Origin of the sequence: Streptomyces sp. NPDC001406, from assembly GCF_042895285.1 — a bacterium.
Classification (GTDB): Bacteria; Actinomycetota; Actinomycetes; order Streptomycetales; family Streptomycetaceae; genus Streptomyces.
In genome coordinates this window covers 101,163-326,843 of record NZ_JBIAWG010000005.1, presented here as the reverse complement: position 1 = coordinate 326,843, position 225,681 = coordinate 101,163, and the positions used below count along the sequence as shown (strand labels likewise).

The following is a 225,681-nucleotide window of genomic DNA, read 5'->3' as shown; positions in this document are numbered from 1 at the left end:
CGACCTGTTCGCCGGGACCGGCGTCGAGGAGGCGTCATGAGTTCGGCAGGACGCGGCTCGGCAGAACGCGGCTCGGCAGGACGCGGATCTATGCTCGCCCAGCCGCTGCAGCGCCCCTCCGCCGGGCGGATCGCCGCCCATGTGGGCCTGCTCGTGCTCGGAGCCCTGGTCGGGCTCGCCGGGGCGCTGGTGCAGGGCGGCTGGTTCCCCGGCGGGCTGCTGCTCGCCCTGGCGGGCGCGGCCGGGGTGTTCCTCGGCGGGGCGCGTGCCACCGGCGGCCGCGCCGGGGCGGTCGCGCCCGCGGCCGGCTGGATCATCACCGTCATCCTGCTCACCGCAGGCCGTCCCGAAGGGGACTTCCTGTTCGGCGCGGGGGGCGGTTCCTATCTGTTCCTGCTGGGCGGCATGGCCCTGGCTGTGATCTGCGCCACCCTTGGACCGGGGCGGCAACCGGACGGCGATGCCGCCCGACTTGCCAAGTGACGTACCAATTCGCCACGGGGCGCGGGTGCGAGTCCGGTGTGGGTTTCCCCAGCGGTCATGGGATACGCGCCAGAAGTGGCCAGTATGGTGGTGCGCGCCGCCGAGCCGCCCGAGCAAGGTCGTGACGGGCGGCGGAGCCAACCGGGAGAACCTGCCTTGAGTCGTGAAACTGACACTCCGTCCTCCGGGCCCAACGGGCGCGGCGGAGCCGCATACCCCTCGGGCACGCCGCCGTACGGGACCCCCATGGTTTCCGGCGACGGTACGGGCGCGGACCGTTCGGCCGCGCAGCCGGAGGAGCGAAAGACCGAGACCACGCTGACGACGCGCATCCGGATCAACATCCCCGGATCGCGGCCCATTCCGCCGGTCGTCGTGCGCACGCCCGTCGCGGACACCGAGGCTTCCGACGACGACACGGGCGCTGCCGCCGAGGCGCAGCCGGCGCCCGCCCCGAAGCCCACCGGGCCCACCGGCGGCGTCGAGCCGTCCGGCGAGCCCGCGGCGGCGGCCGGGGAGAAGACGAGCGACTGGTTCGCACCCCGCAAGTCCGGCGCGGGCAAGGGCGGTCCGGCCGGCGGCGGCACGAACGGCGCCGGAATCCCCGGCGGTTCCGCGGCCGGTGCGACCGCTTCCGGCACGGGCACGGCTGCCCCCGGCGGCGCGGGTGCGCCCAAGGGCGCGCGTCCGGGCGCCGGTCGCCCCGGCGGTGTGGTCGGCTCCATGAGCGCGCCGGGCGGCTCCCGTCCCGGCGGTACGAACGGCGCGGGGCTCCCCGGCGCCACCGGCGGACCCGTGGCTCCCGGGCACGGCGGTGGCACCGGCTCCTTCGACGTGACCGAGGCGCTGTCCGCGGGCCCGCTGGGCAACGGCTCCCGTCCCGGCGCGGGCGGCGACGAGCCGCGCCGCGACGATCTGCCGTACTTCGCGGAGAGCGGCCCCGGCGGCCAGAACGGCTTCGGCGGTGCGAACGGCCAGGGCGCCGGCCCGGCCGGCCCCGACGGTTCCAGCGGCTTCAACGGTCCGAACGGTCTCGGCGGCCCCGGCGTTCCGCAGGGCCCCGCGGGCCCGACCGGCGGTCCGGTCACCGGCGACGGCCCGATGGTGCCGCCGGTCACCGGCGGACCCGGCGGCCTCGGCACGGTGCCCGGCGAGTCCTTCACCGGCCCCGGCACCGTCGGCGGGCACCGCCGGACCCCCGGCGCCGGTCCCGCCGCCGGCCGCGGTCCCGGCGGCGGTCTGAGCGACGACACCGCGATCCTCACCCCGCAGAAGCCGGCCCCCGAACCGGGCATGCCCGGCTACGGCTCCCCGGCGGACAACATCTCCGGGCACACCGTGACCAGCGGCATCCCGGTCGTCCCGCCCACGGCGGCCTCGCCGTTCGGGCCGGGCGCCCCCACCGACGGGGCCGTGTCGCACACGCCCCCGAAGCTGCCCGAGCCGGTCTCGCCGAACGTCCCGCAGAGCAAGTCCAAGAAGAAAAAGAAGGGCCGCAGCAAGCCGGCCCTGCTCGGCGGGGTCGTGGTCGTCGCCGGCATCGGTGTGTACGGCGCCGGACTGCTGATGAACCACTCCGACGTGCCCAAGGGCACCACCGTGCTCGGTGTGGACATCGGCGGCGGCACCCGCGACGACGCCGTCAAGAAGCTCGACGAGGCGTTCGGCGACCGGGTGAACAAGCCACTGAAGCTGTCGGTGGGCGGCAAGACGGTCTCGCTCACGCCGGACAAGGCGGGACTCCAGTTCGACACCACCGCCACCGTCAGCACGGCCGCGAAGAGCGACTACAACCCCGTCTCCGTGATCGGCTCCCTCTTCGGACAGAAGCGGGTCGTGGAGCCGGTCATGCCGGTCGACGAGGAGAAGCTCCAGGTCGCCCTGAAGGACGCGGGCGGTGGCTCCGGCTCGGTCGCCGAGGGCACGATCAAGTTCCAGTCCGGCAAGGCCGTCGCCGTCTACGGCAAGGCGGGCAAGGGCATCGACGCGGCCGGTTCGACACAGGCGGTCGCGGAGGCCTACCGGTCGATGGTGGAAACCGGCACGGCCATCCCGGTCACGGTGCCGACGACCACCCAGCAGCCGACGGTCTCCAACGCCGAGGTCGACCGCGAGATGAAGGCGTTCGCGCAGCCGGCGATGTCCGCCAAGGTCACCGTGCAGACGGATGCCGCGCACTCGGTCCCGATGAGCCCGCAGAACTCGCTGTGGAAGTTCCTCCGGGTGACGGCCGTCGACGGCAAGCTCGTCGACAAGCCCGACCTGGTGGCCCTGAAGAACCTCTACGGCCAGGCGTTCGACGGCGTGCTGATCACCCGCTCCAACGGCAAGAAGACGCCCGTCACCCCGCAGGACGTGTACGGCGCCCTCCGCCAGGCACTGACGAGCAGGACCAACCGGATCGCGGTCATCGACACCACCCCGAACTAGCCCAGGACCAGCCCGGCCCGCAGAGGGGCGTCCGGTGTTCACCGGGCGCCCCTCCGGCGTGTCACGGCGTCGGCATGACATCTGTCATCCGGCTCTCAGGACCCCCGACACTGCCCCGCACCCGGCCCCCCTGGCCACCATGGACGCCATGACAACGACAGCGGTGACCACCGGCGCCCCGGTGGTCGGGTTCGATCAGGTGAGCAAGACCTATGGGAGCGTGCGGGCGGTGGACGGGCTGTCGCTCACGCTGCACCCGGGGGAGACCGTCGCCCTGCTCGGGCCGAACGGCGCCGGCAAGTCCACCACCCTCGATCTGCTGCTCGGCCTCAAGCAGGCCGACGGCGGCACGGTCAGCGTCTTCGGCACCGGCCCGCGCGAGGCGATCGTCGCCGGGCGGGTGGGCGCCATGCTGCAGAGCGGCGGGCTGATGGACGAGGTCACCGTCACCGAACTGGTCCGGCTCGCCTGCGATCTGCACCCGAAGCCGTACAAGGTCACCGACGTACTGGCCCGCGCCGGCATCTCCCAGATCGCCGACCGCAAGGTCAACAAGCTCTCCGGCGGCCAGGCCCAGCGCGTCCGCTTCGCCCTCGCCACCGCCGGCGACAGCGACCTGATCGTCCTGGACGAGCCGACCACCGGCATGGACGTCTCCGCCCGCCAGGCCTTCTGGGCCACCATGCGCGAACAGGCCGACCAGGGCCGTACGGTCCTCTTCGCCACCCACTACCTCGAAGAGGCCGACGCCATCGCGGACCGCGTCCTCGTCCTGCACCGCGGCCGGCTCCTCGCCGACGGCACCGCCGCCGAGATCAAGGCGAAGGCGGGGGCCCGCAGGGTCTCCTTCGACCTGGAGGGCGACATCGACGAGCCGGCCCTGCGCGCGCTGCCCTTCCTGGCCTCGGTCAGCGTCTCCGGCCAGACCGTCCGCATCCAGTCCACCGACGCCGACGCCACCGTCCACGCCCTGTACGGCCTCGGTGTCTACCCCCGCAATCTCGAAGTCGCCGGGCTCGGCCTGGAGCAGGCGTTCGTCGCCATCACGGAGGCCGAGGAGGCCAAGCAGTCGTGAACTCGCTCATCAAGCTGGAACTCGCCCGCGCCCTGCGCAACCGCAAGTTCCTGTTCTTCTCGGTGATCTACCCCTCCGCCCTGTTCCTGCTCATCGCGGGCAACGCCGACAGCAGGACCAGGATCGACGGCACCGGGCTCACCCTGCCGACGTACATGATGGTCTCCATGGCCTCCTTCGGCGCCCTGACCGCCGTCCTGATGGGCAACAGCGAGCGCATCGCCAAGGAGCGCGAGAGCGGCTGGGTACGGCAGCTGCGGCTGACCACCCTGCCGGGGCGCGGATACGTACTCGCCAAGACCGCGAGCGCGGCCGTCGTCAGCCTGCCTTCCATCGTCATCGTCTTCGTCGTCGCCGCGGCCGTGAAGGACGTCCGGCTGGACGCCTGGCAGTGGCTCGCCCTCACCGGCGCCATCTGGGCCGGCAGCCTGGTCTTCGCCGCGCTCGGCGTCGCCATCGGCTACCTCGCCAGCGGGGACGCCGTCCGCCCGATCACGATGATCACCTACTTCGGCCTGTCCATGCTCGGCGGTCTGTGGATGCCCACCACGACCTTCCCGCAGTGGCTCCAGGACATCGCGAAGTGGCTGCCCACGCACGCGTACGCTGCCCTCGGGCGGTCGATCGAGCAGAGCCAGTCCCCGCACGTCCAGGACATCGCCATCCTCGCCGTCTTCTTCGTCCTCTTCGCGGGCGGCGCGGCCTGGCTGTACCGGAAGGACACGCTGAAGGCGTGAGCGCCATGACGGAAGACCCGCTGACCGAGGAAGCCCGCCGGGAGCAGCTGATCCCCCTGGGACAGTCCCCCCGCAGCCGGCGCGACCTGTTCCTGCGCAAGATGCTGTGGATCGGCGTCTGGCTGGTCTTCCTCAGCGCCCCGGTCAACGACCTCGTCTCCGGGAGCCACACCACCGGGGCGACCGTGACCGGCTGGCTGGGCCTGGCGGTCTTCGTCGGGGTCTATCTGACCCTGGTCTTCCGGGACATGGGCAGCCCGGCCACCCCGAGGCGGGTCGGCGCCCTGATCGCCGTCCTCGGGCTCCTGGCGACCCTGCTGTCCTTCACGCTCGGCGCGCCCTGGCTCGCCCTGTACTGCTACGTCTCCGTCGCCTGCGGGGCCACCCTCCCGCTGCGGGCCGCCTGCTGGGCGATCCCGGGGACGGCGGGCGTGCTGCTGCTGGTCGGCCTGCACGTCGGCGAGCAGCACGCCCTGGACCTGCTGATCCTGGTGTTCCTCATCGGATTCGCCATGACCGGGGTCGTCCAACTGGTCCGTACGACCATCGAGTTGCGCAAGGCCCGCGCCACCGTCGCCCAACTCGCCGCCAACGAGGAGCGGCTGCGCCTGGCCCGGGACCTGCACGACCTGCTCGGCCACTCGCTCTCCCTCATCACGCTGAAGAGCGAACTGGCCGGCCGGATGCTCCCCGACCACCCCGACAAGGCGGCGCAGCAGGTCGCCGACATCGAACAGGTCAGCCGGCAGGCCCTGGTCGACGTGCGCGAGGCGGTCACCGGCTACCGGCGTCCCCGGCTGGCCGCCGAACTCGCCGGTGCCCAGGTCGCCCTGACCGCCGCCGGGGTCACCGCCCAGGTGCCCGCCGAACCGGACCTCGACGGCGTCCCCGAGGAGGGCGAGTCCGCCCTCGCCTGGGCGCTGCGCGAGGCGGTCACCAACGTCGTACGGCACAGCGGTGCCGGACGCTGCACGGTGGAGCTCCTCGGACGCCAGACGCTGGACGGCCCGGTCCTCGAACTCTCCGTCGAGGACGACGGATCGGGCGGCTCCGGCAAGGGTCCCGGCAATGGCCTGACCGGTCTGACCGAGCGCCTTGAGAAGGTCGGCGGCACGCTGGAGGCGGGCCGGGTCAGGCACGGGTTCCGGCTGGTCGCCCGTGTGCCCACGGCCAGTGGGGTGGACGTAGTATCCGGGGCATGAGCAGCACGATCAAGGTTCTCCTCGCCGAGGACCAGTCGATGGTCCGCGAGGCGCTGGCCGCCCTGCTCGGCCTCGAGGACGACATCGAGGTCGTCGCCCAGGTCTCGCGCGGCGACGAGGTGTCGGCGGCCGCCCGGGAGCACGGTGTGGACGTCGCCCTGCTCGACATCGAGATGCCGGGTTGCACGGGAATCGAGGCCGCGGCCCGGCTCCACAAGGAACTTCCCGCGGTCAAGCTGGTCGTCCTCACCACCTTCGGCCGCCCCGGCTATCTGCGCAGCGCCATGGAGGCGGGCGCGGACGCCTTCCTGGTCAAGGACGCCCCGGCCGCCCAACTCGCCGAGGCCGTACGCAAGGTGCTGGCCGGCGAGCGGGTCATCGACCCCACGCTCGCCGCGGCCGCCCTGGCCGAGGGCGCCAACCCCCTCACCGACCGCGAACGCGAGGTGCTGCGCGCCGCGGCCGACGGCTCCACCAACGCCGAACTGGCAGCCGCCCTGCACCTGTCCCAGGGCACGGTCCGCAACTACCTCTCGACGGCGATCCAGAAGCTGGCCGTGCGGAACAGGGCGGAGGCGGTACGGATCGCGCGGGAGAAGGGCTGGCTGTAACCCGCTGGAACACCCCCTGGCTGCTACTAGTTGAGCATGGAGCGCGCCGTGTGCGCCTGACGTCGTACCCGCTGTGCGGTCGGTTCGTCCACCGCGGCCACCACCTCCGCGTACGCCTCCAGCTCCGCGGCCCCGGCGAGGAACTCACCGCGCTGCACGAGCAGTTGCGCCCGCTCGTAGCGCAGCCGCGCCGGATGCGAGGGCATCAGCAACGACAGCTCCACCGCCCACAGCGCCACGTCCGACCGCTCCGGCCGGGCCGCGGCCCACGCCCGGATGTTGTTCAGGATCCGCACGACGACATCCAGCGGATCCGCGGGCACCAGCATGCCCGGATCCAGCGGAGCCCCCGTCGCCCCGACGACGAGCAACTCGGCGTCCGTCCCCGTGAGCACCCGGCCCCCGTCGAAGGGATCGGCGAGCACCTGCTCCCCGGCCGCCCCGAACCCGACCACGAAGTGCCCCGGCAGCGCGACCCCGTACACCGGCGCGCCCGCCCGGCGCGCCACCTCCATCCACACCACTGACAGCAGGATCGGCAGCCCGCGCCGCCGCCGCAGCACCTCGTGCAGCAGGGAGGACTCCAGACGGCGGTAGTCCGCGGCGGAGCCGTGGAACTCGCAGCGGACACCGAGCAGGTGGTGCAGCGCCGTCGCCCAGGCCAGGGGCCCGCCGGGCCGGTACGGCAGCTGTCCCGCCAGCCGGTCCAGCTCCATCTGCGCGGCGTCCATGCCCGTCTCGTCGAGCGAGCCGTCGGCCTCCGCGCCGAGCAGCAGACACAACGCCGAGAGGTCGGGCCGCTCGGACCGTGCCTCCTCGGCGAACCGGTGCCGCACCTCGGCCGACCGCTCCGGCGATGGGGGATAAGGGGGACGCATAGCTGGCTCGTGCCCTTTCACGGTGATCCGTACCACCGACCGACGATGATCCGTCCTACCGACCGGCGATGATCCGTATCACCGGCCGGCACCGGAGGCACCCGGCTCCCGGTAGTGGTGATACGCGTGATGCGCGGCGAAGCCCATGGCGGCGTACAGCGCACGGGCCGCCTCGTTGTCCTCCTCGACCTGCAGCCAGGCGGCCGAGGCGCCCTCGGCCAGGGCCTGGCGGGCAAGAGCGGCCATCACGGCACTGCCCAGGCCGCGTCTGCGCTGCTCCGGGGCCACTTCGACGGCCGCGAAGCCCGCCCACCGGCCGTCCACGACACACCGCCCGATCGCGGCCGGCGCGCCCCCGGCCTCACCCGGGACGGTCGCGAACCACACCGACGGCCCGCTGCCCAGCACCTTCAGGGCCACCTCGCTCACCCCCTTGCGCTGATACCGGTCCAGCCATGCCTCGTCCGCCGCCCGGTCCAGCACCACCCGGGCACCCTCGTCCCGGTCGGCCACCGGCGCCAGGGCGCCGATCCACAGCTCGGCGGTCACCTCGCGCACCCAGCCGCGCCGCTCCAGCTCCGCGCACAGCAGCTCCTGCGTGCCCTCGGCGCCGGTCGCGGTCTGGATGTACGCGGGCAGGCCGCGCTCGCCGTACCAGCGTCGTACGGCCTCCAGCGCCGCGTCGAGCGGAAGGCCGGGGTCGCCGAGCGGAAGCACACTGTTGGCCCGCCGCGTGAACCCCTCGGCGGCCCGCAGCTCCCACTCGCCCAGCCGCTCGCTCTCCACCGGCCGCCAGGCCCGGGAGGCGACGCGCGCGAGCTCCTCGTAGGAGGCGGCGGGACCCCGCCGACGCGCCGGGGCGGCCGGCACGACCTTGCCCGCGACCAGCGAGGATTCCGGAATCCGGACGGTCTCCCCGTTCTTGCGTGTGATCAGCAGCACACCCTTGTCCCATGATGTGAGAACACCCACCGTGTCGGTGAACTTCTCACCCCGTGTTCCAGGTTCGCTCAAGCGCCGTACGGAGACTCGTTTACCCACGTCAGCAGCGGTGATACGGACCTCGAGTCGCCCGGCGGCAGAGATTTCCACAGGTCGGTTCACCCCTCCTGTTCGGATCATGCCCAAGAACGGAGATACTAGGGGCGGGCATCGACGACGCCGCGCTCCCGCGCGCCAGGCGGCGGAGCCTACGGAGGCCCGCCAGCGCCCAATCGAGGAGGAACGACAGCGTGACCTACGTCATCGCGCAGCCTTGTGTCGACGTGAAGGACAAGGCGTGCATCGAGGAGTGCCCGGTCGACTGCATCTACGAGGGCCAGCGGTCCTTGTACATCCACCCGGACGAATGCGTCGACTGTGGTGCCTGTGAGCCGGTCTGCCCGGTCGAGGCGATCTTCTACGAGGACGACACTCCGGAGGAGTGGAAGGACTACTACAAGGCCAACGTCGAGTTCTTCGACGAGCTCGGCTCTCCCGGTGGCGCCAGCAAGCTGGGCCTGATCGAGCGCGACCACCCCCTCATCGCCGCGCTGCCGCCGCAGGCCGAGTAATCCGCAGGCGGCCGAGCAGCCCGCAGCGCGCCGCCTCGGTCCCGTACGGCCCGATCGCCTTGATCAACGCCGTACGGGACCGAGGCGTTTGCCGTACCGACGAAAGTGAGCCAGAACATCGTGTCCGCAGTCTCCGACCGTCTGCCCACCTTTCCCTGGGACAAGCTGGAGCCGTACAAGAAGACGGCCGCGGCGCACCCGGACGGCATCGTCGACCTGTCCGTCGGCACCCCGGTCGACCCGGTCCCCGAGCTGATCCAGAAGGCCCTGATCGCCGCCGCCGACTCGCCGGGCTATCCGACCGTCTGGGGCACGCCGGCGCTGCGCGACGCGATCACGGGCTGGCTGGAGCGCCGGGTGGGCGCCCGTGAGGTCACCCACCGCCATGTCCTGCCGATCGTCGGCTCCAAGGAGCTGGTGGCCTGGCTCCCCACCCAGCTGGGCCTCGGCCCCGGCGACCGGGTCGCGTACCCCCGTCTGGCCTACCCGACCTACGAGGTCGGCGCCCGCCTGGCCCGCGCCGAGTACGAGGTCTACGACGACCCGACCGAGCTCGACCCCACGAACCTCAAGCTTCTCTGGCTGAACTCGCCGTCCAACCCCACGGGCAGGGTGCTGGGCCAGGAGGAACTCACCCGGATCGTCGCCTGGGCCCGTGAGCACGGCGTCCTGCTCTTCTCCGACGAGTGCTACCTGGAGCTGGGCTGGGAGGCCGACCCGGTCTCGGTCCTGCACCCGGACGTCAACGGCGGCTCGTACGAGGGCATCGTCTCGGTCCACTCCCTCTCCAAGCGGTCCAACCTGGCGGGCTACCGCGCGGCCTTCCTGGCAGGCGACCCGGCCGTCCTGGGCCCCCTCCTGGAGATCCGCAAGCACGGCGGCATGATGACCTCGGCGCCCACGCAGGCGGCGGTCGTCGCGGCCCTGTCCGACGACATCCACGTCCGCGAGCAGCGCGAACGCTACGCCGCCCGGCGCACGGCCCTGCGCGACGCCCTGCTGGCCCACGGCTTCCGCATCGAGCACAGCGAGGCCGGCCTGTACCTCTGGGTCACCCGGGACGAGTCCTGCTGGGACACGGTGGCCCGTCTTGCCGAGCGGGGCATCCTGGTCGCCCCCGGCGACTTCTACGGCACGGCGGGCGAGAAGTTCGTCCGCGTGGCCCTGACGGCGACGGACGAGCGCGTGGCGGCCGCGGTGGCGCGACTGGCGGGCTAGTTCGGCCCGGACAGCACAGCACTGCACAGCAGGGCACTGCACTGCACAGCACGAAGGGGTCCAGGGAGAGTTCCCTGGACCCCTTCGCGCTGTCGAGACCTGGCTGCCTAGCCGAGCGGCAGGCTGCTCATCGGCAGCGTGGACGTCGGCAGCCCGCCCTTGGTGAGGGAGTCCGTGGGCAGCCCACCCTTGGTCGCCGTCCCGGCCGTGGCGCCGAGGACCTGTCCGGCGGATCCGGCCGCGTCCCCCGCGGCCTTCTGTGCGGCGGGCGCCGCCTTCTGCACGGCCTTGCCGCCGGCCTTGCCCGCGGCCGGCACCGCCTTCTTGACCGCCTGGCCGCCCGCGTCGCCCGCGAGCCCGGTGACGTGCTGCGTGGCACCGTCGGCCGTGTTGCCGACCTGCGCCCCGTCCAGGGCGGTCAGGCCGCCGAGGTTCGGGGTGGCCGGCAGATCGGGGGCAGCGCTCGCGGAGCCGGCCGCACCGACCCCGGCGGCCGCTCCCGCTGCGACGAGCAGCGCGGCACGGGCGATCCTGCGGGTCAGGGGGAGGGACATGATGCTCCATTCGACGGGAGAGAACGTTGAAGTGTCCGACCGTGTCCGGCAGTTGATCTCCGGGCTCGGACGCAGTGACTACCGCTCGAAGCCCACGAAGGTTGCGGAGCCCAAAGGTAAAGAGTTGGCAACGCATCGCATTATCTGCTGTGGATAAAAACGGGCAAAAGTCACCCGCCGTACGACTTCGCAGAATCCTTACGGCCCTTTGTTTCCAAGGGCGTTTACGACCAGGAGAGTGACCGCACGAAAACCTGCGCACACCGCCGCGTCACCACCCGCAGGGTGACCCCCGCGAGTGAACCCCCGTACTACTGCCCGGTCACGATCCGAACGGACCCCGCCGACTTCTCCGCACCCGCGGCACCCGTCGTGCCGGCCGCGCGCCACTGGCTGTCGGTGCTCCCGGCTGCCCACACCCGCCCCGCGTACGAGACCCGTGCGATGTGCAGCGCTGAGGAGTTGGCCACCGCCCAGTGGGCCAACTGCCAGCCCCGCTCCCGCTCGGTCCGCCCGGTCCCGCCGGGCTTCCGGTCGTCCGGCACCGGCACGGTCACGGTCCTGGCGCCCGAGTCGGCGGTCATGCTCGGGGACGGACTCGCCTCGGCCGTACCGCTCACCTCGGCGCCGGCCTCCTGGAGCGCGTCGCGCCCGAAGTCCCGTACCAGCGCGGCCCGTACGGCGTCCGGACCCGTCGCCGCCGCCTCGGCCGAGGTGCCCGTCGCGGGGCGCCCCTGGCAGGTCAGCGTGGCCGCCGCCTGCCCGGTCAGGGCCGCGGCGAGCAGCTTGGCGTCCGGCTCGTGCTTGGCGTACGCCTCCGGGAAGCCGCTGCGCTGCACGCGCTGCGCGGCCACCGTGAGCGGGAGTTCCTTGTAGTCGGGCACCTTGGCCAGGTGCTCGTAGAAGATGCCCGCCGAGTAGGTCGGGTCCATGATCTGCTTCTCGGTGCCCCAGCCCTGCGAGGGCCGCTGTTGGAACAGGCCCAGCGAGTCACGGTCGCCGTGCTCGATGTTGCGCAGGCCCGACTCCTGCAGCGCGGTCGCCAGCGCGATGGTCACGGCGCGCTCGGGCATGCCGCGTCCGGTGCCGACGGCGGCGATCGTCGCCGCGTTCACCGCCTGCTCGGGCGTGAACTCGTACGGGGTCTCGCCGCCTTCGGCCGAGACGACCTTGCAGCCCGGGGCTCTGGTGCCACCCGTGACGTACTGCACCACGAGATAGCCCGCGACGGCCAGCAGGACGAAGAAGGCCGCGCTGAAACGGAAGAGGCGGCCGCGACGCTTGGGAGAAGTGGGGGACGGCTCTGGCACCCGTACAAGGTACTGGAGGCCTCCGGGGCCCGGGAGGCGGGTGGCGCCTGCTGGTGCGGCCCGGCCGGGCCGGGGGAGCGTTAGGGTCGTCACCATGGCCGACACCACGCTTGACCTGACGCTGGACGCCGCCGCGCTCACGGCGCGGCTGGTCGACTTCCCCTCGGAGAGCGGCACCGAGATGCCCCTCGCCGACGCGATCGAAGCCGCCCTGCGCTCCTTGCCGCATCTGACGGTCGACCGGTACGGCAACAACGTCGTCGCCCGTACGCGGCTGGGCCGGGCGGAGCGGGTGATCCTGGCCGGCCACATCGACACGGTCCCGATCGCCGACAACGTCCCCTCGCGCCTCGACGAGGACGGCGTCCTGTGGGGCTGCGGCACCTGCGACATGAAGTCCGGCGTGGCCGTCCAGCTGCGCATCGCGGCCACCGTCCCCGCCCCCAACCGCGACCTGACCTTCGTCTTCTACGACAACGAGGAGGTCGCCGCCGACCTGAACGGCCTCAAGCACGTGGCCGAGGCGCACCCCGACTGGCTGACGGGCGACTTCGCGGTGCTGCTGGAGCCCTCCGACGGCCAGGTCGAGGGCGGCTGCCAGGGCACCCTGCGGGTGCTGCTGCGGACGAAGGGCGAGCGGGCCCACTCGGCGCGCGGCTGGATGGGCTCCAACGCGATCCACGCGGCGGCCCCGATCCTGGCCCGCCTGGCGGCGTACGAACCGCGCTACCCGGTGATCGACGGCCTGGAGTACCGCGAGGGCCTGAACGCGGTGCGTATCTCCGGCGGGGTGGCGGGCAACGTCATCCCCGACGAGTGCGTGGTGGCGGTCAACTTCCGCTATGCCCCGGACCGGTCCGAGGAGGAGGCGCTCGCTCACGTCCACGAGGTCTTCGCGGACTGCGGTGTGGCGGAGTTCGTGGTGGACGACCACAGCGGCGGTGCGCTGCCGGGGCTGTCCCACCCGGCCGCGGCGGCCTTCATCGAGGCGGTCGGGGGCACCCCGCAGCCGAAGTACGGCTGGACGGATGTCTCCCGTTTCTCCGCCCTGGGCATCCCGGCGGTCAACTACGGCCCCGGAAACCCCCACTTGGCGCACAAAAGGGATGAAAGGGTAGAAATCGCCAAGATCCTGGCGGGCGAGGAGCGTCTGCGGGCCTGGCTGACGAGCTGAGACGCGCGACGGGTGTGGGCCTGACGCTTCATTGCGGACATGCTCACGTCCCCCGTGCGTAACCAGGGTGGATCTACTCTTGCGTGGATACACCTGCACGCGGAGGGAGCGCACATGGCTACTGGCAACCCCGAGGGCAAGAAGCGCCCACCGGAGGAGCAGCGCCTGGGGCCGGTCCTCCGGCGCCGGGGTCAGGTCACCGCGAGCACGACGGACCAGCGCCTGCTGGACGCGGGCGGCCCGTCCGACTGGGTCCACACGGATCCCTGGCGGGTCCTGCGGATCCAGTCGGAGTTCATCGAGGGCTTCGGCACCCTGGCCGAACTCCCGCCCGCGATCAGTGTGTTCGGCTCGGCGCGCACTCCGGTGGACTCCTGGGAGTACGACGCCGGTGTGCGGCTCGGCCGCGGGCTGGTGGAGGCCGGCTGGGCGGTGATCACCGGCGGCGGTCCCGGCGCGATGGAGGCGGCCAACAAGGGCGCCTGCGAGGCGGGCGGCACCTCGGTCGGCCTCGGCATCGAGCTGCCCTTCGAGCAGGGCCTCAACCCCTACGTCGACATCGGCCTCAACTTCCGGTACTTCTTCGTCCGGAAGATGATGTTCGTGAAGTACGCGCAGGGCTTCGTGGTGCTCCCCGGCGGCCTCGGCACCCTGGACGAGCTCTTCGAGGCCCTCACCCTCGTGCAGACCCAGAAGGTCACGCGCTTCCCCATCGTCCTCTTCGGCACCGAGTACTGGGGCGGACTGGTCACCTGGCTGAGGAGCACCGTGATCGCCCAGGGCAAGGCCTCCGAAAAGGACCTGCTCCTCTTCCACGTCACGGACGACGTGGAGGAGGCGGTGGCGCTGGTGTCGAAGGAAGCTGCGCGTTAGGCGCCGGGGCGAAGTGTAATCTGAGTGTACAGTAGATACATGTCTGCTAGCTATCCCATCGCCGAGGCGAGGGGCAAGCTCGGCGAGCTTGCCCGCCGGGCTGCCCAGCACGAGCACATCACCTTGACCGACCGTGGCATCCCGACTGCCGTCCTCGTCTCTCCGGCGGAACTGGAAGACCTTGAGGATGCTCTGGCGCTGGCCCGCCTTGAGCGGGACCGTGCTCTGGGGCGCACCGAAGTCCCCGTCCCCCATGCGGAGGCCCGGCGGATACTCCTCGAAGCCGCAGGGAGGAGTACGGAGTGACCTGGGAGGTCCAGTGGGAGCCGATGGCGCTCGACGAAGCCACCGGTTTCCTCAAGGACGACCCCCACGGAGTGGACACCCTCCTCCAGGCGACCGATCAACTCGCCGAGGACCCCAGGCCTGAAGGTTCCAGGGCCTGGGGTACCCACCACCGTCGACTTCACCGTGGCCCCTGGCGCATCCTGTACCGCCTCGACCCGGAGGCACGGACCCTTCACATCGAACACATCGGGCGCACGCTCGAGTGAGCGGCAGCGGGGGGTTGGCGTCGGCGGGGAGCGTCTACGCCAACCCCCTGCGCGCGACCGTCGGCGGGCGGTGGCCCGCGATCGACGTCACCATGTCCAGGACCTGCTTCGTCTCTGCCACCTCGTGGACCCGGTACACCTGGGCGCCGAGCCACGCGGACACCGCGGTCGTCGCCAGCGTCCCCAACACCCGCTCCTTCACGGGCCGGTCCAGCGTCTCCCCGACGAAGTCCTTGTTGGACAGCGACACCAGCACCGGCCACCCCGTGGCCACCATCTCGTCCAGCCGCCGGGTCGCCTCAAGACTGTGCCGCGTGTTCTTCCCGAAGTCGTGACCGGGATCGATCATCACCGACTCACGGGGCACGCCCAACGCCACCGCACGCTCGGCCAGTCCCACGGTCACCCGGAGGATGTCGGCCATGACGTCGTCGTACGCCACCCGGTGCGGCCGGGTCCGCGGCTCGGCGCCCCCCGCGTGCGTGCACACCAGCCCCACCCCGTACCGTGCCGCGACCGCGGCCAGCCCCGGATCCACCCCGCCCCAGGCGTCGTTCAGCAGGTCCGCCCCGGCCTCGCACACGGCCTCCCCGACCGTGGCCCGCCAGGTGTCCACGCTGATGATCACGTCGGGGAACCGCCGCCGTACCTCGGCCACGAAGCCGACCGTCCGCCGCGCCTCCTCCTCCGCGGTCACCTCGTCCCCGGGCCCGGCCTTCACCCCGCCGATGTCGATGATCGCGGCACCTTCGGTCACCGCCTGCTCCACGCGCGCGAGCGCCGGCTCGTCACGGAAGGTCGCCCCCTGGTCGTAGAAGGAGTCCGGGGTCCGGTTCACGATCGCCATGATCACCGGCTCGTGCGGCTCGAATTCCCGCCTGCCCAGCCTGAGCATCCCCTGTGACCTCTTCCAGTGAGTCCTGCTTGTTGTCCCGCCCCGCGCCCGCCTGTGACCCTAACTGTCAGACTCGCATGGCACGATCGGAGCGAGAGACTTTCGAGACCGAGCACTACAGAGCGTGGGGACCCAGCGATGGTTATGTTCTTGTTCCTGGTCGTCGCGCTCGCCGTCGTGGTCGCCGCGGTGACACTCGCCGTGGTGGGCGGCGGCGAGGGCGCCACCGGCCCCCTGCCCGAGGTCGCGCCCGAGCGCCTCGACGACTCGCTGCCCCCGGACCGCCCCGTCGGCCGCGCGGACGTGGAGAGCCTCCGCTTCCCGCTCGCCCCCCGCGGCTACCGCATGGCGGACGTGGACGACGCCCTCGGCCGCCTCGGTGCCGAACTCGCCGAGCGGGACGCCCGTATCGCCCACCTGGAGTCCGCGCTCGCCGGTGCCCAGGCCGCCGCGCACGTCCGGCTGGACAAGCCCGCGCAGGAGGACCAGCGGTGAGCGACGGCACCGCCCTGGCCGGTCCCGACGGCACGCCGCGCTGCCCCTGGGCGCTGTCCACCGACGACTACGTGACGTACCACGACGAGGAGTGGGGCCGCCCCGTCCACGGCGACGACGCCCTCTACGAGCGCCTCAGCCTGGAGGCCTTCCAGTCGGGCCTGTCGTGGATCACGATCCTGCGCCGCCGCCCGGGCTTCCGCGCCGCCTTCGCCGACTTCAGGATCGAGAAGGTCGCCACCTTCACGGACGACGACCGCGAACGCCTTCTCGTGGACCCCGGCATCATCAGAAATCGCGCCAAGATCGACGCCACCCTCGCCAACGCGCGCGTGCTCGCGCAGTGGTCCTCGGGCGAGCTGGACACCCTGATCTGGTCCCACGCCCCCGACCCGGCCGCCCGCCCGGCCCCGAAGACCCTCTCCGACGTCCCCGCGGTCACCCCGGAGTCCACGGCCCTGTCCAAGGCCCTCAAGAAGCGGGGCCTGCGCTTCATAGGCCCGACGACGGCCTATGCGCTGATGCAGGCGTGCGGACTGGTCAACGACCACCTGGAAGGCTGCGCAAGCCGGAACACGTAGACCGTCGGGTGCGGAAGAAGCCGTCGGCCGAGAGCCGACGGCTGTCCGTCACCGGCCCAGATACTTCGGCTTCTCCTTGTTCACGAACGCCTGCACCGCGATCGCGTGGTCCTCGGACCTGCCCGCACGGGTCTGCAGCTCGTCCTCCTTGTCCAGCGTCTCGTCCAGGGAGTGCGTGAGCCCGAAGGCGACCGACTCCTTGAGCGCCGCGTAGGCCACCGTCGGCCCGTCGGCCAATTTCCGGGCGAACTTCTCGGCCTCGGCCCGCAGCTCGGCGGCCGGCACGAGCCGGTTGGCGATGCCGAGCTCGTACGCGTCCTGCGCGCTGATGTTGCGCGGGAAGAGCAGCAGGTCCGCGGCGCGCGAGGGGCCCACGACCCGCGGCAGCGTCCAGGAGATGCCGGAGTCGGCGGTCAGCGCCACCCCGGCGAACGACGTGTTGAAGGCCGCGGTGTCCGCCACCACCCGGTAGTCCGCCGCCAGCGCGAAACCGAAGCCCGCCCCGGCCGCGACCCCGTTCACCGCGGCGACCACCGGCTTCGCGGCCCCCGCGAGGGCCCGCACGATCGGGTTGTAGTGCTCCTTCACCGTGGTCATCGTCTGCCCGGCCCCCGTCTCGCGGTCGGCCGCGAGCAGCCCGATGTGTTCCTTGAGGTCCTGGCCCACGCAGAACGCCCGGTCCCCGGCGGCGGTGAGCAGGATCGCCCGCACGGACCCGTCGCCCGCCGCCTCCTGTGCCGCGTCCCGCAGGGCGACCTTGGCCGCGATGTTCAGCGCGTTCATCGCCTCGGGGCGGTTCAGCGTGATCGTCGCGAGCCCGTCGGTCACCTCGTAGAGCACGGTGTCGGCCATGGCGCATCCCCTCTGCTGTGGCGGCTGTGACGTACCGCTCGGTACGCCGTTGTCTGAGGACAGCATGGCGGAGAACCCCGTCCACGGGCCGGACCCGACGTGTGACCTGCGTCAAAGAAATCCGCCACGGTTTTCGTCGGCCGATGTCCGTGCGGTGGCGCAGTATCGCAGTCACATCGCCGAATTGAGTGGTTTTGCTCGCGCGCGTTGCCCAAGCGATGCCGACTGATGTTGGTCATCGGGTCCTGAGATGCGGGATAATGGCTTGGAAGCAATGTGTTCGATGCCGGTGTCGCGTGTCCCACACGGATCGCGCGTGCCCTCCAGGGCCGTCGGCAGACGATGAGCTGGTTTCAGGAAGGGGAACGAGCATGGCGGCCATGAAGCCGCGGACGGGCGATGGCCCGCTCGAGGTGACCAAGGAGGGGCGGGGCATCGTCATGCGCGTTCCGCTCGAAGGCGGCGGTCGGCTCGTCGTCGAGCTGACCCCTGACGAGGCCGAGGCGCTCGGCGACGCCCTCAAGAAGGTCGTCGTCTGACGCGCCAGCGACCATACCTTTCAGCTGCCCCGGCACCGTACGCGGTGCCGGGGCAGCTGCGTTCCCGGGCGCAGGTCCGTCGACCGCACTGCCGTCCGCGCGCGCGGTCAGCGCTTGACGGCACACAGCAGGCCGTCGCCCACCGGCAGCAGTGAGGGCACCAGCTCCTGGCTCTCGCGCACCGTGCGCAGCAGCTCGCGCAGCCGCAGCACCTCCGTGGGCTGCGGTCCCGAGTCGACCGTCCGGCCGTTGCCGAAGACGCCCTCGAAGACCACCACGCCACCCGGCCGGAGCAGACGCAACGATTCAGCGAGATAGTCCAGGTACTCCAGGCGGTCGCCGTCGCAGAAGACCAAGTCGTAGCCCGCGTCCGCGAGCCGGGGCAGCACGTCCAGGGCGCGGCCGGGGATGAAGCGGGCCCGGTTGCTGGCGAAGCCGCAGGCGCGGAAGGCCTGCCGGGCGAACTGCTGGTGCTCCGGCTCGGGATCCACGGTGGTCAGCACGCCGTCCGGCCGCATGCCGTGCAGCAGATGGATCCCCGACACCCCGCAGCCGGTGCCGATCTCCGCGACCGCCTTGGCGTCCACGGTGGCGGCGAGCAACCGCAGCGCGGCGCCCGCGCCGGGCGACACCGAGCGCAGGCCCGCCTCCCGGGCCCGGTCACGGGCCCAGCGAAGCGCGTCGTCCTCGGCGACAAAGGCGTCGGCGAACGCCCAGCTCGTCTGCCGGTTGCCGGTAATGACCCTCTCCTGTCCCCGTGGTTGCCTCGGCGTGACTGTATCCGTTGGCCCCGGGAACCCGCAGATGGGACCGGGCGTTTAAAGGGATGAGCGAGTGGTGGGGGGACCCGACGGGGGGTAAGAGATGGACCAGGACGCCGAGCAAGTGCTGACGCAGCCGTATGAGCCGTATCAGCCCAGATCAAATTCTCGTAAAACCGCTTATCCGGAGCTAACGGGCGAGGTGGCTATGGTAGGGGCTCCACTGGACACCACCAGAGCCGACAGGGGAGGTGCGGCTGAGCCTGTGGATCGGGGAGGAGTGCTTCGGCGCTTTCTCGGATCGGCGGGCAGGCCGAAATCCGTGAACGACACCGCTGCTGACGCCAGCCACGCCGCCGGCCTTGCCCAGACCGCGACGTTCTCCACCGACGCGGACGCTCAGGCATGGACTCCGCCCACATGGGAGGAGATCGTCAGCACGCACAGCGGCCGGGTCTACCGCCTGGCCTACCGCCTCACGGGCAACCAGCACGACGCCGAGGACCTCACCCAGGAGGTCTTCGTCCGTGTCTTCCGCTCCCTGTCGACCTACACGCCGGGCACCTTCGAGGGCTGGCTGCACCGCATCACCACGAACCTGTTCCTGGACATGGTCCGTCGCAAGCAGCGCATCCGCTTCGACGCCCTGGGCGAGGACGCGGCAGAGCGTCTGCCCAGCAAGGAGCCGACCCCGCAGCAGGTCTTCAACGACGCCCACTTCGACGCGGACGTCCAGCAGGCCCTCGACACCCTCGCGCCCGAGTTCCGCGCCGCGGTCGTCCTGTGCGACATCGAAGGACTGTCGTACGAGGAGATCGCCGCGACCCTCGGTGTGAAGCTGGGCACGGTCCGCTCCCGGATCCACCGCGGCCGCTCGCAGCTGCGCAAGGCCCTCGCCCACCGTTCCCCTCAGGCCCGGGCCGCCGAGCGGCGCTCGTTCGTGGCACGCGTGCCCGCGCTGGGAGGAGGGGGCGCGCCCGCGTGAGTGGAACACGACCCAAACCTGCCGAGGCACGCCTCGCAGAGCAGCACCTGGGAGACCGGCTCTCCGCCCTCGTGGACGGGGAACTCGGTCATGAGTCGCGCGACCGCGTCCTGGCCCACCTGGCCACCTGCGCCAAGTGCAAGGCGGAGGCGGACGCCCAGCGCCGGCTGAAGAACGTCTTCGCGGAGGCGGCCCCGCCTCCGCCGTCCGAGAGCTTCCTGGCCCGTCTCCAGGGACTCCCCGGTGGCGGCGACGATGACGACACGGGCTCGCCGCTGGGCGGCACCGGCCTGTCCGGGCGCGCCTCCGACACCGGGGTCTTCGGGGTCCGACGCCCCGACCGGTTCGAGTTCGGCTATGTCCCCGCCACCCACGCCTCACCCTCCGCCGCCGACCGTGGCTTCCGCATCCACCCCTTCGGCCGCCCCGACGCCGACCGGTCCGCCTCGCGCGGGCTGCGGTTCGCGTTCGTCGCGGCCGGGGCGGTGTCCCTGGCCGCGGTCGCGCTGGGCGGCGTGACCACGGGCATCCCGGGCGACACGGCGGCGGACGCCCGCGGCGGCTCCGGCAGCGGCAGCAATGTCACACCGGCCCGCACCCAGGGCGGAGGGCCCGCTTCGGCGCCCGAAACCCAGCGCCGTCGCGCCGTCGGACCGCTGCTCGCCCAGGGCACGCTGCTCGGGGAGACTCCCGTGGTGCCGACCTCGATGTCCGCGCCTCTGGTGCCCGGGGTGCCGTCCCCCGCCGACGGGCAGGGCCAGGACGCCGTGCACAGGCTGACCGCGCCCGTCGTGGCCGGCGCGGCCGCCATGTCCCCGTTGATACGACCGCTCGACACGACCCCGCCGGTCGCCCTGACCTCGTGGTCCTCGGCGCCCGAGGTCACCGGCCCCGGCCTGCTCGCCGCGCCCGTCCCCGACACCACCTCCGCTCCCACCCCCTCCTCCTCGTCCCGTACGGCCCCCTGACCGGTCTCTGCGCGCTGTCCCCCGAACCTGGTTGAATCCGGTGAGGGCCGTGCCCGCGGCGGAGTTTCCGGGCGCGGAGTCGACGTTCCGCGGCCAGCTGTGGGGAGAGCATGAACGAGGGGAAACCGACGAAGCCCGCCAAGGCGAAGTGGTGGAGTCGGCCTCGGCCACAGACTCCGGAGGCCGGGGATGCCGCGGCCGCGGTTCCGGTGCCGGACGACAGCGAGGGTGACTTCGAGCTGGCCCGCCCGGCGCCACCCGCCGACGGCGACTTCGAGCTGGAGGCGCCCTCGCGTCCGGACGCGGAGCGCGAGGGGCAGGGCGCCGAGCCGGCCGTACGGGACGCGGGCTTCCCCGTGCAGGGCGGCGTCGAGGAGCGAGTCGACACGTCGACCCTGCCCGACGCCCGGCCCCCGTCGGCGCCCGGCACCGCCGCGCCCGAGCCCGGCACTCCCGCCGTACCGTCCGCCACCGACCGCCCCAAGCCCCTGCACGACCCCGACCCGTACAGCACGCCGCCGTACGGCGAACCGGGCCCCTGGGCCCCCGCTCCGCCGGTCCAGCACCCGGCGACCACACCCGCGCACGGCACGACGCTGCCCACACCCGCCCCCGCGCCGGCGCCGCCGCAGCCCTCGCCTGCTCCTGCCCCTGGGCTGGCGCAGGGCTCGCCGGTCCCTGCTCCTGGGTTGGCGCAGGGCTCGTCGGTCCCTGCTCCTGGGTTGGCGCAGGGCTCGTCGGTCCCTGCTCCTGGGTTGGCGCAGGGCTCGCCGGTCCCTGCTCCTGGGTTGGCGCAGGGCTCGCCGGTCCCTGCTCCTGGGTTGGCGCAGGTCTCGTCGGCTCCTGCTCCTGGGTTGGCGCAGGGCTCGTCGGCTCCTGCTCCTGGGTTGGCGCAGGGCTCGTCGGCTCCTGCTCCTGGGTTGGCGCAGGGCTCGTCGGTCCCTGCCCCCGTGTCGCCGCACGCCCCGCCGGTCCCCGCCCCTGGGCTGCCGCACGCCTTGCCGGCCCCCGTCCCGGCGACCCCCGTGCCCCATGACGCCCCGCTCCCGCCCCCCGAGGCCCAGGCCCTCACCCCGCATGCCGATCCCTGGCGGCGCTACGACCCCTGGTCCGCCGGCCGGGCCTCCGCCCACGCCCCCCTCCAGCAGAACGGCGCCGCGGTCCCCACCCAGCAGCAGCGGCGCAAGCGGGCCACGCGGGCCCTCGTCGGCGGGGCCCTGGTGCTCGCCCTCGTCTCCGGGGGCGTCGGCGGGGCCGTCGGGGCCTATCTGGAGCGCAACGGCGGTGTGGGGGACATCCAGCTGCCGCAGTCGGGCAAGGTGGCGGCCGGGCGGGCCCCGGACAGCGTGGCCGGGATCGCCGCCCGTGCGCTGCCGAGCGTGGTCACCCTGCATGTGACCGGAAGCAACGAGCAGGGCACCGGCACGGGCTTCGTGCTCGACACGCGCGGCCACATCCTCACCAACAACCATGTCGTCGAGTTCGCCGCGTCGGGCGGCGAGATATCGGTGACCTTCAGCAGCGGGGACACCGCCAAGGCCAGGATCGTCGGCCGGGACACCGGCTACGACCTCGCCGTCGTGCAGGTGACCGGGGTGCACGGGCTCAAGCCCCTGCCGCTCGGCAACTCCGACAACGTCCAGGTCGGCGACCCCGTCGTCGCCATCGGCGCCCCCTTCGACCTCGCCAACACCGTCACCTCCGGCATCATCAGCGCCAAGGAGCGGCCCATCACGGCCGGCGGGGAGAGCGAGGACGGGAGCGACGTGTCGTACGTCGACGCCCTGCAGACCGACGCGCCCATCAACCCCGGCAACTCGGGTGGACCCCTCCTCGACTCGCAGGCCCACGTCATCGGCATCAACTCCGCCATACGGTCCGCCGACAGCGCCTCGGGCTCGGGAGACGGCCAGGCCGGCTCCATCGGACTCGGCTTCGCCATCCCGGTCAACCAGGCCAGGCGGGTCGCCGAGGAACTGATCAACAAGGGCAAGGCGGCCCACCCGGTCATCGGGATCACCCTCGACATGGGCTACACGGGCGACGGCGCCCGTATCGGCACCAAGGGCGCCAAGGGCTCACCCGCGGTCACCACGGGCGGGCCCGGCGACAAGGCCGGACTCCGGTCGGGCGATGTCATCACCGAGGTGGATGGCCGGCCCGTCCACTCCGGGGAGGAACTGATCGTGAAGACCCGGGCCCACCGTCCCGGCGACCGACTGCGGCTGACCGTCGAGCGCGACGGCGGGCCCAGGTCGGTCTCGCTGGTGCTCGGATCGTCCGACCGCAACTGACAGAAACCTCACAGGTGAAGCCCGGCACATGCCCCCACAAGGCAAACAACCCCAAAAACCGGTGCTCTACACGCACTCGGACACCTCGGGACGGTACCGATCGGACAGGTCCGCCGGGTACCGTGGACCCGGCCCGGACCACGGAACACCAGTGACACAGACCGCCGAGGGCCGAGGACCGAGGACATCGCAAGGAGCTTCAGGTGTTCAATGACATAGGACCGCTCGAGCTGCTCACGATCATCGTGCTGGCCGTGCTCGTCTTCGGTCCGGACAAGCTCCCGAAGGTCATCCAGGACGTCATGCGTACGGTCCGGAAGATCCGCGAGTTCTCGGAGAGCGCCAAGCAGGACATCCGCGCCGAGCTGGGCCCGGAGTTCAAGGACTTCGAGTTCGAGGACCTCAACCCCAAGGCGTTCATCCGCAAGCAACTGGACAACGACGAACTGGGCCTGAAGGAGATCCGCAACGGCTTCGACCTGAAGAAGGAGATGGCCGAGGTCACGGACGCGGTCCACAGCCGCGACACGGACTCCTCGTCCTCCTCCTCGTCCTCCTCGTCCTCGTCCGGTGGCCGCATCGACATGACGAAGAAGCCCGAAGACCCCGCCAAGGACGAGCGTCCGCCCTTCGACGCGGACGCCACCTGACCGTCGTACGCCCGTGAACTGCGCGTCCCGGTGCGCCCCTGCGCCGGGACGTGACGCGTTTCATACCGCGCATGCGCCCCGTGCGGCGTGAACAGGCCGCGCGTACGACCCACGCGGCGGGCGGTTTCCCTGCTGCTCGCAGCGAGGTGGATATGCTGCCGAGTTGTTGTGCGGACCGGACGAGTACGCCCGAAGGGGGGCGGGCCACCCCGGTCCGACGAGAGCGAGGAGGCGTCCGGGCACATGGAGACGACAAGTGGGGCGGTCGCGCAGGCGCCGGATGCGGAGGGTGGCCGGCAGGTCCCCTACGCCCGGCGTACGGTCGACGGCTACCTGCTGGCGCCCTTCCCGTGGTACGGCCTCGACGAGGCCTTCACGGGGCCGCGCTGGCTGATGCAGGTCGGTACGGCGGCCGACGGCGCCGTCGAGCACGGTTCGATCGGGCACGGGGACGAACCCTCCGTGAAGAACGAGTACGCGGTCGGCTCCGCGACGGAGCCCCGGGAGAAGTTCGCCGTCGTGGTGACCGTCGCGGCGAACCCCTCCCGGCGCAGCGCGGACGGCACGGGCTTCCTGGAGGCCACCACGGTCTCCTCGGCGGCCTGGCTGGCCGGTGTGGGGCTGCTGTCCTTCACCTGGCCCGGCCAGATGGACCACAGCCTCCGTGACGACTGGCTGGAGCAGCAGACCGAGACGGCGTGGGTCCTCGCGGACGACCTCACCGGCCCGGACTGGTCGACCCTGTCCCTGCCCGTCGACGGCGTGCCGACTCCCTTCCACTACCGGGAGTCCGAATTCGGCTGGGTGCTCGCCGGGTCGACGCAGGAGGGGGTGCACGTGGGGGCGTACGGAAGGGGCATGAGCGCATACGGGCTCGGCTTCGCCATGATCAAGGACATCGCGGCGTACGCCTAGGGGTGTCGTTTGGATCAGGCCGGCCGTGACGAACGGTGCGGCCTGGCCGACCCCGAGCGGGGTCATGGGGGTGCCCACTGGTCGAGCGAAGCCGAGAGCTTGGGGGAGTGCGTGCCAGGGTCCGCGACGCCGGGATGATCCAAACGACACCCCCTAGCCGACGGGGACATGCGCAAAGGGGCGCCGCGGCAACAGCGGCGCCCCTCGGCACAGGGTCGTGGAAGACCCCAGGACCCTAGAACTTGTTCTTCGGGGTGATCCCCAGCGACAGCCCGGAAAGGCCACGCTGGCGTCCGCCGAGCTTCCCCGCGATCGACCGCAGTGCCGCGCCCGCCGAGGAGTCGGGGTCGGTCAGGACGACCGGCTTGCCCTCGTCGCCGCCCTCGCGCAGGCGGACGTCGATCGGGATGTTGCCGAGGACGGGGACGGTCGTGCCCGTGGTGCGGGACAGGCCGTCGGCCACCAGCTGGCCGCCGCCCGTGCCGAAGACGTCGACCATCTCGCCGCAGTGCGGGCAGGGCAGGCCGGACATGTTCTCGACCACACCGACGATCTTCTGGTGGGTCTGGACGGCGATGGATCCGGCGCGCTCGGCGACCTCCGCGGCCGCCTGCTGCGGGGTCGTCACGACCAGGATCTCCGCGTTCGGGATCAGCTGGGCGACCGAGATGGCGATGTCACCCGTGCCGGGCGGCAGGTCGAGCAGCAGCACGTCCAGGTCGCCCCAGTACACGTCGGCCAGGAACTGCTGGAGCGCGCGGTGGAGCATCGGACCGCGCCAGACGACCGGCGCGTTGCCCGGGGTGAACATGCCGATCGAGATGACCTTCACGCCGTGCGCGGACGGCGGCATGATCATGTTCTCGACCTGGGTCGGACGGCCGTCCGCGCCCAGCATGCGCGGCACGCTGTGGCCGTAGATGTCGGCGTCGACCACGCCCACCTTCAGACCGTCCGCGGCCATCGCCGCCGCCAGGTTCACCGTCACCGAGGACTTGCCGACGCCACCCTTGCCGGAGGCGACCGCGTACACCCGGGTCAGGTTGCCGGGCTTGGCGAAGGGGACCTCGCGCTCGGCCTGGCCGCCGCGCAGGGCGTTCGCCAGCTCCTTGCGCTGCTCGTCGCTCATGACGTCGAGCGTGACGTCGACGCGGGTGACGCCCTCGACCCGGGAGACCGCGTCGGTCACGCGCTGCGTGATCGTCTCGCGCATCGGGCAGCCGGAGACCGTCAGGTACACGGTGACCGCGACCGCGCCGTCCGCTCCGATCTCCACGGATTTGACCATCCCCAGTTCGGTGATGGGGCGGTTGATCTCGGGGTCGTTCACCGTCGCCAGTGCTTCGCGCACCGCGTCTTCCGTAGCCATAAGGACGATGGTACGGCGATCCGTGCGGCGTCCGGGTAGCCCCTCAGTGGTCTTCTGCGTCACGTCCGGCCGAGCGATCCGTCCGCTCTGCCGGGAATGCGGGGTGTCCGTCCTGGCGCCGCAGCTGCTCCAGGTCCTTGACGGCGTCCTGCAGCTCGGAGCGGATCCAGTCCCGGGTCGCCACCTCGCCCAGACCCATGCGCAGGGCGGCGATCTCCCGGGTGAGGTATTCGGTGTCCGCGATGGACCGCTCGTTCTGCTTGCGGTCCTGTTCGAGGTTGACGCGGTCGCGGTCGTCCTGCCGGTTCTGCGCGAGCAGGATCAGCGGCGCCGCGTAGGAGGCCTGGAGGGACAGCATCAGGGTCAGGAAGATGAAGGGGTAGTTGTCGAAGCGCAGGGCGGCCGGCGCGGTGATGTTCCACAGCACCCACAGGATGATGACGACCGTCATCCAGACGATGAAGCGTCCCGTGCCCAGGAAGCGCGCGATCTTCTCCGACAGCCGTCCGAAGGCCTCCGGGTCCCACTCGGGCATGATCCGGCGCCGCCGCGGCCGCGGCTGGTCGAGCCGGGGCGTGCGCGGCCGGGTGGCGGCGGTGGCGCCGGCCAGGGTGCGCTCGCGGGCGGCGGTCTCCCGCTCAGGAACCATGCGCACCCGCCCCCTTGTCCGGGCCCGCTCCTCCGCCCGCACCCGCTCCCGTTGCCCGGTCGGTCTCCTCGTCCAGGTGGAACTCCGTCTCCCGCCAGTCGTCGGGGAGCATGTGGTCCAGTACGTCGTCCACGGTGACCGCGCCGAGCAGCGAGCCCGCCTCGTCGACCACGGGCGCCGCCACCATGTCGTACGTGGCGAAGAACCCGGCGATGATCGGCAGGGTGGCCTCCGGGTCGAGTGTCTGCAGGTCGTCGTCGACCAGCGAGCTGACCAGGGTGTACGGCGGATCGCGCAGCAGGCGCTGGAAGTGGACCGTGCCCAGGTACTTGCCGGTCGGTGTCTCGTCCGGCGGCCGGCAGACGTAGACCTGGGCGGCAAGGGCGGGGGACAGGTCCGGGTTGCGGACGCGGGCGAGGGCGTCGGCGACGGTCGCGTCCGGGCGCAGCACGATGGGCTCGGTGGTCATGAGGCCGCCGGCGGTGTGTTCCTCGTACGACATCAGGCGCCGCATGTCGGCCGCGTCGGCGGGCTGCATCAGGCTCAGCAGCCGTTCCTTGTCGGCCTCCGGGAGCTCGGCGAGCAGGTCGGCCGCGTCGTCCGGGTCCATGGCCTCCAGGACGTCCGCGGCGCGCTCCTCCTTCAGCTTGCCGAGGATCTCGATCTGGTCGTCCTCGGGCAGCTCCTCCAGGACGTCGGCGAGACGGTCGTCGTCGAGGGCGGCGGCGACCTCGGCGCGCCGCTTGGGGGAGAGGTGGTGCAGGACGTTGGCGAGGTCGGCGGGGCGCAGCTGCTCGAAGGTGGCGAGCAGGCTCTCGGCGCCCTGACCGTGCTCCGCCAGGGAGAACCCGGTGACGGCGGACCACTCGACGGTGAGCGTCTCCCCCTTGGCACGCCGGAAGGCGCTGCCCTTCTTCCCCTTGCGGACGAAGACCCGGTCGACCTCCCAGTCCCGGCGGGCCGGCAGCTGCTGCACGGACACGTCCAGGACGGTGACCTCCTCGTCGGTCTCGACGAGTTTGACGCGCAGGTCGAGCAGTTCTCCGAAGACGAGGCGTTCGGTGGGCCGGCGCTCGAAGCGGCGGACGTTGAGCACGCCGGTGGCGATGACCTGGCCGGACTCGATACTGGTCACCCGGGTCATGGGCAGGAAGATACGGCGCCGGGTGGACAGTTCCACGACCAGTCCGAGCAGCCGCGGGGGACGTCGTCCGACCCGGAGGATGACCACCAGGTCGCGCACGCGGCCCACCAGGTCGCCGTTCGGATCGAAGACGGGGACACCGGCGAGATGCGAGACGAAGATCCGGGGGGCGCCGGCTGCCATGACTGTGCTCCCTTTATGTACAGGAGTGCTGTGGATCGCGTTCCTTTCCCGAATTGCCCGCTCGGTGGGCTTCAGGCTAGCCCGTCCTGATCGGGCACGCCCTGGTGAGCGGTCCGGACGGACCGGCTCCGCCTGGCGGGTGCGCCCCCGGTACGCTGCGGTACGCCGCTCAGGACCCGTCAGAAAGGCAGCCCCACCTGTGACTGCGATTTCCCAGGGCCGTATCCGCCGCGCCGTGCTCGTGAGCGCGACGTGCGCACTGGTGATGACGGGAACGGCGGCGCTCGCGGCGTGCAACGAGGATCCGGACGCGGGCACCAACGGCGTGGGCAAGCTGTCCGCGGAGAAGATCCAGAGCAGGACCAGGGCGGCCGCCGGCTCCGTGGACGCGGTGCGGCTGTCCGGGACGGTCGTCACCCGCGGGCACACGTACCGGCTCGACATGCGCCTGAAGCCGGAGGGCGGCATCGGGGCGGTCACCTCGGAGGGGACGACCTTCCATGTGCTGCGGATCGGCGAGCACCTGTATCTGAAGGCCGACGCTGCCTTCTGGAGCCACGCGGACGGCGCCGACGGCAAGGGCGGGGACACGGCGGCGGCGGACAAGCTCGACGGCAAGTACGTGAAGGTGCCGCAGGACGATCCCGTGTACAAGAAGTTCAGCGGCTTCACGGACAAGGCCGTGCTCCTCGACGGCCTGCTGACCCTGCACGGCACGCTGGCCACGGACGGGCACCACGAGCAGTCGGGCACCCGCACCATCCGCATCACCGGCGACAAGGGCTCCGGCGGCACGCTGGACGTCTCCCTGCAGGGCAAGCCGTACCCACTCCGCCTGGTCCGCGGCGGCAGCGCGGGAACGCTCAGCTTCTCCGACTGGGGCAAGAACTTCACCGTGACCCAACCCCCGAAGAACGAAACCGTCGACTACGGGAAGCAACTCCCGACGTCATAGGACGAAAGCACCGACACCGCCCAAGCCGCACGGCGACGGCGCGATTTGAGCTTGCGTCGCTTTGCGGGGAGTTGCGGGAGTGCGGCGGGTGATGGCCCGGTAGGGCAGGGGGCCCGGGCCGGGTTGGCGCGCGGCGCTGTGGAGCGTGCGGGGCCGGGCGGTGCGTGCGGTGCCCAGGGCCCGGGGACCTGTCGGCGTCTGGGGTTGCTTGGGCTTGCGCCTCTGTGTCAGGAGCTGCGGCAGGGGGTCTGGGCCGGATGCCGTGGGGGAGCGCCGTCGAGACCGTGGGCGCCGGGCGGTGCCTGCGGTGGTTGGTCGGCGCGTCGCCGGGGCGGTGCTCCTTCCGGTTGCCTCACGTTCCCGAGTCGTCGGACCTCGGCAGGGAGCAGCGGTATTCGCGGGCCGGCCGCGGAGTTACCTGCGCTTGCGGCGACCCGCGAGGAGCCGGGGGAGGGCCGCCGGGATCGGGTGGCGGGTCGTGGCCGGGGTCGGTTGGGGGGCCTCGGCCAGGTTGGTGGAGGGGAGCGGGGTCGTGGAGCCCGTCGGGGTCAGGCGGAGCACCCGGCACTCGCGGGCCCAGCGGGCGGTCATCGCCTCGCCGTCCGGGGCGTTGAGGCGCTTGCCCTTGAGCTCGGCCACCGCCGCCTCCCACTCGGCGGAGCCGGAAGGCAGCTCGGACACGGACGCCGTCCAGGAGACGAGCCGGCCGCCCTTGTCCTTGCTGCGCACGGTCACCTCGGCGAAGCCCCCGTCGGCCAGCCCGGGCAGCGGCTGCTCCCCGGGCCCGTCACCGACCAGGCACACCGCACCTTCGTGCCACACGTGCCACAGCGCACGGGCGGCCGGGGCGCCGGTGCCCTTGACCCAGATGAGGCCGGACTTCTTCGTGGCCTCCTCGACGAGGGCCTGGTCGAGCAGCTCGCTTGTCATGCGTTCAGCCTATCCGCGCGCCCCGCCGCCGCGGCTGCCCTCACAGCCAGCCGTTGCGCTTCAGTGTGCGGTGGATGCCCAGACACAGGGCCACCGTGATGCCCATGATCACCGGGTAGCCGTACTTCCAGTGCAGCTCGGGCATGTACTTGAAGTTCATGCCGTACACACCGCACACCATCGTCGGCACGGCGATGATCGCCGCCCAGGCCGTGATCTTGCGCATGTCCTCGTTCTGCGCGACCGAGGCCTGCGCGAGGTTGGCCTGGAGGATGGAGTTGAGAAGCTCGTCGAAGCCGAGCACCTGCTCCTGGACGCGGGCCAGGTGGTCGGCGACGTCCCGGAAGTACTTCTGGATGTCCGGGTCGACCAACCGCATCGGACGCTCGCTCAGCAGCTGCATCGGCCGCAGGAGCGGCGAGACCGCGCGCTTGAACTCCAGCACCTCACGTTTGAGCTGGTAGATCCGCGCCGAGTCCACACCACGCGACACCCCACCCTTGCGGGCGGGCGAGAAGACCTCGGTCTCCACCTCGTCGATGTCGTCCTGCACCGCGTCCGCGACCGCGATGTAGCCGTCGACGACGTGGTCGGAGATGGCGTGCAGCACGGCCGAGGGACCCTTGGCGAGCAACTCGGGGTCGTCCTGGAGCCGGTGGCGCAGCGCCCGCAGCGAGCCCTGCCCGCCGTGCCGGACGGTGATGAAGAAGTCCCGGCCGGTGAAGCACATCACCTCACCGGTCTCCACGACCTCGCTGTTGGCGGTGAGCCGGTCGTGCTCGACGTAGTGGATGGTCTTGAAGACGGTGAAGAGTGAGTCGTCGTAACGCTCCAGCTTCGGCCGCTGGTGCGCCTGGACCGCGTCCTCGACGGCCAGCGGGTGCAGTCCGAACTCGCTCGCGATACCGGCGAATTCGGCCTCGGTCGGCTCGTGCAGACCGATCCACACGAACCCGCCGTCACGGCGCACCAGCCGCATCGCCTCCTGCGGGGTCATCGGCTTGGCGCTCTCGACCCGGGCGCCGTCGCGGTAGACCGCGCAGTCGACGACGGCCGAGGGCGTCGAGGGGTCGCGAGTGGTGTCGTACGCGCCCGTGTCCATCCGCAGGCTGCTCTTGCGCAGCGAGGGACGGGAGGGACGGACCACGGCACGCAGGTCGCGGATCATCGACATGGCAGGCTCCTTCGCAACGAGCAGCGAGGCACGCAAGGGCCGCTGCGACGGGTGGAACTGCCCGGAATGAGGACGTCCGTGCTACGGGATGTTTGGCACGTCCACAAAGCGGGGAGCACCGCTCCGTCGCGGTGGTGGGCTTCGCTGCTGATTCGGCTACTGATGCAGATCAGACAGATCAGGCAAAACGAAACGAAGTGCTCTTCCGTACGACGACTGGAGCGTGCACGCATGCGGGAGGCGGCAGCCAGGCAGACGAGCCGAAGCAGCTAGTTCAACGGCAGGAAGAGCGGGTGGTACTGCACGGTCGACTTCGGTCCATCGCAGCCCCACCTCCTCCGGCCGGTCCCTCGTAAGGGAGTCTCATCGGCGTCGGGACCCGATCGCGACGCTTCTGCGTGCTGTCCCGAACCACCGGCTCAGAGTACCAGTCGCCCATAGTGTCAAGGCGCGGCTTTGCCCGGTACTGACGAGTTCTATGCTCACCGCATGGTTGATGTTCTTCCTCTTGTCGAGGCGCGGTTGAGCACCATGCTCGGAGAACCGGACGCGCGCGCCGCGGTCACCTTCCTCGGTACGGACCGCATCGAGGTGCTCCGTTTCCAGGAGGGCGACATCGTCCGCTACGCCACGCTCGGCATGTCCGCGCACCCCATGACGGACCCCAACGCGATGCTCGCCGATCCGGTGAAGGGACCGCGGGCGGAGCTGGTCCTGTCCGTCCGCGCCGGCCGCGCCGACACCGACAAGGTGCTCCGCCCGCTCGCCGTCCTCGGTGCGTCCCCGCAGGTGGAGGGTGTCGTCGTGGCTCCGGGCGCCTCCCTCGACGTGGCCGAACCCCTGTGGCCCGGCGCCCCGTTCACGTCGGTCCTGGTCGGTGAGCCGGGCGGGCTGGTCGAGGATCTGGAGCTCGACGAGCCGATGGATCCCGTGCGGTTCCTGCCGCTGCTCCCGATGACCCCGAACGAGGCCGCCTGGAAGCGCGTGCACGGCGCCCAGGCCCTCCAGGAGCGCTGGCTCGCGAGCGGGACGGATCTGCGGGATCCCGCCCGCGGATCCGTCCCGCTCGACTGACGCCGGCCCTCACGAGAGTGACCGATCTCACCAACGCAAGTCGGGATTCGGTCAGTTGGCAAAGACCGTGACGCCGTCCTCGGTGGCGTGCGCGGTCTCCAGCTCCTCGGCCTCGTTCGTGAGGGCCTCGCGCCGTACGAGCACCACGAGCGCGCCCAGCACCGCGGTGACCGCCGCGACCACGAACGGGATGCGCGCGTCGGTCCACTCCTCGATCTTCGGCGCGAAGTAGGGTGCCGCGGCGGCCGCGAACCACCGCACGAAGTTGTAGCCAGCGCTCGCCACGGGGCGCGGCGCGTCCGACACGCCCAGGGCCAGTTCGGTGTAGACCGTGTTGTTCACGCCGATGAAGGCGCCGGACAGGATCGTGCAGACGACGGCCGCGCTGTGGTTGCCGTAGCCGAGGACGAGCACATCGGCGGCGAGCAGCACCAGCGAGCCGCCGAGCACCTTCAGCGAGCCGAACCGCTCCTGCATCCGCGGCGCCACGATCACCGAGAAGACGGCGAGCAGCAGGCCCCAGGCGAAGAACACGGCCCCCGAGCGGTAGGGGGTCATGTTCAGCACGAACGGGGTGAAGGCCAGCACGGTGAAGAACGTGTAGTTGTAGAAGAAGGCCGAGACGGCCGCGGAGGCGAGTCCGCCGTGGCCCAGTGCCCTGATCGGGTCCAGGACGGAGGTCTTGCGCGCGGGCCTCGGCTGTTCCTTCAGGAACGCCGCGATGCACAGGAAGCCGATCGCCATCAGCGTGGCCGTGCCGAAGAACGGATAGCGCCAGCTGATGTTGCCGAGCAGCGCGCCCAGCAGCGGGCCGCACGCCATGCCCAGGCCGAGGGCGGACTCGTAGAGCAGGATCGCGGCCGCGCTCCCGCCGGCCGCCGCGCCGACGATGACCGCGAGCGCGGTGGAGACGAACAGGGCGTTGCCCAGGCCCCAGCCGGCCCGGAAGCCGACCAGTTGGCCGACCGAGTCCGACGTGCCCGCGAGACCGGCGAAGACCACGACGAACGCGAGGCCGAGCAGCAGGGTCTTGCGGCCGCCGATCCGGCTGGAGACGAAACCGGTCAGCAGCATCGCCACGGCGGTGATCAGGAAGTAGGAGGTGAAAAGGAGGGAGACCTGTCCGGGTGTGGCGTTCAGGCCCTGGGCGATGGACGGCAGGATCGGGTCGACCAGACCGATGCCCATGAAGGCGACGACGGAGGCTCCGGCCGTCGCCCAGACCGCCTTGGGCTGCCGCAGGATGCCGCCCGCACCCGCGTCGAAGGCGTCCATGTCCGCTCCAATCCCGAGGTTCCCGACGAGGAGATGGTTGCTGTTTACATATACTAAGTTAGCTCGACTAATTAATGCAATATGCATGTTGTTTTGCGCGGTGACCGGTTCCGTCCGGACGGGTGATCGTCCTTGACGTGGGGGAGCGAGGGTAGGACCGTGGGGCCCTATGAGGGGCGAACCCAGTTGCCCGAAGTGTGGTGGCCGGGTCAGGGCTCCCGGACTCTTCGCCGATTCGTGGCAGTGCGATGTGCACGGGACCGTGCATCCGGTGCAGCCCGTGATCCCGCCCAGCGTCGAGGCCCTCGGCGTGGTGGTGCATCGCACCCAGGTGCCGGTCTGGATGCCATGGCCGCTGCCGGTGGGTTGGCTGTTCACGGGAGTGGCCTGCGCGGGCGACGACCGCAGTGGCGGCCGGGCGACCGCGGTGGCCTGCTCGGGGCCCGGTCCGCTCGGCGGCATGGGCGAGATGATCCTGGTCGCCGAGGAGCTGGGTGTCGGTCTGGGTGCGCGTTACGCGGGCATCGACGGCCCGGACCCGGGGCCGTACATGAACGTCGAGAAGCCGCCCCAGGCCAAGGTTCTGGCCGCCGGACGCCCGACCCCGCTCTGGCACGTCACCGGCTCCCCGGACGACCGCGCCGTGTTCGCCGGTGAGGCGCGCGGGCTGTGGCTGTGGGCGGTGGTCTGGCCCGAACAGACCGGGCTACTGATGTACGACGAACTGGTGCTGACCGACCTGCGGGACGCGGGCGCCGAACTGGACCTGGTGCCGTGCGGTGCGCTGTCGCCGAGACTGTTGCAACCCTGAGCGTCGCCTGTAGGGGGTGGATAGGGGGTGCGGGTGTGACAGGGCACCCCTGGGACCCGGCTATCCTTAGGTGTCCCCTTCCGTCCCGTCACCGCTTGGAGTGTCCGCGTCGTGCGCATCGATCTGCACTGCCACTCCACGGCCTCCGACGGCACGGACACCCCGGCCGAGCTGGTGTGCAACGCCGCCGCGGCCGGTCTGGACGTCGTCGCGCTGACCGACCACGACACCACCCGCGGATACGCCGAGGCCCTCGCCGCGCTGCCGGCGGGGCTCACCCTCGTCACCGGCGCCGAACTCTCCTGCCGTCTCGACGGCGTCTCCATGCACATGCTGGCCTACCTCTTCGACCCCGAGGAGCCCGCCCTGCTCGCCGAGCGCGAGCTGGTCCGGGACGACCGGGTGCCGCGGGCCAAGGCCATGATCGCCAAGCTGAACGAGCTGGGTGTGCCGGTCACCTGGGAACAGGTCTCGCGGATCGCCGGCAACGGCTCCGTCGGGCGTCCGCACGTCGCCTCCGCGCTCGTCGAGCTCGGTGTCGTACCGACGGTGAGTGACGCGTTCACACCCGAGTGGCTGGCCGACGGCGGCCGGGCCTTCGTGGAGAAGCACGAGACCGACCCCTTCGAGGCGATCCGGCTCATCAAGGGCGCGGGCGGCGTCGCCGTCTTCGCGCACCCGGCCGCCGCCAAGCGCGGTCGCACGGTGCCCGAGCCCAGGATCGCGGACATGGCCGCGGCCGGTCTGGACGGCATCGAGGTCGACCACATGGACCACGACGCAGATGCCCGGACGCGTCTGCGCGGGCTCGCCGCCGAGCTGGGGCTGCTGGTCACGGGGTCCTCGGACTACCACGGCAGCCGCAAGACCGTGGCGCTGGGCGAGTACACGACGGACCCCGAGGTGTACGGGGAGATCACGCGGCGGGCCACCGGGGCGTTCCCGGTGCCGGGGACCGGCGGAGCCTGAGGCCCACCCCCCCCTCACGCCCACCTTCACCCTCTTCGCCCCCTCTTCACCCGCAAGGCTTGCTCACTCATGTTCGACGTCGCCGTCTTCGGCTCCCTCTTCCTCACCCTTTTCGTCATCATGGATCCCCCCGGGATCACCCCGATCTTCCTCGCGCTGACCGCCGGACGCCCCGGCAAGGTGCAGAAGCGCATGGCCTTCCAGGCCGTCTGTGTCGCCGGCGGTGTGATCACCGTCTTCGGACTGCTCGGCCACCAGATCCTGAACTACCTGCATGTCTCCGTCCCGGCGCTGATGATCGCGGGCGGGCTGCTGCTTCTGCTCATCGCGCTCGACCTGCTCACCGGCAAGACGGACGAGCCCAAGCAGACCAAGGACGTCAACGTCGCCCTCGTACCGCTGGGCATGCCGCTGCTGGCCGGGCCGGGCGCGATCGTCTCCGTCATCCTGGCCGTGCAGAAGGCCGACAGTGTGGCCATGCAGGTGTCGGTGTGGTCGGCGATCCTCGCGATACATGTCGTGCTGTGGCTGGTCATGCGCTACTCGCTGCTGATCATCCGGCTCATCAAGGACGGCGGCGTGGTCCTGGTGACGCGGCTCGCGGGCATGATGCTCTCCGCCATCGCCGTGCAGCAGATCATCAACGGGGTCACGCAGGTGATCAAGGGCACGTGAGCCCCGGGTCTGGCACGTGAGCCCCGGGTCTGGCGCGCGAGCCCCGGGGCTGGCGCGCGAGCCCCGGGTTTCCGGAGCCCATGCATGCGCAGAGCCCCCGTACGGCGTCGGTGCCGTACGGGGGCTCTGAAGCTTCAGCGGTGATCCGCGTCAGTTACGAGGCCGTGGTTTCGGCCGGTCGGATCCACAGGCGCTGGCCGATCGCGGCGGCCTGCTGGACGATCCGGTTGACGGAGGCGGCATCCACGACGGTGCTGTCCACGGTCGTCCCGTCGACCTCGTCGAGTCGCATGATTTCGAAGCGCATGGCCTCTCCCTTCGTCTTGCTGTTCCGTCATAGTCAACGGGCTGCGTGTTACAAACATTCCCTACGCTAAAGAAATTTTTCGAACGCCTAATTACCGACTGGTAAGAGGTTGCCGGGAGACTGACCGGGACCGGTTGTGTTCGCAGCGTGACCGCCAGGACAATGGAGGCGATGAACGACGACCTCGCGGCCCTGCAGGCCCGCATCGAGCGCACGAACGAGCTGCTGCAGCGCATGCTCGCCGAAGTGGCGAAGACGCCCTCGACCCATGCGATCTTCGTCGACGCGGGGTATCTGTACGCGGCCACGGGCCGGCTGGTGGCCGGGACCGAGGACCGACGCGCCTTCGACCTCGACGCCGAGGGCCTGATCGAGGCGCTCATCGACCGCGCCCGCACGATCTTCGCGGACAGCAGGCTGCTGCGGGTCTACTGGTACGACGGCGCCCGGCGCCGCATCCACACGGCCGAGCAGCAGTGCATCGCCGAACTCCCGGACGTCAAGGTCCGCCTCGGCAACCTCAACGCCAACAACCAGCAGAAGGGCGTCGACTCGCTGATCCGCACCGACCTGGAGTCACTCGCCCGCCACCGCGCCATCAGCGACGCGGCGCTCATCGGCGGCGACGAGGACCTGGTGTCGGCGGTGGAGGCCGCGCAGGGGTACGGCGCCCGTGTCCACCTGTGGGGCATCGAGGCCCCCGAGGGCCGCAACCAGGCGGAGCCCCTGCTCTGGGAGGTCGACAGCCAGCGCACCTTCGACCTCGAATTCTTCAAGCCGTACGTCTCCCGGCGCACCGCACCCGCGTACGAGGCCACGGCCAACCGGCCGACCCGCGAGGACGTCCGCTTCGTCGGCGCCCAGATCGCCGCCAAGTGGCTGTCCGCCCGCGGCCGCGAGGCCCTCGTCGAGCTGCTCCCGGGCCACCCCTATCTGCCCGGCTCCGTCGACCAGGACCTCCTCGTCGAGGCCGAGGGCCTGCTCCAGTACTCCCTGCGCGGCCAGGCGGACCTGCGCCGCGCCCTGCGGGACGGCTTCTGGGAGCATCTGCAGACGCAGTACTAGCTCCCTAGCCCTGCTGCGTGACCCGGTCCCAGAAACCGGCGATCGCACGGGCGGTGGTGAGCGGCTGGTCGGTGTTGGGCGAGTGCTCCGCGCCCTCGACGACCGTCCGCCGGGCTCTGAGCCGTACGGCCATCTCGTCGAGGAGCGTCACCGGCCAGGTGTCGTCCAGCGCCCCCGACAGAACGTGGAACGGCAGGGGTACGGCGGCGAGTTCGGCGACGCGGTCCGGCTCGGTGCACAACTGGCGCCCCGTGGCGAGGAGTTGGGCGGGCTTGTTGCCCAGCCAGCGGCGCCGCAGGTCCTCCTGGTCGTCGAGGCCCTCGTCGAGCTCGCCGGTCTCGGTCTCCTCCGGCGCCTCCATCGCCCGTATCGCGTCCCACACTTCGTCCATCGACATCACGGCGAGGGCGTCGCGCAGCAGCTTCACGCGCTGCTGCTGGGAGACGGAGATCTGGGCCGGGCCGGAGGCCATCAGGGTGAGCGACAGAAAGGGGGTGTGGTCGATGAGCACGGCGGCACGCGAGATCTGCCCGCCGAGCGAGTGCCCCAGCAGATGCACGGGCGTCCCGAGCGCTTCCGCCTGGGCCAGCACGTCGCGCGCCAACTCCTCCTGCGCGTAGGCCGATTCGTCGTGCTCCGGGCCGTCGGACTCGTACTGTCCGCGCCCGTCGACGGCGACGGTACGGTACCCGCGCTCGGCCAGCGGCACATGCAACGGGTTGAAGTCCTCCTTGCTTCCGGTGAAGCCGGGCAGCAGCAGCGCGACGCCCCTGGGCTCCGCACCGGCGGCCACGGGAGCGTCGACGACGGCGAACTCGCCTCGCGCGGTACGCAGGGAGTACGCGCGGGCGCCGGGGGGCGGGACGAACGTGGGAGGCCTGCTCATGAGCAGAGGCTATCGGGCGCCCGCCCGCCGCGGTGGGGCAGGGACGCCGACGGCCCGGTCCCACACGAGGTGGGCCGGGCCGACGGGCTGTTTCTCGGGTCGCTGCCTGCTCGCCGGATCAGGCTTCCGGGGCCTCCACGGCCACGGCGGCCTTGCGGGTCCGGCGGGCCCTGGGCTTCGCCTCGGCCGGGTCGCCGGTGGCTTCGACGGAGGTGGCGGCCTTGCGGGTGCGGCGCGGCTTGGCCGTCGGCTCCTCGGTGGCCTGCGCCGGAATTCCGGCGCTCACCGCGGCGGCGGCCTTGCGGGTCCGGCGTACGGCGGGCTTGGCCTCCACACCGTCGACCACGTCGACGGCAGCCGTTGCCTTCCGGGTGCGGCGCGGCTTGGCCTCGGCGGCCTCCGGGGCTTCCACGACGGCCGCGGCGGCCTTGCGGGTGCGGCGCGGCTTGGGCTCCGTCGCTTCGGCGGTCTCCGCGGTCGCCTCGGGGGCGGCGGCGGCCTTCCGCGTGCGACGGGGCTTGGCCTCCGTGCCCTCGGCCGTGTCCACGGCGGCTTCGGCGGTGGCGGCGGCCTTGCGGGTGCGGCGCGGCTTGGGCTCCGTCGCTTCGGCGGTCTCCGCGGTCGCCTCGGGGGCGGCGGCGGCCTTCCGCGTGCGGCGGGGCTTCGCCTCGGTGGCCTCGGCCGTGTCGACCACGGCTTCGGCCGCCTTGCGCGTACGACGGCGCGGCGCGGCCTCGACGGCCTCGGCGGCGGTCTCCGGCGCCTCCACGGCGGCCACGGCGGCCGTGGAGGCCTTGCGGGTGCGGCGCGGCTTGGCCTCGACGGCCTCGGCCGTGTCGACCACGGTCTCGGCGGCAGCCGCCGGCTCCGCGGCCTTGCGGGTGCGACGGCGCGGCTTCGCCTCCGGCGCCTCGGCGGGGGCCGTGGCCACCGGCGCCTCGGGCTCGGCGGCGACCTCGGCCGTGCTCTCGGCCGGCGTCACCGGCTGCTCCGCCGACTTGCGCGTACGGCGGCGGCGCGGCTTCTCCGGGGTCTCGATCGCGGCAGGACCCTCCGCCGTGGTCACCGCGGCCTCGGCGGCCTCGGTCGCCGTCGGCTGAGCGGCCGCGGCCACCGGCTGCTCCGCGGACGCCCCACCGCGGATGCGGCGACGGTGGCGCGGGGTCCGGGTGGACGTCGGCTCCTGTGCCGCGACGGCCTCGGCGGCCGGCGACGCGGAGTCGACCGGAGTCGTACCGGCCGTGGAGTCCATGTCCGCTCCGCCGCGCGTACGGCGGCGACGACGCGGCGTACGTGCCGGACGCTCACGCTCGGCGGAACGGTCCTCGCCATGACCACCCTGGCCACCTCGGCCACCGCGACCGCGCGCACCGCGGCCACCGGTCTCGCCCAGGTCCTCCAGCTCCTCCGCGTCCAGACCGGCGCGCGTGCGCTCCGATCGCGGCAGAACACCCTTGGTGCCCGCGGGGATGCCGAGGTCCTCGAAGAAGTGCGGGGAGGTGGAGTACGTCTCCACCGGGTCGTTGAAGCCCAGCTCCAGCGCCTTGTTGATGAGCTGCCAGCGCGGGATGTCGTCCCAGTCGACGAACGTGATCGCCGTACCCTTCGCGCCCGCGCGGCCCGTACGGCCGATGCGGTGCAGGTAGGTCTTCTCGTCCTCGGGGGACTGGTAGTTGATGACGTGCGTCACGCCCTCGACGTCGATGCCGCGCGCGGCGACGTCGGTGCAGACGAGGACGTCCACCTTGCCGTTGCGGAAGGCGCGCAGCGCCTGCTCGCGGGCGCCCTGGCCGAGGTCGCCGTGGACCGCGCCGGAGGCGAAGCCGCGGCGCTGGAGCTGCTCGGCGATGTCGGCGGCCGTGCGCTTGGTGCGGCAGAAGATCATCGCCAGTCCGCGGCCGTCGGCCTGCAGTATGCGGGCGATCATCTCCGGCTTGTCCATGGAGTGCGCGCGGTAGACGAACTGCTTGATGTTGGCGACGGTCGCGCCCTCGTCGTCCGGCGCGGTGGCGCGGATGTGGGTGGGCTGCGACATGTACCGGCGCGCGAGGCCGATGACCGCGCCCGGCATGGTCGCCGAGAACAGCATGGTCTGGCGCTTGGCCGGAAGCATGTTGATGATCTTCTCGACGTCGGGCAGGAAGCCCAGGTCGAGCATCTCGTCGGCCTCGTCGAGGACCAGGCACTTGACGTGGCTCAGGTTGAGCTTCTTCTGGCCCGCGAGGTCCAGGAGCCGGCCCGGGGTGCCGACGACCACGTCGACGCCCTTCTTCAGGGCCTCGACCTGGGGCTCGTAGGCCCGGCCGCCGTAGATGGCGGTGACGCGCACATTGCGCACCTTGCCCGCGGTCAGCAGGTCGTTGGTGACCTGCGTGCACAGCTCGCGCGTGGGGACGACGACGAGCGCCTGCGGGGTGTCGGTGAGGGATTCGGGGGCGGCGCGTCCGGCCTCCACGTCGGCGGGGACGGTCACGCGCTCGAGGAGCGGGAGGCCGAAGCCCAGCGTCTTGCCGGTGCCGGTCTTGGCCTGGCCGATGACGTCCGTGCCCGAGAGGGCGACGGGGAGCGTCATCTCCTGGATGGGGAAGGGAGTGATGATGCCGACGGCTTCCAGGGCCTCGGCGGTCTCGGGAAGGATCCCGAGTTCTCGGAACGTCGTAGTCAGGGTGCTGCCTCTTCTGTGAGTCGCGGCGCGAGGCGAGCGCGGGGGGTCTTTGACGGACCGTGCCGGGGACGTCGGCTGCCTTACGGGCAAACCACTCGGGCAAGCCGTATGGCACGGGACCACTGCCGACGCTCTAGCGCTCGTACCGCTGAGGGTGTCCCTCCGGTTGTCGTACGCACAGTGCCGTACGGCCAGGAGGGCTGTCGGGTCGGAGCCGATCGGGCCACCGACCGGGCATCCTCATACGTGCGGCCTGTCGAGGTACGACGACGTACCAGCAGGCGCATTACCACCATACCCCGGAATCGCGCACACGCGATGGCCGATTTGGTCACGTAGTCGTCGTCACAGTGGTTGACCAGGGGCTTCCGACGGGCGACGGGCGGGCTATTGTGCGCTTCATGACGAGCTCTGACAAGCCTGACAACGCCCCCGTGGAAGCCTCGCCCGAAGCCACCGGAGTCGCCGCCCAGGACTGGGCGAAGGCCTCCGGCGACCCGCAGTACCGCGCCGCGGTCGTGGACCTGCTCGGCGCACTCGCCTACGGAGAGCTCGCGGCGTTCGAGCGGCTCGCGGAGGACGCCAAGCTGGCGCCCACGCTGGCGGACAAGGCGGAGCTGGCCAAGATGGCCTCGGCCGAGTTCCACCACTTCGAGCAGTTGCGGGACCGGCTCACCGAGATCGGCGAGGAGTCCACCCAGGCCATGGAGCCCTTCGTCGCCGCCCTCGACGGCTTCCACAAGCAGACGGCGCCCTCGGACTGGCTGGAGGGCCTGGTCAAGGCGTATGTGGGCGACTCGATCGCCAGCGACTTCTACCGGGAGGTCGCGGCCCGCCTCGACTCGGACACGCGCGAGCTCGTCCTGGCCGTCCTGGACGACACGGGACACGCCGGCTTCGCCGTCGAGAAGGTGCGCGCCGCGATCGACGCCGACCCGCGCGTGGGTGGCCGTCTTGCTCTGTGGGCGCGGCGTCTCATGGGTGAGGCGCTCTCGCAGTCCCAGCGGGTCGTCGCCGACCGGGACGCGCTGTCCACGATGCTCGTCGGCGGCGTCGCGGACGGCTTCGACCTCGCCGAGGTCGGCAGGATGTTCTCCCGGATCACCGAGGCGCACACCAAGCGGATGGCGGCGCTGGGGCTGGCGGCGTAGTTCCTTCTCCCCGGCGCGGGGTGCTTTTCCGGACGGCGTCGGTCAGGTCCTACGCCGGGGCTGATCGTCGCCGGAGTCTCCCGGCCGGGCGCAGCAGCAGCGACAGTGAGGCCGCGGAGACGATCGCCGCGCCGAGGAGGCTCAGCAGGACCGTGCCGGGGCCCAGCGCGCTGTGGGTGACGAAGTCACCGAAGAGGGCTCCGGCCACGCCCGTGCAGAACACCAGGGGACGGGCGGGCAGCCGGTGGGACAGACGGCGGACCGCCGCCCACGCGAGGACCGCGCCGAGCAGGGCGGAGCCGACAGCTTCCAGGATCATTACGGGTCCCTCCCACACGGCCGGCCTGCGCTTCACGGTCGTAGCCCGTCATACCCGTGACCTGCGGAATGCAATCCTCCCCTGTGGGTGACTTGTGCTCCGCATGTGGGGGCTCTTCCGCGCAGGAGTTGACATACGTCCCAGCGGGAGTTCACAGGCTTCCACGCGGGAGTTCACACGGAAAGGGGCCCGACGGCTGTACACCGTCGGGCCCCTTTCCGTCAGCTGTGACTACAGCGCGCTGAAGCCCACCTTGCGGACCGTCGGCTCGCCGAGCTCGACGTACGCCAGGCGGTCCGCCGGCACCAGCACCTTGCGGCCGCGCTCGTCCTCGAGGCTGAGCAGCTGCGTCTTTCCGGCCAGGGCCTCGGACACCAGCCGCTCGATTTCCTCCGCGTTCTGACCGCTCTCCAGAACGATCTCGCGGGGCGCGTGCTGCACGCCGATCTTGACCTCCACGGCTATGTCCCTCCGACGGTCAGTGAAGTGCGCGACCTTCCGCGCCGTACCCAGCACACATTAGCCCGGTGAGGGGACCTGCACGCAGCGCGCAAGAACGCCAGGAGCGAACAGCGGCCGGGAACAAACCCGGCCGACGTGCCCATGACCCTCGACGACTCTGTTCGGTCAGTGGTTCTGTTCGATCCCGTGCAGCGGGAAGCCGGCGATGCCCCGCCAGGCCAGCGAGGTCAGCAGCTGCACCGCCTGGTCACGCGGGACCGTGCGGTCGCTGTGCAGCCAGGAGCGCGCGACCACCTGGGCGAGCCCGCCGAGGCCGGAGGCCAGCAGCATCGACTCGGCGCGCGACAGGCCTGTGTCCTCCGCGATGACGTCGCAGATCGCCTCGGCGCAGTCGTTCGTCACCTTGTCGACGCGCTCGCGCACCGCGGGCTCGTTCGTCAGGTCGGACTCGAAGACCAGGCGGAACGCGCCGCCGTCGTCCTCGACGTACGCGAAGTAGGCGTCCATGGTCGCCCGGACGCGCTGCTTGTTGTCGGAAGTCGACTCCAGCGCGCCCCGCACGGCCTGGATCAGGGACTCGCAATGCTGGTCCAGCAGGGCCAGGTAGAGGTCGAGCTTGCCCGGGAAGTGCTGGTAGAGCACCGGCTTGCTGACCCCGGCGCGCTCGGCGATGTCATCCATCGCGGCAGCGTGGTAGCCCTGCGCCACGAAAACTTCCTGGGCGGCGCCCAGCAGCTGGTTCCGTCGGGCACGGCGCGGAAGGCGAGTGCCCCGCGGGCGTGCCGCCTCTGTCTGCTCGATGGCTGTCACGCCGCCTCCCAAAGTCGTCCACATGCGGTGTGCGCCGCGCGGCCATCGTACTTTTCGGTAACCGTGGTGTGCGCGGTGCGAGCGCAGAATTTCACGTACCGGACGGCGGCGAAAGCCCGTCGAAGGGCAACAAACGGGGCAGGTCACTCCCCGTGTCCTCGTCGGCGTCAGCGGTAATCGTCCTCGTCGAGGGACACGACCCGCCTCTGTTCGAGGAGATCCGCCTCGTTCGCGACGGCCGGGTCGACGTTCTCCAGGGGGGCGTCACGGTCCGGTGCGACGTCCGCGTGCTGTTCCGCGGCGTCGTTCTCGGGCGCCTCGACGTCGACCTCCGCGGCCTCGTCGTCGGCGAGTTCCTCGAAGACATCCGGATCGGTGGGGTCAAGGGCCATGGTGGGCTCCCTTCCGTGGAATGTTGTCCCTGCGAGAAACAGGGGCGACAAGCGGGTGCCCTCTGTAAGAGCGTAGGAGACACCCGATTCGGACGCTATGCGATTCAGGCCTGTTCTGTGACCGCGAACACACGATCCACTGCGTGATCGTCTCGTAACATTGGCGCATGTCTTCGACCGAGCTGCCGTTCGTGCCTGCCACCAGCGTGCTCCCGAAGGTGGCGCGCGTCAGGGTCGCGGAGGGCGAGCGACTCGGTTCGGTGACGCTTCCCGGTGTCACGCTGTCCATCCGGTCGAGACCACCCGCGCGCGAGGGACTGCCGCCCGCGCTGTACGTCCATGGGCTCGGCGGTTCCTCGCAGAACTGGTCGGCGCTCATGGAGGGGCTGGACGGTGTCGTCTCCGGCGAGGCGGTCGACCTGCCGGGCTTCGGCGACTCCCCGCCGCCCGACGACGGCGACTACTCCATCACGGGACACGCGCGCGCGGTGATCCGCTATCTCGACGCGACCGGACGCGGCCCGGTCCACCTCTTCGGGAACTCGCTCGGCGGCGCCGTCGCCACGCGCGTCTCCGCCGTGCGTCCCGATCTCGTACGGACGCTCACGCTCGTCTCGCCCGCGTTGCCCGAACTGCGCGTGCAGCGGACCGCGATGCCGACGGGGCTGCTGGGGGTGCCCGGCGTGGCAGCGCTGTTCACCCGGCTCACCAAGGAGTGGACGGCCGAGCAGCGGGTCCGCGGAGTCCTGGGGCTGTGCTACGGCGACCCGGGGCGGGTGACGCCCGAGGCATTCGGACACGCCGTGGACGAACTGGAGCGGCGGCTGCAACTGCCGTACTTCTGGGACGCGATGGCGCGCTCCGCGCGCGGGCTGGTCAACGCGTACACGCTGGGCGGGCAGCACGGGCTGTGGCGCCAGGCCGAGCGCGTCCTGGCCCCGACCCTCCTGATCTACGGCGGCCGCGACCAGCTCGTCGGCTACCGCATGGCCCAGCGGGCGGCCCGCGCCTTCCGCGACTCCCGCCTGCTCTCCCTGCCCGACGCCGGGCACGTCGCGATGATGGAGTACCCGGAGACGGTGGCCGCGGCCTTCCGTGAACTCCTCGCGCACCTGGGGGAGTCGGTGCCGGCGGCCCCCGACGGCGGTTCCGGCGCGGTCGACGCGGGTGCGGGGAGCTGAGGGCCGACGTGGGACGCCACAGCCGCCGCGGATCCTCCGCCAAGAGCGATGCCGCGGACATGGGGGGAAGGCGGGGGCCACGAGACTCCGCCGGGATCGGGGGGCCGCCGGATGTGCCCGGTCCGGGGGCGGGTCACGTACCGCTCCCCGGACAACGGCAGGCACCGACGGGCGGGGGGACGGGATTCGCCGACGGGACTCCCGCGCGCGGGGTGCCGCGTCTTCCTGACGGCACGCCGGCTCACGGGGTGCCGCGTCTGCCCGACGGCACGCCCGCCCATGGGGTGCTGCGTCTGCCCGACGGGACTCCCGCGCGCGGCGTGCCGCGTTTCCCCGGCGGCACGCCCGCCCATGGCACCCCCCGTTGTCCCGACGGCACTGCCCAATCCCGCGGTGGGCATCCCGAACAGCGTGAAGCCGGGGGTGGCTGGGGCGAGTTGAGAGGGCGCGGTGGTGCGCCCGGAGCCGGTGCGGCAGGGCTCGGCGTGGCGGGGCCCGGTGTGGCCATACCGCGGCAGCGGCAGGCGATGCCGGGCGTACCGCGGCAGGACTACCTCGACGCCTTCGACGAGGACGACGACGTCTTCACACCCCGGTCCGGAGCCGGCATCGGCGCCCAGCGCACCGAGTCGCCCACCCCCGACACCGTCCCGACGGTCCCCGAGCCCGACGCGGACGACGGCACGCCCCCGACGGCCCCGTCCGGGGAGACGAAGAGCACCAAGGGCCGGGCGTTCGCCGGCATCGCGGCCGCCGCCGTCACCACCGTGCTCGCGGTGATCGTGGCCGGCCAGGTCGCCGACGGCCACGACGACGCCGATGTGCGGTCGCAGTCGGCCACCGACCAGGCCCGCGCCGACCAGGAATCCACCTCGCGCGGCCAGGGCCGGACCACCCCGTCCGCCGCGCCGAGCGTGGCGACGCTGACGTACGAGCAGAAGATGGACACGAGGTACCCGCTCGGTGTCACGCTCAAGGGCTCGGGGAAGTTCGAGGCCGTACCCGGCGTCGACAGGGCGCCCGGCAAGGGCCGGAAGTACACCTACCGCGTGGACGTGGAGAAGGGGCTCGGCCTGGACGCCGAACTCTTCGCCCAGGCCGTGCAGAAGACGCTCAACGACAACCGCAGCTGGGCCCACGGCGGCGCCCGGACCTTCGAGCGCATCTACTCCGGCAAGGCCGACTTCGTGATCACACTGGCCAGCCCCGGCACCACCGCGCAGTGGTGCGCCAAGTCCGGTCTCGACACGACGGAGGACAACGTGTCGTGCGACTCCGCCTCCACCGAGCGCGTGATGATCAACGCATACCGGTGGGCGCAGGGCAGCAAGACATACGGGAACGAAATCCATGCCTACCGGCAGATGCTCATCAATCACGAGGTCGGCCACCGGCTGGGCTACGGCCATGTGAGCTGCGACAGGAACGGCGAGTTGGCCCCGGTCATGCAGCAGCAGACCAAGTTCCTCGACCACGACGGAATCCACTGCCTGCCCAACCCCTGGCCCTACCCCAAGAGTTGACAGGCGCCTCGCGCGTCGTGCACCGGTCGGTGGCGCGCGAGGGTGTGACGTTCCGTGTTCTCGCCATCTCTTAGCGCCAGCGAACGTAAGTCGCACGGGAAAGTTACTCCCGTTCACCCCTTTTGGTGGCGCGATGGACAACCGTCCGTCGCGCCACCGTCATGTCCGCATACGTTCGTCCCGCTGCGAGCCGCCACCGTGACGGCGGCTCCTCACACGGGAGATCGGGGGTGCGCTCGTGCGCATCGGACTGCTTACGGAAGGTGGCTATCCGTATCTGAACGGTGATGCCAGGCTCTGGTGCGACCGGCTCGTGCGCGGGCTCGGGCAGCACGAGTTCGACATCTACGCGCTCAGCCGTGGCCGGCAACAGGAGGACGAGGGCTGGATCCCGCTTCCACCACAGGTCAGTCGGGTCCGCACGGCCCCGCTGTGGACCGCCGAGGACGACGGCGTGGTGCACGGGCGGCGCGCGCGCCGGCGCTTTGCCGACTGCTACGGAGAACTCGTCGCAGCGGTCTGCACCGGGTCGGATGACCAGGCGGACCGTTTCGCCAGTGCGTTGTACGGGCTCGCGGAAGTCGCGCGCGACGAGGGCGGACTGGTCGGCGCGCTCCGCTCCGAAACCGCCCTGCGCGCGCTGGAACACGCCTGCCGCGCACCCGGCGCACCGCGCACGGCGCGCGAGGCCCGTGTGCCGGAACTGCTCGCCGTCGCCGCGCACCTCGAACGCAGCCTGCGCCCCCTGTCCCTCGACTGGTACGAGGACGACGGCCTCGGCTCGGTCGACGTGTGCCATGCGACCGCCGGCGGCGCTGCGGCGCTGCCCGGACTGCTCGCCCGCCACTTCTCCGGCGTGCCGCTGCTGGTGACCGAGTACGGCGTGCGCCTGCGCTCGCACTACCTCGCCTCCGCCGAGGCCGCTCCTGCCGTGCGCGCGCTGCTCGCCTCCTTCCACGGCAGGCTGGCCGCCGAGGTCTACACCCGGGCCGCGATCCTCACACCGGGCAACGCGCACGCCCGCCGCTGGCAGGAGCACTGCGGCGCGGACCGCTCAAGGATCCGCACGGTCTACCCGGGCATGGAGGCGTCCCGCTTCGCGGAGGTGGGCGAGTTCGCCGACCACGCCGAACCGGGCACGCTGGTGTGGGTCGGCCGGGTCGAACCCGCCAAGGACCTGGTGTCCCTGCTGCACGCCTTCGCCGAGGTCCGCAAGGAGGAGCCCAAGGCACGGCTGCGGATCGTCGGCGCGGCAACGGGCACCGAGGGCGAGGCGTATCTGGGCCACTGCCGGGCGCTCGCCGCGCAGCTCTTCCCGGACGAGGCCGAGGGCGTGCACGCGGTCGGCGACAACCCGGTCTCCTTCGAGGAGATCGGAGAGCCCGACGCCCCGTCCCTCGCCGACGTGTACGCCTCCGGCGCCGTGACCGTCCTCTCCAGCGTTGTCGAGGGCTTCCCGATCAGCCTGGTCGAGGCCATGTTCTGCGGCCGCGCGACGGTGTCCACGGACGTCGGCGCCGTGGTCGAGGTCATCGGTGGCACGGGACTCGTCGTACCGCCGCGCAATCCGCGGGCGCTCGCGGAGGCGTGCGTGGCGCTGCTGCGCGATCCCGAGCGCCGTGAGCGCCTCGGCGCCGCCGCCCGCGCCCGGGCGCTCGAACTGTTCACCGTCGAGCAGAACATCGCGGCATTTCACGGCATTTACCTGGAGATCCTCTCGCACTGCCCGGTCCGCCGGGTCGTCCTCGGCGAGACCGGCGAACCCCTCCCGTTCGCCGTCCCGGCCGAGGCCCATCTCCCCGGGCGCTGGACCGGTTCCGCGTCCCGCGTCCTGGCACGCGGCGGTCCCGCCTGGGCCTCCGGCCCGCCGGTGCGAGCCACCCCCTTGACGGTCACGGAGGGAGTCCGATGAGCGACCTGGGCGAACTGGACCGCCCCGGAACCCCGAGCAGCCCCGGCGCGTGGGACATGCGCTCGGAGGGGTGGCTCGCGGGGGAGGAGCCGGAGCCTGCTCCCGGAGACGGGCGGGCACAGGACTCCTCGCGCGGGGCCGAACCGCCGGCGACCGCGGGCGGCAGAGCCCGCGCGGGCACGGTACGGAGCCGCGGACCCGCCGTCCGCCGGGGCGCCGCGGACCCCGTGAAGGCGCTGATGCACCGTCACCGCGAGCTGTGCGAACGCGCCGTGGACCCGCTGGAGATCGCGGCGGGTCTGGAGGCACACGGCGTCACCGACCGGACCGCCGCCCGCTTCCGGCACCGCGACGTCTTCTCGCTCGCCGAGGAGATGTACGCGCGCGTACCCCGTGACGACGACCCGCTCCCGCCCCCCGACCCCGCGGCCGCGCCCCGCGCACGCGCCGACTGGGCCCTGCTCACCCTCCTCCCCGGAGCGCTGAGCGCGGCGGTCGTGACCGCACTGCACCTCACCCACGGCCGAACGCGCCTTGTGGTAGCCGCCGTGGGCGTCCTCGCCGTGACCCTCGGCGTGCGCGCGGCACTGCGCCGCGGCCCGCTCGCCACCCCACCCGACGGCCACTTGTGGCGCACGCCGCTCGGCACGCGCGCGTCCGCCCACTGGCTCCTCGCCTACGCCCTCCTCGGCGACGGCCTGCTCCACGCCGTCCTGCACGGCGGCCCCGACGGCCCGCCCACCAGCGCTGCGGGCGGCCACTGGCCTCTGGCCACCGCACCCGTCCTGGCCCTCACCCTGGCCTGCGCCCCGGCGGCCTGGACCGCCCATCTCTTCGCCGCACGCGTCCACCGCAGGCTCACGGGCAGCCGTGGCCTGGAGGAGTTCACCGCCGCCGCACGGCCGCTGCTGCTCGGCGCGGTCGCCCTGTTCCTGAGCGCCCTCGCGGGCCTGGCCGCCCTGTCCGGCACGGCCGTGCACGAGCCCGCCGCTCTGCCGCAGGTCCTCACCCTGGGCGCCCTCCTCCTGCTCGCCCGCCTCCTCACCGTGCACCACCATGCGCACGCCCCGGCCCGCGCCCTCACCGCCGCGGCCGCGGTCGAGGCGACGGCGCTGGCCCTGGTCCTCGGCGGGCGGCTTTCCGGGTGCGCCTTCCTGGCGGCCCCCATCGAGACCCTCGTGGACACCTGGGGTGAGGGCAGCGTCCCCGCGCTCGCCTGCGGAACGGCCGCCCTGGCCCTGTTGCTCCACGCGGCCCGCACCCTCACCCGCGCCTCGGCGCACACGCCGACGGGAGAGCAGCGATGACCGGCACGCCACCGCTCCCTTCGCGCCGGAGCCGCCCACCGGAACCCAGACCTTTTCCAGCCGCAGGCGCCCTGCCCAGCCGCCGGAGGCAAGCGCATCATCCCTTCGAAGGAGAACACCAGATGACCACCTCCCGACCCGGAGCGCCCGGAGCCACCGGAGCAGCCGGAACGCACACCCCGGGAGCCGCACGATGAGGGTCCTGCTGATCGGAGCCAACGGCTACCTCGGCCGCTTCGTCGCCGACCGCCTGCTCGCCGACCCGGCCGTCCAGCTCACCGCGCTCGGCCGCGGCGACGACGCCGACGTCCGCTTCGACCTCGCGTCCGGCAGCCCCGGCGCACTCACCCGCTTCCTCGACGCGGTGCACCCCGGCGTCGTCGTCAACTGCGCCGGAGCCACCCGCGGCGGCGCCCGCGAACTCACCCGGCACAACACCGTCGCCGTCGCCACCGTCTGCGAGGCCCTGCGCCGCAGCGGCTGCGGCGCCCGCCTCGTGCAGATCGGCTGCAGCGCCGAGTACGGCCCCAGCCAGCCCGGCTCCTCCACGGCCGAGGACGCCGTCCCCCGCCCCGGCGGCCCGTACGGCGTCAGCAAACTCGCCGCCACCGAACTCGTCCTGGGCTCGGGTCTGGACGCCGTGGTCCTCCGCGTGTTCTCGCCCGCCGGACCCGGCACACCGGCCGGCTCCCCGCTAGGCCGCCTCGCCGAGGCGATGCGCCGCGCCATGCAGTCCGGCGACGGCGAGCTCAAGCTCGGCGGCCTGGGCGTCCAGCGCGACTTCATCGACGTCCGCGACGTGGCCCGCGCCGTGCACGCCGCCTCGCTCTCCGCCGCGCAGGGCGTCATCAACATCGGCTCGGGCCGCGCCGTCCGCCTGCGCGACGCCGCCGCCGTTCTCGCCCGCGTCGCCGGATACGGCGGCGCCCTGCACGAACTCGACGGACCGCCCGGACCCCTGAGGGCATCCATCGGCCACCCGCGCCCCGACTCCGACCACGCCCCGGTCGCGTTTCCGTACCCCGACGGCTGCGGCAGCTGGCAGCAGGCCGACGTGCGCACCGCACGCGACCGGCTCGGCTGGCGGCCCCGCATCAACCTCGAAGAGTCCCTCGCCGACATCTGGATGGAGGCGGCATGCCGCATCTGACCAGCACCAAACGTGGCACAGCAGGCACCGTCGCCCGCACCGGCTTCGGCATCCCCGGCTTTGCGCATCCCCTGGTCGCCCCGATGGAGTGGGGCGAACTCACCCGCCCGGGCACGCCCCTGCACTGGGTCGTCCTCAACGTGTCGGGCGGCGGCCCCGGCACGCGCCCCGACCCGCACTGCCTGGAGGCGGCCGGCCGGCTGCGCAACGCGGGTGTCCGTGTCCTCGGTCACCTCGACAACATCTACGGTGCCCGCGCCTACGCGGACCTGCTCTCGGACGCCCACCGCTACCTCGACTGGTACCGGGTCGACGGCTTCCTCCTCGACCGCTGCCCCGGCGAGCGCACCGCGCTCCCCGAGGTCCGCCGCACCGTCGACGCGCTGCGCGCGATCCGCGCCGACGCCCATGTCGTCCTCGGCCACGGCACCCACCCGCACCCGGGCTACGCCGCGAACGCCGACCAGTTGGTGACCTTCTCCGGCTCCTGGTCCGACTACCGGTGGTCGCAGGTGGCCGAGTGGACCGCCGACTACCCGCCCGACCGCTTCTGCCACTTCGTGCACGGCGTGCCCCGCGGCCATCTCGACGAGGCGCTGCGCATCGCCCGCTGGCAGGGCGCGGCGACGATCTACTTCACCGACCGCACCGATCGCGGCGGCCGGGCCGACCCCTGGGAGACCATGCCCGGCTACTGGGACGAAATCGTCTCGCGGATCGGAACGGGTGTCTCGGAATGAAGAAGGCCATGGCAGTGTTACAGGGAGAACAACTGTAGTGATTGACCGACCAACGGAGTCCCCGTGTCGTTGCCACCCCTGGTCGAGCCAGCCTCTGAGCTCACCGTAGACGAGGTCCGCAGGTACTCCCGCCACCTGATCATCCCCGATGTCGGGATGGACGGGCAGAAGCGGCTGAAGAACGCCAAGGTGCTCTGTGTGGGTGCCGGCGGCCTGGGTTCGCCGGCGCTGATGTACATGGCCGCGGCCGGCGTGGGCACGCTCGGCATCGTGGAGTTCGACGAGGTCGACGAGTCGAACCTGCAGCGTCAGATCATCCACAGCCAGTCCGACATCGGCCGCTCCAAGGCCGAGTCCGCCCGGGACACCGTCAAGGGCATCAACCCGTACGTGAACGTGATCCTTCACGAGGAGCGGCTCGAGGCCGACAACGTGATGGACATCTTCAGCCAGTACGACCTGATCGTCGACGGCACGGACAACTTCGCGACCCGCTACCTGGTCAACGACGCCTGCGTGCTGCTGAACAAGCCGTACGTGTGGGGCTCGATCTACCGCTTCGACGGCCAGGCGTCCGTCTTCTGGTCGGAGCACGGCCCCTGCTACCGCTGCCTGTACCCGGAGCCCCCGCCCCCCGGCATGGTTCCCTCCTGCGCCGAGGGCGGCGTCCTCGGCGTGCTGTGCGCGTCCATCGGCTCCATCCAGGTCAACGAGGCCATCAAGCTGCTCGCCGGCATCGGTGAGCCGCTGGTCGGCCGGCTGATGATCTACGACGCCCTGGAGATGCAGTACCGCCAGGTGAAGGTCCGCAAGGACCCGAACTGCGCGGTCTGCGGCGAGAACCCGACCGTCACCGAGCTCATCGACTACGAGGCCTTCTGCGGCGTCGTGTCCGAGGAGGCCCAGGAGGCGGCCGCCGGTTCGACGATCACTCCCAAGCAGCTCAAGGAGTGGATCGACGACGGCGAGAACATCGACATCATCGATGTCCGCGAGCCGAACGAGTACGAGATCGTCTCCATCCCGGGCGCCCGGCTGATCCCGAAGAACGAGTTCCTGATGGGCGCCGCCCTGGAGACCCTCCCGCAGGACAAGAAGATCGTCCTGCACTGCAAGACGGGTGTCCGCAGTGCGGAAGTCCTCGCCGTGCTGAAGTCCGCGGGCTTCGCGGACGCCGTGCACGTCGGCGGCGGTGTGATCGGATGGGTCCACCAGATCGAGCCGCACAAGCCGGTCTACTAGGCCCACGCCTTCCCCGGTCCCGGAGGGGCTCGGCACCACGAGTGCCGGGCCCCTTTCCGCTGCCCGGGGCCCTTGGCCCGACGGCGGAGCTACGAGCAGACCTTGCCGTCCTTGGGCACCGTCCCGCCGAGCAGATACGCGTTCACCGTCGAGTCGACGCAGTCGCTCCCGTTGCCGTACGCCCCGTGTCCCTCGCCCTTCCAGGTGAGCTCCACACCGACACCCTTGCCCAGCTCGTCCGCCATCCTGCGGGCGCCCTCGTACGGCGTCGCCGGGTCCCCGGTGTTGCCGACCAGCAGGATCGGCGCCGCACCCGGCGCACTGACCTCCGGGGTGTCGTACTGCCCGGGCACCGGCCAGTCGTGGCACCAGCCGGCCGTGTCCCAGCCCAGGAAGTCCCCGAACACCGGCGAGATCTTCTCGAACTCCGGCAGCAGCTTCTTCGTCTCGGTCAGCGTGGGCCGCTGCTTGTCGTCCAGGCACGATATGACCCGTTGTGCATGCGTGGTCGTGCCGTAGTGCCCCGCGGAGTCGCGCTCGTTGTAGTTGTCGGCGAGCGACAGCAGCTTCGAACCGTCACCCTGCTCGGCGGCCTTCAGAGCGCTGGTGAGCGTCGGCCAGCTGGCCTCGCTGTACAGCGGCAGGACGATTCCGGTGACCGCGAGCGTCTGTGTCAGCTTGCGCCCGGACGACGTCGGGAGCGGCTTGGCGTCGATCCCGTCCAGCAGGCTCACGATCTTCTGCGAGCCCTGCTTCGGGTCCTGCCCCGTGGACTTGAGGTAGTCGTCCAGGGCCCGCTGGAAGCCCCGGGCCTGGTTCTCGGCGTGGCCCACCGCGTCGGCGCTCGGGTCGACCACCGCGTCCAGGATCAGCCGCCCCACGTTCCTGGGGAACAAGTGGGCGTACACACCGCCCAGTTCGGTGCCGTAGGAGATGCCGAAGTAGTGCATCTTCGTGTCGCCGAGGACCTGGCGCATCAGATCCATGTCGCGTGCCGTGTCGGTCGTCGACACATGTGCCATCAGCTTCCCGGCGGCCTTCGTGCAGCCCTTGCCGAAGTCGGTGGCGTCCTGGAAGTAGGCCTGTTCCTCGGCCGGGGTGTCCGGGGTGGCGTCCACCGTCTCGGCGGACTGGATCTCCCGGTCGCCGCGGCAGCGGATGCCCTCGCTCGCCCCGACCCCGCGCGGGTCCCAGCTCACCAGGTCGTACCGCTGGCGCAGCTTGGAGACCGTGGCCGCGTAGTACGGCATCATGGACACGCCCGAGCCGCCCGGACCGCCGAAGTTGAACAGCAGCGAGCCGATGTGGTCGCCTCCTGTGGCCTTGGCACGGATCAGTGCCAGGCCGATCGTCTCGCCGTCCGGCTTCGCCCAGTCCAGCGGCACCTTGAGCGTGGCGCACTGCCAGTCGGCGCTCGGCGCCGGGGCGTCTTTTGTGGCCTTGCAGCCGCCCCAGGCGAGCTTCTGCGCCGCGAGCGAGGCGGGCAGGGCGGCGGACGTGGCGGTCGGCGGTCCCGACGGCGTATCGGACCGGCCCTTGCCCTCGTCCCCGCTTCCGCCGGACGATCCGCCGCTGCATCCGGCCACCAGCACAGCTGCTGCGACCGTGGCCGTCCATCGTGCGAAACGCGACATGTGCACCCCCCTCACGAGCTCTCCGCCCTGAGCCGCGGGGAGCAGTCAGGCCATAGTAGGCGGATCAAGCCGAGCCTGTGCCGACCTGTGGATAACTCTCTGACCTGCGACTTCTCTCGGCAATCGGAGTGAGTTCAGGAGCAGACGGTCCCGGCCGGCGGCACCTTCACGTCCAGCAGATAGCCGTTCACCGTGTCCTGCACGCACTTGTTCTTGCTGTCGTACGCGCCGTGCCCCTGCCCCTTGTACGTCAGCTGGACGCCGACGCCCTTGCCGAGCGCGTCCACCATCTTCCGCGCGCCCTCGTAAGGGGTCGCGGGGTCGCCGGTGTTGCCCACGACGAGGATCGGCGCCGCCCCGGGTGCACTCACATCGGGATGATCGGCGGCACCCGGTACCGCCCAGTTGGTGCAGCTGAGCATGCCCCAGGCCAGGAAGTCCCCGAACAGCGGGGAGGCGGCGCGGAACTGCGGCAGCCTCTGCTCGACGAAGTCGTCCGTGTACCGCGGCTTGTCGTCGGCGCAGTTGATGGCGGTGTTCGCCGCGGTGATGTTGCTGTACTCGCCGTTCTCGCTGCGGCCGTTCATCGAGTCGGACAGCAGCATGAGGATCTTGCCGTCGCCGTCGTAGGCCTGCTCGAGCCCCTCCGTGAGGTACTCCCAGAAGTCCTTGGAGTACAGGGACTGCGCGATGCCGTTGGTCGCGGCGGTCTGGGTCAGTTGGCGCGGGAAGATGCCCGGGATCGGTTTCTTGTCGAGGTCACGGAGCAGCTTGGCGATGCGGTCCTTGACGTCCTGCGGGGTGTCGCCGATCGGGCACTCGGTGGTCTTCGACGTGCAGTCCTCGGCGAAGTTGTCGAGCGCGAGCTGGAAGCCCCGGGCCTGCCCGAGCGAGCTCTGTTCCGGGTTCTGCGTGGGGTCGACGACCCCGTCGAAGACGGCCCGGCCCACGTTCTTGGGGAACAAGTGGGCGTAGACGCCGCCGAGTTCGGTGCCGTACGAGATGCCGAAGTAGTGCAGCTTTTCGTCGCCGAGGACCTGGCGCATGAGGTCCATGTCGCGGGCGGCGTCCGTGGTGCGCACACGCGGGAGGACCCGCTTGGAGTTCTTCTCGCAGGCCCGGTTGAACTGCTTGGTGCGATTCAGGAGCTGGGCGCGCTCGGCCGCGTCGTCGGGCGTCGCGTCCTGCTGGAAGAACTCGTCTAGTTGCGCGTCGCTCTCGCACTCGACCGGGTCACTGCGACCGACCCCGCGCGGGTCGAAGCTCACCAGGTCGTAGCGGGTGCGCAGCTTGGCGTAGTCCTCGCCGAAGGCGGGCAGCGTGGTGACGCCGGAGCCGCCGGGGCCGCCGAAGTTGAAGATCAGCGAGCCGATCCGCTTGCTCGGGTCGCCGCTCGCCTTCGCCCGGATCAGCGCGATGCCGATGGTGGCGCCCTTGGGGTTGTTCCAGTCGAGGGGCGCCTGCATGGTGGCGCACTGCCAGGTGCCGCCGTTCGGCAGCGGGGACGGGGGCCCGCCGCCGCCCTCCGCCGGGGACGGCGCCGGGCAGTCCTTCCAGTCCAGTTTCTGCGCGGTCAGGTCCCCGTCGCCGGAGCCGCTGCTACAGCCCGCCACCAGGGAGGACAGCAGTACGGCGACGGTCACGGCGGCGCGGATCCGGATGGGCTTCGGCATGCTCCCATCCTGGGGCGGCGCACGGTGGGGCGCTCGGGGCGCGGGCCGTACGAGGTACTTCCGCCGGCGTACGGCTACAGGGCGCCCTTGCGCGTCAGGTGGTTGAAGGCCAGCCAGCCCGGCAGCACCGGCAGCCACAGGGTCAGGAGCCGGAACAGCAGGACGGCCGGTGCGGCGACCTCCTTGGGGAGGCCGACGGCGATGAGGCCGACCGTCAGGGTCGCCTCCACCGCGCCCACACCGCCCGGGGTCGGTGCCGCGGACCCGAGCGCGTTTCCGGCGAGGAAGACGACGGCGACGCTGGCGATGCTGAGCGAGGTGGAGTTGTCGCCGAACGCCCGGATCGACGCGTCCAGGCACATCACGAAGCAGGCGGTGAGCAGGAGCATGCCGCCGATGCCGGTGACCAGCTTCTGCGGCCGCTGCAGCACGTCCAGCATGCGCGGCACCACACCCGCGAACAGCGACCTCACGCGCGTGACGACGAATTTCCGCAGGAACGGCACCGAGGTCACCACGAGCACGAGCACCGCCACCGTGAGCAGGCCGGCGATGACCGTCCGGGACGGCGACAGCGACGGGGTCTTCTCGGTGCCGGTCAGATAGCCGAAGGACAGCAGCATCAGGATGTGGCAGCCGAGCCCGAACAGCTGCGAGGCGCCGACGCTCGCCACCGCGAGCCCGGGCCGTACGCCCGCGCGCTGCAGGAAGCGCGTGTTGAGTGCGACACCGCCGACCGCGGCCGGTGCCACGATCTTCACGAAGGACCCGGCGACCTGCGCCGCCACGGTCCGCAGGAACGGCACCCGCTCGGGCACGAACCCCAGCAGTGCCATGGCGGCGGCGACATAGCTGAGCGCCGAGAACAGCACCGCCGCGATCACCCAGCCCCACTGGGCCTGGGCGAAGAGCGTGCCGAACTCGATGTGCGTGAGCTGGGTCAGCAGGTAGTACGCGCCGATGGCACCCGCGATGAAACTGATCAGCGTGCGCGGCCGCACCCGCTCCAGGCGGGCCGGCTCCACGGGAGCCTGCGGCCTGATCCGCAGCACCTCGTGCCGGATCTGTGTCAGCAGATCCTCTTCGCGGGCCTCCTCCAGAGCCTCGTCGATGGCCCGCTTCTCGGCCCGCTGTTCCGCGCGCACCGTCTTCTTGTCGGGTTTCTCGAGTACGGGTCCGCTGTCCTCCGAGCCCTCCTCCAGGCGGGCCTGCCTGGCCTGCCGTGATGCCTCGAGGACCGCCTCGCGCTCCCGCTGCGCCCGCTCGCGGGCCAGTTTTCGCAGCGTCGCGCGCGTGGAGCGGGTCAGCGCGATCGGCTGGAGCATGGGCAGGCAGTCGGCGACGACGTCCGGACCGAGCACGCGGACGGCGGAGGCCACGGCCCGCTCGGCGCCCACCCGCAGGCCGAGCGTGGTGACCAGCTGGGCGACGTCCATGCGCAGCAGCAGATCGCCGGCCGCGATCTCGCCGCCGCGCAGATCGGTGAGGATCACCGTGCCGGAACGATCCACCACAATCGCGTCACCCGCCAGCCTGCGGTGCGCGATGCGCCGCGACTGCAGCGCCTGCACCTGGTGCCAGGTGTTGCGCAGCAGTTCGTCGGTGATCTCGTCGTCCGCCAGCGTGTCCAGCGTGTGCCCGCCGGTGTGCTCGTAGATGAGCATGACGGCGTCGGGGCCCAGCTCGGAGGTCGCGATCAGCTTGGGCGCGTTGGCGCCAGCCGCGATGGCCGCGTAGGCGAGCAGGGCCTCCTGCTCCAGCGCCTGGCGCAGCGACTGCAGGCTGCTGCGGGTCGCGAAGCCGCGCAGGGTCAGATTGCGCCACGCGCGGTAGAAGAAGCCCTGTGCCTGCTGCTCCCGGTCGACCACCGTGACATCGAGCGGCGGGCCGTCCTCCAGGGTGACGAAGTAGCGTCGGCCGCGGTCGCCGTTCTCCGTGTCCGCGGCCTCCTCGCGGGCCGCCGAGACGGGGTGGAACCCGACGTGCCGCAGGCCGGCCATCAGCGTCTGTCCCGTGGGGCGGACGTTGGGGGAGCCGACCGCGTACAGCGTCCCGTAGGCCACGGTCCAGCCGATCAGCACCGTCAGGATGATCGAGAACGGCGTCGTGTAGCCGGTGACCAGCATCGAGAACGCGTCGAGCATCAGCACGATCCACAGCACGGCACGCCAGCGGGGCCGCCGGGACATGCCGACGGCCGTCATGTACGCGATGACGGGTGCCAGATAGCCGTGCACCGGGTCGGTCAGGGCGTGGATGTCACCGGGGGAGGGCTGGGTGAGCGCCTCCTGGATCGAGTCGGGGGCGGCTCTGGCGACCCACAGGTCGGTGGCGAGGGTCACTCCGTGTGCGAGGACCGCCGCGAGCACGCCGTCGGCGATGCGCAGCCCGTCCCGCTTGATCAGCCGCTCGATCGCGAACGCGACCGGCACCAGGAGGATCGCGATGCTCGACGCCAGTCCGGCGATCTTGATCAGCAGATCGGGTGCCTGGCCGGTGCCCTTGTTGATGTCCTGTTCGAGCCCTGAGGTCGTTCCGTGTGCGAACGCGGCGATCGCGAGCAGGACGACGATGGCGAGCACGCCCACCAGGAGCCGCATCAGGTCGGACGGGCGGTGCACGCGCGCGGGGAGCAGCGGTTCGTCGCCCTCGACCTCGTCGACGTGAGCGTCGTCCGGGCCGTCGGCCCGGTTCGGCGGATCCGTCGTGTGTGCGGTCTCTTCAGGGCTCTTCTCGTGCACGTCGGCGGTGTCCGGACGCGAGGGGACGGCAGAGCCGCCCTCCGCGCCTTCGGCGTGCACGCCCTGCTGCTTCATCGTCTCTTCTTGGTCTCGTATCACCAGTCACCGCCCGCACGATGGTGGCATGCCCCATCGGCACACGGGGGCATCAGGGTGCAAATGCGGGGGCGCACAGTCTGCCGGAAGCGCCGCTCCAGGGCGAGGGATGCATCCGGTGACGAGTGCGTCACGTTGTCGGTGGGGTGGGGCAGGATGGGGCGAATGAGCGAGGAGAACCTTCCTGAGGGCGCCCGGGCGGGAGGCACGGAGGCGCTGCCGGAGTACGCCGAGCGGGTTCTCGACGTGGCCGAGCGGATTCCGCCCGGTCGTGTCATGACGTACGGGGACGTCGCCGAGTGGCTGGAGGAGGGCGGTCCGCGCCAGGTCGGCCGCGTGATGGCCCTCTACGGGGGAGCCGTGCCGTGGTGGCGCGTCGTGCGCGCCGACGGGGTGCTGCTTCCGGGCCACGAACTGCGGGCCCTTGACCACTATCGCGCGGAGGGCACCCCTTTGAAGGAGGCGAGCAGGGCCGCCGAGGGCCACCTGCCGCGGCTCGACCTGAGACGTGCGCGGTGGGACGGCGACGAGGGCGCGGAGGGTCACACCTGACAGCTTCCGCCATCGGACCCCTCCGAGGGGAACCTGTGGCCCGTACGGGGGACACGAGGGACGTCCGTGGCATGCCGTACGTTCGTGAGGCGTGGGACGCGCGTGTCGCAAGAGCCGGGAGGGAAGAAGCGGAAGCCTCACTTCCGTCCCACTCGGCGGCGTAGCGTCGACGGAACGCGTCCCCCTCACCCCTCGGCCACCGCTCTGCACGCACGGCGGCCCGACAACCAGTACGACCACCAGGACCGGCGAACCACGTGAGCTCCTCTTCCTCCACCAGGCGTCTGCCGCACCCCCAGGTGCGGCAGGGGAACCGTGGCGCTTACCGACTGGTGCGTACCCCGCCGGCCGAACAGGATCCCCCTCGTCTTGACGCCGCCCAGCGCGCGGTGGTTGACCACCGGTCCGGTCCGCTGCTCGTTCTCGCAGGTCCCGGCACCGGCAAGACCACCACGCTGGTGGAGTCCGTGGCCGCGCGGATCGCCCGCGGCGGGGACCCCGCGCGGATCCTCGTGCTGACGTTCAGCCGCAAGGCGGCCGTTGAACTCCGCGACCGCATGGCCCTGCGCATGGGGGCGGCCCGGGCGCCCCGGGCGACCACGTTCCACTCGTACTGCTATGCCCTGGTCCGTGCCCACCAGGACAGCGACCTGTTCGTGGAGCCGATGCGACTGCTCTCCGGCCCCGAGCAGGACGTCACCGTCCGCGAACTGCTCGCGGGCGAGCCCGATCTGGAACGCCTCGGCCTCACCCACGTGCGCTGGCCGGACGAACTGCGCGCCTGCCTGACCACCCGCGGCTTCGCCGACGAGGTCCGCGCGGTGCTCGCCCGCAGCCGGGAACTGGGTCTGGGCCCCGACGCTTTGGACGCCTTCGCCCGCCGGATCGGCCGCCCCGACTGGCGCGCCGCCGCCGCGTTCCTCGCCGAGTACCTCGACGTGCTCGACATGCAGGGCGTGCTCGACTACGCGGAACTCGTCCACCGCGCGGTGCTGCTGGCCCGCCGCCCCGAGGCCGCGGCCCGGCTCGCCGCGCAGTACGACGCCGTGTACGTCGACGAGTACCAGGACACCGACCCGGCCCAGGTGCGCCTGTTGCACGCCCTGGCCGGCGGCGGCCGCACCCTGGTCGCCTTCGGCGACCCCGACCAGTCGATCTACGCGTTCCGGGGCGCGGACGTGAACGGCATCCTGGACTTCCCGGCGGCCTTCCCGCGCGCGGACGGCCGTCCGGCTCCCGTCGAGGTTCTGCGGACCTCCCGCCGTTCCGGCGCCGCCCTGCTGGCCGCCACCCGTCTGGTGACCCAGCGCATGCCGCTGACCCGCCTGCCCGCCGACAAGGTACGAGCCCATCGTGAGCTCGTTCCGGCCCGGGACGGGGGCCGAGTCGAGGCGTACACGTACCCCACGGCCGGTACGGAGCTGGACAACATCGCCGACATCCTCCGCAGGGCGCACCTGGAGGACGGCGTTCCCTGGGGCGAGATGGCCGTCCTGGTGCGCGCCGGATCGCGCACCATCCCGACGGTCCGCCGCGCCCTCACGGCCGCCGGCGTCCCCCTGGACATCGACGGCGACGACCTGCCCCTGCGCCACGAGCCGGCGGTGGCACCGCTGCTGACGGCGCTCAGGGCGGTGGCGACGGCGGAGGCGGCAGGGGGCGTACGGGGCGACGGCGAGGCGTCCGCGCCACGGGGCAACGCCGGGGAGCAGCTTGCGGAGACCGCTGAGCAGTCCGCCGATCGATCCGCCGAGGACCCGGCTCCCGACACCTCCTGGCTGACCACCGAGACCGCTCTGACCCTGCTCACCTCCCCCCTCGCCGGCATGGACGCGGCCGACCTGCGCCGTCTCGGCCGGGCCCTGCGCGAGGAGGAGCGCGTGGCGGGCAACCCGCTGCCGCCGCCCTCGGACGAACTGCTCGCTCAGGCCCTCGCCGAACCCGAACGCCTGGTCGCACACGACCCCGTGTACGCCCGCGGGGCCCAGCGGCTCGGCGCGCTGCTCAGGAAGGCACGGGAGTGCCTCGCGGGCGGCGGCACGGCCGAGGAGGCGCTGTGGGAGCTGTGGCAGGGCACCCCATGGCCCACCCGTCTGGAACGGGCCGCCCGGCGTGGCGGCGCGGCCGGCCGCAACGCCGACCGTGACCTGGACGCCGTGTGCGCCCTGTTTGCGACCGCCGCGCGCGCGGAGGAACGCACCGGCGGCCGGGGCGCCCTGAACTTCCTGGAGGAGATCGAGGCCGAGGACATCGCCGCCGACACGCTCACCCGGCGTGCCGTACGGCCGGACGCCGTCCGTCTGATGACCGCGCACCGCTCCAAGGGCCTGGAGTGGCGCCTGGTCGTGGTCGCCGGCGTCCAGGAGGGCCTCTGGCCGGACCTGCGCCGCCGCGGCTCCCTTCTGGAGGCCGACCGCATCGGCCGCGACGGGCTCGCCGAACCGCTCACCCCCGGTGCGCTGCTCGCCGAGGAGCGGCGCCTCTTCTACGTCGCCGCCACGCGCGCGCGTGAACGCCTCGTCGTCACCGCGGTGCAGGCGCCCGCGGACGACGGTGACCAGCCCTCCCGTTTCCTCACGGAACTCGGCGTCGAGCCGCGGGACGTCACCGGCCGCCCCCGCCGCCCGCTGTCCGTGGCCGCGCTCGTCGCCGAGCTGCGCGCCACGACCGTCGACCCGCGCGCTTCTGCCACCCTCCGCGAGGCCGCCGCCCGTCGGCTCGCCCGGCTCGCAGCGCTCGCCGACGAGGACGGCCGCCCACTGGTCCCGTCGGCCCACCCCTACCGCTGGTGGGGCATGTTCGAGCCGACCGAGAGCAAGGTGCCGCTGCGCGACCGCAACCAGCCCGTGGTCCTGTCCGGCAGCGCCCTCGACCAGCTCGCCAACACGTGCGCCCTCCAGTGGTTCCTGGGCCGCGAGGTGAAGGCCGACGCACCCGCCACCGCCGCCCAGGGCTTCGGTAACGTGGTGCACGTCCTCGCCGACGAGGTCGCCTCCGGACGCACCCCCGCCGACCTTGCCGTCCTCATGGAGCGCCTGGAGTCGGTGTGGAACGCGCTCGCCTTCGACGCGCCCTGGAAGTCGGCGCAGGAGATGGAGCACGCGCGTGTGGCGCTCGAACGCTTCCTGAAGTGGCATGTGCTGGACCGCACCGGGCGCACACCCGTGACGAGCGAGCACGACTTCGACGTCACCCTCGAAGCGGGCGACTACGAGGTGCGCATCCGCGGCCAGATGGACCGCGTCGAGACGGACGGCGAGGGACGCGCGTACGTCGTGGACTTCAAGACCGGCAAGCAGCCGGTCAGCGCGGCCGAGGTGGCCCGCCATCCGCAGCTCGCCGTCTACCAGTTGGCCGTCGGCGCGGGAGCCGTGGACGACGCCTTCGACGGCGTACGCCCCGAACCGGGCGGTGCCGAACTCGTGCAGCTGCGCCAGGGTGCGGCCAAGCGCGACGGCGGCGAGACCCTGCCCAAGGTGCAGGCCCAGGAGCCGCTGGAGGGGGAGTGGGTCGGTGACCTGCTGGCCACCGCCGCCGGAAAGGTCCTCGACGAGCGGTTCACGCCGAGCACCGGCCAGCACTGCACGCACTGTGCGTTCCGGGCGTCGTGCAGCGCGCGGCCGGAGGGACGGCACGTGGTCGAGTAGCGGGCGGCACGCGGACGGACAGCGGGCGTGACACGGTCCGACAGTGGGCGTGACGGGGGCGGGCAACAGGCGTGACGCATCGCACCACCCGCGCCGACCTGCGGCTCTCCTCGTCGCGGCGGCCGATCGGGCATCCGCTGTCAGTGCCCGCCGCTAGCCTCTCCGACATGGCCGCCCGTATCACCGACCCCGAGCAGCTCAAGGAGCTCCTCGGCATCCCGTTCACCCCGGAGCAGATGGCCTGCATCACCGCGCCGCCCGCCCCGCAGGTGATCGTGGCCGGAGCGGGATCGGGCAAGACCACGGTGATGGCGGCACGGGTGGTGTGGCTGGTCGGCACCGGACAGGTCGCACCCGAGCAGGTACTCGGCCTCACCTTCACCAACAAGGCCGCCGGTGAACTCGCCGAACGCGTCCGCAAGGCACTGGTCAAGGCCGGTGTCACCGACCCCGACGTCATCGACCCGGACAACCCGCCCGGTGAGCCGGTGATCTCCACGTACCACGCCTTCGCCGGCCGCCTCCTGACCGACCACGGCCTGCGCATCGGACTGGAGCCGACATCGCGGCTGCTCGCCGACGCCACCCGCTACCAGCTCGCCGCGCGCGTACTGCGCGAGGCCCCCGGCCCCTACCCGGCGCTGACCCGCTCCTTCGCCGACCTGGTCAGTGACCTGCTCACCCTCGACTCCGAACTCGCCGAACACCTCGTACGCCCCGAGGACCTGCGCGCGTGGGACGCCGACCTGTTGGTGAGCCTGGAAGGCGCCAGGCTCACCAACGCCGACCTGCGCAAGGTCCCCGAGACGGCCGCCGCCCGCCGCGAACTCGCCGAACTCGTCGTGCGCTACCGGGCCGCCAAGCGCGAGCGCGACCTGCTCGACTTCGGTGACCAGATCGCCCTCTCGGCAGCCCTCGCCCGGATCCCCGAGGTGGGCCGCGTGCTGCGCGACGAGTTCCGCGTGGTGCTCCTCGACGAGTACCAGGACACCTCGGTGGCCCAGCGCGTCCTGCTGGCGGGCCTCTTCGGCGAGGGCACGGGCCATCCGGTGACCGCCGTCGGCGACCCCTGCCAGGCGATCTACGGCTGGCGCGGCGCCTCCGTGGCCAACCTCGACGACTTTCCCGAGCACTTCGCCGACGCCGAGGGCCGACCCGCCACCCGCCAGGCACTCAGCGAGAACCGCCGCAGCGGCGGCCGCCTCCTCGACCTCGCCAACGGCCTCGCCGAGCCGCTGCGCGCCATGCACGCGGGCGTGGAGGCCCTCCGCCCGGCCCCCGGCGCCGAGCGCGACGGCACGGTCCGCTGCGCCCTGCTGCCCACCCACGCCGAGGAGATGGGCTGGATCGCCGACTCCATCGCCCACCTCGTGCAGACCGGCAAGGCGCCCGGCGAAATCGCCGTCCTGTGCCGTACGGCGACCGACTTCGCCGAGATCCAGGGCGCGCTCGTCGCCCGCGACATCCCCGTCGAGGTCGTCGGCCTCTCCGGGCTGCTGCACCTGCCCGAGGTCGCCGACCTGGTCGCCGTCTGCGAGGTCCTCCAGGACCCCGGCGCCAATGCCTCCCTGGTGCGTCTGCTGACCGGCCCGCGCTGGCGCATCGGCCCCCGCGACCTCGCCCTCCTCGGACGGCGCGCCCGACTTCTCGTGGCCCACGCGCGCGTGGGCGCCGACGACGACCCGGACCGCCGGCTCGCCGAGGCCGTCGAGGGGGTCGATCCGTCCGAGGTGATATCGCTCGCGGACGCCCTCGACACATTCCTGGAGACACCCCTGAACGGCGCCGACGCCGAGGGGGACGACGACGGGCTGCCGTTCTCCCCGGACGCACGCGTGCGCTTCGCCCGCCTGGCCAGCGAACTGCGCGAACTGCGCCGCTCGCTGGCCGACCCGCTGATGGACGTCCTGCACCGTGTCCTCGCCGTCACCGGCCTGGAGGTGGAGCTGTCGGCGTCACCGCACGCGCTCGCCGCCCGCCGCCGCGAGACCCTGTCGAACTTCCTGGACATCGCCGCGTCCTTCGCCGCGAACGACGGCGAGGCCACCCTCCTGGCCTTCCTCGGCTTCCTGCGCACCGCCGCCCAGTACGAGAAGGGCCTCGACAACGCCCTCCCCGGCGGGGAGAACACCGTCAAGGTGCTCACCGCGCACAAGTCCAAGGGCCTGGAGTGGGACGTCGTCGTCGTGCCCGGCCTCGTCACCGGCACGTTCCCCAGCACACAGGGCCGCGAGAAGTGGACCTCCCAGGCCAAGGTGCTGCCGCACGAGCTGCGCGGAGACGCCGACACGCTGCCCGACGTCGAGGCCTGGAACTCCCGGGGGATGAAGGCCTTTTACGAGGCGATGAAGGAACACCAGCACACCGAGGAACTCCGCCTCGGATACGTCACCTTCACTCGCCCCCGTTCCCTGCTCCTCGGCTCCGGCCACTGGTGGGGCCCCGCCCAGAAGAAGCCCCGCGGACCCTCCGACTTCCTGCTCGCCCTGCACGACCACTGCGCCGCCGGGTACGGCGAGATCGAGGCCTGGGCGGACGAGCCCGCGCAGGACGAGGAGAACCCGGCCCTGCACCGCGCGATGGCCGACCAGGCCTGGCCGCTGCCCCTGGACGCCGCCGCACTGGCCCGCCGCCGCGCGGCCGCCGAGACCGTACTCGCCCACTTGGAAGACCTCGCCACCCACCAGGACACCCACCCGGCGGCCACCCACGACCCCGACACCTACGACGACCCGGACTGGCCCCCGCCACCGGACGAAGAGGTGCCCGACGAGGACCCGTTCTTCGAGGAGGACGCCGACGACTGGGAGTCCTGGAACATGGACCGCCCCGCCGTCCCGCACCAGGCCGGACCGAGCGAGCGGACGGCCGCCCGCCTCCCGGAGCCGGAGCGAGAGCCGGAGTCGCGGTGGGAGCGTGACCAGCGTGACTCGGAGCGCACACCCTTCACTCCCGAGGAGGCCCGCGCCATCGCCTCCTGGGACCGCGACCTCGACGCGCTCACCGGAGAGCTCCTGCGCGCCCGCCGCAGCGTCACGGACGTCGTCCTGCCGACCACACTGACCGCGACCCAGCTGCTGCGCCTGGCCGAGGACCCGGACGGTCTCGCGCAGGAACTCGCGCGCCCCATGCCGCGCCCCCCGCAACCCGCCGCGCGTCGAGGCACCCGATTCCACGCCTGGGTGGAGGCCCGGTTCGAAGAATTGACGCTGCCCATGCTGGACCCCGAGGACCTGCCGGGCAGCGAGGCCGAGATCGCCGACGAACGGGACCTCGAAGCGCTCAAGGACGCCTTCGAACGCAGCGAGTACGCCCACCGCACGCCCCATCGCGTCGAGGCCCCCTTCCAGCTCGCCCTCGCGGGCCGCGTCGTACGGGGGCGTATCGACGCCGTCTACAAGAACGGCGACGAGGGCGGTGTGACGTACGAGATCGTCGACTGGAAGACCAGCCGCGGCCGCGCCGCAGACCCGCTGCAGCTAGCCGTCTACCGGCTCGCGTGGGCCGAGCAGCAGGGCGTACCACTGGAATCGGTCACGGCCACCTTTGTGTACGTCCGCAGCGGAGAGGCCGTACGGCCGGCCGACCTGCCGGACCGGGCCGCCCTGGAGCGGCTGCTCCTGGGGGAGCCGGAGTGGCACGCGGGCGAACCCCGAGTGTGACGAACAGCCCGATCAGTATGTCCGCACGGGCCGATAGGCTCGTGGACATGAGCCAGACCCCGGACAGCGCCGTCCGTACGTACATCGAGCAGCACCGCGCCGCCTTCCTCGACGACCTCGCCGCATGGCTGCGCATCCCCTCCGTGTCGGCCCAGCCCGACCACGCTCCCGATGTCCGGCGCAGCGCCGACTGGCTCGCCGCCAAGCTCAAGGAGACCGGCTTCCCGGTCGCCGAGGTCTGGGAGACGCCGGGCGCCCCGGCCGTCTTCGCCGAGTGGCCCGCAGGCGACCCGGGGGCCCCGACGGTCCTCGTCTACGGCCACCACGACGTGCAGCCCGCCGCCCGCGAGGACGGCTGGGACAGCGAGCCCTTCGAGCCCCTGGTCCGCGGGAACCGTCTCTACGCGCGCGGGGCGGCCGACGACAAGGGCCAGGTGTTCTTTCACACACTCGGCGTCCGCGCCCACCTCGCCGCCACCGGCCGTACCGCCCCGGCCGTCAACCTGAAGCTCCTGATCGAGGGCGAGGAGGAATCCGGCTCCCCGCACTTCCGGGCCCTCGTTGAGGAGCACGCCGCCCGGCTCGCCGCCGACGCCGTGATCGTCTCCGACACCGGCATGTGGTCCGAGGACACCCCGACGGTGTGCACCGGCATGCGCGGCCTCGCCGAGTGCGAGATCCGGCTGTACGGCCCCGAGCAGGACATCCACTCGGGCTCCTTCGGCGGTGCCGTGCCCAACCCCGCGACCGCGGCCGCCCGCCTCGTCGCGGCCCTGCACGACGAGCACGCGCGCGTGGCGGTCCCCGGTTTCTACGACGGCATCGTCGAGCTCACGGACCGCGAGCGCGCGCTCTTCGCCGAGTTGCCCTTCGACGAGCGGCAGTGGCTGTGCACCGCCAAGTCCCACGCCACCCACGGCGAGGCCGGACACACCACCCTGGAACGCATCTGGGCCCGCCCCACCGCCGAGGTCAACGGCATCGGCGGCGGCTACCAGGGCCCCGGCAGCAAGACGATCATCCCGTCCTCGGCCATGGTGAAGCTGTCCTTTCGGCTGGTCGCGGGCCAGGACCCCGACCACATCGAGAAGGCCGTCCGCGCCTGGGCCGCCGATCAGGTGCCCGCCGGGATCCGCCTCGAAATCAACTTCGGCTCGGCCACGCGCCCGTGCCTGACCCCGCTCGACCACCCCGCCCTGCGGTCGGTGGCCCGCGCCATGGGCCGCGCCTTCGAGGGGCCGGTCCGCTTCACCCGCGAGGGCGGCTCCGGGCCCGCCGCCGACCTGCAGGAGGTCCTCGGCACGCCCGTCCTGTTCCTGGGCATCTCCGTCCCCTCCGACGGCTGGCACGCCCCGAACGAGAAGGTCGAGATCGACCTCCTCCTCAAGGGCGTCGAGACCTCCGCGTATCTGTGGGGCGACCTCGCCGAGAACTGGCGTCATGCGCCCTGACCGGCCCGCGCCGCACGGAGCGGTACCGCGCGCGGGGCACACTGGAGGGACCGCCCCGCCCGTCCCGCCCACACCCGGCCAGGTCCCCACATGCCCTTCGTCCCGCTGAACCGCCCGCCGAAACAAACCGTTCCACTGGGGGAGTTGGAAGCACCCGTGACCACCTGGACCGACCACACCGCCGACCGACCCATCTCGCTCACCGCCCCGAGCGGCATCGACCGCGCCGCCCACCACCGGCTCGACGAGGCCTGGCTTGCGGCGGCGTGGAGCCACCCCACGACCCGCTGCTTCGTGGTCTCCGGCGGCCAGGTCCTCATCGACGAGACGGTGGACGGCCGGACCGAACTCATGATGACCCCGTCCTTCGAGGCCCCGCTCACCGAGGCGCACCGCTACTTCCTGGGCACCGACGAGGACGGCATTAGCTACTTCGCGCTCCAGAAGGACGCCCTGCCCGGCCGCATCGACCAGTCCGCCCGCCCGGCGGGTCTGCGCGAGGCCGGTCTGCTCCTGTCACCTCGGGACGCGGGCCTCATGGTGCATGCGGTCGGCCTGGAGAACTGGCAGCGCACCCACCGCTTCTGCTCCCGCTGTGGCGAGCGCACCGTCATCGCCGCGGCCGGCCACATCCGCCGCTGCCCGGCCTGCGGCGCCGAGCACTACCCGCGCACCGACCCCGCCGTGATCATGGCCGTCACCGACGAGGACGACCGCATTCTGCTCGGCCGGCAGGTCCACTGGCCCGAGGGCCGCTTCTCGACGCTCGCCGGCTTCGTCGAACCCGGCGAGTCCATCGAGCAGGCGGTGCGCCGGGAGGTCTTCGAGGAGGCCGGCATCACCGTCGGCGAGGTCGAGTACGTCGCCAGCCAGCCCTGGCCGTTCCCGTCCAGCCTCATGCTCGGCTTCCTGGCCCGCGCCACCTCGACCGACGTCAACGTCGACGGCGACGAGATCCACGAGGCCCGCTGGTTCTCCCGCGAGGAACTGCACGCCGCGTTCGAGTCGGGCGAGGTGCTGCCCCCGTACGGCATCTCGATCGCGGCCCGCCTGATCGAGCTCTGGTACGGCAAGCCGCTGCCGACGCGGAGCTCCTTCTGACGAGATCCACGAAGAAGGCGGCTCCCGAGACAACTCAGGAGCCGCCTTCTTGCAACAGCCTCGGCCGTGCAGCCGTCACACGCCGATCTTCTGCTTCACCTGCGCGAGCGAGGGGTTCGTCAGCGTCGAGCCGTCGGCGAAGCGCACTGTCGGGACCGTCTGGTTTCCGCCATTCGCCTTCTCCACGAACGCCGCGGACTCCGGGTCCTGCTCGATGTTGATCTCGGTGTACGCGATGCCCTCGCGGTCCATCTGGCTCTTCAGCCGGCGGCAGTAGCCGCACCACGTGGTGCTGTACATCGTCACAGTGCCCTGCATCTCGCTCGCGCTCCTCTGGCAGCTCGGGGAAGGTCGTCCAGCACAGGAACGTACGCGACCCGGCCGCCATTCCCGCCGGGGGTATGCGCCGCACGTGACGCCTGCCGCATTAGTACGACTGCAGGGGTCTCCCTGTGGACAACCGGCACAGCCGTCTCCGGCGACCTGGCAGCATGGCCATGTGACAGCAGCAACGCACTCCACCCTCTTCCCGCCGGTACCGGACACGGCCGACGCGGTGCTCGAAGGGCTCGACCTCGAGCAGCGCGAGGTGGCCACCGCCCTGCACGGTCCGGTGTGCGTGCTGGCGGGCGCCGGCACGGGCAAGACGCGGGCGATCACCCACCGCATCGCCTATGGCGTGCGCGCGGGTGTTCTCCAGCCCTCCAGCGTGCTCGCCGTCACCTTCACCAACCGCGCCGCGGGCGAGATGCGCGGCCGCCTGCGCCAGCTCGGCGCCCAGGGTGTCCAGGCCCGCACGTTCCACTCCGCCGCGCTGCGCCAGCTGCAGTACTTCTGGCCGAAAGCGATCGGTGGCTCCCTGCCCCGGCTCGTCGACCGCAAGATCCAGCTCGTCGCGGACGCGGCCGCCGCCTGCCGGATCCGCCTCGACCGCGGCGAGCTGCGCGACGTCACCGCCGAGATCGAATGGTCCAAGGTCACCCAGACCGTCCCCGCCGACTACCCGCTCGCCGCCGTGAAGGCCGGCCGCGACGCCCCGCGCGACCCGGCCGAGATCGCCCAGCTCTATGCGGTCTACGAGGACCTCAAGCGTGACCGCGCCGTCATCGACTTCGAGGACGTCCTGCTGCTGACCGTCGCCGTCCTGCAGGACCGGCACGACATCGCCGACCAGGTCCGCTCCCAGTACCAGCACTTCGTGGTCGACGAGTACCAGGACGTCAGCCCCCTCCAGCAGCGCCTGCTGGAGCTGTGGCTCGGCGACCGGGACAGCCTGTGCGTCGTCGGCGACGCCAGCCAGACGATCTACTCGTTCACGGGAGCAACCCCCGACCACCTGATCGACTTCCGCGCCCGCCACCCCGGCGCCACCGTCGTCAAGCTCGTCCGCGACTACCGCTCCACGCCCCAGGTCGTCCGCCTCGCCAACGGTCTGCTCGCCCAGGCCCGCGGCCGGGCCGCCGACCACCGTCTCGAACTGGTCTCCCAGCGCGCCCCGGGCCCCGACCCCGTCTTCAGCGAATACCCGGACGAGCCCGCCGAGGCCGAAGGCGCCGCCGGCCGGATCCGCGAGCTCGTCGACGCCGGCGTGCCGGCTGCCGAGATCGCCATCCTGTTCCGCACGAACTCCCAGTCCGAGACCTACGAGCAGGCCCTCGCCGACGCCGGAGTCCCCTACCAGCTGCGCGGCGCCGAGCGGTTCTTCGACCGCCCCGAGGTACGCAAGGCCGGCGTCGCACTGCGAGGAGCCGCCCGCTTCGGCGGCAACGACTCGCTGCTGGACGACGTGGTGACCCTGCCTTCCCAGGTGCGCGCCGTCCTGTCGGGCGAGGGCTGGACCACCGAGCCGCCGGCCGGCTCCGGGGCCGTCCGGGAACGCTGGGAGTCGCTGGCCGCCCTGGCCAACCTCGCCCACGACTTCGCGGCCGCCCGGCCCGACGCCACCCTGAGCGACTTCGTCGCCGAACTCGACGAGCGCGCGGGCGCCCAGCACGCACCCACCGTCCAGGGCGTCACCCTGGCCTCACTGCACTCCGCCAAGGGCCTGGAGTGGGACGTCGTCTTCCTGGTCGGCATCGCCGAGGGCATGATGCCGATCACCTACGCAAAGACCGACGAGCAGATCGAGGAGGAACGCCGGCTCCTCTATGTCGGCGTGACCCGCGCCAGAGAACGGCTCCATGTCTCCTGGGCTCTGGCTCGAGCACCCGGCGGCCGTCCGAGCCGCCGCCCCAGCCGCTTCCTCGACGGACTGCGTCCCGGCTCCGCAACCATGGGCCGCTCGGCCGCCGGCACGTCCGGAGGCGTCGAACGCGGCTCCACGAGCGGCACCGTGGTGGCTCCCCGGCGCACCCAACGCACCCCCGCCCGTTGCCGAGTCTGCGGCCGGACGCTCACGGACGCGGGCGAGATGAAACTGATGCGCTGCGAGGACTGCCCCTCCGACATGGACGAGGGGATCTACGAGCGGCTGCGCGAGTGGCGCGCGGACCAGGCCCGGCGCAGCGGGCAGCCCGCCTTCTGCGTCTTCACCGACAAGACGCTGATGGCCATCGCCGAGGCCGTCCCCGACGACGACGGCGAACTGGCCCGCATCCCCGGCGTCGGCGTGCGCAAACTCAACCGCTACGGAGCCGAAGTTCTGGCCATCTGCGCAGGCCGGGAAGTCGTGGGCGACGACGAGCGCGACTGATACGAACTCGTCGAAAAAATAGTTTGCGCATGCCCCAGCAATCCCCATAGGTTCTAGGCACGGAAACCGCGGCCTTCTCGGAGGCCCTGATTCCGTGTTGTACTTGCATATCCGAACGGACTGGCACACCCCAGTCCCAGAGACGCCGAGAGGAGGCGAGTCCAGTGATCAGCATCAACACCAGCTCTGTCAGCACGGTCAAAATGACCGATCGCTCGGCCGTCTCCTTGTGCATGCTCGGCGCCTCGAACCCGGGCACCGGTCTGTCCGGCATTCGTGCCGTGCGTCCGGCGTCCGCCTCCGTTTCTCTCGCGGAACTTCCCGTCCGTGAGCGCAGCGAGCGACCGACCAAGGCACTGGAAGCAGTAGTGGCACAGGCCCATGCCTATGCCTTCACGGCGGCCGGTGCCGGATTCCGGAAGCAGACGAAGCAGCACCACCTGATGTGGGCCTTCCGTGGGCCAGAACCCTGGAGTGATCCAGCCTGATCGAATCAGGCCGGCGCCTTCAGGGCCGCGGAACCCCATCCGGGATCCGCGGCCCTTCTGTTTGCCCCGAACGGGGACGACGGAGCGAAGGAGCCTCGGGACAAGAAAAGAACCCGGTACCAGCCGCCACCCGGTCCAACCGGACCGGAACGACCAGACGAGGAAGACGAACCGTGCAACTCGAAGCGCACGCCCCGTCCGTACCGCCTTCCGAAACGATCCCCCCGCCCGGCCTCACGGAGGACTCCACCTTGACCCCGCTCACTGCGCTCACCGCGCTCGACGACGCCATCGAGAACCTCGGCGTACCCGTCCCCTGCCGGTCCTACGACCCGGAGGTCTTCTTCGCCGAGTCGCCGGCCGACGTCGAGTACGCCAAGTCCCTCTGCCGCACCTGCCCGCTGGTCGAGGCCTGCCTCGCCGGCGCCAAGGAGCGGCGTGAGCCTTGGGGCGTCTGGGGTGGCGAGCTGTTCGTCCAGGGTGTCGTCGTCGCCCGGAAGCGGCCGCGTGGTCGCCCGCGCAAGAACCCGGTCACGGCATGAACACCGCAGGAACGATCGACCGCCCCCTCACGCACGACCCCAAGAAGCAGGCCCCGATGAAGCCGTCCACCAGCGAGCCCGCAGGCTCCGCAACCCCAGACTTCACCACCAGTGGCGCGACCGACTCGCGTCAGAACAGGACCCGAGAGATGCAACTCATCCCAGAAGCCCTGGCTCGTGCGCATATGCACGACCGGCTGCACGAGGCCGAGCGGGAACGCCGGGCGCTGCGCCTGGCGACTGCCCGCCGGATGCAGCGCCGGGCCGAGCGCGCCTCGATGCGCGCCCGCCGTGCGCTCGCCATGGCCGTCATGCAGTAACCCACCACACCTGAAGCGGTGGCCTCCCGGCAACGGGAGGCGATAGCTCCCCGCGGGGGCCGGTCCGTCCGAACGGACCGGCCCCCGCGGTGCGTTTACGCGCACAATGTCCGGTCACGGCGTTATCGTCACCGGGTGACGAGTCGTCCCGGAGACAGTGACCACGGCGGCTCCCCCGCGGAGCCCCGCTTTCTGGTGTGTGCCCGCTGCGGCACCCGGGCGGAGGATCCGCAGCCCACCTGGACCTTCTCCGTGGAGAACGGCGTGCGTCGCTACTTCTGCGACGCCTGCGCCCGCGACAACCTCAGGGCGATCGAGGGCCGGCTGGACTCGGCCTGGTGGTGACGGCTTTCAGGCCCCCGCCGCCGAGTCGTCCACCTCCCCCGGTACGAACCCCGGCAGCCACTCCTCCAGTTCCTGGCGCAGCCGGACCGTCGCACCCAGCTGGCACAGCACGCCGATGGTGCTCAGGGTCACCCGGTGTATCAGGAGGTACGAGGGGGGCAGGTTGAGCTGTTTGCCCAGTTGGTAGGCGGGGGAGCGGGGGTCGGCGATACGGGCCGCCTGGCTGCGCATCCAGGTGCGGGTGAAGGTGAACTCGTCCACCAGGGCCGGCTCGATGATCGGCAGGAGGTAGTCGAGGACGGCGTCCGGGTCCAGCTTTATGGACGACTTGACGAACCCCTCGCCGCACAGCAGCTCGTAGACCGCCTCGGCCTCGCCGTCCAGGGTCATGCGCAGGGAGTCGCCGATCGGTGTCGGCAGGCCTCCGGGGAGGCGGTCGACGGTGCCGAAGTCGAGGACGCCCAGGCGCCAGTCGTGCTCGCCGTCCGGGCCGCCGGGGAGCAGACGGAAGTTGCCCGGGTGCGGATCGGCGTGCAGCAGACCGGTGCGGGCCGGGCCCGAGAAGAGGAAGCGGGCCAGGAGCTGGCCGGCGCGGTCGCGCTGTTCCGTCGTGCCGTCCGCGATCACCTCCGAGAGAGGGATCCCGTCGATCCACTCGGTGACCAGGATCTGGTCGCACTGGTGGACCACCGTGGGGACCAGCACGTCGGGGTCGTCCTGGAACTCCTCCGCGTGCACCTGCTGGGCCTGGGCCTCCAGGCCGTAGTCGAGCTCCTCCGAGACGCGGTCGCGGAGCTCGGCGATCAGCGGCTTGATGTCCATGCCGGGGATGAGCGGGCCCAACAGGCGGGCGAACCGGCTCAGTTGGGTCAGGTCGGAGAGAAGGGCCTCGCCCGCTCCGGGGTACTGCACCTTGACCGCCACCTCGCGGCCGTCGTGCCACACACCCCGGTGCACCTGTCCGATCGAGGCCGCCGCGGACGGTTTGTCCTCGAACTCCAGGAACAGATCCCGCCAGTCCGCCCCCAGCCGTTCCGCGAGCACGGAGTGCACGGTGCGGGTGGGCATCGGCGGCGCCGCGTCCTGGAGCTTCGTCAGCGCGGCGCGGTAGGGGCCGGCGATCTCTTCCGGCAGCGCCGACTCGAAGACGGACATGGCCTGCCCGAACTTCATCGCACCGCCCTTCAGCTCCCCGAGGACCTTGAACAACTGCTCCGCCGTGCGTTGTTGCAACTCGCGGCCGACGATCTCCGCGGACTCGCCCACGATCCGCTTGCCCAGGCCCCAGGTCGCCCGGCCGGCGAAGCCGAGCGGGAGCGCGGCGAGCTTGGCGGTCCGGGTGACCGCCTTCCGGGGAAGATCAGACATGCGCCCTCCAAGTCCCAGCCGGCCGCACGGCGTCTGCCTTGCGCGGTCGCTCCGCCGACGGCCGTTGTCCCGCCATTGTCTCGTGCCCTTCCCCATTCGTTGAGGTGTGTTCCCCCATACCTCTCTCCGCGGCTCCGCACGGGCATGCCGGGTGCGGCCAGACCGGTCGCGCATGCCAGTGGAGAGCCGGCAGGGAGACCTCCCATCGGGCGCCCGTGCTCGACGGTGACTCCCCGTCCAGGAAGGCGAGCGCGTGGGCGGCGGCGAGTCCGGCGACGGTCGTCGCCAGCGTCAGATCGCACGCGCCCACCCGGCGTGCCCTGCCGGAGCGCCACTGCGCGACCAGCCGGGGCCAGGCCGGGTCCCGGTCCGTGCGGTCCTGTTGCAGACAGCCGGCGCAGCCGGTCCCGCCCGGCAGGACGAACGGCCCGACGATGCCGGTGCCCTCCACGACACCCGCGTAGAGATGAGGGGTTCCGGTGGTCATGAGCGCCTCGGCGGAGGACGGGTCGGGTGTGTGGACGGACACGTCGTCCCTGGGGGCGAGGATCACCAACGAGAAGCCGGGGTCGTCGGCGGCGGGCGGTGCGGGACGGCTTCGGCGGGGTGGGCGGTCGGGCGCCGCCCCGCGGACCGCCTGGCGCGCCGCCTCGTTCCTGCGCTCGCCGACCGATTCCGGGGGCAGCCCGCCCGGCGCGACGTCCCACGGCTCGACCCGGCCGACGTCGCACACGTCCACCTCGCCGACGCCCGCGCCGGACAGCAGCGCGGCCAGCACGCAGCCGACCCGGCCCGCACCCCTCACCTGTACGCGCAGGGAGCGGCGGGCCGCCATGCGGCCGATCGCGCCGCCCGGTTCGGACGTGATCAGGGACAGCGACGCCAGATCGGGGCGCAGCCGGTCCAGAACGCCTTTCTTCTCCCGCAGGGCATCGGCCGCGGGCCCGCCGCCCCGGGCGTCGTCGAGCAGGCCCGAGCGCGACAGCCGCTCCACCAGCGCGTCGACATGGCCGTCCGGCAGGTCCATGCGGTGTCCCTCTTCGCGCAGGAGCGGAAGCCCGCGCGTGCCGTTGAGCAGGTCCAGGAAGCTGCCCGTCGCCGTGTCCATCGGACCGAGCGTCATCGCGTGCGCCGGAGTCATCCCGAACTGCACGGTATTGAGGTCGCGCCAGCCGCGCCTGAGCGCGGGTTTCACCATCGGATGCATCACAGATCCCCCGTTGCATCAGAAAAATCCCAGAACATCCCTGTTCGCCGGGGAACCGGTCGCGTTCCGCCGACAAGTGCCAGCATGCCCGGTGACGCGGGCGGGCGCCGAAAGTTGTCCACAGGCGGTGGGTTTTCGTCGTACAAATCAAACGCATGTGGGGGATCGGCATTGAACCGTCCCGGACCCGGGACTTCACGCCAGTGCAGCGGGTAACGTCGGGGCGTGCCCGCCGACCCCCTGCACCGCGCCGGAAAGCCACAGCGCAGCACGACGAGCCTGCCGCCGAGCGGCTCGGGGGCGAGCGCGATCGAGGTTCGCAGGAGCGCCCGGCGACGCCGGACGGTCTCCGCATACCGCGAGGGCGATCGCACCGTCGTGCTGATCCCCGCCCGGATGTCCGAGGCGGAGGAGCAACGCTGGGTGACCGTCATGCTCGACAAACTCGCCGCCCAGGAGAGCAGGCGGGTGCTGGGCGACGCCGAACTGGCCGAGCGTGCCCAGCGGCTGTCGGACCAGTACTTCGACGGCCGGGCCCGGCCCGCCTCTGTGCGCTGGGTCACAAATCAGAACACCCGCTGGGGGTCGTGCACCCCGGCCGAGGGCAGTATCCGCCTCTCGCACCGGTTGCAGGGCATGCCGGAGTACGTGGTCGACTATGTGCTGTGCCATGAGCTCGCGCATCTGCTGGTGCCCGGGCACGGGCCTCGTTTCTGGCGGCTGTTGGAGGCGTACCCGCGCACCGAGCGGGCCCGCGGCTATCTCGAAGGTGTGGTCGCGGCGGGGCGTTTGCCTCATTTGCCCGATGTGCGCGGTGAGTGAACTGCCCGGCGGGCAAAGCGTCCCGCGCCGCTGAGCGCGGTTGTGTACCGGGTCTGTACCGACGTCGTCCGGTGTCCGGTTTTGCCGTTAGCCTGGCGCGACGCACTCGCATTCGGGATGGGGGACGGTCGTTACGCATGGCCAGGGAATTCCAACGCGGCCACAAGGCCAGGATCAGTGACCTCACCGCGGGCATGGATCTGTACGTAGGCGTGCAGATTTCCGCCCCCGGACTGACCTTCGACATCAGCTGCTTCGGCCTCGACGCCGACGAACGTCTCTCGGACGACCGGTACTTCGTCTTCTTCAACCAGCCGAAGTCCCCCGAGGAGTCCATCCAGCTGCTGGGCGCCCAGGCGGGCGACACGGAGTCCTTCCGGATCACCCTGGACAGGATCCCGCCGCAGATCCAGAAGCTGTCGTTCACGGCGACGATCGACGGCGCCGGGCAGATGTCGCAGATCAACCCCGGATACGTCCGCATCGTCGCCGGCGGTGAGGAGGTGGCCCGGTACTCCTTCAACGGCTCGGAGTTCTCCACCGAGCGGGCCGTGATGCTGGGCGACTTCTACCTGAAGGACGTGTGGCGGTTCGCCGCCGTCGGCCAGGGCTTCGACGGCGGCCTGGAGGCGCTGCTGAAGAACTTCGGCGGCGAGGTCGTCGAAGAGGAGGCGCCCGCGGCCCCGCAGCAGCCGCAGACCGGTGCCGCTCCGGGCTTCGCCCCGCCCGCCCAGGCCGCGGCCCCACCTGCGTTCGGTGCCCCGGCCGCCCCGGCCCCCGCGCCCGCTCCGGCCCCGGCCCCCGCGCCCGTTCCGCAGGGGTTCACACCCCCGCCGGGAACCACGCCGCCCATGCCCAACGTGCACGCCGCGCCGACCGTCATCGCGCCCCTGGCCCCGCCCACCGGCGGCACGGTGCCCCCGCCGGCCCCGGCGCCCGCCCCCTACGGCCAGCCACAGCAGCCGTACGGACAGCCGCCCGCCCCGAACGCACCCATGCCCCCCGGCTACGGCCAGCCCCCGGCGCCGCAGGCCCCGGCCCCGCCCCCCGGCTACGGCCAGCCGACCCCGCCCCCGGGCTACGGTCAGCAGCCGCCGTTCGGGCAGGTCCCCGGCCAGCAGCCCGCCTCCTACGGAGTGCCGCAGGGCGCTCCTCAGGGCGGCGCCGGTGTGGCCGCCGCGCTCCAGCAGTTCAAGGAGACGCCCACCGGGCAGCGCTGGACGCAGCAGAACAAGAAGCTGATCCGGGTCGACCTCGGCATCGGCGGCCAGCCCGTCCTCGCCCGCCAGGGCAGCATGGTGCTCTACCAGGGCAAGGTCGACTTCAGCTACAAGGGCGCCGGTTTCGCCGGCCGGATCGTGGGCAACGCGACCGGCCAGGAGATGCAGCTGATGCGCTGTACGGGCCACGGCCAGGTGTTCCTCGCCGAGAACTCCACCCACCTGCACCCCGTCGAGCTCCAGGGCGACGCGATCTGTGTCTCCGCGGAGAACGTCCTTGCCTTCGACGAGAGCCTCCAGTACGAGGTCCGCCGCGTCGAGGGGCACGGCATTCCCGGGGGCGCGCTGTTCACGATGCAGTTCCAGGGGACCGGCACGATCGTCGTCAAGACGCACGGCACACCCGTCGTCCTGCCGGTGACGCCCACGACGTTCGCCGACTGCAACGCGGTCGTCGCGTGGTCCGCCGCCGCCCAGGTGATCGTCTCCAGCCAGGTCCGGATGCGCCGCAACGCCTATCCGGGCGACACCGGCGAGAGCGTCAACCTCCAGTTCCGGGGAGCGCCCGGCAACTTCATCGTCGTCCAGCCGTACGAGGTCTGAGGGAGCCCGTCATGAACCAGCCACTTGCGGGCTACGCCCCCGCACCCGTCACCGCCCGCATGGAGAACCACGGCAACCACATGCTGAAGGTCGCCATGCAGACCGGGAACGACCTCCTCGCGCGCGTGGGGTCGATGGTCGCCTACGAGGGCTTCGTCCAGTACGAGCCCAACCCGCCGGCCGTGCGCCAGATCGCCCGCGACTGGATCACCGGCGAGGGCGCCCCCCTGATGAAGTGCTCCGGCGACGGCCTGCTCTACCTCGCCGACTACGGGGCGAACGTCGTCGTGATCAACCTCAACGGCGACGGCATCTCCGTCAACGCCACCAACCTGCTCGCCTTCGACGCGCACCTCACCTGGGGCGTGGAGCGGGTCAAGGGGCTGGCGAAGTTCGCCGGACAGGGGCTGTGGAACACGAAGATCTCCGGTCAGGGCTGGGTGGCCCTGACCTCGCGCGGCAAGCCGATCGTCGTCGACTGCGGCGGCGGTGAGGACGAGACGTACGTCGACCCCGACGCGCTCGTCGCCTGGTCCCCGAACCTCAAGGTCAAGGGCAAGCGCAGCTTCAAGGCGCAGTCGCTGATCGGCCGGGGCAGCGGCGAAGCCTTCCAGATGGCCTTCTCCGGCCAGGGGATCGTCGTCGTCCAGCCCAGCGAGGACAGCACCGACCGCCTCCGGATCCGGGGCTGAGGGGGACCAGAGACACCATGCAGAGCCCGCTTTTCGCCTTCAACGACTCACAGGCCCAGGAGCGCTACAGCCTGCAGAGCAAGCAGATGCTGCGCGTCGTCCTGGAGGGCCACGACGACATCCTCGCCCGCAAGGGCACCATGGTCGCCTACCAGGGCCTCGTCGAGTTCGACGCCGAGTACCAGAGCAACAACCAGGCACGCGCGCGTGCCTACACCGGCGAGGGTCTCAACCTGATGCGCTGCCACGGGCAGGGCACGGTCTACCTCGCCAACCTCGCCCAGCACATCCACGTGGTGGACGTGGAACAGGACGGGCTGACCGTCGACAGCAGCTATGTCCTGGCCATGGACTCCTCGCTGCACCACGAGGTCATCGCCGTCGACAGCCTGTACGGCATCTCCGGCTCCGGGAAGTACCAGCTCAACATCACCGGTCGCGGCAAGGTCGCCCTGATGACCTCCGGTGCGCCGCTGATGATGCAGGTCACGCCCGACAAGTACGTCAACTGCGACGCCGACGCGATCGTCGCCTGGTCCACCGGGCTGCGTGTGCAGATGCAGGCCCAGACGCACTCCTCCGGTGTGTGGCGGCGGCGCGGCAACACCGGCGAGGGCTGGGAGCTGAGCTTCATGGGCAGCGGCTTCGCGCTGGTGCAGCCCAGTGAGCTGCTGCCGCCGCAGAACGCGGTGATCGGCCAGGGCGTCGCCGCGCAGTTCGGCATGGGGCAGCACGGGGCGCGAGCGCAGAACCAGGGGAACGTCTGGAGCTGAGCGTCCGGTAAGGCGACGTAAGGGGCGACCGCCTGGGCGGTCGCCCCTTACTCGTGGCTCAGGCTCCGAGCCTGGCGCGCGTCGCCTCCAGCAGCCGTACGACCGAGTCGTCGGCGACCTCCGCCACCTCGTCGTAGGCGAACCAGCGCACGTCCAGCGACTCGTCGCTGACGGCGTGCTCGGCGTCGCGCGGGGCGAGGACCGCGTACTGGACGTCGAAGTGCCAGTGGCACGGCGGGGGGATCGGATGCCGGTCCAGGCGGACCGGGCCGCCCGCAAGCAGCGTCAGACCCCGGATGCCGGACTCCTCGGTCGCCTCACGCAGCGCCGCCGCCTCCAGCGTCACGTCGCCCGGCTCGCAGTGGCCGCCCATCTGCAGCCACATCCGCAGCTTCCTGTGCAGCGTGAGCAGCACACGGCCGCGCTCCGGGTCGATCACCAGGGCGCTCGCCGTGATGTGGCCCGCGTGGCAGGCCTTCCACATGCCGTCCGGGTGTTCCGCCAAATGGTCCAGGTAGGACCGGCACAGCCCTTCCTGGCCCTCGAAGCCCTTCAGCGCGAGGACCGCGTCGTCGTGCAGGCTCACTCGGTGTCGTCGCCCTTGTCGTCCTCGGTGTCCTTCTTCAGGTTCGGCTTCTCGCCGGAGCCGCCCGCCGCCTCGCCGAGGAGCTTGTCCAGCTCGGAGAAGTCGAGCTGCTCGCGGTGCACGAAGCCGTCCGGGTCGTCCAGGTCGGTGGCCGTCGGCAGCATGTCCGGGTGGGCCCACAGGGCGTCCCGGCCGTCGACCCCGCGGGCGTCGGTGAGCGAGGCCCACAGGCGGGAGGCGTCGCGCAGCCGACGCGGGCGCAGCTCCAGGCCGATCAGCGTGGCGAACGTCTGCTCCGCCGGGCCGCCCGTGGCGCGGCGGCGGCGCAGCGTCTCGCGCAGGGCGTCGGCGGACGACAGACGCGGCTTCGCGGCCGCGTGGACCACCGCGTCCACCCAGCCCTCGACGAGCGCCAGAGCCGTCTCCAGACGGGCCAGAGCGGCCTTCTGCTCGGGCGTGTCCTCCGGCTGGAACATGCCCTGCTGAAGCGCGTCCTGCAACTGCTCCGGGTTCTGCGGGTCGAACTGGCCGACGACGTCCTCCAGCTTGGCCGTGTCGACCTTGATCCCGCGCGCGTACCCGTCGACCGCGCCGAACAGGTGCGAGCGCAGCCACGGCACATGGGAGAACAGGCGCTGGTGGGCGGCCTCGCGCAGGGCGAGGTAGAGCCGCACCTCGTCCTTCGGCACGCCCAGGTCCTTGCCGAACGCCTCGATGTTCACCGGCAGCAGGGCGGCCCTGCCCGCCGGGCCGAGCGGCAGCCCGATGTCGGTCGAGCCGACGACCTCGCCCGCGAGCACGCCCACGGCCTGCCCGATCTGCGTGCCGAACATGGCACCGCCCATCGAGCGCATCATGCCGATCAGCGGGCCGGCCATGGCCTGCATCTCCTCCGGCAGGACATCGCCCATCGCCGCGCCGACGCGCTCCGCGACCGGGTCGACGAGCTCCTTCCACGCGGGCAGGGTCGCCTCGACCCATTCCGCGCGCGACCACGCCACCGCGGAGCCGGCACCGGACGGCAGGGACGTCGCGTCGTCCAGCCACAGGTCGGCCAGGCGGACGGCCTCCTCGACCGCCGTGCGCTCGGCCGGGCCGATGCTCGTGTCCTTGACGCCGTCCTGCGTGCCCTGGGAGACCGTCTGGCGGGCGATCTGCTTGGCCATGTCCCAGTTCACCGGGCCGCCCTCGTAGGAGAGCATCTGGCCCAGCTGCTGGAACGCGGCGCCCAGGTCGGTGGGGTTCAGTGAACCGAACATGGCAGCGAGCGGATTGTCCGCACCAGGGCCGCCCAAGCCCCCGGCTCCGGGCCCGAAACCGAACGGGTTGGCCGGTCCCTGCCCACCACCGCTCTGCTGGTCCTTCTTCTTGCCCTCGTCGCCGTCTTCCGGCTCCTCCGGCGGAAGGCCGAATCCGAATGGGGTGTCACTCACGGGGTTCCTCGGCTGGTAAGGCCGCCGGTTCTCTCCGGCGGCGCGGCTGCCCGACAACACCACCCAGCGTAGACACCCGGGCCGGTTCGGGCCTCGGTGCTTCGCCGACTCTCGGCCTGCGGCAGGATGGATGCCACCTGGTACGTACGCGTCACTCGCGCCCGTACTGAAGACAACCGCTGGAGACGCCCGGTGAGTTCCCCAGATCCGCAGATTCGCGGAGCGCGAAACCATTCCACCCCTCCCGCGGTGCGCGGGCCCGTTGTCGCGGTCACCGGTGCCGCGACCGGGGTCGGCGCGCTGCTCACCGAGCGGCTCGCCGCGTCCGACGCGATCAAGCAGGTCGTCGCCATCGACGAGCGGCGCGGCGAGTGCGCGGCGGCGCAGTGGCACATTCTCGATGTGCGGGATCCGGCCATCGCGGACAAGCTGCGGGGCGCGGACGTGGTGGTGCACCTGGCGCTCGACCTCGACCTGGGGAGTGACGCTGCCGCCCGGACGGCCTACAACGTACGGGGGACGCAGACCGTGCTGACCGCCGCGGCGGCGGCCGGAGTGCACCGTGTGGTGCTGTGCACGTCGTCGATGGTCTACGGGGCGCTGCCGGACAACGAGCTGCCGCTGTCGGAGGACGCGGAGCTGCGGGCGACGGCCGAGGCCACCGGTGTGGGGGACCTGCTGGAGATCGAGCGGCTCGCGCGGCGCGCTCCCCGGGCGCATCCGGGGCTCAACGTCACCGTGGTGCGGCCCGCCGTGCTGGTCGGGGGCACCGACACCGCGCTGACCAGGTACTTCGAGTCGCCTCGGCTGCTTGTCGTGGCCGGGTCGCGGCCCGCCTGGCAGTTCTGCCACGTCGAAGACCTGTGCAGTGCTCTGGAGTACGCGGTCGTGGAGAAGGTCGACGGCGAGCTGGCCGTCGGCTGTGACGGGTGGCTGGAGCAGGAGGAGGTCGAGGAGCTCAGCGGGATCCGGCGGATGGAGCTGCCGTCGGCCGTCGCGCTGGGTGCGGCGGCACGGCTGCACCGGATCGGGCTCACTCCGTCCCCGGCCGGGGACCTGGCGTACACGATGTACCCCTGGGTGGTGAGCGGGAGCCGGCTGCACGACGCCGGGTGGCGGCCGCGGTGGACCAATGAGGAGGTGCTCGCGGAGCTGCTGGAGGAGGTGTCCGGGCGGCACACGGTCGCGGGGCGGCGGCTCGGCCGCAAGGACGCCACGGCCGCGGGTGCGGCGGGGGCGACGGTGGCCCTGCTGGGCGCTGCCGCCGTGGTCCGGCGGGCTCGGAAGGCTCGGCGGCGCCTGTGAGCCAAGGGGCTCCGCCTCCTTCAGCCGCCCCAGGGGCTCCGCCTCCTTCAGCCGCCCCAGGGGCTCCCGTTCCCGGCTTCCGGACCGGCGGGAGGCCGGTTGCGAAGTGGCCCTGTAGGACACTCCGAATCGCCCCGCGCGCGTGACTGATGAAAGCCGCATTCCGTGTCGTCCGAAGCATGGGGCACGATGGAGGCATGGCACTCACGAACGATCACCCCGGCGAGCAGACGGCTCAGGAGCCCATCAAGCTGATCGCCATCCGCGAGACCGCGCTCTCCGTGGACGAGGTTTTCCGGGCCGTCGGGGACGAGGCGGCGGGCGGCATCGCGCTCTTCGTGGGGACCGTGCGGAATCACGACGGCGGGGCCGACGTCGACGAGCTCGGGTACTCCTGCCACCCCAGTGCCGAGGCCGAGATGCGCAGGATCGCCGAGAAGGTGGTCGCGGAGTTCCCGGTGCGGGCGCTGGCCGCCGTCCACCGTGTGGGGGACCTGGGGGTCGGGGACCTCGCCGTCGTCGTCGCGGTCGCGTGTCCGCACCGGGGCGAGGCCTTCGAGGCCTGCCGGAAGCTGATCGACGACCTCAAGCACGAAGTGCCCATCTGGAAGCACCAGAAGTTCTCCGACGGGACCGAGGAATGGGTCGGGGCCTGCTGATTTCACCCCGCCGTCCTCCGGTTGCGTAACCACACCCCCGGCGTGAGCGTTGTCAGTGCGGATGGTTAATCTGCTGATCAGTCAGTCGCGGACGCTCATGGGGTCGGGAGGTCGGCATGGCGGCGCTCGCCTGGTTGCTTATTCCGTTTGTCGCTGCGATAGGCGCCGGTCTGTGGGGAAGTTGGGCCAATCGGACCCGGAAGGCCCGCAGCGACGGCCCGGAGCTCGACGGGTACGCCCGCTTCCGCGAGGCCATGGAGAGGTCCCACTCCAGTACCTGAGGCATGTGGCGGGGGTGCCCTGACGGTGTGCTGACAGACGCGTCCCGTACTGTCGAGACATGCCACGCCGCACCGCGACGATGCTCGCCTCCACCCTGATGCTGATCGCGCTCCTGTGCGCGGGAGTGCTCATCCCCGTGCCGTACTCGGAGATGTCCCCGGGGCCGACCGTGAACACCCTCGGGGACCATGACGGCGAGCCGGTGCTGCAGGTCTCCGGGCACAAGACCTACGCCACGTCCGGACACCTCAACATGACCACCGTGCGGGTCACCAGCGCCGACTACAAGATGAACCTCGTCGAGGCCGTCTACGGCTGGCTGGCGCACGACACCAAGGTGGTGCCGCACGACACGCTCTACCCGGACGGCAAGACGGAGGAACAGTCCACCCAGGAGAACGCCGAGGAGTTCAGCCAGTCCCAGGAGAGCGCCAAGGTCGCGGCCCTGAAGGAGCTCGGCGTCCCCGTGAAGTCCTGGGTGATCGTCTCCACGGTGGTCAAGAACTCCCCGGCCGAGGGCAGGCTGCACGCCGGTGACGTGATCAAGGCCGTCGACGGCACGGCGGTCAAGCAGCCTTCCGACGTCGCGAAGCTGGTGACCAGGCACAAGCCCGGTCAGGACGTTGTCTTCACCGTGGTCCCGGCCAAGGAGCAGGCCGCCGCCGAGAAGGCGAACAGGACGGCGACCAGGACCCAGGACGTCACGATCACCACCGCGACGTCCAGCGACAGCGGTGCCAAGCGCGCCATCGTCGGGATCTCCGCGGGGACGGACCACACCTTCCCGTTCACCATCGACATCAAGCTCGCCGACGTCGGCGGGCCCAGCGCCGGACTGATGTTCGCGCTCGGCATCTACGACAAGCTCACCCCGGGCAGCCTCACCGGCGGCAAGTTCGTCGCCGGCACCGGCACCATCGACGACGAGGGCACCGTCGGGCCGATCGGCGGCATCGAGATGAAGACCGTCGGCGCACACAACAAGGGCGCCCAGTACTTCCTCACGCCCGCCGACAACTGCGCGGCCGCCGCGAAGGACACCCCGAGCGGTCTCACCCTCGTCAAGGTGAAGACCATCGACGACGCCCTCGGCGCCCTCAAGGACATCGGCAGCGGCGACACCGCCGCCCTGCCGAAGTGCACCACCAAGGGCTGACCGCCGGCACCCGCACACGGCTGGGGGCGCTCCTCGTCACGAGGGGCGCCCCCAGTGCCGTACCGCAGGACCTCAGTCCTCGAACGTCGCGTTCAGCGCCTCCGCCAGACCGGGCACCAGGTCGGGGCCGGTGAGAACCTCCGTCGGGGTGTCCTTCTCGCGCAGCCGCACCGCGGACTCGCGGGTGCCGTCGCGCAGGACGGCGACCGTCATCCGGACCTCTTGACGCTCGGGGTGGTCCGCCACCCACTTCGCCAGCTTCGCCCCGCTCATGCCCTGCGGGACCTGGGCCTCGGCGGACGGCGGCAGCATCAGACGCTCGACCGTGAGCGCGCAGCCGGCCACCGCGTCGGGCCAGGCGATGGTGCCGAGGAACTCGTCGAGCGCCTTGTCCGTTGGAACCTCGTCCTGCTCGATCGGGGTGAGACCGGTGGCACCGGACTCTTCCTGCAGGCCCAGTTGGGCCGCGAGGGCAGGTTCCTGGGCCCGCAGCCGTGCGGTGTCTACGAGGGCGAAGAGGCGAGCGGGCTGGTCCCAGCCGAGGCCGGAGGCGTACTCGTCGATCTCGAGTACGGCCCGGGTGAGCGGGCTCGCTGCCATGGGAGTGTTGGACATGGTCACAATCCTGCCTCGTTCCCGGCCGGAATCGGGAACCGAGTAAACGGTGAGTAAGTTGCATAGGTGTGGGCCCACGATCACGGGGGGCCACGGACGGTCCACGAACACGGGGGCCTGACGGATCAACAGCGAACTTCGAGGTGCGCACCTTGGCTTTCCAGATGCCGGACCGCGGCGGGGGCCCGACGGGGCCGCGGATCAGAGTGGGCCGCCCGTCCCGGCGCGCCCGCAGCCTGCTCATGACACTGGGTGTCCTTGCCGTCCTCGGCATGGCGTTCACCATGTTCGCGGGCTTCTGGACGGACTGGCTGTGGTACCGCTCGGTGCACTACTCGTCCGTGTTCACCACCACGCTGTGGACCAAGATCGGGCTCTTCTTCGTCTTCGGCCTGCTGATGGCGGCCGCGGTCGGCTTCAACATCTGGCTCGCGCACCGGCTGCGGCCCCCGCTGAGCGCCATGTCCATGGAGCAGCAGAGCCTCGACCGCTACCGGATGGGCATCGCGCCGTACAAGACATGGCTGCTGCTCGGCATCACCGCGCTGGTGGGCCTGATCGCGGGCGCGTCCGCGGCGGGTCAGTGGCGGACCTGGCTGATGTGGGTCAACGGCGTGCCCTTCCACCAGAAGGACCCGCAGTTCCACCTCGACGTCTCCTTCTACGCCTTCGATCTTCCCTGGTACCGCTTCCTGCTGGGCTTCGGCTTCGCCACCGCGATCCTGTCCCTGATCGCCGCCGCGCTGACCCACTACCTGTACGGCGGGCTGCGCGTCACCAGCCCGGGCGCGCGCGCCACGGCAGCGGCCACCGGGCACCTGTCGGTGCTGCTCGGCATCTTCGTCGCCCTGAAGGCGGTCGCCTACTGGCTCGACCGGTACGGACTCGCCGTCAAGTCCAGCGACTTCAAGGCGACCGGGAACTGGACGGGCCTGCGGTACGTCGACGCGAACGCCTATCTCCCGGCCAAGACGATCCTGTTCTGCATCGCCGTCATCTGCGCGCTGCTGTTCTTCGCCACCCTGTGGCGGCGCACCTGGCAACTGCCCGTGATCGGCTTCGGGCTGATGGTGCTCTCGGCGATCCTCATCGGCGGCCTGTACCCGGCCATCGTCCAGAAGTTCCAGGTCCAGCCCAACGAGCAGGCCAAGGAAGCCCCGTACGTCCAGAAGAACCTCAAGGCGACCCGCGAGGCGTACGGCATCGACGACGCCCAGGTCAGCGAGTACGAGGGCAAGAGCAACACCGCGGACAAGACGAAGCTGCGTGACGACGTCGACGGCGCGGCGAGCATCCGGATCATGGACCCGAACGTCGTCTCGCCGACGTTCCAGCAGCTCCAGCAGATGCGGAACTACTACGGTTTCCCGACCAACCTCGACGTCGACCGGTACCGCACCAAGGACGGCAACAAGGACCAGGACACCGTCATCGGTCTGCGTGAGCTGAACCTCGACGGCATTCCGAAGAACAACTGGATCAACGACCACTTCCGCTACACCCATGGCTACGGCGTGGTCGCCGCCAAGGGCACCGAGGCTGACTCCGAGGGCCGCCCGGTCTTCACCGAGTACGACCTGCCGTCCCAGGGCGACCTGCCGACGTACCAGCAGCGGATCTACTACGGCGAGAAGACCAACACGTACTCGATCGTCGGCGGTCCCCAGAAGGAGATCGACTACTCCGACGACAACGGCGAGAAGACCACCAGCTACAAGGCGAAGAGCGGGGTCAACCTCTCCAACCCGATCAACCGGGCCGCGTACGCGGTGGCGTTCAACGAGCCGCAGATCCTCTACTCCGGCGCGATCGGCGAGGGCTCGCGGATCCTGTACAACCGCACGCCCAAGGAGCGCGTCGAGGCGGTCGCCCCCTGGCTGACCATCGACGGCGACGCGTACCCGGCGGTCGTGGACGGTCACATCCAGTGGATCGTGGACGCGTACACGACGACGAACGGCTACCCGTACGCCTCCCGTACGACCCTGGGCGATACGACGGCCGACTCGCTGACCGCCACCAACAACTCCCGTGCGGTGGTTGCCCAGCAGAACCAGGTCAACTACATCCGCAACTCGGTGAAGGCGACCGTCGACGCGTACACCGGCGAGGTCAAGCTCTACCAGTGGGACACCAAGGACCCGGTGCTGAAGACCTGGATGAAGGCCTTCCCCGGCACGGTGAAGCCGAAGACGGCCATCTCCGACTCGCTGATGGCTCATCTGCGCTACCCCCAGGACCTGTTCAAGGTCCAGCGCGAGCTGCTCACCCGCTACCACGTGACAGACGCGCAGACCTTCCTGACCGGCAGCGAGGTGTGGCAGGTGCCGGACGACCCGACCAACAAGTCGGGCAACGCGGTGCCGCCGTACTACCTGAGCATGCAGATGCCCGGCCAGACGTCGCAGGCGTTCTCGCTGTCCACGACGTTCACCCCGAACGGGCGTGACAACCTCAGCGCCTTCATGTCGATCGACGCCGAGGCCGGCACGCCCGACTACGGCAAGATCAGAATCCTGAAGCTGCCGACGAGCACAACGGTCAACGGGCCCAAACAGGTTCAGAGCCAGTTCAACTCCGAACAGGACATCGCCTCGGCCATCAGCCTGCTGAGCCGCGGGCATTCGAGCGTGGAGTACGGCAACCTGCTGGCGGTGCCGCTCGACGGCGGACTGCTCTACGTGGAACCCGTCTATGTGCGCGGCGGCGGTCTCAAGTACCCGCTGCTGCGGAAGGTATTGGTGAGCTACGGCACCAGCTATGCCTTCGAGGACACGCTCGACCAGGCTCTCGACAGGGTCTTCGGAGTGAAGGGTTCGACCAGTACGCCACCGGACACCGACACCGGCAATCCGCCGAAGTCCGGCAACCCGACGGTCCAACAGGCGCTGAGTGACGCCCAGAAGGCCTTCGACGCGGGGCAGGAAGCCCTGAAGAAGGGCGACTGGGAGGCGTACGGCAAGGCGCAGAAGGATCTGCAGGACGCGCTGAAGCGGGCCGAGGACGCCCAGTCGAAGGCCGGCAAGGCCGGCGGCGGCAACAACGACGGGAAGACGGGCGGCAGTCCGAGTCCGAGTAGCAGTCCCAGTCCGAGTAGCAGTCCGAGTCCGAGCGGCAGTCCGAGCAGCGGCTGATCAATTCTTCATCCCGTGCCGTGATACGGTTGCCGCACAACGGCGCGGGGTGGAGCAGCTCGGTAGCTCGCTGGGCTCATAACCCAGAGGTCGCAGGTTCAAATCCTGTCCCCGCTACTGAAGTCGAAGGCCCGGATCCTTTCAGGATCCGGGCCTTCGTGGTGTGCGAACGCATGTGCCGGTCGGCGGGGTCGCCGTGCCGCCGCGGGGACTTGGCCCGCGTGTGTTTGACTTGTCTCTCTGTGGGCATGTCGACAAAACGCTGAAGTGACCTCCCGGGCTGCGGTATACCGGGTGTACCGAGGTTGCAGGTGGTGCGACGATGGACGTTATGGGGGACAAGGCAACTCTGTTGGAGACCGGGCGTTTTGCGCAGAATTATGACCATGCGCAGCCTTCTGACGTGGTGGAGCCTTCCGACTTGGCGCAGCCTTCCGGCCGGGACGAGGCCGGCGAGGCTGCCGAGGAGGTGCGTCAGCGGCTTGCCGTGGAGGCCGGTGACGTCGAGGCGATGAGCGTCCTCGGTGCCATGCTGCTGCGCCGTGGCGATCTCGACGGAGCCGAGCCTCATCTGCGTGCCGCCACCGCCGCCGGCGACCGTGCCGCCGCCAACAACCTCGGTGTCCTGCTGCATCAGCGCGGCTATGCCGAGGAGGCCGCCGGATGGTGGCGGATCGCGGCCGTCGCCGGTTCCGCGGCCGCGGCGCATGCGCTGGGCCGTCACCACCGTGAGCGCGGGGACGAGCCCGCCGCCGAGTACTGGCTGCGGCAGTCCGCCGAGCAGGGGCACGCGCTCGGTGCGTACGCGCTCGCCGACCTGCTGGAGCACCGGGGGGTGGCCGGCGCCGAGCAGTGGATGCGGGCCGCGGCCGAGCGGGGGCATCGCGAGGCGGCGTACCGGCTGGCTCGCGCGCTCGATCGCAAGGCCGGGGTGGAGGGGGACGGCGGGGCTGACAACGGTGTCGCGTCCGTCTTTCTGGAGGAGGCCGAGCAGTGGTACCGGCAGGCCGCCGCGCGTGGACACCGGCGGGCCGCGCTGCAGCTCGGGGCGATCCTGGAGAAGCGGGGCGAGCTCAAGGAGGCCGGGCGCTGGTATCTGACCTCCGCCAAGGACGGGGAGGCGCGGGCCGCCTGTGCGCTCGGGTTCCTGCTGCGTGACGCGGGGGACACCGAGAGTGCCGCTGTGTGGTGGCTGCGGGCCGCGCAGGACGGTGACGGCAACGCGGCGAACGCGCTGGGCGCGCTGCACGCCGAGCGCGGGGAGACGCAGACCGCCGAGCGGTGGTACCGGGCGGCCATGGACGCCGGGGACGACAACGGGGCGTACAACCTGGGGCTGCTCTGCGCCGAGCAGGGGCGGACCGCGCAGGCCGAGCAGTGGTACCGGCGGGCCGCGTACGCCGGGCACCGGGAGGCGGCGAACGCGCTGGCGATCCTGCTGCTGCAGGTGGGCGACACGACCGGGGCCGAGCCGTGGTTCTCCAAGGCGGCCGAGGCGGGGAGCGTGGACGCCGCGTTCAACCTGGGGATTCTGTATGCCGGGCGGGGCACCGAGGACGACGCCGTGGTCGCGCTGCGGTGGTACGAGCGGGCGGCTGCCGCCGGGCACACGGAGGCGGCACTGCAGGTCGGGATGGCGCGGCTGCGGGACGGGAACGAGCAGGAGGCCGAGCGGCATCTGCGGTGCGCGGCGGGCGGCGGGAGCGCGGAGGCGGCGTACCGGCTGGCCACCGTGCTGGACGCGCGGCGGCCGGCGGCGTCCGCGCATGAGCTCGGGGAGTCGGTGCACGAGAAGACCGAGTGCGAGGAGTGGTACGAGCGGGCGGCTTCTCAGGGGCATCGGCGGGCGCAGGTGCGGGTCGGGATGCTGGCCGCGGCGCGCGGTGACGTCGTGGAGGCGGCGCGGTGGTACCAGGAGGCTGCCGAGGCCGGCTCGCGGAACGGGGCGTTCAATCTGGGGTTGCTGCTGGCTCGGGAGGGGAGTGAGCCGGAGGCGGCGGTGTGGTGGACGCGGGCCGCTGACGCGGGGCATGGGCGGGCGGCACTTCGGCTTGCCCTCGTCTACGCGCGTCGGGGGGAGCTGGCGGAGGGGCAGCGGTGGGCCGACCGGGCGGTGACGCTGGGGCCGGAGGAGGTCACCGAGCGGGCGGCGCGGTTGCGGGATGCATTGCGGGAGGAGCTGTCGGCGTGACGCTGCGCTGAGCTTGGGCGGCTTCTCTGCCCACCCGCCCACCCGACTCGGTCGGCCAAGAGGTTGTCGTCCCACGGGGCTCCGCCCCGTACCCCGGCGGGGGCTGCGCCCCCTGCGCCCCCTGCCTGGCTCGGTTGGCTGTGAGGTCACTGTTTTCCCTGGGCTGTGCCCGGTCCTGGTGGGGGCTGGGGCGCTGGCCGCCTGGCTCAGTCGGCCGAGAGGTTGTCGTTCCCTGGGGCTTCGCCCCGACCCGGGCGGGGGTTGGGCCCCCTGCACCCCTGTGTGTCTGGCTCGGTTGGCTGGGAGGGCACACCGTTGCCCTGGCTGTGCCGTGGGCCCTGGTGGGGGCTGCACCGCTGGCCGCCCGACTCGGTCGGCCAAGAGAGGCCACCGTCTCCTGGGGCTTCGCCCCGGACCCGGGCGGGGGCTGCGCCCCCTGCACCCCTGCGTGCCTGGCTCGGTTGGCTGACAGGTTGCTGTTCACCTGGGGGCTTCGCCCCAGGCTCCGGCCTGCGGGGCAGGAGCTCCGCAGGCTCAGACAAGCAATTTGCCTCCCTCCGCGTCCTTGACGTAATGTTGCGTTCACCGACGCGGGGTGGAGCAGCTCGGTAGCTCGCTGGGCTCATAACCCAGAGGTCGCAGGTTCAAATCCTGTCCCCGCTACTGAAGGCCGAAGGGCCCGGATCCTAGGATCCGGGCCCTTCGGCGTTTGTCGTGGCGTCCGACGGAGAAGGAGCGTGGGCTTCAGGACGATGCGCAGTTCGGGCAGGTGCCGCGGTAGGTCACCTCTACGTCCGAGACCGTGAAGCCGAAGCGTTCCGAGTCGGGGAGGTCGGCCAGCGGGTTGCCCGTCGGGTGGACGTCGCGGATCGCGCCGCACCGGGCGCAGACCAGGTGGTGGTGCGGCTGGTGTGCGTTCGGGTCGTACCGCTTGGCGCGCTTGTCCGTGGAGACCTCGAGCACCTCGCCGAGGGTCACCAGCTCACCCAGCGTGTTGTAGACGGTCGCCCGGGAGATCTCCGGCAGCTTCGCGACGGCACGCGCGTGCACCTCGTCGGCCGTCAGGTGGACGTGTTCGCCGTCGAGAACCTCGGCCACGACGCGCCGCTGCGCGGTCATCCGCCATCCGCGTCCGCGCAGCCGTTCCAGAAGGTCGCTCATGAGGACCAGCCTAACAGCAAGGGGACCCAAGTCCCGAACAGGTGTGAGTTTGGAGGCTTGCTCGATTTAGATATTGTCTATTGTAGGATCTAGGCTGGCTTTAGCCAAGAGATAGAAAAGTTAGTCATGCGCAGGAGGCTCACGTGACGCAGGGACCGCTTACGACGGAGGCCGGTGCTCCGGTCGCCGACAACCAGAACAGCGAGACCGCGGGCGTCGGCGGCCCCGTCCTCGTCCAGGACCAGCTGCTCCTGGAGAAGCTGGCCCATTTCAACCGTGAGCGCATCCCGGAGCGGGTGGTGCACGCCCGGGGCGCGGGTGCGTACGGCACCTTCACGGTGACCGCCGATGTCACGCCCTACACGCGCGCCGCGTTCCTCTCCGAGGTCGGCAAGCAGACCGAGGTCTTCCTGCGCTTCTCGACCGTGGCCGGCAATCTCGGTGCCGCGGACGCGGTGCGCGATCCGCGTGGCTGGGCGCTGAAGTTCTACACCGAAGAGGGCAACTACGACCTCGTCGGCAACAACACCCCGGTGTTCTTCATCAAGGACGCCATCAAGTTCCCGGACTTCATCCACACCCAGAAGCGCGACCCGTACACGGGATCGCAGGAGGCCGACAACGTGTGGGACTTCTGGGGGCTGTCCCCCGAGTCCACGCACCAGGTGACCTGGCTGTTCGGCGACCGCGGCATCCCGGCGTCGTACCGCCACATGAACGGCTACGGCTCGCACACCTTCCAGTGGAACAACGAGGCCGGCGAGGCCTTCTGGGTCAAGTACCACTTCAAGACCGACCAGGGGATCAAGAACCTCACCCAGGCCGAGGCCAACCGGATCGCCGGTGAGGACCCGGACTCGCACCAGCGCGATCTGCGCGAGGCCATCGAGCGCGGCGACTTCCCGACCTGGACCGTGCAGGTGCAGATCATGCCGGCGGCGGACGCGGCGACGCATCGCTTCAACCCGTTCGACCTCACCAAGGTGTGGCCGCACGCGGACTACCCGCCGATCGAGATCGGCAAGCTGGAGCTCAACCGCAACCCGGAGAACATCTTCGCCGAGGTCGAGCAGAGCATCTTCTCGCCCGCGCACTTCGTGCCCGGCATCGGTCCCTCGCCCGACAAGATGCTCCAGGGCCGTCTGTTCGCCTACGGCGACGCCCACCGCTACCGCGTCGGCATCAACGCCGACCACCTGCCGGTGAACCGCCCGCACGCCACCGAGGCGCGCACCAACTCCCGTGACGGCTTCCTGTACGACGGCCGCCACGGCGGTGCGAAGAACTACGAGCCCAACAGCTTCGGCGGGCCGTTCCAGACGGACCGTCCGCTGTGGCAGTCCACCGCGGTGACCGGCGGGACCGGCAACCACGCGGCCCCCGTGCACGCCGAGGACGACGACTTCGTCCAGGCGGGCAACCTCTACCGTCTGATGTCCGAGGACGAGAAGGACCGGCTCATCGAGAACCTGGCGGGCTTCATCGCCAAGGTCTCGCGCGACGACATCGCCGAGCGCGCGGTCGGCAACTTCCGTCAGGCGGACGGTGACTTCGGCAAGCGGCTGGAAGCCGCGGTCCAGGCCCTGCGCGGCTGACACACAGCAGTACCGCGTCGCTTGCCGTGGCGGGCGGGCCGGATCCCCGGAAGGCCGGGGTCCGGCCCGTTTCGCGTGTTCAGAGTGCTGGTGCGGGCTCCCGGGCGGGTGCCCAGCAGCGGATGATGTCGCGGACCGAGACTATTCCGGCGGGCTCGCCGTGGTCGAGGACGATGAGGTGCCGGAAGCCGCCGTGCGCCATGGCCCGGGCCGCCTCCTCCAGCGTCCAGTTGGGCGTCGCGAACACGACGTTGTTGGTGGTGTGGGCGTGAGTGCGTTCCGTGTCCGGGTTCTGGCCCAGGCCGACGGAGTTGAGGATGTCGCGTTCGGTGAGGATGCCGATGCCGCCCTCGTCGGGGTCGAGCACGATGGCGGCGCCCACACGGCGGGCGGACATCAGGGCGGCGGCTTGTCGGAGGGTGTGTGCCGGGCCGATGGTCAGGACCACCGTGCTCATGGCGTCGCGAACGAGCATGGTCTGGAGCCACCTCCTACGAATCACTGACATAGTTCAGGGATTCACAAGTTCACAAGTGAGGGTGTCTTCAGGGTGGCAGGTAAAGCGGAGGTCAACAAGAGGGCGCGCGCAGCCAGTTGAGGGCGTGCGTGATCACCTCGTGCTGCTCAGTAGCGCTGGTTGAGATACCCCAGCAACTCGTCGTGGAGCAGACCGTTCGACGCGGCCGCGTTGCCGCTGTGCGGGCCGGGGCGGGCATCGAGGCCGGTGAAGGTGCCGCCGGCCTCCGTGACGACGATCGCGTTGGCGGCCATGTCCCACAGGGACAGCTCGGGTTCGGCGCAGATGTCCACCGAACCCTCGGCGACCATCATGTAGGGCCAGAAGTCGCCGTACGCGCGCGTGCGCCAGACCTCGCGGGTCAGGTCGAGGAAGCCGTTCAGCCGGCCCCGCTCCTCCCAGCCGCTGAGCGAGGAGTACGCGAACGAGGCGTCCGAGAGCTTGGAGACGCGCGAGACATGGATGCGGGTCGCCGAGGACAGGCTGCGGCCGGTGAAGGCGCCGTGGCCCTTCGCGGCCCACCAGCGGCGGCCGAGGGCGGGGGCGGAGACGACGCCGACGACGGGCTGGAAGCCGCCCTCGCCCGCCTCCGTCAGGGAGATCAGGGTGGCCCAGACGGGGACGCCGCGGACATAGTTCTTGGTGCCGTCGATCGGGTCGATCACCCAGCGGCGGGGGCCCGTGCCCTCGATGCCGTACTCCTCGCCCAGGACCGCGTCCCGGGGGCGGGCGCGCTGGAGCTGCCCGCGGATGAGTTCCTCCGCGGCCTTGTCCGCCTCGCTCACCGGGGTCATGTCCGGCTTGGTCTCGACCTTGAGGTCGAGCGCCTTGAAGCGGTCCATGGTGGCGGCGTCGGCCGCGTCCGCGAGGACATGGGCGAGGCGGAGGTCGTCGAGGTAGTCCGGCATGGGACGAACGGTATCCGCCGTGGTCGCCGCACGGCTACACGGGGCCGTTCGGCAGGACGCCCCGATCGCCCGCGTGCAGTGGCCGAAGGGCGCCCCCCGGTGCCCTCGCGAACCCTTGACAGTGCATCCATGCGCGTCAAATCTGGGCGCAGAGCCGCTCGCCCCAGGGAGGCGATGATGCCTGCAGCGCGGGAATCCCTACTGGACGCCGCGTACACGGCGCTTGCGCGTCGGCCGTGGTCCGCCGTGCGGATGGTGGACGTGGCCGCGGCGGCCGGGGTCTCCCGGCAGACGCTGTACAACGAGTTCGGGAGCAAGGAGGGGCTGGCCAGGGCGCTGGTGCGCCGGGAGGCCGACGGATATCTCGCGGGGGTGGAGCGCGCCCTCGCCAGTTACTCCGAACCCCGGGACCGGCTGACCGCCACCGCCGAGTGGACCGCCTCCGCCGCCCGTGAGAATGCCCTCGTACGCGCCATGCTCACCGGTTGCTGGAGCGAGCGCCTGCCCGCGCCGACCCTCTCCGCCGTGCCCTCCTCCTCGGCCGTACCGGCACAGCGCCGGGCGGACGGCCCGCTGCCGTCGCCGGGGGACTTCGTGCAGATCGTGCGGGACCGGGCGGTGGCGGTGCTCGCCGGGCCCGGTGGTGCGCGGGGCGACGGCGGCGAGCTCGTCCGGTCCTGTGAACTCGTCGTACGCCTTGCCCTGTCCTTCGTGGCCGCGCCGCCGGGGGAGGGCGGGATCGCCGAGCTGGTGCGGGGCGCCCTCCACCGGCAGTTGGCGTGACCCTTCTCCGCCGTCCTCCGAACCCGCCCTGTGGGCAAGGGGGTTCCGGCTTGAGTGGCGCGCCGTCTAGCGGGCCGAGCCCGACAGCTGCAGGCCGATCACGCCGATGATGACGAGGCTGATCGAGACGATCTTCAGTGTCGAGACCAGGTCGCCGAGGAAGACCATGCCGTAGATCGCGGTGCCCGCCGCGCCGATGCCCGTCCACACCGCGTAGGCGGGGCCCACGTCCAGCTTCCTCAGGGAGAGGGTCAGCAGGCCGAAGCTGCCGAGGGCGAAGATGCAGAACGCGATCGTGGGCCACAGGCGGGTGAAGCCGTGGGAGAGCTTGAGGGAGACGGCGAAACCGGTCTCCAGCATTCCGGCCACGATGACCAGCAGCCACGCCATGTGCTGTCCTCCCGTACGTCCGGCTCGGTGCGATTATGCACTTGCCGGACTCGCGTAAAGGCAAACAACCCGGTGGTCAGTCGCCGTCCTTGCGCTCCCGCGTCGCCAGCAGCCGGCGCAGCGAATACAGCCGCGCCGGGTCCGCGTGACCCTCGGCCACCCACTGGTCCAGCGCGCAGTCCGGCTCGTCGTGACTGCACGCGCGCGGGCAGCCCTCGGTGCCCGGCTCCAGCTCCGGGAAGGCGTGGATGACCCGGGACGGGTCGATGTGCGCGAGGCCGAAGGACCGTACGCCCGGGGTGTCGACGACCCAGCCGTCCGCGCCGGTGAGCGGCAGCGCGAGCGCCGAGGTGGTGGTGTGGCGGCCGCGGCCCGTCACCGCGTTCACCTGGCCCGTCGTACGCCGGCGGTCCTTTGGGACGAGGGCGTTGACCAGGGTCGTCTTGCCCACGCCCGAGTGGCCCACGAACGCCGTGATCTTGCCGTCGAGGTGCTCGCGGACGCGGTCGGCCGCGTCGCCGTTCTCCAACTCCTCGCGGCTGGTGACGACGTAGGGGATGTCCAGGTCGCCGTAGAGCTCCAGCAGTTTGTCGGGCGGGGCCAGGTCCGATTTGGTCAGCACCAGCAGGGGGTCGAGGCCGCCGTCGTAGGCCGCGACCAGACAGCGGTCGATCAGACGGGGGCGCGGCTCCGGGTCGGCCAGGGCCGTGACGATGGCCAGCTGGTCGGCGTTGGCGACGACCACGCGCTCGTACGGGTCGTCGTCGTCGGCGGTCCGGCGCAGCAGCGAGGTGCGCTTCTCGATGCGGACGATACGGGCGAGGGTGTCCTTCTTCCCGGACAGATCGCCGACGAGGGCCACCCGGTCGCCGACCACCGCCGCCTTGCGGCCCAGTTCACGGGCCTTCATCGCCATGATTGCCGTGTCGTCGACGAGGCAGGTCAGACGGCCCCGGTCCACGGTGAGGACCATGCCCTCGGCCGCGTCCTCGTGTTTCGGGCGGATGTTCGTGCGAGGCCGGTTGCCCTTGCGGTTCGGGCGGCTGCGGATGTCGTCCTCGTCGGTGTGCTTGCCGTAGCGGCGCATGGCGGTGAGTCCCCTACGCCCTGTCGCTCCCGAGCATCCCTGCCCACATCTCGGGGAAGTCCGGCAGCGTCTTCGCCGTGGTCGCCACGTTCTCGATCTGTACGTCCTCGACGGCCAGGCCGATGATCGCGCCGGCGGTCGCCATGCGGTGGTCCTCGTAGGTGTGGAAGACACCGCCGTGCAGCCGGCGCGGGCGGATGTGCAGGCCGTCGGCCGTCTCGGTGACGTCTCCGCCGAGCTCGTTGATCTCCTTGGTGAGCGCGGCCAGCCGGTCCGTCTCGTGCAGGCGCAGATGGGCCACGCCCCGCAGGGTGGAGGGGGAGTCCGCGAGGGCGGCGACCGCCGCGATGCCCGGGGTCAGCTCGCCCACGTCGCTCAGGTCGACATCGATGCCGTGGATGGCACCCGAACCGGTGAACTCCAGCCCGTACTCGGTGAGTTCGCAGGAACCGCCCATCTCGGTGAAGATCTCGCGCAGCCGGTCACCCGGCTGGGTCGTCCGGGACGGCCAGTCCGGGACGAGGACCTTGCCGCCGGTGACCAGGGCCGCCGCCAGGAACGGCTGGGCGTTGGACAGGTCCGGCTCGATGGTCAGGTCGCGGCCGAGCAGGGCACCCGGGGTGACCCGCCACACGTTCGGCTCGCCGCCCGACTCCGGGGTGTCCACCTGGGCACCGACCGCGCGCAGCATGTCCACCGTCATCCGGATGTGCGGCATGGAGGGCAGCGAGGCACCGATGTGACGGACCTCGACGCCCTGGTTGAAGCGCGGGCCGGACAGCAGCAGCGCGGACACGAACTGCGACGAGGACGAGGCGTCGATCGACACCGGGCCGCCGTCCAGCGCACCCCCGCCGTGCACGGTCAGCGGCAGCGCGCCCCGGCCGTCGTCGTCGATCCGGGCACCGAGCGCGCGCAGCGCGTCGATCACACCGTTCAGGGGGCGCTCGTACGACCGCGGGTCGCCGTCGAAGCGGACGGGGCCGTCGGCCAGCGCGGCGACCGGCGGCAGGAAGCGCATGACCGTGCCGGCGTTGCCGACGTCGACGGTGGCCGGGCCGTGCAGTCCCGTGGGGAGCACGCGCCAGGCCTCGCCCGAGCCGTCGGGGCCCACGCCTTCCTCGATGCCGACGCCCATGGCACGCAGGGCACCGGCCATCAGCAGCGTGTCGCGGGACCGCAGGGGGCGGCGCAGCCAGCCCGGCTCGGAGGCGAGGGCGGCGAGCACCAGGGCGCGGTTGGTGACGGACTTGGACCCGGGCACGTGGACCGTCGCGTCGACGGCTCCGCTCGCGTGCGGGGCGGGCCAGAGGGCGGTGTGCGCGGGGTTCGGGGCCATAGGGCCACTTTATAAGGAGGCCGTGGTTCGGGTGCGGCGCCGTTGCGGCTGGTGGCGCCCGCGCGGCGGGCCGTGAACCGGCCCGGCCCCGCGCCCCGGTGCGGTTCGGGGCGCCTTCTCACCCCTCCGGCGGTCGGCCGTCGTCCCTCCGGCGGTCGGCTGTCATCCCTCCAGCAGCCAGCTGCCCCCGCCGATCAGCGAGCACAGTGACACCGCGTGGAACAGGAACAGCCACAGGCCCGCGGGGACGTGCGTCAGGCGGGACAACTGGTCCGCGTCCGAGTCGCCCGCCCCACCGCGTGAACGCTTGGCCTGGAGTTCGAAGGCCGGGCGCACGCCGCCGAACAGCAGGAACCACACCACCGCATACGCGAACGCCGCCTGCACCTGGGGGCCGGCCAGCCAGGACACCAGCAGGAACGCGGCGCCCGTGACGATCACCGTCAGCGCCCCGTAGGCGTTCCGGATCATGACCAGCATGGCCACGAGCAGGGCCGTCGCCGCCCACAGCAGCAGCGTGATGTGCCCGGCGGCCAGCAGCGCGGCGCCGCCGAGGCCCAGCAGCGGGGGAGCGGTGTAGCCGGCCGCCGCGGTGAGGATCATGCCCGGCCCGGTCGGCTTGCCCCGGCTCACGGTCAGGCCGCTGGTGTCGGAGTGCAGGCGTATGCCCGTCAGCTGCCGGCCGGTGAGCAGCGCCACCAGACCGTGGCCGCCCTCGTGCGCGATCGTGATCGCGTTGCGCGAGACGCGCCACGCGGTGTGCGGGACGACCGCGGCGAGCGCGGCGACCAGGGTGGCGATCACCACCCACAGATCGGGGTCGGGCTGGGTGCCGACGAGACGGTCCCAGAGGTCGGGCAGCGCGGTGGCGGCGGTGCTGTCCATGTGTGCTGTTGCTCCCTCTGGTCGTTCGGAGTGTCGCAGTGTGGCACGTCTGCGCGGACGGTATCTGAGACGCCGGCCTGGCGGCGATCGTTCCCGGCGGTGAACGCGCAGGTCACAGCGTTAGAGCCCCGGAGTGGTCCGGGGCTCTTGCGTTACCCGTGCTTGCCGGTCGGACGGCTCGCCCGTGGTGGTCAGCGGTGCGTGAGCAGCAGACGCCACGCGTCCGGGCCGCGCTGGAGGTACTCCACCGCGAACGCGCCCGGGTGACGGTCCTCGATCTGGCCCAGCAGGGGCAGCGGGTCGTGCGGCGCGACCAGGATCATCGCCTGCCCGGAGGGCACCGCGGCGATCGCGCCGAACACCGTGGCATGCCGCAGCGAGTGCGGGACGTCGCGCACGTCCAGCTCGGGCACGTCCGTCTCGTCCGAGCCACCGCAGCCACAGGTGCCACCGCAGCCACCGCCGGACGTGGCCGCCTCGCCGGCCTCACCGTGCTCGTGACCGTGGCCGTGCTCGTGGCCGTGCTCATGACCGTGGCCGAGGATGTCGTGCATGCCCGCCAGGAGTCCGGCGAGGGAGATGTCCGGGGAACCGGCCAGCAGCGGCAGGATCAGGGTGTTCTCCTTCTCCAGGTGCTCCTCGAACAGCACCTGGAGCGCCCGGCCGTCGGTCGCCGCCCGCACGGCCGAACCGGCGGTGCGCAGCGCCTCGACGAGCGCGGTGAGCCTGCGGTGCTCGGCGAGCATGCCGTCGATCAGGAGGCGCGCGGCGGGCAGGTCGTGGGCCACGGGGTAGAGGGTCTCCTCCTCGGCGGCCGCGTGCGGGATCAGGTCGCGGTCGCAGAAGGCGACCAGTTCCGCACGGACCCGGTCGGCCGCCGCCGGGTCGCGCTCCGCGGCCGCGATCAGCATCGCGACCCGTCCGGCCAGGTCACCCGCCAGCTGCGTGTGATGCGCCTCGACGGCTTCGGCGGCCGCCGCGTCCTGGGGGTCCGATGCGATGGTCAGGGTGCTCATGAGGGTCGTCCTTCCAACGGCCGGCAGCCCGTCCCCGTTCGGTCCGGGCCGATACTGCAATATAGTACGGACATGACCGTGGAAAATAACGGACCGCTTCCCGGCAGCGGAACGAACCGCGTACCGCTGTCCCGGCAGCGCCGCGGTGTCCTGCAGTACCTGCGCGGCCAGGCCGCCCCCGTCACCGCGAGCGCGCTCGCCAAGGTGTGCGCGCTGCACGTCAACACCGTCCGCGAGCACCTGGACGCCCTGGTGGACGCCGGCCTCGCCACCCGCGAGGCGTCCAGCCCCTCCGGACGCGGCCGCCCCGCCTTCCGCTACCGGGCCCGCCCGCCGCAGGAGTCGCCCGCACGCGAATACGCCGGGCTCGCCGCCGTCCTCGCCGCGCAGATCGCCCGCTCCAGCGCCGACCCGCGCAGGGACGCCCTCGCCGCCGGCGAGCAGTGGGGGCTCCTCCTCACCGCCCGGCAGACGCCGACGGCGGATCCCAAGGAGGCGCGGACCCGGCTGCTGGACCTCCTGGAGGAGATCGGCTTCGCCCCGGAAGCGGACGCGGACGCACGCCGAGTCCGGCTGCGGCGCTGTCCGTTCGTGGAGACGGCGCGTGAACACCCCGGTGTCATCTGCGGTGTTCACGAGGGACTGGTCCGGGCCGGGCTCGCCGCGCTGGGCGGGGCGCCGCAGGAGGTCGAACTGCTGCCGTTCGCCGAACCGGACGCGTGCCGACTGCACTTGGGCCTGACCGAGCGAGCCGACGACGAGGACGGTGCCGGGCACCCGACCGCGGCCGGCACACCCGGGGTGAACCGGTGACCCCGCCGTCCGGCTCCGCCTCCGGCAGCAGCGCCGCCCGGCGCGCGGGCGCCCGCCGCGCACCCCTGCTGCTCGCCGCCGGTCTCTGCCTCCTCGCCGGTCTCGACGCCGCCCTCGGCCTGCTCGGCCTGCCGGCCCCGGTCACCACCGACCGGCTCCCGCAGGTGCACGGCGTGCTGATGGTGCTCGGCTTCGCCGGCACGCTGGTCGCTCTGGAGCGCGCCGTCGCCCTGGGTCGCCCGTGGGCCTATCTGGCCCCCGGCTGCCTCGGCGCCGGGGGCCTGCTGCTGCTCAGTCCGGTCGACCTGGTCGTACCCCGGCTGCTGCTCGTCGCCGGATGCGCGACCCTGGTCGCCCTGTACGTGCGCTTCTGGCGCCGGCAGCCGAGCGCCGCCCTGCTCGCCCAGGCCGCGGGCGCCGTGCCGGCACTGGGTGCGGCGCTGCTGTGGCTGGGCGGGATCGACGTACCGGGCATGCTGCCCTGGCTGGTGGCCTTCCTCGTGCTGACCATCGCGGGGGAGCGGCTGGAACTCGCCCGGGTGGCCGTCCTGGCGCCCTCGGCGGAACAGACGTTCCTGTGCGGCGTCGGCGCGGTCACCGCGGGCGTGGTCGCCACCCTGCTGTGGCCCGCGATAGGCACCGTACTGCTCGGCGCCGCGCTGCTCTCCCTGGTCGCCTGGCTCGTCGTGCACGACGTCGCCCGCCGGCTGCTGCGCTCCACCGGCCTGCCCCGCTTCACTGCGGCGTGCCTGCTCGCCGGGTATGCCTGGCTGGGCCTGGCCGGCATCCTGTGGCTGCTGGGCGGGCCGATCACCGAGGGGACGCGGTACGACGCGGTGGTGCACTGCGTGTTCCTGGGCTTCGTGATGTCGATGATCATGGCGCACGCCCCGGTGATCCTGCCCGCCGTCCTGCGCCGTCCCCTGCCCTACCACCCGGCGCTGGCGGTGGCGGCCTGGCTGCTGCATCTGTCGCTGGCGCTGCGCGTGCTGGTCGGTGACCTGCGGGACGTCCGAGGCGCGTGGCAGCTCGGCGGGGTGCTCAACATCGTCGCCGTCCTGCTGTTCGTCGTATCGGCGGCCACGGCCTCCGTCATCGCCACGCGGCGCGCGTCGGCGACGGCGACGGCAACGGCAAAGGCCTCCGCCGCCTCGGCAGCCGCCTCCACCTCCGCGTCCGCACCCTCCGATCCGAGGACAGCCCGGTGACCACGAACCTGTCTCCCTCCACGGCGAGCGGATCCGCCCCGAAGCCCCCGGGCCGCTCCCCGCGCACCCGCTGGCACCTCGGCGTGAACGCGATCGTGGTCGTCTGGCTCGCCCTCTTCGCCGCGGTCGGGTCCGGCCACCACTTCCTGCCGCACGCCTTCTGGCTGCTCGTCCATGTGCTGCTGCTCGGGGCGGTCACCAACGCGATCGTCATCTGGTCGGGCCACTTCGCCGCCTCCGTCCTGCGGCTGCCCGAGGCGAACCGGGGCGCCCCCGCCGCACTGCGCCTGGTCTGCCTGAACGCCGGTGCGGTCGGCGTGATCGGCGGCATGCTCTTCGACCGGTGGTACGTCGTCCTGGCCGGTGGATGCCTGGTCGCGGCCGCGGTCACGGCGCACGCCGTTTGGCTGGTACGACTGCTGCGGCGGGCGTTGCCCGGCCGGTTCTCCATGACCGTGCGCTACTACGTGGCCGCCTCCGCCCTGCTGCCCGTGGGCGCCGCGCTCGGCGTCGTCATGGCGCGCGGTGATCTCGCCGGTGATCTGCCCGAACGGCTGCGTGTCGCCCACGAGACGATCAACCTGCTCGGCTGGGTCGGCCTCACCGTCGCCGGAACGCTCATCACCCTGTGGCCGACGATGCTGCGCACGCGGGTGGCGGACGGCGCGGAACGAGCGGGCCGCGCCGCCCTTCCCGTCCTGCTCGCCGGACTCGGCGCCGCCGTCGCCGGCACCCTGCTCGGCCCGCCGCCGCTGGCCGCCCCCGGCGTGGTCGGCCATGCCGCCGGGCTGGTCGTCGCGGGCCGGCCCTGGCTGCGTGAGGCCCGGGCGAAGGCACCGCGTTCCTTCGCCGCGTGGTCGGTGGCCGCGGGCTGCGGATGGCTCGCCGGCTCGCTGATCGTCCTGTCCGGCATCCTCGTCTCCACGACCTCCTGGATCACGGTGGGGGAGCGCGTGTCACTGCTGACCGCGCCGCTCGCCGCCGGCTGGATCGCCCAAGTCCTGCTCGGCGCGCTGAGTTTCCTCGTCCCCGTGGTCCTGGGCGGCGGCCCCGCTGCCGTACGCGCCGCCACCGTGAGCCTCGAACGGGCCTGGCCGGCCCGGCTGGCCGTCACCAATGCCGCCCTGTTGCTGTGCGTGCTGCCGGTGCCGTCGATGGTGCGGGTGGCGTGCTCGGTGCTGCTGCTGGTGATGCTGCTGTTCTTCCTGGTGCTGCTCGTGCTGACGGTCGTACAGGGGATGCGCAACCGCCGCGGGGCGGCGCAGGGAGATCCGCCTCCGGCTCCGGCCGAGGTCCCGGCGCGACCGCACCGGGTGCTCGGTGGCGTTGCCCTCGGGCTCGCGGTCGTGATGCTGGCCGTCGCGGGCGGCGGGGCGGCCGACGTGCGGTCGCTGCCGATCCTGGAGCGGTCCGCCGCCACGAGCGCCGACGGGGGCGCGGTGACGCCGACCGGCCGTACCACCACGGTGGCGGTGACGATCCGCAACATGCGCTTCTCGCCGGCCTCCGTCGACGTGCCCGCCGGAAACCGCCTGGTGATCAACCTGCACAACACCGGTACCGACACCCACGACCTGGTGCTGGAGACCGGCGCCCGCACCGACCGGCTCAGTCCGGGACAGAAGGGCACGCTGGACGCGGGAGTCGTCGGCCGCGACCTCGAGGGCTGGTGCTCCATGGTCGGCCACCGGCAGATGGGGATGGTCTTCGCCGTGAACGTCACCGGGGCCGGTGCGGACTCCGCCGCGGACAGCGGCGGGACCACCCACGACCACAGCGGCGCAGGCACGTCCGAGGCCACGAAGGACACCGCCGCGGAGGCGTTCGACCCGATGGCCGAACCGGCCGCCGGCTTCACCGCCCGCGACGCCCAGCTCCCGCCCGCCACCGGCGGCCCCGGCCACCAGGTGCACAGGAGGACGATCACCGTGAAGGAGGTGACGAGGGAAGTCGCCCCCGGCGTACGGCAGAAGCTGTGGACCTTCGACGGCACGGCCCCCGGGCCCGTGCTGCGCGGACGCATCGGCGACACCTTCGAGATCACCCTCGTCAACGACGGATCGATCGGCCACTCGGTCGACTTCCACGCCGGATCGCTCGCGCCGAACGGGCCGATGCGCACCATCAAGCCCGGCGAATCCCTGACGTACCGGTTCACGGCCACCCGCAGCGGCATCTGGATGTACCACTGCTCGACCATGCCGATGTCCCTGCACATCGCCAACGGCATGTTCGGCGCGGTGATCATCGACCCGCCCGGCCTGCCCACGGTGGACCGTGAATACGTACTGGTCCAGTCGGAGTTCTACCTCGGCAGGCAGGGTGGTACGGCCGACGCCGCCAAGGTGAACGCCAAGGACTACGACATGGTCGCCTTCAACGGCTATGCCAACCAGTACGATCACGACCCACTGACCGCCGGGGCCGGTGAGCGCGTACGGATCTGGGTGCTGGCGGCCGGGCCGAACGAGTCCAGCGCGTTCCATGTCGTGGGCGGCCAGTTCGACACGGTGTTCCGTGAGGGTGCGTACGACTTGAGACGGGGAGGGTCGCAGAGCGGGGGCGCGCAGGTCCTCGACCTTGCCCCCGCCTCGGGTGGATTCGTCGAGCTGTCCTTCCCGGAGGCCGGTGACTATCCGTTCGTCACGCACGTCATGAGCGACGCGGAACGGGGTGCGCACGGCGTCTTCCGGGTCCGGTGAGCGGCGACAATGGCAACAAGCGGTCTGTCGGAGGGGTGTTTGACATGTGCGGACGGTATGCATCCAGTCGTCGGCCCGAAGATCTTGCGGGAATCTTCGAGGTCGAGAAGTGGGAGCCCGAGGAGACCCTGGAGCCGGATTACAACGTGGCTCCGACCAAGGAGGTCTACGCCGTCCTCGACCGCCCCGTGAAGGACGCCGAAGACCCGCGGCCGGTGCGCCAGCTGCGCAGACTCAGGTGGGGACTGGTGCCCTCCTGGGCCAAGACCCCCGAGGGCGGCGCCCGGATGATCAACGCGCGTGCGGAGACCGTGCACGAGAAGCCCGCGTACCGCCGCGCCTTTGCGGCCCGGCGCTGCATCGTCCCCGCCGACGGCTACTACGAGTGGGTCACCGGCAAGCAGGAGCGGGACCTGGAGGCCGAGGGGAAGAAGAAGCGCCCGCGCAAGCAGCCGTACTTCGTGCTGCCCGCCGACGGCTCGGTCTTCGCGATGGCCGGGCTGTACGAGTTCTGGCGCGACAAGACCCTCCCCGACGACCACCCGCAGGCCTGGTGGGTCACCTGTTCCGTGATCACCACGGAGGCGGAGACGACCCCCCTGGCCGTCGCCCCGGCCGAGGGACCGTTCTCGCTCGCCGAGATCCACCCCCGGATGCCGCTGATGCTCACGGAGGACCGCTGGGACGCGTGGCTGGACCCCTCCCGCACGGACCCGGAGAACCTGCGCTCCCTGTTGGAGCCGCCCCCGGCCGGCCTGATGCGCGCGTACCCCGTCTCCACGGCCGTGAGCAACGTCCGCAACAACGGCCCGGAGCTGCTGAAGGAGCTGGAGGGGCCGGAAGAGGGCACACTCTTCTAGCGTGATCGAGATTGTCGAGACCGACGCCGGGACCGCCCGCATCACCTGGCACCGGGCGAAGAAGGCGCGGCTGGTGCTGGCCGCGAGTCATGGGGCGGGCGGCGGCATCGAGGCGCGTGACCTGCAGGCGCTCGCCCGGGTGCTGCCGGAGCACGGTGTGACCGTGGCTCTGGTCGAGCAGCCCTGGCGGGTCGCGGGCAAGAAGCTCGCGCCCGCGCCGAAGACCCTGGACACCGGCTGGCTCGGCATCTGGCCCGCGCTGGCCGGGATGGAGCTGCCGGTGATCTCCGGCGGCCGCAGCGCCGGCGCGCGGGTCGCCTGCCGCACCGCCACGGAGCTGGGCGCGCACGCCGTGCTCGCGCTGAGCTTCCCGCTGCACCCGCCGGGCAAGCCCGAGAAGTCCCGCGCCGACGAACTGCTCGGCGCCGGGGTGCCCACGCTCGTCGTACAGGGCGGAAACGACCCCTTCGGCAAGCCGGACGAGTTCCCCGCGGGGGCGTACGAGCTGGTCGAGGTGCCGTACGGCGATCACGGCTTCGCGGTCCCCAAGCGCGCGGAGATCACCCAGGAGCGGGCACTGGAGATCATCACGGACGGTGTCGTCCGGTGGGCGGCATCACTCGGGTAACGCACGGGAATGCCGGGGCCGGGACAACTGTTGTGGCGGACAGAAGTGCTGGACCGCCGGCACCGTCGTCGTAGGAGAGGAAGCCGCCGCATGGGTTCGACCATCTGCCCGAGCCGCCCTGAGCTGGACTGGACGGTGCTGCACGCGGCCAAGACGCCTCCTATTCGAGCGGCGGCAGGCACGGATCGTGTTCTATCCTCCGAAACGAGTGGGACCGGTTTCGGTCCCGCCCGGGATCTTGAGGAGGTGGGTCCGGTCACTGGGACCGACGCAGGGACCGACAACGGCCAGGCGGAGCTGCCCGAGGGCCAGGGCATGGGCGCGGAGTCGACCGCGGAGCGCAGCGCGCGCTTCGAGCGGGACGCGCTCGAATTCCTCGACCAGATGTACTCGGCCGCGCTGCGCATGACGCGCAACCCCGCCGACGCCGAGGACCTGGTGCAAGAGACGTACGCCAAGGCGTACGCGTCCTTCCACCAGTTCCGCGAGGGCACCAACCTCAAGGCGTGGCTGTACCGGATCCTCACCAACACCTTCATCAACTCGTACCGCAAGAAGCAGCGCGAGCCCCAGCGCAGCGCGGCCGAGGAGATCGAGGACTGGCAGCTCGCCCGTGCCGAGTCGCACATGTCGACCGGTCTGCGCTCGGCCGAGTCGCAGGCGCTCGACCACCTGCCCGACTCGGACGTCAAGGAAGCACTGCAGGCGATCCCCGAGGAATTCCGCATCGCCGTCTATCTCGCGGACGTTGAGGGCTTTGCGTACAAGGAGATCGCGGACATCATGGGGACACCCATCGGTACGGTGATGTCCCGGCTGCACCGGGGCCGCCGTCAACTGCGCGGCATGCTGGAGGACTACGCGCGTGAGCGCGGCCTGGTCCCGGCGGGCGCCGGAGAGTCGAACGAAGCGAAAGGCTCGGGCTCATGAGCTGCGGAGAGCCGCACGAGACGGACTGCAGTGAGGTCCTCGACCATCTCTACGAGTTCCTCGACAGTGAGATGCCGGACGTCGATCGCGACAAGTTCAAGCAGCACTTCCAGGAGTGCTCCCCGTGCCTGGAGAAGTACGGCCTGGAAGAGGCCGTGAAGAAGCTGGTCAAGCGGTGCTGCGGGCATGACGACGTACCGACCGACCTGCGCGCCAAGGTCCTGGGGCGGCTCGACCTGATCCGTTCCGGCCAGACCGTGCCGGAGCACGACGTGACCGCCTCGCCGGTCACCCCCCAGGAGTCCTGACCCCGCGCCCGGACACCGTGTCCTGATCTTGGGGACATCACCCGAATGTGCTAATCCGCGGGTCATCGGCCCGCGGACCCCTGGCCCCCGTCCTAGGCTCCGAAGCCTGGGCACGCACGGTCGGGGGAGGGGTGTCATGGAGGTGGTTCCGGCACGGGCACGCGTGTACGTGGCCTGTGTCGCCCTTCTCGCGCTGTTCTGTCTGCTGTCGCTGCCCGGAATCCGCTCACCCTGGTGGGTGATCGCGCTGCTCGCCGCGCTGTACGCGGCCTGCGAGCACGTCGCGCGGCGCCGGTTCGCGGGCACCTTCTACCCCGTCCTGCTCGCCGGGGCCTTTCTGCTGCCCCCGCCCGCCGCCGCCCTCGTACCGCTGCCGGCCGCCCTGCTCTCCCACGGCGGACAGCCGTCCACCCCGCTCCGGCGCGTATGGCGGGGCGCCCAGCCGGCGCTGGCGGTGTGGGGCGCATCGCGGGTGCACTGGGCGCTGGGCGGGCGCGACGCGGTCGTGGCGTCCCACTTTCCTTATGTGCTCGTGCCCGCCGGGGCGGCCGTGCTGGTCTTCTGCCTGGTGCTGGCCGTGCTCGACGGCGGGATCCTCGCCCTCGTCGAGCGGGTGCCGGCCCGGCGGGCCTGGCGGGGGCTGCTGTCGCGCTCGCTCGCGCCGATCGCGGCGCACGGGCTGGCCGGGCTGATGATGGCGGTGCTGTGGCGCAGCCCGTACGGCCCCGTCGCCGCGCTGCTCGTGCTGCTGCCGATGTGCGTGTCCTGGTGGGTGTTCGCGCAGTACCACCGGGAGCGGGCCGCCCACCAGGCCACCATCCGCGCGCTGGTGCAGGCCGTCGACATCAAGGACGGGTACACCCGCGGTCACAGCGAGCGGGTCGGACACGCCTCCGTGATGATCGCCCGTGAGCTGGGCATGGACGGCGAGCGTGTCGAGGTGCTGCGCTTCGCCGGGATCCTGCACGACGTGGGCAAGCTGGGCGTCCCGACCCGGCTGCTCCGCAAGGACGGGCCGCTCACCCCCGAGGAGCGCCGGGTCATCGAACTGCATCCCGAATACGGGCACGAGGTGGTGCGGGGCATCTCCTTCCTCGGCGAGGCGCGCGCGGCGATCCTGCACCACCACGAGCGGCTGGACGGGAGCGGCTATCCGTACGGGCTGGCCGGCGGGCAGATCCCGGAGTGCGCCCGGGTGGTCGCCGTCGCCGACGCCTTCGACGCCATGACGTCCACGCGGTCCTACCGCAGGGCCCGGCCCGTCGCGACGGCACTGGAGGAGCTGGAGCGGTGCGCGGGGGCCCAGTTCGACCCCAGGATGGTCGCCGCGCTGGCACGCGCGCTGGCCCGGCACGGCTGGCATCCCGCCGTCACCGCCGACGAGACGCGGCACGCGGCGTCCCCGCCCGAACCCGTCCCGAGCCGGCCCGGAGCCGGGCGATGACGCCGCTCCGCCTGATATCCGGCTCCGCCGCCGTCCTCGCCCTCGTCTCCCTGGCCGTCACCCTGTGGACCGGCATCGGCGACCGGGGAGTCGCCCTCTGCTTCGGCCTTCTCATAGCCGTCGGCGAGCTCTCCCTCCCCCAGGCTCTCGGCTCCGGCCGAGCGGAGGGGGCCGAAGTGACCGGCGCGCGCGTGCGGGAGGCCGCGCCCGTCGGTGCCGCCGGAGCGCTGTCCTACGCCCTGCTCGGCGAGGTCGCCGGCCGCCCCGCCCAGCATGGTGCCGCGCAGGTCGTCACCGTCGTCCTGGCAGCCTCCCTGCTCGGCAGCGTGCCGCACATCTGGCAGGGCCGCAGCCCCACCCTCGACCAGCTGGCCCGCCGCGTCCTGACCGTCGGCTTCGCCGCCGTCTGCTTCCAACCCCTCTACAACCAGGGCGTGTTCAGCTCCTGGGGTGGACCGGCCTACGCCCTGCTGGTGCTCGCCCTCCTCGTGCTCACCGCCCTGTGCGACGCGGTCCTGGCGGCCGCGCAGGCGCACGCCCGCACCCGGTGGCCGTTCGGCCTGCTGCTGAGGGACGAGCTGCGGGGGCTGCTCGGCATCGGGTCCGCCGTGTGCGCCACGGGCGCGGTGATGGCGCTGGGGGTCGCCGTCGCGGGACTGTGGGCGCTGCCCGTGTTCTGTCTGCCGCTGCTGCTCACCCAGCTCTCCCTGCGCCGGTACGCGGCCGTACGGGCCACCTACCGGCAGACCATCGCCTCACTCGCCCGGGCCACCGAGGTCGCCGGGTACACCCCCGCCGGGCACGCCCGTCGCGTCGCCGCGCTCAGCGGGGCCGTGGGCCGGGACCTGGGGCTGTCCGGGACCGAGCTGACCGTGCTGGAGTACGCGGCCCTGATGCACGACATCGGCCAGCTCAGCCTGGTCGATCCGGTGCCGGCCGGGGCCACCGCCGGGCTGCCCCCGGAGGAGCAGCGGCGCATAGCGCTCCTCGGCGGGGCCGTCGTACGGCAGACCGGGGTGGACGCGGCGGTCGCCGTGGTCGTGGAGCGGCAGGCCGACCCCTACCGGGAGCAGCCGGTGGCCGCGCGGATCGTACGGGCCGTGAACGCATACGAGGAGATGGCCAGGGAAGCAGCACCCGGTGGGCCGCTCAAGGCCCTGGAGGAGCTGCGGCTGGGCACTGCGGGGGACTATGCGCCCGAGGTCGTGGAGTCGCTCGCCCGGGTGCTCTGGAATCAAAGGTGTGGCGCGATGGGGGTCCCCCCGGGCGTTGAGCTCTGGGGGAGCCTCGGGCAGGGTGGTGGCGGGTGACGGGCGGCACTGTCTGGCCCTGCCTCTTCCTGGGTAACCCATGGGTAATGAGCGCCCCTCCTGCCGTACGTGGTTGGATGCGAGGGAGAGGGTGTCCGGGGGCACAAGCCAGCCCACTGTGCGGAACTGGAACTGGCAGGCGGGAAACGTGAGGATCTTCGGCAAGGGACGGCACCGGCCCTCCGCCTCCTGGCGGCAGGCCACAGATCGCGCGTTCACGCTGATCGGCGACGGCCGGTACGAGGACGCGGGCGAGCTGCTGACGCGCGCCGCCGACCTGGAGCCCTGGCTGTCGGAGTCCTGGTTCAACCTCGCCCTGCTGCACAAGTTCCGGCACGACTGGGAGCAGGCCCGGGCCGCCGGCCTCAGGGCCGTGGCGCTGCTCGACCGGGAGACCGGGGCACCCGACTGGTGGAACGTCGGCATCGCCGCCACCGCCCTGCAGGACTGGCCGCTGGCCCGGCGGGCCTGGCAGGCCTACGGGCTGCGGGTGCCGGGCGGAGCCGCCGTCTCCGGGGAGCCGCTCGGCATGGAGCTGGGCAGCGCGGCCGTACGGCTGTCGCCCGAGGGCGAGGCCGAGGTCGTGTGGGGACGCAGGCTCGATCCGGCGCGGGTCGAGGTACTGTCCATTCCGCTTCCCTCGTCCGGGCGACGCTGGGGCGAGGTCGTACTGCACGACGGGGTGCCCCACGGGGAGCGGACCACGGCCACCGGGCATGCGTTCCCGGTCTTCGACGAGATCGAGCTGTGGGCCCCGTCGCCCGTCCCCACCTGGGTGGTCCTGCTGGAGGCCGCGACCGAGGCCGACCGGGACGCGCTGGAGCAACTGGCCGCCGACGCGGGCTTCGCCGCGGAGGACTGGTCGTCGTCCGTGCGGCTGCTGTGCCGTATGTGCTCGGAGTCGCGCATGCCGTCCGACGAGGGCGACGGCACCCATCTCGACCCGCACGACCACAGCGAACCCGGCCACCCGGGGCCGCTCGGCCACCGCACCGACGGGCAGCTGTGGGTGCCTGAGCGCGAGTGCGGGGTGGCTGCGCCGGCTGCGCTGGTGAGGGGATTGCTGGACGGATGGGTTGCGGACAGTCCGGACTCCAGGGACTGGCGGGATCTCGAAGAGGTTTGCTAGGGGCATTGTCGGCTGCGGATTCGTTGTGGCTGGTCGCGCAGTTCCCCGCGCCCCTTCGGGGGGCGCGTGGCCCGTACCCTGTATCAGCAAGTTCACCCCCTGTTTTTGAGGAAGGCATCGTCGGTCATGGCGCAGCAGGACACCGATCAGCAGCACGCGGGCGTGCTCCCCGTGGACGACGAGGGCTTCGTCATCGACACCGAGGACGCGGAGGAGCGCGAGAACGCCTGGCGTGAGCGTGGCACCTCGCGGCCGATCACGGTCGTCGGGAACCCGGTTCTGCACAAGGAGTGCAAGGACGTCACCGAGTTCGGCGAGGAGCTCGACCAGCTGGTCGCGGACATGTTCACCAGCCAGCGCACCGCCGAGGGCGTGGGCCTGGCCGCCAACCAGATCGGCGTCGACCTGAAGGTCTTCGTGTACGACTGCCAGGACGACGAGGGCGTCCGGCACGTCGGCGTGGTGTGCAACCCGAAGCTGGTCGACCTGCCCGCCGACAAGCGCCGCCTGGACGACAGCAACGAGGGCTGCCTGTCCGTGCCGACCGCCTACGCGCCGCTCGCCCGCCCGGACTACGCCGAGGTGACCGGGCAGGACGAGAAGGGCAACCCGGTCAAGGTCCGCGGCACCGGCTACTTCGCACGGTGTTTGCAGCACGAGACCGACCACCTTTACGGCTACCTGTACATCGACCGTCTGTCGAAGCGCGAGCGCAAGGACGCGCTGCGGCAGATGGCCGAGAACGAGCCGCGCTATCCCGTGGTCGCCAACGGCTGAGGCCCGCGCACACCTCTGTGACGCCTGATCAGGAACGTTCCTGATCAGGCGTCGTTCGTTTATGTCCGGCTTCACACACGTCTGCGCGTCGGACATTCGATCCTTTGTGCGCTTCTAGCAATCCACAATCGGTCACACAAGGGGGGATTCTCGGCACGGTGGGGTAGTGAGTGAAGCAAATCCGTTCCCAGAGCGGTCAGTTGTAGGGCTGAATGGGAAGGGCGGGGATACGCAACGGCGCACGCCCGGCACGGTGAGAGGGGTGTGTGCTTCTGGCGGCTGAGAGGGGTTTGTTCGTGCATGCTTTCCCACACAGCACCACATGGATGCCGACGGCGGTCCCGGTCCCGCCGACGCTGGCTCTGCCGTTGATCGAGTCGGCGTTTCCCCGGCAACTGCATCCGTATTGGCCGCGACTACAGGAGAAGACCCGCCTCTGGCTCCTGGAAAAGCGGCTCATGCCGGCGGACAAGGTGCAGGAATATGCCGATGGCCTGTGCTACACCGATCTCATGGCGGGCTACTACATAGGCGCCCCCGACGACGTGCTGCAGGCCATCGCCGACTACAGCGCGTGGTTCTTCGTCTGGGACGACCGCCATGACCGCGACATCGTCCACGGCCGCACCGACGACTGGCGGCGGCTCAGGTTCTGCTTACACGCGGCCCTCGACTCACCCGGGCCCCACGAGTCCCATCCGGACCCTGTGGTGGCGGGATTCGCGGACAGCGTGCGGCGGTTGTACTCCTTCCTGCCCCGGACCTGGAACGCCCGGTTCGCCCGGCACTTCCACGCGGTGATCGAGGCGTACGACCGGGAGTTCCGCAATCGCGTCAGGGGATACGTCCCCGGGGTGGAGGAGTATCTCGCCCTGCGGCGCCTGACCTTCGCGCACTGGATATGGACGGACCTGCTGGAGCCGAGCGCCGGATGCGAACTCCCGGACGCCGTGCGGAAACACCCGGCATACCGTCGTCCGGCGCTGCTGAGCCAGGAATTCGCCGCCTGGTACAACGACCTCTGCTCGCTTCCGAAGGAAATAGCGGGCGAGGAGGTCCACAATCTCGGAATCAGTCTCATCACCCATGAGGACCTGACTCTGGAAGAGGCAGTCCTCAAACTGCGACGGCGCATCGAGAAATGCGTGGAGGAGTTTCTCGAAGCGGAAATGGTCGGTCTGCGGTTCGCCGACCGGCTCGACGACGGCACCGTGCCCGGAAAGGAACTCGGTGCCGCCGTACGGTCCTGCCTCTGCAATATGCGGAACTGGTTCAGTTCCGTCTACTGGTTCCACCACGAGTCCGGCCGGTACATGGTCGACAGCTGGGACGACAGGTCCACGCCCCCGTACGTCAACAACGAAGCGGCAGGTGAGAAATGACCGTCGAGTCGGTGAAGCCCGCGGCACCCGAGGTGCCCGAGTTGAGTGAGCCGTCCCTCGCGGGGGGTGGCGTCCCGGTCCTCGGCCACGGCTGGCGGCTGGTCCGCGACCCGCTGGCCTTCATGGCCGGGCTGCGCGAGCACGGTGACGTCGTACGACTGAGGCTCGGCCCGAAGACGGTGTACGCCGTCACCACCCCCGCGCTCACCGGCGCCATGGCGCTGAGCCCCGACTACAAGATCGACGGGCCGCTGTGGGAGTCCCTCGAAGGCCTGCTCGGCAAGGAGGGCGTGGCCACCGCGAACGGCACCCGGCACCGGCGCCAACGACGCACGATCCAGCCCGCGTTCAGGCTCGACGCCATACCCGCGTACGGGCCGATCATGGAGGAGGAGGCGCACGGGCTGACCGAGCGCTGGCGGCCCGGCAAGACCGTCGACTGCACCTCCGAGTCCTTCCGGGTCGCCGTGCGGATCGCGGCCCGCTGTCTGCTGCGCGGCGAGTACATGGACGAGCGCGCCGAGCGGCTGTGCGTCGCGCTCGCGACCGTGTTCCGCGGTATGTACCGCCGGATGGTCGTCCCGCTCGGACCGCTCTACCGGCTGCCGCTGCCGCCCAACCGGAAATTCAACCGGGCCCTGGCCGATTTGCATCTGCTCGTCGACGAGATCGTCGCCGAGCGCCGGGCGTCCGGTCAAAAGCCGGACGATTTGCTGACGGCATTGCTGGCGGCGAAGGACGAGAATGACGAGCCCATCGGGGAACAGGAGATCCACGACCAGGTCGTCGCGATACTCACCCCCGGAAGCGAAACCGTCGCCTCCACGATCATGTGGCTGCTCCAGGTGCTCGCCGCACATCCGGAACACGCCGAGAAGGTACGTACCGAGGTCGAATCCGTGACCGGCGGCCGGCCCGTCGGATTCGAGGACGTACGGAAGCTCACGCACACCAACAATGTCGTCGTCGAGGCGATGCGTTTGCGTCCCGCCGTATGGATATTGACGCGGCGCGCGGTGACCGACACCGCGCTCGGCGGCTATCGCATTCCGGCCGGGGCGGACATCGTCTACAGCCCGTACGCCATCCAGCGCGACGGCCGGTCCTACGCGCACAACCTCGACTTCGACCCCGACCGCTGGTTGCCGGAACGCGCCAAGGACGTACCGAAATACGCCATGAGCCCGTTCAGCGTGGGCAATCGCAAATGCCCCAGCGACCACTTCTCCATGGCCCAGCTCACCCTGATCACGGCGGCACTGTCGGCGAAGTACCGCTTCGAACAGGTCGACGGGTCGAACGACGCGACCCGCGTGGGCATCACGCTCCGTCCGCACCGGCTGCTGCTGAAGCCCGTGCCATGGTGAGACGCCCGTTGCCGGTGCGCGCTCACGCGGCCTGCGGGCCCCGGAACGCGCGCCGGTAGGCGTTGGGGGTGGTCCCCAGGGCCCGTACGAACTGATGGCGCAGCGCGGCCGCGGTGCCGAACCCGGTACGCGCGGCGACGGCGTCCACCGTCTCGTCCGTGCCCTCCAGCAACTCCTGTGCCAGCAGCACGCGTTGGCGCAGGATCCAGCGGTAGGGCGTGGTGCCCGTCTCCTGCTGGAAGCGGCGCGCGAAGGTGCGCGGTGCCATGAGGGCGCGGGTGGCCAGCTGCTCGACGGTCACCTCCTCGTCGAGGTGCTGCTCCATCCACACCAGTACCTCGCCGACCGTGTCGCACGAGTCCCGGGGCAGCGGACGTTCGATGTACTGCGCCTGTCCGCCGTCCCGGTGCGGCGGCACCACCATCCGCCGGGCGATCTTGTTGGCAACCTCCGGGCCCTGTTCCTTGCGCACGATGTGCAGACAGGCGTCGATCCCGGCCGCGGTGCCGGCGGAGGTGATCACCGGGTCCTCGTCGACGTACAGGACGTCCGGTTCGACGCGGGTGCGCGGGAAGCGCCGGGCGAGCGCGTCCGCGTGCCGCCAGTGCGCGGCGCAGCGCCGCCCGTCGAGCAGTCCGGCGGCGCCCAGCACGAAGACGCCGGAGCAGACGCTGAGCACGCGGGCGCCCCGGTCCACGGCCCGGCGCAGGGCGTCGAGCAGCTCGGGCGGATAGTCACGCCCGACGTTCGCGTCGGAGGCCGGTACGGCGATCAGATCGGCCTCCTCCAGCCGGTCGAGGCCGTACGGCGTGGAGACGGTGAGCCCGCCGACGTGGGTGCTCAGTGCCGGACCCTCCGCCGACACCACCGCGAAGTCGTACACCGGCAGCCCCTCGTCGCTGCGGTCGAGGCCGAACACCTCGCAGACGACTCCGAGTTCAAAGGGATGCACACCGTCGAGCAGGACGGTGGCCACGTTCCTCAGCATGCGTCCAGTGTGCCTCGGAAGTGGCAGTAATTCGAGGGTGTGCGGCAGTCCTGCCACTGTTTGTAAGGAGTATTCGGCGCGACAGTGGTGACATGACCACAGCGCAGACAGAAGCCCTGATCGGAATGACCGTCGCCCTCGGGATCCTGGTTCTCCTGGTCCTCCCCTCACTGATCGGCATCGTGCGCGACCGGCGCATCGACCGACAGCTCAGGGAGGCCCAGGAGGCCGGGAAGGCAGGACGGGATCAGAAGTCCTCGTCCAGGTCGACGGTGCCCTCCACCGCCACCTGGTACGCCGACGGACGCCGCTCGAAGAAGTTGGTCAGCTCCTGAACCCCCTGGAGCTCCATGAAGGAGAAGGGGTTCTCGGAGCCGTACACCGGAGCGAAGCCGAGGCGGCTCAGCCGCTGGTCGGCGACGCACTCCAGGTACTGCCGCATCGACTCGGTGTTCATGCCCGGGAGGCCGTCACCGCACAGGTCGCGCGCGAACTGCAGCTCGGCCGCGACGGCCTCCCTCAGCATGTCGGTGACCTGCTGCTGAAGCTCGTCGTCGAAGAGGTCCGGCTCCTCCTTGCGGACGGTGTCCACCACCTCGAAGGCGAAGGACATGTGCATCGTCTCGTCGCGGAACACCCAGTTGGTTCCGGTGGCCAGACCGTGCAGCAGACCCCGGCTGCGGAACCAGTAGACGTAGGCGAAGGCGCCGTAGAAGAACAGGCCCTCGATGCACGCGGCGAAGCAGATGAGGTTGAGCAGGAAGCGCCGGCGATCGGCCTTCGTCTCCAGGCGCTCCAGCTTCTCCACCGAGTCCATCCACTTGAAGCAGAACGTGGCCTTCTCGCGGATTGAGGGGATCTTCTCCACGGCCGCGAAGGCCGCGGCGCGGTCCTCCGGGTCGGGGAGATAGGTGTCCAGGAGCGTCAGATAGAACTGGACGTGCACCGCCTCCTCGAAGAGCTGCCGGCTCAGATAGAGCCGCGCCTCGGGGGAGTTGATGTGCTTGTACAGGGTCAGCACCAGGTTGTTGGCCACGATCGAGTCGCCCGTCGCGAAGAACGCGACCAGACGCCCGATCAGATGCTGCTCACCCGGCGTCAGCTTCGCGAGGTCGGCGACGTCCGAGTGGAGGTCGACCTCCTCCACGGTCCAGGTGTTCTTGATCGCGTCCCGGTAGCGCTCGTAGAAGTCGGGGTAGCGCATCGGGCGGAGAGTCAGTTCGAAGCCCGGGGCGAGCAGGTTGGTGTTACGGCTGGACATCACTGGCAGGCCTCGCAGGACTCGGGGTTCTCAAGGGAGCAGGCGACGGCGTCGGGGTCGGCGACCTGCTGGACGGGGATGGACGCCTGCGTCTGCGCCTGGGCGGCGCGGGCGATACGGGTCGCCGGGCGCGAGCGCAGGTAGTACGTCGTCTTCAGACCCTGCTTCCAGGCGTACGCGTACATCGAGGAGAGCTTGCCGATGGTCGGCGTCTCCATGAAGAGGTTCAGGGACTGCGACTGGTCGAGGAACGGGGTCCGGTCCGCGGCCATGTCGATCAGCCCGCGCTGCGGGATCTCCCACGCCGTGCGGTACAGCGCCCGTACGTCGGCCGGGATCCACGCGAAGTCCTGCACCGAGCCGCCCGAGTCGCGCAGCGCCTCACGGGTGCGGGCGTCCCAGACGCCCAGCTCCTTGAGGTCCTTCACCAGGTACGAGTTGACCTGGAGGAACTCGCCCGACAGGGTCTCGCGCTTGAAGAGGTTGGAGACCTGCGGCTCGATGCACTCGTACACGCCCGCGATCGAGGCGATGGTGGCGGTCGGCGCGACGGCCAGGAGCAGCGAGTTGCGCATCCCGACGGCGGCGATCCGCTCGCGCAGCGCCGCCCAGCGATCGGGCCGGCTCAGCTCCACGCCGTAGTGGTCGGGGTGCAGCACGCCCCGGGCCGTACGGGTCTTCTCCCAGGCCGGCAGCGGGCCGCTGCGTTCGGCCAGGTCGGCGGAGGCCTCGTACGCGGCGAGCATGATGTGCTCGGCGATCCGGGTCGACAGGGCGCGCGCTTCGGGCGAGTCGAACGGCAGCCGCAGCTTGAAGAAGACGTCCTGCAGGCCCATCGCACCGAGGCCGACGGGACGCCACTTGGCGTTGGACCGGCCGGCCTGCTCGGTCGGGTAGAAGTTGATGTCGACGACACGGTCGAGGAAGGTGACGGCCGTGCGGACCGTCTCGTCCAGCCGGTCCCAGTCGATGTCGCCGTCGACGACGAACGCGCCGAGGTTGACCGACCCCAGGTTGCAGACCGCCGTCTCCCCGTCGTCGGTGACCTCCAGGATCTCCGTGCAGAGGTTGGAGGAGTGGACGACGTGGCCCGGCTCGGCCGTCTGGTTGGCGGTGCGGTTGGCGGCGTCCTTGAAGGTCATCCAGCCGTTGCCGGTCTGCGCCAGGGTGCGCATCATGCGGCCGTAGAGGTCACGGGCGGGGATGGTCTTCTTCGCTAGCCCGTCCGCCTCCGCCTTGCGGTACACGGCGTCGAACTCCGCGCCCCACAGGTCGACCAGCTCCGGCACGTCCGACGGGGAGAACAGCGACCACTGCTCGTCGGCGTCGACCCGGCGCATGAACTCGTCCGGGATCCAGTGCGCGAGGTTGAGGTTGTGCGTACGGCGGGCGTCCTCGCCGGTGTTGTCGCGCAGCTCCAGGAACTCCTCGATGTCGGAGTGCCAGGTCTCCAGGTAGACCGCGGCCGCGCCCTTGCGCCGGCCGCCCTGGTTCACGGCGGCGACGGAGGCGTCGAGGGTCTTCAGGAACGGGACGATGCCGTTGGAGTGCCCGTTGGTGCCGCGGATCAGCGAACCACGGCTGCGGATGCGGGAGTACGACAGCCCGATGCCGCCAGCGTGCTTCGAGAGGCGGGCCACCTGGTGGTAACGGTCGTAGATGGAGTCCAGCTCGTCCAGCGGGGAGTCGAGGAGATAGCAGGACGACATCTGCGGGTGCCGCGTGCCGGAGTTGAAGAGCGTGGGGGAGGAGGGCAGATAGTCGAGCCGGCTCATGAGCCCGTAGAGCGCGGCGACCTCGTCGACGGAGCGGGCGGAGTCGTCCTCGGCGAGACCCGCCGCGACCCGCAGCATGAAGTGCTGGGGCGTCTCGACGACCTTGCGGGTGATGGGGTGGCGCAGCAGGTAGCGGCTGTGCAGGGTGCGCAGGCCGAAGTAGCCGAAGCGGTCGTCGGCGGCGGGGTCGACCAGCGAGTCGAGCCGCTCGGCGTGCAGCCCTACGAACGCGGCGGTGCGGTCGGCGATCAGCCCCTCGCGGTGCCCCACGGCGACGGACCCGGTGAAGGACGTCACGCCCTGCGAGGCGGCCTCGGCGCGGATGGAGAGGGTGAGCAGCCTGGCGGCCAGCCGGGAGTAGGCCGGGTCCTCGGAGATGAGGCCGGCGGCCGCCTCCGTGGCCAGCTCGCGCAGCTCCGACTCGTCCGCCCGGGCGGAGCGGCCGCGCAGCGCGGCGGCGGCGACCCGGCCGGGGTCGGCGTCGGGCAGGTCGGCGGTCAGCTCGGTCAGGGTCCGCAGCAGCGCGGCACCGGGACCGTCGGTCTCCAGGCGTGTCGCTGAAGCCGGTTCGGCTGGCGCGATGGTCACGTGGGGCTCTCCCAGACTCGGCACGGGGGCCTTGCGCAGGGCAGGGGGCGGCACACGAGCGCACGCGGCGTCGCGTCCACCGGCCCACTCCACGAGGCCCGGACGTCGGGGCACCCGGACCGGACGGCCGGGCGCACTGTCGGCAGGTCCTCGGACTGACGCGAGCGCGCATCACCCCCGGGGGCGGATACGCGCAAGTACACCGTTGCGGGACAGTTCCGGATTCGCACCGGATTCCCCTGCGGCGACAGCGAGCATGAGCATACATCTAGTGCCGGGCTGTCGCGTCACCCCCAGATGTTGTGTCGTGGCGGTGTCAGAGTGTCAACTCGTAGGTGAGGAGAGTGATGTCGTCGAGGTGGGGGAGGGGATTCCAGTCCCGCCCGGGTGTGCGGACGAAGCCCATGCGTTCGTAGATGCGATGGGCGGCCCGCATGGAGCGCTGGCTGGACAACACGATCCGTACGCAGCCCGGTGTGGCCCGCGCGCGATCGACACAGGCGCGCACCAGGGCCTCCCCGACGCCGCGGCTGCGTGCCGCGTGGCCGACCGCGAGCATCCGTATCTCGGCCTCTCCGGCGCGGGCGATGTCGGCCATGGGCCCGCCTGCCGGCACGAAGGTGACGCCGCCGAGCAGTTCGCCGTCCGCCACGGCGACCAGCACCTCCGCGGCGGCCGCGCGCTTGGTCACGTCCCTGAGCTCGCCGAGGTAACCGTCGCTCTCCCCGAAGTCGAGGAGGCCGTCCTGGAGATAGGCCTGGGCGGTGATCTCGCCCAGGGTGCCGTACTCGTCCGGTGCCGTCCGCCTGATCTCGATGTCCATGGGACCGAGTGTGCAGGACGGGTACGACAACGGGCCGCCGGATTTTCTCCGACGGCCCGTTCTCGTCCGCTCAATGACCGGCGTCTTCAGTGACCGGCGTCTTCAGTGGCCAGCGTCCTCAGTGACCGGCGTCCGCGGTCGCCGGCGGCAGCTTCACCTGGACGCCCGGGTCGCCGGCGTCCGCCGTGTAGTCCGCCGGCCTGGTCTCGTCGACGCCCTCGGGGGCCTTCAGCGCCTTCAGGACGAAGGTCAGCACCACCGTGACGGCCACGTTGAGCACGAAGGCGGTGAGGCCGATGTAGCCGATCTCCCCGATGCCCGGGATCTCCTTGGCCGAGCCGCCGAAGTGCTTCTGCGTCGGCGAGGCGACGCCGTACGCGGCGACGGTGCCGTACACCATGCCGACCGCCCAGCCCGCGAGCAGCGCCCAGCGGTGGAACCAGCGGGTGAACAGGCCGCCGACCAGGGCCGGGAAGGTCTGCAGGATCCAGATGCCGCCGAGCAGCTGGAAGTTGATGGCGACCGTCTTGTCCATCGTCAGGACGAAGACCAGGGCGCCCACCTTCACCAGGAGGGAGACCAGTTTGGAGACCTTGGTCTCCTGCGCGGGTGTGGCGTCCGGCCTGATGAAGTCCTTGTAGATGTTGCGGGTGAACAGGTTCGCGGCCGCGATGGACATGATGGCCGCGGGGACGAGGGCGCCGATGCCGATCGCCGCGAAGGCCACGCCCGCGAACCAGTCCGGGAACATGTTCTCGAACAGCTGCGGGATGGCCAGCTGGCCGTTCTGCACCTTGACGCCCGCCGCGATCGCCATGAAGCCCAGCAGGGCCAGCAGGCCGAGCATGAGGGAGTACAGCGGCAGGATCGTGGTGTTTCGGCGGATCACGTCACGGCTCTTCGAGGAGAGCGTCGCGGTGATCGAGTGCGGGTACATGAAGAGCGCGAGCGCGGAGCCCAGGGCCAGCGTGGCGTACGTCCACTGGCCGGCCTCCGGCGGGGTGAGGGCGCCGCGCGGCTTGCCGGTCGCCGGGTTGACCTGGCTGAACGCCTCGCCCGCCTTGGTGAAGATGTCGTCGAAGCCGCCCAGCTTGATGGGGATGTAGATGATCGCCACCGCGATGACGATGTAGATCAGCGCGTCCTTCACGAACGCGATCAGGGCGGGCGCGCGCAGGCCCGAGGAGTAGGTGTACGCGGCCAGCACGCCGAAGGCGATCAGCAGCGGCAGGTCCTTCACGAACCAGTGGGTGCTCTCGCCGCCGCCGACGCCCATCACGTCGAGGACGGCTTGGATGCCGACCAGTTGGAGCGCGATGTACGGCATCGTCGCCAGGATTCCGGTGACCGCCACCGCCAGCGACAGGCCCTTCGAGCCGAAGCGGCCGCGCACGAAGTCCGAGGTCGTCACATAGCCGTGCCGGTGGGACACCGACCACAGGCGCGGGAGGAACATGAAGATCAGCGGGTAGACGAGGATCGTGTACGGCACGGCGAAGAAGCCGGCCGCGCCCGCCGCGTAGATCGCCGCCGGTACGGCGACGAAGGTGTACGCCGTGTACAGGTCGCCGCCGAGCAGGAACCAGGTGATCCAGGTGCCGAACGACCGTCCGCCCAGGCCCCATTCGTCGAGGCTGTGCTCGTTGTCGGCCCTGCGCCAGCGTGCGGCCAGGAAGCCCATGACCGTGACGGCCAGGAAGAAGAAGACGAAGACGCCGAGCGCGACGCCGTTCACGCCGTCCTTCACTTCGACGCACCCCCGCTCCGCCGGGCCGCCGCGCGGGTGCGCTGGTCACGCTGCCACAGCTTGTACGCGGTCATCGTCAGCGCGGTGGAGATGACCACCCACAGCATCTGGTACCAGTAGAAGAACGGGATCCCGATGAACTCGGGGTCCGTCCTGGCGTAGGAGCCGACCCACAGCATCGCCACGAAGGGCGCGATCAGACAGAGGGCGATGACGACGCGCAAGGGCGTCACCACCGTCGCTCCGGTCACATCCGAGGCATCCGACATCTTGCGACTCCGTCCCCTCGCAGATCACCACTGATCACTACTGATCACACGTGTAATGCGCAGGCAATCTAGGCGACGCCGTCACACAAGTGGAAGACCTCATCCTCCTATCGGCATGTCGATTCTGTGCAGAAGTCGCCGCAGCGGCAGCGGAACCCCCGCACAAGACGGTCGTACACGGACTCGCCGGTCAACTCGCCCTACGTGCCAGCCGTTTGAGCCGGGACGGGCATCACTCCGCGGGACGCTTGAGGCGGGCCACGAACTTGTAGCGGTCGCCGCGGTAGACCGACCGCACCCATTCCACCGGCCTGCCCTCCCGGTCCAGGGAGTGGCGGGAGAGCATCAGCATCGGCAGGCCCACGTCGGTGCCGAGCAGGCCCGCCTCGCGCGGGGTGGCCAGGGAGGTCTCGATGGTCTCCTCAGCCTCCGCGAGGTGGACGTCGTACACCTCGGCGAGCGCGGTGTAGAGGGACGTGTACTTGACGAGCGACCTGCGCAGCGCCGGGAAGCGCTTGGCCGAGAGGTGGGTCGTCTCGATGGCCATCGGCTCGGCGTTGGCCATGCGCAGCCGCTCGATGCGCAGCACCCGCCCGCCCGCCGTGATGTCGAGCAGTTCGGCGAGCCGGTCGTCGGCGGTGATGTAGCCGATGTCCAGCAGCTGCGACGTCGGCTCCAGGCCCTGGGCGCGCATGTCCTCCGTGTAGGAGGTGAGTTGCAGCGCCTGGGAGACCTTCGGCTTGGCGACGAAGGTGCCCTTGCCCTGGATGCGCTCCAGCCGGCCCTCGACGACCAGCTCCTGGAGGGCCTGGCGGACGGTGGTGCGCGAGGTGTCGAACTCGGCCGCGAGCGTGCGCTCCGGCGGGACCGGCGTGCCCGGCGGCAGCGTCTCCGTCATGTCGAGCAGGTGCTTCTTCAAGCGGTAGTACTTGGGCACGCGCGCGGTACGGACGGTCGCCCCAGCCTCGTTCTCCGCACTGCTGACGTCGGTGCTCATGCTCTGCCTTCCCGGCTCCGTATGCCGAAGCGACCGACATTCCATCGGTCCCGGCTCACATCGTGGCACGGCTTCGTGTGGCAGGGGTCCACCCGCACGCTCCGTGATCTCCCTGTATACCTTTGCGCCCCCCGTTGGTCTAGTCCATCGGGGGTCCCCGTCCCAGTGGTCCACCAGAACTGGTCCGTCCGATCTGTCGCTTGCGGAATGAAAGGTCCCTGCATATCTCGGTCCCATCACGGACGTCCGGAGCCTGCTTGAACACCCTTGACAGGCCTATTGGTCTGGGCCAAGCTCCGGGTACTGGTCTACACCATTGGTCCAGGTCCCGGCCCCATGGGCGGTACGACGCGTCGACGGTCACCGCGGGGAGGCAGGGGGGTTTGTGGCATCCCTGAGGAGGGTGGCGTGAAGCGCAAGCTGATAGCCGCGATCGGTATCGCGGGCATGGTCGTCTCCATCGCGGCGTGTGGCAGTGACAAGAAGGACGACGGCAAGGCACAGGGGTCGGACGCCAAGGAGCTGACCGTCTGGCTCACCGTGGACGCCCAGAACAACTGGCCCAACCTGGTCAAGGCGGCCGACGCCGCCGTGCAGAAGAAGCACCCCGGCATCAAGATCAAGCACGAGTACTACGGCTGGCCGGACAAGAACACCAAGCTGGACGCCGTCCTCGCCACCGACAAGGCCCCCGACGTGGTCGAGATGGGCAACACCGAGATGCTCGGCTACATGGTCAAGGGCGCCTTCGCACCCGTCGACGCCGCGCAGTTCGGCAACTCCTCCGCCTGGCTGGACGGCCTCAAGGCCTCCGTGACGTACGACGGCAAGACCTACGGCGTGCCGTACTACGCCGGCGGCCGGGTCGGCACCTGGCGCAAGGACATCGCGGCCGCGTCCGGCATCAAGGCGCCCCCGAAGACCTACACGGAGCTGACCTCCGACCTGGACAAGATCCAGAAGAAGCAGGGCTCCAAGTTCAACGCCTGGTACCAGCCCACCCGTGACTGGTACGCGGCCATGTCCTTCGTCTACGACGCCGGCGGCTCCATCGCCGTCGAGTCCGGCGGCCAGTGGAAGGCCAGCCTCTCCTCGCCCGAGTCCCTCAAGGGCCTCAAGGAGTTCAAGACCGTCCTCGACAAGTACATGCACGGCGACAAGACCAAGGACGAGTCCGACCGCTACATCGTCTACGGCCAGGGCAAGTCGGACCTGATCTTCGGGGCGGCCTGGGAGGGCGCGACCGCGGCCGACCCGAAGAACGACAAGACCGGCAAGCTCAAGGACAACCTCGAGAACTTCGTGATGCCCGGCCCGTCCGGCAAGAACCTGCCGGTCTTCCTGGGCGGCTCCGACCTCGCCATCCCGGTGAAGTCCAAGGCCCAGGGCGTCGCGGCCGAGTGGATCAACGCCTTCACCGGTCCTGAAGGCCAGAAGGGCCTGATGGCCAAGGGCAACCTGCCCAACAACAAGACGGACCTCGCCACCCTGAAGAGCGACCCGGCGACCGTCGTCCCGGCCACCGCGGCCGAGTCCAACTGGTTCGTCCCGATGGCCCCCGGCTGGGGCCAGGTCGAGAAGGCCCAGATCCTGCAGACCATGCTGCAGAACATCGGCACCGGCAAGAAGTCGGTCGAGGCCGCCGCGAAGGACGCGGACGCCGCGATCGACAAGGTCATCAACACCAAGTGACCTGAGATCGGGGCCCTGTCCGCCGGCAGGGCCCCGCCTCTCGTACGACCCGAGGGACCGCTGAGGAGCGCGCGATGAGTGCCGCAGACACGACCACCCCCGCCAAGGTGCCGCCGCCGCGGCAGGCGCCGCCACCCGACGTCCCGCAACGGCCTCGCGGCAAGCGGACGTCGAGCGGGGCGGCGACCCCCTGGCTGCTGCTCGCGCCGTGTCTGCTGATCCTCGCCCTGGTGATGGGCTATCCGCTGGTCCGGCTGGTCACCCTGTCCTTCCAGGAGTTCGGGCAGTCCCAGCTGTGGGGCTTCAAGCCGGCCGAGTCGGTCGGGTTCGCCAACTTCTCCAAGGTGCTCGGCGACGGCGAGTTCTGGCAGGTCGTCGTGCGCACGGTCGTGTTCGCGGTCGGCTCGGTCGTCTTCACCATGGTCCTCGGCATGCTGGTCGCCCTGCTGCTCCAGCGGGTCTCCGGATGGGTGAAGACCCTCGTCAACATCGCGCTGGTGGCCAGCTGGGGCATGCCCGTCATCGTCGCCACCACGGTCTTCAAGTGGCTCTTCGACGCCGACTACGGCATCCTCAACGCCCTGCTGAGCAAGCTGCCGGGCGTCGACCTGATCGGGCACAACTGGTTCGCGAGCGGGCCCGAGGGGCTGGCCGTGATCATGCTCCTGGTGGTCTGGGGAGCGGTCCCCTTCGTGGTCATCACGCTCAGCGCCGGTCTCACCCAGGTCCCCAAGGAACTGGAGGAGGCGGCCCGGCTGGACGGCGCGGGCTCCTGGGGCGTCTTCCGGTATGTCACCCTGCCCATCCTCAAACCGATCATCGTGATGCTCACGACCCTGTCGGTCATCTGGGACATGGGTGTCTTCCCGCAGGTCTTCGTGATGCGCAACAACCATCCGGAGGCCGAGTTCCAGCTCCTCACCACCTACTCCTACGACCGCGCCTTCGTGGTCAACGACTACGCGCAGGGCTCGGCGATCGCCCTGATCACCGTGGTGCTGCTGCTCGCGGTGGTCGCCGTCTACATGCGTCAGATGCTGAAGATCGGAGAGGTCGAATGAGTGCCCTCGCTCCCCAGGCGCGCCGCCGGCCGAAGCTCGGCTGGAACCTCCTCGGTCTGCTCGTCTTCGTCACCGCGGGCTTCCCCGTCTACTGGATGGTCAACACGGCGTTCAAGCCCGCGAAGGACGCCATCGACCCGGACCCGAGCCTGCTGCCCACGGGCCTCACGCTCGGCAACTTCCGCCGGGCACTGGACATCGCCGACTTCTGGGGCCCGGTCGGCCGCAGCCTGATCGTGTCCCTGACCGTGGTGGCGATCGGCATCGTCGTCGGCATGCTGGCCGCGCTCGCCATCTCCCGGTTCGCCTTCCGCGGCCGCAAGATCGTGATCGTGGGCATCCTGGCGGTGCAGATGGTGCCGCTGGTCGCCATGATCATCCCGGTCTTCCTGCTGCTGAACGACCTCGACCAGTACGACAAGCTCTCCGGCCTGATCATCACCTATCTGACCTTCATCCTCCCCTTCACGGTGTGGACGCTGCGCGGATTCATCGTCAACATCCCCAGGGAGCTGGAGGAGGCCGCGATGGTGGACGGCTGCTCCCGCACCGGCGCCTTCATCCGCGTCGTCTTCCCCCTTCTCGCCCCCGGCATGGTCGCCACCTCGGTCTACGGCTTCATCCAGGCCTGGAACGAGTATCTGTACGCCCTGATGCTGCTCAGCCAGGAGCACCAGACCGCGACCGTGTGGCTCGGCAACTTCACCACCAAGCACGGCACCGAATACGCCCCGATGATGGCCGGTTCCACCATGATGGCCGTGCCGATCGTCGTCCTCTTCCTCCTCGTCCAGCGCAAGATGGCCGCGGGCCTGACCGCGGGCGCCGTGAAGGGATAACGCCACTCGATGACGACATTCGCCAGCGGTACCACTGCGTCCAATTCCAAGGACGGCCTGACGCGCGACGCCCTCACCGTCCTCCAGCCCGGCTTCCCCGGCACCACGGCCCCCGACTGGCTGCTGCGCCGCCTCGGCGAAGGCCTGGCGTCCGTGGGCCTGTTCGGCCGCAACATCACCTCGCCGGAGCAACTGTCCGCCCTGACCGCCCAGTTGCGGGCGGAACGGGACGACGTCCTGGTCGCGATCGACGAGGAGGGCGGGGACGTGACGCGCCTGGAGGTGCGGACCGGTTCCTCCTTCCCCGGCAACCACGCCCTCGGCGCGGTCGACGACGTCGAGCTGACCCGGGAGGTGGCCCTCGAACTCGGCCGCCGCCTCGCGGCCTGCGGCGTCAACCTCAACTGGGCCCCGTCCGCGGACGTCAACTCCAACCCCGCCAACCCGGTCATCGGTGTCCGCTCCTTCGGCGCCGACACCGAGCTGGTCGCCCGGCACACGGCGGCCTATGTCACCGGCCTGCAGTCCGCCGGGGTCGCCGCCTGCACCAAGCACTTCCCCGGCCACGGCGACACGGCCGTAGACTCCCACCACGCCCTGCCCCGCATCGACGCGGAGGCCACACTGCTCGCCTCCCGCGAACTGGCCCCGTTCCGCGCCGCGATCGAGGCCGGCACCCGGGCCGTGATGAGCGCCCACATCCTGGTCCCGGCCCTGGACCCGGACCACCCGGCGACCCTGTCCCACCGGGTGCTCACCGAACTGCTGCGCGGCGAGCTCGGCTACGACGGCCTGATCGTCACCGACGGCATGGAGATGCAGGCCATCGCCGCCACCTACGGCATCGAACGCGGCAGCGTCCTCGCCATCGCCGCGGGCGCCGACGCCATCTGCGTGGGCGGCGGCCTCGCCGACGACGAGACGGTACGGCGCCTGCGGGACGCCCTCGTCACGGCGGTCCGCTCCGGCGAACTCCCCGAGGAACGCCTGGCGGACGCGGCGCAGCGGGTCCGCGCTCTCGCGCGCTGGACGGCGTCGGCCGCCACCGACGAGCCCTCCGCCACCGCACGGGCCGACGTCGGCCTCGTCGCCGCCCGACGCGCGCTCACCGTCACCCGCGCCGACTCGTACGCGCCCCCGGCCTCGCCCCCCTACGTTGCCGCCTTCACCCCCGTCGCGAACATCGCCGTCGGCGACGAGACCCCCTGGGGCGTCGCCGCGGAGCTGGGCCGGCTGCTGCCCGGCACGGAGACGGGGAGCTTCGCGGGGGAGGACGCGGCAGCGGCGGCACTGGTCGCGGCGGGCGAGCGCCGTATCGTGGCCGTCGTCCGCGACGAGCACCGGCACCCGTGGATGGCCGCGGCCCTCGACACCCTCCTTACGGCCCGCCCGGACACCGTCGTGGTCGAGATGGGCGTCCCCCAGTCCACGCCACGCGGTGCCCTGCACATCGCCACGCACGGCGCGGCCCGGGTCTGCGGCCGTGCGGCGGCGGAGGTCATCGCGGGCGCCTAGCCCGGGCGGAACACCCTGCCCAGATTGCCGGAAGGCGCCGGACCCCGCGGGGGAGTCCGGCGCCTTCCGGCATGCCGAGAAGGTCAGATCCCCTGCCAGTCCGGCTTGTTGACGTAGGTGTGCCGGAAGTAGTCCGCCAGCTTCAGCTTGGACGCGGCCGCCTCGTCGACGACCACGGTCGCGTGCGGGTGCAGTTGAAGGGCGGAAGCCGGGCAGACCGCGGCCACCGGTCCCTCCACGGTCGCGGCGACCGCGTCCGCCTTGCCCTCGCCGGTGGCGAGCAGCACCAGGTGCCGCGCCTCCAGGATCGTGCCTATGCCCTGGGTGATGACGTGGTGCGGCACCTGCTCGATGTCGCCGTCGAAGAAGCGCGCGTTGTCGATCCGGGTCTGCTCGGTCAGCGTCTTGATCCGCGTGCGCGAGGCGAGCGAGGAGCACGGCTCGTTGAACCCGATGTGTCCGTCGGTCCCGATCCCGAGCAACTGCAGGTCCACCCCGCCGGCCTCGGCGAGCGCACTGTCGTACGCCTCGCACGCCGCCTGCACGTCCTGTGCCGTGCCGTCCGGCCCCATGAACGCGGCCATCCCGATCCCGAGCGGCTCCAGCACCTCCCGCCGCAGCACCGAGCGGTAGGACTCCGGGTGCTCGGCGGGCAGCCCCACGTACTCGTCGAGCTGTGCGATCCGGGCCCGCGAGGTGTCCACCGCACCGGAGTGCACCTTGGCCGTCAGCGCCTGGTAGATGGGCAGCGGGGTCGAGCCGGTGGCCACACCGAGCAGCGCTTCGGGCTTGCGCCGCAGCAACTGGGCCATGGCCTCGGCGATCAGCTCGCCACCCGCCTCGGCGTCCGGAACGATGACAACTTCCACGCTGGGCCTGCCGTTCTGGAGAGGGCTGAAGGTCTATGTGGTTTAGACCAATCTAACATCGACCCCGCACGGGCGGCGCCCCTTCCCAAGGGGTGAAATAGGACCCGTCGACGTTCCGACACCGAGCCGGCAGCGATCCACAGCGCCCCGCGTGCCCCGGGAGGACTCACCATGACCGTCACGACTCCGGCCCCCCTCGTCGACCGCCCGGGCCGGATCATGGCCCGCGAGATGGCCGAACAGCCCGCCGTGCTCCGCAGGATCCTGGACGAGGGAGCCCCGGCCGTCCGGCAGGTGGCCCAGGAGATCGCCGCCCGCCGGCCCCGCTTCGTCCTGCTGACCGCCCGCGGCACCTCCGACAACGCCGCCCTGTACGCCAAGTACCTCCTCGAGATCCGCCTGGGCCTGCCCTGTGGCCTCACCTCCATGTCGACCACCACGGCCTACGGCGCCCGCCCCGACCTCACGGACGTCCTCGTCGTGACCGTCAGCCAGTCCGGCGGCTCCCCGGACCTGGTCGCCTCCACCCGGGCCGCCCGTGCGGCCGGCGCCATCACCCTCGCCGTGACCAACAACCCGGACTCCCCACTGGCCGGCGTCTCCGAGTACCACATCGACGTCCTGGCCGGACCGGAGAAGGCCCTCCCGGCCACCAAGACCTACACGGCCTCCCTCCTCGCTCTCTATCTCTTCGTCGAAGGCCTGCGCGGCGGCGACGGCGCCCCCGCCAAGGTGCTGCCCGACCTCGCCGAGCAGCTCCTCGCCCGGCAGGACGAGGTCCGCGCCCTCGCCGCCCGCTATCGCTTCGCCGAGCGGATGGTCATCACCTCGCGCGGCTACGGCTACCCCACGGCCAAGGAGGCCGCCCTCAAGCTGATGGAGACCAGCTACATCCCCGCCCTCTCCTATTCCGGAGCCGATCTCCTGCACGGCCCCCTCGCCATGGTGGACAACGTCTCCCCGGTCATCGCGGTCGTCACCGACGGCAAGGGCGGGCAGGCGCTGCAGCCCGTGCTGGACCGGCTGCGCGGCAGGGGTGCCGACCTGGTCGTCATCGGGCCCGAGGGGCAGGTCGAACAGGCCTCCGCCGGATTCGTCCTGCCCACGGAAGGGGTCGCCGAGGAGGTCCAGCCGATCCTGGAGATCATCCCGCTCCAGCTGCTGGCCTACGAGGTCACCATCGCCCGCGGCCAGGACCCGGACGCGCCCCGCGCCCTGGCGAAGGTGACCGAGACGCACTGAGGGAGAGCCGGGCGTGAGTACGCCGGGTCGCCTCAGACCAGGGAACCCCCCGTCGCGTCCAGCCAGTGCCCCGTCACCCAGCGGCCGTCGTCCGAGGCGAGGAAGGCAACCGCGTCGGCGATGTCGGCGGGCATGCCCACCCGCCCCAGCGCCGAGCGCGCGGCGGCACCCTCCTTCGCCTCGTCGCTCGCGCGCAGCCAGCGGGCGTTCATGTCGGTGTCGATGATGCCGGGCGCGACCGAGTTGACCGTGATGCCCCGGGAGCCCAGTTCCTTGGAGAGGTCCCGGGTGAAGACGTCGAGGGCCGCCTTGGTCATCGAGTAGGCCATGAGGTGCGGCATCGCGGCGGAGCGGGCGAGGCCGGAGGATATGTTCACCACCCGCCCACCGTCCCGCAGTCGCTTCGCCCCGAGCTGGACGATGAAGTGCGGCGCCTTCACATTCACCGCGAACAGCCGGTCGAACTCCCGCTCGTCGATGTCGGCGAACGGTCGCGAGGCGCCGATTCCGGCGTTGTTCACCAGGATGTCCAGGCCGTCCGCGTGCCGGTCGAACTCCTCCCAGAGGCGCTCGGCGTCCCCCGGCACGCCCAGCTCCGCCCTGATCGCGAACGCGGTGCCGCCCGCCTCCTCGATCGCGGCGACCGTCTTCTCGGCCGCCTTCTCGTCGCGTCCGTAGTGCACCGCGACCCGGGCGCCGTCCCGCCCCAGCCGCTCCGCGATACCGCGCCCGATTCCCCTGCTCGCCCCCGTGACCAGTGCCGTCCTGCCGCTGAACACACCCATGCCGGCGCCCCCTCCATATTTTTCTAGCGGTCGCTACAGAAAAGACCGTACAACACCCCGCCGACATTTCTCTAGGGCCCGCTATAAAATACCCCCCATGGTGCGTAGCGAGGAGACGAAACCGCAGGCCGGGGCCGCGACCAAGGCGCGCGGCCGCCCCCGCTCCTTCGACCGCGGGACGGCGCTGGAGAAGGCCGTCATGGCCTTCTGGGAGCGCGGCTACGAGGCGACCTCCGTCTCCGACCTCACCCGGATCATGGGCATCGGCGCCCCGAGCCTGTATGCGGCCTTCGGGGACAAGCGCTCCCTGTTCGAGGAGGTGGTACGGGTCTACGCCGGGTCGTACGGCTCGTTCACGCGCCGCGCCCTGGACGAGGAGACGACGGCTCGCGCCGCGGTGGAGCGGCTGCTGCGCGAGGCGGCGGTGGAGTTCACCGATCCCGGCCATCCGTACGGCTGCCTGGTGACCCATGCCGCCACCAACTGCACGACTCCCGAGGTCGAGGAGGCCCTGCGGCGTCAGCGCAACGCCAACGTGGCCGCCCTGGAGAGCCGTATAAAAGCGGACGTCGCGACCGGTGAACTGCCGGAGGGAACCGACGCCGGCGCGCTCGCCCGCCATGCGGCCGCCGTCTTCCAGGGCATGTCCCAGCAGGCGCGCGACGGCGCGAGCCGCGAGGAACTGGAGGCAGTCGCGGAAATTGCCATGGCCATCTGGCCCCGCAGCTGACCCGGGCGGGCTAGGCTGCCATCCGTCAACTGTGAACAGTCTCCAACGCATGGACACACAACGTGGTCTAGTCCACAATGCGTAGGGAGGCCTGCGTGCGGTATGACCGCGACGCAGCCGCACTCTTCCGTCTTCCCCGCACAGGAGGGCGGATCGAGGATCCGGAGCTCTCTGCCCTGACTGCCCCGGTTCCTCATCCTTCGGCCGACCGGGACCGCACACCCCACGGCCGATACTGCTCCGGGCTGCGGTGCCGGGAGGGTTGAGGGTCCCTCCCAGGCGCCGCGGCCCGCGGGTGTTTTTTCGGCCGTGCACAAATGCCCGGGTACGCTCGCACACGTGCCCTCCATGAACGAACTCGTACGCCAGCACACCGCCCTCGACGACTCCGATCTCGAGTGGCTCCACCTGCTGGTCTCGGAGTGGCAGCTGCTCTCCGACCTGTCCTTCGCCGACCTGGTCCTGTGGGTTCCCACTCTCGACGGCACGCGGTACGTCTCGGTCGCCCAGATGCGGCCCAACACCGGCCCCACCTCCTACCAGGACGACATGGTCGGCCACCTCGTCCCGCGCGGCCGCCGCCCCATGCTGGACGCGGCGCTCGACGAGGGCCGGATCGTGCGCGAGGGCGACCCGGAGTGGCGAGAAGAGGTCCCCGTACGGGTCGAGTCCATCCCCGTACGGCGGGAGGGGCGGGTCCTCGGGGTCATCGCCCGCAACACCAATCTGCTCACCGTCCGGACCCCGAGCCGCCTGGAGCTGACCTATCTCCAGAGCGCGTCCGACCTCGCGCAGATGATCGCGGCCGGTTCCTTCCCCTTCCCCAACCAGCAGGTCGACATGGATGCCTCGCCGCGCGTCGGCGACGGCCTGATCCGGGTCGACGCGGACGGCATCGTCCAGTACGCCTCGCCGAACGCCCTGTCCGCCTACCACCGCATGGGCCTCGCCGCCGACCTCGTCGGCCACCACCTGGGCACGACCACCGCCGAACTCGCCCCGACCCGGGGGCCGGTGGACGAGGCGCTGGCCAAGCTCGCCAGCGGCTGGGCGCCCCGGGAGTTCGAGATCGAGGCGAACGACGGAGTGATCCAGTTCCGGGCGATCCCGCTCAAGCCCAAGGGCACCCGCATCGGTTCGCTGGTGCTGCTCCGGGACGTCACCGAACTGCGCCGCCGCGAACGCGAGTTGATCACCAAGGACGCGACCATCCGGGAGATCCATCACCGGGTGAAGAACAACCTCCAGACGGTCGCGGCCCTGCTGCGCCTCCAGGCCCGGCGCATCGAGTCCGACCGTGGCCGGGAGGCGCTGGAGGAGGCCGTACGGCGGGTCGGCTCGATCGCGATCGTGCACGAGACGCTGTCCCAGAACCTGGACGAGCGCGTGGAGTTCGACGAGATCGCCGACCGGGTGCTCGCGATGGTCGCCGAGATCTCACCCGGCAAGGTCACCGGCCGGCGCAGCGGCGTCTTCGGCGTGCTCGACGCCGAGGTCGCCACGCCGTTGTCCATGGTCCTGACCGAAATCCTGCAGAACGCCCTGGAACACGGCTTCCGGGAGAGCGACACCGGCACGGTCGAGGTCTCGGCGGTCCGCGGCGGAACCAGCAAGGAGGCCCGACTCCTCGTCACCGTCCAGGACGACGGGGTCGGTCTGCCCGAGGACTTCGACCCGCAGACCGCGGGCAACCTGGGGCTGCAGATCGTACGGACCCTGGTCGAGGGCGAGTTGGGCGGCACGTTCGACATGGTCCCGGCGCCGGGGCGGGGGACACGGGTGATCCTGGACATTCCGGTACGAGCGCATAAGTAAGGCGCAAGTGAGGCGTCAGTAAGGCGCAAGTAAGATGGAAATAGGGGGTATTGGGCACAGCAAAGGGCCTCGGACCTTTGTTCAGGTCCGAGGCCAGTGCTCGCTGCTGCTCTTCTACTACTAAGCGCATCGGGGTACTGCGCGCTGCGGCTCGGGGGCGGGAGATGCGTACTCGCTGTACGCGCCGCCAAGCTCAGGCTGTCAGAGCGGGGTGGGTTGGGTCAGGCGGAGGCCTGACGGGCCCGGTTGCGGGCGGCGCGGCGCTTCATGGCGCGGCGCTCGTCCTCGCTGAGACCACCCCAGACGCCGGAGTCCTGGCCGGACTCAAGCGCCCACTGCAGGCACTGCTCGATAACGGGGCAGCGACGGCAGACGGCCTTGGCTTCCTCGATCTGCAGCAGCGCAGGACCGGTGTTGCCGATGGGGAAGAAGAGCTCGGGGTCTTCCTCGCGGCAAACGGCGTTGTGACGCCAGTCCATGGCTGCTACCTCTCCTTGGTATTACGTGCTGATTGCTTGTGAATGTGAACGCTTTCACGAATCCCTCAACAAGGGAAGGGCCGACTGCCAGGTTCACCGTCGGGGTCCTGTGGTTTGAAGAGGGGTTCTGGTGATCAGTGGAGGCCGGTGTTGCGGGCCGTCCCGATCGCCACGTAGAGACTCGCAAACCTCAGCGGCGGATACAACCCCTTCCGGAAAGTTTTTTTTGATTCCTCGGTGTCGACTGGGTCACAGCCGTACTTCCATGGGGTGGATCCTGGCCTAAACGTTCGAGTGAAAGGACTTTTGCCTGTTCCGCTCACACAATCACACGCAGTGCGCGGCGTACGCCTGTGAACGTCACGCTCGTACGCAGCCCGAGGTGGTCTCCGTCCATCTGGAGGGGCAGTGGCACCTTCGAATGCAAGGTGAACTGGTCCAGGTCGTGCAGGGAGGTGGCATGCCTGCCATGGGGGCCGCGCTCGGGGGACGAAGTGAGCAACTGCGTGCCATACCGGGCAACCGCGGCCGTGGACAGACGGCTGAGACCGAGTACGTCGATGCCTTTATCGAACGAGGCCTTAGGCGACGTGTACATAGGGCGATTGCCGAGATAGGTCCACGGGGACGTGTTCGAGACTATCGCCACGACGAGATCGGTCACCGGGTCGGCGCCGGGCCGTTCGAGCGTGATCGTGCCGTGCCGCCGGTGCTGCTCGCCGAGGAATTGCCGGACGACCTGACGGACGTAGAGCGCGTGGGTGGACTTCCTGCCGCGCTCGCGCTGCTGCTCGACGCGGCCGACGACGCCCGCGTCGAATCCGAGGCCGGCGTTGAAGGTGAACCAGCGGGCGGGAACGGCCTCGTCATCCGTGGCGGGAGTGCCCGAGGTGAGTCCCAGGCCGACGACGCGCTCGCGTTCTTCACGCAGCGCGTCCAGCAGGGCGCCCGTGGCCTCCACGGGGTCGTTGGGCAGGCCCAGGGCGCGGGCGAACACATTGGTGGAGCCGCCGGGGACCACGGCGAGGCCGGGGAGGCGCTCGGGATCGGGGCCGTTGTGGAGGAGGCCGTTGACGACCTCGTTGACGGTGCCGTCTCCGCCGAGGGCCACCACCAGGTCTATGTCGTCGCTCTCGGCGGCCTGGCGGCCGAGGTCACGTGCGTGGCCGCGGTACTCGGTGGTGACCGCCTCCAGCTTCATCTCACTCGCCAGAGCGTGGATCAGCACGTCACGCCTACGTGCGCTTGTGGTGGTTGCCGCCGGATTGACCACGAGAAGTGCACGCATGGGTTGCAGCGTACCTACTGGGTGGTACTGGGCCCATACCGAGGTAGGGATCAGGTAAGAGACAGGGCCGTGAGCCTGGACACCTGGGGCTGTTCGGCGAGGGCTACTCTTCACAGGTGAGCAGCGAGCAGAACCCCACCACGGAGACCACGGAAGCCGACGGACCGCGCCCGCGACGCCTGACGTACGCGGCGGCGCTGGCCGCGCTGGAGGGCGCCGCGCTGCTGATCGGGGGCGTGTGGATGCTCGTGCTCGGTGTCACCGGCGACCCCGACGACCGGCAGCAGGCGGTGACCGGAGGCGTCACGCTGATCGTCCTCGCCCTGCTTCCCCTGCTTGCCGCGCGTGGCCTGCTGCTGCGGCGCGGCTGGAGCCGCGGCCCCGCCGTGATCACCCAGATCATGGCCCTGCCCGTGGCCTACAACCTTCTCCAGGCCGACAGCATGGCCATCCCGGCGGGCATTGCCCTGGCCGTGGTCGCGGTGGCGTCCCTGGTCCTGCTGGTCAACCCGACGACGACCCAGGCCCTGGGAATCCGGGGACCGGGGCGCTCGGAGGAACCGAAGGGGTAGCCCCGGGCGGGCGGCCGACGGGGCGGCGGCAGGGCGCGCCGCCAACTGATCGGTGCGAGTCAGCCTCCGCGCGGGGTATGGGCTCCGCGCGCTCCGCGACAGTGCTCGGGGCCCCGGCGTGGGCTCTTCCGGGGGCAGGGCGTGCGCTTGGAGAGCGGGACGAAGGTGCTTGGCGACCGGGGCGAGTGCTCCTGGTGGGCAGAGTGCAAGCACTTGTGACCGTATGAGCGCTGCCGGCCGCCGCGCCGGCTGTCGGCGATCGCGGTGAATGGTCCGGGTGGGCGGGGTGGGCGCTCCCGACGGTCCGTGCGAGAGCGCTCGGGGCCCGGGCGGGGGCTTCCGGACGACTGGGTGAGCGTGCCTCGTGGCGGCACTCGTGCTCGGGGTCGGCCGGTGCGAGTGTGCCTGGCGACAGGGGTGTGCGCTTCCCGCGGGCTGTGTGTGCGTGCTCGGCGATCGCATCAGCCGGGCCCCTGATCAGGTGCGGGCTGTCCGCGATCGCCTGGAGCGCGGGGCGAAGGTGCCTGGTGACCGGGGCGGACGTTCTCAGCGGTCGGGGCGAAGCCCTCAAGGCCCTCCGCTGGGCATCGGGGAGGTGGGCGTGGGTGGCCCCGGAGGGGCGAGCCGGCCTTGGGTGTGCGGCTCGCGTTTCCTCGTGTTCGGCGGGTTGCTCGCCTGCCCGTGTTTCCGGTGGCAACCCCCTGCGCCCCGTCCGTCGGGTGCTACTCCTCCACCAGCAGCTTCTCCCGGAGCTGGGCCAGGGTTCGGGCCAGTAGGCGGGAGACGTGCATCTGGGAGATGCCCACCTCCTGGGCGATCTGGGACTGGGTCATGTTGCCGAAGAAGCGGAGCAGCAGGATTCGCTTCTCGCGGGGCGGGAGGTCCTCCAGGAGCGGCTTGAGGGACTCGCGGTACTCCACGCCCTCCAGGGCCTCGTCCTCCGCGCCGAGGGTGTCGGCGACGGCCGGCGACTCGTCGTCGGTGTCGGGGACGTCCAGGGAGAGAGTGGAGTACGCGTTGGCCGACTCCAGGCCCTCCAGGACCTCCTCCTCCGAGATGGCGAGCTTCTCGGCGAGTTCGTGGACCGTGGGGGAGCGCCCGTGCTGCTGGGAGAGCTCGGCCGTGGCCGTGGTCAGCGCCAGGCGCAGCTCCTGCAGACGGCGCGGAACGCGGACCGCCCAGCCCTTGTCCCGGAAGTGCCGCTTGATCTCGCCGACGACCGTCGGGGTGGCGTACGTCGAGAACTCCACGCCGCGATCCGGGTCGAAGCGGTCCACCGACTTGATCAGCCCGATGGTGGCGACCTGGGTGAGGTCGTCCAGCGGCTCACCGCGGTTGCGGAAGCGGCGCGCGAGGTGCTCGACGAGCGGCAGATGCATGCGGACCAGCTGATTGCGCAGCTCCGCGTACTCGGGGCTGCCCTCCTTCAGCTTGCGCAGCTCGACGAACATCGCGCGCGCTCCGCTGCGGTCCTGCGGGTCGTGATGCGCACCCTGCAGACCCGGTACGCCCTGCGCGCCCTGCTCGTCGTCCCGTTCGTGCTCGCTCATCGTCCCGCCCGTCGCCCTTCCCCGAGCCCTCGCCTCGGCTCGGATCGGGGACACGCCCCCGTTCCGCCCTGCCGGAGACGCGCTCTGCACGGCACCTTCGAAGCCGGCCTCCGCGGAGTCGTCCTCCGGATGAGGCCTGGCCTGCTCGGGGATGCCGTCGATGCCCTCAGCCATGCGTCGGGAACCGTCCGCAGAGCCTGCGCCCTCGACCGGCAGCTCCCGTGTGCCGCGCTCTTCGTCCCGCACCGGCCCGTCCCCGTTCCTCACGCCGGCCCGGGTCCCGCGCCGCGCTGTTTGTAGAGGCTGATCGACACGGTCTTGTCCTCGTCGACGGCCGAGGAGACCTTGCCCGCCAGGGCCGACAGCACGGTCCAGGCGAAGGTGTCCCGCGAGGGCGCGTGGCCGTCCGTCGTCGGGGCCGAAACCGTGACCTCCAGCGAGTCGTCGACGAGCCGGAAGACACAGCTGAGCACCGAGCCGGGCACGGCCTGCTGGAGCAGGATCGCGCAGGCCTCGTCCACCGCGATGCGCAGGTCCTCGATCTCGTCCAGGGTGAAGTCCAAGCGCGCCGCGAGACCGGCCGTGGCCGTCCGAAGCACCGAAAGGTAGGCACCCGCAGCCGGCAGCCGGACTTCCACGAAGTCCTGGGTCGCGGGCTCGCCTGCGATCTGGGACACCCTCACCTCCATGGTGGTACAAGCTATTCGGGGCCGAGGGTCGCCCCTCGGGGTAAACGCACTACGTGGTTCAGCGGTGACGCTATCGCGCTCCGAACTTTTCTGTCCCCGGGACCCCAACCCCCTGGCGTCACTCACAGTAAAGCTGTGGATACGCTCCGTGTCTAGAGGGTCCGCGGGCCCAAATGGGAAGAGCGCGCGCCGGGTTGACGTACCCAGACGTCAGACCGTCGAACCGTCCGGATCCAGGGTCACACGAGTACATGGTCGACGAAGCACCACCGCCAGTTCTCGCCGGGCTCGAAGGTCCGCATCACGGGGTGACCGGACTGTTCGTGGTGCTCCGTGGCGTGTCTCCCCGGTGAGGAGTCGCAGCAGCCGACGTGGCCACAGCTCAGGCACAACCGCAGCTGCACCGGGTGCGTACCGCGCGCGAGACACTCCGGACAGGTCTCGTTCTGCGGCTCCGGTTCGGGGTGCGGCAGCGCGTCGGCATGCATGCACTGTTTCATGATTGCCAGATTACGACGGGCGTGCGGGTGGCCGCGCGAAAAAAGAGGGCGGGCGAGGACATGGACGTGATGCCGCTGCTGTTGCTGGTGGCGGGGAGTGCGGCGGTCGCCGCGGCGGCGCGGCGCACCCCGGTGCCGGCGCCGCTGCTGCTGGTCGCGGTCGGCCTGGCCGTCTCGTACGTCCCCGGGGTGCCCGACTACACCCTTGACCCCGAGGTCGTACTCCCGCTTCTGCTGCCCCCGCTGCTGTACACCTCGGCCACCGACAGCTCGTACCTGGACCTGCGCGCGCAGCTGCGGCCGGTGGCGCTGCTCTCGGTCGGGTACGTGCTCTTCGCGACCTTCGTCGTCGGCTGGGCCGTCTATCAGATCGTCCCGGGGATGCCGCTGACCGCGGCGCTGGTGCTGGGCGCGGTGGTCGCGCCGCCGGACGCGGTGGCGGCGACGGCGGTCGCGCGCCGGGTGGGGCTGCCCTCCCGCATCACGACGATCCTCCAGGGCGAGTCCCTGCTGAACGACGCCACCGCGATCACCGCCTACAAGGTGGCGCTGGCCGCCGCCGTCGGCGAGGCCGCCAGCTGGGCCGGCGGGATCCGGGAGTTCCTGGTCGCGGCCGTCGGCGGCGTCGGGGTCGGTCTGGTGCTGATGGCCCCCCTCCACTGGCTGCGCACGCACCTGAAGGAGCCGCTGATCCAGAACACGCTCTCCCTGCTGATCCCGTTCGTCGCGTACGGCGTCGCCGAGCAGGTGCATGCCTCGGGCGTCCTCGCGGTCGTGGTCGTCGCCCTCTATCTGGGGCACCGCGCGTGGGAGGTCGACTTCGCCACCCGCCTCCAGGAGGAGGCGGTGTGGAAGATGGTCGCCTTCATCCTGGAGTCTGCGGTCTTCGCGCTCATCGGACTGCAGCTGCCGGTCGTCCTCAAGGGCCTCGGCATGTACGAGGGCCCGCAGGCCACCTGGTACGCGGTGGCCGTCTTCCTGGTGGTCGTCGTGGCCCGGTTCGTCTGGGTCTATCCGGCGACCTTCCTGCCGCGGATGCTGTCGGCGCGGATCAGGGAACGCGAGGCGGACCCCACCTGGCGGGGGGCGATGGTCACCTCGTGGGCGGGAATGCGCGGTGTGGTGTCCCTGGCCATCGCCTTCTCCATCCCGGCGACGACACATGGCGGCCACCCCTTCCCGCAGCGCAACCTGATTCTGTTCCTGACCTTCACGACGGTCATCGGGACGCTGGTGGTGCAGGGTCTGACGCTGCCCCCGCTGATCCGCCTGCTGAAGTTCCCCGGCCGCGACGCGCAGGCCGAGACGCTCGCCGAGGCCAACGCCCAGGCCCAGGCGTCCCGGGCCGCCGAGCAGCGCCTCGACGAGCTCCTGTCCGACGAGCGCAACGCCCTGCCGCCGCCGCTCGCCGACCGCCTCCGCACCGTCCTGGAGCGTCGCCGCAACGCCGTCTGGGAGCGGCTCGGGCAGGTCAATCCCGTCACCGGTGAGACGGTCGACGGCACCTACCGCCGGCTGTCCCGGGAGATGATCAGCGCCGAGCGCGAGGTGTTCGTCAAGCTGCGCGACCACCGCTACATCGACGACGAGATGCTCCGCACCCTGCTGCGCAGGCTGGACCTGGAGGAGGCGGCGGCCTACCGGGAAGCGGCCTAGAGCCGGCCGGGTCCTAGCGTTCGGGGAAGGGGCGGCCGGTGACGACCGCCGCGAGGGTCGTCCCGCGCGGGAAGGTGCCGGCCTCGGCCAGGGTGACAAGTCCGTACAGCAACTTGGCGACATAGAGACGTTCGACGGGCAGGCCGTGCCGGTCCTCGAAGTCCTCGGCGAAGGCGTCGAGCGCGGGGGTGGTGCGGGCGTACCCGCCGAAGTGGAAGCGGTCGTCGACGGACCAGGTGCCGAGGCGGGCGTGGAAGGCCCGCTCCTGCAGGGCCCGTATGTCGGCGGTCAGAAAGCCGCCCTTGAGGACGGCGATGCCGAGAGCGCGCTGCTGCGGGGCGAGCCCGGCGGCGAGGCCGGCCAGTGTGCCGCCGGTGCCGCAGGCGAGGGCGACGACGTCGGCCCGGCCGCGCAGCTCCTCGCCGAGGACCCGGCAGCCGCGCACGGCCGCGGCGTTGCTGCCGCCCTCCGGGACGACGTACGCGTCCTCGGCGCCGGCCGCGCGCAGGACGGCGTCCAGGGTCTCCGGCTCCGCTTTGCGTCGGTACGTCGTCCTGTTGACGAAGTGCAGCCGCATGCCGTCGGCGGCGCAGCGGGCGAGGGAGGGGTTGAGGGGGCGGTCGGCCAGTTCCTGGCCGCGGACCACGCCGACCGTGGACAGACCGAGCAGACGGCCCGCGGCGGCCGTGGCCCGCAGGTGGTTGGAGTACGCCCCGCCGAAGGTGACCAGCGCGCGCCCTGCCGCCGCCTCGATGTTCGGCACGAGTTTGCGCCACTTGTTGCCGATCAGCTCGGGGTGGATCAGATCGTCGCGCTTGAGAAGGAGACGGACGCCGTGACGCTCGAAGCGGTCGTCCCCGATCTCCTGGAGCGGTGAGGGCAGCCGGGGGCCGAGGGCGGCGGGATCGGGGGTGTCGGCGCTGGTCACCCGGCCATTGTCGCCCGCCCGGTCCGCCGGTGGGCGGGCCGCGCTGCGGTCGCCATGGTGAATCCCCGGGGATCGATTCTCCCGGGCTGCCATGCGAGGTGGCCGATGACCGAGCGCTCCGTCCACCCGTGCCGGCGGTGCACTGGACAGGATTGCTCTGCCTGCCCAGTCGTACGATGATCCATTCCCGCTCTTTTGGGTAATTGAGCGGACACGCTCCGTGAGGAAGGCTGGCTGGAGACCGAGGCCCGCGCAGTTCGGCGCTCGGCATGACCGGGAGGGCGTTTCCTTATGTCGGTAGGCGAAGAGGTCCGCACGGATCAGGGCAAGCCGCAGCAGTCCCTGGACACCGCTGCCGCGCGGAACCTGGCCACCACCACCAAGTCCGCTCCTCAGATGCAGGAGATCAGCTCCCGCTGGCTGCTGCGGACGCTGCCATGGGTGAACGTGCACGGCGGCACGTACCGGGTCAACCGGCGACTGACGTACGCGGTCGGCGACGGCCGCATCACCTTCGTGAAGACCGGCGACCGTGTCGAGGTCATCCCGGCCGAGCTCGGCGAGCTGCCGGCCCTGCGGTCGTACGAGGACGGGGAGGTGCTGTCGGAGCTGGCCCAGCGCTGCCGGCAGCGGGACTTCGCACCGGGCCAGGTCATCGCCTCCTTCGGCAGCCGGACCGACGAGGTGTACCTGCTGGCCCACGGCAGGGTCGAGAAGGTCGGCACCGGCCCGTACGGCGACGACGCGGTCCTCGGCGTCCTCGCCGACGGGGCGTACTTCGGCGAGCAGGCACTGCTCGACCCCGACGCCATCTGGGAATACACGGCCCGCGCGGACACCGCCTGCACCGTGCTGGTCCTGTCCCGCGAGCACTTCGAGCAGGTCGCCGAGCGCGCCGACTCGCTGCGCGAGCACCTCCGGCAGATGCGCTCGATCCCCGAGCAGCGCACCAACAAGTACGGCGAGAAGTCGGTCGACCTCGCGGCCGGCCACAGCGGCGAGCCGGACATCCCGCACACCTTCGTCGACTACGAGGCCAGTCCGCGCGAGTACGAACTGAGCATCGCCCAGACCGTGCTGCGCATCCACACGCGCGTGGCCGACCTCTACAACCAGCCGATGAACCAGACCGAACAGCAGCTCCGGCTGACGGTCGAGGCGTTGAAGGAGCGCCAGGAGCACGAGCTCATCAACAACCGTGACTTCGGGCTGCTGAACAACTGCGAGTACGACCAGCGGCTCCAGCCGCACGACGGCGTACCCAGCCCGGACGACATGGACGAACTGCTCAGCCGTCGGCGCGGCACCAAGCTCTTCCTGGCCCACCCGCGCGCGATCTCCGCGTTCGGCCGTGAGCTCAACAAGCGGGGACTGGTCCCGGAGACCGTCGAGATCGGGGGCAACCGCATCCCCACCTGGCGCGGAGTGCCGATCTACCCGTGCAACAAGATCCCGGTCACCCCGGAGCGCACGACGTCGATCATCGCCATGCGTACGGGCGAGGACGAGCAGGGCGTCATCGGACTGCGGCAGGCCGGGATCCCGGACGAGATCGAGCCGAGTCTGTCCGTCCGCTTCATGGGCATCAACGAACAGGCCATCATCAACTACCTGGTCACGGCCTACTATTCGGCAGCGGTCCTGGTCCCGGATGCGCTCGGCGTGCTGGAGAACGTCGAGATCGGTCGCTGGAGGTGACGTTCCCGCACTTCGCGGCCGTGTCCCCGCCCCTCGGGGCGGGTAGGTCATCCGGGTCCGCGCCCAGTCGGAGCGGAAGCGCCACCGTCCGCCGACGCCGCGAGGGGGACCCTTGGCCGAGTTCATGACGGAGACGAAGCAGCGCCCCGCCGGAGCACCGCAGGCCAGTGGGTCGCCGGAGCCGCGCCGGCGGCGAAGGCCCGCCGGGGTGGCCGAGTTCGTGACCCGGCGCAGCAGTTGAGGCCGACGCCCGTCGGCACCTGATGGACCCCGGCGCCTCCGGGACCGTGCGGCTCCTGACTCCGCATGGTCACCGGGGGCGCCGGCCCGGCGGGTCCCGCGCATCCCCACGGCGTGCGGGGCCCGCCGTATCCCGGGAACCCGCTGTATCCCCGCAACCGCCGTATCCCTGGAACCCGGCGGGCTCGGCATCCGTTGGTCGATCGTCGGGCTGTGCACGGGAGGCGGGGCGGACATGGGCGTGGCGATCCGGGCGGCGGATGAGGGCGACCGGGAGTCCGTGGTGCGGTTGCTGGACGCGGCCTTCCAGGACGATCCGGTCAGCGGCTGGATCTTCCCGGGTGCGGAGTACCGCCGTACGACGCATCCGCGCCTGATGGCCGAGTTCACCGACGTCGTCCTCGACGAGGGCCGGATCGATGTCACCGAGGACGGCTCGGCGTGCGCGCTGTGGCTGTCCGTGCCGGAGGACGACCACCCCGACGACGAGGCCGCGGCCCGGCTCATGGAGGCGGTCGACCCGGACAACGTACGCCTCGACCTGATCGCCCGGCTGACCGCCGGAGTCCACCCCCGCGGCCGCGCCCATGAATACCTCTGGATGATCGCCGTGACTCCGCAGCGCCAGGGCCGCGGCATGGGTACCGCGCTCCTCGGGTCCGCCCTCGACCGCTGCGACCGCGAGGCCCGCCCGGCCTACCTGGAGGCGAGCAACGCCCGCAGCCGCAGGCTGTACGAGCGACTCGGGTTCGTCACCGGTGAACCCCTCGTCCTGCCGGACGGCCCGCCGATGTGGCCGATGTGGCGCGAGCCGCGCGGCTGAGCGGCTGGGCCGCTGGGCGGCTGAGTCGCCGGGCTATCGCGTGGGCACGATCGTCTCCACCAACCGCTCGACCAGCCCGTCGGGGACGTCCACCCCGGGCAGTACGCCGTCCAGGACGCCCGGCAGCGTGAGGTGTTCCAGGATCAGGCCGAGCATCGCGAGATAGAGAACGGCGACGGTCTCGTCGCCGCCGGGCAGGCCGGCCTGCCGGTGGAATTCCATGCCGTACTCCAGGTCGCCACGCACCGACCTGGTGAAGGAGTCGCGGAGCTCCGGGCGCCGGGTGGCCTCCAGGCGCATCTCCAGCAGGGCCAGATAACCCGTGCGGTCCCGGGTCACGCGCCGCATGAGGTCGCGCATCAGCGCCGTCACCAGAGCACGGTCCTTGGGCGACCGCATCAGCGCGGTGAGCACCTCGGGGTCGGGCGCGAGCCGGGTGTGCAGCCGGGAGTCGATCTGGCGGAGCAGGTCGTCGCGCCCGGTGAAGTAGTTCGAGGCGGTGCCCACCGGCACCCCGGCCCCGGTGTCCACCGCGCGAAATGTCAGCCCGCGCGCCCCTTCGCGCGCGAGCACCTCGATCCCGGCGTCCACCAGGGCGGCCCGGCGCTCCGGATTGCCCGCCATACGGAATCCCCTCTCCCACTTGTCCCGGTCTCCGTCCCGTACCGGAAACGCCTTGCAACCACTACAGCCGAAGTACTACAACTGGAGTGGTCAACGCAGCGCAGCCTACGAAAAGAGACCCGCTTGCGAAAGCTCACCTACTTCGTCGCCTGCTCCATCGACGGCTTCATCGGGGACCCGGGCGGCGACGCCTCGTCCATGTTCGCCTTCCTCGACGAGGAGTTCCTGGGGTTCCTGACCTCGACGTACCCCGAGACCATCGCGGCCCAGGGCCGGGAGCCACTCGGCCTCAAGGGCGCCGGGAACAGGCACTTCGACACCGTGATCCAGGGCCACGGAAGCTACCGGATCGCCCTCGACATCGGCATCACGAGCCCCTACGGGCATCTGCGCGAGTACGTCGCCTCCCGCAGTCTCGGCAGCTCGCCCGACCCCAATGTGACGGTGATCGACGACGATCTGGTCGCCGCTGTGCGCGAGTTGAAGGCCGAGGAAGGCGAACTCGGCATCTGGCTCTGCGGCGGCTCCCGGATCGCCGGTGAACTGATCGACGAGATCGACGAGATCGTCATCAAGACCTACCCCCAGGTGTACGGCTCCGGTATGCCGATGTTCGGCAGCGGTTTCGCCGTCACCGACTTCAGCCTGGAGTCCGTGCGCACGTTCGAGAACGGGGTGCTCGTACGGACCTACAGCAGAAAGCGCTGAGCGCCTTCGCGCAAGCCGAGCGCCTTCGTGCAAGGGGGAGCGCCGCACTCCGGCCCGCCCTACCCTGGGGACATGGACAGCGAAGAACACGTCTGTCCCGTCTGCGGACAGCCCGTCGAAACGGTCGTCCGGCGGCACAAGACGCTGGGCGCCTGGGTCCCGGTGTGGGGTCCCGGCCCCTGCCACAACCCCGACTGCGACGCCTGCGTCGACCCCGTCGTCGAGCCCCGGCCACCGGAGCCCGATCAATCCGCCGCGAAAAAATCCTGAGCCCGTGTCGAGAATCCCGGCCCGGCTCCGACGTCCCCCGTGAGAGCCGCCCGCAGCGGGTGGCGAGAGCCGAAGGAGCGGACCGATGAAGTACCTGGTGATGGTGCAGGGCACGCAGGCGGACTACGAGGGCATGCGCGGCAAGGCGTCCGAGCACGCCCCGACCTGGACCGAGGAGGAACTCCAGGCCATGTACGCCTACATGGGCGCGATCAACGACGACCTCGCGGAGTCCGGCGAAATCATCGACGCCCAGGGCCTGGCCGAGCCCGCGAGGACCCGGCTGGTCAGCCGGACCCCCGACGGCGGCACGGAGATCACCGACGGCCCGTACAGCGAGACCAAGGAGCTGATGGCCGGCTACTGGGTCCTGGAGTGCGAGAGCCTGGAGCGGGTCACGGAGATCGCCGAGCGCGTCAGCCGCTGCCCCGGCCCCAAGGGCGAGACCGGCCACCCGGTGGTGATCCGGCCCATCATGGACGGCGCCGGGGACATCTGCTGAGCCGTATCGACGGCACGAGCACGGCACGAGCACGGTATGAACCGCACGACCGAGACCGAGGACCTGCTGCGCCGCCACGCGCCGCAGGTCCTCGGTGCGCTGGTCCGACGGTACGGACACTTCGACGCCGCCGAGGACGCCGTACAGGAGGCGCTCCTCGCGGCCGCCCGGCAGTGGCCGTCGGACGGGGTGCCCGGCAATCCGCGCGGCTGGCTGATCAGGGTCGCGGCACGGCGGCTCGCCGACACCCTGCGCGCCGACGAGGCCCGCCGGGCCCGGGAGGAGCGGGTGGCGCAGCTGTCCGCGCGGGTGACCGTCCCGGACCGGGCTCCGCGCGAGGACGACACGCTCTCCCTGCTCTTCCTGTGCTGTCACCCGGACCTGACCGCGTCCGCGCGGATCGGGCTCACCCTGCGCGCGGTCGGCGGCCTGACCACGGCGGAGATCGCCCGTGCGTATCTGGTCCCCGAGGCGACGATGGCCCAGCGCATCAGCCGGGCCAAGCAGAAGGTGCGCTCGGTCAGCTTCGGGCGGCCCGACAACTGGGCGGTGCGCCTGCCCGCCGTTCTGCACACGCTGTACCTGATCTTCAACGAGGGCTACACGGCCACTTCCGGCGCCGGCCTCCAGCGCCGGGACCTGGCCGGCGAGGCGATCCGGCTGACCCGCGCCGTCCACCGCCTCCTCCCCGACGACGGCGAGGTGGCGGGTCTGCTCGCCCTGATGCTGCTCACCGACGCCCGCCGCGAGGCGCGCACCGGCCCGCACGGCGAGCTCGTCCCGCTCGACGAACAGGACCGCGACCGCTGGGACCGGGCGGCGATCGAGGACGGCGTCGCCCTCGTCACCCGGGCGCTGTCCCGGGGACCGGCCGGGCCGTACGGGCTGCGCGCGGCGATCGCGGCCGTGCACGACGAGGCGCCGTCCGCCGACGCCACGGACTGGCGGGAGATCCTCGGCCTGTACGACCTCCTGGTCCGCCTGGTCCCGGGTCCCGTCGAGCGCCTCAACCGCGCGGTGGCCGTGGCCATGGTGCACGGCCCGCGCGCCGCGCTGACCGAACTGGACGCGCTGGAGGGCGAGTTGGGTGGCAGTCACCGGCTGGACGCGGTCCGGGGGCACCTCCTGGAGCGCGCGGGCGAGCACGCGTCCGCCCGGGCCGCCTACGAAGCGGCCGCCGCCCGCACCCTGAGCCTGCCGGAGCAGCGGTATCTGCGGTCGCGGGCGGCGCGATTGACGCCGTAGCGTGGCCGCATGCCGAAACTGCCCTACATCCTCCACATCACCGAGCGCTCCCTGTGGGACGCGGCGCGCGAGCGCGGCACCTACGAGATCTCCACTCGCGGCCGCACCCTCCAGGAGCAGGGCTTCATCCACTTCTCCACCCGCGACCAGCTCCCGCGCGTGGCGTCCTTCGTGTACGGCTCCTACGACGGCCCGGACGAACTGGTCGTCCTGGTCGTGGACCCCGCGCTGGTCGGCGTACCCGTGAAGTACGAGGCCATGGAGCCGGGCGGCGAGGAGTTCCCGCACGTGTACGGCCCCGTCCCGGTCGATGCCGTGGTGGATGTGGAGCCCTGGGGGTGACGCGGGCAGGGCTCATCCTGCTTGCCCCGCCTACCGCTGGGTGCCGCTGACCGACGGCGACGGCAGCGTGCCTGTCTCCGGGTCGCGTCCGGTCAGGCAGTACGTGCCGCCCGCCGGGTCGCGCAGCACCGTCCAGTGGGTGCCGCGGGCGACGAGCACGGCCCCCAGTTCCTCGTGACGGGCGCGGGTCGCCTCGATGTCCGCGCAGGCCAGGTCGAGATGGGCGGAGACGGGCCGCTCGTCGCCGAGGCGCTGCAGGAGGACGCGGACGGGCAGCCCGGACGGCGGCCTGAGCACCCGGAACTCCGGGAGCGAGCCGGTCAGCAGGTCCCAGCCCGTCAGCTCCGCCCAGAAGTCGGCCTCGCCCTCGTACGCGGACGGCGCGATGTCCAGGCACACCTGGTCCAGCCGGCTGCCCGCCACCACCGGCGGCCGCGCCGACTCCCCGTGCCACGGCACCGCGCAGAACAACTGCCCGGCGGGCGACCGCAGTACGGCCCACCCCTCGTGCCCGGCGACCACAGCGGCGCCCAGCTTCCGGGCCGATGCCACGAACTCCGCCACGTCCTCCACCGAGAAGTCGAGATGCGCGCCGCCCTCGCCGGAGACGACCCCCTGGACCTTCACACAGGCGTCGGTGCCGTCCTCGGGCACAAGGGTCACGAACTCCTGCTGATCTCCCCGGAGTTCGGACAGCCGGGTGCCGGTGACCGCGGTCCAGAAGGCGTGGGTCCCGGCGAGGCGTGCGGCGGGGCGGTCGACGAAGGCGTAGGTCCAACGGATTGTCATGGGGCGATCGTAGGCACGGCGGCCCCGCGCACCATCTGCTCGCGCACCATCTGCCCCGCGCACGATCTGCTCGCACACCTATCCGCACATCTGCCCGGTCACCCGCCCCGTCACTTGTCCGCGCGCTCCATGAACCGCAGCATGTTCCCGGCCGGGTCCCGGAACGCGCAGTCGCGCACCCCGTACGGCTGGTCCATCGGCTCCTGGAGCACATCCGCACCGGCTGCCTCGACCCTGGCGTACAGGGCGTCGCAGTCGGCGGTGGTGAAGATGACCCCGCGCAGCATGCCCTTGGCGAGCAGCTCGGCCATCGCCTGCCGGTCGGCGGGGGAGGCGTCCGGGTTCGCGCCGGGCGGCTCCAGCACGATCTCCACGTCCGGCTGGAGCGGCGAGCCGACGGTGACCCACCGCATGCCCTCGAAGCCCACGTCGTTGCGGACTTCCATGCCGAGCACGTCGACGTAGAAGGCGAGGGCCTTGTCGTGGTCGTCGACGGCGATGAAGCACTGTTTGAGTTTCAGGTCCATGGCCTCACGCTAGGGCGGTTGCCCGGGCCGCGCCCGTTCAACTCATGGACCAGACGGAAGGGTCGTGCCGGGCGGGGGTGGTGAGCCGGCGGGGCGGGGTCCGGATGCCGGAGCAGGCGGCGAGGGCCTGGGAGACGTCGGCGTCGGTGACTTCCAGGGGCCGGCCCGGGGACACGTCCGAGCGTGCGGCGCGGATCCGGGCCAGGGCTCCGGCTTCGTCCAGCAGGCCGATGGCCGCTCCGGGGAGCGCCTGGTCGGGGACGTGGTCGCGGGCCAGTGCGGCGGCCGCCAGGGCCTCCTCGGTGAGGACCGCGTTGTGGTGGCTCTCCAGGCGCCCCTGGACGGCGCGCAGGATCTCCCGTACGTCCTCCGCGGGTGGCTCCTCGACGAAGATCGGTTGGACGAGGCGGTCGAGACCGGGGTCCTGGTCCCGGTGCTCGTACTCCGCGCGGCCGCAGTCGCCGAGCACGAACACCTCCGGTGCTTCGAGCACGGAACGGAAGAGGCCGAGCGGCGTGGTCGTGCCCTCGGACAGGTGCAGGGGGGTGAGAGCGCCGCTGAGGTGGAGCACGAGGGGCGCATTGTCCCCGGCCTCGCTCAGCAGCTCCGTGACCAGGGCACTGCCCCGGGCCCGGTGCCGCGGATCGGCGAGAACCGCGGCGAGGTCGAGGGCCCGCACGGTACGGCCCCGCAGGGCCGGCGGTACGCGTCCCTCGGCGATCGCGAGGGCGACTCCCCGGGCCACGGCCTCCTTGCCGACACCGGGTTCGCCGATCAGGAGGGGCACGTTGCGTCGGTGGCGGGTGAGGGTCTGGATGACGCGGTCGACCTCGTGCGTGCGGCCGACGACGGGGGCTGTCACGGCGCCCAGGTCGCGGGTGACGGATGAGAGGGGGCCGCGGAGCTGTGGGGCTGGGGCAGGGCGGTCGGTCAGCTGCCGCGAGCGATTCAGGTCCGCACCGTTCCGCTGGAGGACGCCCACCACGGTGCCGTTGCCCTGGGCGAGCAGCGCGCGCAGGACGTGTGCCGGCTCGACGGTCGTGGCTCCGAGGCGGGCGGCCTCACGGGGTGCGAGGTCGAGCACGGACCTGGTCTCCGCGGCGAGGGGCATGAACCCCCCTTGCTCCGTGGCCCCCGCACCTAGGGCCTTCCGCATCGAGTCACCTATCCGCGCGGCCGGGGCGCCGGTGAGGCTCTCGATCTCCGCGGCGGTGCCGTCAGGCGTGTCGTCGAGCAGGGCCAACAGGAGGTGCCCCGGCGCGACGGAGTGGTGACGGAGCCGACGGGCGTACGCCTCGGCGCGCTGCACCACCTGCCGCGCCCGCTCCCCGAACCGGTCGTCAGCCATCCCCGGCCCCCTCCACCCCCGCCAGATCCTCCCGGGCCCTCCGCGTGTGCGGATGCTCCGCCCCCAGCACCCGCTCCCGCTCCACCACCAGCTGCCGCAGCAGTGCCAGCGCCTCGTCCCGCCCGCCCGTCAGGGCGAGATTGCGGGCCAGGATGTGCCGCGTGCGCAGGGTGTGCGGATGTTCCGCGCCCAGGACCCGGCACCGGTCGGCGAGCAGGACCCGCAGCATGCCGACGGCCTCCTCCCGGTGCCCCGCCTCGCCCAGGTTCACGGCGAGGAACTGCCGGGTGCGGAGCGTGTCCTCGTGGTCCGGGCCGAGCAGCCGCAACTGCTCGGCCAGGAGCTGCCGGAGCAGCCCCGCGGCCTGCACCGGGGTGCCCGCGCCGCCCAGGCTGTGGGCGTAGGACTGGCGGGTGCGCAGGGTGTCGGCGTGCTCGGGGCCGAGGATCCGGGTCTGTTCGTCGAGGATCTTCTGGAGCTGCTCCGCCGCGCCCTTCCAGTCCCCGGCCTTGCCCTGCTCGACCGCGGCGATCTGCTGTCGGCGCAGTTCGGGTCCGGCGGTCGCGGCGAAGGCGCGGTTGATGGTGAGGGCGATCTCGTGCGCGGTTCCCGCGGCGCGGTTGAGCGGGGTGGGCAGGCCCTCGGCCTCCATGATCGCCCGGAGCCGGCGGTAGAGGTCGTCGATCGTGAGCAGTTCGGGCCCGCCGACCACCCCCTCGCGCAGCAGCCGCATGAGCCTCCCGGAGAACGCGGTGTGCTCCTCCTCCGGCAGCGCCAGGGCGACCTGGTCGCGCTGCGCCGAGGTCAGCACGTAGGTGCCCGCCACCGCGAGCTGCCCGAGCCGCTCGGCGTCGCCGCCCCCTGCCAGGGAGTCGCCCAGGGCACGGCCGGAGAAGCAGCAGTCCAGGACGACCAGCTTGGTCCCGGCCGGACTGTCGAGCACGGCGTCGCGCAGCTTCTCGTACTCCAGGGAGTTGAACTCGGGCGCGGCCCACTCGCTGTCGGGCAGCGCCAGATGGAGAGCGTGGCGCCGGCCGCCGACCAGGCCGTGCCCGGCGTAGTGGACGAGGAGCAGGTCCTCCGCCTCGGCCACGGCCGCCCGCAGCCGTCCGCCGACGGTGCGCAGGTCGCCGTCGTCGAGCAGCACCGTGCAGTGGCTGTCCGGGACCAGCCCGTAGTACGGGTCGGTGAGGAGTGCGGCCAGGTCGGTGATGGTGCGGTGGACGGACGGGAGGTCGGGCAGGCCCGGGTCGGAGTACCGGCTCGCGCCGATCAGTACGACCCGCGAGCGGTGGGGGTCGGGAAGGCGCACGTCACTCCCGTACGTCCTGGTCCGGCCCGTCGTCGAGGATCCGCCGCAGCAGGCCTTCCAGGTCCTCGCCGCGCACCCGCTTGGCGTCGATCTCGACGCCGGAGCCGTCCGCGCGCCGTACCTCCAGGCGTACGTCGCTGCGGCGCGGCTGGGTGATCCAGGCGCGCAGGCAGGAGGCGAGCACGGTGAGCGGGCCGCCCGCGCCGAGGAGCACGGTCACCGTGTCGAGCGCGGTGCCCAGCTGTCCGGGCTCGGGTCCGGCGCCGTCGAGGCGGACCTTCCCGGCGAGTGCCGGCTCGCCCCTGAGCCAGTCCGTGAGGGACTCGGCGTCCGCGATCGGGTCCCGGCTCAGGACGGATATGCGTGCAGTCGCCACGGCTCCCCCGGCTCTCATCAAAGACCTTGACGGGCAACGCTGTTGAGAGATCTCAGTGTAGGGCCCGTGGGGCGGGAGAGGCCGGGTCAGTAGGGGCGGCGCCGCGGACGGGTGAAGGTGCGGGCGACACAGGACGGGATCACCGCGCTCTCCTCGTGCGACCGGGCCCGGTAGGCGCTCGGGGTCTCGCCGACCAGCTCCGTGAACCGGGAGCTGAAGGAGCCGAGCGAGGTACAGCCGACGGCGAGGCAGACCTCCGTGACACTGAGGTCGCCGCGGCGCAGCAGGGTCTTGGCCCGCTCGATACGACGGGTCATCAGATAGCTGTACGGAGTCTCGCCGTACGCCTCGCGGAAGCTGCGCTGGAAGTGCCCCTGGGACATCAGCGCGGTGCGCGCGAGCTCGGCGATGTCGAGCGGCTCGGCGTACTCGCGGTCCATACGGTCGCGGGCCCGCCGCAGCCGCACCAGGTCCTCGATGCTCACCCCTTCAGCTTCGCACAGGAGCGCGCGGGCGGGTCCCCCGGCTTTCGACGACCCCGACACCCGCCGGCGGACGGCGAAGGGGCCCGGCCGGGTCTTCGGCAGGGCCCCCTCACAACTGCTCCGGAAGGACCGGGAGCCTGATACGGGATCAGGCCTTCTTGGTCTCCCAGAAGATCTTGTCGATCTGGGCGATGTAGTCCAGGGCCTTCTGACCGGTCGCCGGGTCGGTGGACGCCTTGGCGGCCGAGAGGGCCTTCAGGGTGTCGTTGACCAGCTGGTGCAGCTCCGGGTACTTCTCGAAGTGCGGGGGCTTGAAGTAGTCGCTCCAGAGCACCGAGACGTGGTGCTTCGCGAGCTCGGCACGCTGCTCCTTGATGACCGTGGCGCGCGCCTGGAAGTGCGGGTCGTCGTTGGCGGCCATCTTCTCCTGGACGGCCTTCACCGACTCCGCCTCGATGCGGGCCTGGGCCGGGTCGTACACACCGCAGGGCAGGTCGCAGTGCGCGCTGACCTTGACCTTGGGGGCAAACAGGCGGGAAAGCATGGAGCATTCCTTCCTCGTGATCGTCTTCTCAGGTGGGACATTACTCCCTGAGGGACGGGTTTTCGCGAGTGCCCCCTTGGGCTTAGGACAAAAGTCCGGGGTCAGACTGAGACTGGTGGAGGAACGGACCGGGGAGGTGCCGGGGATGCCGGAGCTGTCGCAGGAGACCGAGCGGGGGAGGGCGGTCACGCCCTTCGGGCTGGCCGAGGTGACCGGGCCGTCCATGGTGCCCACGCTCCACCACGGGGACCAGCTCGTGGTGCAGTACGGGGCCCGGATCAGGCCCGGTGACGTCGTGGTCCTGCGCCACCCGTTCCAGCAGGACCTGCTCGTCGTCAAGCGGGCCGCCGAGCGGCGCGAGGGCGGCTGGTGGGTCCTCGGGGACAATCCGTACGCCGGAGGGGACAGCACCGACTACGGGACCGTGCCGGAGGACCTGATCCTCGGCCGGGTCCGGCTGCGCTACCGGCCGCTCCGCCGCGATCAGCGCTCGCCGCTCGCGCTGGTGCGCTGGGCGCTCTCGGCCGCCAGGCCCGTCCTGTCCGGGCGGTCGGCCTCCAGGCGCTTGCGGGCCCGGTAGGCGGCCACGTTGGCGCGGGTCGCGCAGCGGTCGGAGCAGTAGCGCCGGGAGCGGTTCGTCGACGTGTCCAGATAGGCGTTGCGGCAGGGGGGCGCCTGGCACAGGCCCAGGCGGTCCACGCCGTACTCGGTCAGATGGAACGCGAGGCCCATCGCCGCGATCGCCGCGTACCCCGCGGTCGCGTTCGACGGGTGGTCGGCGAGGTGCATGTGCCACAGCGGACGGCCGTCGTCGTCCCGGAAGTCGTGCCCGGAGATCTGCGGGCTCACCGGGAACTCCAGCAGGAGCGAGTTCAGCAGGTCCACCGCGAGCGTCTCGTCGCCCTTGTCGGCGGCCTCGAAGACCGCGCGCAGCCGGGCCCGTACCGAGCGGAAGCGCGTGACGTCCGCGTCGGTGGCGCGACGGGCCGCGGACTGGTTGCCGCCGAACAGATCGCGGACGGCCTCGACCGAGGTCAGGGTGTCCTTGCCCCGGGCCGGTTCCTCGCTGTTGACGAGACGGACGGCGTAATCCGAGTAATAGGCCAGTTCCACTTGTAGTCCTTACGGGGGCGCTCTATGGTCGTGGGGTGCGGTCGGGTAATAGACGGTCGCACTTACAGGGTATTACGCGATCGATGGGGTGGAGGAGTTCGATGACGAACGCGGACGCACACATGGTGACGGTCGGCGCGGACTGGCCGGCCTGGCAGGAGAGCTGGGACCGGCAGCAGGAGTGGTACATGCCGGACCGCGAGGAACGCTTCCGGATCATGCTCGACATGGTCGAGGCCCTCGTCGGGACCGCGCCCCGTGTGCTGGACCTGGCCTGCGGCACGGGCACCATCACCGCGCGGCTGCTGCACAGGTTCCCGCAGGCCACCAGCACCGGCGTCGACCTCGACCCGGCCCTCCTCGCCATCGCCGAGGGCACCTTCGCCGGGGATGGGCGGGTCGGCTTCGTGACCGCCGACCTCAAGGACCCGGACTGGCCCGCGAAGCTGCCGTACGACTCGTACGACGCCGTCCTGACCGCCACGGCCCTGCACTGGCTGCACAGCGAACCCCTCGCGGCTCTCTACGGTCAGGTCGCGGAACTGGTCCGCGACGGCGGTGTCTTCATGAACGCGGACCACATGATCGACGAGTCCACGCCACGGATCAACGCTGCCGAGCGCGCGGGGCGTCACGCCCGTATGGATCAGGCCAAGCGGGACGGCGCCCTCGACTGGGCCGAATGGTGGCAGCTCGCCGCCAAGGACCCGGTCCTCGCCGGTCCGACCGCCCGGCGCTACGAGATCTACGGCGAGCACGCCGACGGTGACATGCCCTCGGCCGCCTGGCACGCGCGCGTGCTGCGCGAGAAGGGCTTCGCCGAGGCCCGGCCGGTGTGGTGCTCGCCCTCGGACACGCTGCTTCTCGCGCTCAAGTAGGCGACAGGCGGGCTCGACGGCACGGCGAAGGGCGGTACGGCGACAGGTCGTACGGCGAAGGGCGGTACGGGAAATCCCGTACCGCCCTTCTCGCAGCGGAGTGTCAGAGGACCTTGGACAGGAACGACTTCGTCCGGTCGTGCTGCGGGTTCGTCAGGACGTCGCGCGGGTGGCCGGACTCGACCACCAGACCGTCGTCCATGAACACCAGCGAGTCGCCCACCTCACGCGCGAAGCCCATCTCGTGCGTGACGACGATCATCGTCATACCGTCCTCGGCCAGGTCCCGCATCACATCGAGGACCTCGCCGACCAGCTCCGGGTCGAGGGCCGAGGTCGGCTCGTCGAAGAGCATCAGCTTCGGCTGCATCGCCAGCGCGCGGGCGATGGCGACACGCTGCTGCTGACCACCCGAGAGCTGCGCCGGGTAGTGGCCCTTGCGGTCGCCGAGGCCCACCCGGTCCAGCAGCCGCTCGGCCCGTTCCCGGGCGATCGCCTTGGTCTCGCCCTTGACCTGGACCGGAGCCTCCATGACGTTCTCCAGAGCCGTCATGTGCGGGAAGAGGTTGAAGCGCTGGAACACCATGCCGATGTCCCGTCGCTGCGCCGCGACCTCCTTCTCCTTGAGCTCGTAGAGCTTGTCGCCCTTCTGGCGGTAGCCGACCAGGTCACCGTCGACGTACAGCCGGCCGGCGCTGATCTTCTCCAGGTGGTTGATGCACCGCAGGAAGGTGGACTTGCCGGAACCGGACGGGCCGATCAGGCAGAACACCTCGCGCGGGTTCACCACCAGGTCGATGCCCTTGAGGATGTGCGCAAGACCGAAGGACTTGTGCACGCCCTCGGCCTTGACCATCGGCGCACCGCTGGTCGGCTGTGCGATGTCCTTGCTCAGACCGGTCATCGGGCCACCTCCGGGCGGCGGAAAGAACCGAACAGTCGGAGGTTCTTCTTCAGGCGCTGGAACGGGGTCGGCGGCAGGTTTCGCGTCGAGCCGCGGGCGTAACGGCGCTCCAGGTAGTACTGGCCGACGCTGAAGACGCTGGTGAGGATCAGGTACCAGATCGACGCGACGAAGTACATCTCGACGACCGCCAGCGAGGTGCTGGAGATGTCCGTGGCGCGCTTGATCAGTTCATTGAACTGTACCGCGTAGGCCAGCGACGAGGTCTTCAGCATGTTGATGAACTCGTTGCCGGTGGGCGGCACGATCACCCGCATCGCCTGCGGCAGGACCACCCGGCGCAGGGTCTTGCCGCTGGTCATGCCCAGGGCGTGGGATGCCTCGGTCTGCCCCAGGTCGACCGACTGGATGCCGGCCCGGACGATCTCCGACATGTACGCGGCCTCGTTCAGGCCGAGGCCCAGAAGCGCCGCCAGGAACGGCGTCATGACCTGGTTCATCTCGTCCTTGTAGAACCCCAGGTTGAGGATGGGGAACACGAGGGAGAGGTTGTACCAGAGCAGTAGCTGCACCAGCACCGGAGTGCCGCGGAAGAACCAGATGTACAGCCACGCCACGGTGCTGGTCACCGGGTTCGACGACATCCGCATCACCGCGAGGATGACGCCGAGCACGAGGCCCAGCACCATCGCGAGCACCGAGATGTACAGCGTGTGCCAGACGCCGGACAGGATGGTGGCATCCGTCAGGTAGTCCGGGATGATGCTGTAGTTGATGTTCGCGTTGGAGAACGCGAGACCGATCAGCACCAGGACGGCGACGACGCCGGCGCCCGCCACCCAGCGGCCGTAGTGGCGCACCGGGATCGCCTTGATCTGCTCCGGCGGCACCGTTGACGCCGGAATCTTGTCGACCTTGTCAGTCACAGAGACAGCCCTTCAGTCTTGCTCGGGCTGCTCAAGAGCCGCCGTTGATCTTCGCCTCGGTGACCGCGCCCTGCGTGACGTTCCACTTCTGGAGGATCTTCTGGTACTCGCCGTTCTTGATGATGGCGCTCATGGCGGCCTGCAGCGCGTCGCGCAGCTGGGTGTCCTTCTTGCCGACCGCGATGCCGTACGGACCGGCCTCGATCTGGTCGCCGACGACCTCGAAGTCCTTGCCGCCGCCGGAGGTCTTGGCGTTGTAGGCCGCGACGGGGAAGTCGTTCAGGTCGGCGACGGACGCGCCCTGCTTCAGACGGAGCAGCGCCTCGGGGTCGGTGTCGAAGGTCTGCAGCGTGATGGCCTTCTTGCCGTCCTTGGTGCACTTGGTGCTCTGCGCCTTGGCGATGCCCTCGGACGTGGTGCCGCGCTGCAGGGCCACGACCTTGCCGCACAGGTCGTCCAGGGACTTGATGCCCTTCGGGTTGCCCTTCTGGACGAGGATCGAGGTGCCGGCGGTGAAGTAGTCGACGAAGTCGACGCCGTTGCCGACCTTCTTGCCGCTGTCGGAGTCGATGCCGTTCTGGCGGTCCTTCGTGTCGTTCATCGCCGACATGATGACGTTGGAACGGCCGCCCTGCAGACCGACGATGAGCTGGTCGAACTTGCCGTTCGTGAACTGGAACTGCACGCCCAGCTGCTTGCCGAGGGCGTCCGCGATGTCGGGGTCGATGCCGACGGCCTTGCCGTTCTGCATGTACTCGACCGGCGGGTAGGCGATGTCGGAGCCCACCTTGATGACGCCCGCCTTCTTGATGTCCGCGGGGAGCTTGTCGGCGAGCGGCGCCGCGGCGGAGGACTTGGTCGAACCGCCGTCGCTGCCCTTGTCCGTCTGGTCACCGCAGCCGGTGAGGATCAGGGCGCCAGCGACCGCGACCGCACCGACCGCGGCAGTACGGGTGCGGGCGGTCGTACGACGGGTGGAGCTTGCGGTCATGGTTGGTTCCTCCGGCGGAAGGGGTGGAGATTGCCGTTAGGTCGACGAGAACACACACCTTCGGGTGTCGCGACCTCGTGGGTTTACGGCATCTTGCCATTCGGACTGCGCTATTCAGGGGACTCGCTATGTCAAAATCGGATAACGGGTGACCCCCGAACCGCGTCAGGTCGGCACATCAAGCCGGACCGTCTGCGGAAATCCCCGGTACCGGCCGAAATTCCTTCGGTGCATCTCACCATGTGGTCGGTGCTTGCCCGGACGTTCCCCGACGTGCAACAGGGCGCTCCATCTCGCCTCGACGTCGCCTCGATGTCATCAGGACGTGACCTTCTAGTCCCGTGATGTGACCTTGCACCTAATGGACTCGTCGTCGGCCCTGTCCGTCGGGTAAGAAGGTTCTTTACACCCCTCATCCGGGGCTCAGGGCGCGTGTGCGGCGCGCCCGTCGCGTACGGCCCGTACGTATCAGGCAATCGGGGCGTATGCGGTCCCGCCCACTCTTCACCAGGAGTGGTCAACCCTCAAACCTTGAATATTTAAGGGGTAAAACGAAGTGGCAGCGGAGATCGTCAATCCTCGCAGCGACAACAGTACGGAGCAGGACGGCGGGGCCGAGCCCCTCGATTCCTTCGATCCGGCGTTCGCGCTGCACCGCGGCGGCAAGATGGCTGTGCAGGCCACCGTGCCGCTGCGCGACAAGGACGACCTGTCCCTCGCGTACACACCCGGCGTCGCGCGCGTGTGCACCGCGATCGCGGAGCAGCCGGACCTGGTCAACGACTACACGTGGAAGTCGTCCGTGGTCGCGGTCGTGACCGACGGTACGGCCGTCCTCGGGCTCGGGGACATCGGCCCCCAGGCCTCCCTTCCGGTGATGGAGGGGAAGGCGATCCTTTTCAAGCAGTTCGGCGGCGTGGACGCCGTCCCGATCGCGCTCGACTGCACCGGCGTCGACGAGATCGTGGAGACCGTCGTCCGGCTGGCCCCGTCCTTCGGCGGGGTGAACCTGGAGGACATCTCGGCACCGCGGTGCTTCGAGATCGAGCGCAAGCTCCAGGAGCGGCTGGACATCCCGGTCTTCCACGACGACCAGCACGGTACGGCGGTCGTGACGCTGGCGGCGCTGCGGAACGCGGCGCGGCTGAGCGGGCGCTCGATCGGTGACCTGCGCGCGGTGATCTCGGGTGCCGGCGCGGCCGGTGTCGCCATCGCCAAGATGCTGGTGGGGGCCGGCATCGGGGATGTGGCGCTGGCCGACCGCAAGGGCGTCGTGTCGGCCGACCGGGAGGACCTGACGCCCGTGAAGCGTGAGGTCGCCGGGTTCACCAACAAGGCGGGCATCAGCGGTTCGCTGGAGGACGCGCTGGCGGGCGCCGACGTCTTCATCGGCGTCTCCGGCGGTACGGTCTCCGAGACGGCGGTGGCCTCCATGGCCAAGGGCGCCTTCGTCTTCGCGATGGCCAACCCGAACCCCGAGGTGCACCCCGACGTCGCGCACAAGTACGCGGCGGTCGTCGCCACCGGCCGGTCGGACTTCCCGAACCAGATCAACAACGTGCTGGCGTTCCCCGGGATCTTCGCGGGCGCGCTCCAGGTGCGGGCCTCCCGGATCACCGAGGGGATGAAGATCGCGGCGGCCGAGGCGCTGGCCGCGGTCGTCGGCGACGATCTGGCCGCCGACTATGTCATTCCGTCGCCGTTCGACGAGCGGGTTGCTCCGGCGGTGACCGCGGCGGTCGCGGCTGCCGCGCGGGCCGAGGGCGTCGCCCGCCGGTGACGCCTGGAATGGCCCCGTCCGTCCGGGCGGGGCCATTTTTTTGCCCACCCACCCGGCCGACCGGGTGATTTCGAGGGTGTTGTCGCCCCGGGGACCGGCGCCCCCGGGCCCCCGCGCCGTTGCGCAACAGGGCATGTGTCACAGCGGGCCGTGGTTCCGTCCGGCTGATCGGGAACCTATCGTCGAGCCCATGTTCGCTGTCTACGCCGCCCGAATCGACCGCGACCAGCCGCTCTCCGGCCTTGAGTTGGGGGAGCGCCCGGCCCCCGAGGCCCGTCCCGGCTGGAGCACCGTCAACGTCAGGGCCGCCTCCCTCAACCACCACGACCTCTGGTCCCTCCGCGGCGTCGGCCTCCCCGAGGAACGGCTGCCGATGATCCTCGGCTGCGATGCCGCCGGCGTCGACGAGGACGGCAACGAGGTCGTCCTGCACTCCGTCATCGGCCAGAGCGGCCACGGTGTCGGCCCCGACGAGCCGCGCTCGATCCTGACCGAGCGCTACCAGGGCACCTTCGCCGAGCAGGTCGCCGTACCGACCTGGAACATCCTGCCCAAGCCCAAGGAACTCTCCTTCGAGGAGGCCGCCTGCCTGCCCACGGCCTGGCTGACGGCCTACCGGATGCTCTTCACCAACGCCGGCGTACGGCCCGGGGACTCCGTCCTCGTGCAGGGTGCCGGCGGTGGTGTCGCCACGGCCGCGATCGTGCTCGGCAAGGCTGCGGGGCTGCGGGTCTTCGCCACCAGCCGTGACGAGGCCAAACGCAAGCGCGCCCTGGAACTCGGCGCCGTGGAGGCGGTCGAGTCGGGGGCGCGGCTGCCCCAGCGGGTGGACGCCGTCATCGAGACCGTCGGCGCCGCCACCTGGTCCCACTCGGTGAAGTCGCTGCGTCCCGGCGGCACGATCGTCATCTCCGGCGCCACGAGCGGCGACCGCCCCTCGCACGCCGAGCTGACCCGCATCTTCTTCCTGGAACTGAAGGTCGTCGGCTCCACGATGGGCACCAAGGACGAGCTGGAGGACCTGCTCTCCTTCTGCGCCGCCACCGGTGTGCGTCCCGTCATCGACGAGGTCCTCCCGCTCGACCGCGCCCGCGAGGGCTTCGAGCGGCTGGAGTCCGGCGACCAGTTCGGAAAGATCGTGCTCACCAACGGCTGATCGTCGAGCAGCTGATCGCCGAGCGGCTGATCGCCGCCGCAGTCCGCCGACTGCCGCTTCGGTACGACGGCCGGTCCGGTTTCCGGGCCGGCCGTCGGTGTTTGTCAATCACGGTTGACATGAGAGGTCCCGTCAACTTAGGTTGACATCATGACCGAAGCAACGGAACTCGCCGAGCGGGCCGGAGACCGCGATCCGCGGGTCGGACTGCGTGCCGTCGCCGCACTGCGCAGGCTGCTGGAGCAGCTGGAGGCGGTGCAGGTGCGCAGCGCCCGCAACCAGGGCTGGTCGTGGCAGGAGATCGCCGCCGAACTCGGCGTCAGCAGGCAGGCCGTGCACAAGAAGTACGGGAGGCAGTGATGTTCGAACGGTTCACGAAGGATGCCCGTGCCGCCGTGCAAGGTGCGGTCGCGCATGCCGAGCGGCTGGGTGACGAGCGGGTGGAGGAGTCCCATCTCCTGCTCGCCCTTCTCGAACGGGAGGGCAGCCGGGGTTCGTTCGCCCTGGCGTCGCTCGGGCTGTCGGCGGGGCGGCGGGAGGGAGTCGCGCGCGCCCTGGCCGAGGCCCGGCGCCGCGGCGGGCTCTCCCGGGCCGACGCGGACGCGCTGTCGGGGCTGGGGATCGACCTCTCGGAGATCGTGTCCCGGGTGGAGGAGGCCCATGGGGAGGGGGCCTTGGCGGCCGGGCGGAAGGGATCGTTCGGGCGCCGGCCGTTCAGCCGGGGTGCCAAGGATCTGCTGACCCGGTCCCTGCGTGTCGCCCTCGGGCACCGCGACCGCCACATCGGCGACGAGCACCTCCTCCTCGCCCTGACCTCGTGTCCGGGCGTGGCCGCCGAGGCACTCGCCGAGCACGGGGTGACGCACGAGTCGCTGACCCGTGTGCTGTACGGCGGGGGAGAGGCGAAGGCAGGCTGACGGCCGCCGCCCCCGGCAGCGCGCCCGCCCTTCACGGTGGGCGCGCTGCCGGACAGGCGCTCAGACCTTCGGCCCGCGCAGTATCGCGCCGATGTGTGCCGCCGCCGTCGACAGATGGCGGCGGGCGTCCCGGAGTTGGTCGGCCGTCACGCCGTGGTCGCGGGCGGCGTCGCGGATGTCGTCCCGGAAACGGTCGAGGAGACGGTCCAGGTCGCGCACCGGGTCACCGGTAGTGTCCTCGTGGGCCCAGGCCGGTTCGTAGTCGGCCGGGAAGTCCTCGGGGACCTGTGTGTACTCCGGCTCCGGTGCGGACTTGCCGGTGGCGGAACCGGCCCCGGCCCCTGCTCCGGGCCGTTTGAATCCCAGGTCCTTGCCGAACTCCTTCCCGAAGTCCTTCCCGAACTCGCCGAATTCCTTGGCCAGTTCGGTCAGCCCCTCGCGCACCCCCGTCGGCCAGTCGCCCCGCGCGAAGTGGTCCTGCACATGGTCCTGGACCCGCCGGGCGATGCGCTGCATCTCCTCCTGTGCCTGGGCCCGGGCCCGGTTCTGCGCCTCCTGGGCCTGGCGGCGGGCGCGCTGGGCCTCCTCGCGGGCGCGGCGGCTCTCGTCCTTGGCGCGCCGGGCCTGCTCCTTCCACTCCTGCTTGACGCGGCGCATCTCCTCCTTGGCCGCCCGCCAGGCCTCCTTGTCGCCCAGGTCGCCGTAGTCCCCGGAGGGGCCGTGTTCCCCGGTGCCGGTCCAGGTGCCGTGCCGGGCCTCGGTGGCGGCCGCGCGCACCTCACGGCGCAGGTCGCCCGCCGCGCCGCGCACGTCGGCCCGGATCTCGGCGGCGAGTTCCGCGACCGACTCGCGGATCTCCAGTTCCAGGTCGGCCAGTTCGCCGCTGCGGTCGGCCAGTTCGGCGCGGCCGGCGTCCGTGATGGCGTACACCTTGCGGCCGCCCTCGGTGGTGTGCGTGACCAGGCCCTCGGCCTCCAGCTTGGCCAGGCGGGGGTAGACGGTGCCCGCCGACGGTGCGTACAGCCCCTGGAAGCGCTCCTCCAGCAGGCGGATCACCTCGTAGCCGTGGCGCGGGGCCTCGTCGAGCAGCTTGAGCAGGTAGAGGCGCAGGCGGCCGTGGGCGAAGACGGGAGGCATGTCAGAGCACCTTCTTGTCGGTCGTGCCGTCGGCCGGGGCGTCGCCGCTCGCGGAGTCCTTGCTCGCGGCGTCGTCCGGGCCGGAAACGGAATTCTCCCCCAAGTCGCCCTGTGTTCCGGCCGCCGGGGCGGTCACCGGGGCGGTCCCCGGGTCGGCCGGCGCGGCCGGGGTGTCCGGCACGGCTTCGGCCGCCGTACCGTCCGTCGACGGGTCCCCCGTCCCCTCGGCCACGGCGTCGGAGACGAACTCCGCCTCCCTGACCGGCGGTTCGGCGTCCCACGCCTCGTCCTCGTCCTCCCTCGGGGGGCGGCGCAGCAGGGCGATCGAGCCGGAGACCGTGGTGGCCCTGAGTCTGCCGGTGCCCGCGCCGAGCCGGCCGGTGATCTTGTGGGCGCCCCACTGGCCGTGGACCCGCAGGCCGTCGAAGGCGTTGGAGATGCTGCCGCTCGCCGTGTTCGCCTCGACCTCGGCGTCCGCCGGGTGCGGGAGCCTTATGGCGATCTCGCCGGAGACGCTGGTCAGTCTGACGTCCGTCGGGCCGTCCGGGTCGAGGTCGATGATCATGGAGCCGCTGACCGAGTCGGCGCGCACGGAGGACCCCGAGCCGTCGACGACGGTCAGGTCGCCGGAGACGGAGTTGAAGCGCAGGTCGCCGGTGACGGACTGGGCCTCCAGGTTTCCGGACACCGTGCTCGCGCGGACCGGGCCGGAGAGGGCGACCAGCGTCGTGTCGCCCGTGACGCCCTTGATGTCCGAGTGGCCGCGGATCCCCGAGACGACGGCGCCGGCGCCGACCACTCCGACCTCCACGCGGGTCTGCGCGGGGACCGCGAGGGAGACGACCGCGCTGCGCCGCCAGCCCTTGCGGTCGAGCCATTTGAGGAAGCCCTTCCAGGGCAGGTCCTCGTACGCCACCGTGAGTGTGCCGCCCTCCTGGGTGACCACCAGGGGTGGGCCCTCCATGTCCGAGATCTCCAGATGCGCGGCACCCTGGTCCGTGCCCATGACGTTGACCGCTCCGTTGACGATGCGTACGTGCAGCTCGCTCACCGGATCGTCGAAGGTGAGCTTCGTGGGCTCGGTGACGGACCACTCGGACATGGTGCTGACCTCCTTCACGGGACGCGACACGCCATATCGCGTCTTCCGTAAAACACGATATATCGCGGCCATGGAAAGTCAAGACACTCGTTCGCGTGATCGGCGATGCCTCATATCGGGCGTGACAGGGATGAATTGCCTAGCGTGTGACCATGTCGGCGGATGGGTTTCGGGCCGGTTCACCGGGCGCTGCCGCCCCCGGTGCCCTGCTGCTCTGCCGGGCGGCGCCGGACTCCGTCGCCCCGGCCGCCAACCTGCTGCGCGAGCGGATGCTGCTCACCGGGGCCGGCGACGAATGGAGCGTGCTCGTGCCCGAGGGCACCCCGTGGCTCCACGCCGGTGAGCCGGTCGACCGTGTCGTGAACGGCTGGGCCGCGGCGCTGGCCGTCGGTTCGTCCTGGCCCGTGCTCGCGCTGTGGTGGGACGCCGACCGCGCCGGGTTCACCCTCGCCTCCGGCTTCCGCCGTCCCGTCGGCTACGTCTGGCTGGCCAACGGCACCCCGGTGGGGGAGGACGAGGCGATGAGTACCTTCGCCGCGCGGCTGGGGCTCGATCCCGTACTGGACGTGGAGTCCCTCGGTCTGCTGACCGGGGCGGACTCCGAGGCCGACGGCCGCGATCGGCTGCGCGGGCTGCTCGCCGTCCTCACGCGCGCGGGAGTGGCTCTGCCCGCGGGGGTGCTCCCCGGCGAACCCGCCGACCGGCTCCACGAGGCCGCCCTCGTCCCGGCCGACGTGCGGCGGATCGAGGGGCTGGGGGTCGTGGCGGGCTGGCGGGAGGCGGTGCGAGCCGAACTCGAGGTGGTGGAGCGGGGGCGGCTGGCGCCGTGGCTGCCGTGGGCCGGGGATCCGCAGGCCCGTGCGCTCGCCCTGGCCCAGGTGGTGGTGGGCCTGCCGGTCATGGTGTGGGGCGTACGGCGACGCAGTGGAGGGTGGGTCACCGCGGGGGCGCTGCTGGTGGCGCACGGGGCGCTGGGGCTCGCGTACGAGCTGGTGCGCCCGCGCGACTGACCGGGGTCTTCCGGCTGACCGGGGCCTTTTGAGGGAGGCCCCCGTCGGCTTGCTACTCGTCGTCCTCGTCGTCCAGGCGGGCCAGCCACGTCGCCAGGCGCTCCACCGGGACCTCGAAGTCGGGGTTCAGATCGACGAACGTACGGAGCTGCTCGGCGAGCCACTCGAAGGTGACCTCCTCCTCGCCGCGCCGCTTCTCCAGTTCCTCGATGCCTCGGTCGGTGAAGTACATGGATGGTGCTCCGTGGGAAGGAAGAGGCGCGGTTCCCGTGCAGGGGGCCGCGAGGGACGGACAAGAAAAGGATAGGCGTACAGAACAGGGCCTCCGTGGGCCGCCCGGCCCCTCGGCATGGGCCTTCCGGACCTGGCGGGAGGCGTTCTGTGCGCGTGCTCGTCCACGACGATCCGTACCGCTGCGAGTGCCGTCGGCGGCTTCTGGTGCGAGCGGTGCACTTTTCGGCCTCGGTTCGGCGAAGGGGTAGGGCCCGGCTGCCGGGGGAAGGACTCTTTCCCTGCGGGAAAGGTGAGGTCTTCCGGTACGGGCAGTGAGGCCTTGCCGGACCAGCAGAACGGGAAACGACGAGGAGCAGGGGCGTAGGGAGCGCACGGCCTGGCAGAACCCGGGCTGGGCTCTCGCGCCGCGGACACCCCGGAGCCGGCTCGCCCAGCGGGCACCGGCACGGGGGAACGGGGGATTCGTATGGGACAGGAAGTGACGCGGGTAGCGCGGATCGAGCTGCCGGACGGTACGCCGGTGTGGGCCCGGATATCGGGGGCCGAGGAACTGGCCGTGCCACCGGGGGAGTTGTCGTACACGGACACCGGATTCGCGGAGCGGGTGGAGGCGAGCGTCGAGAGCCTGCACTCGCTCGTCACCGGGGTCGCACGGTCACTGGCCGGTCCGCTGCGCGCGGTGCGGCCGGACGAGGTGAGCGTCGAGTTCGGGATCGAGTTGACCGCGAAGGCAGGCAAGGTCGTGGGACTGCTCGCGGACGGCGAGGCCAAGGCCGGCATCACGGTGACCCTGACGTGGAACGGCGGCGGCCCACCGGATCCGTCGTCCCCGGACCCCGACCCGGACCCGACTTCGCACCCGACCCCGGCCTCCGGCCCGGCCCCAGCGCCCCCCGGCGCACCCCCGACCCCGGCATCCACGGGCCCTGCCCCGTCTCCCGCTCCGGGTTCGCCGTCGGCGTCTGTGGGTCGTGTTCCGGTGCCGGTTTCGCGCTCGGCCTCGGCGCGCACAGGCGCGGCCACGGTCCCGGGGTCCCGCCTCGATTCTGTGGTCCCTGGCGTTGCGCCGGCCTCGGCGCCCGCAGGCCCGGTCGGCGTTACGGCGTCTCGCCCCGATCCTGTGGTTCCCGGCGCTGCCGCGACCCCGGCTGCCCCGACCCCGGTATCCACGGGCCCTGCCCCGTCTCCTGCTCCGGGTTCGCCGTCGGCGTCTGTGGGTCGTGTTCCGGTGCCGGTTTCGCGCTCGGCCTCGGCACGTACAGGCGCGGCCACGGTCCCGGGGTCCCGCCTCGATTCTGTGGTCCCTGGCGTTGCGCCGGCCTCGGCGCCCGCAGGCCCGGCCGGCGTTACGGCGTCTCGCCCCGATCCTGTGGTTCCCGGCGCTGCCCCGACCCCGGCTGCCCCGACCCCGGCATCCACGGGCCCTGCCCCGTCTCCCGCTCCGGGTTCGCCCTCGGCGTCTGCGGGTCGCGTCCCGGTTCCGGTTTCGCGCTCGGCTTCGGCATCCACAAGCCCGGCTGTCGTCACGGCGTCCTGGCCCGATCGTGTGATCCCTGGCGCTGCCCCGACCCCGGCAGCCCCGGCACCCACGGCATCCCCGGCCCTCGCCCCGGCTCCCCCCTCGGGCTTGCCCTCACGGTGTGGGCCGGGGGCCGGGGGCCGGGCGGGGGCGGGCCACCCCGACACCCCCGCCCCGCACTACCCACACCCCACCCCCAGCACCCCCACCATCCCCGGCAACAACCCTCCACCCAACCCCGACCGCACCCCACGCGCGGGCGCGTCCACCGGCGCCCCGGTGCATGGGGGCGCCCGGGGGGCCGTCGGTGGGGGCGGGGTATGACCGACCGGCACGACGGGGGCGCATCGGATGGGTTTCATGCCGCCCACCATGCTCTGCGTGAACTCGTCATGGCGGCGACCGTGCGCATTCATCGCACAGGTGTCGGGTATGCCCTGGACGAACCCGGCACCTTCCTCGGCAGTGGCTTCTTCATCGCGCCGAACTGGGTTCTGACCTGCGCACACGTCGTAGACGGAGGGGAGGGCGGCGAAGTGTCGGTGGTCTATGAGACCGGACCGGGCCAGGGACCGTCCGCCGTCCACGGCCGGGTCGCGGCGACCCTGCCCGAGCATGTCGAGCGCCGGATGCCCGGCAGCTGGCCCGCCCCGGACCTCGCGCTCGTCCGGCTCCGTGAGCCCGTCGACCACGACTGCGTGTACGTCTCCGAGCGGCCCACGGCGCACTACGGCGAGGGCAGGGTGTTCTACGCGGGCTGGACCGTGACCGGAGGGCAGCTGCAGATCCTGGACGGGTTCCTCTCCGTGCAGGGAACCATCGGCGGCTGGTCGGCGGGGGTGCAGATGCGGCTCGGGCAGAACGATCTGCCACCCGGTGTCTCGGGCGGGCCCGTGATCGACCCGGTGCGCGGCGAGGTCATCGGCGTACTGAAGTCCCGCGCGGACCACGGCACGGGCGGCACCTCCACGGGGATCGAGCGCCTGCGGACGTTACAGGTGCCGCCGGACGGGGTGCGCACCGAGCACGACGACGTCTACCAGGCCGTTTTCCACGCCCATGACCGCTACCACCGCGACCGGCAGCAGCCCTCCGACTCCCGCCGCCCCACCTGGGCCGACGTGCAGGGAGATCTCGGCACCCGCCCCGGCCGCACGCTCGGCCCGGACGAGCGCAGCGAGTTGCTCGGCCGGCTCGCCGACCTGCCGCCTCCCGCCACCACCCGCGGTCTGCTCGACCTCCTCGACGCCCTGCCGAACTTCCAGTTCCCGTCCCTGATGCCCGCGCCGCGCGGCTGGCGCGACGGCCTCGGCATGCTGTACGAGAACGCCCGGCACGACGGCGAGCTGAAACTCGTCCTCGACTACGCGATGCAGGTCATGTGCGCCGAGCGTCCCGCGACACCCAGCACGCTGAAGGCCGAACAGGCCCTGTGGGACTGGGTGAAGAAGGCGTCGACGGGGCTCGACAGCGGTTACCGCAACGGCCTGGTCCGGCAGCGCGCCAAATGGCTGGGGCTGCGCCGTCGTCCCGCGAACGCGCAGCTCCCCGCGCCGACGCCACCGGGGGAGCAACTTCCCGAGCACCCCCAGGACGCCGGGCCCGCACTGTCCGTGCTGCTCGAAGTGCTGCCCAGGGGCTGGGAGCCCGACCGCTGCGACTGGTCGGTCTGCGTGGCCCGCCCCGACGGCGACGTGACCCGTCTCCACGAGGCCGAGCGCACACCGCTGGACGACCTTCCGGCGCAGGTCGTCGCTCCGCTCGCGGAGGCCTTCCGCCGCTGCGACGAGCCGGGGCGGCCCGCGGCTCTGCACGCGGCCCTGCCGCATCAACTGCTCGGGCTGGCCGTGGACGAGTGGAAGGTGCGGCCGGACGGGCCCCCGCTGGGCGAGCAGCGGCCGGTCGTCGTGCGCTGTTCCGATCGCGACCAGCTGCCCGGTGACGGCGAGTTCGGGATGTCCGGCCCCGAGTGGGGCGAGGACGGCGACGAGGACCACGAGCGCCTGGACCGCTGGCGCCGGCTGCATGCCCGTGACGCGCAGGCCGAAGTCCTCGACTGCGACGACGGGGTGCGCGAGCCGGTGCCGACCATGGACGAACTGCGCGGTCTGGGGCCCCGTACGATTCCGGTGCTGTGCCGCTACGGCGACCGGCGCTACGAGGACGACGGCGCCGCGCTCGGCAGGATCGTGCACGCCGGCTTCGGCGTGGTCCTGTGGCGCCGCTGGCGAAGCCAACCGGACGCCGTGTGCGGGGAGTTCCACCGCGGAGCCAAGAAGGTCGTCGACGACGGGGACGGCGCGGCGTTCCTGCCCGACCTGGTGCACCGGCTCCGGGTGGATCTCCGCGCGGGTCTCGTCGAGGCCTACTGGGCCCACGGCATCGCGCTGTTGTACGACGATCCGCACCAACCCCTGCCCGGAACAGGCGATCTGCTGGAGGCTCCCTGATGCGACGCCCCCTGACCCGACGCCCCCTGGCGCGACGCGGCCCATGCGCCTTCCGGCCCCTTACCAGCTTTCCCGTGTGTCGATACCGTGATGCACGTTCGACGGCTGCCGTGGTGGTACGAGTGACGACGAGGACCGGACCATGACCGAATCCAGTGAGTGGCTCATCTACCGAGGCGCCGGGGAACCCCACGACGGAATGAGCCGGTTGCCTCCCCCGCCGCCCTGGCGGGACTTCGCCGGCCGGGACGCGGCGCGCGACGGCTCCCAGGACCGCAGGCTGGGCGCGCACCGGCACCTGGCGGAACTGCACCGGCCGGGCGCCGAGGAACTCGAAATGATCAACGCGGCGCTCTATCTGCGCCGCCCCCTTCTCGTCACCGGCAGCCCCGGCGCGGGCAAGAGCACGCTGGCCCATTCCGTGGCGTACGAACTGGGTCTCGGCGACGTCCTGCGCTGGTCCATCGTCAGCCGCTCCACGCTCCAGGACGGCCTGTACCACTACGACGCCATCGCCCGCCTCCAGGACGTGCAGATCGCCGCACAGGGGGGCTTTGGATCGGCGGCCGGCAGCCCCGGAGCCGTCGAGGCGATCGGCAGCTACATCCGCCTCGGCCCGCTCGGCACCGCCCTGCTGCCCTCCGACACCCCGCGCGTGCTGCTCATCGACGAGCTCGACAAGAGCGACATCGATCTGCCCAACGACCTGCTGAACGTGCTGGAGGAGGGCGAGTTCGAGATCCCCGAGCTGGAGCGCCTCGCCGACCGGCTGCCCGACGGCGAGGCCGAGGTGCTCACCGCCGACGGCACCAAGGTCCGCGTCCGCGACGGCCGGGTGCGCTGCCGGGCCTTCCCGTTCGTGGTCCTCACCAGCAACGGGGAACGGGACTTCCCGGCCCCCCTGATGCGCCGCTGCATCCACCTCGAACTGGGACGCCCCGACCACAACAGGCTCGCCACGTTCGTCCGTGCCCACCTCGGCGACGAGGCGGCGCGCGCGGGCGACGACCTGATCAGCCGTTTCCTGGAGCGCTCCCGCAGTGAACTCCTCGCCGCCGACCAGCTGCTGAACGCGATCTATCTCACCGACGCGGCGGCCCCGCCCAGCCGTGACCGCCTCGCCGACCTGCTCATCCAGCGACTCGACCGCCCGAGGTGAGGCGCTGATGCCCGACGCAGCGGCGCGCCACGGCCCCGTCCAGCCCGGCGGCGGCCCCGAGGACGGGCCTTCGGGCGCGCCCGAAGCAGGGAGTGCCGCCGTGCCCGGCGGCCATCCGATCGCCGAACTGATCGCAGACCCGATCGCCGAACTGATCGTCCGGCTGCGGGAGATCGGCCTCGACCCGGACGCCGAGGGGCTGTGCGACGCCTTGTGGCTGGCCGGCCGGACGCATCCCACGGGTGCCGCCGAGCCCGAGGACCGGGCCACCCGGCCGGGCGGCCCGGCGGCGGGGTACGGCGGCGAGCGGACCTTCCCGGACCCGGCAACCGCCACGGGCCGGCCCCCGACCCCGGACCGTGCCCCCGAGGCGCCGGAGCCACAGGAGTACGACGCGGGCGTCGACCGCCGTGTGGCCCTGTATCCCCTGCCGTTCTCCAGCGCCCCGCCCACGAGCGGTCCGGGCCGGGCGGCACCCCTGCCCGTCGGGGTACCCGCTGCCCCCGCCTTTCCCGCTCCGCTCGAACTCCAGCGCGCTTTACGGCCGTTGCAGGGCTACCGGAGCCCGGCTCCACCGCTGCGCTCGACGCTCGACGAGACGGCGACGGCGGAGCTGAGCGCGCGGGCGGGCGGACTCGTCATTCCCGTGTTCCGGGCCGTGCGCCGGGCCGACGCGCGGCTCCAGCTGGTGATGGACGCCTCCTCGTCCATGCGGGTGTGGGACCGCATGTTCACCGAACTGGAGCAGGTCTTCGCGCAGTTGGGCGCCTTCTGGGACATCGAGGTCAGTCATCTGCACCAGGGTCCGGACGGTGAACCGGCCGTCAGCCGCAGCCCCGAACCCCATGCCGCCCCGCTGCACTCCGTCGACCGGCTCAGCGATCCCACAGGACGCCGCATCACCCTGCTGGTCAGCGACTGCGCGGGCCCCCTGTGGCGGTCCGGCCAGGCCCACCGGCTGCTCCACCATCTCTCCCGGCAGGCCCCGGCCGCCGTGCTCCAGCCATTGCCCCAGCGCATGTGGAACCGCACCCGGCTCCCGGTGCTCTACGGCGAGTTGACGCGCGGCGAGAGCCTGGGCGGCGCCACCGCGCTGCGGGTGCGCACACACGCGGGAACGCCCACGGAGGCACGCCGCGGTGAGCTGCCCGTGCCCGTGCTGCCGCCCGAGCCGGTGGCCCTGGGAGCCTGGGCGCGGCTGCTGTCCGGGGCCGGCACCGGGCCCGTGGCCGGTGCCGTCGGCTGGGTGCGGTCCGACCAGCCGCCCGTGTCGGCGGGCCGTCCCGGCCGCCGTCCGTCCCCGCTCGAACTGGTCAGCAGGTTCCGCTCCACGGCCTCCCCGGCCGCGGGACGCCTCGCCGTCCATCTGGCGGCCGCCCCGCTCTGTCTGCCCGTGATGCAGCTGGTGCAGCGGACCATGATGCCCGACTCCGGTCCCTCCGAACTGGCCGAGGTGCTGCTCAGCGGCCTGCTGGCGCGGGCCCGCGAGGAGCGCGCCCAGGACGGCGTCCAGTGGTACGAGTTCGCGCCGGGCGTACAGGAGTCGCTGCTGTCGTCGCTGGGACGGGACGAGGCCCTGCTGGTGCTCAAGCACTGCTCGCAGTACATCGAGCAGCGCTTCGGCAAGGGCGGCCCCAACTTCCCGGCCCTGGCCCTGGCCCAGCTCGGCAACGGCGGCGGCGGGCGGCCGTACGCGCCCGGCGGCTACCCGGCCGAGAACGGCGACAACGGCGCCGCGACTCCGGTCCCGCAGCCCTTCGCCGAGGTCGCCGCGCGGGTCCTGGAGCGGTTCATGCCGCTGCCGGAGCAGTTCGCCCTGTACGGCAGCCGGGAGCGGGAGCAGACGGACCGGGGCCGCCCCGCGCACCCGGCCGTCGTCCGGGCCCGCACGCTGGTCGAGCGGTTCGACCGCGAGGGCATGGTGCAGGACATCATCGACGCCGTTCAGCTGCTGCGCGGCGCCACCGAGCACGAACGGCCCGCGGGCCGGGACTCCGAGCTGTGGGCCGAGTACGCCCACTGCGTCCTGCGGCTGTGGGAGATGCAGGGCGGTGCCGAGCTGCTGCGCGAGGCGGAGACGGCCGCCGAGCGCGCGGTCGCCCATCCCCGCGCGGTGCGCGAACGGGCCGTACTGGCACGGGTGTTGCGGGCCGCGGCCACGGACCGCAGGCGCCACGGGGACCAGCGCGCCGCGCTCGAACTGCTGCGCCGTGCCGACCGTGAGTACGCCGTCGCGTGCGGGGCGCCCGACCTGGACGAGACGGAGGCGCTGCGGCTCACCCTGGAACGGGTGGGCGCCCTGGAGGCGCAGTGGCGGCTCGGTGGGGACAGCGCCCTGCTGCAGGGCGCGGTCGGCATGCTGGAGGCCTTCGCCGACGCCTGGCCCGACCGCCGCGGTCGTCCGCCCGAACTCCCCCTCGCGCACGGCCGTGTCCTGCTGCGGTTGTCCGGAGTGACGCCCGACCGGGAACAGGCCCGCCGGTACGCGGAGCAGAGCGCGCAGTCACTGCGCAGCGCTCTTGAGCACGACTCCGACACCGGCGAAGGACCTCCGCCCGTCAGGGTTCTCCTCGATCTGGTCGACGCGCTCCTGCTGTCGGGCGGAGCGCTGGACGAGGCGCAGGCGCGGGTCGACGAGGCGCTGGCCCTCACGCGTGAACAGAGCCCGCGCTCGGCCCTGTTGGTGCGTGCCGGCCGCATCGGCGCGGCCCGGTACGACGAGTCGGGCGATCCGCGTGAACTCCAGGAGGCGGCCCGGCACTTCGAGCAGGCCGCCCAACGGATGCCCCGGGACGAGTCGGCCCATGCCGATGTGCTCGCCGAGTGGGGCGAGGTACTGCTGCGCCGGGCCGCGCTGGAGAGGGGGCTCTCCGCCCAGGAGCCCCTGTCCCGGGCGATCCGGGTCCTGCGGGACTGCCGCACGGAGACACCCGCGGGCAGCGGCCTGCTGGCCGGCCGGCTCCTGCTGCTGGGCCGGGCGCTGATGCTCAGGTACCGGGCCCGCGGCGACCGCGTGGATCTGCGCGAGGCCGAACATCTCCTCGGCCTCGCGGCGGCCGGCGCCGACGATCCGCTGCTTGCCGCGCGGTGCTGGCTGGAACTGGGTCAGGTCCAGTTCGAGGCGTACCAGAGCCTGGGTCGCCCGGCACGGCTGGACGAGGCGGTCGACGCGTTCCGGTCGGCCGCGGAGGCGGCCCGGGATGCGGAACAGGACGCGGAGACGGACCGCCGCCGTCAGGAATCAGTCGAACTGGGTGCGCAGGCACACCACTGGCGGGGTATGACCTACGAGGCGGCCATGCGGCCCCGCGCCGCCCGCGAGGCCTATCGGGCGGCCCGGGCGGAGTGGTCGAAGCTGCCGGACGACCACGTGACCACGAGTGAGCCGACGGCCGGTCAGACGGCACAGCGGCTGGCCGACCTGGAGTGACCCGGTCGTGGCGGGACGCCACGCGATGAAAGGGGGATGGGATGGACGTACGGGACGAGCCGCAGCGACAGACGGCCATGCGCCGGACCGAGGCGGTGGAGACGCTTCCGGAGCTTCCGGAGCTTCCGGAGCTGTCGGATCTTTCGGAGCTGAGTCTGTCGGAGCTGAGGACCATTCAGCACCCCGTGCTGCGCGAGGTGGTGGAGGATCTGCGCGAGCGGTCCACGCGGCCGAGCGAGATGCTCTGGGGCTTCAACAGTGCGCTCTGAAAACATGTAACGCCGGTCATTTTCGCCATTGAATCGGTCAACGTCGAACGATCTGCGTTTGTCGGGATCACCGGCCAGGGAAGGCGGTTCCGTACGAGCGGGGGCTCGCGGCGCGGACGTACGGCATGGGGGTGCTGGAGTGTCTGGAGAGGGCGCACCCGATCCGGCAGCGGCACGCGGCGTCCCCTTCCGGCAGTTCGTCGTGAAGGTCCACGGCCGCTGCAACCTCGCCTGCCGCTACTGCTACCTCTACGAGGGCCCCGACCGGACCTGGCGCGACCGCCCCGCCGCGGCACCCCCCGGCGTGCTGGACCGCACCGCCTCCCGCATCGCCGAACACGCCCGCGCACACGGACTGACCGGTCTCTCCCTGGTCCTGCACGGCGGAGAGCCACTGCTGGCCGGTGTGGCCACCCTCGCCCGGTTCACCGGTCTGGTACGCGACCGGGTCCCGGCCGGCTGCACGGTCCACGCCACCGTCCAGACCAACGCCACCCTGCTGACGGAGCGGCGCCTCGCGGCCCTGGCCCGCCACCGCATCCGCGTCGGCATCAGCCTCGACGGGGGGCTGCCCGCCCACAACGCGCTCCGGGTCCGCCCGTCCGGCCGGCCGTCGTGGCCCGATGCCTCGCGCGGTGCCCGTCTCGTCGCCGCCCGCTTCCCGGAGTCGTACGCCGGAATCCTCGCGGTCGTCGATCCCACCCTGGACCCGGTGGAGATGTACGAGTCCCTGGTCGCCCTGGGCCCGCCCGCCCTCGACCTGCTGCTGCCGCACGGGAACTGGTCGACCCCGCCGCCGCACTGGGACGACTCGGGCACCGTGTACGGCGACTGGCTGTGCGCCGTCTTCGACCGCTGGTGGCAGGCGGGGCGCAGAGAGACCCGGGTACGGCTCTTCGAGGAGTGCCTCGCGCTGCTGCTGGGCCTGCCCGCGGCCACGGAGTCGCTCGGCCTCACCCCCTTCGACGCCGTGGTGGTGGAGACCGACGGGTCGATCGAACAGGTCGACTCGCTGAAGTCCGCGTACGACGGGGCAGCACGGACCGGCCTCGACATCCACCGGCACACCTTCGACGACGCGCTGCGGCACCCCGCGGTGGCGGCCCGGCAGGCGGGCGCCGCTTCGCTGGCCGCGACCTGCCGGGCCTGCCCGCTGCTGAACGTCTGCGGCGGCGGCCAGTACGCCCACCGCTACCGCGCCGGGCACGGCTTCACCAACCCCTCCGTGTACTGCGCCGACCTGCAGCGCCTCATCCGCCATGTGGCGGGCCGACTCCGTGCGGACACGGTGCGGGCCGCCCCGTCCGCTGCCACTCGGGAAGGGGGCGTGACGTGATACTTCCGGAGGTCCCGGACCGGATCCTCCTCGAACTCGGCCGTACCGAAGGCGGCCCCGAGGCCCTTGCGTTCCTGGCCCGCGACCAGGACACCCGTCGGCTGCTCCTGCTGCGCGCGGTGCTCGACGCCGTGGCGGGAGCCGACCCGGCGCTGTGCCCGGCCGACGCCAGGCGGCGGCTCCTGGAGGACTGGGCGCTGCTGGAGGCGGCGGACGCGGCCGCTGCAGCGGATGAGCCAGTGGGAGACATGCCGGTCGCGGGAGGCCCGGCGGGTTCACCCGCCCGGGTCCGTCTGCTCGCCTCGCTGGTCGGCGCATGGGCCCAGCGGTGTCTGCGCGGGCTCGGCACGGACCCCGCACGGCCGGGCGCGCCGCAGCGGGCCCGCGAACTCCGTTGCGACCTGGGTCACTTCAGCGCGCTGGCCGCCGCTGCCGCGGCCCGCGCCGGGCTTTCGTTCGCCGTACGGCTCACCGCCCGGGACGGACTGCTCGTACTGCCCTCCCTCGGGGCACTGCGCACGGCGGAGACAGGGGACACCTCGGTCGAAGTCGCTCACAGGGGCGGGCGGTTGACCATGCGGCAGCGGGGCGCGGCCGATGTCGTCGTCCAGGTGGAGCGCGGCACGGGAGCCTGGTCCGGTGCCGCCGCCTGGACGCCCGCGTACGCCCTGCCCGGCCTCACGACCGGCGCCCCGCCCACCCCGCTGGACGACCTCGACCCGTACCGATGGGTGCAGGACAGCGTCCACCACCTCGGGCTGAGCGGTCCGGCGAGCCTCGACGACGCGGAGCGCAAGCGCTGGCTGCACTCCTGGTCGGGGACCGCGGTGGAACTCCGGCTGGGCGGCGAGCAGCGCCTCCTGGAGGCCGTCCGCCTGCTGCGCTGCCTCGTCCCGCTCGCCGCGCCGCCCGGTACGGAGCCAGGCGACTGCACGGGCACCTGCAGCGGCACCCGGCGCGAGGCCTTCGGCGCCGTGCTCAGCAGCGCCCCGCACGGCCCCACGGTCCTGGCCGCGACCCTGGTGCACGAGCTTCAGCACACCAAACTCGTCGCCCTCAGCGAGGCGGTCACCCTCCACCGGGCCGATGGGAAAAAACGGTACTTCGCCCCCTGGCGCACCGATCCGCGCCCCTACGACGGTCTGCTGCAGGGCACCTACTCACACCTCGCGCTGGCCGACTTCTTCCAGCAACGCGCGCTCACCCTCACGCGGCCCGCCGACCGGGAGGCGGCCTGGGCCGAACACGCCCGCTGCCGCGAACAGGTGGGCGCGGCGCTGCCCGCGCTCGTCGGATCGCCGGACCTGACCGTGCCGGGACGCCGGTTCGTCGACCAGATGGTGGCCGTGTACGAACGGCTCGACGAGCATCCCGCGCCCCGTGGCCACGCCGTACGGGCACAGGCCTATGTGACAGCGGCGCGTGGCTTGTTCTCGGCCCGTCGAACTCCGCCAACTGAGTGAAATATGTTGCCAGTTCGAGTGAAGATCGTTGCGCTTGCGGGAAGAGATGTGACCGAAGCGCGCGAGTACGACGGATACCTGTCAGCGCCTATCGCGGTGCCGCGCCGAGGTTCTAACATTACGTGCGGGGAGGCCGCTGCATGTCTGGAGTTCGTAGGCCGGTCGGGGCAGCCGACAAAGGGACCGCGAAGCCTACCGTCACGATCAGCTTCGCGGGATTCAACCGGGCCTGGGCGGCCTGGATCGCGGACCGGCTGGAGCGGCGTGGCCTGCGGGTCGTGTACATGCGCTGGGACTCCCCGGCCGAGGTCCCGCTGGTGGACCTGCTGCGTGACCTGAAACTCGCCGAGGGCCGGATCCTCATCCTCGTCAGCGAGTGGTTCTTCCAACTCGGCCCGCGCACCCACGAGGAGTGGAACGCGGCGCTGCGCGAGGTCGTGGCCCCCGACCCGTCCCGGTTCGCCGCCGTCTCGATCACCACCGCGTCCGTACCCACCGCCACCACCGTGCTCGCCCCGGCGCAGCTGACCAACATGGGCGCCGACGAGGCCGAACGGCGCCTGATCGACCGGCTCGGCCTGCCGACCGACCCGGCCCCGGAGCCGGCCGAGGGCGAGCGGCGCGGACCGCGCTTCCCGGCCTCCATGCCCGAGGTGTGGGGCGGCGTACCGCGGCGCAACACCCGCTTCACCGGACGCGAGCCGTTCCTGAACGACGCCTACCACCTGCTGCAGGGCTCCGAGCCGGGCGCCGGCGTCCTCACCCTGCACGGCATGTCCGGCGTCGGCAAGACACAGCTCGCCGCCGAGTACGTCTACCGCTTCGGCTCCGAGTACGACGTGGTGTGGTGGGTCAACGCCGAGGGCCGGGTGACCTACCGCCGGCTGATGGCCGAACTCGCCCCGAAGCTCGGCCTGTCCACCGGCGCCGAATACGGCGAGCGGCTGCGTGCCGTACGCGACTCGCTGCGCCGCGGCGACCCCTACTCCCGCTGGCTGCTGATCCTGGACGGCGCCGACGAACCCGACCAGATCTGGGACCTCGTCCCCACCGGGCCGGGCCATGTCCTGATCACCTCGCGCAACCCCGAGTGGAGCGAGCACAACAGCAAACTGCTGGAGGTGCCCGTCTACGCCCGCGACGAGTCGGTGGCCTTCGTGCGCCGCCGCGCGCCCCGGCTGAGCGAGGAGGACGCCGACCAGCTGGCCGAGGCGCTGGAGGACCTGCCGCTGCTCCTCGACCAGACCGCCGGCTGGCTCAACGACTCCGATCTGTCGGTGGAGGACTACATCGCGCTCCTGGAGGGCGGCATCGACGGGGACGTGGTCAAGGTCTCCGCGGACTTCCCCGTCGCTTTCCAGACAGCCTGGTCGATACTGCTGAACAAACTCCGCGAGACCGTCCCGGAATCCGTCGACCTGCTGCGCCTGTGCACCTTCTTCGCGCCCGGCTTCATCCCCGTACGGCTGCTGCGGGAGATGCCGCACGAGGAACTGCCCGAACAGATCGCCGGGTTGCTCAACGACCCTCTCCTGTGGAACAAGGCGATCAACCAGCTCCGCCAGTACTCCGTCGTACGTCTGGAGTCGCACGAGGCGGCCGGCGACGAGTCGGTCTCCTCCGGCGAGTCGCTGTATCTGCACCGCATGGTGCACCAGATCGTGCACAAGGACATGCCCGACGAGGACCGGCGCGAGTTCATCGACGTGGTCCGCAGAGCCCTGGCCGCCGCCGACCCCGGCCGGGCCACGGACACCCGCCTGTGGGACGAGTACGCGGAGATCGTGCCGCACCTCAAGCACGCGGACGTGCTGAACAGCAAGGACCGGACCGTGCAGAACCTGGTCCTCAACTGTCTGCGCTACATGTACTTCACGGGCGAGTACCAGTCCGGCATGAAGCTCGGCGAGCGCGCCATGAACGCGTGGAAGTCGCTGCTCGGCGACACCCATCCGCGGATCTGGGAGCTGACCTACCACTACGCCAACCTGCTGCGCGCGGCCGGCGAGTACCGGCGCACCGAGGCCATCGAGCGCGTCGCCGTGGACCACCTCCGGGTGGAGCGCGGCGAGCAGGACCTGGACCATCTGCGCGCGGCCAACGGCCTGGGCGCCGACCTGTGGGGCCTCGGGCGCTACGAGGAGTCGCGGGAGCTGTACGAGTGGCTCTACCCCGCCTACCGCGACCTGCTCGGCGAACAGGACTCGCGGACCCTCAACGCCCTGAACAACCTGGGCTTCGCGCTGCGGCTGCTCGGCCGCTACGAGGAGAGCCTGGAGATCGACCGGCGGACCATGGAGGCACGCCGTCAGCTGCTGAAGAACCGTCACCCGTGGACGCTCTACTCCGAGATCCACTACGCGACCAATCTGCGGCTGCTGGGCCGCTACACCGAGGCGGAGTCCGTCCAGGCGAAGAACGTGCGCGAGTACCGCCTGGTGATGGGCGCCGAGAACCCGCAGACCCTGCTGGCCGAGCACAACCTCGCCCTGTGCCTCTACCGCATCGGCGACCGCGGCAAGGCGGGTCCGATGTTCACCCGCGTACTGGAGCGCTATGAGCGCAAGCTCGGCGAGAAGGACCCGCAGACGCTGGCCGCGGCCATCAGCCACAGCTGCTTCGCCCGCGAGCACGGCGACATCGACCAGGCACGGGAGACCAGCGAGTACGTCATCGCGCGCTACGAGGCCATGCACGCCGAAGGGCATCCGTTCCTCGCCGGAGCCCGCACCAACCACGCGCTCATCCTGCGCAGCGTCGGCGAACGCGACCAGGCCCACGCCCTGATCGAGCAGTCGATGGCCGACATGACCGCGGCCGTGGGGGAGAACCACCCCTGGACCGTGGGCTGCGCCGTCAACGCCTCCGCCCTGCGCAACCTGGTCGGGGACACGGAGTCCGCGGCCGGACTCAGCAGGTCCGCCGCCCTGCGCGCCACCGAGATCCTCGGCCGCACCCACCCGCTGACCCTGACGGCCCGCATCGCCCACGCCGCGGATCTGCGCGGGCTCGGCAACCGCCGGGAGGCCGAGAAGACGGAGCAGGAGGCGCTGTCCGACCTCGCCGCCACGCTCGGGCCCCAGCACGTGCACACCCTGTCGGCACGCGCCCGCAACCGGCCCTACTGGGACTTCGAGCCCCAGGTGTCGTGAGCGGCCCGGCACCCAGGACATGACGGAAGGGCCCGGCCCCGGAGTTCTCTCCGGGGCCGGGCCCTTGCGCTGTCGTGCCGCGAGACCTACGCCTCGAACACCTCACGGACCAGCTGTTCCTGCTCGGCCTGGTGCCGCTTCGCGGAACCCACCGCAGGGGACGAGCCGTGCGGACGCGAGATACGGCGCAGCCGCTCGCTGTGCGGGACGTCCGGGCCGACGGCCAGGTCCAGGTGGTCGATCAGGTTGAGCGCGATGAACGGCCAGGCACCCTGGTTGGCCGGCTCCTCCTGGGTCCACAGGTACTTCTCGGCGTTCGGGTACTTGTTGACCTCCGCCTGGATCTCCGCACCCGGCAGCGGGTACAGGCGCTCGATGCGGATGATCGCCGTGTCCGTGACACCGCGCTTCTGCCGCTCGGCCTCCAGGTCGTAGTAGACCTTGCCCGCGCAGAAGACGACCTTCTTCACGGCCGCCGGGTCGGTGATCGACGCGTCGCCGATGACCGGGCGGAACTCGCCGCTCGTGAACTCCTCCGCCTTCGACGCCGCCGCCTTCAGACGCAGCATCGACTTCGGGGTGAAGACGATGAGCGGCTTGTGGTGCGGGTTGTGCACCTGCCAGCGCAGGAGGTGGAAGTAGTTCGACGGGAGCGTGGGCATCGCGACCGTCATGTTGTTCTGGGCGCACAGCTGGAGGAAGCGCTCGACACGGGCCGAGGAGTGGTCCGGGCCCTGGCCCTCGTAGCCGTGCGGGAGGAGCAGGGTGACGCCGGACGTCTGGCCCCACTTCTGCTCCGCCGCCGAGATGTACTCGTCGACGACCGTCTGGGCGCCGTTGACGAAGTCGCCGAACTGCGCCTCCCACATCACGAGCGCGTCGGGGCGGGCCAGCGAGTAGCCGTACTCGAAGCCCATGACCGCGTACTCGGACAGCAGCGAGTTGTAGACGTTGTACCGGGCCTGGTCCTCGGACAGGTAGAGCAGCGGGGTGTAGTCCGCACCCGTCTCGCGGTCGATCAGCACCGCGTGGCGCTGGCCGAAAGTGCCGCGCTGGGAGTCCTGGCCGGACAGCCGGACCGGCGTGCCCTCCAGGAGCAGCGAGCCGATCGCGAGCGTCTCGCCCATGCCCCAGTCGATCGTGCCGTCCTCGACCATCGCCGTCCGGCGCTGGAGCTGCGGCAGCAGACGCGGGTGGACGGTGAAGTGGTCGGGGATGTTGACCTGGGACTCGGCGATGCGCTTGACGACCTCGGAGGAGATCGCCGTCGGCACCGCGATCGGGAAGCCGTCCTGCGGCGCCTGCGCCTGGGCGGAGATCGGCTGGGAGGTTGCCTCACGGACCTCCGTGAAGACCTTCTCCAGCTGGCCCTGGTAGTCCTGCAGCGCCTGCTCGGCCTCTTCCAGGGTGATGTCGCCGCGACCGATCAGGGACTCGGTGTAGAGCTTGCGCACCGAGCGCTTCTTGTCGATCAGGTCGTACATCAGCGGCTGGGTGAAGGCCGGGTTGTCCGACTCGTTGTGACCGCGGCGGCGGTAGCAGATGAGGTCGATCACCACGTCCTTGTTGAACGCCTGGCGGAACTCGAAGGCCAGACGGGCCACGCGGACCACGGCCTCCGGGTCGTCGCCGTTCACGTGGAAGATCGGGGCCTCGATCATGCGGGCCACGTCCGTCGCGTACATCGAGGAACGCGAGGACTCGGGGGCCGCGGTGAAGCCGACCTGGTTGTTGATGACGACGTGGACCGTGCCGCCCGTGCGGTAGCCGCGCAGCTGCGACATGTTCAGGGTCTCGGCCACCACGCCCTGGCCCGCGAAGGCCGCGTCGCCGTGGATCGCCACCGGCAGGACCGTGAAGTCCGTGCCGCCCTTGTTGATGATGTCCTGCTTGGCGCGGGCGATGCCCTCGATGACCGGGTCGACGGTCTCCAGGTGGGACGGGTTGGCCGCCAGCGAGACTGTGATCTGCTCGCCGTCCAGGCCCGTGAAGGTGCCCTGGGCGCCCAGGTGGTACTTCACGTCGCCGGAGCCGTGCATCGACTTCGGGTCGAGGTTGCCCTCGAACTCGCGGAAGATCTGGGCGTACGACTTGCCGACGATGTTGGCGAGGACGTTCAGCCGGCCGCGGTGGGCCATGCCGATGACGACCTCGTCCAGGCGGGACTCGGCGGCCGAGTCCAGCACCGCGTCCAGCAGCGGGATGACGGACTCGCCGCCCTCCAGGGAGAAGCGCTTCTGGCCGACGTACTTGGTCTGCAGGAAGGTCTCGAAGGCCTCCGCCGCGTTCAGCCGGCGCAGGATGCGCAGCTGCTCCTCGCGCTCCGGCTTGGAGTGCGGGCGCTCGACGCGGTCCTGGATCCACTTGCGCTGCTTGGGGTCCTGGATGTGCATGAACTCGATGCCGGTGGTGCGGCAGTACGAGTCGCGCAGCACGCCGAGGATGTCGCGCAGCTTCATCATCGACTTGCCGGCGAAGCCGCCGACGGCGAACTCGCGCTCCAGGTCCCACAGGGTGAGGCCGTGCTCGACGATGTCCAGGTCGGGGTGCTTGCGCTGGCGGTACTCCAGCGGGTCGGTGTCGGCCATGACGTGGCCGCGGACCCGGTAGGAGTGGATCAGCTCGAAGACGCGCGCGGCCTTGGTGACGTCGTCGTCGTGCGAGGCGTCGATGTCCTTGAGCCAGCGGACCGGCTCGTAGGGGATGCGCAGCGACTCGAAGATGGCGTCGTAGAAGCCGTTCTCGCCGAGCAGCAGGTTGGCGACCTGGCGGAGGAACTCGCCGGAGGCGGCGCCCTGGATCACCCGGTGGTCGTAGGTCGACGTGAGCGTCATGACCTTCGAGATGCCGAGCTTGTTCAGGGTGTCCTGGCTGGTGCCCTGGAACTCCGCCGGGTAGTCCATGGAGCCGACGCCCATGATCACGGACTGGCCGGGCATCAGCCGCGGGACGGAGTGGACGGTGCCGAGGCCGCCGGGGTTGGTCAGGGAGACCGTGACGCCGGTGAAGTCGTCCATCGTCAGCTTGCCGTCGCGGGCGCGGCGGACGATGTCCTCGTAGGCCTGCCAGAACTCGAAGAAGTTCAGGGTCTCGGCCTTCTTGATGGCGGCCACGACGAGCTGGCGGTCGCCGTTGGGCTTCACCAGGTCGATGGCCAGGCCGAGGTTGACGTGCGCCGGCTTGACGAGGGTCGGCTTGCCGTCCTTCTCGCCGAACGAGAAGTTCATCGACGGCATGGCCTTGATGGCCTGGACCATCGCGAAGCCGATGAGGTGCGTGAAGGAGATCTTCCCGCCGCGCGCCCGCTTCAGGTGGTTGTTGATGACGATGCGGTTGTCGAACAGCAGCTTCACCGGGACCGCGCGGACCGAGGTGGCCGTCGGCAGCTCCAGCGAGGCGTTCATGTTCTTGGCGACCGCGGCGGAGGGACCGCGCAGCGTCACGAACTCGGGGCCCTCGGGCGCCTCGGTGGCGGGCGCGGCCTTCGCGGCGGCCGGCTTGGCGGCCGGGGCCGCGGCGGCGGGCTTGGGCGCGGCCGGAGCGGCGGGCGCCGGAGCGGCGGCGGCCGGCTTGGGGGCCGCGGGCGCCGGGGCGGCGGGCGCGGCCGGGGCCACCGGAGCCGCGGGCCGGGCCGGAGCGGCCGTCGTGGTGGTTCCTGCGGCCCCCGCGGCCGCAGCACCCGACGGAGCCTGGGCGCCAGCGACGCCCGGCTTGTAGTCGGCGAAGAAGTCCCACCAGGCTCGGTCTACCGAATTCGGGTCCTGGAGGTACTGCTGATAGATCTCGTCGACGAGCCACTCGTTGGGACCGAACGCAGCGGCGGGGTTCTTCCCGGCTTGGTCTTCGGTCGAGATACTCGAGTTACTGGGGGACTGTGGCGACACGGCGGCAACCGCCCTCTTCCGCTTCACAAGGTGATGGACAGCGGAAATAAAGGCTACGCCTCCCTGAGGGTGAAGGTCAGGTCGGGCCCGTTCATCGTCGTGTAAGTCACATCAGAAAGTGCGTTTCGGCGGTTGATATGGCGGGAAACAAGCGTGGTTTGCCTGTGGCAGGGATGCGTCGGCCACGGCCTCGGCGCCTCACGGGCGCGGGCCGTCCCTGATCACACGTGTCCGTCAGTGGGGACGCTCGTGGATCTTGTGACTCCGGTTCGAACTTTACGTCAACTCGGCAGGGATCGCTCTCCCGGAAGGGTGACGAGAATCCGGCAACCCCGCTCGGATTCGGCCACTCCGATCCGGCCGCCGTGCAGATCCACCGCCCAGCGGGCGATCGCCAGCCCCAGACCCGTACCGCCGTCGCTGCCCGGACCGTGCGGGCGGCTGACGGCTCCCCGGTTGAAGCGTTCGAAGACCTTGTGCCACTCCGACTTCGGGATGCCGGGGCCCTCGTCCAGGACCTCCAGCTCCAGCGACTCCGGCTGCGGCCCGCGCCGCGCCTTCACCGTGACCCGGCCGTGCGGGGGGCTGTGCTTGACCGCGTTGTCGATCAGATTGGCCACCACCTGGTGGATCCGCTCCGGGTCCGCCTGCGCGGTCAGCTCCGGCGGGGAGACGTCCAGGTGCAGATGGACGTCCGTCCGCGTGTGGTTCCCGGAGCCCGACGCCATGCCCCCGCGCGCGGAGGCGACCATGTTGGCCTCCTTGAGCACGCCGGAGAGGTACGGCCACACCTCGAAACGCCGCTTGCGCAGCGGTACGACGCCGTTGTCCAGCCGGGACAGGTCCAGCAGCGTCTCCACCAGCCGCCCGAGCCGCTCGGTCTGCTTGAGCGCCGTACGCATCGTCTCGGTGTCCGGCTCGGCGATGCCGTCCACGACGTTCTCCAGGACCGCCCGCAGGGCGGCGATGGGCGTGCGCAGCTCGTGCGAGACGTTCGCCACCAGCTCCTTGCGCTGGCGGTCCTGGGCCTCCAGCTCGTCGGCCATGACGTTGATCGTCCCGGCCAGGTCGCCCAGCTCGTCCCGGCGGTTCTCCCGCACCCGGCGCGTGTAGTCGCCCTGCGAGATCGACCGGGCCACCGCGTTCATCTCGTCCAGCGGCGAGGTGAGCGAATGCGCCACGAACTGCGTTATCAACAGTGTGGCGATCATCGAGAAGACCGTGATGAAGCGAAGCTCCGTCTTGGTGTGCACCGCGATCATCGACAGACCCGTGGTGATCAGTACCGAGATGACGACGAGCGCGCCCAGCTTGGTCTTGATCGAGAACGGACGTACGCCGCCCCAGGGCTCCTCCCCGGGGCTTCTCCGTGCGGCCGGCCCGTCGCTCATGGCGTCGGGGTCTCCAACGCGTAGCCCACGCCGTGCACCGTGCGGATCCGCTCGGCGCCGATCTTCCGGCGCAGCGCCTTGATGTGGCTGTCGACGGTCCGGGTGCCGGAGGCGTCCGCCCAGTCCCACACCTCGGCCAGCAGCTGCTCACGGGAGAGCACCGCGCGCGGGGTGTTCGCCAGACAGACCAGCAGGTCGAACTCGGTGGGCGTGAGGTGGACGTCCTCGCTGCGCACCCGCACCCGGCGCTGCGCGTGGTCGATCTCCAGCTCGCCGAGGCGCAGGATGCCGGAGCGCGGCGTGGCCGCGGCGATGGCGGCCCGCTCCACGCGGCGCAGCAGGACGTGCACCCGTGCGGCCAGCTCCCGCATCGAGAACGGCTTGGTCATGTAGTCGTCGGCGCCGACGCCCAGCCCGACCAGCATGTCGGTCTCGTCGTCGCGCGCGGTGAGCATCAGCACCGGCACCGGGCGCTGGGCCTGCACACGGCGGCAGACCTCCAGGCCGTCGAAGCCGGGCAGCATGATGTCGAGGATCAGCAGGTCGGGCTGCCAGGCCTCGGCGGTGTCGACCGCGGAAGGACCGTCGGCCGCGGTTTGCACCAGGAATCCCTCGGCGCGGAGTCGGGCCGCGATGGCGTCCACGATCGTCGGGTCGTCCTCGATCACCAGCACCCGGCGCTGTGCGCCCGGAGTAGCCGCCGCCGTACCGCTGTGCGAGGTGTGTGTCTGCTCCATCGCCCGCCCCTGAGTGTGCTTTCCGGAACCAGTGGGGTGGTTCCTCGGTCTGCGCATGGTTTGCGATTGACGCTTGAATGATCCGCGTCAGGGAAGCACATTACGGGGACCGGAGGCACCGTCGCTATCCAGGGCGTACGGCGAGGTGCACAGCGTCCGGAACGCCCCGGGCAACCGGGATCTCTTCGGTACGCACCTGTTGGAACCCGGCATTCCGCAAGGTTCCCTCGAAATCCGGAGAGGGCTGCGCCGACCATACGGCCAATACCCCTCCGGGGGCCAACGCCCTTGCGCAGCTTGCCAGTCCGGCCGGGGAGTAGAGACCGTCGTTGTCCTCGGTCACGGTCCAGCCGGGGCCGTTGTCGATGTCCAGGCACAGGGCGTCGTACGTGGCGGAAGTCTCATTGACGTGCATCAACAGGTCGGCTTCGACGATCTCGGTGCGCGGATCGTCGAGCGCGGCGGCGGACAGCCCGGACAGCGGGCCCGCGCGGTGCCAGCCGATCACGGCGGGCTCGCGCTCGACCACGGTGATCCGCCCCCAGCGGGGGTCGGCCGCGGCGTGTGCGAGCGAGAATCCGACGCCCAGGCCGCCGATCAGCACGTCCGGCTTCGGCCGTCCGTCCAGGGCGTCGTACGCGGCGTCGACCAGCAGCCGCTCCGAGCGCCCGTCGGAGGTGTCCATGAGGAAGCAGCCGTTGGCGATGATCTGCAGTGACTCACCGTGTCTGCGCAGCACCACCTCCCCGTGCGGGCCCTCGTGCCGGTCCAGGACTACGGGAGTGTCGTACGTGGCGGCCATGCGCCCATCCTGCACGAACACGGCTTTACGGCAACGGAAATTACGGATGGCGGGCAGGTCGGCGCACATCACTCGTTCGAGCGCTTCCGCTTCTGTCGAATCTGTCGAAACCCCAGCGTGGGTCGATCGGTTCCTCAGAAAATCCTGTGAATCGGGGTCTCGCGTGGCGTCGGTCATAGACAGGGGCCCGTGCGGCGCTAAGGGTGGGGCGGGACGGAAGGAGTGCCTCACCGTGGAACCGACCGCGACGGCCGGCACGACGGCCTCGCCTCCGCCCCCGGGCACGCCTCTTTCCGACGACAGCGCACTGTCGCCCACCGGGCTCGCCGACCTGCTGGACGGGATGCCGCGCCAGCGCGGTGCCATGGCGGACGGTGCCGCACTCGGCGCCCCACCGGTCGCGCTTGCGGCGGCCATCCCGGCAGCCGCGCCCTTTCGGTCCCGGACCGCCGCGCCGGCGGCCGTCGCGCCGGTCCCCGCACAGTCCTTCCCCGCACAGTCCTTCCCGGCGGGGTCCTTCCCCGCCCCGCACCGCCTCCTCGCCCGGCGGCTGCGCGCCCTCCACCCCTGGCGGCTGCTGCCCACCCCCACGGGAACGCCGTTCACCTTCGCCTACGCGGCCCTGCTCGCGGTCACCTCGCTGATCGCCGCCGACGCCGCCCCCGGGCTGATGCACAGCCTCTACCAGGCCTCCAGCACCGATGTCGCGCACCTGGTGCGCACCCCCGTACAGGTCCTGCTGGCGAGCGCGCTGTGGATCGCCGGCGGGGTCGTGTCGCCGTACGCCATGTGCTTCCTGGTCGTCCTCACCGCGCTGGAGCGGCGCATAGGAGGACTGCGCGCGGCCACGGTCTTCCTGCTCGGGCATGTGCTCGCCACCCTGGCGACCGAGGTCCCCGTCGGGATCGCGGTCCTGGCGGGACACCTGCCCGGCAGCTCCCTGCACCGCCTGGACTACGGCATCAGCTTCGGCGTCGCCGCCAGCACGGGCGCCCTGGCCGGACTGCTCACCCCCTGGCTGCGCTGGCCCGTCGTCGCACTGTTCGGCGGCATGCTCCTGCAGGACCTGATCGCGTACACGGACCCGATGACCAACTGGGGCCACCTGATCTCGCTGACGATAGGGATCGCAATGTGGCCCGCACTCCGCCGCCGGCACCGGGCCCGGGCCGTGCGGCCGGTCCGGCCCACGCCCACGCACGTGGTCCGGGCGGTGGAGCGGGCCCAGTCCGTGTAGACCCTCCGGGCGTCCGGGTGCAGCGCCGGAGGCGGCGTGGCGAGCCCGCGCTCGGCGCCGATCGCGGCGTGGGGGAGCTTTCTCAGCTGCCAGGGATCGGTGCGCAGGGGGCCCGCCGGCCGGCCACTGTCCTCCCCCCAGGGCATAACCGCGCCCCCAGCCCCGTTTCCGCTGGTAGTGCAGGGTGATTTGGTGATCGCTCAGAGCGAACGCGGTCGGGGGAACATCCGAGGGCTCCCGTGCATTGAGTCGGCATAGCTCAACTTGACTGCCGAAGGGGAGATCATGGCTGCTGAGTCCACGGCGTTCACACCGCTCACTCTGCCTGTGCTGCCGCTCGACGACGAGGTCGTGCTGCCCGGGATGGTGGTTCCGCTGGACCTGAACGACGCCGACGTACGCGCCGCGGTGGAGGCCGCCCAGGCCGCCGCCCGGTCGGAGCCCGGAAAGCCGAAGGTTCTTCTGGTGCCGCGCATCGACGGGACGTACCCGAGCACGGGTGTGCTCGGCACCGTCGAGCAGGTCGGCCGGCTGGCGGACGGTGACCCGGGCGCGCTGATCCGCGGCCGCGGCCGGGTGCGGATCGGCGCCGGGACCACCGGACCGGGCGCCGCGCTCTGGGTCGAGGGGATGCGCATCGACGAGAAGGTGCCCGAGCCGCTGCCGGGCCACGTCGCCGAACTGGTCAAGGAATACAAGGCGCTGGCCACGGCCTGGCTGCGCAAGCGCGGCGCCTGGCAGGTCGTCGACCGGGTCCAGGCCATCGACGACGTCTCCGCGCTCGCCGACAACTCCGGCTACTCGCCGTTCCTGACCACCGAACAGAAGGTCGAACTGCTGGAGACGGCCGACCCGGTGGCCCGCCTCAAGCTCGCCGCCCAGCAGCTGCGCGACCACCTCGCCGAGCAGGACGTCGCCGAGACCATCGCCAAGGACGTCCAGGAGGGCGTCGACAAGCAGCAGCGTGAGTTCCTGCTCCGCCGTCAGCTGGAAGCGGTCCGCAAGGAGCTGCGCGAGCTGAACGGGGAGAACGGCAAGGATTCCGCCGAGGAGTCCGACGACTACCGCGCCCGTGTCGAGGCCGCCGACCTGCCCGAGAAGGTCCGTGTGGCCGCGCTCAAGGAGGTCGACAAGCTGGAGCGGTCCAGCGACCAGTCGCCCGAGGGGTCGTGGATCCGCACGTGGCTGGACACCGTCCTCGAACTGCCGTGGAACGAGCGGACCCAGGATGTGTACGACATCCAGGGCGCGAAGGCCGTCCTCGACGCCGAGCACGCGGGCCTGGAGGACGTGAAGGAGCGGATCACCGAGTACCTGGCGGTGCGCAAGCGCCGCGGCGACCGCGGCCTCGGCGTGATCGGCGGCCGGCGCGGAGGTGCCGTCCTGGCCCTCGTCGGCCCGCCCGGCGTCGGCAAGACGAGCCTCGGCGAGAGCGTCGCGCACGCCATGGGCCGCAAGTTCGTCCGCGTCGCCCTCGGCGGCGTCCGCGACGAGGCCGAGATCCGCGGCCACCGTCGTACGTACGTCGGGGCGCTGCCCGGCCGGATCGTGCGCGCGATCAAGGAGGCCGGGTCGATGAACCCGGTGGTCCTGCTGGACGAGATCGACAAGGTGGGGTCCGACTTCCGGGGCGACCCGGCGGCCGCCCTGCTGGAGGTCCTCGACCCGGCCCAGAACCACACCTTCCGGGACCACTACCTGGAGGTGGAGCTGGACCTGTCGGACGTCGTCTTCCTCGCCACCGCCAACGTCCTGGAGGCCATCCCGGAGGCCCTGCTCGACCGTATGGAGCTGGTCCGCCTGGACGGCTACACCGAGGACGAGAAGGTCGTCATCGCCCGTGACCACCTGCTCCCGCGCCAGCTGGAGCGGGCGGGCATCGGCAAGGACGAGGTGACCCTCGACGAGAGCGCGCTGCGCAAGCTGGCCGGCGAGTACACGCGGGAGGCGGGCGTCCGCAACCTGGAGCGGTCCATCGCCCGGCTGCTGCGCAAGGTCGCGGCCCAGCACGAACTGGGCGAGCGCGAGCTGCCGTTCACGATCAAGGACGAGGATCTGCGGGCCCTGGTCGGCCGGCCGCACCACGTACCCGAGTCCGCCCAGGACCCGGCGGAACGCCGCACCGCGGTGCCCGGCGTGGCGACGGGCCTCGCGGTGACCGGCGCCGGCGGAGACGTCCTGTTCGTGGAGGCGTCCCTCGCCGACCCGGAGACGGGCGCGGCGGGTCTGACCCTGACGGGCCAGCTGGGCGACGTGATGAAGGAGTCGGCGCAGATCGCGCTGAGCTTCCTGCGCAGCCGCGGTGCCGAGCTGGAGCTGCCCGTGGCCGATCTCAAGGACCGGGGCGTGCACATCCACTTCCCGGCGGGCGCGGTCCCCAAGGACGGCCCGAGCGCCGGCATCACGATGACCACGGCCCTGGCCTCGCTCCTGTCCGGACGCCTGGTGCGTACGGACGTGGCGATGACCGGCGAGGTCTCGCTCACCGGCCGGGTCCTCCCGATCGGCGGCGTGAAGCAGAAGCTGCTGGCCGCGCACCGGGCCGGGGTCACGACCGTGATCATCCCCAAGCGCAACGAGCCCGACCTGGACGACGTCCCGTCGGAGGTGCTGGACAAGCTCGACGTCCACGGCGTCACGGACGTCCGGCAGGTCCTGGAACTGGCCCTGTCGCCGGCCACGAACGGCGCGGCGCCGGAGGTTCCGGTGGCGGCGTGACGGACGTCATCGGATGAAGGAAAGGCCCGGGTCCCGTGAGGGAGGCCCGGGCCTTTTCGGTGCTCCATGGCGAGGTCAACCCCGCACCAACGCAAGGTGAAATATTTCCGAGCGCCAGATGTACAACTCTTTACCCCCCTGCGCCGTCGAACTGGCGAACAACGGCTTTTGGCAGACCGTGTGCAATCCCGTGGGGGGAACGCCTTGTCCGTGATCATTCGTCGGTTGTGCGGAGTGCTGCGGGTACGCGGGACGACCGACCTGCTCCTCGTGCTCCTGCTCGGGGCCGGCTTCGCCGCGCTGCCCGTCTTCGCGTTGCTGCCGTCGGTCGCGGGGTTCGCCGTGGCGTCGGCCGTGACCTATGTCGTGGACGAGGTGCTGCACACCCGGGCGCCCGGCTTCGTCCGCAGGCTCGCGACGCTGCAGCTCAACCGCACCCTGCGGTTCGCGGTCCGCACGGTGATGCTGCTCGCGCTGGCCAGCCGGACGGACGCGCCGGACCGGGTGCTGGTCGCCGCGCTGGCCGTCTTCAGCGCGCACTTCGCGCTGGTGATGCTGTACTCGGCCGCCCACCACGCCATCCGGCTGCGACGGGTGCTGCCGCTGGTGGTGCGCAACCTCGACCTGAGCGCACTGGATGTCCCGCGGCGCCCGCCCGCCGTTCTCTACCGGCGCTTCCTGCGCAAGCTGCTCCACCTCGACGTGCCGGCCCACGCGGGACTGCTCACCGCGCTGGCGGCGGGGGTCTGGTACCCGGCGGGCGTCGGCTTCGCGCTGACGGCCGGGCTGTCCGTGGCGGCCGTGGTGGCCCTGCTGGGGCAGTACCGCCGGGTCCGCCGGATGCCGGCCCGGGACGAGGTGTTCGCCGAGGTCAACCGGCAGCTGGCGGCGTACGGGCCCGAGGTCGCCCTGTACTTCAGCTTCGCCTCCGTGTCCCGGGACTTCATGTACCAGGTCAACATGTGGATCGAGACGCTGGAGCGGCTCGACCTGCGCCCGGTGATCGTGCTGCGCGAGCGGGCCTCGTTCCGCCATCTGAGCCGTACCTGGATCCCGGTGGTCTGCGTGCCCAAGGCCGACGACCTGGCCGAGCTGGAACTGTCCGGCGTCCGTGTCGTGCTGTATCCCGGCAACGCAGGCAAGAACGTGCACATGCTGCGCATCGCCGAGGCCAAGCACGTGTTCATCGGCCACGGCGACAGCGACAAGCTCGCCAGCAGCAACCGGGTCAGCAAGGTGTACGACGAGATCTGGGTGGCCGGACGGGCGGGCCGCGACCGCTACCGGCGGGTGCGGCACGCCATCAGCGACGAGGCGATCGTCGAGGTGGGCCGGCCCCAGCTGGCCCCGATCCGGCTGCACGCCGACCACACGCCGGGCCCGCTGCCGACCGTGCTCTACGCCCCCACCTGGGAGGGCTGGAGCGACGACGACTGCCACACCTCGCTGATACCGATGGGCGTGGCCCTGGTCGAGCGCCTTCTCACGGAGAACGTGCGCGTCGTCTACAAGCCGCACCCGCTCACCGGCAAGCGCTCGCCCGAGGCGGCCGAGGCCGACCGGGCCGTACGGGAGCTGCTGCGGGCCGACAACGAGCGGCGCGAGGCCGCGGCGGCGGAGGCGGCCGTCACCGCCGCCGCGCCCCGGCTGCGGGAGATCAGGGCCCGGCTCGACGAACTGGCCGGACACCACGACGGTGACGACGCCCAGCAGATCCGTGACGCGCGGGTCCCCGACCGGGACGGCGCCGCCGAGTGGTGGGAACTGCACGCCGAGTGGCACCGCCTGTACTGGGAGAGCCGGGGCCCGGTCCGGCACCACGTCGTCCTCAAGCAGCTGCCGACGCTCTACGAGTGCTTCAACCAGGCGGACGTCCTCATCAGCGACGTCTCCTCCGTGGTCGCCGACTTCGTCGCCAGTCTCAAGCCGTACGTCCTGACCAACGCCCACGACCTGCCCGACGAGGAGTTCCGCGCCGCGTACACCACCGCCGGGGGCGCCCAACTGCTCGACCGCGCCTGCGAGCGGCTGCCGGAGATCCTGCGCTCGGTCCGTGAGCCGCGGTACGACCCGATGGCCGCGGAGCGCCGCACCCTCAAGGAGTACGTCCTGGGTCCGGACCACCCGACCTCCCTTGAGCGGTTCAACGCGGCCGTCAACGCCCTGGCCGAGCGGGCCGCGGTGGAGCGGGCGGCGGACGGCCCGGCGGGAGCCGCGGACCTGGCGTTCCCGCAGCAGCGGACGGCCCCGGCCGGCGACGCGCCCCGGGACCCGACCGGCCTGGTCGGCTGAGCGGCGTACACAGCACGGGAGTACCGGGTCGGCGTCCTCGCGCCGGCCCGGTGCTCCGGTGTGCGCGATCAACCGTTGGCGAGCGCCACCACCCGGTCCAGGGCCCCGTTGAACTTGTCGTGGTCCCCGACCGTCGGTCCGGAGGAGGTGTACTGCCACATCGTGTAGTACGCCCATCCGGCGGGCAGCGTCCCGGGGTCCGAGGCGTACCGGGCGATCCACAGCGGGTTGTTCGCCGCGAAACCGCCGTAGTTGCCGGTGCACTGGGTCCACCAGCTGGTGGCCGTGTAGATCACGGCGTCCCGGCCCGTGCGCGCCTTGTACGTGTTCAGGAAGTCGGCGATCCAGCTCACCATCCCGGCGGCCGACTTCCCGTAGCAGGCGGCGCCGTACGGGTTCCACTCGATGTCCAGGGCGCCGGGCAGGGTCTTGCCGTCCCTGGACCAGCCGCCGCCGTGGCTGACGAAGTAGTTGGCCTGGGTCGCGCCGCTGGTCGTGTCCGGGGTGGCGAAGTGGTACGCCCCGCGGATCATGCCGACGTTGTAGGAGCCGTTGTACTGCTGGGCGAAGTACGGGTTCGTGTAGTACGTGCCTTCCGTCGCCTTCGTGTAGGCCCAGCGGACACCGCTGTTCCACAGCGTGGACCAGGCGACGTTGCCCTGGTAGCCGGAGACGTCGACGCCCTCGGTCTGGGTGACGTCACCGGTGCTGGGCGTGCCGTCCCGGCCGTCGTGGGCCTGGACGCCCATGCCCATGTACGCCGAGCCGCGCGTGGGGGTGGTCGCGGCGTCGGCGGTGGACAGCGGGAGGGTGAGGGAGAGCGCCGCCAGGAGCACGGCCAGGACGGCCGTGAGCGGGCGCGGGCGGATGGAACCGGGTCTGTGCACGGGCATGACGTGCCTCCGAGGATGGGGTGGGGGACCCCGAAGAAGGGGTGGGGGACCGCGGATGACCCACTGGCGTGGGCATGCCATGAGTTTCCTGTCAAGGAAACTACGCACGTAGACGGGCAGGTGGAAAGGGGGTCCGGAGGCTGCCGTTGGTCTACGCCTGCGAAATACTGACGGAGCTGCGGCAACGGCGGCGTTTGGCAGAAACTTTCAGGACCGCGAAACCGATCAGGGGTGCTGACGTGCACGAGGACGGAAACGGCGACGGACGTCACGTCGCCGGCCAGGTGACACCCAGTGGTGCAGACCAGGAATTCCTGGCGCTGGAACGCGAGTTGACGGTGTTGCTGCGGCGTGCCCGCGCGAGTCAGGGCGAGATGGCCCGCGAGGTCCACCCCGACCTGGAGTCCGCCGCGTACGGCCTCCTGGTCCGCCTGGACGAGCACGGCGGCCATCGCGCCACGGAACTCGCCGCCTACATCGGCGTCGGCAAGGCCACCATGTCCCGCCAGCTGCGTGCCCTGGAGGAGCTCGGCCTGGTCGCGCGCGAGCCGGACCCCGCGGACGGGCGTGCCTGGCTGGTGGCCCTCACCGCCGAGGGCCGCCGCCGCGTCGGCAAGGTCCGTGAGGCCCGCCGCGCCCGCTACGTCAGCCAGCTCGCCCACTGGGACCGGCAGGAGGTCGCGGAACTGGCGCGGCTGCTGCACGAGTTGAACGGCGTCATGGACAAGTAGCCGGACAGGTCAGCTCCACGTACACCACCGTCGCGTCGTCGTGTGTCTTGCTCCGCCGCAGGAACGCCCGCTCCTCACGGTCCGCCGCCTCCAGCGCCCGTACGCGCTCCACCAGCGCCCGCGCGCCCTCCTTCCGTACGACGGTGAAGCAGTCCCTCCAGTCGCCCTCAAGGAACTTCTCCACCCAGCGGGTCGCCCCGTCGGTGAGGGCGGCCAGGGCGCGGACCCCGTCGCGCGGGAGCGTGCCCGTGACCGCCCGGGAGGCGACCGAGGGGTCGGCGGCGGCCGTGAAGAAGCCGCCCTCCCTGTTGCGGACCGTGGCGTCGGCGACGGCGTCGCTCACCAGGGACGCGCGGGGCAGCCGGGAGAGGCGGTCGTCCAGGACGGGGGTGACCGTGCCGTCGGGGGACTCCAGGAGGAGGGCGGAGTCCGAGAGGACCAGGTACTCGACGGTGTCGGTGGACCAGCGGGCCAGGACGACCGTGGCCTGGGGCGTACGCGGGTGAGAAAGGTCACAGGTGGTCGCGTGGGTTTCCGCGGTGCGGGCGATCGCCGCGGAAAGAATCTCCGGCAGCGTCAGATCTCGGTCGGAAACGGTCAGTTCGGTCAGGGCTCCGCCGAGTCGCGCGGTGAACCAGGGGACCGAATGGAGACAGCCCGTACCGCTGTCCGGCGGGGTCACCCCGTCCAGGACGATCACGCAGCCCCCCTGCCCCCAGGCCGGTAGTCCGACACCGGCGAAGTCCTCGTTGGGGCGGTCCGCGCTGCCGGGCTCCGATACGACTTCAGTACGCATTCGGCCAGTCTGCACGAGGCCTTCACAGTGTTCGCCAAAGGCTGGCAACGGTCCCGGAATTGCCACCGCGGCGCAGGTCAGGCGCCTGGTTTGGGATGGAATGACGCACTCCGAGAAGGCGTGTCGGCGAATCCTGTCAAAGCCTGCGTCCCGCGTCCAACCGGCCCGCCGGTAATCACCCCCGCACCGGCCGCGGCAACTTGCCTGCCAACTCCCCTCCGATGTTCACTCCTTCGGGTGGCCGGTCAGGTGATGCACGACCACTGCCCACCGGCGCTGGGAGGGTCGGGGACCGATGGGGGCGTCCCGCGCGTGAGCTGAAGCCGAGCGTGGGGGAGGGTGAACGCATTGCTCGGCACCGGAACGACGGGGTGCCACCCGGGCCCATGGGTAGACGAGTTCAGGAATGCGAGCATCGGTGCAGAAGAAGCGGTCTCGGGGCAAAGCCAGGCAGACGGCCTCCGAAGGGGGCGTCGAGCGCACTCCCGTCGGCACCGGACGCCCGACCCACGTACGCAACCGGCTGATCGTCGCGGTGGCCGTGGTGGCCGCCGCCATCGCCGGGGCCGGAGCCCCGTCCGTCCTCGCCGCCTCCGGGCAACTGAGTGACTCCCAGGATCTGGTGACCCTCGCCGGGCGCACCCAGGACGCGCTCGCCCTCGCCCACTCGCTCGCCGACGAGCGCGACGAGGTCACCTCCTACGTCGCGGCCGGCCGCCCCAAGTCCAAGGCGCCCTCCGAGCAGCGCAGCGCCCGTGTCGACCGGCAGGTGGAGGATCTGCGCGCCGACACCGACACGCCCGCCTGGCTGCGCTCGGACCTGGACGGCATCGCGGCCGTACGCAGGGCCGCGCTCACCGGCAAGAGCACGGCGCTGGAGGCGCACCAGGCCTACTCGGCCGCGATCGGCGAGCTGCACCGGCTCGCCGAGGACCTGGCCGAGCAGATGCCCCCACGGGCCGGCGCCGGCGCCTACGCGCTCGCCGAGCTGGACTCCGCCGTCCAGCAGTCCGCCGCCGCCCGCGGCCTGCTCCTCGCGGCCCTCAATGTGCCGAGCAGCACCCAGACGGTCATCGACCCCCTCACGGGCCTGCCCACCACGACCGCCACCACCTCCGCGGCCGACAAGAAGCAGCGCGACGCCCTCAGCGCCGCCGCCCAGCAGGCCCGGCTGCGCTCCGACACCGCCCTCGCCGACTTCCGTGACACCGCGCCCAAGTCCGCGGTCGACTCGTACGACTCGACGGTCACGGGCCCCGAGGTGAACTCCGCGGAGAAGTACCTCGCCCAGCTCACCGACGGGCCGACGCTCTCCGACAGCGACCTCGGCATCAGCGCCAAGAAGCTGGACGCCGCCCTGTCCGCCCGCGTCGACCAGATGCGCGGCGCCGAGGCCGCCCTCTACGACCACCGCACCAAGGACCTCGCCCAGCTGCGCGACGACGACGTCACCGCGTGGGAGATCCGCATCGCCGTCCTCGGCGCCCTGATGCTGGTCGCCGTCGGTGTCGCGACCGCCATGGCCCGCACCCTGACCCGCCCGCTGTCGGTGCTGCGCCGGGGCTCGGCCCGGCTGGCCGAGTCGGAGAACCCGGCCGGCGAGGAACCCGTCAAGTTCACCGGCCGCAACGACGAGTTCGCCCAGGTCGTCCGCTCCGTCAACGCCCTGCACGCGCACGCCGCCGCCCTCCACGAGCGCATCGCCACGCTGGAGTCCGACCGCAAGCACCTGGTCGGCCAGCGCCAGAAGATGGCCGACGCCCGCGAGGAGCTGCGCACCGAGGTCGCCGACGCGGCGGCCCAGCTGGAGCGGCTGCGGGCCAGCATCGGCGGCACCTTCGTCAATCTGGCCCTGCGCACCCTCGGGCTCGTGGAGCGGCAGCTGGCCGTCATCGAGGGCCTGGAGGAGCGCGAGCAGGACCCCGAGCGCCTCTCCACGCTCTTCAAGCTCGACCACTTCGCCACGGTCATGCGCCGGCACAGCGAGAACCTCCTGGTCCTCGCCGGTACGGAGCACGTCCAGCAGCACCACGGCCCGGTCCCGCTGGTGGACGTCGTACGGGCCGCGGTCAGCGAGATCGAGCGCTACGAGCGGGTCCGTATCGCGGCACTCCCGCCGCACGCGCACGTCGCGGGCTTCGCCGCCGACGACCTCTCCCACCTGCTGGCCGAGCTGATGGAGAACGCCACCTCGTTCTCGCCGCCCGATGTGCACGTCGAGGTCTCCGGCTGGCTGCTGGAGAGCGGCGAGGTCATGCTCTCCGTGCAGGACGAGGGCATCGGCATGACCGGCGAGTGCCTGGCCCGCTTCAACGCCCGGCTCGCCGACTTCGACCCGGACTCCCCGTACGAGCAGGAGGGCGAGGAGGGCCTGGGCCTCGGCCTGTACGTCGTCGCCCGCCTCGCCCACCGGCACGGCGCCCGCGTCCAGCTGCGCGAGCAGAAGCAGGGCGGTATCGCCGCGGTCGTGGTCCTCCCCGGCGCGCTGCTGGCCCAGGCCCCGGCCACGGCGGTCCCGCCGACCGCGACCGTGCCCAGCGGCACCCACACCTTCTCCCTGCCCGGCGCGGACGCCGAGGTCAACTCCAACGTCCTGCACGGCCGCGCCAAGGACACCGATCCGCTGGTGGCACTGGCGGAACAGGCCACACGGGAAACGCCCGACGAGAAGCCGACCCCGGCCGGGACTCGGTCCGGTACTTTCGCCGAGGCTGCGTCCAGGACTGCCGCTGAGGCTGCGGCCGGGGCTTCTGCCGGGACTTCGGGCGGTGCTTTCGCTGGGGCTTCGGCCGGGGCTGCCGCTGAGGCTGCGGGCGGTGCTTTCGCTGAGGCTGCGTCCGGGACTGCCGCTGAGGCTGCGGCCGGGGCTTCTGCCGGGACTTCGGGCGGTGCTTTCGCCGAGGCTGCGGCCGGGGCTTCTGCCGAGACTCCGGCTGGTGCGTTCGCCGAGGCTCCGGACCAGGCTTCTGCCGAGACGTCGACTGGTGCGTTCACCGAGGCCCCGTCCCGGCCTGCCGCTGAGATCCCGGCCCGCCCTTCCGCCGAGGCTCCGGCCCGGACTCCCACCGAGGCTCCGGCCCGGACTGCCGCCGAGGTCCCGGTCGAGGCTCCCGCCGAGAGCACGATGGAGCTGCTGGCCCCGGTGCCCGTCACCGACCCGTACGCCATCGGGCCGGACGCGCACGAGCGGACTCCCGACGAGGCCGCCGTGCCCGCACCAGCGGCGGAAACCACGGAAGCGGCGGGGGCCGCGGACGTGGAAGGGGCGGACATCGAGGACGAGGTCACCAGCAAGGGCCTCCCCAAGCGAACCCCGAAGATCACCTCCCCGGACCGCGCCCCGCGCCAGCGGACCGGCTCCGTCGACGCCGAAGCCCTCCGGCGGCGTCTCGGCGGCTTCCGTCGGGGGGCGGAAGAGGGCCGCAGGGACGTGGAGGCGGAGATCGCCGAAGAGACGGCCCAGAACGAGCGGCCGGACGCAGCACCAGCACACGCCGGAGATGTCACGGGGGGCACAGTCGAGGAGGCAAGCAGTTGACCGCGCCCAGTACCTTCGGACTGAGCAGTGAGGCCCGTAACCTGCACTGGCTGCTGACGAACCTGGTCGAGGAGGTGCCGGGCATCCAGTCGGTCGCCGTGGTCTCCTCCGACGGCCTGCTCCTGCTCTCCTCGGACCCCGGACGGAACGCCCAGGCCAGAGAGGCCCGCACCGAGAGGCGGACCGGCCCCCGCGGCTCGTCCGCCGACCTCGCCGCCATCGTCTCCGGCCTCGGCAGCCTCACCGTCGGCGCCGCCCGGCTGATGCAGTTCGGCGGGGTCAAGCACACGATGGTCGCGATGGACGAGGGCAGCCTCTTCGTGATGTCGATCAGCGACGGCTCGCTGCTCGGCGTGCACGGCTCCGCGGACTGCGACATGAGCGTCGTGGCGTACCACATGGCGCTCTTCGTCGGGAGGGCCGGCCACGTCCTGACGCCCGAACTCCGCAGCGAACTCCGAAAATCGCTGGAGTCCCAGGCGCCGGGGAGCGCCCGATGAGCGACTCCTCGAAGAAGAGGCAGCTCCCGGTGCGCGGCGGCGACCGCAAGCCCGCCCGGGTCCGCCCCTACTCGCTCACCGGCGGCCGCACCCGCTTCGGCCACGTCCTCCTCGTGGAGACGTTCGTAGCCAGCACGGCGGCACTGGAGGCCCCCGAGGGGCGCAAGGAACTGACGAACGGTTCGCTCAACACCCGGGTCATGCCGGAGATGCGGGCCATCGTCGAACTGTGCCGCCGTATGCGTACGGTGGCCGAGATCGCCGCGCTGCTGCAGATGCCGCTCGGCGTGGTCCGCGTCCTCCTGAGCGATCTCGCGGACCAGGGAAAGATCCGTGTGTACGGAACCGGCACCGGCCACGGAGTGGGCCGCCCGGACCGCGCTCTGCTGGAAAGGGTGCTGAGTGGACTCCGTCGTCTCTGACGCCGCTCATGGCGTCGCTCCCCTCGTCGGCCTCGACGAACCCGACGAGGATCTGAGGTCCTGGCAGACGGACCGCACCCGAGCCCCGATAGCCACGAAGATAGTCGTGGCGGGTGGCTTCGGTGTCGGCAAGACGACGCTGGTCACCGCCGTCTCGGAGATCACGCCGCTGCAGACCGAGGCGCTGATGACCGAGGCGAGCGAGGCCACCGACGACCTCACCGCCACGCCCGACAAGCTCACCACCACCGTGGCCATGGACTTCGGCCGCATCACTCTCGACGACGACCTGGTGCTCTACCTGTTCGGCACGCCGGGTCAGCAGCGGTTCTGGTTCATGTGGGACGACCTGGTGCGCGGCGCGATCGGCGCCGTGGTCCTGGCCGACACCCGCCGCCTCAAGGACTGCTTCCCCGCGCTGGACTACTTCGAGAGCTGCGGGCTGCCGTACATCGTCGCGGTCAACCACTTCGACGGCAGCGAGCTGTTCGAACCGGAGGACGTTCGCGAGGCGTTGACGATCCCCGCGCACATCCCTGTAATGATCATGGATGCGCGCCACCGGATCTCGGTGATCGAGACCCTCCTGGCCCTCGTCGCCCACGCGCTCGAAGAAACCCCCGAGTAGCCCCCAAGCCGTAGGAGGCACCACCCGCATGCGCAAGATACTCGTCGTCGGAGCCGGCCAGTCCGGACTCCAGCTCGCCCTCGGACTCCAGTCGCACGGGTACGAGGTCACCCTGATGTCGAACCGGACCGCGGACGAGATCCGCTCCGGCCGGGTCATGTCGACGCAGTGCATGTTCCACACGGCGCTGCAGCACGAGCGCGATCTCCAGCTGAACTTCTGGGAGTCCCAGGCCCCGAAGATCGAAGGACTCGGTGTCTCGGTCGCGGCCCCCGGCTCCTGGAGCGAGGGCCCCGCGGCCCGCGCGATCGACTGGGTCGGCAGGCTCGACGGGTTCGCGCAGTCGGTCGACCAGCGGGTGAAGATGGCCGGCTGGATGGAGACCTTCGCCCAGCGCGGCGGCCAACTGGTCATCCACGGCGCGGCGGTCTCCGACCTCGACTACTTCTCCCGCGCCTACGACCTGGTGCTGATCTCCGCGGGCAAGGGCGAGCTGGTCTCCATGTTCGGCCGGGACGCCGCCCGCTCGCCGTACAGCGAGCCGCAGCGCGCGCTGGCGGTGGCGTACGTGCACGGCATGGGCCCGCGCCCCGAGCACCCGGAGTTCTACGCGGTCCGCTGCAACCTGGTCCCCGGCGTCGGGGAGCTGTTCGTCATGCCGACGCTGACCACGTCGGGCCGCGCGGACATCCTGTTCTGGGAAGGCATCCCGGGTGGCCCGCTGGACGCCTTCAACGGCGTCAAGGACCCGGCCGAGCACCTCTCCCTGACCCTGGAACTCATGGAGAAGTACACGCCCTGGGAGCACGACCGGGCCAAGGGCGTCGAACTGACCGACGCGGGCGGCACCCTCGCCGGCCGTTACGCCCCCACCGTCCGCAACCCCATCGGCCGCCTCCCCGGCGGCGGCCTCGTGCTGGGCGTCGCGGACGTCGTCGTCGCCAACGACCCGATCACCGGCCAGGGCTCCAACTCGGCGTCCAAGTGCGCGGCCTCGTACCTCGCCTCGATCCTGGAGCAGGGCGAGAAGGAGTTCGACGAGGCCTGGATGCAGCAGACGTTCGACCGCTACTGGAACACGGCCCAGCACGTGACCAAGTGGACGAACGCCATGCTGGCCCCGCCGCCGGAGCACATCCTCGACCTGATCGGGGCGGCGGGCCTGCTCCAGCCGGTGGCCGACCGGTTCGCCAACGCCTTCAACGATCCGGCCGACTTCGAGAACTTCTTCTACGAGCCCGAGAAGACCGAGGCCTACCTCGCCGCCGTGGCCGGAGCCGCGGCCGGGGCGTAACCCTGGTCGGCGCCCTTCAGGGCACCGCGGGGGAGCTTCGGCGGCGTGTAGCGCGGCAGGGGCTCCCCGCCCGGGTCGGGGCGTACGGCGCCGAGCACCGGGTTGGCCGCGATCGGCGACACCTTGACCTTGGCGCCGGGCCGCGGTGCCTGTACGACCCTTCCGTCGCCGAGGTAGAGGGCGACATGCGTGGCCTGCGGGAAGTACACGACGAGGTCACCGGGCCGCAGCTCGCGCAGCGGAACGTGCCGCAGCCGGGCCCACTGCTCCTGGCTGGTCCGCGGGATGGGCGTCCCGGCGTGCTCCCAGGCCTGGGAGGTCAGCCCCGAGCAGTCGTACGCCGACGGGCCCACCGCACCCCACTGGTACGGCTTCCCGAGCTGGGCCACCGCATAGCGCACGGCCTCGTCGCCCTGCTTCGAGGGGGCCCGCACGCTGCTGAGGGCGCCGGACGCCATGACCTTCTGCTGCGCGCCCGCGATCCCGATGCGCTCGAACTCGGCGAGCGCGGCCAGCTGGTCGCGGCTGAGCGAGGCGAGCATCTCCTCGACGTCGCCGAGCCGCTTGCGCACGTCGTCCCGCTGCTTCTTCTGCCGCTCGGCGAGGCTGAGTTGCCTGTCGAGAGCCTTGCGGGCCTCCCTCGCCAGGTCCTCCTTCCTCTTCTCGCTGCCCACGAGCCGCCCCACCGTCTCGGCCCGCTCCCGTGACAACTGCCCGATGACATGTCCCGCGTCGAGGGCGTGCTGCGGGTCGTCGGCGAGGAGGAGCCGTACGTACGAGGAGATCCCGGTGCTGCCCTGGTACTGCTGCCGGGCCAGCCGTCCGGCCGCGCTGCGGCTGCCGAGCAGGGCGAGCCGGGCACGGGCGAGTTCGCCGTCCAACCGCTCCACCCGGGCGCGCTGCTTCTTCAGCTTCTCCCCGGTGGCGTTGTAGGTCTCGGTGGCCTGTTCGGCCTGCCGATACAGCCGCTGAAGGTCCGTCAGCAGCTGGGACACCGGGCGCTGCGGGCCGGGCGCGGCCGCCGCGGGAATGGGCGCGAGCATGGCCTGGGCCGCCACCGCGGCCGTGCAAGCCAGGCGCAGAAACCTTTCTGACACGTCGTCACCTCCGGACCGGGGAGGGCGGGCCTTCCGCTTCTCTCCACACCGTGAGAAATAGACGTGGTGGTGCGACTCGCGCGTCGAACGTACGCGGTTCGGTGCAACGGCTTCACCCGTGGGTGTCATCCCGGTTGCCGGACGGCGTGGCGTCTGGCTCGATGCCGGGTTTCGACCAGGGCCACTTCAGCCGGCCGCCCTTCCTGCCCTCCGGGTCGTACGCGTACTTCCACGACTGCACCAGCCCGAGCCGCTTGCTGTGCCCCCGCGGGACGCGGCGGTAGACGAGGACGGTGGGCCTGCCGCCGTGCGCGTCCGGGACCGGGATGCGGTACGTCTTCGGGGGGTGGCCGGTGGGTCCCACCAGCACGGGGAGCACGCGCCCGTCCATGGGCCCGCCCTCGAAGGGGGTGTCCTGTGTCTTCACGGCACCAGTCTCAGCCATCCGTCGACAGCGTCGCGACGAGGGCGGCCGTCTGCGGGTCGCGGCCGGCGGTGACCGTCAGGACGGCCACGAACTGCTCGACCAGCCAGTCGCGGAGCTCGTCGGCGGGGGGCTGCTTGTCCTCGTCGAGCCAGATCAGGGAGGCCGCCTCCACGGCCGTGATCCACATCCGCACGGTCATGCGCAGACGCGGGCCCGGGTCCGTGACGCCGAGGTGGCTGAGGATGTGCTCGGCGGCGGCCCGGCGCACGCCGTCCACGATGGCGGTGGTCCGCGAGGTCTCGACCACGCTGCCGCCCTGGAGCAGCGCGCTGAAGCCGGCGTCGTGCTCGTCGACGAAGGTGAGGTAGCGGTCCAGGGCGCGGGCGAGGCGGGGGAGGAGGGAGCCCTGGCGGGGCTCGTCGAAGCACTGCTGGAGCTCCTCGGCGGCGGACCTGAGCGCGGCCTCGTACAGCTGCTGCTTGCCGCCCGGGAAGTACCGGTAGACCAGCGGCCGCGAGACTCCGGCCGCCTCCGCCACGTCGTCCAGCGACACGTCCTCCGGGGCGCGGTGCGCGAAGAGCGAGAGCGCCGTGTCGAGCAGCTGGCGCCGCCGCTCCTCGACACTGAGGCGACGGTAGGCGGGGGTGGTGGCCGGCGGGGTCATGTCCCGCAGCGTAACCGTGGCGGCGCTACGGTGACGGCCGGAGGTGGGGGATGAGCGACAACTGGCTGATCGTGATCCCGGAGGATCCGTACTGGCAACCGGAGCGCGCGGCGGCGGACCGAGCCGCCGCGGCACTCGCTGGGATGCTCTCCGAGCAGGGACGACGGGGCCTTGAGTCGCTGTGGCACGACACCGTGGAGGTGGTGCACTGCTTCGCGAACCTGGAGCGGGTCACCTGCCCCCGCTGCGGCGCGGACCTGCACACCGGAACCTGGCTGGGCGAGGCCATCACGGAGCGTTTCGAGGACCGCTTCGCCACGCTCGACGTCACCGTCCCCTGCTGCGGCGCCGGAATCTCGCTGAACGACCTGGTCTACGACTGGCCGATGGGGTTCGCGAGATTCCGGCTCGCGGTCCTCCACCCTGACCGGGCCTGGCTGACGGACGCCGAGCTGACCGAGATCGCCGACGCCCTCGGTCACCCCGCACGCCAGATCCTGGCTCATCTGTGAGTCCGGGAGGACAGGCCCCGGGCCGGCCCTGGGGGTGTCGTTTGGATCATGCCGGCGTCGCGGGCCCTGGCACGCACTCCCCCAAGCTCTTCGAGCGGGAGGGACCCCCATGACCCCGCTCGGGTCGGCCGGTCCGCACCGTTCGTCACGGTCGGACTGATCCAAACGACACCCCCTAGGCCAGCAGCCCCGAGGACTTCCACAGGCGTCGGCCCACGCCCCGCAGCACCCCGATGTCGTCCAGGAAGTCCGTCAGGCGCTTCGCTCCCGTCTGCATCACCTCGCGGCGGTGGGCGCTGGCCTTCACCTGGGCCATCGCCTCCCGCTTGTCCAGGCCCACGTTGGTGTAGACCTCGGGGTTCACGAAGGCCACCGAGAACACACGGGCGAACTCGCCGGAGGTGACCCGGGTGAACTCCTGGGACCACCGGGGAGCCGTCAGCATCTGGCGGCGGAGTTCCTCGCGGGCGTAGCGGACGTGACGGGCCTCTTCGACCACGTGGATACGGGTCACCCCGCGGATGAGGGGCTGGACCCGCTCGTCGGGGAACGTCAGCCGCTGCATCCAGTCGAGGACCTCCTCGCCGAGCAGCGTGGCGGTGAAGGAACCCGGGGTGGTGGAGATCGTCTTGAAGACGCGGCCCAGCGCCAGGTGAGCCGGGCTCACCGGATACCAGGGCGCGTCGCCCCGCGAGATCAGCCGGGCGAACATCTTGGAGTGCCGGCACTCGTCCTCGATCTCGGTGAGCGCGTACCGGACGTGCGCGCTCGTCGCCGCCTTGTCGTAGATGTGCCGCACCAGCAGCTGCATCAGGATGATCTCGAACCAGATGCCCAGCGAGGCCAGCGCCGCCGACTCGTGCTGGGAGAGCAGGATCCGCTGCTCCTCGCTCATCCGCTTCCACAGCGGCGTGCCGTACAGCGACACCAGCTCCGGCGGCCAGAACCACTTGCCCTCCTCGAAGGGCGCGTCCCAGTCCAGCTCCTTGTCGGGGTCGAAGGAGTGCTTGGCGGAAGATACGAGCAGCCGCTCGGCCACCTGCTCGCGGTCCTTGAGCAGGCCCAGCGCGTCGCGCAGACCCTCGACCGCGTCGGCTTCCGTCAGGGTCGTCATAACTCCCTCACCTCGTTACCCGGGGGTACGTATGTCGACTCTTATGAGACTGCCTGTCAGTAAGACCGTCAATCCCTTGCGCATGACTTGTTGACTCGCCGTCTACGTGTGAGCCTGCGGGTATGCCGACCAACGACCTGTACGCCAAGCACCCGGGAGACCCCCACTGGCAGGTGCCCGCGACCGGAGCGGCCCGGTTCAGCTGGGAGTACGACGACGGCCGTGACCGACTGCTCGCCCTTTACCAGAAGGGCAAGGACAAGCAGTGGGACGGACAGAAGCGGATCGACTGGCACCTGGAGGTCGACCCGTACGACCCGCTCGGCACCCCCGACGAGGCGATGTCCCTGTACGGCAGCAAGTACTGGGCGAAGCTCACCGACAAGGACAAGGGCGACCTGCGGCAGCACTACGCCTCCTGGCAGTTCAGTCAGTTCCTGCACGGCGAGCAGGGCGCGATGATCTGCGCGGCGCGGATCGTGGAGTCCGTCCCCGACCTGGACGCCAAGTTCTACTCCGCGACCCAAACAATGGACGAGGCCCGGCACGCCGAGATCTACGGGCGTTTCCTGCACGAGAAGATCGGGATGCTCTACCCGATCAACGACAACCTCCAGTCCCTGCTCGGCGACACCCTCCGCGACAGCCGCTGGGACATGCCCTACCTGGGCATGCAGGTCCTCATCGAGGGGCTCGCGCTGGCCGCCTTCGGCATGATCCGGGACACCACCGACAAGCCCCTGCCCAAGCAGATCCTGGCCTACGTCATGCAGGACGAGGCCCGGCACGTGGCCTTCGGCCGCATGGCGCTGCGCGACTACTACAAGCAGCTCACCGACGCCGAACTGCGTGAGCGCGAGGAGTTCGTCATCGAGGGCTGCTATCTGATGCGCGACCGGCTGCGCGGGGTCGAGGTCCTGGAGAACTTCGGCATCCCCAAGGCGGAGGCCGAGGAGCTCAGCGAGCGCTCCGAGTTCCTCCAGCTCTTCCGCAAGCTGCTGTTCAGCCGCATCGTGCCCTGCGTGAAGGACATCGGCCTGTGGGGCGAGCGCCTCCAGCGGGCCTATGTCGACATGGGCGTGCTGGAGATGGGCGACTCCAACCTGGACCTGCTGATGGCCCAGGACGAGGAGATCGCCGAACACCTGGACGCGGAGCGCTTCGCGGTGGAGGAGCGGGAGCGGGTTGCGGAGGTGGAGGAGGCGATCGACGAGGGTCAACGGCTCATCGGTTGATCACTCGATCGATGGGCGAATCGGCATATTCCTCTGGGTACGCTGACTCTGCCAGGCAGACTCCGGCGTATGGGAGCAATCATGAGCGCCGCACGTGACTACGGGCTGGACGAGGACTACGAGTGGGCTCGTCCACCGGAGGGTGGCTGGACGGCGGACGACCTCGACAAGCTTCCCAATCTTCCTCCGCACACGGAGCTGATCGACGGGAGTCTTGTCTTCGTGAGTCCGCAGACCAGTTTCCACTCACGTGCCATGCGCTTGCTGGAGCACACTCTGCTGGATCAGGTGCCGGACGAGTTGGATGTCATCCGGGAGATGACCATCAAGCTCAACAAGCGCAACCGTCCGGAGCCCGACGTCCTCGTCTTCCGTGCGGGGGCCGACACCGGTCCGAAGCAGACCTGGTATCGGCCGGAAGACGTCGTGATCGCAGTCGAGGTCGTGTCGGAGGATTCGGAGGAGCGAGACCGGGAGGTGAAACCGCGGAAATACGCGCAGGCGGGCATTCCGCACTACTGGCGCGTCGAGGAGAACGAGGGCCTTCCGGTGGTCTACGTCTACGAACTCGACCCCGCGACCCAGACCTACGGCCTGACCGGAATCTTCCACGACAAGCTTGAGTCGACCGTCCCGTTCCCCATCGAGATCGACCTCACTGCGATCAACCGCCGCCGCTAGACACCGCAGCCCAGCCCCTCCGGCACCTCGCCGAGCACCGGCGCCGATGCCCTCCCCGGGAACGACGTCCGGAGGGTGAAGGCGTACGGTGTCGGGCCGTTGGCCCGTAGGTGCAGCAACCGCTCCTCCGCCTCCCCCACCGTAGGCCGATGCCCCGCCGGCACCCACCACAGCGTGGCCATCGCTTCCTCGACCCGCTCGAACCTCCCCCAAGCTCTCAACTTCGTTCGAGCAGGGGGACCCCCATCGCCGCCGAGCCAGCAACTCCCGGTGCTGCCCCTGGTACATGAAAGCCGTGAGCGCGTTGGTGTCCCGCCACACCGACATGTTGATGACCAGCCACTCGTCCCCGAGTACGGGGACGTCGGTCGCGTTGCCGGAGTCGCTCTGCAGGCGCCACACGAATCCGTCGGCGGCGTCCGCCACGGCGTTCACGGGGTCGAGCGCATCGACGAAGTACTTCAACTCGGGTGAATCCAACGGGAACTTGAGTCGGGCGATATTGACCTGGGCGAGTTCGTACGCGGCTGCGGATGAGGTCATGACCGAACGGTAGGTCGGGACACTGGCCCGCGGTAGCCCCCGTCTCACGAGTCGAGAACCGCCTTCATCACCGCCTTCGCGATCGGTGCCGCGTCCCCGCCCCCGCTGATGTCCCCGCGGTCCGCCGCCGCGTCCTCCACCACCACGGCCACCGCCACCCTCGGCTCCAGCTGGTCGTCGCGCTGCGCCCACGACACGAACCAGGCGTACGGCACACCGGAGTTGCCGATGCCGTGCTGGGCGGTGCCGGTCTTGCCGCCGACCGTGGCGCCGGGGATCGCGGCGTTGGCGCCGGTGCCCTCCCGCACCACGTCGGTCATCAGCTCCCGCATCCGCACGGCCGTCGCCGGGTTCATCGCCTGGCGGATCGGACGGGAACCGGTCGTCGCGACCGTCTCGCCGCCCCTGCGGACGGTCCGCTCCACCAGATACGGCGTCCGCACCTGCCCGCCGTTGGCGACGGCCGCCGCGACCATCGCCATCTGGAGCGGCGTGGCCCGCGTGTTGTACTGGCCGATGGACGACAGAGCCAACTGCGCCTTGTCCACCTGGGTGTCGAAGGTGCTCGGCGCGACCGAGAAGGGGATTTTCAGGCCGGTGTCGTTGAAGCCGAAGGCCTGGGCCGTCGAGGCCATGGCTTCGAGCCCCACGTCCACGCCCAGCTTCGCGAAGACCGTGTTGCACGACCACTCGAACGCGGCCCGCACCGAGCTGTCCTCGCAGTCGTCGGACTCGTTCGTCAGACGCGTCCTCGTGCCCGGCAGCTTGTAGGGGACGGGGGAGTCGGTGGGCGCGTCCAGGTTGCTGACGACCCCCGCGTCCAGCGCCGCCGCCGCGGTGACCACCTTGAAGGTGGAACCCGGCGGATAGGTCTGCCGTACGGCCCGGTTGAGCATCGGCTGCTCCGGGTCGTCGTTGAGCCGCGCCCAGGCCGAGGTCACCCGGTCGCCGTTCCCGGACAGCTCGGCGGGGTCGTACGAGGGGGTGGACACCAGCGCCAGGATCCGGCCGGTCGACGGCTCGACGGCCGCCACCGCGCCCTTGCGCACGCCGAGCCCCCGGTACGCCGCCTCCTGTGCGGCCCGGTTGAGCGTCGTGACGACGTCCCCGGGCCGGTTCCGCACCCGCGTGACGTCGTTCCACAGGGGGAACAGCGACAGCATCGGGTCGGTGCCGGACAGGATGCCGTCCTCGGCGTGCTCCAGGAACGTCGTGCCGTACACCTGCGAGGCGAAGCCGGTCACCGGGGCGTACAACGGCCCGTTCCGGTAGGTCCGTTCGTGGCGGAGCTGCTCGCCGGTGTCCTTGGAGCCGGTGACCGGGATGCCGTCGACCAGGATGTCGCCGCGCGGCTGGCCGTAACGGGCGATCGCGGAGCGGCGGTTGGCCGTGTTCCCGTCGTAGGAGGGGGCCTGGACGACCTGCACGCGGGCGGCGTTGACGAGCAGCGCCACCATCAGCAGGGCGCAGAACGCGGCGGCGTGCCGCATGTACTTGGTCACGGGGCCACCCGGCCGTCGTACTGGCTGCGGGCCGAGTCGCTGACCCGGATCAGCAGGGCCACGATCGTCCAGTTGGTGACGACGGAGGAGCCGCCCTGCGCCAGGAACGGCATGGCCATGCCGGTCAGCGGGATCAGCCCGGTCACCCCTCCCGCGATCACGAACACCTGCAGCGCCACGATCGAGGCGAGGCCGAGGGCGAGCAGCCGGCCGAAGGGGTCGCGCAGCGCGAGCCCGGCCCGGTAGCCGCGCTCCACGAGGAGGCCGTAGAGGATGAAGATCGCCGACAGGCCGGCCAGGCCCAGCTCCTCGCCGGCCGTCGCCAGGATGAAGTCCGACTTGGCCGCGAAGCCGATCAGGATGGAGTGGCCGAGACCCAGCCCCGCGCCGAGGATCCCGCCCGCGGCGAAGGCGAACAGGGACTGGGCGAGCTGGTTGGGGCCGAGGCCCGCCTCGATCGTGGCGAACGGGTGCTGCCAGTCCTGGACCCTGCTGTGCACATGCGGTTCCAGCCAGCCGACGGCGACCGCGCCGAGCACCGCGAGCAGCAGGCCGACCGCGATCCAGCCGGTGCGGCCGGTGGCCACGTACAGCAGGACGACGAACAGGCCGAAGAAGAGCAGCGAGGTGCCGAGGTCCCGCTCCAGGACCAGGACGCCCACGCTGATCAGCCAGATGGCGAGGACTGGGCCGAGGACCCGGCCGGTGGGCAGTTGCACGAACCAGATCCGGCGGCCCGCGTAGGCGAGCGCGTTGCGGTTGGCCGCCAGGTACGCGGCGAAGAACACCGCGAGCAGCACCTTCGCGAACTCGCCCGGCTGGATGGAGAATCCGGCGAACAGGATCCAGATGTGGGCGCCGTTCACGGCCGGGAAGAGAATCGGCACCATGAGCAGGGCGAGGGCGGTGACCACGCTGACGTACGCGTAGCGCTGGAGCACCCGGTGGTCGCGCAGCAGCAGCACCACCACGATGAACAGCGCCACGCCGAGCGTGGACCAGACGAGTTGGGCGGGGGCGGCCCGGTCGCCGGGTGTCTCCAGGTCGAGCCGGTAGATGAGGACCAGGCCGAGGCCGTTGAGCAGCACGCCGATGGGCAGCGGGAGGGGATCGGCGTACGGGGCCCGGACGCGGACCGCGATGTGCGCGAGCAGGGCGAGCACGCCGAGCCCGGCGCCGTAGCCGACGGCACCGGGCGGGACGGTGCCGGTCTTCGCCAGGCCGACGTCGCAGTAGCCGTACAGGGACAGCAGTACGGCCAGCACGATCAGGGCGAGTTCGATGCCACGGCGCCGGGGGAGACGTGCATCGGACGCGGGGGCCTGCCTTGCCGCCACGGTGGTTCCGGCCTTCGTCATGTCCGGAACTTACCTAAATGGGGCGCCTTGCGCGTCCTGTGGCCGACGCCAGCGTGGCGAGTCCCGGACAAGGTCCCGTCACCTCGCCTCGGACGCCCCCGGACCGGCCGTCGGCGGCGCCGACGGCAGCGTCAGCGTGGCCACCGCGCCGTCGTCGAGGGCGTTGGCGAAGGTCAGCCGGGCGCCGAGCACCTCCGCCTGGCCCAGCGCGATGGTCAGCCCGAGCCCATGACCCTTCGCCCCGCCCTCGGTGCGGAAGCGCTGCGGTCCGTGCTCCACCAGGTAGTCCGGATAACCGTCCCCGTGGTCCCGTACGACCACGACCGGACCGTCCACCGTCAGCACCACCGGGCCCCGCCCGTGCTTGTGCGCGTTGGCCACCAGGTTCCCGAGCACCCGCTCCAGCCGGCGCCGGTCGGTCTCCACCCGGACGTCGCGTACGACCTTCACCTCGGTGTCGGTGCCCGACCCGCACACCACCCGCCGGGCCAGCGCGCCCAGCTCCTCCGTGTCCAGGTCCAGCCGCTCCCGCCCGGTGTCGAGCCGGGAGATCTCCAGCAGGTCCTCGGTGAGCGTGCGCAGCGCCGCCACCCGGTCCCGCACCAGCTCCGTCGGGCGGCCCGGCGGCAGCAGCTCGGCCGCCGCGTGCAGCCCGGTCAGCGGGGTGCGCAGCTCGTGCGCCACGTCCGCGGTGAACCGCTGCTCGCTCAGCAGCTTGCTCTGCAGCGACGACGCCATCGAGTCCAGCGCGGCGGCGACCGCGGCCACCTCGTCGTGGGAGCGCGCCACGTCCTTCGTCCGCGGGTCGTTCACGCGCGCGTCCAGGTCGCCCGCGCTGATCCGCCGGGCCACCCGTGCCGTGCCGTGCAGCCGCCGGGTCACCCGGGTCACCGCGAACGCGCCGATCATCAGGGTCACCGTGATCGCCAGCCCCGACGACCACAGGATCGACCGGTCCAGTCCGGCGATGGTGCGGGCCTGCTGCGAGTAGTCGACCTCGACGGCCAGCGCCCGCCTGCCGTCGGCCGGGCCCGCCGCCCACATCGTGGGGCGCCCGCGATGGACCGCGACCATCGTGCCCCGGTCCCCGGCCACCGCCAGCGTCCGCAGCGGCTCCGGCAGCCCGGCGGGGTCCACCCCGGCGCCGGGCAGCAGCGCGTCCCCGGCCTGGTACGCCCTGGTCGCGTCCGCCAGCCGGTCCAGCGCCAGGTCCCGGGCCTGGCCGACGGTCTGGTTGGTCACCGAGACATGCACCAGGATGCCGAGCAGGGCGGCCAGCGCACAGCACATCACCGCGATGAACGCGGCGGACTTCGCCGCGAGCGTCCCGGTCCACTGGGGCAGGCTCATCCTCATCGCCCGCTCGCGGAGGGCGAGGCGGACGGGGTGGGCGACTGCTTGCGCCGGCCGGTGCGCAGGAACTCGTCGCGCGTGAACACCATCGCGTGCTGGCTCTGGTCCCACTCCCAGGTCGTGCGGTACTCGTAGCCGGTGATCCCGGCCGGAGAGCGCACGATCACCGCCCGTCCGGCGAGCTCGACCCCGATGATCGCGTCGTTGTCGGACATGACCTGGACCAGCCGGTCCCCCTCGAAGGCGTAGACGCGCACGGCGGTCTGGTTGGTCGGCAACAGCCGGAAGCCCAGCGTCATGTCCTCCCGGCCGTCGCCGGTCAGGTCCCGGTAGTACGCCTTCAGCAGCGGGCACCGGCCGCCCTTGCCGCCCTTGCCGCACTCGTCCATCCGTGCTGCCGTCTCGTGGTACGGGCCCTTGGCGCCGTAGTCGGCCGGGTGCGCGGCGATCTCCGCCCGTACGACGGCCACCGGATCGATCTTGCGGATGTCCCGGCCGGGATCGGTGAAGCCCTTCACCACCTCGGTCGCCCCCTCGTCGTACTTGTAGGCGGGGCTGGACGCCGGCCGCAGATCCGGCCAGAGCTTCACGGGGCTGATCGCGGTGGGGGTCGCACCGTCGCGTCGCAGTTCGCCCATGTCGCCGCAGGCTGCCGCCGTCGCCGCGAGAAGGCCGACGGCGACGGCGGAGAGAGCGGTGCGCGCGGGACGGCTGAAAGGCACGGTACTCCTGTGGCTCGGATCGATCGGTGGCGCCGTACACCCTATTCGTCCGGAGAAACGGTTATCCCGCTACTTGGCGGTCCCGGCGGCGGGCTCAGCGGCAGGGCTTCGAGCGGCAGGGCTTCGCTACTCGGTCAGTTCCTCCAGGAGCCGGACGGTCGGCAGGCCCGTGCGCAGATAGTCGACGAACAGCTCGTTGTGCAGGGCCCAGGGGGAGCGGCGGCTGCGGATGAGCCGGATGGCCTCCTCGGCGGAGTGCCCCCGGCCGACCAGGGCGTGCGCGACCACCAGCCCCGAGCGGTTGTAGCCGCTGTAACACCGCACGAGCACGCTCCGCCCCGCGTCCAGTGCGTCGCCCGCGGCCCGGGCCAGCCGCATGACACCGGCGAGCTGGGTGCCGTCCAGCGGACCGTCCGGTATCGCCCACACATGGTGCTCCACACCGGGGTCCGGCCCGTGCCCCGGCAGCCTCAGCAAGGTCTGCACAAGATCGAACTCGTCCCGGACGACGGCGAGCTCCAGCCCCGAGGGCCCCTTGAACTCGTGCCCGCCCATCCACAGACCGGGCACTATCTCGCTCCAGGGGCTGTCCGGAGCCGGTACGTCGGGTTGCTTCCTGCGGGTCCGCAACGGCGCCTCCCCACCTGCCCCTCCCAACTGGTCTCAAAGGTAGCCGGGTTCTTGCCCCTGAAGCACCCCTCCTGTTCCCATGGTCGAGGGGTGATGGCACATGAGCGGACTGCGCGTCGTGCCGGTCTGGCGGCACGGCCAGGAACGGCTGTACGTCTGTCTCACGGACGGAAGGAACATCGCCTGGTACGACCGTGAGGCGGCCCGGGTCAACCTGCTCAGCGAGGAGAGCAGGGAGGACGTGATGGAGGCGCTGGGCCCCTTCCTGACCGGCCCGGTACTGGTGGGCCCGCCCCCGGTCCCGACACCGGCGGAGCTCGCCCGCCTCTCGCTCCACCCCGACGACGACCTGGCCCCGAACCGCCCCGGCGAGGCCCTCCTCGTGGCCCTGGACCGGGACCCGGCCCCGCCCCACCGCCTCCGCCCGGACCCGCGCCGCCGGGCCCTGCTGGCCGAGCAGGCGGTGGGCGAGGCCCTGGACCGCCTGGACGGCGTGGGCTGGCACGCGCTGCACTCGGTCCCGCTGCCCGGCGGCGACCGCATCCACCATCTGGTCATCGGCCCCGGCGGGCTGTTCGCCCTGTACGCCCTCTACGCCCGCAAGCAGCGGGTCCTGGTGGCCGACCCCATGGTCGCCCTGGGCCGCCGTGAGCCACGCCCGCTGCTGCGCCGCGTCCGCGCCGACGCCGACCGGGCGTCGTACGCCCTGACGGCCGAGGTCCGCCCGGTCCTGGCCCTGGCGGGCCCCGCGACCCTCATCGTCCCGGCCCCGCTCCGCGAGATCCGCGTCCTGCAGGACACCGAGCTGGCGGGGCTGGCCCGGCTGGGGGGTGTGCTGAAGCCGGCGGATGTGGAGGCGTTGCATGCGATGGCCCGGGACCGGAACACGTGGTCGAGGGTGTGAGGGCTGGTCGGGGGTTCGGCTGCGGGTGGTCGGCTGGTGAGGGGGAGGGTGAGCGCCTTCCGGCGGGTCCGGTGGGTCCGGTGGGTCCGGTGGGCTCGGTGAGTTCGCTCTGCCCGCTGAACGCGGCGTTCACGGCAACGGGCTCGCGCGCTCCGCATCCAGCAACGGCGCCAGCAGATCCCCGAAGTCCTGCAACCGCGGCGCGATGTCCCCCGCCCGGAAGGCCAGCCGCCCCGCCTCCCGGCACTCCTCGACCTCCTCCCACGTCACCGGAGTGGAGACGGCCGGCTCACGCCGCGCCCGCAGGGTGTACGGAGCCGCCGTGGTCTTCCGCCCGGCGTTCTGGCTCCAGTCCACGAACACCTTCCCGGGCCGCAGACTCCGCGTCATCCGGTGCACCACCAGCCTGGGCAGCGCCCGCTCCGCCTCCACAGCCAGCCCCTTGGCGTACTCCGACGCCCGCTCCGACGACACCCCCCGCACCGCCGCGAGCAGATGCAGCCCCTTCGACCCGGACGTCTTCGCATACGCCTCGACCCCGTCGTCGGCCAGCCGCGCCCGCAGCCACAACGCGACCTCACAGCAGTGCACGATCGTCGCCGGGGCACCGGGATCGAGGTCGAAGACGAGCCGGTCCGCCTCCCCGGGCGCCTCGATCACCCACTGGGGCGTGTGGAACTCGGTGACGAGGTTCGACGCCCACATCAGCGAGGCCAGATCCTGCACGAGCACCATCCGCGCGGGCCCGTCCGACCGCGGTACCTCTGCGGTGGTGACCCAGTCGGGCGTACCGGGCGGCACGTTCTTGGTGAAGAACACCTGACCGTCCGGCCCGTCCGGGTACCGCAGGAAGGACACCGGCCGGTCCCGGAGATGCGGAAGCAGGGCCTTTGCGACGGTCGCGTAGTAGTGCAGCAGCTCGCCCTTGGTGAAGCCGGTCGCCGGATACAGCACCTTCTCCAGATTGCTGAGCGCGACCCGTCGCCCCTCCACCTCAGTGATCGGCGTCATACGATGAGAATCCCACGAAACCGCAACAAACCGGCGTTTACGGATCGGAAGGGTGCTGCACGTGCGATCCATATGGAACGGCGCCATCTCCTTCGGCCTGGTCAGCATCCCGATCAAGCTGGTGAACGCCACCGAGAGCCACGCGATCTCGTTCCGCCAGATCCACACCGAGGACGGCGGCCGCATCCGCTACCGCAAGGTCTGCGAACTGGAGGACCGTGAGGTCAGCGGCGCGGAGATCGGCAAGGGGTACGAGGACGCGGACGGCACGATCATCCCGATCACCGACGAGGACCTGGCCAACCTTCCGATCCCCACCGCACGGACCATCGACATCGTCGCCTTCGTCCCGGCCGACCGGATCGACCCGCTCCAGATGGACGCCGCGTACTACCTCGCGGCCGGCGGCGCCCCGGCCGCGAAGCCGTACACCCTGCTGCGAGAGGCCCTCAAGCGCAGCAACAAGGTGGCCATCGCGAAGTACGCGCTGCGCGGCCGCGAACGCCTGGGCATGCTGCGCGTGGTCGGCAACGCCATCGCGATGCACGGTCTGCTGTGGCCGGACGAGGTCCGCGCTCCCGAGGGTGTCGCCCCGGACGTGGACGTCACGGTCCGCGACAAGGAACTCGACCTCGCGGACGCCCTGATGGACACCCTCGGCGAGGTCGACCTGGAGGACCTGCACGACGAGTACCGCGAGGCCTTGGAAGAGGCCATCGCCGCGAAGGCGGCCGGCGAGGAGCTACCCGAGGCCCCCGCTCCCGCGCCCGGGGGCAAGGTGCTCGACCTGATGGCGGCCCTGGAGAAGAGCGTGCGGGCGGCGAAGGAGTCCCGGGGCGAGGAAGTGGCCGGTGAGACGGAGGAGACGGCCGAGGCAGCCGAGGCAGGTGAGGCAGGGGCCGAGGTCACCCCGCTCCCGCCGCGCAGAACGACCCGGGCCGCACCCAAGGAGACGGGCGGCAAGAAGACGACGGCCGCGGCGAAGAAGACGGCTGCGTCCGCGAGCAAGTCGAAGAGCGCCGCGAAGAAGACGACGGCCAAGCAGACGACCGCGAAGAAGACGGCGGCCAAGCAGACGACCGCGAAGCAGACGCCCGCCAAGAAGGCGACGAAGGCGGCAGCGAAGAAGGCCACGCCCCGCAAGCGCACCGCGTGAGCGGCGGGCAGTCGGCCCGCCGCCCTGACGCCCGCCGCCCCGACGTCCCCCGGCGTCAGCAGTGCTGGAGCGTGACCTTGGCGGTGGTGGCCTTCCGCTCAAGAGCCCGCTCAGACTGATCCACCACACGGGCAACATTGCCCACGTCGGCCACACCAGCCATACCAGCCACACCAGCCACGCCGACCGCATCGGCCACATCAGCCGTGTCGGGCTTGCGAAGCAGAAGCAGAGCCGCGTCGTCATGCAGCCGGCCGCCCACGTGGGCCAGCAGATCGTCGTGGAGGGCGGTCAGCGTACGGGCCGGCTCATGGCACACGTGCCGCGCCAGACCGTCGGCGAGCGGATAGAACTCACGGCCGTGGTCGCGGGCCTCGGTGACCCCGTCCGTGTAGAGCAGCAGCTGGTCCCCGTCGGAGAACGACAGCACCTGGAGGTGGGGGTTCTCACCGCTGAGGGCGCGCAGCCCGAGGGGCGGGGCGGGCTGGGCGGGCTCGACGGCGATGACCTCGGAGTCGCGCACCAGCAGCGGGGGCGCGTGGCCGCAGTTGACCACCTCCAGCCGTCCGGGCTCGGGATATCCGGCGACCACGGCGGTGACGAAGTCGTCCTGACCGAGGTTGCGCGCGAGGCTGCGTTCGATCCGGTCGACGACGGCGAGGAGATCGGGCTCGTCGTAGGCGGCCTCGCGGAAGATACCCAGGACGAGAGCGGCGGTCCCGACGGCCGGCAGTCCCTTGCCGCGGACGTCGCCGACGATGAGCCGTACACCGTACGGGGTGGGTACCAGGGCGTACAGATCGCCGCCGATACGGGCCTCCGCGGCGGCCGCGCTGTAGCGGACGGCCACCTGGAACGGGCCGACGGCCGCCGGTACGGGCTGCAGGAGCGCGTGCTGGGCGGCCTCCGCCACGGAGCGGACGGCCGCGAGCACCAGTTCCCGGCGCCTGCGCAATGCGCTGGCCAGGGCACTCGCCAGGGAGACGGCCACCAGTCCGGCCAGTACGATCGCCAGCTCGTGGCCCGGAGCACGGTCACGGATGCCGAGGGCCGTACCCAGGCCCGTGGCCAGCAGGCCCACGCACAGGACTCCGCGGGGCCCGTTGGTGGTGGCGGCCAGCGTGGGCCCGGCGGCGAGCAGCGGCACCCAGGTCAGCCCCGCGCCGTGGACGAGGTCGACGGCCACGACGGCGGTGACGACCAGCACGGGCAGCAGCGGCAGCAGGGCAGTGGCCGACTGCTCGGTGGTCCGCCCCCGGACCACCGACAGCGCGGGACCGGCCACACGGCCCATGAAGGGCCAGGTCCGCCGGCGTTCGCCACCATGGTCTCGCCTCTGGCTCATGATCGGTCCGCAGTCCTCACCTGTAGGAGGGCGATGTTCGCCCGGAATGTCCTTTCGGTCCAGGTAAAGGGTTGGACTGGGGCCGCCACAAGCGGCGGATTTTCAGATAGTGAGCGACAGGCTCCTGGTCACGCGACTTGCGGTCGGAATCAGGAGCGCCCTGACCTTCTCAAGCCGGGAGAGCTGGTCCGCCCGCAGCGAGACGCCGAGCGAGCCGAGGGTGTCCCCGCTGTAGACGGGAACCGCGACGCACACCGTGCCGAGCGAATACTCCTCCAGGTCCGTGACCGCCGGTGCCAGCGGCGCGTCGTCGATCCGCCGGAGCAGCTCCGGGCGATCGGTGATCGTCCGAGGGGTGAGATCGGCCAGCGAATGCCGGGACAGGTAATCCATGCGGGAGTCCTCGTCCAGCTCCCGCAGCACGGACTTGCCCAGCGCGGTGGCATGCCCGGCGTCCTCGAACCCCACCCACAGGTCGACCCGCGGCGCACGCGGCCCGTCGACGATCTCGGCGACCCGGATCTCGCCCTCCACGTAGAAGGTGAGGTAGGCGGCGGCCGAGAGCTCGTCGCGCAGCGTGGCGAGGGTCGGCCGAATCCTGCTGAGCAGCGCCTGCCCGCCACCGGCGTCGGTGAGCACCCGCAACCGCTCCCCCAGCACGAACCCGCCGTCGTCCAGCTTCCGCACATACCCGTCGTGCACCAGCGTGCGCAGCAGGTGATAGGCGGTGGCCAGGGGCAACCCGGTCTCCCGCGCCAGCTGCTTGGCCGGTGCCCCGTTCACGTGCCCACTCACGGCCTCCAACAGCCGAAACGCCCGCTGCACGGACCCAATGAGCGTGGGCCCCTCACGCGCACCCATGGCACCAGGGTGCGCCGGGGCAGGAGGAGAGGCAAGACAAGCCCGCCCCGCGGCAGGAAGCACCAGCTGTCGATGTGGCTGAACTCTGGGCTCTGGGGTGGACCCGCGGGTCGATCGCACTGTCAGTCCCCCCTGCCATCATCCCGCCATGCTTTACGACGCCTTGGTGGCCGAATCCCGCAGGAACGACTCGCTCGACGACGTGAGGTCCGCGGCGCTGCACCGCGTCCGTCGGCTCGTCGACCTCCTGGAACGGCAGCGGACCGAGTTCCGGCGAGCCATACACGAGGACCACCGGCGCTACGAGGCGGCGGGCGCGGTGACCCGGGCCGAGATCGACAGGCGGCTCGCGGCCTGCGCGGACGAGGAGGGCAGGGCCGCGGTCCTGTGCCTCATGCTGGCCGCCTGCTTCGACGACACGAGCCTGTGGCAGTACGACGCCGAGATCGGGGCCCTGATCGCGCGGGTACGTGGCTGGACACCCGACGAGGTCGCGGTGATGCTGCTCCGCGCCACCGAGTACGACATGGGCCACTGGTTCGCCGGTGCGCTGGGGCTGGTGCTGAACGCCGCCGAACAGCTCGACGCCGACGGCCGCCGCGCGGTCATGCCCTGGCTGCGGCACGCACACACGGAGCTCATGGACACCACCGTCGGGGCGAGCTCGCACGCATCGCTCGCCCAGCGCCTGCGCGCGCTGCTCGCGAGCGTGGACGAGGCATGCGTCCCCGAGGGACTGATCCCCGCCGACGCTCCCTGGGCCGTCCCGCTGAGCGACCGCGCGAAGACCTCTCCGACACCGGAACTGGCCTGCTTCGTACGGCACTTGGCGAGCCTGTCGGGACCGCGTCCCACACAGAGGTGGCGGCGTACGTGCCTCGAACTCGCGGACGCGGCGTCGGCGCGGGACCTCGTGGCCGACGTCCTGCGGACGCTGGCCGAGGACGATCCGCTGTGCAGCAGGAGAAGCGGTGCGCACACCGGCTGGCTGCACGGCGACTACCACTACCACTACGTCCTCCACCAGAACGACGGCGACCTGGCGCGCGGTGCCGTCTGGGCGGCCGCGCTGACCGGCGGCCCGGCCGCGGTGCGGCACCTCGGCGCGCTCGCCCTGCGGACCGGCGGCCCCCGAAGCGACGTGACGCAGGACCTCAAGCTCACGGGCGCGGCGATCAACGCGCTGGCCGAGACCGGCGATCCGGCCTCTCTGGAGGCCCTGTGGCGGTTGCGGTCCCGGATCAAGCACCGGGCTCTGCGCAAGCAGCTCGACACCGCGCTGGTGAGGGCAGCCGGGAAGCAGGGCATCACGGCGGAGCAGCTCGTCGAGCGCAGCGTGCCGGACCACGGCCTGACGCCGGGCGGCTCGCTGGAACGGGAGTTGGGCGGACACCGGGTACGGGTGGCGATCGAGGAAGCGGCGACCGTGCGGCTCACCTTCACACGCCCCGACGGGGGGACGTCCCGCACAGCTCCGGCGGCGGTGAAGGACGGCTTCCCGGACGAACTCCAGGAGTTGAGGACCCTGGCCAAGGAGGTGCGGGGGACACTGTCGGCCGAGCGGGCCCGCGTCGAGGCGCTGATGTCGGCCGGGCGCGAATGGCCGTACGACGAGTGGTGCCGCCACTACCGCGACCATCCGGTCACCGGGACTCTCGTCCGCGGCCTGATATGGGAGTTCCAGGACTCGGACGGCGAGTGGCGCGCGGTGGCACCGATGGCCGAGCCGCCCGGCGAGCCCGAGCGCGTCCGGCTGTGGCATCCGATCCGGGCGTCGACGAACGACATCAGGGCGTGGCGGGAGCGGCTCGTCGCCGAGCGGCTGCGGCAGCCGTTCAAACAGGCCTTCCGGGAGATCTACCTGCTCACCCCGGCGGAGGAGGAGACCGGCACCTACTCCAACCGGTTCGCCGCCCACATCGTCCACTACCGGCAGCTCTACGCGCTGTTCAAGGAACGCGGCTGGCAGGCCAACTTCCTCGGCCGGTACGACGGCGGCCACGACGGGGAGGCAAGGGCCGAGTTCGGCGACGGCGAGTGGCGGGCCTGCTTCCACCACGAGCCCGCCGCGGACGACGGCGGCGGCTACGCGCCCGAGCACGCCGCGACGGACCAGGTCCGCTTCGAGCGGCGCGACGGCCGGCGCTGGCGGGAGGTTCCGCTGGCGGAGGTACCCCCGCTGGTGTTCAGCGAGGCGATGCGCGACGTCGACCTCTTCGTCGGCGTGACCTCGATCGCCGCCGATCCCGACTGGACCGACCGGGGCGAGGACCGCTACGCCGCGTACTGGCGGACGGCCACGTTCGGTGCTCTGACGGCGAGCGCCGAGATCCGCCGCGAGGCCCTGGAACGAATCCTGCCGCGCCTGAAGATCGCCGCCCGGTGCACGCTCGACGGCCGCTTCCTGCTGGTCCGCGGGCATCTGCGCACGTACAAGATTCATCTGGGCTCGGCCAACATCCTGATGGAACCGGACGACGCCTACCTGTGCATCGTCCCGTCACGCGGCAAGGGCGACGGCAAGGTCTTCCTGCCGTTCGAGGACGAACGTCTCTCCCTGATCCTCAGCAAGGCGTTCCTGCTCGCCGCCGACACGAAGATCACCGACGAGTCCATTCTCAAGCAGATCAAGCGAGGTGCCTGATGGCCACCGTGACGTTCCGGGACGAGACCGCGACAGGCAAGCCGCTCACCGAGTGGGAGGTCGCCGGCCAGCCCGAACGGATGACCGTACGGGAGCTGATCAGACTCCGGGTCCGCGAGGAGGCCGCCCGGCACAACGCCCGCCCGACCAACCCCTTCAACGGCCTCGTCCGCCCCGACGACGCCGAGACAGAGCTGAACGGCTACCGACTCCGCGAACCCCGCCGCATCGACTGGCAGCGCCAGGCGGACATCGCCGAGCGCGCCTTCCTGTCCAACGGCTTCTTCGTCCTGGCCGGCGACCGCCAGGTCGAGGACCTGGACGAAGTCGTGGATCTCACCACCGATCCAGACCTGGTCTTCATCAAGCTCGTCGCCCTGGTCGGCGGCTGAGAGCCCGGACCTTACGGAGCCGCTGGCCCATGCCCAGGCATGAGCGCCAGACCTGGAGAAGGTCTGCACGTGGCTCGCGGAGAATTCCCTCCCTCTATCGGCTCTGAGGGAATCCAGCATCGCTGAGGACGTCCATTACCGGCTGGCCTACAGGCTGGATGGCAAGTTGGCTGCCAAGGACACGTACAAGCGTCGTCGGCGCTGCTTCAACGCCGCCATGGCGTACGCGATCCGAAAGGAGTACCTGGACGAAAGCCCACTTGCTGGATTGGAGCGGCCCGCCACTGCTGCTAGTGGTCCGATCGACCCGCGAGTACTCATGAACGCAGTACAGGGGCGGGAGTTCCTGACGGCCGTCTCCTATGTTGGGTCGGTACACCGAAACCGAGGAAGGCGTCTGGTGCCTCCTTCGGCTGCATCCTGTACGCCGCGATGCGCTCGGCGGAAGTCGTGGGGCTGTGACTGGCGGACTGCCACTTGCCGCAAACGGGTTGGGGCGCGCTCACCCTTCGGGAAACACGTCGGGCAAGAAATGGACCGACTCAGGCGACCGGCACGACACGCGCGGACTGAAGATGCGGGACCCCGAGGCAGACCGCCCGGTGCCGATTCCGCCCATCTTGGTAGCGATGCTCCAGGCGCACGTGAAGGAGTTCGGCACCGCGGCCGACGGCCGGCTGTTCCAGAACGAGCGGGGCGGCCTGGTCGGCACGTCCAGCTACTGGCGCGTCTGGCAGGAGGCGCGGCCCCTCGCCTTCCCGCTGCACAAGGTCACGTCCCCGCTGGCCCAGAAGCCCTACGACGGGCGCGCCACGTGCATCAACTGACTGGCTCCGCTCCGGTCTTCCCGTTGCGGAGGTAGCCCGCCGCGCGGGCACCTCCCCGGAGGTCATCGACCGCCACTACGCGGGCTGCCTCGACAACAGTGAAGCTGAGGACAACAAGAAGATCGAAAAGGCGATGGGGTGGGGAGGGGAGGATGGGGCCGACGCCTAGAGCGGATCTATTGTGAGCAGCGCCAAACAACGAGAGAGCGGGACCCATTGGCGCCGGGGTGCGCTCTCTCGGGTGGATATCTGCTCTATGTCGTGCTGGGTGGAGTATCCGCGCTGGCATTCGGCGGTGAGGCCGTCGTACCCGAAACCATGGCTTGGACCAGAGAGGTAACAATTTCCGCCCGTTGCGCGTCACTCAGCTTGGCGTCAGCCGCTAGGCGTTCGGCAGCCAGGTAGCGTGCGAACTCAAGCGGCTGCTCAAAGTAGGCCCGCAGGTGTCCAGCTGAGGCTTCTTGAGACCGGACGAACGTCCCGCTGACGTAGCCGGCCAAGGCAGCTGACACTCCGCCCAAGGCCCCAGCCACAACGCTGCCCGTCGTCGTGCTGGCCGTCAGCGCAACGATGACGAAGGCAAATAGAAGAGTGAAGCCGATCCCCATAGCTATCTGGGCATTGCGGAACGACCGCTTGGCCTGACTCAGTGCGATGCCGTGATAGTGATCCAGCCTGGCGTGCGTCAGGGTCCATAGCTCCGACAGCGTGAGTAGGTTTCGTTCATTGGGTGGGACGGCTTCCGCTCGCGTGCTTGGATCCCTTGAAACGGAGTCTTCACGCCCGTTTGCGTCCGTAGGCTCGGGGCTTCCGTTTCCGGTCGGACTACCATCACCTCGGTCTAGGAACTGTTGCAGTTGCTGGACCAGGTCGGAGGCATTCTCACCACCGCGAACCGTGATCTCTGCGTCGCCGTATGTCAGAGTGACGGAACCTGACGGACGCAGAGCGCGCTCCAAGCCCTGTTCTGCTTGTCGAACGCGTCGT

General features: G+C 71.2%; 202 protein-coding genes, 2 tRNA genes, 4 pseudogenes and 1 riboswitch (2 of these 209 running past the window's edge). Of the genes and pseudogenes, 119 read left to right on the top strand and 89 right to left on the bottom strand.

What is annotated here, in order from left to right:
• The 7 genes from mshB to ACFY1J_RS14495 all read left to right on the top strand — a co-directional run.
• Positions 1-40, top strand: the end of a protein-coding gene (gene mshB / locus ACFY1J_RS14525) for an N-acetyl-1-D-myo-inositol-2-amino-2-deoxy-alpha-D-glucopyranoside deacetylase (RefSeq protein WP_390731284.1). It extends 824 nt beyond the left edge of the window; 40 of the gene's 864 nt are visible here — the last part of the coding sequence; the start codon falls outside the window, past its left edge; it ends in the stop codon at positions 38-40.
• Between the two features lie 50 nt (positions 41-90).
• On the top strand, positions 91-483 hold the full coding sequence (locus ACFY1J_RS14520) for a DUF6113 family protein (protein WP_390731283.1): 393 nt from the start codon (positions 91-93) through the stop codon (positions 481-483).
• Between the two features lie 156 nt (positions 484-639).
• Positions 640-2,913 (top strand): hypothetical protein, encoded by a 2,274-nt coding sequence (locus tag ACFY1J_RS14515; RefSeq protein ID WP_390708707.1) that lies wholly within the window; start codon positions 640-642, stop codon positions 2,911-2,913.
• 148 nt (positions 2,914-3,061) lie between these two features.
• Positions 3,062-3,988: an ABC transporter ATP-binding protein gene (locus tag ACFY1J_RS14510; RefSeq protein ID WP_390708708.1), complete on the top strand. Its 927-nt coding sequence runs from the start codon at positions 3,062-3,064 to the stop codon at positions 3,986-3,988.
• Positions 3,985-4,725: an ABC transporter permease gene (locus ACFY1J_RS14505; RefSeq protein ID WP_390731282.1), complete on the top strand. Its 741-nt coding sequence runs from the start codon at positions 3,985-3,987 to the stop codon at positions 4,723-4,725. Before ACFY1J_RS14510 ends, ACFY1J_RS14505 begins: the two co-directional genes overlap by 4 nt.
• Before the next feature lie 5 nt (positions 4,726-4,730).
• Positions 4,731-5,927, top strand: coding sequence for a sensor histidine kinase (locus ACFY1J_RS14500; protein WP_390708983.1), 1,197 nt, complete (start codon positions 4,731-4,733; stop codon positions 5,925-5,927).
• The gene (locus ACFY1J_RS14495; RefSeq protein WP_390708710.1) at positions 5,924-6,538 is read left to right on the top strand and encodes a response regulator transcription factor; all 615 of its coding nucleotides are present in this window, start codon (positions 5,924-5,926) and stop codon (positions 6,536-6,538) included. The genes ACFY1J_RS14500 and ACFY1J_RS14495 overlap by 4 nt, the downstream gene beginning before the upstream one ends.
• Before the next feature lie 26 nt (positions 6,539-6,564).
• On the opposite strand, the gene ACFY1J_RS14490 is transcribed toward ACFY1J_RS14495, so the two are convergent.
• Complete coding sequence (locus tag ACFY1J_RS14490; protein WP_390708711.1) at positions 6,565-7,416, bottom strand: tetratricopeptide repeat protein; 852 nt, start codon at positions 7,414-7,416, stop codon at positions 6,565-6,567.
• A gap of 78 nt (positions 7,417-7,494) precedes the next feature.
• Positions 7,495-8,508 (bottom strand): GNAT family N-acetyltransferase, encoded by a 1,014-nt coding sequence (locus ACFY1J_RS14485; protein ID WP_390708712.1) that lies wholly within the window; start codon positions 8,506-8,508, stop codon positions 7,495-7,497.
• A gap of 140 nt (positions 8,509-8,648) precedes the next feature.
• Here ACFY1J_RS14485 and fdxA point away from each other — a divergent pair, with 140 nt between their 5' ends.
• Both fdxA and ACFY1J_RS14475 read left to right on the top strand, forming a co-directional pair.
• Positions 8,649-8,969 carry a ferredoxin gene (fdxA, locus tag ACFY1J_RS14480; protein WP_263212261.1) on the top strand — a complete coding sequence of 107 codons (321 nt, stop codon included), beginning with the start codon at positions 8,649-8,651 and terminating at the stop codon, positions 8,967-8,969.
• A gap of 120 nt (positions 8,970-9,089) precedes the next feature.
• Entirely contained in the window at positions 9,090-10,187 is a 1,098-nt protein-coding gene (locus ACFY1J_RS14475) for a bifunctional succinyldiaminopimelate transaminase/glutamate-prephenate aminotransferase (protein WP_390708713.1), read from the top strand.
• A gap of 107 nt (positions 10,188-10,294) precedes the next feature.
• Here ACFY1J_RS14475 and ACFY1J_RS14470 read toward each other — a convergent pair whose 3' ends face one another.
• Complete coding sequence (locus tag ACFY1J_RS14470) at positions 10,295-10,741, bottom strand: ATP-binding protein (protein ID WP_390731281.1); 447 nt, start codon at positions 10,739-10,741, stop codon at positions 10,295-10,297.
• Positions 10,742-11,052: 311 nt separating this feature from the next.
• Positions 11,053-12,051, bottom strand: a complete 999-nt coding sequence (locus ACFY1J_RS14465) for a heavy metal transporter (RefSeq protein WP_390708715.1) — start codon at positions 12,049-12,051, stop codon at positions 11,053-11,055.
• Between the two features lie 94 nt (positions 12,052-12,145).
• Between ACFY1J_RS14465 and dapE the strand changes: the two genes are divergently transcribed.
• The 4 genes from dapE (at position 12,146) to ACFY1J_RS14445 (ending at position 14,652) form a co-directional block, all read left to right on the top strand.
• Entirely contained in the window at positions 12,146-13,225 is a 1,080-nt protein-coding gene (dapE, locus tag ACFY1J_RS14460; protein ID WP_390708716.1) for a succinyl-diaminopimelate desuccinylase, read from the top strand.
• Positions 13,226-13,339: 114 nt separating this feature from the next.
• On the top strand, positions 13,340-14,098 hold the full coding sequence (locus ACFY1J_RS14455) for a TIGR00730 family Rossman fold protein (protein WP_390708717.1): 759 nt from the start codon (positions 13,340-13,342) through the stop codon (positions 14,096-14,098).
• Between the two features lie 39 nt (positions 14,099-14,137).
• Complete coding sequence (locus ACFY1J_RS14450) at positions 14,138-14,404, top strand: type II toxin-antitoxin system prevent-host-death family antitoxin (protein WP_390708718.1); 267 nt, start codon at positions 14,138-14,140, stop codon at positions 14,402-14,404.
• Positions 14,401-14,652 (top strand): type II toxin-antitoxin system RelE/ParE family toxin, encoded by a 252-nt coding sequence (locus ACFY1J_RS14445; RefSeq protein WP_390731280.1) that lies wholly within the window; start codon positions 14,401-14,403, stop codon positions 14,650-14,652. The genes ACFY1J_RS14450 and ACFY1J_RS14445 overlap by 4 nt, the downstream gene beginning before the upstream one ends.
• A gap of 34 nt (positions 14,653-14,686) precedes the next feature.
• On the opposite strand, the gene folP is transcribed toward ACFY1J_RS14445, so the two are convergent.
• Positions 14,687-15,547, bottom strand: coding sequence for a dihydropteroate synthase (gene folP / locus ACFY1J_RS14440; RefSeq protein WP_390708720.1), 861 nt, complete (start codon positions 15,545-15,547; stop codon positions 14,687-14,689).
• Between the two features lie 138 nt (positions 15,548-15,685).
• On the opposite strand from folP, the gene ACFY1J_RS14435 reads away from it, so the two are divergent.
• Complete coding sequence (locus ACFY1J_RS14435) at positions 15,686-16,042, top strand: DivIVA domain-containing protein (RefSeq protein WP_363294046.1); 357 nt, start codon at positions 15,686-15,688, stop codon at positions 16,040-16,042.
• A complete protein-coding gene (locus tag ACFY1J_RS14430) occupies positions 16,039-16,623 on the top strand; it encodes a DNA-3-methyladenine glycosylase I (protein ID WP_390708721.1) in 585 nt (194 codons plus the stop codon). Before ACFY1J_RS14435 ends, ACFY1J_RS14430 begins: the two co-directional genes overlap by 4 nt.
• Positions 16,624-16,671: 48 nt before the next feature.
• Here ACFY1J_RS14430 and ACFY1J_RS14425 read toward each other — a convergent pair whose 3' ends face one another.
• The gene (locus ACFY1J_RS14425) at positions 16,672-17,475 is read right to left on the bottom strand and encodes an enoyl-CoA hydratase/isomerase family protein (protein WP_390708722.1); all 804 of its coding nucleotides are present in this window, start codon (positions 17,473-17,475) and stop codon (positions 16,672-16,674) included.
• A 371-nt stretch (positions 17,476-17,846) separates the two neighbouring features.
• On the opposite strand from ACFY1J_RS14425, the gene ACFY1J_RS14420 reads away from it, so the two are divergent.
• Complete coding sequence (locus ACFY1J_RS14420) at positions 17,847-18,014, top strand: DUF3117 domain-containing protein (RefSeq protein ID WP_018544333.1); 168 nt, start codon at positions 17,847-17,849, stop codon at positions 18,012-18,014.
• Positions 18,015-18,121: 107 nt separating this feature from the next.
• Here the strand turns inward: ACFY1J_RS14420 and ACFY1J_RS14415 are convergent, their stop codons facing one another.
• Entirely contained in the window at positions 18,122-18,820 is a 699-nt protein-coding gene (locus ACFY1J_RS14415; RefSeq protein WP_390708984.1) for an O-methyltransferase, read from the bottom strand.
• 235 nt (positions 18,821-19,055) lie between these two features.
• Here ACFY1J_RS14415 and sigE point away from each other — a divergent pair, with 235 nt between their 5' ends.
• Together sigE and ACFY1J_RS14405 are read left to right on the top strand one after the other, a co-directional pair.
• On the top strand, positions 19,056-19,760 hold the full coding sequence (gene sigE / locus ACFY1J_RS14410) for an RNA polymerase sigma factor SigE (protein ID WP_390708723.1): 705 nt from the start codon (positions 19,056-19,058) through the stop codon (positions 19,758-19,760).
• Positions 19,757-20,728 (top strand): anti-sigma factor family protein, encoded by a 972-nt coding sequence (locus tag ACFY1J_RS14405; RefSeq protein WP_390708724.1) that lies wholly within the window; start codon positions 19,757-19,759, stop codon positions 20,726-20,728. Before sigE ends, ACFY1J_RS14405 begins: the two co-directional genes overlap by 4 nt.
• A 705-nt stretch (positions 20,729-21,433) precedes the next feature.
• Here the strand turns inward: ACFY1J_RS14405 and ACFY1J_RS14400 are convergent.
• Positions 21,434-21,637: pseudogene (locus ACFY1J_RS14400) on the bottom strand (2-oxoglutarate dehydrogenase, E2 component, dihydrolipoamide succinyltransferase); the annotation flags it as partial.
• Positions 21,638-21,678: 41 nt separating this feature from the next.
• Here ACFY1J_RS14400 and ACFY1J_RS14395 point away from each other — a divergent pair.
• From ACFY1J_RS14395 to ACFY1J_RS14385, 3 genes are all read left to right on the top strand, one after another.
• Positions 21,679-23,022 carry a S1C family serine protease gene (locus ACFY1J_RS14395; RefSeq protein WP_390731328.1) on the top strand — a complete coding sequence of 448 codons (1,344 nt, stop codon included), beginning with the start codon at positions 21,679-21,681 and terminating at the stop codon, positions 23,020-23,022.
• 203 nt (positions 23,023-23,225) lie between these two features.
• On the top strand, positions 23,226-23,672 hold the full coding sequence (locus tag ACFY1J_RS14390; protein WP_390708726.1) for a sec-independent translocase: 447 nt from the start codon (positions 23,226-23,228) through the stop codon (positions 23,670-23,672).
• Between the two features lie 243 nt (positions 23,673-23,915).
• Positions 23,916-24,587, top strand: a complete 672-nt coding sequence (locus tag ACFY1J_RS14385) for a hypothetical protein (RefSeq protein ID WP_390731279.1) — start codon at positions 23,916-23,918, stop codon at positions 24,585-24,587.
• A gap of 235 nt (positions 24,588-24,822) precedes the next feature.
• Here ACFY1J_RS14385 and ACFY1J_RS14380 read toward each other — a convergent pair whose 3' ends face one another.
• From ACFY1J_RS14380 to ACFY1J_RS14370, 3 genes are read right to left on the bottom strand one after another with little or no spacing between them, the layout of a single operon-like run.
• Positions 24,823-25,956: an Mrp/NBP35 family ATP-binding protein gene (locus ACFY1J_RS14380; protein ID WP_390708728.1), complete on the bottom strand. Its 1,134-nt coding sequence runs from the start codon at positions 25,954-25,956 to the stop codon at positions 24,823-24,825.
• A gap of 43 nt (positions 25,957-25,999) precedes the next feature.
• Positions 26,000-26,605 (bottom strand): DUF1003 domain-containing protein, encoded by a 606-nt coding sequence (locus ACFY1J_RS14375; RefSeq protein ID WP_390708729.1) that lies wholly within the window; start codon positions 26,603-26,605, stop codon positions 26,000-26,002.
• The gene (locus ACFY1J_RS14370; RefSeq protein ID WP_390708730.1) at positions 26,595-27,932 is read right to left on the bottom strand and encodes a magnesium transporter MgtE N-terminal domain-containing protein; all 1,338 of its coding nucleotides are present in this window, start codon (positions 27,930-27,932) and stop codon (positions 26,595-26,597) included. Before ACFY1J_RS14370 ends, ACFY1J_RS14375 begins: the two co-directional genes overlap by 11 nt.
• A gap of 199 nt (positions 27,933-28,131) precedes the next feature.
• Between ACFY1J_RS14370 and ACFY1J_RS14365 the strand changes: the two genes are divergently transcribed.
• The gene (locus tag ACFY1J_RS14365; RefSeq protein ID WP_390731278.1) at positions 28,132-28,887 is read left to right on the top strand and encodes a hypothetical protein; all 756 of its coding nucleotides are present in this window, start codon (positions 28,132-28,134) and stop codon (positions 28,885-28,887) included.
• 414 nt (positions 28,888-29,301) lie between these two features.
• Here the strand turns inward: ACFY1J_RS14365 and ACFY1J_RS14360 are convergent, their stop codons facing one another.
• Both ACFY1J_RS14360 and ACFY1J_RS14355 read right to left on the bottom strand, forming a co-directional pair.
• Complete coding sequence (locus tag ACFY1J_RS14360) at positions 29,302-29,817, bottom strand: hypothetical protein (protein ID WP_390708732.1); 516 nt, start codon at positions 29,815-29,817, stop codon at positions 29,302-29,304.
• 40 nt (positions 29,818-29,857) lie between these two features.
• Positions 29,858-30,991: a magnesium and cobalt transport protein CorA gene (locus ACFY1J_RS14355; RefSeq protein ID WP_390708733.1), complete on the bottom strand. Its 1,134-nt coding sequence runs from the start codon at positions 30,989-30,991 to the stop codon at positions 29,858-29,860.
• Between the two features lie 489 nt (positions 30,992-31,480).
• Here ACFY1J_RS14355 and ACFY1J_RS14350 point away from each other — a divergent pair, with 489 nt between their 5' ends.
• Positions 31,481-32,065 carry a suppressor of fused domain protein gene (locus tag ACFY1J_RS14350; protein ID WP_390708734.1) on the top strand — a complete coding sequence of 195 codons (585 nt, stop codon included), beginning with the start codon at positions 31,481-31,483 and terminating at the stop codon, positions 32,063-32,065.
• A 51-nt stretch (positions 32,066-32,116) separates the two neighbouring features.
• Here ACFY1J_RS14350 and ACFY1J_RS14345 read toward each other — a convergent pair whose 3' ends face one another.
• Complete coding sequence (locus tag ACFY1J_RS14345) at positions 32,117-33,340, bottom strand: MFS transporter (protein ID WP_390708735.1); 1,224 nt, start codon at positions 33,338-33,340, stop codon at positions 32,117-32,119.
• 169 nt (positions 33,341-33,509) lie between these two features.
• Between ACFY1J_RS14345 and ACFY1J_RS14340 the strand changes: the two genes are divergently transcribed.
• The 3 genes from ACFY1J_RS14340 to ACFY1J_RS14330 all read left to right on the top strand — a co-directional run bounded on the left by ACFY1J_RS14340 (position 33,510) and on the right by ACFY1J_RS14330 (position 35,795).
• Positions 33,510-34,151, top strand: coding sequence for a DUF6758 family protein (locus ACFY1J_RS14340; protein WP_316748169.1), 642 nt, complete (start codon positions 33,510-33,512; stop codon positions 34,149-34,151).
• Between the two features lie 111 nt (positions 34,152-34,262).
• Positions 34,263-35,120: a PHP domain-containing protein gene (locus tag ACFY1J_RS14335; RefSeq protein ID WP_390708736.1), complete on the top strand. Its 858-nt coding sequence runs from the start codon at positions 34,263-34,265 to the stop codon at positions 35,118-35,120.
• A 69-nt stretch (positions 35,121-35,189) separates the two neighbouring features.
• Complete coding sequence (locus ACFY1J_RS14330; RefSeq protein WP_390708737.1) at positions 35,190-35,795, top strand: MarC family protein; 606 nt, start codon at positions 35,190-35,192, stop codon at positions 35,793-35,795.
• A 154-nt stretch (positions 35,796-35,949) separates the two neighbouring features.
• Here ACFY1J_RS14330 and ACFY1J_RS14325 read toward each other — a convergent pair whose 3' ends face one another.
• Entirely contained in the window at positions 35,950-36,102 is a 153-nt protein-coding gene (locus ACFY1J_RS14325; protein WP_184968404.1) for a hypothetical protein, read from the bottom strand.
• Positions 36,103-36,273: 171 nt separating this feature from the next.
• On the opposite strand from ACFY1J_RS14325, the gene ACFY1J_RS14320 reads away from it, so the two are divergent.
• Positions 36,274-37,167, top strand: a complete 894-nt coding sequence (locus tag ACFY1J_RS14320; RefSeq protein ID WP_363294362.1) for an NYN domain-containing protein — start codon at positions 36,274-36,276, stop codon at positions 37,165-37,167.
• 4 nt (positions 37,168-37,171) lie between these two features.
• On the opposite strand, the gene ACFY1J_RS14315 is transcribed toward ACFY1J_RS14320, so the two are convergent.
• A complete protein-coding gene (locus tag ACFY1J_RS14315) occupies positions 37,172-38,053 on the bottom strand; it encodes an alpha/beta fold hydrolase (RefSeq protein WP_390708738.1) in 882 nt (293 codons plus the stop codon).
• 118 nt (positions 38,054-38,171) lie between these two features.
• Complete coding sequence (locus ACFY1J_RS14310; protein ID WP_390731277.1) at positions 38,172-40,625, bottom strand: DEAD/DEAH box helicase; 2,454 nt, start codon at positions 40,623-40,625, stop codon at positions 38,172-38,174.
• Positions 40,626-41,110: 485 nt separating this feature from the next.
• Between ACFY1J_RS14310 and ACFY1J_RS14305 the strand changes: the two genes are divergently transcribed.
• On the top strand, positions 41,111-41,869 hold the full coding sequence (locus ACFY1J_RS14305) for a ferritin-like fold-containing protein (RefSeq protein WP_390708740.1): 759 nt from the start codon (positions 41,111-41,113) through the stop codon (positions 41,867-41,869).
• Between the two features lie 49 nt (positions 41,870-41,918).
• On the opposite strand, the gene ACFY1J_RS14300 is transcribed toward ACFY1J_RS14305, so the two are convergent.
• The 4 genes from ACFY1J_RS14300 to ACFY1J_RS14285 all read right to left on the bottom strand — a co-directional run bounded on the left by ACFY1J_RS14300 (position 41,919) and on the right by ACFY1J_RS14285 (position 43,852).
• Positions 41,919-42,188 (bottom strand): hypothetical protein, encoded by a 270-nt coding sequence (locus tag ACFY1J_RS14300; RefSeq protein WP_390708741.1) that lies wholly within the window; start codon positions 42,186-42,188, stop codon positions 41,919-41,921.
• Positions 42,189-42,419: 231 nt separating this feature from the next.
• Positions 42,420-42,647: a DUF3107 domain-containing protein gene (locus ACFY1J_RS14295; RefSeq protein ID WP_390708742.1), complete on the bottom strand. Its 228-nt coding sequence runs from the start codon at positions 42,645-42,647 to the stop codon at positions 42,420-42,422.
• 168 nt (positions 42,648-42,815) lie between these two features.
• Positions 42,816-43,460, bottom strand: a complete 645-nt coding sequence (locus ACFY1J_RS14290; protein WP_363294072.1) for a TetR/AcrR family transcriptional regulator — start codon at positions 43,458-43,460, stop codon at positions 42,816-42,818.
• A 167-nt stretch (positions 43,461-43,627) separates the two neighbouring features.
• Positions 43,628-43,852: a hypothetical protein gene (locus tag ACFY1J_RS14285; RefSeq protein ID WP_390708743.1), complete on the bottom strand. Its 225-nt coding sequence runs from the start codon at positions 43,850-43,852 to the stop codon at positions 43,628-43,630.
• Positions 43,853-44,019: 167 nt separating this feature from the next.
• Here ACFY1J_RS14285 and ACFY1J_RS14280 point away from each other — a divergent pair, with 167 nt between their 5' ends.
• From ACFY1J_RS14280 to moeZ, 7 genes are all read left to right on the top strand, one after another.
• A complete protein-coding gene (locus ACFY1J_RS14280; RefSeq protein WP_390708744.1) occupies positions 44,020-45,033 on the top strand; it encodes an alpha/beta fold hydrolase in 1,014 nt (337 codons plus the stop codon).
• Positions 45,034-45,041: 8 nt separating this feature from the next.
• Positions 45,042-46,556, top strand: a complete 1,515-nt coding sequence (locus tag ACFY1J_RS14275; protein WP_390731276.1) for a DUF3152 domain-containing protein — start codon at positions 45,042-45,044, stop codon at positions 46,554-46,556.
• Between the two features lie 238 nt (positions 46,557-46,794).
• Positions 46,795-48,468 carry a DUF3492 domain-containing protein gene (locus ACFY1J_RS14270; protein WP_390731275.1) on the top strand — a complete coding sequence of 558 codons (1,674 nt, stop codon included), beginning with the start codon at positions 46,795-46,797 and terminating at the stop codon, positions 48,466-48,468.
• A complete protein-coding gene (locus ACFY1J_RS14265) occupies positions 48,465-49,775 on the top strand; it encodes a hypothetical protein (RefSeq protein WP_390731274.1) in 1,311 nt (436 codons plus the stop codon). Before ACFY1J_RS14270 ends, ACFY1J_RS14265 begins: the two co-directional genes overlap by 4 nt.
• Before the next feature lie 193 nt (positions 49,776-49,968).
• Complete coding sequence (locus ACFY1J_RS14260; protein ID WP_390708748.1) at positions 49,969-50,925, top strand: NAD-dependent epimerase/dehydratase family protein; 957 nt, start codon at positions 49,969-49,971, stop codon at positions 50,923-50,925.
• Entirely contained in the window at positions 50,913-51,665 is a 753-nt protein-coding gene (locus ACFY1J_RS14255; RefSeq protein WP_390708749.1) for a spherulation-specific family 4 protein, read from the top strand. Before ACFY1J_RS14260 ends, ACFY1J_RS14255 begins: the two co-directional genes overlap by 13 nt.
• Positions 51,666-51,728: 63 nt before the next feature.
• Positions 51,729-52,907 carry an adenylyltransferase/sulfurtransferase MoeZ gene (moeZ, locus tag ACFY1J_RS14250; protein ID WP_390708750.1) on the top strand — a complete coding sequence of 393 codons (1,179 nt, stop codon included), beginning with the start codon at positions 51,729-51,731 and terminating at the stop codon, positions 52,905-52,907.
• Positions 52,908-52,996: 89 nt separating this feature from the next.
• On the opposite strand, the gene ACFY1J_RS14245 is transcribed toward moeZ, so the two are convergent.
• From ACFY1J_RS14245 to ACFY1J_RS14235, 3 genes are all read right to left on the bottom strand, one after another.
• Complete coding sequence (locus tag ACFY1J_RS14245) at positions 52,997-54,541, bottom strand: alpha/beta hydrolase (RefSeq protein ID WP_390708751.1); 1,545 nt, start codon at positions 54,539-54,541, stop codon at positions 52,997-52,999.
• 134 nt (positions 54,542-54,675) lie between these two features.
• A complete protein-coding gene (locus tag ACFY1J_RS14240; RefSeq protein ID WP_390708752.1) occupies positions 54,676-56,214 on the bottom strand; it encodes an alpha/beta hydrolase in 1,539 nt (512 codons plus the stop codon).
• Positions 56,215-56,288: 74 nt separating this feature from the next.
• Entirely contained in the window at positions 56,289-59,030 is a 2,742-nt protein-coding gene (locus ACFY1J_RS14235; RefSeq protein ID WP_390708753.1) for a lysylphosphatidylglycerol synthase domain-containing protein, read from the bottom strand.
• Between the two features lie 186 nt (positions 59,031-59,216).
• Here ACFY1J_RS14235 and ACFY1J_RS14230 point away from each other — a divergent pair, with 186 nt between their 5' ends.
• From ACFY1J_RS14230 to nudC, 5 genes are all read left to right on the top strand, one after another.
• A complete protein-coding gene (locus ACFY1J_RS14230) occupies positions 59,217-59,603 on the top strand; it encodes an MGMT family protein (RefSeq protein ID WP_390708754.1) in 387 nt (128 codons plus the stop codon).
• Between the two features lie 257 nt (positions 59,604-59,860).
• Positions 59,861-63,250, top strand: coding sequence for an ATP-dependent helicase (locus tag ACFY1J_RS14225; protein ID WP_390708755.1), 3,390 nt, complete (start codon positions 59,861-59,863; stop codon positions 63,248-63,250).
• Positions 63,251-63,417: 167 nt separating this feature from the next.
• On the top strand, positions 63,418-66,912 hold the full coding sequence (locus tag ACFY1J_RS14220; RefSeq protein ID WP_390731273.1) for a UvrD-helicase domain-containing protein: 3,495 nt from the start codon (positions 63,418-63,420) through the stop codon (positions 66,910-66,912).
• 47 nt (positions 66,913-66,959) lie between these two features.
• A complete protein-coding gene (locus ACFY1J_RS14215) occupies positions 66,960-68,363 on the top strand; it encodes a dipeptidase (RefSeq protein WP_390708757.1) in 1,404 nt (467 codons plus the stop codon).
• A 156-nt stretch (positions 68,364-68,519) separates the two neighbouring features.
• On the top strand, positions 68,520-69,464 hold the full coding sequence (nudC, locus tag ACFY1J_RS14210; protein WP_390708758.1) for an NAD(+) diphosphatase: 945 nt from the start codon (positions 68,520-68,522) through the stop codon (positions 69,462-69,464).
• A gap of 75 nt (positions 69,465-69,539) precedes the next feature.
• Here the strand turns inward: nudC and ACFY1J_RS14205 are convergent, their stop codons facing one another.
• Positions 69,540-69,782, bottom strand: a complete 243-nt coding sequence (locus ACFY1J_RS14205) for a mycoredoxin (RefSeq protein ID WP_390708759.1) — start codon at positions 69,780-69,782, stop codon at positions 69,540-69,542.
• 181 nt (positions 69,783-69,963) lie between these two features.
• Here ACFY1J_RS14205 and ACFY1J_RS14200 point away from each other — a divergent pair, with 181 nt between their 5' ends.
• The 5 genes from ACFY1J_RS14200 (at position 69,964) to ACFY1J_RS14180 (ending at position 73,851) form a co-directional block, all read left to right on the top strand.
• On the top strand, positions 69,964-72,156 hold the full coding sequence (locus ACFY1J_RS14200) for an ATP-dependent DNA helicase UvrD2 (RefSeq protein ID WP_390731272.1): 2,193 nt from the start codon (positions 69,964-69,966) through the stop codon (positions 72,154-72,156).
• Positions 72,157-72,320: 164 nt separating this feature from the next.
• Entirely contained in the window at positions 72,321-72,644 is a 324-nt protein-coding gene (locus tag ACFY1J_RS14195) for a hypothetical protein (protein ID WP_390708761.1), read from the top strand.
• A gap of 173 nt (positions 72,645-72,817) precedes the next feature.
• Positions 72,818-73,186, top strand: a complete 369-nt coding sequence (locus ACFY1J_RS14190; RefSeq protein WP_030038270.1) for a WhiB family transcriptional regulator — start codon at positions 72,818-72,820, stop codon at positions 73,184-73,186.
• A complete protein-coding gene (locus tag ACFY1J_RS14185) occupies positions 73,183-73,506 on the top strand; it encodes a hypothetical protein (protein WP_390708762.1) in 324 nt (107 codons plus the stop codon). Before ACFY1J_RS14190 ends, ACFY1J_RS14185 begins: the two co-directional genes overlap by 4 nt.
• Positions 73,507-73,641: 135 nt before the next feature.
• A complete protein-coding gene (locus ACFY1J_RS14180) occupies positions 73,642-73,851 on the top strand; it encodes a hypothetical protein (RefSeq protein ID WP_390731271.1) in 210 nt (69 codons plus the stop codon).
• A gap of 6 nt (positions 73,852-73,857) precedes the next feature.
• Here ACFY1J_RS14180 and ACFY1J_RS14175 read toward each other — a convergent pair whose 3' ends face one another.
• Positions 73,858-75,219: an ABC1 kinase family protein gene (locus ACFY1J_RS14175; RefSeq protein ID WP_390708764.1), complete on the bottom strand. Its 1,362-nt coding sequence runs from the start codon at positions 75,217-75,219 to the stop codon at positions 73,858-73,860.
• On the bottom strand, positions 75,212-76,426 hold the full coding sequence (locus ACFY1J_RS14170) for a TOMM precursor leader peptide-binding protein (RefSeq protein WP_390708765.1): 1,215 nt from the start codon (positions 76,424-76,426) through the stop codon (positions 75,212-75,214). Before ACFY1J_RS14170 ends, ACFY1J_RS14175 begins: the two co-directional genes overlap by 8 nt.
• 225 nt (positions 76,427-76,651) lie before the next feature.
• Between ACFY1J_RS14170 and ACFY1J_RS14165 the strand changes: the two genes are divergently transcribed.
• The 4 genes from ACFY1J_RS14165 (at position 76,652) to ACFY1J_RS14150 (ending at position 80,536) form a co-directional block, all read left to right on the top strand.
• Positions 76,652-77,248 (top strand): M48 family metallopeptidase, encoded by a 597-nt coding sequence (locus tag ACFY1J_RS14165; protein ID WP_390708766.1) that lies wholly within the window; start codon positions 76,652-76,654, stop codon positions 77,246-77,248.
• Between the two features lie 137 nt (positions 77,249-77,385).
• A complete protein-coding gene (locus tag ACFY1J_RS14160) occupies positions 77,386-79,071 on the top strand; it encodes a TerD family protein (RefSeq protein ID WP_390731270.1) in 1,686 nt (561 codons plus the stop codon).
• Positions 79,072-79,082: 11 nt separating this feature from the next.
• Positions 79,083-79,763 carry an AIM24 family protein gene (locus ACFY1J_RS14155; RefSeq protein ID WP_263212340.1) on the top strand — a complete coding sequence of 227 codons (681 nt, stop codon included), beginning with the start codon at positions 79,083-79,085 and terminating at the stop codon, positions 79,761-79,763.
• 17 nt (positions 79,764-79,780) lie between these two features.
• On the top strand, positions 79,781-80,536 hold the full coding sequence (locus tag ACFY1J_RS14150; protein ID WP_263212342.1) for an AIM24 family protein: 756 nt from the start codon (positions 79,781-79,783) through the stop codon (positions 80,534-80,536).
• A 58-nt stretch (positions 80,537-80,594) separates the two neighbouring features.
• On the opposite strand, the gene ACFY1J_RS14145 is transcribed toward ACFY1J_RS14150, so the two are convergent.
• Both ACFY1J_RS14145 and ACFY1J_RS14140 read right to left on the bottom strand, forming a co-directional pair.
• Positions 80,595-81,122, bottom strand: coding sequence for an NUDIX hydrolase (locus ACFY1J_RS14145; protein WP_390708768.1), 528 nt, complete (start codon positions 81,120-81,122; stop codon positions 80,595-80,597).
• On the bottom strand, positions 81,119-82,555 hold the full coding sequence (locus ACFY1J_RS14140) for a zinc-dependent metalloprotease (RefSeq protein ID WP_390708769.1): 1,437 nt from the start codon (positions 82,553-82,555) through the stop codon (positions 81,119-81,121). The genes ACFY1J_RS14145 and ACFY1J_RS14140 overlap by 4 nt, the downstream gene beginning before the upstream one ends.
• A 192-nt stretch (positions 82,556-82,747) precedes the next feature.
• On the opposite strand from ACFY1J_RS14140, the gene ACFY1J_RS14135 reads away from it, so the two are divergent.
• From ACFY1J_RS14135 to ACFY1J_RS14125, 3 genes are all read left to right on the top strand, one after another.
• Positions 82,748-83,860 carry an SDR family oxidoreductase gene (locus tag ACFY1J_RS14135; protein WP_390708770.1) on the top strand — a complete coding sequence of 371 codons (1,113 nt, stop codon included), beginning with the start codon at positions 82,748-82,750 and terminating at the stop codon, positions 83,858-83,860.
• 197 nt (positions 83,861-84,057) lie between these two features.
• Positions 84,058-84,519 carry a molybdenum cofactor biosynthesis protein MoaE gene (locus tag ACFY1J_RS14130; protein ID WP_390708771.1) on the top strand — a complete coding sequence of 154 codons (462 nt, stop codon included), beginning with the start codon at positions 84,058-84,060 and terminating at the stop codon, positions 84,517-84,519.
• A gap of 340 nt (positions 84,520-84,859) precedes the next feature.
• Positions 84,860-85,957, top strand: coding sequence for a PDZ domain-containing protein (locus tag ACFY1J_RS14125; protein ID WP_390731269.1), 1,098 nt, complete (start codon positions 84,860-84,862; stop codon positions 85,955-85,957).
• 72 nt (positions 85,958-86,029) lie between these two features.
• Here the strand turns inward: ACFY1J_RS14125 and ACFY1J_RS14120 are convergent, their stop codons facing one another.
• Positions 86,030-86,572: a PPA1309 family protein gene (locus tag ACFY1J_RS14120; RefSeq protein WP_390708773.1), complete on the bottom strand. Its 543-nt coding sequence runs from the start codon at positions 86,570-86,572 to the stop codon at positions 86,030-86,032.
• Positions 86,573-86,736: 164 nt separating this feature from the next.
• Between ACFY1J_RS14120 and ACFY1J_RS14115 the strand changes: the two genes are divergently transcribed.
• The 4 genes from ACFY1J_RS14115 (at position 86,737) to ACFY1J_RS14100 (ending at position 92,560) form a co-directional block, all read left to right on the top strand.
• Complete coding sequence (locus ACFY1J_RS14115; protein WP_390731327.1) at positions 86,737-89,706, top strand: UPF0182 family protein; 2,970 nt, start codon at positions 86,737-86,739, stop codon at positions 89,704-89,706.
• A 43-nt stretch (positions 89,707-89,749) separates the two neighbouring features.
• Positions 89,750-89,823: transfer RNA gene (locus ACFY1J_RS14110), tRNA-Met, on the top strand.
• Positions 89,824-90,028: 205 nt separating this feature from the next.
• Positions 90,029-91,897: a sel1 repeat family protein gene (locus ACFY1J_RS14105; protein WP_390708775.1), complete on the top strand. Its 1,869-nt coding sequence runs from the start codon at positions 90,029-90,031 to the stop codon at positions 91,895-91,897.
• A 589-nt stretch (positions 91,898-92,486) separates the two neighbouring features.
• Positions 92,487-92,560: transfer RNA gene (locus tag ACFY1J_RS14100), tRNA-Met, on the top strand.
• 81 nt (positions 92,561-92,641) lie between these two features.
• On the opposite strand, the gene ACFY1J_RS14095 is transcribed toward ACFY1J_RS14100, so the two are convergent.
• Positions 92,642-93,058: a Fur family transcriptional regulator gene (locus ACFY1J_RS14095; protein ID WP_390708776.1), complete on the bottom strand. Its 417-nt coding sequence runs from the start codon at positions 93,056-93,058 to the stop codon at positions 92,642-92,644.
• A 143-nt stretch (positions 93,059-93,201) separates the two neighbouring features.
• Here ACFY1J_RS14095 and ACFY1J_RS14090 point away from each other — a divergent pair, with 143 nt between their 5' ends.
• Positions 93,202-94,653 (top strand): catalase, encoded by a 1,452-nt coding sequence (locus ACFY1J_RS14090; RefSeq protein WP_390708777.1) that lies wholly within the window; start codon positions 93,202-93,204, stop codon positions 94,651-94,653.
• Between the two features lie 79 nt (positions 94,654-94,732).
• Here ACFY1J_RS14090 and ACFY1J_RS14085 read toward each other — a convergent pair whose 3' ends face one another.
• Both ACFY1J_RS14085 and hisN read right to left on the bottom strand, forming a co-directional pair.
• A complete protein-coding gene (locus ACFY1J_RS14085) occupies positions 94,733-95,128 on the bottom strand; it encodes a cyclic nucleotide-binding/CBS domain-containing protein (RefSeq protein WP_263212359.1) in 396 nt (131 codons plus the stop codon).
• Between the two features lie 149 nt (positions 95,129-95,277).
• On the bottom strand, positions 95,278-96,078 hold the full coding sequence (hisN, locus tag ACFY1J_RS14080) for a histidinol-phosphatase (RefSeq protein WP_390708802.1): 801 nt from the start codon (positions 96,076-96,078) through the stop codon (positions 95,278-95,280).
• 174 nt (positions 96,079-96,252) lie between these two features.
• Between hisN and ACFY1J_RS14075 the strand changes: the two genes are divergently transcribed.
• On the top strand, positions 96,253-96,861 hold the full coding sequence (locus ACFY1J_RS14075) for a TetR/AcrR family transcriptional regulator (RefSeq protein ID WP_390708803.1): 609 nt from the start codon (positions 96,253-96,255) through the stop codon (positions 96,859-96,861).
• Positions 96,862-96,927: 66 nt separating this feature from the next.
• Here the strand turns inward: ACFY1J_RS14075 and ACFY1J_RS14070 are convergent, their stop codons facing one another.
• From ACFY1J_RS14070 to ACFY1J_RS14050, 5 genes are all read right to left on the bottom strand, one after another.
• Positions 96,928-97,251, bottom strand: coding sequence for a DMT family transporter (locus ACFY1J_RS14070; protein ID WP_390708804.1), 324 nt, complete (start codon positions 97,249-97,251; stop codon positions 96,928-96,930).
• A 76-nt stretch (positions 97,252-97,327) separates the two neighbouring features.
• On the bottom strand, positions 97,328-98,338 hold the full coding sequence (rsgA, locus tag ACFY1J_RS14065; RefSeq protein ID WP_390731268.1) for a ribosome small subunit-dependent GTPase A: 1,011 nt from the start codon (positions 98,336-98,338) through the stop codon (positions 97,328-97,330).
• A 13-nt stretch (positions 98,339-98,351) separates the two neighbouring features.
• The gene (gene aroA, locus ACFY1J_RS14060; RefSeq protein ID WP_390708806.1) at positions 98,352-99,677 is read right to left on the bottom strand and encodes a 3-phosphoshikimate 1-carboxyvinyltransferase; all 1,326 of its coding nucleotides are present in this window, start codon (positions 99,675-99,677) and stop codon (positions 98,352-98,354) included.
• 162 nt (positions 99,678-99,839) lie between these two features.
• Complete coding sequence (locus tag ACFY1J_RS14055) at positions 99,840-100,562, bottom strand: M50 family metallopeptidase (protein ID WP_390708807.1); 723 nt, start codon at positions 100,560-100,562, stop codon at positions 99,840-99,842.
• 191 nt (positions 100,563-100,753) lie between these two features.
• A complete protein-coding gene (locus ACFY1J_RS14050; RefSeq protein WP_390708808.1) occupies positions 100,754-101,578 on the bottom strand; it encodes a DUF2249 domain-containing protein in 825 nt (274 codons plus the stop codon).
• Positions 101,579-101,650: 72 nt separating this feature from the next.
• On the opposite strand from ACFY1J_RS14050, the gene ACFY1J_RS14045 reads away from it, so the two are divergent.
• From ACFY1J_RS14045 to ACFY1J_RS13985, 13 genes are all read left to right on the top strand, one after another.
• Positions 101,651-102,391, top strand: coding sequence for a helix-turn-helix transcriptional regulator (locus ACFY1J_RS14045; RefSeq protein WP_390731267.1), 741 nt, complete (start codon positions 101,651-101,653; stop codon positions 102,389-102,391).
• Positions 102,388-103,599: a hypothetical protein gene (locus ACFY1J_RS14040; protein ID WP_390731266.1), complete on the top strand. Its 1,212-nt coding sequence runs from the start codon at positions 102,388-102,390 to the stop codon at positions 103,597-103,599. The genes ACFY1J_RS14045 and ACFY1J_RS14040 overlap by 4 nt, the downstream gene beginning before the upstream one ends.
• A complete protein-coding gene (locus ACFY1J_RS14035; RefSeq protein WP_390731265.1) occupies positions 103,596-106,301 on the top strand; it encodes a multicopper oxidase domain-containing protein in 2,706 nt (901 codons plus the stop codon). The genes ACFY1J_RS14040 and ACFY1J_RS14035 overlap by 4 nt, the downstream gene beginning before the upstream one ends.
• Positions 106,302-106,345: 44 nt before the next feature.
• Entirely contained in the window at positions 106,346-107,161 is an 816-nt protein-coding gene (locus ACFY1J_RS14030; protein ID WP_390708812.1) for an SOS response-associated peptidase, read from the top strand.
• Position 107,162: 1 nt separating this feature from the next.
• Complete coding sequence (locus ACFY1J_RS14025) at positions 107,163-107,789, top strand: alpha/beta family hydrolase (protein WP_390731264.1); 627 nt, start codon at positions 107,163-107,165, stop codon at positions 107,787-107,789.
• Positions 107,790-108,035: 246 nt separating this feature from the next.
• On the top strand, positions 108,036-108,719 hold the full coding sequence (gene sigR / locus ACFY1J_RS14020) for an RNA polymerase sigma factor SigR (RefSeq protein WP_363294121.1): 684 nt from the start codon (positions 108,036-108,038) through the stop codon (positions 108,717-108,719).
• The gene (rsrA, locus tag ACFY1J_RS14015; RefSeq protein ID WP_363294122.1) at positions 108,716-109,027 is read left to right on the top strand and encodes a mycothiol system anti-sigma-R factor; all 312 of its coding nucleotides are present in this window, start codon (positions 108,716-108,718) and stop codon (positions 109,025-109,027) included. Before sigR ends, rsrA begins: the two co-directional genes overlap by 4 nt.
• Positions 109,028-109,163: 136 nt before the next feature.
• On the top strand, positions 109,164-110,471 hold the full coding sequence (locus ACFY1J_RS14010) for an HD-GYP domain-containing protein (RefSeq protein ID WP_390708814.1): 1,308 nt from the start codon (positions 109,164-109,166) through the stop codon (positions 110,469-110,471).
• Positions 110,468-111,781, top strand: coding sequence for an HD-GYP domain-containing protein (locus ACFY1J_RS14005; protein ID WP_390708815.1), 1,314 nt, complete (start codon positions 110,468-110,470; stop codon positions 111,779-111,781). Before ACFY1J_RS14010 ends, ACFY1J_RS14005 begins: the two co-directional genes overlap by 4 nt.
• Positions 111,782-111,929: 148 nt before the next feature.
• Positions 111,930-112,910 carry a tetratricopeptide repeat protein gene (locus ACFY1J_RS14000; RefSeq protein ID WP_390708816.1) on the top strand — a complete coding sequence of 327 codons (981 nt, stop codon included), beginning with the start codon at positions 111,930-111,932 and terminating at the stop codon, positions 112,908-112,910.
• 126 nt (positions 112,911-113,036) lie between these two features.
• Entirely contained in the window at positions 113,037-113,687 is a 651-nt protein-coding gene (def, locus tag ACFY1J_RS13995) for a peptide deformylase (RefSeq protein ID WP_390731263.1), read from the top strand.
• Between the two features lie 296 nt (positions 113,688-113,983).
• Entirely contained in the window at positions 113,984-115,069 is a 1,086-nt protein-coding gene (cyc1, locus tag ACFY1J_RS13990) for an epi-isozizaene synthase (RefSeq protein WP_390708818.1), read from the top strand.
• A complete protein-coding gene (locus ACFY1J_RS13985; RefSeq protein WP_390708819.1) occupies positions 115,066-116,436 on the top strand; it encodes a cytochrome P450 in 1,371 nt (456 codons plus the stop codon). Before cyc1 ends, ACFY1J_RS13985 begins: the two co-directional genes overlap by 4 nt.
• Positions 116,437-116,458: 22 nt before the next feature.
• Here the strand turns inward: ACFY1J_RS13985 and ACFY1J_RS13980 are convergent, their stop codons facing one another.
• The 7 genes from ACFY1J_RS13980 to ACFY1J_RS13950 form a co-directional block, all read right to left on the bottom strand.
• Positions 116,459-117,424: a helix-turn-helix domain-containing protein gene (locus tag ACFY1J_RS13980; RefSeq protein WP_390731262.1), complete on the bottom strand. Its 966-nt coding sequence runs from the start codon at positions 117,422-117,424 to the stop codon at positions 116,459-116,461.
• A gap of 247 nt (positions 117,425-117,671) precedes the next feature.
• Positions 117,672-118,685: a ribonucleotide-diphosphate reductase subunit beta gene (locus ACFY1J_RS13975; RefSeq protein WP_390708821.1), complete on the bottom strand. Its 1,014-nt coding sequence runs from the start codon at positions 118,683-118,685 to the stop codon at positions 117,672-117,674.
• A complete protein-coding gene (locus ACFY1J_RS13970) occupies positions 118,685-121,048 on the bottom strand; it encodes a ribonucleoside-diphosphate reductase subunit alpha (RefSeq protein WP_390708822.1) in 2,364 nt (787 codons plus the stop codon). Before ACFY1J_RS13970 ends, ACFY1J_RS13975 begins: the two co-directional genes overlap by 1 nt.
• A 145-nt stretch (positions 121,049-121,193) precedes the next feature.
• Positions 121,194-121,287: riboswitch (cobalamin riboswitch) on the bottom strand.
• Positions 121,288-121,364: 77 nt separating this feature from the next.
• The gene (locus ACFY1J_RS13965; protein WP_390731261.1) at positions 121,365-121,871 is read right to left on the bottom strand and encodes a GNAT family N-acetyltransferase; all 507 of its coding nucleotides are present in this window, start codon (positions 121,869-121,871) and stop codon (positions 121,365-121,367) included.
• Between the two features lie 118 nt (positions 121,872-121,989).
• Positions 121,990-123,618 (bottom strand): monocarboxylate uptake permease MctP, encoded by a 1,629-nt coding sequence (gene mctP, locus ACFY1J_RS13960; protein ID WP_390708824.1) that lies wholly within the window; start codon positions 123,616-123,618, stop codon positions 121,990-121,992.
• Complete coding sequence (locus ACFY1J_RS13955) at positions 123,615-123,887, bottom strand: DUF3311 domain-containing protein (RefSeq protein ID WP_390708825.1); 273 nt, start codon at positions 123,885-123,887, stop codon at positions 123,615-123,617. The genes mctP and ACFY1J_RS13955 overlap by 4 nt, the downstream gene beginning before the upstream one ends.
• A gap of 232 nt (positions 123,888-124,119) precedes the next feature.
• Complete coding sequence (locus tag ACFY1J_RS13950) at positions 124,120-124,884, bottom strand: GntR family transcriptional regulator (protein WP_390708826.1); 765 nt, start codon at positions 124,882-124,884, stop codon at positions 124,120-124,122.
• 408 nt (positions 124,885-125,292) lie between these two features.
• Between ACFY1J_RS13950 and ACFY1J_RS13945 the strand changes: the two genes are divergently transcribed.
• The 4 genes from ACFY1J_RS13945 (at position 125,293) to ACFY1J_RS13930 (ending at position 129,991) form a co-directional block, all read left to right on the top strand.
• Positions 125,293-126,576 (top strand): extracellular solute-binding protein, encoded by a 1,284-nt coding sequence (locus ACFY1J_RS13945; protein WP_390708827.1) that lies wholly within the window; start codon positions 125,293-125,295, stop codon positions 126,574-126,576.
• Positions 126,577-126,650: 74 nt separating this feature from the next.
• Positions 126,651-127,637 carry a sugar ABC transporter permease gene (locus ACFY1J_RS13940; protein ID WP_363294135.1) on the top strand — a complete coding sequence of 329 codons (987 nt, stop codon included), beginning with the start codon at positions 126,651-126,653 and terminating at the stop codon, positions 127,635-127,637.
• The gene (locus ACFY1J_RS13935) at positions 127,634-128,476 is read left to right on the top strand and encodes a carbohydrate ABC transporter permease (RefSeq protein ID WP_390708828.1); all 843 of its coding nucleotides are present in this window, start codon (positions 127,634-127,636) and stop codon (positions 128,474-128,476) included. The genes ACFY1J_RS13940 and ACFY1J_RS13935 overlap by 4 nt, the downstream gene beginning before the upstream one ends.
• 9 nt (positions 128,477-128,485) lie before the next feature.
• The gene (locus tag ACFY1J_RS13930; protein ID WP_390708829.1) at positions 128,486-129,991 is read left to right on the top strand and encodes a glycoside hydrolase family 3 protein; all 1,506 of its coding nucleotides are present in this window, start codon (positions 128,486-128,488) and stop codon (positions 129,989-129,991) included.
• An 83-nt stretch (positions 129,992-130,074) separates the two neighbouring features.
• On the opposite strand, the gene nagB is transcribed toward ACFY1J_RS13930, so the two are convergent.
• Complete coding sequence (gene nagB, locus ACFY1J_RS13925; RefSeq protein ID WP_390708830.1) at positions 130,075-130,860, bottom strand: glucosamine-6-phosphate deaminase; 786 nt, start codon at positions 130,858-130,860, stop codon at positions 130,075-130,077.
• A 171-nt stretch (positions 130,861-131,031) separates the two neighbouring features.
• Between nagB and ACFY1J_RS13920 the strand changes: the two genes are divergently transcribed.
• A complete protein-coding gene (locus ACFY1J_RS13920) occupies positions 131,032-132,102 on the top strand; it encodes an SIS domain-containing protein (RefSeq protein WP_390708831.1) in 1,071 nt (356 codons plus the stop codon).
• A 32-nt stretch (positions 132,103-132,134) separates the two neighbouring features.
• On the opposite strand, the gene ACFY1J_RS13915 is transcribed toward ACFY1J_RS13920, so the two are convergent.
• The gene (locus ACFY1J_RS13915) at positions 132,135-132,887 is read right to left on the bottom strand and encodes a glucose 1-dehydrogenase (RefSeq protein WP_390708832.1); all 753 of its coding nucleotides are present in this window, start codon (positions 132,885-132,887) and stop codon (positions 132,135-132,137) included.
• 97 nt (positions 132,888-132,984) lie between these two features.
• On the opposite strand from ACFY1J_RS13915, the gene ACFY1J_RS13910 reads away from it, so the two are divergent.
• Positions 132,985-133,617 (top strand): TetR/AcrR family transcriptional regulator, encoded by a 633-nt coding sequence (locus tag ACFY1J_RS13910; protein WP_390708833.1) that lies wholly within the window; start codon positions 132,985-132,987, stop codon positions 133,615-133,617.
• 348 nt (positions 133,618-133,965) lie between these two features.
• Positions 133,966-135,432, top strand: coding sequence for a sensor histidine kinase (locus ACFY1J_RS13905; RefSeq protein ID WP_390708987.1), 1,467 nt, complete (start codon positions 133,966-133,968; stop codon positions 135,430-135,432).
• A gap of 221 nt (positions 135,433-135,653) precedes the next feature.
• Here the strand turns inward: ACFY1J_RS13905 and ACFY1J_RS13900 are convergent, their stop codons facing one another.
• Entirely contained in the window at positions 135,654-135,911 is a 258-nt protein-coding gene (locus ACFY1J_RS13900; protein ID WP_003992873.1) for a WhiB family transcriptional regulator, read from the bottom strand.
• A 319-nt stretch (positions 135,912-136,230) separates the two neighbouring features.
• Entirely contained in the window at positions 136,231-137,199 is a 969-nt protein-coding gene (locus ACFY1J_RS13895; RefSeq protein ID WP_390708834.1) for a diacylglycerol/lipid kinase family protein, read from the bottom strand.
• A gap of 116 nt (positions 137,200-137,315) precedes the next feature.
• Between ACFY1J_RS13895 and ACFY1J_RS13890 the strand changes: the two genes are divergently transcribed.
• On the top strand, positions 137,316-137,771 hold the full coding sequence (locus ACFY1J_RS13890; RefSeq protein ID WP_390708835.1) for a hypothetical protein: 456 nt from the start codon (positions 137,316-137,318) through the stop codon (positions 137,769-137,771).
• A 722-nt stretch (positions 137,772-138,493) separates the two neighbouring features.
• Here the strand turns inward: ACFY1J_RS13890 and ACFY1J_RS13885 are convergent.
• The 3 genes from ACFY1J_RS13885 to ACFY1J_RS13875 all read right to left on the bottom strand — a co-directional run bounded on the left by ACFY1J_RS13885 (position 138,494) and on the right by ACFY1J_RS13875 (position 140,510).
• Positions 138,494-139,567: an RNA polymerase sigma factor SigF gene (locus ACFY1J_RS13885; RefSeq protein WP_390708836.1), complete on the bottom strand. Its 1,074-nt coding sequence runs from the start codon at positions 139,565-139,567 to the stop codon at positions 138,494-138,496.
• 17 nt (positions 139,568-139,584) lie between these two features.
• Positions 139,585-139,998: an anti-sigma regulatory factor gene (locus ACFY1J_RS13880; protein ID WP_004925829.1), complete on the bottom strand. Its 414-nt coding sequence runs from the start codon at positions 139,996-139,998 to the stop codon at positions 139,585-139,587.
• 251 nt (positions 139,999-140,249) lie between these two features.
• Positions 140,250-140,510 (bottom strand): UBP-type zinc finger domain-containing protein, encoded by a 261-nt coding sequence (locus ACFY1J_RS13875; protein WP_390708837.1) that lies wholly within the window; start codon positions 140,508-140,510, stop codon positions 140,250-140,252.
• A 60-nt stretch (positions 140,511-140,570) separates the two neighbouring features.
• Between ACFY1J_RS13875 and ACFY1J_RS13870 the strand changes: the two genes are divergently transcribed.
• A complete protein-coding gene (locus ACFY1J_RS13870; RefSeq protein ID WP_390708838.1) occupies positions 140,571-142,166 on the top strand; it encodes a Na+/H+ antiporter in 1,596 nt (531 codons plus the stop codon).
• Between the two features lie 13 nt (positions 142,167-142,179).
• Here ACFY1J_RS13870 and ACFY1J_RS13865 read toward each other — a convergent pair whose 3' ends face one another.
• A complete protein-coding gene (locus ACFY1J_RS13865; protein WP_390708839.1) occupies positions 142,180-143,094 on the bottom strand; it encodes a 1-aminocyclopropane-1-carboxylate deaminase/D-cysteine desulfhydrase in 915 nt (304 codons plus the stop codon).
• 47 nt (positions 143,095-143,141) lie between these two features.
• Positions 143,142-143,246: pseudogene (locus ACFY1J_RS13860) on the bottom strand (N-acetylmuramoyl-L-alanine amidase); the annotation flags it as partial.
• 139 nt (positions 143,247-143,385) lie between these two features.
• Between ACFY1J_RS13860 and ACFY1J_RS13855 the strand changes: the two are divergent.
• Positions 143,386-144,792 (top strand): family 2B encapsulin nanocompartment shell protein, encoded by a 1,407-nt coding sequence (locus tag ACFY1J_RS13855; RefSeq protein WP_390708840.1) that lies wholly within the window; start codon positions 143,386-143,388, stop codon positions 144,790-144,792.
• A gap of 475 nt (positions 144,793-145,267) precedes the next feature.
• A complete protein-coding gene (locus tag ACFY1J_RS13850) occupies positions 145,268-145,855 on the top strand; it encodes a GNAT family N-acetyltransferase (protein ID WP_390708841.1) in 588 nt (195 codons plus the stop codon).
• Between the two features lie 33 nt (positions 145,856-145,888).
• Here ACFY1J_RS13850 and ACFY1J_RS13845 read toward each other — a convergent pair whose 3' ends face one another.
• A complete protein-coding gene (locus ACFY1J_RS13845) occupies positions 145,889-146,479 on the bottom strand; it encodes a TetR/AcrR family transcriptional regulator (RefSeq protein ID WP_390708842.1) in 591 nt (196 codons plus the stop codon).
• 123 nt (positions 146,480-146,602) lie between these two features.
• Between ACFY1J_RS13845 and ACFY1J_RS13840 the strand changes: the two genes are divergently transcribed.
• The 5 genes from ACFY1J_RS13840 (at position 146,603) to ACFY1J_RS13820 (ending at position 149,546) form a co-directional block, all read left to right on the top strand.
• Positions 146,603-147,187: a dihydrofolate reductase family protein gene (locus tag ACFY1J_RS13840; protein WP_390708843.1), complete on the top strand. Its 585-nt coding sequence runs from the start codon at positions 146,603-146,605 to the stop codon at positions 147,185-147,187.
• Between the two features lie 72 nt (positions 147,188-147,259).
• Positions 147,260-147,457: a hypothetical protein gene (locus ACFY1J_RS13835; RefSeq protein WP_390708844.1), complete on the top strand. Its 198-nt coding sequence runs from the start codon at positions 147,260-147,262 to the stop codon at positions 147,455-147,457.
• Between the two features lie 85 nt (positions 147,458-147,542).
• Positions 147,543-147,959, top strand: coding sequence for a YciI family protein (locus ACFY1J_RS13830; RefSeq protein ID WP_390708845.1), 417 nt, complete (start codon positions 147,543-147,545; stop codon positions 147,957-147,959).
• Between the two features lie 36 nt (positions 147,960-147,995).
• Positions 147,996-149,204, top strand: a complete 1,209-nt coding sequence (locus ACFY1J_RS13825) for an RNA polymerase sigma factor (RefSeq protein ID WP_390708846.1) — start codon at positions 147,996-147,998, stop codon at positions 149,202-149,204.
• Between the two features lie 9 nt (positions 149,205-149,213).
• Positions 149,214-149,546 (top strand): DUF952 domain-containing protein, encoded by a 333-nt coding sequence (locus tag ACFY1J_RS13820; protein ID WP_390708847.1) that lies wholly within the window; start codon positions 149,214-149,216, stop codon positions 149,544-149,546.
• A 30-nt stretch (positions 149,547-149,576) separates the two neighbouring features.
• Here ACFY1J_RS13820 and ACFY1J_RS13815 read toward each other — a convergent pair whose 3' ends face one another.
• The 7 genes from ACFY1J_RS13815 to sodN form a co-directional block, all read right to left on the bottom strand.
• Positions 149,577-150,335 (bottom strand): VOC family protein, encoded by a 759-nt coding sequence (locus ACFY1J_RS13815; RefSeq protein ID WP_390708848.1) that lies wholly within the window; start codon positions 150,333-150,335, stop codon positions 149,577-149,579.
• 110 nt (positions 150,336-150,445) lie between these two features.
• A complete protein-coding gene (locus ACFY1J_RS13810) occupies positions 150,446-150,862 on the bottom strand; it encodes a VOC family protein (protein ID WP_390708849.1) in 417 nt (138 codons plus the stop codon).
• A 37-nt stretch (positions 150,863-150,899) separates the two neighbouring features.
• On the bottom strand, positions 150,900-152,210 hold the full coding sequence (locus ACFY1J_RS13805; RefSeq protein WP_390731260.1) for a Clp protease N-terminal domain-containing protein: 1,311 nt from the start codon (positions 152,208-152,210) through the stop codon (positions 150,900-150,902).
• Positions 152,203-153,522 (bottom strand): tetratricopeptide repeat protein, encoded by a 1,320-nt coding sequence (locus tag ACFY1J_RS13800; RefSeq protein WP_390731259.1) that lies wholly within the window; start codon positions 153,520-153,522, stop codon positions 152,203-152,205. The genes ACFY1J_RS13805 and ACFY1J_RS13800 overlap by 8 nt, the downstream gene beginning before the upstream one ends.
• A 1-nt stretch (position 153,523) precedes the next feature.
• Positions 153,524-153,898 carry a hypothetical protein gene (locus ACFY1J_RS13795; RefSeq protein ID WP_390731258.1) on the bottom strand — a complete coding sequence of 125 codons (375 nt, stop codon included), beginning with the start codon at positions 153,896-153,898 and terminating at the stop codon, positions 153,524-153,526.
• An 86-nt stretch (positions 153,899-153,984) separates the two neighbouring features.
• Complete coding sequence (locus ACFY1J_RS13790) at positions 153,985-154,383, bottom strand: helix-turn-helix domain-containing protein (RefSeq protein WP_390708853.1); 399 nt, start codon at positions 154,381-154,383, stop codon at positions 153,985-153,987.
• Between the two features lie 148 nt (positions 154,384-154,531).
• Positions 154,532-154,927: a superoxide dismutase, Ni gene (gene sodN / locus ACFY1J_RS13785; RefSeq protein WP_020136639.1), complete on the bottom strand. Its 396-nt coding sequence runs from the start codon at positions 154,925-154,927 to the stop codon at positions 154,532-154,534.
• 145 nt (positions 154,928-155,072) lie between these two features.
• Here sodN and sodX point away from each other — a divergent pair, with 145 nt between their 5' ends.
• Positions 155,073-155,507, top strand: a complete 435-nt coding sequence (sodX, locus tag ACFY1J_RS13780) for a nickel-type superoxide dismutase maturation protease (protein ID WP_390708988.1) — start codon at positions 155,073-155,075, stop codon at positions 155,505-155,507.
• Here sodX and ACFY1J_RS13775 read toward each other — a convergent pair.
• Positions 155,411-156,040, bottom strand: coding sequence for a CGNR zinc finger domain-containing protein (locus ACFY1J_RS13775; RefSeq protein ID WP_363294164.1), 630 nt, complete (start codon positions 156,038-156,040; stop codon positions 155,411-155,413). The genes sodX and ACFY1J_RS13775 overlap by 97 nt on opposite strands.
• A 101-nt stretch (positions 156,041-156,141) precedes the next feature.
• On the opposite strand from ACFY1J_RS13775, the gene ACFY1J_RS13770 reads away from it, so the two are divergent.
• Complete coding sequence (locus tag ACFY1J_RS13770) at positions 156,142-156,918, top strand: class I SAM-dependent methyltransferase (RefSeq protein WP_390708854.1); 777 nt, start codon at positions 156,142-156,144, stop codon at positions 156,916-156,918.
• 103 nt (positions 156,919-157,021) lie between these two features.
• Here ACFY1J_RS13770 and ACFY1J_RS13765 read toward each other — a convergent pair whose 3' ends face one another.
• From ACFY1J_RS13765 to ACFY1J_RS13755, 3 genes are read right to left on the bottom strand one after another with little or no spacing between them, the layout of a single operon-like run.
• A complete protein-coding gene (locus ACFY1J_RS13765; RefSeq protein ID WP_390708855.1) occupies positions 157,022-157,822 on the bottom strand; it encodes an amino acid ABC transporter ATP-binding protein in 801 nt (266 codons plus the stop codon).
• A complete protein-coding gene (locus ACFY1J_RS13760; protein ID WP_363294167.1) occupies positions 157,819-158,748 on the bottom strand; it encodes an amino acid ABC transporter permease in 930 nt (309 codons plus the stop codon). The genes ACFY1J_RS13765 and ACFY1J_RS13760 overlap by 4 nt, the downstream gene beginning before the upstream one ends.
• A 31-nt stretch (positions 158,749-158,779) precedes the next feature.
• Entirely contained in the window at positions 158,780-159,739 is a 960-nt protein-coding gene (locus ACFY1J_RS13755) for an ABC transporter substrate-binding protein (RefSeq protein WP_390708856.1), read from the bottom strand.
• A gap of 556 nt (positions 159,740-160,295) precedes the next feature.
• Here ACFY1J_RS13755 and ACFY1J_RS13750 point away from each other — a divergent pair.
• From ACFY1J_RS13750 to ACFY1J_RS13735, 4 genes are all read left to right on the top strand, one after another.
• Positions 160,296-161,519, top strand: a complete 1,224-nt coding sequence (locus tag ACFY1J_RS13750; RefSeq protein ID WP_390708857.1) for an NADP-dependent malic enzyme — start codon at positions 160,296-160,298, stop codon at positions 161,517-161,519.
• Between the two features lie 190 nt (positions 161,520-161,709).
• Positions 161,710-162,675, top strand: coding sequence for a zinc-binding dehydrogenase (locus ACFY1J_RS13745; RefSeq protein ID WP_390708858.1), 966 nt, complete (start codon positions 161,710-161,712; stop codon positions 162,673-162,675).
• 150 nt (positions 162,676-162,825) lie between these two features.
• The gene (locus tag ACFY1J_RS13740) at positions 162,826-163,035 is read left to right on the top strand and encodes a helix-turn-helix domain-containing protein (RefSeq protein WP_390708859.1); all 210 of its coding nucleotides are present in this window, start codon (positions 162,826-162,828) and stop codon (positions 163,033-163,035) included.
• Positions 163,035-163,592: a Clp protease N-terminal domain-containing protein gene (locus tag ACFY1J_RS13735; RefSeq protein ID WP_390708860.1), complete on the top strand. Its 558-nt coding sequence runs from the start codon at positions 163,035-163,037 to the stop codon at positions 163,590-163,592. Before ACFY1J_RS13740 ends, ACFY1J_RS13735 begins: the two co-directional genes overlap by 1 nt.
• 60 nt (positions 163,593-163,652) lie before the next feature.
• Here the strand turns inward: ACFY1J_RS13735 and ACFY1J_RS13730 are convergent, their stop codons facing one another.
• Both ACFY1J_RS13730 and ACFY1J_RS13725 read right to left on the bottom strand, forming a co-directional pair.
• Positions 163,653-164,729: a helix-turn-helix transcriptional regulator gene (locus tag ACFY1J_RS13730; protein ID WP_390731257.1), complete on the bottom strand. Its 1,077-nt coding sequence runs from the start codon at positions 164,727-164,729 to the stop codon at positions 163,653-163,655.
• Between the two features lies 1 nt (position 164,730).
• Positions 164,731-165,831, bottom strand: coding sequence for a DUF4097 family beta strand repeat-containing protein (locus ACFY1J_RS13725; protein ID WP_390731256.1), 1,101 nt, complete (start codon positions 165,829-165,831; stop codon positions 164,731-164,733).
• Between the two features lie 152 nt (positions 165,832-165,983).
• Between ACFY1J_RS13725 and ACFY1J_RS13720 the strand changes: the two genes are divergently transcribed.
• Entirely contained in the window at positions 165,984-166,841 is an 858-nt protein-coding gene (locus ACFY1J_RS13720; RefSeq protein WP_390731255.1) for a hypothetical protein, read from the top strand.
• Between the two features lie 52 nt (positions 166,842-166,893).
• Here the strand turns inward: ACFY1J_RS13720 and ACFY1J_RS13715 are convergent, their stop codons facing one another.
• Positions 166,894-167,073 carry a DUF6104 family protein gene (locus ACFY1J_RS13715; RefSeq protein ID WP_003992906.1) on the bottom strand — a complete coding sequence of 60 codons (180 nt, stop codon included), beginning with the start codon at positions 167,071-167,073 and terminating at the stop codon, positions 166,894-166,896.
• Positions 167,074-167,541: 468 nt separating this feature from the next.
• Between ACFY1J_RS13715 and ACFY1J_RS13710 the strand changes: the two are divergent.
• The 8 genes and pseudogenes from ACFY1J_RS13710 to fxsT form a co-directional block, all read left to right on the top strand.
• Positions 167,542-168,039: pseudogene (locus ACFY1J_RS13710) on the top strand (CU044_2847 family protein); the annotation flags it as partial.
• A 959-nt stretch (positions 168,040-168,998) separates the two neighbouring features.
• Entirely contained in the window at positions 168,999-171,044 is a 2,046-nt protein-coding gene (locus tag ACFY1J_RS13705) for a trypsin-like peptidase domain-containing protein (RefSeq protein WP_390731254.1), read from the top strand.
• 142 nt (positions 171,045-171,186) lie between these two features.
• Positions 171,187-172,203 carry an AAA family ATPase gene (locus ACFY1J_RS13700; protein WP_390708865.1) on the top strand — a complete coding sequence of 339 codons (1,017 nt, stop codon included), beginning with the start codon at positions 171,187-171,189 and terminating at the stop codon, positions 172,201-172,203.
• Positions 172,204-172,210: 7 nt separating this feature from the next.
• A complete protein-coding gene (locus tag ACFY1J_RS13695) occupies positions 172,211-175,633 on the top strand; it encodes an SAV_2336 N-terminal domain-related protein (RefSeq protein ID WP_390731253.1) in 3,423 nt (1,140 codons plus the stop codon).
• A gap of 41 nt (positions 175,634-175,674) precedes the next feature.
• Positions 175,675-175,902, top strand: a complete 228-nt coding sequence (fxsA, locus tag ACFY1J_RS13690; protein ID WP_390708867.1) for an FxSxx-COOH cyclophane-containing RiPP peptide — start codon at positions 175,675-175,677, stop codon at positions 175,900-175,902.
• 139 nt (positions 175,903-176,041) lie between these two features.
• Positions 176,042-177,238: an FxsB family cyclophane-forming radical SAM/SPASM peptide maturase gene (locus tag ACFY1J_RS13685; RefSeq protein WP_390708868.1), complete on the top strand. Its 1,197-nt coding sequence runs from the start codon at positions 176,042-176,044 to the stop codon at positions 177,236-177,238.
• Complete coding sequence (locus ACFY1J_RS13680; protein WP_390731326.1) at positions 177,238-178,701, top strand: aKG-HExxH-type peptide beta-hydroxylase; 1,464 nt, start codon at positions 177,238-177,240, stop codon at positions 178,699-178,701. The genes ACFY1J_RS13685 and ACFY1J_RS13680 overlap by 1 nt, the downstream gene beginning before the upstream one ends.
• 140 nt (positions 178,702-178,841) lie before the next feature.
• Complete coding sequence (gene fxsT, locus ACFY1J_RS13675; protein WP_390708869.1) at positions 178,842-181,853, top strand: FxSxx-COOH system tetratricopeptide repeat protein; 3,012 nt, start codon at positions 178,842-178,844, stop codon at positions 181,851-181,853.
• Positions 181,854-181,939: 86 nt separating this feature from the next.
• Here the strand turns inward: fxsT and ACFY1J_RS13670 are convergent, their stop codons facing one another.
• From ACFY1J_RS13670 to ACFY1J_RS13655, 4 genes are all read right to left on the bottom strand, one after another.
• The gene (locus tag ACFY1J_RS13670) at positions 181,940-185,737 is read right to left on the bottom strand and encodes a multifunctional oxoglutarate decarboxylase/oxoglutarate dehydrogenase thiamine pyrophosphate-binding subunit/dihydrolipoyllysine-residue succinyltransferase subunit (protein WP_390708870.1); all 3,798 of its coding nucleotides are present in this window, start codon (positions 185,735-185,737) and stop codon (positions 181,940-181,942) included.
• Positions 185,738-186,018: 281 nt separating this feature from the next.
• On the bottom strand, positions 186,019-187,128 hold the full coding sequence (locus ACFY1J_RS13665) for a sensor histidine kinase (RefSeq protein WP_390708871.1): 1,110 nt from the start codon (positions 187,126-187,128) through the stop codon (positions 186,019-186,021).
• Positions 187,125-187,865: a response regulator transcription factor gene (locus tag ACFY1J_RS13660; RefSeq protein ID WP_263212538.1), complete on the bottom strand. Its 741-nt coding sequence runs from the start codon at positions 187,863-187,865 to the stop codon at positions 187,125-187,127. Before ACFY1J_RS13660 ends, ACFY1J_RS13665 begins: the two co-directional genes overlap by 4 nt.
• Before the next feature lie 124 nt (positions 187,866-187,989).
• Positions 187,990-188,667: a spermidine synthase gene (locus ACFY1J_RS13655; protein ID WP_390708872.1), complete on the bottom strand. Its 678-nt coding sequence runs from the start codon at positions 188,665-188,667 to the stop codon at positions 187,990-187,992.
• A 232-nt stretch (positions 188,668-188,899) separates the two neighbouring features.
• On the opposite strand from ACFY1J_RS13655, the gene ACFY1J_RS13650 reads away from it, so the two are divergent.
• The 3 genes from ACFY1J_RS13650 to ACFY1J_RS13640 all read left to right on the top strand — a co-directional run bounded on the left by ACFY1J_RS13650 (position 188,900) and on the right by ACFY1J_RS13640 (position 194,914).
• A complete protein-coding gene (locus ACFY1J_RS13650) occupies positions 188,900-189,904 on the top strand; it encodes a rhomboid-like protein (protein ID WP_390708873.1) in 1,005 nt (334 codons plus the stop codon).
• 285 nt (positions 189,905-190,189) lie between these two features.
• Positions 190,190-192,622, top strand: coding sequence for an endopeptidase La (gene lon / locus ACFY1J_RS13645; RefSeq protein WP_390708874.1), 2,433 nt, complete (start codon positions 190,190-190,192; stop codon positions 192,620-192,622).
• A gap of 210 nt (positions 192,623-192,832) precedes the next feature.
• A complete protein-coding gene (locus ACFY1J_RS13640) occupies positions 192,833-194,914 on the top strand; it encodes a hypothetical protein (protein ID WP_390708875.1) in 2,082 nt (693 codons plus the stop codon).
• 68 nt (positions 194,915-194,982) lie between these two features.
• Here the strand turns inward: ACFY1J_RS13640 and ACFY1J_RS13635 are convergent, their stop codons facing one another.
• Positions 194,983-195,807 carry a lysozyme gene (locus tag ACFY1J_RS13635; protein ID WP_390731252.1) on the bottom strand — a complete coding sequence of 275 codons (825 nt, stop codon included), beginning with the start codon at positions 195,805-195,807 and terminating at the stop codon, positions 194,983-194,985.
• Positions 195,808-196,046: 239 nt separating this feature from the next.
• Between ACFY1J_RS13635 and ACFY1J_RS13630 the strand changes: the two genes are divergently transcribed.
• Positions 196,047-196,538: a MarR family winged helix-turn-helix transcriptional regulator gene (locus ACFY1J_RS13630; RefSeq protein ID WP_390708877.1), complete on the top strand. Its 492-nt coding sequence runs from the start codon at positions 196,047-196,049 to the stop codon at positions 196,536-196,538.
• Here the strand turns inward: ACFY1J_RS13630 and ACFY1J_RS13625 are convergent.
• Positions 196,525-197,334 carry a protein phosphatase 2C domain-containing protein gene (locus ACFY1J_RS13625; protein ID WP_390708878.1) on the bottom strand — a complete coding sequence of 270 codons (810 nt, stop codon included), beginning with the start codon at positions 197,332-197,334 and terminating at the stop codon, positions 196,525-196,527. The two genes, ACFY1J_RS13630 and ACFY1J_RS13625, sit on opposite strands and share 14 nt — an antisense overlap.
• A gap of 406 nt (positions 197,335-197,740) precedes the next feature.
• Here ACFY1J_RS13625 and ACFY1J_RS13620 point away from each other — a divergent pair, with 406 nt between their 5' ends.
• The 5 genes from ACFY1J_RS13620 to ACFY1J_RS13600 are packed head-to-tail and all read left to right on the top strand — an operon-like array spanning position 197,741 to position 203,716.
• Complete coding sequence (locus ACFY1J_RS13620) at positions 197,741-200,872, top strand: nitrate- and nitrite sensing domain-containing protein (protein WP_390731251.1); 3,132 nt, start codon at positions 197,741-197,743, stop codon at positions 200,870-200,872.
• Positions 200,869-201,372 (top strand): roadblock/LC7 domain-containing protein, encoded by a 504-nt coding sequence (locus ACFY1J_RS13615; protein WP_390708880.1) that lies wholly within the window; start codon positions 200,869-200,871, stop codon positions 201,370-201,372. The genes ACFY1J_RS13620 and ACFY1J_RS13615 overlap by 4 nt, the downstream gene beginning before the upstream one ends.
• Positions 201,369-201,794 carry a DUF742 domain-containing protein gene (locus tag ACFY1J_RS13610; protein WP_390708881.1) on the top strand — a complete coding sequence of 142 codons (426 nt, stop codon included), beginning with the start codon at positions 201,369-201,371 and terminating at the stop codon, positions 201,792-201,794. The genes ACFY1J_RS13615 and ACFY1J_RS13610 overlap by 4 nt, the downstream gene beginning before the upstream one ends.
• A complete protein-coding gene (locus ACFY1J_RS13605; protein ID WP_390708882.1) occupies positions 201,775-202,422 on the top strand; it encodes an ATP/GTP-binding protein in 648 nt (215 codons plus the stop codon). The genes ACFY1J_RS13610 and ACFY1J_RS13605 overlap by 20 nt, the downstream gene beginning before the upstream one ends.
• A 28-nt stretch (positions 202,423-202,450) precedes the next feature.
• Positions 202,451-203,716 carry a styrene monooxygenase/indole monooxygenase family protein gene (locus tag ACFY1J_RS13600; protein ID WP_390708883.1) on the top strand — a complete coding sequence of 422 codons (1,266 nt, stop codon included), beginning with the start codon at positions 202,451-202,453 and terminating at the stop codon, positions 203,714-203,716.
• On the opposite strand, the gene ACFY1J_RS13595 is transcribed toward ACFY1J_RS13600, so the two are convergent.
• The 3 genes from ACFY1J_RS13595 to ACFY1J_RS13585 all read right to left on the bottom strand — a co-directional run bounded on the left by ACFY1J_RS13595 (position 203,677) and on the right by ACFY1J_RS13585 (position 205,904).
• Positions 203,677-204,813 (bottom strand): NlpC/P60 family protein, encoded by a 1,137-nt coding sequence (locus tag ACFY1J_RS13595; protein ID WP_390708884.1) that lies wholly within the window; start codon positions 204,811-204,813, stop codon positions 203,677-203,679. The genes ACFY1J_RS13600 and ACFY1J_RS13595 overlap by 40 nt on opposite strands.
• Before the next feature lie 112 nt (positions 204,814-204,925).
• Complete coding sequence (locus ACFY1J_RS13590) at positions 204,926-205,240, bottom strand: hypothetical protein (RefSeq protein WP_363294195.1); 315 nt, start codon at positions 205,238-205,240, stop codon at positions 204,926-204,928.
• A gap of 10 nt (positions 205,241-205,250) precedes the next feature.
• Positions 205,251-205,904, bottom strand: a complete 654-nt coding sequence (locus ACFY1J_RS13585) for a TetR/AcrR family transcriptional regulator (protein WP_390708885.1) — start codon at positions 205,902-205,904, stop codon at positions 205,251-205,253.
• 50 nt (positions 205,905-205,954) lie between these two features.
• Between ACFY1J_RS13585 and ACFY1J_RS13580 the strand changes: the two genes are divergently transcribed.
• Positions 205,955-206,416 (top strand): hypothetical protein, encoded by a 462-nt coding sequence (locus ACFY1J_RS13580; RefSeq protein ID WP_390708886.1) that lies wholly within the window; start codon positions 205,955-205,957, stop codon positions 206,414-206,416.
• Between the two features lie 175 nt (positions 206,417-206,591).
• Here ACFY1J_RS13580 and ACFY1J_RS13575 read toward each other — a convergent pair whose 3' ends face one another.
• Positions 206,592-207,530, bottom strand: a complete 939-nt coding sequence (locus ACFY1J_RS13575; protein WP_390708887.1) for a diiron oxygenase — start codon at positions 207,528-207,530, stop codon at positions 206,592-206,594.
• 122 nt (positions 207,531-207,652) lie between these two features.
• On the opposite strand from ACFY1J_RS13575, the gene ACFY1J_RS13570 reads away from it, so the two are divergent.
• Together ACFY1J_RS13570 and ACFY1J_RS13565 are read left to right on the top strand one after the other, a co-directional pair.
• On the top strand, positions 207,653-208,765 hold the full coding sequence (locus tag ACFY1J_RS13570; protein WP_390708888.1) for a ferritin-like domain-containing protein: 1,113 nt from the start codon (positions 207,653-207,655) through the stop codon (positions 208,763-208,765).
• Positions 208,766-208,846: 81 nt separating this feature from the next.
• Complete coding sequence (locus tag ACFY1J_RS13565; protein WP_390708889.1) at positions 208,847-209,446, top strand: Uma2 family endonuclease; 600 nt, start codon at positions 208,847-208,849, stop codon at positions 209,444-209,446.
• Here the strand turns inward: ACFY1J_RS13565 and ACFY1J_RS13560 are convergent.
• The 6 genes and pseudogenes from ACFY1J_RS13560 to ACFY1J_RS13535 form a co-directional block, all read right to left on the bottom strand.
• Positions 209,443-209,989 (bottom strand): annotated as a pseudogene (locus ACFY1J_RS13560) (DUF3291 domain-containing protein). The gene ACFY1J_RS13565 and the pseudogene ACFY1J_RS13560 overlap by 4 nt on opposite strands.
• Before the next feature lie 44 nt (positions 209,990-210,033).
• Positions 210,034-211,491, bottom strand: a complete 1,458-nt coding sequence (locus tag ACFY1J_RS13555) for a penicillin-binding transpeptidase domain-containing protein (protein ID WP_390731250.1) — start codon at positions 211,489-211,491, stop codon at positions 210,034-210,036.
• On the bottom strand, positions 211,488-212,849 hold the full coding sequence (locus ACFY1J_RS13550; protein WP_390708891.1) for an FtsW/RodA/SpoVE family cell cycle protein: 1,362 nt from the start codon (positions 212,847-212,849) through the stop codon (positions 211,488-211,490). Before ACFY1J_RS13550 ends, ACFY1J_RS13555 begins: the two co-directional genes overlap by 4 nt.
• A gap of 78 nt (positions 212,850-212,927) precedes the next feature.
• Positions 212,928-214,205: an ATP-binding protein gene (locus tag ACFY1J_RS13545; protein ID WP_390731249.1), complete on the bottom strand. Its 1,278-nt coding sequence runs from the start codon at positions 214,203-214,205 to the stop codon at positions 212,928-212,930.
• Positions 214,202-214,924: a hypothetical protein gene (locus ACFY1J_RS13540; RefSeq protein ID WP_390708893.1), complete on the bottom strand. Its 723-nt coding sequence runs from the start codon at positions 214,922-214,924 to the stop codon at positions 214,202-214,204. The genes ACFY1J_RS13545 and ACFY1J_RS13540 overlap by 4 nt, the downstream gene beginning before the upstream one ends.
• A gap of 126 nt (positions 214,925-215,050) precedes the next feature.
• A complete protein-coding gene (locus ACFY1J_RS13535; protein ID WP_390708894.1) occupies positions 215,051-215,554 on the bottom strand; it encodes a protein phosphatase in 504 nt (167 codons plus the stop codon).
• 100 nt (positions 215,555-215,654) lie between these two features.
• Here ACFY1J_RS13535 and ACFY1J_RS13530 point away from each other — a divergent pair, with 100 nt between their 5' ends.
• Positions 215,655-216,458 (top strand): nuclease-related domain-containing protein, encoded by an 804-nt coding sequence (locus ACFY1J_RS13530; protein WP_390708895.1) that lies wholly within the window; start codon positions 215,655-215,657, stop codon positions 216,456-216,458.
• 129 nt (positions 216,459-216,587) lie between these two features.
• Here ACFY1J_RS13530 and ligD read toward each other — a convergent pair whose 3' ends face one another.
• On the bottom strand, positions 216,588-217,469 hold the full coding sequence (gene ligD, locus ACFY1J_RS13525) for a non-homologous end-joining DNA ligase (RefSeq protein ID WP_390708896.1): 882 nt from the start codon (positions 217,467-217,469) through the stop codon (positions 216,588-216,590).
• Positions 217,470-217,521: 52 nt separating this feature from the next.
• Here ligD and ACFY1J_RS13520 point away from each other — a divergent pair, with 52 nt between their 5' ends.
• Positions 217,522-218,625 carry a Ku protein gene (locus ACFY1J_RS13520; RefSeq protein ID WP_390731248.1) on the top strand — a complete coding sequence of 368 codons (1,104 nt, stop codon included), beginning with the start codon at positions 217,522-217,524 and terminating at the stop codon, positions 218,623-218,625.
• A gap of 55 nt (positions 218,626-218,680) precedes the next feature.
• On the opposite strand, the gene ACFY1J_RS13515 is transcribed toward ACFY1J_RS13520, so the two are convergent.
• Positions 218,681-219,970 carry a PP2C family protein-serine/threonine phosphatase gene (locus tag ACFY1J_RS13515; protein WP_390731247.1) on the bottom strand — a complete coding sequence of 430 codons (1,290 nt, stop codon included), beginning with the start codon at positions 219,968-219,970 and terminating at the stop codon, positions 218,681-218,683.
• Between the two features lie 102 nt (positions 219,971-220,072).
• Positions 220,073-220,831: an IclR family transcriptional regulator gene (locus ACFY1J_RS13510; RefSeq protein ID WP_390708899.1), complete on the bottom strand. Its 759-nt coding sequence runs from the start codon at positions 220,829-220,831 to the stop codon at positions 220,073-220,075.
• Between the two features lie 148 nt (positions 220,832-220,979).
• Between ACFY1J_RS13510 and ACFY1J_RS13505 the strand changes: the two genes are divergently transcribed.
• The 3 genes from ACFY1J_RS13505 (at position 220,980) to ACFY1J_RS13495 (ending at position 224,694) form a co-directional block, all read left to right on the top strand.
• Positions 220,980-223,475, top strand: a complete 2,496-nt coding sequence (locus ACFY1J_RS13505; protein ID WP_390731246.1) for a DUF4132 domain-containing protein — start codon at positions 220,980-220,982, stop codon at positions 223,473-223,475.
• Positions 223,475-223,867, top strand: coding sequence for a hypothetical protein (locus ACFY1J_RS13500; RefSeq protein WP_390708901.1), 393 nt, complete (start codon positions 223,475-223,477; stop codon positions 223,865-223,867). Before ACFY1J_RS13505 ends, ACFY1J_RS13500 begins: the two co-directional genes overlap by 1 nt.
• 629 nt (positions 223,868-224,496) lie before the next feature.
• A complete protein-coding gene (locus tag ACFY1J_RS13495; RefSeq protein WP_390708902.1) occupies positions 224,497-224,694 on the top strand; it encodes a hypothetical protein in 198 nt (65 codons plus the stop codon).
• A 254-nt stretch (positions 224,695-224,948) separates the two neighbouring features.
• Here the strand turns inward: ACFY1J_RS13495 and ACFY1J_RS13490 are convergent, their stop codons facing one another.
• On the bottom strand, positions 224,949-225,681 hold the 3' portion of the coding sequence (locus tag ACFY1J_RS13490) for a hypothetical protein (RefSeq protein ID WP_390708903.1). 224 nt of this gene lie beyond the right edge of the window; only the last 733 of its 957 coding nucleotides appear in the window; its start codon lies off the right edge, out of view — the gene reads right to left on this strand; the stop codon is at positions 224,949-224,951.

What these genes read in the sequence shown, in the direction of transcription:
- ACFY1J_RS14520 (WP_390731283.1), top strand. Translation starts at nt 91, where the DNA reads ATGCTCGCCCAGCCGCTGCAGCGCCCCTCCGCCGGGCGGATCGCCGCC.
- ACFY1J_RS14510 (WP_390708708.1), top strand. Translation starts at nt 3,062, where the DNA reads ATGACAACGACAGCGGTGACCACCGGCGCCCCGGTGGTCGGGTTCGAT.
- ACFY1J_RS14500 (WP_390708983.1), top strand. Translation starts at nt 4,731, where the DNA reads ATGACGGAAGACCCGCTGACCGAGGAAGCCCGCCGGGAGCAGCTGATC.
- ACFY1J_RS14495 (WP_390708710.1), top strand. Translation starts at nt 5,924, where the DNA reads ATGAGCAGCACGATCAAGGTTCTCCTCGCCGAGGACCAGTCGATGGTC.
- ACFY1J_RS14490 (WP_390708711.1), bottom strand. Translation starts at nt 7,416, where the DNA reads ATGCGTCCCCCTTATCCCCCATCGCCGGAGCGGTCGGCCGAGGTGCGG.
- ACFY1J_RS14470 (WP_390731281.1), bottom strand. Translation starts at nt 10,741, where the DNA reads ATGTCCCTCCCCCTGACCCGCAGGATCGCCCGTGCCGCGCTGCTCGTC.
- dapE (WP_390708716.1), top strand. Translation starts at nt 12,146, where the DNA reads ATGGCCGACACCACGCTTGACCTGACGCTGGACGCCGCCGCGCTCACG.
- ACFY1J_RS14455 (WP_390708717.1), top strand. Translation starts at nt 13,340, where the DNA reads ATGGCTACTGGCAACCCCGAGGGCAAGAAGCGCCCACCGGAGGAGCAG.
- ACFY1J_RS14450 (WP_390708718.1), top strand. Translation starts at nt 14,138, where the DNA reads ATGTCTGCTAGCTATCCCATCGCCGAGGCGAGGGGCAAGCTCGGCGAG.
- folP (WP_390708720.1), bottom strand. Translation starts at nt 15,547, where the DNA reads ATGCTCAGGCTGGGCAGGCGGGAATTCGAGCCGCACGAGCCGGTGATC.
- ACFY1J_RS14435 (WP_363294046.1), top strand. Translation starts at nt 15,686, where the DNA reads ATGGTTATGTTCTTGTTCCTGGTCGTCGCGCTCGCCGTCGTGGTCGCC.
- ACFY1J_RS14425 (WP_390708722.1), bottom strand. Translation starts at nt 17,475, where the DNA reads ATGGCCGACACCGTGCTCTACGAGGTGACCGACGGGCTCGCGACGATC.
- ACFY1J_RS14420 (WP_018544333.1), top strand. Translation starts at nt 17,847, where the DNA reads ATGGCGGCCATGAAGCCGCGGACGGGCGATGGCCCGCTCGAGGTGACC.
- ACFY1J_RS14385 (WP_390731279.1), top strand. Translation starts at nt 23,916, where the DNA reads ATGGAGACGACAAGTGGGGCGGTCGCGCAGGCGCCGGATGCGGAGGGT.
- ACFY1J_RS14380 (WP_390708728.1), bottom strand. Translation starts at nt 25,956, where the DNA reads ATGGCTACGGAAGACGCGGTGCGCGAAGCACTGGCGACGGTGAACGAC.
- ACFY1J_RS14375 (WP_390708729.1), bottom strand. Translation starts at nt 26,605, where the DNA reads ATGGTTCCTGAGCGGGAGACCGCCGCCCGCGAGCGCACCCTGGCCGGC.
- ACFY1J_RS14370 (WP_390708730.1), bottom strand. Translation starts at nt 27,932, where the DNA reads ATGGCAGCCGGCGCCCCCCGGATCTTCGTCTCGCATCTCGCCGGTGTC.
- ACFY1J_RS14360 (WP_390708732.1), bottom strand. Translation starts at nt 29,817, where the DNA reads ATGACAAGCGAGCTGCTCGACCAGGCCCTCGTCGAGGAGGCCACGAAG.
- ACFY1J_RS14355 (WP_390708733.1), bottom strand. Translation starts at nt 30,991, where the DNA reads ATGTCGATGATCCGCGACCTGCGTGCCGTGGTCCGTCCCTCCCGTCCC.
- ACFY1J_RS14350 (WP_390708734.1), top strand. Translation starts at nt 31,481, where the DNA reads ATGGTTGATGTTCTTCCTCTTGTCGAGGCGCGGTTGAGCACCATGCTC.
- ACFY1J_RS14345 (WP_390708735.1), bottom strand. Translation starts at nt 33,340, where the DNA reads ATGGACGCCTTCGACGCGGGTGCGGGCGGCATCCTGCGGCAGCCCAAG.
- ACFY1J_RS14340 (WP_316748169.1), top strand. Translation starts at nt 33,510, where the DNA reads ATGAGGGGCGAACCCAGTTGCCCGAAGTGTGGTGGCCGGGTCAGGGCT.
- ACFY1J_RS14330 (WP_390708737.1), top strand. Translation starts at nt 35,190, where the DNA reads ATGTTCGACGTCGCCGTCTTCGGCTCCCTCTTCCTCACCCTTTTCGTC.
- ACFY1J_RS14325 (WP_184968404.1), bottom strand. Translation starts at nt 36,102, where the DNA reads ATGCGCTTCGAAATCATGCGACTCGACGAGGTCGACGGGACGACCGTG.
- ACFY1J_RS14320 (WP_363294362.1), top strand. Translation starts at nt 36,274, where the DNA reads ATGAACGACGACCTCGCGGCCCTGCAGGCCCGCATCGAGCGCACGAAC.
- ACFY1J_RS14315 (WP_390708738.1), bottom strand. Translation starts at nt 38,053, where the DNA reads ATGAGCAGGCCTCCCACGTTCGTCCCGCCCCCCGGCGCCCGCGCGTAC.
- ACFY1J_RS14310 (WP_390731277.1), bottom strand. Translation starts at nt 40,625, where the DNA reads ATGACGCTCCCCGTCGCCCTCTCGGGCACGGACGTCATCGGCCAGGCC.
- ACFY1J_RS14300 (WP_390708741.1), bottom strand. Translation starts at nt 42,188, where the DNA reads ATGATCCTGGAAGCTGTCGGCTCCGCCCTGCTCGGCGCGGTCCTCGCG.
- ACFY1J_RS14285 (WP_390708743.1), bottom strand. Translation starts at nt 43,852, where the DNA reads ATGGCCCTTGACCCCACCGATCCGGATGTCTTCGAGGAACTCGCCGAC.
- ACFY1J_RS14280 (WP_390708744.1), top strand. Translation starts at nt 44,020, where the DNA reads ATGTCTTCGACCGAGCTGCCGTTCGTGCCTGCCACCAGCGTGCTCCCG.
- ACFY1J_RS14265 (WP_390731274.1), top strand. Translation starts at nt 48,465, where the DNA reads ATGAGCGACCTGGGCGAACTGGACCGCCCCGGAACCCCGAGCAGCCCC.
- ACFY1J_RS14260 (WP_390708748.1), top strand. Translation starts at nt 49,969, where the DNA reads ATGAGGGTCCTGCTGATCGGAGCCAACGGCTACCTCGGCCGCTTCGTC.
- ACFY1J_RS14255 (WP_390708749.1), top strand. Translation starts at nt 50,913, where the DNA reads ATGCCGCATCTGACCAGCACCAAACGTGGCACAGCAGGCACCGTCGCC.
- ACFY1J_RS14245 (WP_390708751.1), bottom strand. Translation starts at nt 54,541, where the DNA reads ATGTCGCGTTTCGCACGATGGACGGCCACGGTCGCAGCAGCTGTGCTG.
- ACFY1J_RS14240 (WP_390708752.1), bottom strand. Translation starts at nt 56,214, where the DNA reads ATGCCGAAGCCCATCCGGATCCGCGCCGCCGTGACCGTCGCCGTACTG.
- ACFY1J_RS14235 (WP_390708753.1), bottom strand. Translation starts at nt 59,030, where the DNA reads ATGAAGCAGCAGGGCGTGCACGCCGAAGGCGCGGAGGGCGGCTCTGCC.
- ACFY1J_RS14230 (WP_390708754.1), top strand. Translation starts at nt 59,217, where the DNA reads ATGAGCGAGGAGAACCTTCCTGAGGGCGCCCGGGCGGGAGGCACGGAG.
- ACFY1J_RS14220 (WP_390731273.1), top strand. Translation starts at nt 63,418, where the DNA reads ATGGCCGCCCGTATCACCGACCCCGAGCAGCTCAAGGAGCTCCTCGGC.
- ACFY1J_RS14215 (WP_390708757.1), top strand. Translation starts at nt 66,960, where the DNA reads ATGAGCCAGACCCCGGACAGCGCCGTCCGTACGTACATCGAGCAGCAC.
- ACFY1J_RS14205 (WP_390708759.1), bottom strand. Translation starts at nt 69,782, where the DNA reads ATGCAGGGCACTGTGACGATGTACAGCACCACGTGGTGCGGCTACTGC.
- ACFY1J_RS14185 (WP_390708762.1), top strand. Translation starts at nt 73,183, where the DNA reads ATGAACACCGCAGGAACGATCGACCGCCCCCTCACGCACGACCCCAAG.
- ACFY1J_RS14175 (WP_390708764.1), bottom strand. Translation starts at nt 75,219, where the DNA reads ATGTCTGATCTTCCCCGGAAGGCGGTCACCCGGACCGCCAAGCTCGCC.
- ACFY1J_RS14170 (WP_390708765.1), bottom strand. Translation starts at nt 76,426, where the DNA reads ATGCATCCGATGGTGAAACCCGCGCTCAGGCGCGGCTGGCGCGACCTC.
- ACFY1J_RS14160 (WP_390731270.1), top strand. Translation starts at nt 77,386, where the DNA reads ATGGCCAGGGAATTCCAACGCGGCCACAAGGCCAGGATCAGTGACCTC.
- ACFY1J_RS14155 (WP_263212340.1), top strand. Translation starts at nt 79,083, where the DNA reads ATGAACCAGCCACTTGCGGGCTACGCCCCCGCACCCGTCACCGCCCGC.
- ACFY1J_RS14150 (WP_263212342.1), top strand. Translation starts at nt 79,781, where the DNA reads ATGCAGAGCCCGCTTTTCGCCTTCAACGACTCACAGGCCCAGGAGCGC.
- ACFY1J_RS14130 (WP_390708771.1), top strand. Translation starts at nt 84,058, where the DNA reads ATGGCACTCACGAACGATCACCCCGGCGAGCAGACGGCTCAGGAGCCC.
- ACFY1J_RS14125 (WP_390731269.1), top strand. Translation starts at nt 84,860, where the DNA reads ATGCCACGCCGCACCGCGACGATGCTCGCCTCCACCCTGATGCTGATC.
- ACFY1J_RS14120 (WP_390708773.1), bottom strand. Translation starts at nt 86,572, where the DNA reads ATGTCCAACACTCCCATGGCAGCGAGCCCGCTCACCCGGGCCGTACTC.
- ACFY1J_RS14115 (WP_390731327.1), top strand. Translation starts at nt 86,737, where the DNA reads ATGCCGGACCGCGGCGGGGGCCCGACGGGGCCGCGGATCAGAGTGGGC.
- ACFY1J_RS14105 (WP_390708775.1), top strand. Translation starts at nt 90,029, where the DNA reads ATGGACGTTATGGGGGACAAGGCAACTCTGTTGGAGACCGGGCGTTTT.
- ACFY1J_RS14095 (WP_390708776.1), bottom strand. Translation starts at nt 93,058, where the DNA reads ATGAGCGACCTTCTGGAACGGCTGCGCGGACGCGGATGGCGGATGACC.
- ACFY1J_RS14085 (WP_263212359.1), bottom strand. Translation starts at nt 95,128, where the DNA reads ATGCTCGTTCGCGACGCCATGAGCACGGTGGTCCTGACCATCGGCCCG.
- hisN (WP_390708802.1), bottom strand. Translation starts at nt 96,078, where the DNA reads ATGCCGGACTACCTCGACGACCTCCGCCTCGCCCATGTCCTCGCGGAC.
- ACFY1J_RS14075 (WP_390708803.1), top strand. Translation starts at nt 96,253, where the DNA reads ATGATGCCTGCAGCGCGGGAATCCCTACTGGACGCCGCGTACACGGCG.
- ACFY1J_RS14070 (WP_390708804.1), bottom strand. Translation starts at nt 97,251, where the DNA reads ATGGCGTGGCTGCTGGTCATCGTGGCCGGAATGCTGGAGACCGGTTTC.
- rsgA (WP_390731268.1), bottom strand. Translation starts at nt 98,338, where the DNA reads ATGCGCCGCTACGGCAAGCACACCGACGAGGACGACATCCGCAGCCGC.
- aroA (WP_390708806.1), bottom strand. Translation starts at nt 99,677, where the DNA reads ATGGCCCCGAACCCCGCGCACACCGCCCTCTGGCCCGCCCCGCACGCG.
- ACFY1J_RS14055 (WP_390708807.1), bottom strand. Translation starts at nt 100,562, where the DNA reads ATGGACAGCACCGCCGCCACCGCGCTGCCCGACCTCTGGGACCGTCTC.
- ACFY1J_RS14050 (WP_390708808.1), bottom strand. Translation starts at nt 101,578, where the DNA reads ATGAGCACCCTGACCATCGCATCGGACCCCCAGGACGCGGCGGCCGCC.
- ACFY1J_RS14045 (WP_390731267.1), top strand. Translation starts at nt 101,651, where the DNA reads ATGACCGTGGAAAATAACGGACCGCTTCCCGGCAGCGGAACGAACCGC.
- ACFY1J_RS14030 (WP_390708812.1), top strand. Translation starts at nt 106,346, where the DNA reads ATGTGCGGACGGTATGCATCCAGTCGTCGGCCCGAAGATCTTGCGGGA.
- rsrA (WP_363294122.1), top strand. Translation starts at nt 108,716, where the DNA reads ATGAGCTGCGGAGAGCCGCACGAGACGGACTGCAGTGAGGTCCTCGAC.
- ACFY1J_RS14010 (WP_390708814.1), top strand. Translation starts at nt 109,164, where the DNA reads ATGGAGGTGGTTCCGGCACGGGCACGCGTGTACGTGGCCTGTGTCGCC.
- ACFY1J_RS14005 (WP_390708815.1), top strand. Translation starts at nt 110,468, where the DNA reads ATGACGCCGCTCCGCCTGATATCCGGCTCCGCCGCCGTCCTCGCCCTC.
- def (WP_390731263.1), top strand. Translation starts at nt 113,037, where the DNA reads ATGGCGCAGCAGGACACCGATCAGCAGCACGCGGGCGTGCTCCCCGTG.
- ACFY1J_RS13985 (WP_390708819.1), top strand. Translation starts at nt 115,066, where the DNA reads ATGACCGTCGAGTCGGTGAAGCCCGCGGCACCCGAGGTGCCCGAGTTG.
- ACFY1J_RS13980 (WP_390731262.1), bottom strand. Translation starts at nt 117,424, where the DNA reads ATGCTGAGGAACGTGGCCACCGTCCTGCTCGACGGTGTGCATCCCTTT.
- ACFY1J_RS13975 (WP_390708821.1), bottom strand. Translation starts at nt 118,685, where the DNA reads ATGTCCAGCCGTAACACCAACCTGCTCGCCCCGGGCTTCGAACTGACT.
- ACFY1J_RS13965 (WP_390731261.1), bottom strand. Translation starts at nt 121,871, where the DNA reads ATGGACATCGAGATCAGGCGGACGGCACCGGACGAGTACGGCACCCTG.
- ACFY1J_RS13955 (WP_390708825.1), bottom strand. Translation starts at nt 123,887, where the DNA reads ATGTCGGATGCCTCGGATGTGACCGGAGCGACGGTGGTGACGCCCTTG.
- ACFY1J_RS13950 (WP_390708826.1), bottom strand. Translation starts at nt 124,884, where the DNA reads ATGAGCACCGACGTCAGCAGTGCGGAGAACGAGGCTGGGGCGACCGTC.
- ACFY1J_RS13940 (WP_363294135.1), top strand. Translation starts at nt 126,651, where the DNA reads ATGAGTGCCGCAGACACGACCACCCCCGCCAAGGTGCCGCCGCCGCGG.
- ACFY1J_RS13935 (WP_390708828.1), top strand. Translation starts at nt 127,634, where the DNA reads ATGAGTGCCCTCGCTCCCCAGGCGCGCCGCCGGCCGAAGCTCGGCTGG.
- ACFY1J_RS13930 (WP_390708829.1), top strand. Translation starts at nt 128,486, where the DNA reads ATGACGACATTCGCCAGCGGTACCACTGCGTCCAATTCCAAGGACGGC.
- ACFY1J_RS13920 (WP_390708831.1), top strand. Translation starts at nt 131,032, where the DNA reads ATGACCGTCACGACTCCGGCCCCCCTCGTCGACCGCCCGGGCCGGATC.
- ACFY1J_RS13915 (WP_390708832.1), bottom strand. Translation starts at nt 132,887, where the DNA reads ATGGGTGTGTTCAGCGGCAGGACGGCACTGGTCACGGGGGCGAGCAGG.
- ACFY1J_RS13910 (WP_390708833.1), top strand. Translation starts at nt 132,985, where the DNA reads ATGGTGCGTAGCGAGGAGACGAAACCGCAGGCCGGGGCCGCGACCAAG.
- ACFY1J_RS13905 (WP_390708987.1), top strand. Translation starts at nt 133,966, where the DNA reads ATGAACGAACTCGTACGCCAGCACACCGCCCTCGACGACTCCGATCTC.
- ACFY1J_RS13900 (WP_003992873.1), bottom strand. Translation starts at nt 135,911, where the DNA reads ATGGACTGGCGTCACAACGCCGTTTGCCGCGAGGAAGACCCCGAGCTC.
- ACFY1J_RS13895 (WP_390708834.1), bottom strand. Translation starts at nt 137,199, where the DNA reads ATGCGTGCACTTCTCGTGGTCAATCCGGCGGCAACCACCACAAGCGCA.
- ACFY1J_RS13875 (WP_390708837.1), bottom strand. Translation starts at nt 140,510, where the DNA reads ATGAAACAGTGCATGCATGCCGACGCGCTGCCGCACCCCGAACCGGAG.
- ACFY1J_RS13870 (WP_390708838.1), top strand. Translation starts at nt 140,571, where the DNA reads ATGGACGTGATGCCGCTGCTGTTGCTGGTGGCGGGGAGTGCGGCGGTC.
- ACFY1J_RS13855 (WP_390708840.1), top strand. Translation starts at nt 143,386, where the DNA reads ATGTCGGTAGGCGAAGAGGTCCGCACGGATCAGGGCAAGCCGCAGCAG.
- ACFY1J_RS13850 (WP_390708841.1), top strand. Translation starts at nt 145,268, where the DNA reads ATGGGCGTGGCGATCCGGGCGGCGGATGAGGGCGACCGGGAGTCCGTG.
- ACFY1J_RS13845 (WP_390708842.1), bottom strand. Translation starts at nt 146,479, where the DNA reads ATGGCGGGCAATCCGGAGCGCCGGGCCGCCCTGGTGGACGCCGGGATC.
- ACFY1J_RS13835 (WP_390708844.1), top strand. Translation starts at nt 147,260, where the DNA reads ATGGACAGCGAAGAACACGTCTGTCCCGTCTGCGGACAGCCCGTCGAA.
- ACFY1J_RS13830 (WP_390708845.1), top strand. Translation starts at nt 147,543, where the DNA reads ATGAAGTACCTGGTGATGGTGCAGGGCACGCAGGCGGACTACGAGGGC.
- ACFY1J_RS13825 (WP_390708846.1), top strand. Translation starts at nt 147,996, where the DNA reads ATGAACCGCACGACCGAGACCGAGGACCTGCTGCGCCGCCACGCGCCG.
- ACFY1J_RS13820 (WP_390708847.1), top strand. Translation starts at nt 149,214, where the DNA reads ATGCCGAAACTGCCCTACATCCTCCACATCACCGAGCGCTCCCTGTGG.
- ACFY1J_RS13815 (WP_390708848.1), bottom strand. Translation starts at nt 150,335, where the DNA reads ATGACAATCCGTTGGACCTACGCCTTCGTCGACCGCCCCGCCGCACGC.
- ACFY1J_RS13810 (WP_390708849.1), bottom strand. Translation starts at nt 150,862, where the DNA reads ATGGACCTGAAACTCAAACAGTGCTTCATCGCCGTCGACGACCACGAC.
- ACFY1J_RS13805 (WP_390731260.1), bottom strand. Translation starts at nt 152,210, where the DNA reads ATGGCTGACGACCGGTTCGGGGAGCGGGCGCGGCAGGTGGTGCAGCGC.
- sodN (WP_020136639.1), bottom strand. Translation starts at nt 154,927, where the DNA reads ATGCTTTCCCGCCTGTTTGCCCCCAAGGTCAAGGTCAGCGCGCACTGC.
- sodX (WP_390708988.1), top strand. Translation starts at nt 155,073, where the DNA reads ATGCCGGAGCTGTCGCAGGAGACCGAGCGGGGGAGGGCGGTCACGCCC.
- ACFY1J_RS13770 (WP_390708854.1), top strand. Translation starts at nt 156,142, where the DNA reads ATGACGAACGCGGACGCACACATGGTGACGGTCGGCGCGGACTGGCCG.
- ACFY1J_RS13765 (WP_390708855.1), bottom strand. Translation starts at nt 157,822, where the DNA reads ATGACCGGTCTGAGCAAGGACATCGCACAGCCGACCAGCGGTGCGCCG.
- ACFY1J_RS13755 (WP_390708856.1), bottom strand. Translation starts at nt 159,739, where the DNA reads ATGACCGCAAGCTCCACCCGTCGTACGACCGCCCGCACCCGTACTGCC.
- ACFY1J_RS13745 (WP_390708858.1), top strand. Translation starts at nt 161,710, where the DNA reads ATGTTCGCTGTCTACGCCGCCCGAATCGACCGCGACCAGCCGCTCTCC.
- ACFY1J_RS13740 (WP_390708859.1), top strand. Translation starts at nt 162,826, where the DNA reads ATGACCGAAGCAACGGAACTCGCCGAGCGGGCCGGAGACCGCGATCCG.
- ACFY1J_RS13735 (WP_390708860.1), top strand. Translation starts at nt 163,035, where the DNA reads ATGTTCGAACGGTTCACGAAGGATGCCCGTGCCGCCGTGCAAGGTGCG.
- ACFY1J_RS13730 (WP_390731257.1), bottom strand. Translation starts at nt 164,729, where the DNA reads ATGCCTCCCGTCTTCGCCCACGGCCGCCTGCGCCTCTACCTGCTCAAG.
- ACFY1J_RS13725 (WP_390731256.1), bottom strand. Translation starts at nt 165,831, where the DNA reads ATGTCCGAGTGGTCCGTCACCGAGCCCACGAAGCTCACCTTCGACGAT.
- ACFY1J_RS13720 (WP_390731255.1), top strand. Translation starts at nt 165,984, where the DNA reads ATGTCGGCGGATGGGTTTCGGGCCGGTTCACCGGGCGCTGCCGCCCCC.
- ACFY1J_RS13715 (WP_003992906.1), bottom strand. Translation starts at nt 167,073, where the DNA reads ATGTACTTCACCGACCGAGGCATCGAGGAACTGGAGAAGCGGCGCGGC.
- ACFY1J_RS13700 (WP_390708865.1), top strand. Translation starts at nt 171,187, where the DNA reads ATGACCGAATCCAGTGAGTGGCTCATCTACCGAGGCGCCGGGGAACCC.
- ACFY1J_RS13695 (WP_390731253.1), top strand. Translation starts at nt 172,211, where the DNA reads ATGCCCGACGCAGCGGCGCGCCACGGCCCCGTCCAGCCCGGCGGCGGC.
- fxsA (WP_390708867.1), top strand. Translation starts at nt 175,675, where the DNA reads ATGGACGTACGGGACGAGCCGCAGCGACAGACGGCCATGCGCCGGACC.
- fxsT (WP_390708869.1), top strand. Translation starts at nt 178,842, where the DNA reads ATGTCTGGAGTTCGTAGGCCGGTCGGGGCAGCCGACAAAGGGACCGCG.
- ACFY1J_RS13665 (WP_390708871.1), bottom strand. Translation starts at nt 187,128, where the DNA reads ATGAGCGACGGGCCGGCCGCACGGAGAAGCCCCGGGGAGGAGCCCTGG.
- ACFY1J_RS13660 (WP_263212538.1), bottom strand. Translation starts at nt 187,865, where the DNA reads ATGGAGCAGACACACACCTCGCACAGCGGTACGGCGGCGGCTACTCCG.
- ACFY1J_RS13655 (WP_390708872.1), bottom strand. Translation starts at nt 188,667, where the DNA reads ATGGCCGCCACGTACGACACTCCCGTAGTCCTGGACCGGCACGAGGGC.
- lon (WP_390708874.1), top strand. Translation starts at nt 190,190, where the DNA reads ATGGCTGCTGAGTCCACGGCGTTCACACCGCTCACTCTGCCTGTGCTG.
- ACFY1J_RS13635 (WP_390731252.1), bottom strand. Translation starts at nt 195,807, where the DNA reads ATGCCCGTGCACAGACCCGGTTCCATCCGCCCGCGCCCGCTCACGGCC.
- ACFY1J_RS13625 (WP_390708878.1), bottom strand. Translation starts at nt 197,334, where the DNA reads ATGCGTACTGAAGTCGTATCGGAGCCCGGCAGCGCGGACCGCCCCAAC.
- ACFY1J_RS13620 (WP_390731251.1), top strand. Translation starts at nt 197,741, where the DNA reads ATGCGAGCATCGGTGCAGAAGAAGCGGTCTCGGGGCAAAGCCAGGCAG.
- ACFY1J_RS13610 (WP_390708881.1), top strand. Translation starts at nt 201,369, where the DNA reads ATGAGCGACTCCTCGAAGAAGAGGCAGCTCCCGGTGCGCGGCGGCGAC.
- ACFY1J_RS13600 (WP_390708883.1), top strand. Translation starts at nt 202,451, where the DNA reads ATGCGCAAGATACTCGTCGTCGGAGCCGGCCAGTCCGGACTCCAGCTC.
- ACFY1J_RS13585 (WP_390708885.1), bottom strand. Translation starts at nt 205,904, where the DNA reads ATGACCCCGCCGGCCACCACCCCCGCCTACCGTCGCCTCAGTGTCGAG.
- ACFY1J_RS13580 (WP_390708886.1), top strand. Translation starts at nt 205,955, where the DNA reads ATGAGCGACAACTGGCTGATCGTGATCCCGGAGGATCCGTACTGGCAA.
- ACFY1J_RS13575 (WP_390708887.1), bottom strand. Translation starts at nt 207,530, where the DNA reads ATGACGACCCTGACGGAAGCCGACGCGGTCGAGGGTCTGCGCGACGCG.
- ACFY1J_RS13570 (WP_390708888.1), top strand. Translation starts at nt 207,653, where the DNA reads ATGCCGACCAACGACCTGTACGCCAAGCACCCGGGAGACCCCCACTGG.
- ACFY1J_RS13565 (WP_390708889.1), top strand. Translation starts at nt 208,847, where the DNA reads ATGAGCGCCGCACGTGACTACGGGCTGGACGAGGACTACGAGTGGGCT.
- ACFY1J_RS13550 (WP_390708891.1), bottom strand. Translation starts at nt 212,849, where the DNA reads ATGACGAAGGCCGGAACCACCGTGGCGGCAAGGCAGGCCCCCGCGTCC.
- ACFY1J_RS13545 (WP_390731249.1), bottom strand. Translation starts at nt 214,205, where the DNA reads ATGAGGATGAGCCTGCCCCAGTGGACCGGGACGCTCGCGGCGAAGTCC.
- ACFY1J_RS13530 (WP_390708895.1), top strand. Translation starts at nt 215,655, where the DNA reads ATGAGCGGACTGCGCGTCGTGCCGGTCTGGCGGCACGGCCAGGAACGG.
- ligD (WP_390708896.1), bottom strand. Translation starts at nt 217,469, where the DNA reads ATGACGCCGATCACTGAGGTGGAGGGGCGACGGGTCGCGCTCAGCAAT.
- ACFY1J_RS13515 (WP_390731247.1), bottom strand. Translation starts at nt 219,970, where the DNA reads ATGAGCCAGAGGCGAGACCATGGTGGCGAACGCCGGCGGACCTGGCCC.
- ACFY1J_RS13510 (WP_390708899.1), bottom strand. Translation starts at nt 220,831, where the DNA reads ATGGGTGCGCGTGAGGGGCCCACGCTCATTGGGTCCGTGCAGCGGGCG.
- ACFY1J_RS13505 (WP_390731246.1), top strand. Translation starts at nt 220,980, where the DNA reads ATGCTTTACGACGCCTTGGTGGCCGAATCCCGCAGGAACGACTCGCTC.
- ACFY1J_RS13500 (WP_390708901.1), top strand. Translation starts at nt 223,475, where the DNA reads ATGGCCACCGTGACGTTCCGGGACGAGACCGCGACAGGCAAGCCGCTC.
- ACFY1J_RS13495 (WP_390708902.1), top strand. Translation starts at nt 224,497, where the DNA reads ATGCTCCAGGCGCACGTGAAGGAGTTCGGCACCGCGGCCGACGGCCGG.